Below are 230,686 nucleotides of genomic sequence, written 5' to 3'. Positions count from 1 at the left end.
GAGGACAAACTTGATGTTTCTATATCTTTTGACGGTGTTCTCAAAACGAGGATTTGTTGGACTCAGGTTTTGAATCTTTTCCAACCATGTCTCTTTTTGTTTATGCTTTTTATCAATGGACTTCTCTACTTCAGCGATCTTCGCGGTTAATTGTTCCATTCGGAAATTGATGTTTTCTTTGACCGAATCAATTTTTCCTTCCAATTGAATCCGAAGAGAATTAAATTGTCTTGCCGTGATTCCATGCTGTTTCGAAAAGGAAGATTTAATTGAAGGGACGGTTTGTTTTTTTACATATAATTGCACAAACAGTTTACGTTCTAGTATGCCAAAAAACTTACCGGATTCCTGGAGGTAGTCTTCTGAACACAAACCGTTATTCAGTTGGACGCTCCTCAACTTTGTCTGGTAAGTTTGTAACATCGTGAATAGCCCCTTTCACTTTGTCTTGGTGATGACATTTTTACTACTTCTGCTTCTGTATAATTTACCAAAAAATGAATCAATTAACTTTATTTCTTTCAATCCTGTGCTTAAACGGTTTGAAACATTTCCATTTATACACTTTTTTAGAACATACGTTCTATTTAAACTATACAAAATTTTATATAATTTGTCAATCATTTTAGAAATATACATTTGATTATTAAAACAGCGAAACTGTTCCTCCGTTTTAGCTTATTAAAATGCATTAAAGGAGCATTCCTGTTAAAAGGATTTTCGGGGACTTGAACAAAAAAGAGCCCTCTTGGTATGATACGGGGTGTCAAAATCTGCAGAAATTGACCCCTAATTTGTTAACCAAGGAGGACTCCATATGGATTTTAAACAAAACCATAAAATAAATCAAGTCACTGAAAACACACTCGTTGTCGGAATCGACATTGCGAAGCGAAAACATTTCGCCTGCTTTGTAGATGATCGTGGGCGAGTGCTCCAAAAATCATTTTCTATATTACAGTCTTATGATGGATTCCAGCATTTTTATCATCGTATTCTAACTGCGATGAAAGAACACGAAAAAACAGAAGTCATCGTAGGGATTGAACCTACTGGCCATTACTGGCTTAATTTAGCCTATTTCCTTGAGGAACGAGGCATTCCCCTCGCAATGGCTAATCCTTTGCACGTCAAGCGCTCAAAAGAGTTGGACGACAATTTACCAACCAAACATGATCGCAAAGATGCGCTGGTGATCGCTCGTCTCATAAAAGATGGGCGCTTTAGTTATCCACGTATTTTGAAAGACATTGAGGCGGAGCTTCGTGTTGGGTCAACATTTAGAGGTAAGTTGACAGAGGAATTAGGTGCTGTCAAAAATATGATGATTCGCTGGTTAGATCGCTATTTCCCGGAATTCACTCAGGTGTTTCCGTCATTCGGAAAAATGGCTTTGGCTGCACTTGAATGTACTCCATTTCCAAGTGATCTTTTTCAAAAGCAACCCGATGAAGTCTTATCACTTTACCGACAGGTTGAGGGGCTAAAATCTCCCCAACGACCAAAAGCAATACAACTCATTGAAGTCAGTTCTAGCTCCATCGGAGTAACAGAAGGACGTGAGATGGCCCGTATTGAAATTGCCACGCTCGTTCGCCGTTACAACCAGTTGGAACAAGAAATTAAAAGTCTTACACAGCAATTAGTCACGCTTGTACAAACGTCTGTAGAGTACGAATGGCTCTCAACGGTTCAAGGACTGGGCGATACCACAATCGTTGATTTATTGGCTGAAATCGGTAGCTTTTCACACTATGAAGATCCACGCCAAATCATTAAACTTGCGGGACTAACTTTACGTGAAAACTCTTCCGGCCAGCACAAAGGGCAAAAACATATCTCCAAACGGGGAAGAAGAAAGCTACGTGCCCTCCTTTTCCGAGTGATGATGCCAATGGTTCGCCATAATGAAGCCTTTCGAAAGCTGCATGAATATTACACTAACCGTAAGGTTAATCCGTTACGGAAGAAGCAATCTATTGTGGTTCTATGCGGAAAACTATTAAAAGTCTTACATGGAATAAGTACAAAGCACAAAGCTTTTGACGCACAGCGAATGATGAAGGATATTCCTAGTCTCGCAGAGACTATGTAAAAATCTACATCCCTTTAACAAAACTAGACAACAGGATGACACGGAGAAGCTGGCACTATTTTCACCATCCGACCTTGAGTCCCTAAAGGAGCTTCGCTAGCCTCTGCCTTATGACTAGACCGAACGAAGGAATGTAGGCACTTAGATGCCCAGAGACATGGGAGGGTACGTCATCATAAGCTACGCAGAGATCTATTGTGCATCGTATAATTTCCGAACACTACTTTACCATTATTTTCCAGTAGTGACCGCGTAGCGTACCCATACACTGGAATAGTTTCACATAATATGAAAATTTTATTAGGATTCGTGTCCAAAAATATTTTTTTGACACTCCACCAACGGCTCAAACCGTTGATATATTAACATTTATAGAGGGAGGTTATTTTTCATAATTAACATTAAATTGAGATTAAAGGAGTCCTCAATTTAAAGGCATCATCCAAATATTCCTATATTTTCATTACTAAATATAAATAAAACATTTGTCTATAAATGTCTCGAAATATACAAACAGTTTTAAACCCCTCAATTTAATCCTTTGTAAAGAAATACAGGCACCTGGCCACTTTATCTACACAAACCCAATTATATTTGTCTTTTGCTTCTAAGAACAAACTAGTATTCCTTAAATAGAGCGGCATTTTTAGCCTGTGCTAGTTTAGTAGAAGTCGGTACGAAATCAAATTAAGCCCAAATTTTCATTAGAACAAACAGAACAACAGCGTGCAAATAAATGTTTATTTTTAAGAGGATGGATGACAAGGCAAAAGCAATTAAAAACAACATACCTATTAAAAAGGGACGGTGTACTCCTATGCCACGCGTAGCAAGAGTCAAAAGTATCACTGGAATTTATCATCTTATTTGGAGAGGAATTAACAGGCAGGAAATTTTTCATGATGAAGAGGATTGGATCACATTTCTTGAAATCCTTCAAAGGTATAAAAAAAAGCTTCATTTTGTGGTGTACGCTTGGTGTTTGATGGGCAACCATGTTCATCTTTTGATAAAAGAAGGGGGCGAGGATATTTCGATTACAATGAAAAAAATCGGTGTCAGCTACGTTGGGTACTATAATAGGAAATACGAAACCAACGGACCTTTGTTTCAGGGGCGGTATAAAAGTGAAAATGTGGAGGAACCCGGCTATTTATGGAGGGTCATTCGATATATTCATCAAAATCCTGTTAAGGCTGGGATGGTGGTCAAACCGGATGACTGGCAATGGAACAGCTGCCGTGGATACTATGGAGAAGAACTTTATCCGCAAGGTTTATCGGATCATCAGGAGATACTAAAGCAAATTTCTAAAGATATCTCCGTTGCTCGAGAAAGGTTCAAGGAATTTAACGAAAGAACAAACGATGATCAATGTATGGAACATACCGATAAACCCCAAAGAATAACAGACAAAGAAGCGAGACAACAAATTAAACCACTCATCCATCCACTAGAAATTGCCCATATCCAAAGCTTGCCAAAAGAAAAAAGGGATGAGACCCTCCGCAAAGTAAAAAAAATCGAAAAAATCACACTCCGTCAAATCTCAAGAATCCTGGGCATCAAATTACACATTGTGTTTAGAGCGTGAAACAAAGGGACGGTTCTTGCTGTTTCAAATTAAAAGAGAAGTTGGTAGTGGGTTAGTTAAACAATGTAGTGTTTCCCACCTTAAAGAAGGATAAGCGTCGATATTCGCTAGGAAATGCGACGCGGAAACGGAAAGTAGAAAGGAAATAGATTGCTACAATTGTAGTGGTCTACTTCCTTTTTTTGTTATTTTTGGGTCTACTAGAGTCACAAATTAGCGATAAAAATTTACTCCTCTGTTTAGACCAAACTACTAAACAGTGAAACACTGAGAACCGTCCCCCTGTTCCAAAGAGCAGATCTTCATGTTTCTTTCAATGACAAAAGTCACACCTCCACCTAAAACTAGGTCTTTTATGGTGGATAAAAAGAACGAAATTGCCTTGCTATATGTAAATAATCGGTAAAAAGTGACAAGAATATGTCAATTTATGCTAGAATTTTTATAATTTAAAGGAAGTTTAATGATGGAACATGGGGGACGGTTCTCACGTTTCATTCATAAACTCCATTCTTCGGGTTAAGGCAGTGATACGCCAGAACCGTCCCCATGTTTCAGTCCTCAAAGAAAGCGCAACAGGAGAACCGTCCCCATGTTTCACAATGGTAGGTGTATGTAATGGGAGTTCTTACGGAATATGGAACGATACGTGATGTGACTAGTGGTTCAACCTCCAATATAGCGTATGTTCTCAATAATAATCATGATTTTTCATTAACTGAATATAAAGTCTTACTAAGTCAGAACCATACGGGGTTCATCAAGTGCATGCAGATGTTGTACAACGGGAAAATTGAACTGTATTATCTGACATCGGAGCATCGAACGTTTACTTCCATGCTACCGGAGCTTGATGGGAATGGGTTTATGACCGTTGTGGCCAATTTACTGAATGCCATCATCGAGGTCAAGAACAACGGATTCTTATCTTACCAAAAAATTGATATTTCACTAGATAAGATTTTCATCCATCCAAGCAACCTTTCCGTAGGATTAATCTATGTACCAATTAATGTTCGTGTACTTAAGGATTTTTCAGCCTTTGAGACCGAATTAAGAACGAACCTGGTCAAGCTGATCAATAGTCTGCCTTCATTGAATTCGCAAAGAATCAGTGATTTTTACGTAGAGCTTTCAAATGGAAGATTGTCGCTTGAGGAGTTGGCAAGCAAAATCACGGGGATTTCACCGAATCTAAAAAGAGAAGCAGGTTCTACAAGAAACTCTCCTAATCTGAAAAGAGAAGCGGGTACAGCTAGAGACTCTGGGATGACCCTCGAGGCGTTGAACGCTCCAGTCGCATTGAAGCTGAACGTGAATAAGGATTCCTACGTCATTGGAAAAAATCATTCAGAGGTCGACGGTGTCATCTCTTTTAATAGTGCGATCAGCCGAGCGCATTGTAAGATTACGAGAATCAACGGAAATTATTGGCTTGAGGATTTGGGAAGCACAAACGGAACCTATATCAATAAAGTCCGTCTTCAACCAAACAAGTCAAGACCGATCAAAAATGGCGATAGAATTCAATTAGCGAACATTGACTTTCACGTTCGCGTGTTATAAAGGTGAGACAGAATATGTATAAACCAAGAATTATTATTGCAGATACGGATGAAAACTATCTGACTCCTCTGCAACTCAAATTTGTAGAAGAATACTTTGATAAAGTCAATCTCGAGATTATTACGGAAAAGACGTATTTCGAGGAATTGTTTTCAACCCCTCAAAAAGTCGATATTCTTGTCGTTTCTGAGGATTTGTATCATGACACTAATCTTCAACGCCACAATATCCATCATACCTTTCTCATGACAGAACAAAACGGCGGGGACGAAAAAGGGCAGACAGAGGATTTAGCAACTGTTCGAATTTTTAAATATACGAGTATAAAAGTAGTTTTTAATGAAATCATCGCGAATAGTTCTGGAGTGTTACAAACGATATCTGAGAAGCAACAAGAATGTCAAATCGTACTCGTATACTCTGCTAGTGGCGGGGTTGGCAAGACAACCCTTGCTTTAGGAATGAGCCACTGTCTGACGAAGAACTATAAGCGAGTTCTCTATATAAACGCAGCAAGCATCCAGTTTTTTCAACAATTGCTTGAAAATCAAAGTGCGATTTCAGCTTCTGATGTCTATGCCAAACTAGCGAGGGCGAATGAACAGATCTTCCCAGAAATTCAACACGTGATACGACGAGAAACCTTTCATTATCTCCCGCCCTTCAAGGCGCCATTAATGTCGCTTGGCTTGCCTTATTCCATCTATGAAAATATTGCCAGATCAGCAAAGGCATCTAAACAGTATGACTACATTATTATCGATGCAGACCCAACCTTTGATGAGGACAAGGCAAGGTTATTAAGTATCGCTGATCGAGTTGTAATGGTCACGAACCAGAATCGGAAGTCCGTTTATGCAACGAATGTTTTAGTAAATCACATAGATGGAGTGGATTCTGAAAAGTATTTCTTTATATGCAATGATTTTGATAAAGAAGAGGAAAATGCATTAATGGGTCCGGATATCCGATTCAAAATCAATGATTATATTGGTCACTTTGGATTTTATGACCAAATGAACATTGAGGATTTCTCAAAGGATAGCGGAGTCCAACGAATGTCATTTCTTATGTTATAGGGGGGACAATGATGGCTGACGAAAAAGCAATTGTAATCCTTAATATCCATGAACGTAATGTGACGGTCGATTTAGAAGTACCGTTGAACATCTCTGCAAACGAATTAGTGATCGCGCTCAATGAAGCGTACGACCTAAACATCGACGTTTCAAATGTGAAAAATTGCTATTTGAAAACAGAAAACCCAATCGCCCTACTAAAAGGCAACAAACAACTCTCAGAATTCGGAGTCAGAAACGGGACCATCATCAACATAACCTGAAACATGGGGACGGTTCTCCCTGTTCCATGGAAAGGTAGTAAAACGAAGCAACGGTTCTCCCTTTCCAGCAAAGGCAGTGAAACAACCAGGACCGTCCCTCTGTTTCAAAAGGTAGTGGTGAAACAACAAGAACCGTCCCTCTGTTTCAAAGAGTTAGTGAAACACTGAGAACCGCCCCCTGTTTCACCGGGATCCACGTTTCAAAAGGAGAAGGCTTATGCAAAGCAGATATAAAATCATTATTTCAAATAAAAACCTATATAAGGAAGTGGAGCTGGCTCCGGATAAGACGGAGTTGAGGATTGGGACCGATCCAGATTGTGATGTGCGGCTACGGAAGGATTTGTTCTTTGGACAGATTGAACTGACCTTCACCAAGACCAATGAGAGCTGGCATGTTCTCTGCTCCGATCATCTGTATTTGTCGGTTGGGGATGTTCGAAAATTAATGACGAAGCAGCTTCAGCATGGTGATGAACTCACCCTGAAATACCAACAGTCGGATCATGATGTTTTTTCTCTTTCGTTTATGATCGATTTTGATTACGAAAAGAAAGAATATAACCGCATCATTGATCTTTCGAATGTCAGGCAACTACGAATCGGCGGCAGTCCCGAGTGTGAGATTTCGGCAACCGATCCCTATCTAGGCTCTGATTCCTTAACCCTATCCAATGAAAATGGGAAATGGTATGTCACGGATAACGACACCCAATACGGGGTTTACGTCAATGGCTCGCGAATCCAAAAGAAACAAGAACTTCAGGAGTCCGATTTCTTTGCGATTGTCCGATATAGCTTTTACTACAAAAAAGGAAAAGTATATACGTCGGCAAATTCGGATTTGAAAATCAAGCAACTGGACTACCAAGATGTCTTTGAACAAACCAGCCATCTGGAGTACCCAAAGTTTAACCGGAATACCCGGATTCAATATGAAATCCCAGAACAAGATCTTGAAATTCAACAACCCGAGCATAAACCGCATAAACCGAAGAGGCAACTATTGGTGTCACTCATTCCGATTCTTGTGATGTTAGCGATGACCATTTTTCTTAGAGGGGTAATGGGTGGTGGTAGTTACTTTGTCATTTACAGTGCCGTTTCAATGTCTGTAGCAGCCTGTATGTCCATCGCCATGTATGTGTCGGAAAAAAGGGCTTATAAAAAGGAATATGAAGATCGAATTACCCGCTATCAAACATACATCAGTGAAAAGCACGCTGAAATCGAAGAAGCCCGGACTTATGAGCTGAAAATCCGAAATTTAATCTATGAATCTCTCGAGAACAGTATCAAAGAAGTAGACGACTTTGGGAGACGACTCTTTGAAAAATCACCCGAGGATCCTGACTTCCTGCAGGTCACTTTAGGGAAAGGGCGCATAGAATCTAGTAATCAGGTAAAGATCAACAAGCAAGAGATGATTGACCTGGAAGATCCGTTAGCCCAGCTTCCTGAGCAAGTGGCCGACAGATTTAGATACATTGACAATGCACCGATCATCTCTAATTTTCACGCCTCCTCCGGTATCGGGGTTGTAGGTGAAAAATCGGAACTTGGAGAAATGATTAAAAATATCACCCTTGATCTTGCCATCCGTCATTTTTATGGGGACCTCAAGTTTGTTTATATTTTTAATGAAAGCAATGTCCAAGAAATGAGTTGGGTTCGGTGGCTACACAATGTTGAAAACGAACAGCTCGATGTACGAAACATTATCTGTGACGCTGAAAGTAAAGATCTTTTATTAGAAAATCTCTACATCACGCTATCTTCGAGAGAGAACGCCAAACAGGAAAACAATCCAGCACCATTTGACGAGCACTATGTTGTTTATGTCACCGATTCTTCAGCCATCAAAACGCATCCGGTATCTAAATACATAAAGAACTGTGATAAGTTCGGATTTACGTTTGTGTTTTTTGAAGAATATGAAGAGCATTTGCCTCAAGGCTGTACAGAAATTATTCGGATGGATTCAAGGCCAACAGGAAGTGCGTTAAAGACCAAGCAAGGAGATATCATTTCGGACTTTACGTATCCTGAAATCCCGTACAAGACCGCTTCAGAAGTCGCATTGAGACTTGGGGCCATTACGGTTGACGAGGTGACACTTGAAGGGGAATTGACGAAAAACATATCCATGTTTGAGCTTTTGGGCATCATGTCTGTTGAGGATTTGAATTTGAAAGACAGATGGGGTTCTTCATTAGTCTATAAAAGTATGGCTGCTCCATTAGGAGTAAAAAGGAAGAATCAAATCGTCGAACTAGATATAAGCGACAAATCAGGAGCACATGGTCCGCACGGATTAGTAGCAGGTACGACGGGTTCGGGAAAAAGTGAAATCATCCAGACCTACATTCTTTCCATGGCGTCCCTGTATCATCCGTATGAAGTCGGCTTTGTGATTATTGACTTCAAAGGCGGTGGGATGGCTAACCAATTTAAACATCTCCCGCATTTATTAGGAACCATCACCAATATCGATGGTCGCGAAATCAAACGGTCATTATTGTCCATTAAAGCTGAGCTCATCAAGCGTCAAGAAATGTTCTCAGCCTGTGGCGTCAACCATATTAACGACTACATCAAACTTTATAAGGCTCAAAAGGTGGACACACCGATGCCGCATCTGATCATGATTGTTGACGAATTTGCTGAGCTGAAAGCCGAGCATCCTGATTTTATGAAGGAAATTGTTACGGCGGCACGGATTGGGCGTACGTTAGGAATTCACCTCATCTTAGCAACGCAAAAGCCAGCAGGGGTTGTCGATAATCAAATCTGGAGTAACTCAAAATTCAGATTGTGTCTAAAGGTACAAACGAAAGAAGACAGTAATGAGGTCATCAAAACGCCTCTTGCAGCTGAAATTGTGGAACCAGGACGAGCTTACTTCCAAGTCGGAAACAATGAAGTGTTTGATTTATTCCAATCAGCCTATAGCGGTGGCAATGTTCCGACTGGAAACGAAATGAATGAAAGAACATTTGAATTATACGAGAGAAACCTTTGGGGTAAGAAAACGCTGGTCTATACCAACCGCAAAGCAAAAACGGCAGTCGAAACAAAGTCCCAACTTGATGCGATTGTCGAATATGTTCATGACTTTTGTGATGTTCAAGGAATTAAACAGCTTCCAGGGATTTGCCTGCCTTCACTACCAGACGTCATCAAGACCGCGGCGCTTGACTATTCAACACAAGGTAACGGTGTTTCGGTTCCAATTGGAATCTACGATGATCCAGAACAACAGCACCAAGGACAAGCGGTTTTGGAGCCTTCAAAAGAGAATATCTTTATCGTTGGTTCTGCCCAAACCGGAAAAACAACGATGCTGCAAACGATGACCTACGGTTTAATCAAGAAATACGATCCTTCTCAGGTTAATCTTTATTTAATCGACTGTGGAAGCATGGTGCTGAAAATCTTTGAAGACTCGGCACATGTCGGCGGTGTCGTTTTATCAAATGAAGAGGAAAAATGTAAAAATCTCTTCAAGCTTCTGAAAAACATGATCGTTGAGCGTAAAAAGATCCTCTCAAGCAATGGAGTGGGAAGCTTCTCTGCCTATCTTGAAGCAGGGTATAAGGATCTCCCTATGGTGGTTGTGGCGATTGATAACATGGGTGCCTTTAAGGAGTATTTCCCGACTCAGGCCGATGAATTGAACAGCTTAAGCCGTGAAGCGCAAGGGGTCGGCATCTCGTTTGTCATTACAGCAGCTGTATCCAATGCCTTAAACTATCGGACACAGGCCAACTTCGGCAGAAGACTTGTCCTGAATTGTAATGATAAGGGTGAGTATAGTGCAGCCTTTGGTCATAGCAGGGTAACACCGAAGGAAAATACGGGTAGAGGCTTGCTAATGATGGATAAGCGAATTCTTGAGTACCAAGTCGCGATTTTTGGAAAAAGTGACAAAGAGGTCGAACGAAGCCAAGAGCTGAAGCAATTTATTGAAAAACGCAATGAACATTGTTCAACAAGGGCTCGTAGGATTCCAATGGTACCTGAAAGGCTCGTCCTTCAAGAAGAATTACAAACAGATGCAAAGGCATTTAGAAAGAAAGGCATATTGCCGATCGGAATGGACTTTGGAACAGTGGAATATTCAATGATGAATCTGAATACGACTGGTACGATGACTTTGCTTGGCGATACCGAAAGCAAAGAGCAATTTACGCTTAGCTTACTACGCATGCTGAAAGAAACGATTATTTTCCACAATGTCGAAGCTGTTGTCATTGATGATAAAGCAAAAGCATTAAAAGAAAGCTCAAACTTTGGATTCGTCAGAAGGTATACCAGTGATGTGTCTGAAGGTCTCCTGCTTGTCAATGATTTTGTTGAAGATGTTACGCGAAGACGGGATGTCCTCGATGAGATGGAAGACATGGCTTATCAGCTTCTGATCGTCCATAATGCCGAAGTCTTTAAGAGAATCTCAAATGACCGGAACGAAAGTAAAGCCTTCTCAGAATTTATTAAGGGAGCCAATGATGCAGGAGCCTTTGTCCTGCTTTCCACGGTTGAGAATCAGCCGGTTGGATTCAATGCATCCGATGTGTTAAAGACCATCAAAGATGAACGAAAAGCGATTCTTTTTGCACCTTTATCGGAAAGTAAAATGTTTGATATCTCAAGTAGAATTCGTCCAGACACGTCCTTCGATAAGTCCAATGGCTATCGTTTCGAAGGCGGGACTTATACTAAAATCAAAATCTTTGAATAAGCGAGGTGTTTTTGCGTGTCGGAAAAAATAGTAGGCGGTACGATTGATACAGCACAGATTAATGCCACCCATTCACAGATTAAAGAAATCGTAGAGTCCTATAACAATGTCAATCTCGAAGTCTCTCAAATTACGCAGAAAGTGAAGGAGAATTGGGTAGGAAAAGGCAGAAATGAATTTGAATCCCAGTATAATCTTCTGATTAGTAAAATTGATGATTTTGGTGCAACGCTGAAAGAGCTTTATGATGCGTTAGTCCAAGCAGAAGGCGAGTATGAAAAATTAGATGATGAAATGCGCCAGCAGCTTGTCATGGCGATGGAAGAGTAAAGGGGTGAAGGTTAGTGGCGAGTAGCTCGTATTATCGTGAAATGTATCGAAAAAAACGGGATGAAGTGGACGACTATGAGGACGATTTGAAAGATTTAAATAAAATCCTCGAAAGCCTGTCCTTTGATTTACCTGCAGAAGTGATAGATGTAAACTTTGAACTCGATGGATTAAAAGCCGATTTACTGAAAGGGGTTCGACACAATTCTCTATTTACTAACCGTGCAAACGCCTTTGAAAACAAAAAAGAAAAATCCATCGGCCAAGATCGTGATATGAGTACAACCCAGAACGCGATCGAGGATGAAGTAGCAAGAGTAACAAATTTACGCTCACAAGCCATTTCCAGCAGGGACTACTACTATGACAAATACCAAGAAAAGAAATCCGAAGAACGAGCAGAATTGTTGAAAAACATATTTGGTGGATGATGGGGAATGAAACAGGGGGACGGTTCTCCTGTTTCAATCAAACAATCTTTTTTATGGGACAAGATAGTGAAACAGCAGAACCGTCCCCCTGTTTCAATGAATAAAATTTTTAGTGGAGGGAATTAGCGATGAGCATAGCTTCCATATCTTATAGCAGCCTCGATAATGCTTCGGGTGAGGCCAAGCAGGTTGCCAAGAGATTAGATCGATACGCCGATCGGATAGAGAGTCGGGTTTACCAAAAACTCAATAATTACAGTGGTTCCTGGTCATCGAATCTTTCGACAGCCAAAGCAAGAGCCAATGAAAAGATGTCTACCTTACGAGATGAAGCCAATAAATATGAAAAATATGCGACAGACTTAGCGGATTTAAAGGAGAAAGCCGTATCTACCGATAAGAGCGTGAAGTCTAAGGTTTCATCCCTTACGGCTACGTTCAAGGAAGCCCATGGAATCAAAAACAACCCGGTTGTGAATGCCATTAGTTATTTTTTTACAAGCGTTGGCAACGAGAATGTAGTTGGAAGGTGGCTGGGGGATGTCGCAGATCAATTTAATGCAGGACGAGATTTCATCCTCCAATCCATTAGTGAATGGTTTAACTTTGAAGGCGGGAAGGAACTCCTTAAGGGATTGCTGGTTTATGCATTGGAGATTGCCGTAGGGGTCTTAGCGATCATCGGTGCTATTCTATCAGGAGGGGCCTTGTTACTCGTGATTGCGGGTGTTGTAGCGGGTGCATTAACGGTGATCAATGCCATAACAAATTTAGTGAATGAAGGTCGAGCCTATAACGCTAGACAGAACGGTGATCCTGCGCTCGGCTATAGAAGGAGTAATCTAGATACGTTGACGGATACGATTCGCGCAGAAACGGACAACCGTCTTGCACATGGCCTAACAAAAGGGATTGATGCGGTAGGTACCGTTGCTACGATTGTTTCCGTTGTCGGTGGCCTTGGCTCCCTTTTGAAGAACGGATATAAATGGGCATCTGGATCTTCCGTTGATATCAGTACCTTAAAGTTTAGGGATATTTTAACGAGAAATAACCTTGCAGCCTTTACAGGGAAACTGAAAACAAGTGTTGCTGAGGGTTGGACTAGGATCTCTACCACAATAAAGTATAAAGATTGGACAAGAGTACAGCAAACCGCAATGAGTTTCGGTACAGACTTTTTAAATAATTTCAAAGGGAAATTTTTGGATTTCAGTACCGACAAAGCAGGTATAGATTCAACGAAAAGTATATTGGAAGCCGCATCTGGTCTTGTTAAAGGTGGATTGACGTTAAAGGGTGTTGGGGGACTTGCAGTCCCGATTATCCCCATCGCGAATATCCCAGGAGAAGTCTCTGGAATTAAAGTAGAAGACTTTAAGGTTACTGATCTCACCACCCTTGTCAAAGATATCGGTAACATCTTTTCAAGTGGTCCACTTGACGGCGATGTCGTAGAAAAACTTTCAACAGCCAGCGCCATCAACATATCTGTACCCGAAATCCACATTCCCGGTACAAACTAAACAGGGGGACGGTTCTCTTGTTTCATTCAGCGTAACATCTTTAGGTTAGGTCCCGAAACACCAGAACCGTCCCGATGTTTCAAAGATTCATATTAATGTAGTTTAGGAGTTAAAAAAACATGGAAAAACCCAATTATGTACTAAAAGCCAATGAAGGGGTTTTAGTTCCGAAAAATGAAAACTTGCCACTTGGTAAAATTAAACTAGCTGTTTGGATTGTAGTAGGTGTAATTATCCTAGGCTCACTACTCTTCCAAGATAATCTGTTTAGTGAGCTTTCAGGGACAGCCCAGGTACTACTTGTTGTGTTGGCAATCGGAGTAAGTTTTACAGGTGGAACGAAAATGGTATCTTCACCATTTGAGATTCGGTTCTATGATGACTACCTTGTTGTATATCGTGAGAAGAAAACCTATAACAAGAAGGTTAGTCGAAAAGAGTATGATAAGTTCTATTACAAAGACATTACGAAATGCCAGTATAGAACGAAATCCAAACAAATCAACATTTATGGAGATACGGAAGCCACATGGTACAACTATAACAAAGATGGAAGTTTGCCAGAAAAACCATCGTATCAGCGAACAGTCAAGGGTGGGTTATGTTGGTTTTACACATCTCTATCTCCCGAAGTCGATTTCGTGTCAGAAATCGAAAAACACTCACCAATCAAGGTAGTTGTAGAAGAGAGCTAAGAAACAAGGGGACGGTTCTCGTGTTTCATTCATATCAAACTTTCTTATAGGTCAAGATGTTGAAACACCAGAACCGTCCCCCTGTTTCAAAGTAGTGTAGGAGTTATAAAAATATGGAAAAACCCAATTATGTATTAAAAGCCAATGAAGGCATTACTGTTCCAAAAAACGATAACCCGCTTTTGGGTAAACTGAAAATCACCGTCTGGATTATTATTGGTGTCATTATACTAGGCTCTCTTCTCTTCCAGGAAAACCTGTTTATTGAGCTTTCGTGGACAGCACGAGTGCTGCTTATTGTAATGGCGATTGGGTTAACTTTTTCCGGTGGTGGTTATAAAAAGATCCCATCTTCTTTTGAGATTCAGTTTTATGACGACTATCTAATTGTCTATCGTGAGAAACGATACATTAATAAGAAAGTTTCAAGAAGAGAAATTGATAAGTTTTTTTATAAGGACATTAAAAAATGCCAGTTTCGAACGGTAACGAAACAGATTACCATTGCGGGTCTAGAAGAAGCAATCCGATACAAGTACAACAAGGATGGAAGTTTACCTTCCAAACCAACCTATCATAAAACAACAGAAGGTTTATGCTATTTTTATACGACCGAAGTTCCAGAAGTGGACTTTGTGTCAGAAATTGAACGTCATTCCCCTATTAAAGTGGCAATTGTGGATTAAAGGGGACATGGAAATAGAGGGATGGTTGTCGTGTTTCAAAAATAAAATTTCTTTTTGGAGTGAAGGTTTTTTAACACGAGAATGGGCGTTTTAATTGCAACGCGAGAACCGCCCCCATATTGCAAGGAGGTCACGATGGAGACGAATGAGTTAAGGTTAGAAGCCAGGGATTTGAATCAGCAGGGTGCGCTTCTTTTGAAGGCTGGGAATCTTCCAGCTGCTCAAGAGAAGTTTGATAAAGCCATCGAGATCGACCCCATGTTAGTGGATAGCTATAAAAATTATGGGGATCTGCATATGGCTGCCAAACAATACAAAGAAGCCAAAAACCTATATAAGAAAGCCCTCTTGATTGAAAAGAGCGGCGAGCTCTATTTTTTATATGGAAATGCATGCTTTATGAACGATGAGGTTCACGAGGGTCTAGAGTATTACAACTTGGCGATTTCAGCAGGCTACGATGGCGATGAGATGCTCTTCTTCATGGGAATGGCCTATGAGCATCTCAACGACGACCGCATGGCCTTACGCTATTTTCAAAAGGCTTGTATCAAGAACCCTTCAAGACCCGATTATTTAGTGAAAAAAATAACGACTTTGGTTCGACTCGATATGCTGGACAGTGCTGAGGAAAGCGTCGATGAATTATTGAAAAATTCACCGGAATTATACGATGGCTACCATCTGAAGACGCAATTGCTGCTCCACAAAGGTCAGCTTCAAGAGGCCGTTGAATTTGCCAAGTCAGCCTCCGATCGTTTTCCTGATGATGCAGATCTGATGTACGATTACGTGAAAAGCGTGGCGTTAAATGGTCAATTCGATTTAGCGATAAAACTATTAACAACAGCTAGACAGATGAAGTATTTTGAAGACGCAAAAAGAGGATTCATCATGCTTGAAGCGCAAATTTCAGCTGAGAACAATGACATCGAGCGTGCCATTGCCTGTTGTCAAGAATGTATTGAGCTTGAAGAGCCGGACGCTTTCGAAGGGGAAGCACGCTTTATGCTCATGAATATGTACCTAGCGAAAAAGAAATATGATCAGGCGCTCGAAATTGCGTCAGCCATCATATCCAATGATGGAGAGGACTCTTATTACTATGCGGCTCTCTATTACAAACCGTTTTGCTTGCGACAGCTTGGCAAGCTTGATGAAGCAAAACCACTTTATCGAGAAGCCATCTCACTTTACCGTTTAGCGACATTGGAAAATCCCGCTGCCATCGATATTTACTTATATCGAGCCATGTGTTTAAAGGATAGCGAAGAATATGAGAAAGCTCTTGATATGCTAGACTTCATCTCAGGCATCAGCGATGAGATTGCAGAGGTCTATACGCTTAGAGCAGATATTTATCGTACGTTAGGGAAAGCATCACAAGCGAAGGAAGAACTCCAAAAAGCCTATAAGTTAAAGCCTGACTTAGAAAAGTTATATGAAGAGGTAGGTGGTTGATGTGGCCTTATCATATGAAAAAAACACCGATCTCGCATTTGATACAGATGCGATAAGGGATTGTGGAAAGCGATACGGAGCCATTGCGAAAGAATTGCAATCGATGGCTGACCAATTGGACAAATGCCTTCAGGAATTAATAGACAGTGGATGGACAACCCCTGCTGGAAAAAAATTCAAGAAGATGGTGAATACCGATTGGAGCGAGAATATTAAAAAGTATACGGGATTGCTTGAAACCTTAGAGGACATCCTTGAATCAGCAGCAACTGAATACGATGATCTCGTTGATCAAGTTGAAAGAACCAAATTACCTTAATGCACCAGTCTTAAACCGGTTTGCAAATATATTTTTTAAAAGCCTAATTACCTTATGGCATGCCAGCTTTAAAGCTGTTTGCAAATATATTTTTAAAAATTAAATCACTCAAGGCATACCAGCTCATAGCTGTTTGCAAATAAATTTAAAAGAAAGAAGGAATAAAAAAATGGCAAACATTCGCGTAACCCCAGAAACATTAGCAGCACAAGGAAATGCACTAATCAATCATGCAGGAGACCTTTCTGACATCCTAGGTTTGATCGACACAAAAATCAATGAAATCGCTGATGGTTGGGATGGATTATCTCAAGATGCATACTTTGACATGTACATCCAAATGAAAGAAAGTCTTGATAAATTCCCAGAATTGGTTAAAAGCTTAGGAGATGCTACTGTTTCTTCAGCTGAAGCGTTCAGTCAAGTTGACGAGCAATTACAAAGTGGCTTCAGAGGAGCTTAATAAAAAGAAATATATGAAATTACGAATCTTGGAATGTGAATCCACATTCCAAGATTTGTTAGGTTTTTACTAGAAAAAAAATAAACTCGATAAGTTACGATTAATGGGGAAACATGGGGACGGTTCTCGTGTTTCATTTATATAACCCTTTTTCGGGATAAAGAAATGAAACAGCAGAACCGTCCCCCTGTTGCAACTTTTTAAATAGTAGGAGATAACCTAATGGGAATTACAACAGTTAAACAACGCAGAAAAAAATATATAGTTGAAAATAAGCTAACGCCGTCTGAATCGGTTAATGAGCGTGAGTTCAAGGTCATTGCCGGTGGGATGCTTGAAAGCCTGATTCCCATGAAGATGGAAAAAAGCAGAAAAGGGTTCGTGCTCAAAAGTAAAATTGCTGGAATGGACTCCTTACAATCCTACTTCAGTGAGGCTGTGAGCAAGGACATGTTTTTAGATGTCGTAAGTCAATTGATTGCGATTGTGAAGGAATGTGAAAGGAACCTCATGAATGTGAATAATCTCATGTTGGATGATGAGTATATCTTTCTCGATCGTAAAACGCAAATCGTAAAATGTGTGTTCTGGCCTGTTTTTAAGAACGAACATGTTTTTGAAGTAGCTCGATTTTTTCATGATCTTCCGTTTCGAGTTGTTTTTACAAAGAACGAGAACCATGATTACATCACAAGGTATTTGCAATATTTTAAAAGCCACTCCCCTTTTTCCTTAAAAAGCTTTGAAAAGCTGATACATGAATTGTTGGATCAAAAGGTGACCAACCATTCTCAACCTCACACAGACTCCACTCAATTTGGAGATCGTCAAGGGTTATCAAATGAAACGATAAGGAATGTGGTAACCATTGGTTCTCAAACAAATTCTTCACCTAATCAACAAACCCAATGTCCTCAATGTGGCCATGAAAAATTGCCAAATGCCAAGTACTGTGTGTCTTGTGGTTCCCCTCTCTATGAGGTTGAGGAAATGCAAAACCAAGTCTTGGATATTTCCGAAGTATTGGGGATCAAGGATGATTTAGCCGAGACCACGATTTTGTCTGAGGAGGATTTTGATAATGGTACAACGGTTCTTGGTGCCGATAGCTTTGAGGAGACTACGTTTCCTTATTTAATCCGAGAAAGAACTGAAGAAAAAATAACCGTGGACAAGCCGTTCTTCCGCATTGGGAAGGAAAAGAGCTTTTGTGATTACTTTGTCGCCAATAATAACGCAGTGAGTCGTAGTCATGCAGACATTATTACGAGAGAAGGTCGTTATTATATCATCGATCATAATTCGACTAATAAAACCTATGTAGATAATCGGGTGATCCCCGTTCAACAAGAGGTTGAAATTTTTTCAGGAACGAAAGTAACCCTTGCTAATGAGGAATTTGTTTTTTACATCTAGATAGGAAAAGAACGTATAAGGGTTTGATGTCTAACTCCAAGGCGCTTGCGCTTTTCTAATGAAAGGAGGTCAAAAATGGAGATTCTAACAGCAGCCCATACAGACATAGGCACGAAGAAAACAAGCAATCAAGACAGCCTTTTGTTAAAAATTGCCGATACTTCGGTTGGAAAAGTCGTTTTAGCGATGATCTGTGATGGGATGGGAGGACTTTCCCAAGGGGAAGTCGCCAGTGCAAGTGTGATCCAGGCCTTTTCAGATTGGTTTGAACAGGAACTTCCTTACCAACTAGCCAAACAGGATGTCAGTGACATTCAATATCGCTGGGATCGCTTAATTAAAGAACAAAATCAACGGATTGCCCAATACGGACGGAACAAGAATATTCAACTTGGAACAACGTGGACGGCGGTCTTGATTATCGAAGATCATTCGATGTTAATAGGACATGTCGGCGATACACGAGTGTACCGCATTTCGAATGGACTTGAAGTTTTAACCGAGGATCAAACAGTTGTGGCTAGAGAAATCAAACGGGGTCGTTTGACTCGTGAGCAGGCTGAGCGCGACCCAAGAAGAAATGTTTTGCTGCAATGTATTGGGGCATCTAAAATCGTTGAGCCGGACTTTATTACTGAAAGGCCAGAACGCGGTGAGGTCATCATGCTTTGTTCAGATGGATTTCGTCACGTGATTTCAGAGCGTGAGATTTTCGAGGCATTTTCACCAGATCGATTGACAAATGAAACCATCATGAAGCAAAAGGCCATACAATTGGTGGAACTAAATAAGCAGCGACATGAAACGGATAATATCACCGTATTGCTCATGAAGATCTTGTAAGGATGTGAATTCGCTTTGGCTAAGATTGGGTCTGTAATCGAAGGAAAATATGAAATATTAAAGCTCATTGGTCGAGGTGGGATGTCGAAAGTCTATTTGGCCATGGATAAACGCCTGAACAAACAATGGGCCGTCAAAGAAATTGAAAAAAGAGCAAGAGATAAAAATAACGAGGTCATTATTCAAAGCGCGATTGATGAAGCCAACATGATCAAAAGATTGGATCATCCTTCATTGCCACGGATTGTGGACATTATTGATCATGATTCGGTGATTTATGTCATTATGGACTACATCGAAGGGGAGCCGCTTAGCAATATTCTGGAGGAGTATGGTGCTCAGCCACAAGATTTAGTGATTGAGTGGGCAATCCAGCTTTGTGAAGTCCTTGATTATTTGCATACATGCGACCCACCGATTATTTATCGGGATATGAAACCGGCTAACGTGATGTTAAAACCAGATGGCAACATCAAATTGATTGATTTTGGGATTGCTAGAGAATTCAAAGATCAAAACCTAGCAGATACGGTTAGCTTAGGGACGAAGGGATACGCAGCTCCGGAGCAATTTGGTGGAAAAGGGCAAACGGATCCAAGAACGGATATCTATTGTCTTGGTGTCACCCTCTACCACTTAGTCACAGGTAAAAATCCAGCTGAGCCGCCATATGAGCTCTATCCGATTCGCTATTGGAATCCGCAATTATCAGGTGGGTTGGAAAGAATTATTCAAAAATGCACGCAGTTGAATCCAGAGGATCGTTATCAATCCTGTGCAGAACTATTATATGCCTTGCACCATTACGAAGAAATTGATGATGTTTACCGTGCCAAGCAAAAGTCGAAATTGAGGGCTTTTAGCATTGTAGCTGGAGCAGCGGTTCTATCATTAGCCGTAGGAATCACTGGACATGCGATGAAGAACCATACGAATAACGCGGATTATGATAATTTGGTTCAAATGACAGATAAAGAGGCTTATTTAAAAGCAATCGATATTAAGCCTACCGACAATGACGCTTATTTGAAATTGCTTTCTGTCTATAAAGAGGATGCCGCTTTTTCAGTGGAGGAATCAGCTGAATTAATGAAAAAGATTAATCCGAATCTTCAAGAATTCTATGAAACTCCTCATTATGCAGATCTTGCTTTTGAAATCGGCAAGCTGTACTGGTACTACTATGACTATGGCAAAACGGAAACTAGTGATAATCAAGTTACGAGAATGAAAGATTCGATTAAATGGTTCGAAGATGCCGTTCATTACGGGTCAAAAGAAAAAGATTATTATGAAATGGCCGTGATTTATCGAGATATTGGTAAGTTTAATCGGGATATTACGCTTCATATTGAAGAAGCCTCCGATACAGGAAAGTACGCACCGTATTTACAAAATATGAAAGAACTGATGAAGCTGATCGAAAATAACGAAGATGAAAATGAAATCGTGAAGCTGGAGCTTTATAAATTAGCCATCAATGCGATTGAATCCTACTCTAGAAAATTTAAATTAGATGGCATCTCAGAAAAAGAGATTCGTTCGGTTTATGATTTTATTAAGAAAAGTACAAACAAGGTTGATGTAACGACAGATAAAACGCATGCTATCAAAAATGAAATCATCGAACGTTTTGACACAGCCGAGAAAGCAATTGAAAATGCATATCGAGAAGAGTAGGGGGAAAACACAATGGATGCACAAACATGGCAGCTGATTTCCATCATTGGCTATTCCCTTGCAGGCTTATTATTTATTGTAGCTATTATTATGTTTATTAAAATGAACATTTGGTCCGTCATTGGCGATTTAACAGGGCGAACGGCGGCTAAACAGATTCAAGAAATTCGTGAACAGAATGCAAGAACGGGGAATAAACACTATCGACCGAGTGCCTTTAATCTTGAACGCGGAAAACTAACAGAGCCTGTCGGTTCCCGTAAATTAGGGCGTAAAGGTGGCACAACCAGGGGTTTACGGAAATTTATGACTAGGGGTCTTACACAGGAAACCTCACGTCCTGGCATCACTCAGAATTTACAGACGGATCGATTACCTAAAAATGTTCCGGTTTATCAGCAATACAGGGGTCCGGTTTTCGAGGACACGACAGTGCTGACGGATCCTGGAGTTCCAATGGCGGATGAAACAACCGTATTGGGAAGTGAGGTCGCTTCTACTGTTGAGGAAACGACGGTGCTGGGGAATGAAATTGAGTTTACCGTTCAAGAAACAAGCATATTGGGGGATGAAGTAGAGTCATCAGTTGATGCAACAACCGTACTGGGCAGTGCAAATGATATATTCGTCGAAGCAACCTCAGTGCTAGATGCTAGAAAAGATCGTTTTGGCGAAAAAATGGAAAACCCTAGTTCCGGAACACAAGTTTTAGATCAAGGAACTGATCTGCTACCGAATGAAACGGTGGTACCAGTGAATGGGACCGAAGTGTTGATTGATGGCACCGATGTTTTGAACGATGGGGCAGATGAGTTTGATCGAGGAACAGAAGTATTGTCACAAGATATGGGGACCACTGTGCTCAATCCAACTGAAGAATTAACAAACGAAGAATTCTTGAAGAAAGCCGTTGATTTTAAAGTAGTAAAGGATATCAAGATCATCCACACCGATCGGGTGATTTAACATAGATAATAGATAACTTTATTGCAGACAAGGGGAACATGTTAAGGAGAGAGTGAGATGCGAACAAAGAGAAAAACGAGGAGAAAACCAAAGTTGACCCGCTTTTTGGCTGTTGTCATGGCGCTCACATTGTTAATCTATAACACGCCGATTTGGGTGTTTTCGAGTGCATTTGCCGAAACAGGTGAGAGCGGGCTGACGCCTACAGGAGAAGTTACTACTCCTACTGAAACAGAACCTGGGGAAAATTCTGCTGGGACCGAGAATGAAGGGGATGTGTCTCAAGAAAATCCAACACCAGAAGAGAGTAAAACTGAATCTGGTACAGACGGTGAGTCTGGACTAGGTAATGACACGACTAGCTCTGAGGATACAACTAGTGGAGCCGATCCTGGAAGCGATGACACAACGCAGGTCCAAGAAGTAACTCATACCATTACCTTGGATATTTCAGAGTCAGATATCGGTAAGGTGACAATTGGTGACAATGAATATACTAGCGATGAAAAAATAGGGGTTACACCAGGTTCAGAAGTTTCAATAAAAATCGAACCTAAAGACGGGTATGGGATTAAAACCGTTAAAATCGGTGAAGAAACAAAAGAGATTAAAGATATCAAAAACCATATAGAAACGATTACAAGTATTTCAGCAGATACGACGATTTTTGTTGAGTTTGCAGAAACCCATTCGATTACATTAGATCAATCAGGTGCTGGAAAGGTAACGATTGATGGTAAAGAATTAACGAGTAAAAGCCACGTTGAGGTACTAAATGGAAAAGCAGTTGACGTCACCATCACGCCTGACACACACTATGAAATCAGCTCAATCAATATAGGTGAAGTCGCAAATACAGAAGGCTTTACCCAGAAGATTTCATTCTCTGAAGATACCAAGATCAAGGTTGAATTTGTTAAAAAGCAATACTCGGTATCATTAGCAGCTCCATCACAATTAGGGGAAGTCCAATTAAAATATAATAAGAAGGAAATAGACTTAAAAGACCCTGTTGAAGTTAAAGCAGAAGAGGAAATCTATCTTCTCATTACGCCTAAAGATGGCTACACAGTTGATTCAGTGAAAGCAACGATAGCCGGAAAAGAAACAACGATCACCGATACTTATCAAACAACTCCCATTGTTGTGACAGGTGATACAAGTATTGACGTACAGTATAAGTTAAAATCTTATACAATAACGTTTAACAGTAATGAAAACGGTTCTGTAAAAAGTGGAGAAACCCTTATTTCTGACGGGGGAACGGTTACTGTAAACCATGGCTCTGATTCTTCTTTCACCGTTAAACCGGAAACAGGATATCATGTTGAAAGTATTCTTATTGATGATCATCCGATTGATTTTACTCCAATAGCGGATGGTAGTTATACCCATACGTTGATGAATGTAACGAAAGATCAAAAAGTTCAAGTTACATTTGCACTTAATACTTACAATGTAACAACATCGGTTGAGGGAAAAGGTACTATTGAAGTTGCTGATACTGTAGATCATGGCAAAACAGTCGTTGCAACGATTACTCCAGATAATAACTCTTACCATGTTAGTTCGTTAAAAGTAAATGGAGCAAATATAGATTTAATCACCGATCCAAATTTTAACGAAAATGATGATGGTACATTTACTTATACTGCCTCCAATATTACAGGAGACACGAACATTGAAGTGGTATTCGGTGAAGTGCCCGTATTAGAAGAAACATGGAAGCAATATATTTCCATCTCGCCAACAGCTGGAGAATTAATTAAGACTTATACTGAAGGCAAAAAGGAAATCTATGTTTATTCGAATCATGCGGAATTAACAGCATCACCGCTAGATCCTTATAACCGCTTGGATCTTTCTGATTCGGGGGATTTTAAGGGCTGGAAAAATTCCCATAAGATTAATGAATCCATTTCGATTGATAGATTTTTAGTAAATATTAAAAACGGGAAGAAGCATCAAAAGGAAATCAAGTTGACCAACAGCCTATATCTTCTTTTTGATCGAAAAAGCCCTGTTGTAGGAGAACCGCAGTTAGATGGTCCAAACAAAGCAACGGTTGGTGACTCCAAATGGTTCAGTGGTGCTGTAACTATTTCAGGTGACATTAGCAATCCTACGGAAAAATTCGAGGGAATTGAGTACTCTACTGATTATAAAGTCTACTATTCGAAAGGTGAAAAAACGGATAGTACAGTAGGAACAGAAGTTACAGTAGATAAAGGAACTTATTCTTTCACGACTGTTGATGAAAATTACCAAGGAATCTACAGCATATGGGCGGTTGATGCAGCAGGGAACGTTTCAGAAGTAAAAACCGTTGACATCAACATCGATAAAGGCATCCCAACCCTAGCTGATGGACAAGCCGTAACGTTTGATGTTATAAACAACGATTCTTGGTCACAGTTCTTTAATATCCTTACATTTGGAATCTTCTTCAATGAAGCGATTGAAATTACGGTAAAAGCAAAAGATGATGCTTCAGGGATTAAGAAGATTGACTTGAAAACAAGTGTTGATGGCGCCGTTCCAACACCAGTAAATGGAAGTTTCAAAGTTGATGGCTTAAATGCCGAGGCCAAGTTTATCCTCGATATCGAAGCTTTCGAAGGAACCTTTACGGTTGATGTAAAAGACAATGTAAACAATTCAGAAACCTATGCAGTAAATGATGAAAACTCAAATACTGACCCAGGCAGCGATGGAGTGGTCATGATTGAGAAAAAAGCTCCAGAGGCAAAAATTTCGGTAACACCAAACAACGATAATTCCTATATTAAAGGGGATTATTATAACGGGCATGTTACCTTTAACATTGACACTCAAGATGAACAATCAGGGGTCAATAATGTAACGATTAAGATAAACGGAGAAACCATCGAACATGATTACTCCAAAGAACCCGAAAGAAAAACGGAGCAACTAACCTACTCCATTGACACAAGCGAATATGTCAAACATGAGAATGGTTCTTATGAGTTGTCTATTGAAGTAGAGGATAATGCAGGAAATATCACAACCGATGGGAAAACTGTTTTTGTTGATGAGGACGCACCGACATTACCAAATGGTGATGAAAAAGCAGTACACATCGATACCGTCAATGATCAAGAATGGGCGAAGTTTTTAAACTTCCTTACATTTGGAACGTTCTTTAATGAAGCAATTGAAGTAAGTGTGAAGGTACAAGATGATGTTTCTGGGATTCAATCCATTGGCTTGAAGGCATTTGACGAGGCAGGGAATGAAATCACAGAAGAAGATCTCATTAAACATGATCCAATTGAGATTGGTAAACTACAAACCGAAGCTGTATTTAAAATCAATGCGGAAGCTTTTGCTGGAACCTTACAAGTAGAAGTGACCGACGAAGTGAATAACAGAGAAATCTATGACATAACGAAAGAAAACTCTAATATTATTGGGGAAAATAATCTCGTTATGATTGACACAACCAATCCAGAAGTAGGAATCAATGTCGTTCCGCTTAACGAGGACACTTTTACAAAAGATGATTATTACAGTGGAGATGTTACTTTAGAAGTTGATGTCCAAGACCATGAGGCTGGTGTTAATAACGTAGCCATTGATATCAATGGAACAGAGTACGAATATGATTATTCAAAAGAAGAATCAAGGCAAAATGGTAAAATCACGTACCCAATTCGTACTGATGATTCAAATCATCCAATCAATGAAGATGGTTCATATGATCTAACTGTTCATGTGACGGATAATGCAGGAAATACCAACTCAGCGCAACAGAAGATTTATGTCGACCAAGCCGTACCAACATTAGCTGAGGGTGAAGCTGTTACGTTCAGCATGATCAATGATGGTCCTGTAACAAAAGCCTTGAACTTCCTGACTTTCGGAACGTTTTTCAACAAAGCGATTGAAGTGACAGTAAATGTGGAGGATGATGTTGCGGGAATACAGTCGGTTGTCTTGCATACAAGTGACGAGAAGGTCGTTCCAGAGCAAAAAGACATCCAACACGATGGCTTAAACGCTGTAGCCACTTACACCCTTGATCACGAAGATTTCACCGGAACGTTCTCCGTGGAAGTAACCGACCATGTGAAAAACAGTGCGATCTATGAAATCACAAATGCGAACTCGAATATTGTTTCAGATAACAATACGGTGATGTTTGATAAAAATAACCCTGAAGTGGGAATTTCAATTGTTCCAAATAAAAACGTAGCTTCCAATGGTGGCAACCAATACAATGGCGATGTCACATTTGCAGTTGAAGTTCAAGATACCCAATCAGGTGTGAATTCCGTGACCATTGACGTGAATGGAAAGAAGTATGAGTATGATTATTCAACAGAGGATGACAAAATTAATACTCCGTTGACATACGATATTCGTACCGATGATCCGGCAAATGTGATTGGAGCGGATGGATCTTATGTTGTATCGGTTAATGTGGTGGACAATGCTGGGAATACAAACGCTGCAGAGCAGACCATTTTTATCGATAAAACAAATCCTGTCATCACGGACATTACTTTTTCAAATGAAGAAGAAAACGTAAAAGTAGATGAAAACAGTCTTCATAGTTCGGTTGAACTGAAGAATTATGGGTACTATTTTAAAAAGACAACCAAAGTAACGGTTAAAGCGAATGATCCGAAAGTAGAAAATCAATTCACCAGTGGTGTGAAATCGATGACGGTTTATTTGAAGGATCATGATAATGGTAGATACTTTGCCGTTCAAGAAGATGGTTCATTAAAAGGAATTGCGGAGTCCGAAATTGGTCGTATCTCACCGTTACATGATACGAAGGTAGTTACCTTTAACGTGCCGGCTGCGTTCAAAGGGCAAATTTTTGCCAAGGCTGTGGACCATGTTCAAAATACATCAGGTTTCAAAACGCCAGACGGTGCGATTGTGGAAAATGCAAACAAGCATGCGAAAGAATCACTTATTAAACTGGAAAAAGCAGAGGCGCAATACAAAGATAATAACGGTTTAGATCTATATGCGGGGAATGTCAATGTAAATTTAACGGTAACCGATACGTATTCAGGTATTAGCGAAATCCAGTGGTCAGTAAAGGCACCATATGATACCGATCAAAATCAAAGCGGAACCGTTAAAATCAACAATGATAAAACCTATGCTGCAGGCAGTGACAGTACTGGTTGGCAGCAAACGAAAACCGATAAAAACCTTGTGACAGAAATGAAGAAAACGATCGCTGTTACGAATAATAGTAATGACATTGTCGTAAAAGTGAAGATGACAGACCGGGCAGGAAATGTTTCGGAAGATGAAATGAAGTTTAGTATTGATAAGAGTGCTCCTAGTATTGCCGTTTCATATGATAACAACTCTGCGGATGCGCAAAATGCTGATTTTTACAATGGAGACCGTACGGCTACGATTGTGATCACCGAGCGTAACTTCAAGCCAGAAGATGTTGATTATCGAATTACGAATACAGATGGAGTCATTCCGAAATTAGTTGGTTGGAGTACATCAAGAAATGGTGCAAACCCTGACCAAACAACCCATACCGCAACGATTCGCTATAGTGCAGATGGAGATTACACCTTTGATATAAGTTATCACGATAATGCAGGACACAAAGCTGCACCATACCAGACAGATCAATTCACGATTGACAAAACAAAGCCTGAAATCCAAGTTTCCTATAATAACAATGAGGCAGCAAATGGAAACTATTATAATCAGGCACGAACTGCAACGATTTCGATTACCGAGCATAACTTTGATCCTAGTCGAATTCGAGTGAGCGGTTCTGCAAGTGATAATGGCCAATCTGTCGGATTCCCTGGCCTTAGTGGTTGGAGTCGAAGTGGAGATGTGAACACAGCAACGATTCAATATACTGAAGATGCTCATTACAGTTTTGACATTGATTACACTGATATGGCTGGAAATGTCATGGATGATTTTGCGATGCAAGAGTTCGTTGTGGACCAAACAGCACCAGAGCTTGAAATTACAGGCGTTGCCGATCAATCGGCTAACAAGGGCGATGTCGCACCTGTGATTTCGTACTCTGATACAAACTTTAATCGTGAAGCTGTTTCGATTACGTTAACAGGAGCCAACAGAGGACCGGTTAAATTGGACGGAGCCTATGCAGACGCTGCAAATGGCGGAGTGTTCACGTTCAAAAATTTTGCCGAAGAAAAAGAAATTGATGATCTCTATACATTAACCGCTACCCTTGTGGACCATGCGGGAAATGAAACAACGGAAACGATTCGTTTCTCGGTCAATCGATTTGGATCGGTTTATGCTTTTGATGAAACATTAGGTGAAATCGCAGGTAAGTATGTTCAAAAAGAAAGAGATATTATCGTGACGGAAACGAACGTAGATCCGTTAAATCCTGATAGTATTTCTGTAAAAATGACGAAGAATGGTACGCCTAGTGATCTAGTAGCAGGCACTGATTATACGGTTACTGAATCAGGTGGCGGAGGTTCTTGGAGCCAATATACGTACACAGTGAACAAAGAATTGTTCGCGGGTGATGGGAAGTATACCGTTGCTCTTTATTCGGAGGACCGTGCAGGAAACGTAAATGAAAATATCGATGAATCGAAAAAAGCGGAAATCTCATTCGGTATTGATAAAACAGCGCCGGTTATCGTTCCAATCAATTTAGAAAGCGGAGAGCAATATCCAGTAGATAGCAAGGTGGCATCGGTATCGATCAATGATAACTTAGTATTAGAGGATGCGAAAATCTACTTAAATGATAAAGAAGTGGAGGTCCAAAATGATGGAGAAACCTTCACATTTGGAATCGGCAACAGCAACTCTAAACAAAACGTTAAAATTGTGGCCGTCGATGCTGCGGGGAATGAATTAGTAGAAGAAGTCAGCGACTTCCTTGTAACCACCAACCTCATTGCTCGTTGGTATAACAACACACCATTATTTTACGGATCCATCGGTGGTGTTGGAGGAATAGCACTCCTAATCGCTTCATACCTCCTTCTACGCAATCGAAACAAAAACATCGACATCGTAGAAAACGACGACCAATCTATAAGCGGTTAATGAAACATGGGGACGGTTCGGTGGCGACCCCTAAAAGTTAGAGTTTTTATTATGCAGCTGATTGGCTGGATTGAGTTCGGTATTCCACTGGACTTAGTCCAGCTAATTTTTCCTTTGATCGTTCATTGTTATACCAATAAATATACTCTTCTATTCTTCTTTTTAACTCTTCATAGCTTACTAGTTTTTCCCCATAATACATTTCTTGCTTTAAAATGCCAAAGAAATTCTCCATCGAAGCGTTGTCTGCACAGGTCGCTTTGCGTGACATACTTTGAAAAATTTTATTTTCCTTTAATGTCCTCACCCATCGGTAGTGCTGGTAATGCCACCCTTGATCCGAATGGATGGTAGTACGGTAGGATGCGTGATTCTTTATGATCTCAATCGCTTCGTCTAAAGGTTCCATGACCAGATCCAAAGTTGGGCGTTTCTTAATTCCAAACGAAATAATTTCCCCATCATAAAGATCAAGAATAGGATTTAAATACAATTTCTCATCGCCTAGACATTTGAATTCAGTAATGTCAGTTACTAATTTTTGAAGAGGAATAGGTGTGTAAAAACGACGAGATAGACGGTTTTTCGCTACCTTTCCAACCTTCCCCTTATAGGAATTGTATTTCCGGGATTTCCGCATAAACTTTACACATTTCAAACCTAGTTCTCGCATAAGTCGATACACTTTTTTATGGTTAACACGATGGCCTAATTTCTTTAATTCCTCTTTAATGCGTTTATAACCATAACGTTCATGAAATTTCTTAAATAAGTCAGAAATGAGCTCTTTTAGTTTCTTATCTGGGTCTTCTTTCCCCATATTTTTTACATGATAGTGATAAGTTGCTTCAGGAATACCCACCACAAGAAAAATATCCTTTAATCGGAATCCTTCTTCTTTAAGTTCGAATGCCAATTTTGCTTGTGCTTTTCGAGGAAGACATTCGGATTTCCCGAAAAGCTTTCAGCTTTTTTAGGTAAGCATTTTCTAATCTCAATAGTTCATTCTCACGTTCCAACTCTTCTTCACGCGATAACTTTTTTTCAACTTTATCCGTTTGTTTATTGGGTTTCTTAGACATAGAAGGTATCCCCTTTGACTTTGGTTTCAGGCCTTCTATTCCCTCTAATTGAAATAAATTTACCCAACTATTAATTAAGGATGGGCTATTCATGTTAAAGCGAATCGCAGTTTCTAAACAAGAAGCACCTGTTTCTTTGATAAATTGTACCGTACTTAACTTAAATTGAACAGAATACCTCTTCTTTGTCTTTCTCCTTTTTAAACCATCTCTACCCTGAGCCTCATATATTTTTACCCATTCATATATTCGATTTTTACTGCCCATATTATATTTTTTGGCCAATGATCCATAACTAAGATTCCCTTGTAAATATTCGGTAACAAGCTTAATTTTAAATTTCTCACTGTATTTAGCCATTAAAAACACCCCCGAAAGTTAGATTTTCTACTCTAACTTTCGGGGTGTTTTTTATTACGACAAAATATTGTGTTTATCCACGGGGCAAGGGACATTACGTACTTCAATCTTGTAAAAGTGAGAAGGGAGACAGGCAACTTCCAGTTTCTGAAATGTACCTGTCGCTCCATTTTAATCTAAGTAGATTTGCTTCCCCTTTATTTTAGGAATTGAAATTTGCAGCATTCCATTCTCGTAGGATGCTTTTACTTTCGTTTCACTAATAGGCTGTGGAAAAGGGATTGTTCTACTTGATCTTTGCCAAGATTGCTGACTCCTATATGTCTTTTGTTTATCGTCTTCCTCTGTTAATTCTTCGCGGGATTGGACGGAGATCGTTAAATAACGATCTAGAATATCAATTTCAATTTGTTCCTTTTTTACACCAGGTAATTCGGCTACAACTAGATACTCTGAGTCAGTTTCAGATGTCTTTACCTGAAAAAATGATTGAAATGGTAATGATTTGTTGAATAATTCATCAATTGATTGTAAAAATCCTTTCAATGGTTTTTCACCAAAAAAAGCATCAAATGGCTTCATTAATTCATTGAACGGATCTTTTTGCAACGGATCTTTATCCATAACTTAATTCCACCTTTCAGTAATGATTCAATATAATTTATGAGATCCTTCAGACGTAGGTTCCAAATTCGTTACACGAAATAGGAAATTTGTTATAGAAATGGAAAATAACCTAAGACTGGGGCAAAATCATATTTCCTCGAATCAAAGGGAATCAAATCAAAATTTCCTGGGAAAAGAAAGAGTATTTGTCGAAAAGAAGGAAACAGGGGGACGGTTCTGCGCGTTCCACTATCCAAATTTTCTTGTTTGGGTATTGGATCAAGACCAACCTGTGTTTTTACTACTTTTAAAGTTTATTGCAGGGTAACAATCGTTCTTGCACAAAAGATGAAGTTCCTATAATTGGAGGTTAAAACAAAACGTCAGAAAACCCATTGTTTTTATTGGATTGGTTTCGACGAGTTCAAACCTTTGTCTCATTACTTAATATTAGTGACTGTGTCTTTGAAAAGGAATAAAACGAACACCATCACAATTAAATAAGAAACAGCAGCAACTGCTTAAACTAAAACAAAACAAACAGCTAAACAACCGATCCCTGATGGAATTGTATTTTGCCGCAACTGCGGGAGCCAATACGATACATCCTATTCCGTTTGTCCGAGTTGTAAGACTGCTAGATAATCAGAAAACCCTATTCAATTGAAATTCTATTAACTTGGAGTATGAATGAGGGGAAATAAGTTAAGCTAGGTGATCAATTGAAGATACCTAGCTTCTTTTTGTATCCAATGAAAGTAATCTGAGAGCTAAAAGCTATCTGACAGAAGCTAAATACTTTCATGAATACATCTTAGTTACGAATGAATATGTTTCCAATTAAGAACACTAAAGGTGAATTTATCAAAGATAGAAGTTAACTGGAGTACCATGGTTTTTCCTTATGGTCAATTAGAAGGCTAGAAGAATTTCCTTCGAGGACGATTAAATAATTTAATAAAAAGTTGACCCTCCCTTGTCCGGAAAAATTTTATTCCAATTAATTTTAATGGGGTAATTACTTCCCTCATTTCAATTAGAGGCACTTATACTCACTCCCTTCATCCTAAAATATACTAATTATAATATTCACAACATTATTATACTACAAAGTATTTGAATATTTGAATCTTTCGTTTGCTATTATTCGACAGAATGCGAGATTTTCGCCGTAGATACGCACTAAAAATGTCGATAATCTTAGATAGAAGGACGTAGTAAAAAGTACTCTAAGTGATGAGGGAACATGGGGACAATTCTCATGCTTCACTAACCCTTTTTTAGGGTTAGAGTAGAGAATACTTGTTAATCAGATTATTGGTATTGTTCCTCAATAAAAGTTCCATCTTCTCTAGTATACTTTTTCATTACTAATAGTTTGTATTCTCCTAAAGCTTGTTCCATTTTGAATGTGATGTTTTTAAACGTCATAGAGAATACAAAAAACGCACATTGAGTAGTTTAGATCTATCAATGTGCGTTTTTTCGGACGTTCAGGTGAAACAGGCAGAACCGTCCCCATGTTTCACGCACGAACTCGTTTTTGTTGTTGTTTAGGTAGTCCACGGACCATTCTTCGTTTCATGCTTCTTCTCATTCGTTCTACGGTTTCGATGCTGACTTCAGGGCTTTCGTAAGCAAGGTAATAGATTTCTGTCATGCGTCCCGTATAATAGTCTGATAGTAACCAAAAGTACATCAAGCGAATATGTAATAGACAGCGCTCTGCTTGAGCTTGGGTGATGGAATGTTTTTGAAAGTCTAATTTTACTCGGTACGCCTGAAGGACAAACCAGTTGATGGTTTGAAAAACTAAAAATGCAATAATAATTCCTGTAATAACTTGTTCCACTTTACATCATCCTTTTCTATGAATTTTTATAAAAGTTATGTAGGTACTATGAATTCCTTATCTCTAGGTTTATTATCACAAAATGTTCGCTTTCATTCTGTAGTCCAAATTACAAAAAGTTCAATAAAATAAAAAAAATGAGGCGATCTGAAAATGCAAAGCACATTCGAGATCGCCTCCAATCAATCTTCTTGTATGAGTTGTTCAAATTGGGAGAAATCCTTGATGATCATTTTCCTGTTTTTCATGATGATCCATCCCTCTTGCTGCCATTCCGCTAGTATTTTCGACACCGTTTCGCGGACGGCACCGATTAAATCGGCCATTTGTTGATGGGTGATTTTATAATCAATGAATACACCTTCGCTTGTTTGAATTCCGTAGTCTTGAACGAGCTGTAAAATTAATCGATGGATACGTGTTCTGACGTCTAAAAAGGTAATGCTCTGGATTTTTTCATTGGCTCTTCGTAGTTTCTCCATCGTTAGACTTAGTAACTTAATCGCCAACTCTGGCTTTTTGTGCAGCAAAGAAGTCATGTCTTTTTCCCTCAATTGAAGCAAGTTTGTCTTTTCTAATGCAACTGCAGAGGCAGACCTACTATTATGAGGGTCCAACATCGCCATCTCTCCGAAAAAATCCCCTTTATGAAGCAAGGCAAGGATCGATTCCTTTCCATTTGTGAGTCGATAGATTTTAACCCTTCCTTGTTTAATGAGATAGGACTCCGTCCCCACATCTCCTTCATGAAAAATATGTTGCCCTTTTTTGACCTCTTTTTCAATCAAAAGGGGAGAAAGTAACTGATATTCATGGTCTTCCAGTCCTTGAAAAAAAGGTATTTTTTTAATAAATGTAAGATCCATCTCTGTTAACTCCTATAATCATAGTTTCATATAGGATTATATCAAAAGAAACAGGACTTTTGACTCTTAATGCATCATCATAAAGAGAAGAAGTTGAAGGATGTGGATGAATTGATCAATATAAAGTCCCGTCCGCAGTGGGTCTGCCTTTTTGTAAAATAAAGCAGGTTTTGCCTTCAAATAGTCAGCTAAGGCATGTAGGGAAAATAACAATCCTAAGTCGATAAAGGTAATCGTATATCCTATTAAATAGCCTGCAGCCGCGATACACCCTGTCCAAATGAAGCAATGAACGAATAGAAGATAGGGGTACTTTCCTTTATGAGTGGACAGAAATGAGCCTTGAAGCGGAAAATCTCCCATGAAATGAGCAAATAACAGAATGAAGAAGCTCATGAATAAACACATCCTTCTAGAATTAGCCCTCATCATTATGTATGATAAAAGGAGGAGTTTTCCGTAATCTGGATTACAAAAGGATGAATTTTTAAGGTGAAAATACATGAATAATCAAGATTTATTGCGAGGAGCAAAAAAATTAAGATTTCCTGACTTAATTGAGCGAGAGTTTATTAGGGAATATGACAGAAAGACAGTTAGCTATGGGAAATGGTTGATCCCTTTAGCCTTTGTGGCAACCTTATCTCTTGTTTTATTAGACTTTTTATCATTTGGTGAAAAGCAACAAACCATTATAATGATACGGCTCCTATCTTTTGCTTTTTTTCCAATTGCTTATTTACTAAACTGCTTTCCTCGATTTGCCAAGTATTCGTATCTGTATAATTCGATGATATTAATTACGATTAGTATTGGCTACGAACTGATTTTAGCCATGATTTCCCCGGAAGAACGTGCCTATCAATACTATTTTGTTGGGGTCTTTCTCTTAATAGCTGTAACCTATACAACAGCTAGACTTCGTTTTTATTATGCGAATATCGTGGCTGCCATCATCGTGGTTCCTTTTGTTTATGTGACGATGTTTCAAAATGAAAACTATTACGACCCAATAGCAAGAGGTGTACTAATCAATATTTATATTATTATTGGTTATTTTATAATTCTTTGTGCGATGACAGGTTATTTCATAGAATACTCAAATCGGAGAGAATTTGTTCATTTGAAAATGGTAGAAAAAGAGAAGGTAAAGTCAGAGAATCTATTGGCTAATATTTTACCAAAGCATATTACAGAAGAATTGTTGCAAGAAAGCATTATTGTGACAGAAAAACATTCGAATGTCACTGTCCTTTTCGCGGATTTGGTTGGATTCACTGAATTCACAAGGACCATTGATAGTGATAAACTAATCCTTTATTTGAATCGGATTTTTTCCTATTTTGATGATTTAACGGAGCGGTATGGCTTGGAGAAAATTAAGACGATTGGGGACAACTATATGGTGGCTTCTGTTGGGAGAGAACCACATTCACCTCAAGATGCAGCAGAACGAATGGCTAGATTAGCATTGGAGATGCAGAGATATATTACTAGAATAAGCAAACAATCTCATTATCCTTTAACGTTACGAATAGGAATTCATTCAGGACCGATTATAGCAGGAGTCATCGGGAAGAAGAAATTCACCTACGACATATGGGGAGACACCGTTAACATCGCTTCTCGAATGGAATCCGAAGCGATTGATGGGACTATTCAAGTAACACAAACCACTTATCAACTGCTTGATGAATCCTTTCAGTTCCAGGAGAGAGGAATGATAGAAGTAAAAGGGATTGGTAAAGTTAGAGCTTATGTTTTAGTCGGTACGTCACAGTGATACCTGAATAAAAGAAACACCGGAACCATCCGGTGTTTCTTGATTACTATAAACCTTTTCTTCGTTGCATATATAAAAGTAACAATCCTGCTATTAGAATAATTGTTCCGAAAAGTAAAAAGTTATAGATCGGGGTTGCAGTATTTGGTAGTTTTTCTCCATCGCTGCTACCTTCGTTTTTATTTTGAGGATTGGAAACTGTTTGATCAATAGCGTTCTGGTTTGCTTCGGTTGTTTCTACTTTTGTTTCATCAAAAGTTGAGTCGACCGTTGATGATTTAGAATCATTCTCTTCCAATTCTTGATCTGAATCTTGTTTAGTTTCCGAAATTGGATTTTGAGCATTGACCTCATTATTTTTATTATTCTCTTCCAATTCTTTATCTGGATCTTGTTTAGAATCCGTGATTGGGTCTTGAGTATTGACCTTATTATCCGGCGATTCAAAAACGGTAAAGATACTAAAATGGTTGGTTTCTACGGACACTTTTCCATCTTTATAAACAGCACCTGGAACCAATTCCCATTCACTCAATTCCTCATTAAAATAGAAAACTTTTAGATGATCAGGGTTAGTAACTTTTGTTTCATCTACATTAAATACAAGTGTGATTGGTTCGTTAAACTGATGAACAGATTCTCCGTCTGCATAAATGGTGAAATCGTATACGTCACTAACAGCATTTTCAACTGTATCTAACTTTTTAACTACAGTCGAAATTTCTTTTGTTTCTGGTAAATTCGAAAGCGGTATTTTAAGCTCAACCTTGTTGTTCTTCACTTCAAGGGAAGCACCTTTTTCTTTTAAAGTCGTAATTTGTTCAGCTGTAAGTGTAACCTTTGCAGTTTCTTCTTCATGAAGATCCACAATAAGTGTGTCACCTGCTTCTAATTTTTCGATTGTATTTTGTTCTATTTTTGCAATACCCTTTTCAATTGTTGGCTTAATAACGACCGATTTTGGTTCCATCCCACCACGACCGATATCGTCTGGTAAATAGTCAACAAAAATATCTTTATCTTCTAATACCTTAATAGCGTCTTGTGCTGAAGAATATAGCGGGTTGTCAACAACATCAACATACATTAAGGAATCCAACTCAGTTAAGTTATCAAGACTAGATATCTTATTGCTATTAGCAACTAATAACTCCAATTTATCAAAACTCTTTAAAGGTGAAAGATCTGAGATTTGGTTTTCTGAAATAAATAGTTGCTGTAAATTCGGGAGGGTGCCCAATGGTGCTAGATTTGAAATTTTGTTTTGATCTAAAAATAATACTTCGAGTTTATCCATCCCTTTTAAAGGTGATAAATTTGAAATTTGATTTTCTGCTAAAGTCAATTGAACCAAGTTAGAAAGACCCATTAGAGCCGAAATGTCAGTTAAACCATTATCCCATAAATGGAGATATTTTAAATTTGTTAGTTTCGAAATACTAGCAAGTTCTTCATGTGATACGTTCGTTTGGTTTAAGTTAAGATATTCTAAGTTTGTTAAATTGGATAAAATAGAAAGATCCGAAATATCATTATCCCCAATGTATAAACTCTCTAATTTAGGTAGTTTTGATATAGGAGTCAAGTCAGTAATATGATTTCCATCTAATGTCAAACTTTTTAAATTGACTGCCTTTTCCAGACCTTCTAATGACGTGATATCAGCATTAGATAAGTATAATTCCTCAATACTTTCAATATCACTGTCTACTAATGGTTTATGCATGTCGAGATTTCCAATGTGATTTCTAACTTCATATTCCAAGGCTGTATCCTTGAAATATGGGCGAGCAAATGTCTTCGTGCTTTGAGCAAGCTCTGTAGCGACAGATTCCCCATTTATGTATGTATCAATATTAAAGATATACTCTGTATTTGGAATTAAACCCTCAATTGTAATATCCTGTGGCGAACCCTCATAAGCTATAACTTTATGAAATTGTCCATCAGAGTTTGGAACAGTTGAAATGTGATATTCTACTTGATCATCAGCATCTACATTGCCTATTAGCTCTAAGCTAAGATGAATCGTTGTATCTGTTGGGTTGAAATGATTAACCTCCATATAATATGTAGTTTCTTGGGTCTCCTCTGACCCATTCCCTTCCTCTGCTCTAACAGAAGTCAGTGGCAGCAGCAATGACAAAACTAGAGAAAAAGCTGCTAAAACCTTAATCAATTTGTACTTATACATAGCTATCCCCTTTCAAATGTGTGTAGAAAAATATATTTTCTAAAATTAGTATACTAGTATACCATAGAAATAGTTCTTTTGTTATAGTTTGTTACTATTTTGGTAGTAAAAAAGCAGATAGTAAGTCAGGTGATGCATTGAATCTAAATAGTCAATTGGCGTATACCCTTTATAAGTAACATACTTAGTGCCTGAATATCTGTGAGAGAAAAAGTATCTTTTGATATTTTTAAAAATTTATCACCGGATGGATAAAAAATTAGTATAAAATAATGCGTGGTAACGAGAGGTGTTTTACACTGTTTCATTTAGACTCTTTAACTATGATAGTTCCTTGAAAGAAGGGGTTATAACCATCGGATGTTGTGATTGATTACCAATGTAACCTTTGGAATCCTTTTGTTAAGATATAATTTTTTTGCCAATTTCTAATGGTAAAAAATAGAGAAACTTGAATAAAAATCCCCATTATTTTTTATAAAATATTCAAAATAGTACTTTTTCCTCTTTCTCGCAAGTTAAATAATGTATTAAATGGAAATATATAGGTATTTGTTAACATAAATCGTACGAAATGGCAAAACTATTGAAAAATAGTGACGCAAAGCTAAAGGGGCTAAAGGGCTAAAGTTGACTCAATGCTCGCCAGCTATCGAATACGACTCCTGCGATTTATGTATAATCACAAGGAGGGATCTATATGTTAGATAAGGCGTTATACATTTGGCATTCAATGAAATCCAGACATTATGAAGAACTAGTAAACGATTGTTTATCGGAATCATTAAGAAGTAAACTTATCATTAAAGCAAACTATCATCGAGAATTAGCTACAGTATATAGTACCACCATATCAATTTAAGAGTAAAAAGAGGGTATCTCAAAATCGGCTTATGCCCTTCTTGATCGGTTTCATTGGGAACTATCTGACATGGAATCAGCTTTGTTAAATGCTCAGGAAAAAAAGATTGATGAAGTAGCCAAGGAATGGGTAGATGAAAATCAGGAAACCGTCGCATAGTGGACAGAAGGAATTGAACCCGTAGATGGAACTTCCATTGAATTAGTGTTCACACCTTGGGATGATGGGACGTTTTCTGCAAATGTAGCAAAGATTGTTTTGGAACAACAAGGATTTAATGTCTCGATTACACCGGTTGATCCAGCGGTCTTGTTTAAGTCCATCGCAACAAGTGATGCAGATGCCACTCTATCACCATGGCTACCAGCCACACATGGCGAAATATATGCCCAGTACGAAGGTGAATATGAAAACCTCGGACCAAAATTCACAGGTGCCAGAATCGGATTAGCCGTACCAGTATATATGGACATTGACTCGATAGAAGATTTAGAACCGAAAAAATAATTATTATTTCAAATAGAGAGAGGGAGATAAAAGTCCCTCTCTCTATTTGTTAATAGGGGAGAGCCAGAGAGATAGGTTCCTTGACTCATTATATGTCAAAGGACCTATCCCTCTGGCTCTCTTTCTCCCCGGTGGCATAGTACCCCTGTTTCACAGATTTTAACAGACTTGGTACCTATTTATTTATTTATTTCTGTATTGGAGGTTATATAGTAATATAGTAATAGAATGTTGATAGAAAGAACTATTTTGGAGGATGAAGGGTTATGAAAAGTTGGGGTCGATTGTTATTATTTTTTCTTTTATTGGTTGTTTTAGCGGCTTGTAATCAAGAGCAGTCAGCATCATCGTCAAGTGCTGATCGTAAAAATACCGCCGCAGAGCCGGTTTTATGGTTAGTGAAAACAACAAGCTCTGATGGAATGATTGGCGATCTTTATGTGAAATACGGAAAAGCAGAGGTTGAAAAAATGGCTAGCGATGTTTCAGTGGGTTCGCAAATCGCTAACTATGATGGAACAAAGGTCTTATTTTTAGATAATTAACAACAGTTATATTACATGGAAAAAGGGAAGGAAAAGGAGAAAATTGGTTCCGATGTTTCAGAATGGTCCTATTCTTTTTCTAGCGATGGAAGCAAGGTATTCTATTTAACTACCGATAGTAGTCTTTATATGAAAAAAGCAGGTGAAGACCGTACAAAACTTGCTAGTGATGTTTATGAATATAAACTAGCAGCGGATGAGGAATCAATCTATGTCCTAGACGCGGAAAATGAGCTTTCGACTATCACATTTAAGGACGAGACCGAGACGGAAGTGGCGTCGGATGTTATATCCTTTACGGTATCAGATCATGCCATCGTTTATACCAATAAAGACGGAATGCTTTATAAAGTACATGCCGAGGGTGAAAAAGAAAAACTGTCTAAAATGGAGATTGTGTCACCGGACGTTTCATATGATACAAGTACGATCACGTATTTAGAAGAATATAATTTTGAAAAAGGCTATGGCGAATTATATATTCAATTTGAAAACGGCGAAAGAGAAAAGGTAGCATCTGACATATCGGAACAACTTTTAACACCAGATGGATCGAAAGTTTACTATATTACAAGTGATGATATTTTAAATGTTTATCATGTTGATAAAAAAGAAAAGGTAAAACTAGGTTCTGATGTAGAGAGCTATCGAGTGGATGAAGACCATCTCGTTTATTTAAATCATGATGGAGACCTTTATCAATCAAATGGAAATGGTGAACCTGTTAAAGTAGGGACAGACATTGAAGAGTACGGATTATTGGGTAAAGGCGATGTGTACTTTTTAACAAAAGATAAGAATTTATTTTTCCAAGAAAAAGGAAAAGAAAAAACAAAAGCAATATCCGATATTGAAAACCTTTATGTCAGAAATGGATTCTTTTACTATTTAACTATGGATAACAAGATCGGATATTTAACGGCTGATGGGGAAAAGCCCGAAGTGTTATTAGAAGAACTACAGGATTACTCAATCATTTACGCTGAGGAGTATTTGCTTTATCAAAAACAGTTAAAATTAGCGGATTTAAAAGGCTATTGGTTTAATGCGAAGTATAATTTCTTTTTATCCATAACTCCTACTGATGATGAACAAGCAACTTTGGGATTTTACGATAGCTCGTATGAAGACGAAACAACAATCACATTAAATTATGCTGGAGAGAATTCTCTTTCAGTAAGTGACGAATATGGCAGTATGGAAATTAAATTAATCAATCCAAAGACCATCGAAATATACGCCGATGGAGAAACACAGACATTTACACAATCCAATGAGGATGCATTAGTGAAAATGCGCAAGAAAGATGTTGCGTCCGATGACAGGTATATAGAAAAAGAAACAGATTTACTAGAGGAAGTTTCTTCAAATGGCTCTGAAGGCGCAGCGACATCGGTGTCTAGAGAACAAGTATCCGAACTTGTATCCAATTATATTGAACTGCTGATTGATGCAATTGAATATAACGAATTCTCATTAGTTGAGCCAACCTTAATTCCGGATAGTGCGTTGTATAGCATGCAGAAAGACCTCGTGAAAAATTTAAACAGTAAAGGGATTACGGAAGATTTATTAAACTATAATGTTCTCGATGTAAGAGAAGGCGTTTTGCCAGGAGAATTCAAAGTAGACACCTACGAAGTAGCAGAAATCTTTTACTCAGACGGTACTTCTGAGATCCAAGAATATTACTGGACCTATACTGTGATAGCAAACGACGATGTCATTGGGTTAAGTGATATAGAAAAGACGAAATAGAAGCGGTCATAGTGACTCGCGAACGGTCAATCAAACGTTTGATTAATATGTTTGTTCTTGATCTCAATAAAAAAACTGCCATGAGCAAAACATGGCAGTTTTCTTTATCTCTATTTAATCCCCTTCATATGCGCAGAAATCTTCGGAGCTAACAAAAAGAGGATAATACTTAGTACAATGGCTACTCCACCAATTGTACCGAAGTACGCCATTTCAGTTTCTGGTGTATAGAATTTTACAAGTTGTGCGTTAATCCCTTGAGCTGCAGAACTAGATAAGAACCATAAACTCATCGTTTGTGCAGAGAAAGCTTCTGGAGCTAATTTTGTTGTGGCAGAAAGACCAACTGGAGATAAACATAATTCTCCAAGTACAACAATCAGATAACTTAGAACAAGCCAGATTGGACTTACTAATGAATCCGTTCCAGCAAAGTAACCTGGGATTAGAATAACCAGGAAGGATAGACCAGCGAATAGGATTCCTAAAGAGAATTTCTTTGGAACGGATGGCTGACGATCCCCTAGTTTCACCCACAGCCATGCAAATACTGGTGCTAAAATAATAATAAATAATGGGTTCAATGATTGGAACCAAGCAGGTGATAACGTAATCCCTAAAAATTCTAATTGTGTTCGTTTATCTGCATAGCTAGCAAGGATAGTAGAGCCTTGTTCTTGAATGGCCCAGAACATAACCGCTGCAATGAATAATGGAATGTAAGCAATTAAACGTGAACGTTCAACAGCTGTTGTTTTTGGACTGCGATACATCACAGTAAAATAAACGATAGGAATTAAAATTCCAAGAATACCAACAAGTATAGTAAAGCTATCAAAGGTTAAAAGACCAGTCGGAATACCAATTGCTACGAGTAGAACTACAACTAAAGTGCCTATTCCAATTTGTGTATAAACCTTTTTCTTTTCATCAGGTGACAGTGGATTTGCTACATACGTACCGGCAAGTCCAAGATTCTTCTTTCTTGTGGTCACAAATTGAACCAATCCGATAAACATACCGACAGCAGCAACAGCGAAACCTAAATGGAAACTAGTATCCATTAGAGCACCGACAATTAATGGGGCAAGAAAACCACCAAGGTTAATTCCCATATAGAAAATACTAAATCCTGAATCACGACGCTGATCTTCCTCGCTATAGATATCTCCAACAACACTGGAAACGTTTGGTTTTAAAAGACCTGTACCAAGAATAATAAGGACCATTGAAATAAAGAATAATGAAACATTTCCAGGTATTGCTAAAGCAATATGACCAAGCATAATTAAAATTCCACCATAGAAAATGGCTTTTTGCGTCCCGAAGATCCGGTCAGCTAACCAACCACCAATGATCCCTGACATGTAAACGAGAGAACCATAAATGGACATAATCGATAATGCCGTTGTTTCCGGCAGACCTAAACCGCCTTCTGAAACTTCATAATAAATATAAAAGACAAGGATCGCTCTCATCCCATAGTACGAGAAACGTTCCCAAAACTCTGTGAAAAATAGGGTAAACAAGCCTTTAGGATGTCCAAAGAATCCTTTTTGCGGCACGCTTTCCACAATTTTCTGTTTATTGAAATTAGACACAGTGTAACCTCCTTTAAAATATACTATTCCAGTATAATTTTTAGAAAGTTATTTATCAAGGTGTGCAATAATTGTTCGATTAGTAAGAGTTTGCTTGTAATTTAAAAATTTGAAATTGTGATTATTGATATATTAATATAATAACGTTTAGTGATATAAAGCTTTTTAGTGTTAAACATATATAACTGTCAAAAAGGCAAGAGCACCTTTCGCTTCTTGCCTTTTATATAAAAAAGGATTATCCAGGGGTTCATTGAAATTAGCGAGACACTGGACCCAACGATTAAAACGAAGAGTATAATCGTGTTAACTGTTTTATCCTTATAATAATTAAATGAAACAAAAAAAGCTGAACGTCTATTTATTGCATCTTGTTGCGGTATCAAGCAATTCCGCTTTATTAACAGTTTCAGGTTTCGATGGCATTTCAACCGCCAAACGAGCTGTGTTTTCATACAAACTTGAAAACTTGTATTAAATTTATCCATTTCAAGTCCTTGTTGATAATAGGATAGGGCAAGTTCGGGGTCCCCAGCTTTTTCAGCCAGCGACCGAGCCATTTGGTAATGTTGAGAATTGTTCGGCTCCGGGCTAATAACATGTTCCATCAATTCCATTCATTTAGGATCGTTCTTTTAAAGATGTAAATGAATTAAATTCCATTGATAAGATGTGTTGAACGGATCATAGGAAACCACTAGATAATCTAATTAAAATAGTATATATATAATAGCAACACCTTATAGTACTATATTTGTATCGATTAAAGGATTGTTTAGTGTTTATTAGAATGGACTCACCATTATCATTAATAAAGTAAAAATAACATTCTTTTATATTTTCAAGGCAGGTTGTCTCCTACTAATATAATAAGGTCGACATTAAGTATTTTTACTTATAATAAATAGATAAAATATATAGTCTTTTTACCCATTTTTTATGCTAGACTAATAGGTAGAGTGCAAAGAATGTCGATTAAACATTTATTTTGTAAATCAAGAAAAGGGAGTAGGATGATGCAAAGAAAGTTGCTTTTATTAGTTAGTGTATTATTAATGAGTTTTGTGCTAGTTTTACCCGCAAACCACTCATATGCACAAGAACGTATAGAGGAAGTTGAAGAGTTTGGTTCTAATAACGAACAAAACAAACTTGATAATCCCATTGAAGAGATTTCTACCCAGGAAGCACAAGAAACGATTTCGAATGAATCCTTAAATTCCTCGAAGGAATTGTCAGAAGGGGAATTGTTAGAAGACGAATTCGAAGAGGAAATGAAAGATAATGAATCAACTTCTGAGGTAGACAGTGAAATTAATTCTGTTAAGACAATGGAACTAAATCCACTGGTGAAACAAGCAAATCCTATTATTAAATATAGCACTCATGTACAAGGGATAGGATGGCAGAACGAGGTTTCAAATGGAAAGTTATCAGGAACACAAGGAGAGAAAAAGAGATTAGAAAGTATTCAAATTGCCATTGATAATGGGAAAGAACTAGGAATAGGAGTTAAATATTCAACAAATATTGAAGGAATAGGCTGGACTGGATATGTATACGATGGTTCAAAAAGCGGTACTGTTGGAAAAGCTAAACGATTAGAAGCTATAAAGATAGAATTAACCGGTAAAAATGCTTCAAATTATGATATTTATTATCGTGTTCATGCACAAACCTTCGGTTGGTTGAGTTGGGCAAAAAATGGTGAACCGTCCGGTACCGAAGGATTAGAGAAAAGACTTGAAGCGATTGAGATTATTATAGTTGAAAAAAGTGAAGATGCTCCAGGGTCAACTGAAAAACCATTTTTCACTAAACCATCAGTAGTTTATACAACACATGTTCAAACCTACGGATGGTTAGATAAGGTCAAGAACGGAAAAATGAGTGGGACTATTAGCCAAGGGAAGCGTTTAGAGGCAATTAAGATTGATATACAAAATGCTAATTTTGATGGAAATATTAGTTACACAACACATGTACAATCCTCTGGTTGGTTAGATTATGTTTCTAATGATAAATCCTCAGGGACAGTGGGGAAAGGTAAAAGACTAGAAGCTATTAAAATTAAATTAAACGGAGAAATGGCTAAGTACTTTGATGTATATTACCGAGTACATGCTCAAACATTTGGTTGGTTAGATTGGACTAAGAATGGTGAGCCTGCAGGTACCGAAGGATTAGCAAAACGACTAGAAGCAATTGAAATTGTTCTAGTTAATAAAGGCGGAAAAGCTCCGGGAGCAACCGAGAAACCGTTTTTGACACATCCATCTGTTTCTTATACAACACATATACAATCGTTTGGATGGGGAAAAACTGTAAGTGATGGAACAGCTAGTGGGACAGTTGGTCTAGCAAAAAGGTTGGAAGCTATAAAGATTAATTTAAAGGATTCTCCTTTTGATGGAGATATTGTATATTCTACGCACGTACAAAGTTATGGATGGTTAAAAAATGTAACTAATGGCGGTTTATCCGGTAAAACGGGTGAAAGTAAACGTTTAGAAGCCATTCAAATAAAACTAACAGGTGAAATTGCTAAGTATTATGATATTTATTATCGAGTACATGCCCAAACGTTTGGTTGGTTAGGATGGGCAAAGAATGGAATGAAAGCTGGGTCGGAGGGACACGCTAAACGCTTAGAAGCTATTGAAATAAATTTAGTTCCTAAGGGAGAAGGAAAACCAGTTAATACAAGAAGTGCATTTAAACGACCATTGACAGTATTTTTAGATCCGGGTCATGGTGGTACTGATTCGGGTGCAGTTGGTGGCGGCTATAAAGAGGCTAGCTTAAATTTAGTGGTTGCCAATAAGACTGCATCATTATTAAGAGCTAAAGGATATACGGTTTATATGTCTCGTACTGGAAACACTACAGTAGGTTTATATGAACGCCCTCAAATGGCTAATGACCTGGATGCTAATATTTTTGTTAGTCTTCATCATAATTCATCAGTGACTGCTGGTCCATATGGAATTGAATCTTATTATTATAAATATAAAAAGGAATATCCTTCAAAAATTAACGAAAGTATGCACAACGATCCTGAACGTGTTTCGAAGAGTAAAACATTAACTAATTTAATTCACGATAAAATGGTTGAATATACAGGTGCAAAAAATCGAGGTACAGATGGGTCTTCTTTTGCAGTTATACGAGAATCAGAAATGCCTGCCACTCTTTTAGAATTAGGATATATTAATAATGCAAGTGAACGTAAGAAATTAGTAACAAGTTCTTATCAAAATAAATTGGCAAAGGCTATTGCCGATGGAATTGCAGAGTATTTTGAAATGTATTATTAGGAATCTTTTTTGATTAAATGAAAAGACTGAAATTACCTAGTGTAATTTCAGTCTTTTTGAAATGTCTTAAACTATTGCACCCTAGTATTCACTAATGTTAATCGTTAATTCTTGATTTAATGTTTCTTAGATTATAATTAAACTTAATTCGAATACAAAATATCTAGTGTATATTGCTTCCCTGCTAATAGATCATACTGTAGCAATCTATAGTCGTTTAATAATTCTTTTTGTTTTGGGGATAAAGTTTTAATGAACTCCTGATTTGCACCTATCTTAGCATTCGTTTTTATACCAGGAATTTCCTTGAATAATTCATCGAGTAAATTAAAGAAAGTTGGTTTTTCTAATCCGGTTAGGTCGTAGACAATCTTGGCCAGATAGGATGGACTAATTGTATTTAATTCAACCTTATTGATATTGTAATTAGAATATATTAATAAAGGTGTTTCGGAAAAAAGCTTATCATTTAATAGATCATTATTGGTCTGAGCAAAGTTTGCATCTGAATATACAGATCGGTATGGTCCTAAAATTGGCAAGTGATCGCCCCAAAAGACGATAATCGTTGGTTCTTCTAATTCGTCCAATTCATCTATTAAATATTTTAAGGCTAAATCTGCTTGTTTTACTCCCTCACTGTATACTTCTAAAGGAGATGAAGCTTCTTCTGGTAGTCCTGTCACTTTAATTGTATTCTCTTCATAACGGCCTGAATTATAGGGCATATGATTTTGCATGGTTACAGCGTGAATAAACGATGGATCTTTAGTATTTCTAATATGGTCTATAATTTCCTTTGAAACAGATTTATCTGAAATCATTGGTCCTGATTTTTCTTGATATTTCATTGTATTCATATCGCGGAATTCATTAAAACCGAATGTGTTATACACAATACTTCTCTTATAAAAGGCACGATTATAAGGATGAATAGCTAATGACTCATAACCTTTTCTTTCGAGATCACTGACAATAGAAGGAATAAAGTTTTTTCGATAAACAATTTCTTGATAGGCTATTGAACCAGGGTTTAAAAATGACGTTGAAAAACCTGTAAGTGCCTCAAATTCAATATTAGCAGTAGCTCCTCCAAATGCAGGTGAGTATATATATCCAGAAGTATAATTTTTACTTAATGATCGTACATTTTTTAGTGGATCTTCACTAAATTTTATTTTATCGTTCTCGAGACGTGTAGGATCCCAAAACGATTCATTCATTATATATATGATATTGGGTAGTTCGTTAGGACTGTTATTAATTTTATTATTTGCATATTTTTGTGCGATTTCTAATACTTTTTCCTTTGTATAGCCCTCTGGAATAGGTAATTTTTTATTGCTGGAATTTGCAAGAAATCCTATAACAAAACCATTATGATCATAGGTATTTAAAGGATTCCATTTACTCACTATAACTCCCGCTTTATCGAAAAAAATATTCAAAAACGTATTTGGAAAGTTAGCAAAAGAATAAATCACTATTACAGAAAACAGGATTAATACTCCACGTGTCCAAAGTGAGATTCTAATCTTGGGTAGTAAAAAAGTTAAAACAATAATAACAGAGATTATTACTAAAATAAAAATAAAATCCTTAACTGAAAAAGAGTTCATAACCATGGGTATTACTTCTTTTAATTGTCCAATCTGCATAAAATCTGACGGATATAGCGGTTCAATTCTTAAATTAAGTTTATTGTAGTGAGCAAATCCTATTAAAAATAAAATAGAAGCAGTTAAGAAAGAACTAAGATAAACATTTCCAATTAAAGAAAAGGTAAATATGAATAAAGAAAGTAATAATAATAAACCGATATAATAGATAGCGGGATTATCCGAGATCCAAAGTATAGTTTCGGGTAAATTATGTAATGACTGGGCGTATTGTAGATATATACTAGTAACTAATGCAAAAATAAAACTGATACCTAATATAATAAATGTCTTCAAAAGATAGATAATCCACCCATTTTGATTATTAAGTTGCCTAATCCATTTAATTTGTATCTTTGCTGTAAATAACAGTAGGGCAAAGATAATAAAATAAGTTAATATAAATTTCTTTGTATTTAAGTCTATCCAATTTATGATAGAAACAAGACTGAATGAATCAGTGATAAACTTTAATAAAAGTAATAAATAAAAAGAGACTAAACCGTTGAAGATCAAAAAAATTATATAATTATCTATGTTTTGTTTATATTTTTTCATAATTTAATCCTTCTTTCGATTGTAAAAAACATTACCTAAACGTTAAAATATTTTAATTTAATGTTAACGAACATTTACAATCGACTATTTTAAGGTACTTTATTTAAAAATGCAAAATATTGTATTGAAAACTCTAGTTAAAAAACTACATTTGTATAGATGGAAATTAATTTAAAATAGGTTATACTAAAACATAGCAATTTTTGTCGACCATTTAAAAAGGTGATAAAATAAAGAATGGAACTATTTTAGAGGGTGTGTATTTTTGAGTATTTCTGTTGTAATTCCTACTTTTAATCGTGCTCATTTGTTACCAAAAGCTGTAAACAGTGTATTAGAACAAACGCTAGAGCCATTAGAAATTATCATTGTTGATGATCTGTCTACCGATAATACCAGAGAAGTAGTTCAATCTTTTAATAACGATAAGATAAAATATGTTGTTAACAAAAGAACTAAGGGAGCTAATGGAGCTCGTAATACTGGTATTTTATTAGCAAAGGGAGATTATATTGCTTTTCAAGACAGTGATGATATATGGTTACCAACTAAGTTAGAAACACAAATCAAATATATAGAGGACCATCCTGATGTTGACATGGTTTTTTGTAGTTTGAAAATAAATAACATTTTAGATAACATCTCCAGAGTAGTGCCCAAAAGAAAGGTTAAGTCAGATGAAATTAAGGGCCTTCTTGAACGGGGTAATTTTATAAGTACACAAACGATATTATTAAAGAAAAAAGTAGCAGAAGGAAATTTGTTTGATGAGAGCTTGATGAGATTTCAAGACTGGGATTTTGTTATTAGAGTTTCTAAGAAGCATACTATCCATCATCTAAATCAAGTATTAGCATTAGCTGAGGTGCAGAATGATAGCATTAGTAAAAAGGTAAACCAAATCCAGGCATTAAAAATGTTTTTTACAAAATATAAAGAACTGGAAACAGCAAACTTAATAACAAAATCGTTATATCACGATATATTAGCTTCGGAAAATAAAGAAAACGGGAAAGTGTTACGATCTAAAATTAACTCTTCCTACTCTTTTTGTTATCAATTAGTGGATAGAGTATTCAATCGGAGGAATAGACTATGAGGATTGGAGTCGTTGGAACAGGCTACGTAGGTCTTGTCCAAGGTGTAGTATTAGCTGAATTTGGACTAGAAGTTTTATGCATGGATGTTATTGAAGAAAAAATACAACAATTAAAAAAAGGAATTGTTCCTATTTATGAGCCTGGTTTAAAAGAATTAATGGATAAAAATGTGGATGCAGGAAGGTTAAAGTTCACAACTGATATGAAGTATACCGTTGAAAATAGTGATGTTATTTTTATTGCGGTTGGTACTCCCCCAAAAGACGATGGAAGTGCAGATTTACAATTTGTCCTTCAAGTCGCTGAAAGTATTGGAGAGTACATGAATGACTATAAGGTTGTGGTTAATAAGTCTACGGTTCCTGTAGGTACAGGGCAATTAGTACAAGAAACCATTCAATCAATACTTAATGAACGAAAGGTTGATTGTCCTTTTGATGTCGTATCAAATCCAGAGTTTTTAAGAGAAGGTAAAGCGGTTGGCGACTGCTTAAAACCTGACCGTGTAGTCATTGGATGCAACAGTGATAGAGCTTTGGATATGATGAAAACAGTGTATGATGTACTATATATAAATGAAACCCCATTTGTTTTTACAGATATTGCTACCGCTGAGATGATTAAATACGCTTCTAATTCATTTTTAGCTGTAAAGATTTCTTTTATAAATGAAATGGCTCTCTTGGCAGAAAAGGTAGGCGCTAATGTTCAAGAAATAGCTCGAGCTATGGGAATGGATGGACGTATTTCTCCAAAATTCCTTCATGCTGGACCTGGCTATGGAGGATCGTGTTTCCCAAAAGATACGAAGGCTATTGTTGACATTGCAAATCATCACGGGGAAGAATTAAAAGTGATTCAAGCGGCGATTGAAGCTAATGAGAAACAGAAAAAAAGAATGGTTGAAAAAATCATAGATCGCATGAACGGGGTTGAGGACAAGAACATTGCGGTATTAGGACTCTCTTTTAAACCTGAAACAGATGATATGAGAGAAGCACCAAGTATTGATATCATTAATGGGCTTGTGAAAAATGGAGCAAACATTAAAGCCTATTGTCCTCAAGGGATGAAAGAGGCAAAGTGGAGATTAAAGGAAATAGAAGATCATATCACCTATTGTCAAAATGAATATGATGCTGTAAAAGATGTAGATGCAACGATTTTTATGACAGAATGGCATCAATTTAGAGGAATGTCTTTAACTAGGATGAGGGATTTAATGGAGGGGAATTTCGTATTCGACCTTCGTAATATTCATGTAAAGGATAAACATGTACGTGACATGTTTGAGTATTATCCATTGGGGAGAAAGTAAATGGGCAAAGTTGATATTTTATTACCAATTTATAACTCTTATGATGAAACAAAAAATTGTATCGAAAGTGTACTAAAATACACAAAAGAAGGAACATTTAATTTATATTTATTAGATGATAAAAGTCCAGATGATCGTATTCCGAAAATGACTAAGGAATATAGTGAAAAATATTCGTTTGTTACTGTCGTTAGAAACGAGCAAAACCTTGGATTTCCTGGAAATGTTAATAATGGATTTGCTATATCAAAGAGGGATGTTGTGGTACTCAATAGTGATACATTAGTAAGTCCATTATGGCTTGAAATTCTCAATAAGACGGCCTATAGTTCTGAATCGATCGCTGCACTAACACCAATGAGTAATTATGGGATTATTTCCGGAGTTCCTACGCCAAATAGTCAGATAAATGCTTTGTTCACTTACGAAGAAATTTTAGCTGCTTTTAATAAAAGTAAAAGAAGTGGTTACGTGGAGACTCCTTTAATCATTGGTTTTTGTATGTATATAAAAAGGTCAGCACTAGAACAGGTTGGAATCTTTGATGCGAAGACCTTTAAAAGAGGATATGGAGAAGAATCAGATTGGTGTATGAGAGCTGCTCAAAAAGGGTTAAAACTAGTTGTAGCACAAGAAGCCTATGTACACCATATCGGTGGAGTGTCCTTTGGAAGTGAAAAGGGGGAACTTCAACGTCAATCAAAAAGGATTCTTCTTGAAAGGTATCCATGGATCGATGAAGAATTAGAAAGTTATGTAGAAGAGAATCATTTTAAGGGAATAAGAAGAGCGATAATGAAGGATTTAGGTTTCTTGAAAAAATCAGCACCGTTATCATTAAAAATAAAAATGATAAAACATTACATGATTAACAAATTTTAAAAAGGTATTGAGTAGAAAATGGGTAAACTAGCCACTAACTATATATTTACGGTGTTATACCAACTTTTATTAATGCTAACACCTTTTATTACGACTCCATATGTATCTCGCATTCTTAAAGCAGAGGGTATTGGAATCGATGCATATGTATTATCAATTGTTCAACTTTTTGTTGTGTTTATAGTATTAAGTTTACCAATGTACGGAAGTAGACAAATTGCTGTTCAAAAGGATCGTCATGATACTTCGAAGGAATTTTGGTCTATTTTTATTTTTCAAATTATCAATTCTTTATTAACTTTATTTGTTTTTTTAATTTTTATTAGTTTTATTCATGAACATAAATTATTGTATTATATTCACTTAACAACATTGTTTGCTTATTGTATCGATATCTCTTGGTATTTTGTCGGTAAGGAAGAGATGAAGAAAATCGCAATAAGAAATATGATCGTAAAAGTTTCAGGGATAATACTGATATTTACTCTTATCAAAGATTATAATGATTTGCCTTTATATGTTGCCATAAATGGGGGAACTTTACTCATTGGTCAGCTGATTATGTGGGTTCCATTATTTAAAGAAATCATTTTTATTAAAGTTGGATTTAAGGATATCGTTCACCATATTAAACCGTTAATATTACTATTTATTCCTCAACTGATGATTCAAGTTTATGTATTAGTCAATAGAATTGTTTTAGGGAATGTTTCAGGTGAGATAGAAGTTGGTTTTTATAATCAAGCGAATAAGGTTGTGAAAATTGCAATAGGGTTAGTGGCTTCACTAGGAACTGTCTTACTACCTAGAATGGCTTCTGAGTTTTCAAAAGGTAACTATGGTGAGTTGAAAAGATATACTCAAATTACTTTACAATTTGTATTAATGATTACTTTACCAATGACTTTGGGTATGATGGCAATTGCCCCTAATTTTGTCGTTTGGTTTTTAGGAGAAGGATTTTCAAAAGTCTCTATTATACTGATAATGATGAGTCCTGTCATCTTTTTTGTTGGACTTGCTAATGTTTTTGGTGTTCAACTACTTGTAGCTACTAATCAGCAAAAAAAGTATTCCATTTCCATTATCGTTGGCGCTGTTCTAAGCCTTATTATTAATATAGGTTTGGTTTCTACACTCGGTAGTCTAGCTACAACAATCGCTCTACTAGTAGCTGAAGGTGTAGGAGCTTTAATACAAATGTATTATGCTAGGAAATATTTTGAGTTAAATACTTTTGCTCGTTTCTTTGTTAAATATTTATTATTGAGTATTCTTGTGTTTATATCAGTTATTTTAGTTGGTCATTATATTCATATAGCTCCTGTATTATTAACGCTGTTACAAGTAATGGTTGGAACAACTATTTATTTTAGCGGTTTAATACTTGTAAGAGACTCTTTTGTTATGAAAGTATATAACAAAATTCGAGGTAGAATGTTATAATTTTACAAACACGCTCTCAATGAAGCGTGTTTTTTTGTCGTATAAGTTATAATTTTAATTTTTAAATATTTTAAAGTTCTGATATACACTTCAGTAATAAATTTCTAATGTTAACCAGCTTGTATTATGCTAGAATAACAGGAGAAGTCTATTAATTTATGGAAAACATTTTGAGAGGGGGATGTTTAATTTTTTATGGCAACAAAAAAAATACTTTTAGTTCTTGTTGGAATTATGATTTTGAGTTTTTCATTTACTTCTAATCTGAGTATTGGATTTGCAGCAGAACCAAAAGGGGCTAATCTAGACTCAAAAGACAGTTATTATTTTATCAAGTATCAAGGTGAAGAAGAAACGGTTCAGATTAATGATCGTGTAAGATTGCATTTTTCTGGATGGTCAGATGACTCAAAAACATCTATTACTGGAAAAATTGAAATCCTAAATAGTTCGGAAAAGCAGACACAAGAAGTCTTGTTAAATGTAAATAATGAACTAAATAAATTGGATATATTAAATGAGGAATCTATCAATTATAGAATCTCTGAATCTGATTTTTTTGAGGTTGAAGAAGTTTTTTCGGCAGATTTAAATGATCAAGTGACAGTTCTGGAAACAAATGAAAATGGTACTTCTATTGAAGAATTAAAAACAATCGATGAACATGGTACAGTTATTGAAAATAAAGGTTTGACTTACTATCTAACCAAAGAAAATAACGAAAAAGTACCTATTACAGAAGATGTTTACCATTCATTAAATGCGAAAGAAGAGTCATTAAATGAAACTGAAACTGAATCTGAATCTTCTATTAAGGTACAGTCAAGCGGTAGCGGTGAAAATAATAAAGCTGTCAGTGATAGTGAGGAAGCGCCGTCCCAATCCTTCCAAACTTTTGCAATGAGCTCTTTGAAAAGTCCATCAGTTGTGTATTCAACCCATGTACAAAGTCGTGGATGGTTGAAACCTGTATCTGATGGAACAGCTTCAGGAACCGAAGGCGAAGCAAAACGGTTGGAATCTATTAAAATCGCTTTAAAAGATGCCCCTCATGAAGGCGGAATCACTTATAAAACCCATGTACAAAGTCATGGATGGTTAGATTTTGTTTCTGATAATAAAGAATCTGGAACAACAGGTGAGGGAAAACGTTTAGAAGCTATTCAAATCAAGCTAACAGGCGAAATGGCAAACCATTATGATGTATACTATCGAGTACATGCGCAAACCTATGGATGGCTGGATTGGGCAAAAAACGGTGAATCTGCAGGAACCCAAGGTCTTGCTAAACGCTTAGAAGCTATTGAAATTGTTTTAGTTGAAAAGGGTGGACAAGCGCCAGGTTCTACAACCAAACCACTTGTAATGGATCCATCAGTCACTTATTCAACTCATGTACAAAGTTATGGATGGTTAAATCCTGTGTCTGATGGAAAAATGTCAGGAACAGAAGGGGAAGCAAAACGTTTAGAGGCTATTAAAATTTCATTGAAAAATGCGCCTTATTCAGGCGGTATTACCTATAAAACTCATGTACAAAGTTACGGCTGGTTAAATTTTAAATCTAACGGAGCCATATCAGGGACATCTGGAGAAGCGAAACGACTAGAAGCTATTCAGATAAAATTAACAGGAGAAATGGCGAACCATTTTGATGTCTATTACCGTGTTCATTCTCAAACCTATGGTTGGTTAGATTGGGCTAAAAATGGAGAATCTGCAGGAACTCAAGGTCTTGCTAAACGATTAGAAGGTATTGAAATTGTACTAATTGAAAAAGGTGGAAATCCTCCTGGTTCTACTAAGGCTCCGTTAATAATGGATCCATCTGTTTCTTATTCAACCCATGTTCAATCACTAGGATGGTTGAAGGATGTAAAGGATGGAGAATTGAGTGGAACAACTGGTAAGGGTAAACAGGTTGAAGCTATTAAAATTTCTCTAAAAAATATTCCGTATCCAGGTAATATCACTTATAAGACGCTAGTTCAAAATAAGGGTTGGTTAAATGAAGTTTCAAACGGCTCTGTATCTGGAACAACTGGAGAAGGGAATCGTATTGAAGCTATCCAAATTAAGTTAACAGGAGATATGGCAAACCATTACGATGTTTATTATCGTGCCCATATTGGTACTTATGGTTGGTTAGGTTGGGCAAAAAATGGAATGTCAGCTGGTTCTGAAGGATATTCAAAACCTGTTGAAGCTATTGAAATTAAATTGGTAGTTAAAGGTCAAGGAGAAGCGGTAAGCAAAGAGAAAGCCTTTATAAAACCTAGCGTAATTATTTCAACTAATAATTATGATTTGACTTTGAATAATGCATTAACTTATCAAATGAAAGTTTCTCCACAAACGGATTTATACCGTAAACAACCAGCATTTGTTAATGCTAGTAATGTTAAACTCTACGATGGAGGAATTATTACCGGTACTAAGGTAAATATTAGAACTTCTGCCGACTTAGATACTAATGAAAATATTTATGCTGAAGTAGGGTATGGAACTAAGTTTTTACTATTAGATGATAATGTTACAGGGGATGAATTCTTAGGGAGTAAGAGTTGGTATAAAATCGAATATGACGGAGAAGAATTGTATGTTCATAGTAGATTTGGAACCATTAATTCTAGAATTGGTAAAGTACTATCAGACAAACTTGATATTAGAGAAAGTCGCTCTTCATTAAGTCATGTTTTTCAAACTGTAAAAAAGGATACTCAGTTATCCATTGTAGAGGAAAACGTAAATGGGTGGCATCAAGTAGAACTTGGAAATTGGCGTAATGCTAAATCATCTGATGTTCAGGATTATTTAAATCCTGCAAATTTTGTCGATGACGAGAAACAAAGATTACAATTTATGAGTCTCACAAAAACTAGTGATGTCCAAGCTGGAACTTTAAATCAATACCTAAATGGAAAAGGGATTTTATCAGGAAGAGGGCAATCGTTTATTGAAGCAGCTAAAAAGCATAACGTAAATGAAGTTTATTTAATGTCCCATGCATTATTAGAAACAGGAAATGGTCGATCTGATTTAGCAAATGGTATATTGGTAGAGTTAAATAAAGATGGTCAGCCTGTTGTTCTTAAGGACAGTAATGGGGGTGTTCTCACGCTCGAAGATGTAGGAGGCACTGAGCCAAAAGGAGCAAAAGCTGTATATAATATGTATGGGATTGAGGCATATGATCGTAACCCTGATGAATTAGGAGCTTTAGCTGCTTATAGAAACGGTTGGTTTACACCTGAGGCAGCAATCGTTGGCGGAGCTGCTTTTATTGGAGAAAAATATATTGGTGGTAAAAATCCTTATAAAATTGTACAGAATACAATTTATGAAATGCGATGGAACCCTGAACTAATGTCAACTAAAAAAGTTGCAGGGAATCAATATGCTACTGATATTCAATGGGCTTATAAACAAGTGAATCATATGTATGAAGTGTATAAAATCCAGCCTTATACTCTGTATTTAGAATTACCAAAATACAAATAGTCCATAATAAAAGGAGTACAGTCTTATAGATTGTACTCCTTTTCGTTTGGAGATATTAAAATTCGATTTCATAAAAGAATGGCGATAATTTTTATCGCCATTCTTTTATGAAAGAACATTCTAATTTTAAAAGGAATATAAACATTAATATAAACTACTGTCTTCGACTTCATCTTTTGGTAAATCTAAATGATCTCGTAATTCATTTGACAATTCTTGCCTTGTTTCATCTTCAACAATATAATACCATACCTTGTTCATTGTTTTCCCTTCGCCATCTAATTCTAATTTAGTGATTGAATCAGCAGCTGGTCGGTATATTTTTTGGATACCTAGAATGTCATCTAATGTTAAGTTTGTTTTTATATTGTCTTGCAATGCTTCTAAGATATCATCGTATTTGCCTAAGGATGAGATAGACGCTCCTTTTTTTATTACTTTGGATATAACCTCTTGTTGTCTTTTCTGTCTCCCAAAATCGCCTAAAGGGTCTTCTTTACGCATTCTTGCATACTGCAATGCTTCTTCCCCGTTTAAGTGTTGTTGTCCTTCTAATAAGTGTGTGCCATCTAATTCAAATTCATATTGGTTATTAACATCAATACCGCCAACAGCATCAACTAAATCTTTGAACCCTTCCATATTAACCTCTATATAATAATCGATAGGTATGTTTAAAAAATGTTCGATTGACTCTATTGTCATTTCAATTCCACCAAATGCGTAGGCATGATTCATTTTACTAATTGTATTTTTATTGGGTTTTTTTGAATTAACCAATTCTGCACGAGTATCCCGTGGAATACTGATCATCTTGGTGGATTTTAATTCAGGATTAATAGTTAATACTAACATAGAGTCTGTCCGACCTGCGTCTCCATCTCTTTCGTCTACTCCTACTAATAATATGGAGATAGGATCTTTACGGTTAAATTTTATTTCCTCAGTTCTTTTGTCGGAAGTTTCTCTATCAATAGTATTATTCATTTTGTCTACTGCGCTTACTACACTACTATATAAGTTGTATCCAAAAAGACCTATACTTACGAAAAAAAACAAGAACGTCAAAAGAACAATTCTTCTCCATCTTAATTTTTTCCTTCTCTTTTTATACCTTGTTCTAGTATTCATAAATTTGAAACCCCTTCTTATATTAAGTTATGGGAGAATGACTAATTTTGTCTATTCATGTTAAATTATAAGCTTCACTATGAGATTGAGCAATCAAAAGTTTAAATTGGTAAAACCTATTATTCAAAATTCTACAAGTTAATGATATAATTCTGTGTTGACAGTTTAAAATGGTTTAAGTAAAAGATAGTGATGGTTAAGTGCTATTGGAAATACTATAAAAAACAACAACTTAGTTGTATTGAAAAGAGTGTGTTAGTGAATGCAAGGTGTAAAAATTGCAATTAGTATTGTAACTTATAATAGTAAACATATATTTCATGTTCTGGATAACGCTAAAAAGGAATTTGGTGTAGATAAGCAATTTCGATTTGTTATCTTTGATAATAATTCAACTCCAGAATATAAAAACCGGCTAAAGGAATATGAGGATTTTGCGGATATTGTATTTAATCATGAAAATAAAGGCTTTGGTTATGGTCATAATTATAATTTGCTACGATCAACAGAAAAATATTTTTTAATTTTTAATCCGGACATTATTTTAAAACGTGCTGATTTAACTCGAATGATTAATCGTATGGAAGAAGATTCTACAATTTCTTTACTGGTTCCGAAAGTCCTTAATCCTGATGGTACAACTCAATATTTAATAAGAAATCGGGTAACTGTTTTTGATTATGCATTACGGTTTATTCCGTTTAAAATTGTAAAAAAGGTCTTTTCAAAGCGTTTGGCTTCTTATGAATGTCGAGACCTTCCAGACGATAAGTTGATGGATATACGCATAGGCTCTGGGTGTTTTATGCTTATTAGAGGGGAAGATTTTAAAGAAATAAAGGGTTTTGATGAACGGTATTTTATGTATTTTGAGGATTATGATTTATGTTTAGAACTTAATAAACGAAAAAAAAGGGTAGTATATTCCCCTTTTTCGAATGTTTACCATTATTATGAACGTGGGGCCCACAAGAACTGGAATTTATTTAAAATATTTATGCTGTCAATGTTTAAGTTTTTTCAAAAGTGGGGATGGAGATTCTTTTAAAAATTAAATTACCATAAAAAAGAGAGGAAATACTACTTCATGAGCAAATTCGAGAAAATTCTTTTAACTATTTTCTTTGTAGAAGTTTTTATAGGAGGCGGTGGAAGGTTAATTGATTTTGGAATTCTTTCCATTCGACAAGTTCTTTTTATTCTAGTCATTTTAACTTTTGCCACTAGAATTATAAAAGAAAAAGCCTACTTTAATAAGGAAATTAATACTTTTATTAGAATAAATCCATTAACGATTGGAATTTATGGGTTAATTATTTGGTTTTTTGTTAGTGCGTTAATGGGAATTATAAATGGAAACCCTTTGTCTATCATTGTAATGGACTTTTTCAGGGTGTCTTTTTTTGGGGTCTATTTCCCATTAGCTTATTATATATCTGAAGAAAGGTTCACTAAACAAAGAATAATTTCCTTATTAAAATATAGTGCTTTAGCTGTTGCAATTTTTACAATTTCTATTGCGGTATTAGGAAAAACTGTTTTTAGCGCAAACTTTTTACCCTTCTATAGGTTTATGAATACGATTATGAATGATGACCTCTTTTTCCGTCCAAGCAACAGTGTCTTTTATAAAAGTCATTTTTATGTTTTAATTGGACTAATTCTTTCATTAAATGCATTACTTTCGAAAAAATATACAAAAATTGATATCTATAATGTTATTCTTTGCTCCATATCTATATTATGGTCTGAAACACGCGGATTCTTAGTTGCATTTGTAGTATGTGTACTTATGATTATTGCACTAGATATTAAAATTGTAACGGATCCAATTAAAGGGCTTGTACAAAAGTATAAAAACCTTGTAAAAAATAAACAATTAATAAAAAAATCAATTATATTAATGATTGTTATTATTTCAGTCCCGTTTTTATATCAACATATGACTCTAGAGAGATTTCAACAAGATGCAGTTGTAGAGGTGCCAAAACCTGATGACGAGGAAGAAAATAAAGAAGTTAAAAAGGAAGTAAATGATGTCAGTGTAAATGCTCGTCTTGAGTTTATCTTGGATTCGAAAGACATATTATTAAGTAATCCAGTATTATTAGTTGTTGGTCATGGATATGGAACGGAAATTGCTGGACGATTAAATGGTATTGAAATGAGCTTTTTAGACATTTTAGTTGAACAAGGGATAATCGGGTTATCTATTTGGTTATTTTTGTGTTTAATATTTTTATTAAATTATCACAAAGCATATAAACGAAACTTCAATATCACTACAGATGATCGTTCATTAATTGCTGCTTTTATAGGTGTGGTTGTGTTAACAAACATAAACCCTTTTATTAATAATCCAATAGGTATCACATTCTTTATATTAGTATTAATTATTTCGCAAAACACCGCTGAACTTTCAAAATTTAAAAGAATATGACGGTAAATAAAGAGGGATTTATGTGAAAGTAATAGTAGTAATTGTTTTGTACAAAGTACCAATTGAACATTGTAAAACACTAAATACAATTAAACGAAATTTGGCTGAATTTGATTTTCCTAATAATCAAATCGAATTTGTCATATATGATCATAGTCCAGAAATGCAGGAGATTCCCGATGAAATGATTGTTGGATGCGAGGTTTCTTATATTCATGATTCACGTAATTTGGGAATTGCTACAGCGTATAATTATGCTTTAAAAAGAGCACAAGACTTAAATGCCCAATGGTTAATATTATTTGATCATGATACCGAGGTTACCCGTGATTATATACGAAAGATATCTACAATAAATGAGATAGATGCTAGTGTTGTTGCTATAGTACCGAAGATTAATCATATAGATAAAATGATTTCACCTGTATTTAGTGACACTTTACAGCATTTAAAAGGAGAAAAACCTAATCCAGGTATTCAAAATAAAGAAATCATGGCAATAAATTCAGCATCGATACTAAGGGTTTCTTTCCTAACTGAGATTGGTGGATTTAATGAAGAGTTCCCTCTTGATTATTTGGATCATTGGTTATTTAATGAAATATTTTTTAAAAATTACAAGGTATACGTTTTAGATACTGTAATACAACATGAGTTATCTGTTATGGACTATAATCAGGTGTCATTATGGAGGTATCAAAGTATATTAGACTCTGAGATCAACTTTTATAAAAATTATAAAAGGGATTTACTTCGACAGTATAAGATGCAATTGCTAAAGCGCTTGTGTAAGCAAATACTTTTGGTTAGTAATAAAAAAATAGCATTTTATACTCTTCGTAAGTTCTTTTCGTTATTGAAGGGAAATGAGGAAAAATGAAGTTATCTGTTTGTATGGCAACTTATAATGGTGCTCAGTTTGTCATTAGACAACTAGATTCAGTATTAAAACAATTAAATGAAGATGATCAGGTAATTATTGTCGACGATCGATCTAGTGATCGTACACTAGAACTAATTAAAGACAAATATGGTCACCGTGTTGAAGTTCATGTAAATGAACAAAATCTAGGAGCTATTAAAAGTTTTGAAAAGGCGATCTCTTTAGCAAAGGGAGAGATCGTTTTCTTATGTGATCAGGATGACATATGGGAAGAGAATAAAGTAGAAGTGGTTTTAAATGCTTTTCGAAATCAAAATGCTGATTTAATCGTGCACGATGCATATGTCGTAGATGGTAGGCTTGAAGTGTTGGATCCCTCATGGAATCATTATAATGCAAATAATACTAATCAAAAATTATGGGGAAATCTTACGAAAAATGCCTTTACAGGAGCAATGATGGCTTTTAGGAAGGAATTAATCCCAAGTATTCTTCCTTTTCCAAAATCAATTGAAATGCATGATCAATGGATCGCGCTTGTCTGCATGCTAGAAAATAGAAATATTATTCATATTAATCAACCTCTAATGAAATATGTAAGGCATGGCGGAAATGTTACAGGAATCAAGAAAAGGAAACTAACAGAACAACTAAAAGGTAGAATAGGTACCTTTATAGCTATTCTTAATTATAAAAAAGATTAAAAGAGCATTAATATCCTATTACAATTTCATGGCTCTAATTGGTTTTAAAATAATAGTTATATATAATAAATATGGAGTTAATGTCTATTAATTTTTTGAAATAAGTTTTTAAAGGGAGCTGACAGAAATGAAAGGGATCATTTTGGCGGGTGGAAGTGGTACAAGATTATATCCATTAACAAAGGTTGTATCCAAACAGTTACTACCTGTTTATGATAAACCTATGATATATTATCCGCTGTCTGTATTAATGCTTGCTGGTATAAAGGATATATTAATTATTTCTACGCCTCAAGATATTGCACGTTTTGAACAAATATTAGGCGATGGTTCAGATTTAGGTATCAACTTTACTTATAAGGTCCAACCAGATCCAGGTGGATTAGCACAAGCATTTCTTATTGGTGAAGAGTTTATCGGTGATGATAATGTTGCACTTGTTCTAGGGGATAATATTTTTTACGGTCATGGACTTACAGATCTATTAAGAAATGCTGTATCACGTAAAAATGGAGCAACTGTATTTGGTTACTACGTAAATGATCCAGAACGTTTTGGGGTAGTTGAATTTGATAATAATGGAAAGGCTATATCTATTGAAGAAAAGCCAGAGATTCCAAAGTCAAATTATGCAGTTACAGGTTTATACTTTTATGACAACCGTGTAGTAGAGATTGCTAAAAATATTAAGCCATCTGCTAGAGGCGAATTAGAGATTACAGATGTAAATAAGGCTTACCTTGAAAAAGGTGAATTAAATGTCGAACTTCTTGGACGTGGGTATGCTTGGTTAGATACAGGAACGCATGAATCATTGTTAGAGGCCTCACAATTTATTGAAACTATTGAGAAAAGACAAACATTAAAAATTGCTTGTCTTGAAGAAATTGCCTATAAAATGGGGTATATTACAAAAGATAAGTTAATACAACTAGCAGAACCATTATTAAAAAATCAGTACGGTCAATATTTAATGAAGATTGCCAACCAAGGAGTAAATTAAAAGGAGGCTGTTAGGTAAATGCAAATGATTAAAACTAAAATACCAGGTGTTGTCATTTTAGAACCAAAAGTTTTTGGTGATCATCGTGGTTATTTTATGGAAAGTTATAATAGAAGTATTTTTGACCAACTAGGGCTGTACTATGAGTTTATCCAAGATAATCAATCACTATCAGCACCAGTTGGGACTTTGAGAGGTTTGCATTTTCAATTAAATCCTAAGGCGCAAACAAAAGTTGTTCGCTGTATTACAGGGGCTATTTACGATGTAGCTGTAGATATTCGTAAAGGTTCACCAACATATGGACAATGGGTAGGAGCAATCTTATCCGAGCATAATAAACGTCAACTAGTAGTACCAAAGGGATTTGCGCATGGTTTTTGCACAATTGTTCCAGATACAACGGTTGCATATAAAGTAGATGAATACTATTCACCAGAACATGACGGTGGGATTTTATGGAATGACCCAGCGCTTGGAATCGATTGGCCAACAACAAATCCAATTTTATCGGAGAAAGATACCAAGCATCCAACTTTGGCTGAGGCTACACATCTTAATTTTGTATACGAGGATTAGGAGGAATACATAATATGAAATTATTGGTAACAGGCGGAGCAGGATTTATTGGTAGTAACTTCGTTCGCTATATGGTAAATAAATATCCTGCGTACCAGGTTTATAATTTAGACTTATTAACCTATGCAGGGAATCTTGAGAATTTGAAAGATATTGAGGAAAAAGAGAATTATCACTTTGTTAAAGGTGATATTGCGGATCGCAACTTTGTTAATAAACTCTTTGAGGATGAAAAATTTGATTATGTCTTAAACTTTGCTGCTGAATCCCATGTTGATCGCAGTATTACAAACCCTGAAATATTTGTACAAACAAATATCCAAGGAACTCTTGTTTTATTAGACGCTGCAAAAGCTATTGGCGTGAAAAAATATTTACAAGTATCTACTGATGAAGTTTATGGTACATTAGGTGAAACAGGTTATTTTACGGAAACAACACCACTTGCCCCAAATAGCCCATACAGTGCGAGTAAAACAGGGGCTGACCTGCTAGTTCGTGCTTATCATGAAACGTATGGATTACCAGTTAATATTACACGTTGCTCCAATAACTATGGACCTTACCATTTTCCAGAAAAACTGATTCCGTTAATGATTATTAATGCATTACACGACAAAGAGCTACCTATTTACGGTGACGGATTGAATGTTCGTGATTGGTTACATGTTGAAGACCACTGTCAGGCTATTGATTTGGTTCTTCATAAAGGTAAGAATGGGGAAGTGTACAATGTCGGTGGTAATAATGAACGCACTAATATCGATATTGTGAAAACGATCCTAAAACAACTTGGAAAACCGGAATCATTGATTAAGTTTGTGAAAGATCGCCCTGGACATGACCGTCGCTATGCTATTGACGCAACAAAACTAAAGGAAGAATTAGGTTGGAAGCCTAAATATACGTTTGAAACTGGTATTGAACAAACCATTAAATGGTATTTAGATAACCAAGAATGGTGGCAAAATATTATCTCTGGTGAGTATCAAGAATACTTTAAATCCCAATATGGCGATAGATTAGAGGTAGAATAATGCTTGTATTAGTTACTGGCGTTAATGGTCAATTAGGTTATGATGTTGTGAAAGAATTAGAAGAAAAAGGTCATCAAGCACAAGGGACTATTCGAAGTGACTTTGACTTAACCAATGAAGCAGAAGTACGAAGTTATGTTCAGAAGGTAAAACCGGATGCGATCATTCATTGTGCAGCATATACAAACGTGGACCAAGCTGAAACTGATCGAGATAATGCTTATAAGGTTAATGCGCTTGGAACCAAATTTCTGGCACAAACAGCTAATGAGATTCAAGCTAAAATGGTCTATGTAAGCACTGATTATGTGTTTAATGGTTCTGCAACCGAACCATATGAGGTTTATCACCCGACAAAACCACTTGGAGTCTATGGTGAAACAAAACTGGCCGGTGAAGAGTTTTTAATAAGTAATTTAGATGCTCATTATATTGTTCGTACTGCATGGGTCTATGGGTCAAACGGGAATAATTTTGTTAAGACAATGCTTCGTTTAGGAGAAGAACGAGGAGAAGTTGGTGTTGTCCATGATCAAATTGGATCACCAACATATACTGTAGATTTAGCATCGTTTCTAGTTGAATTAATTGAATCTGATAAATTTGGCATCTATCATGCATCCAACAGCGGTATATGTTCGTGGTATGAGTTTGCGGTCGAAATTTTTAAACAGTCTGGGTTAGCAGTGAAGGTTAATCCACTAACATCTGACCAATTTCCTCGTCCTGCTACTCGACCTAAGTATTCTGTATTAAGTAAAAATAAACTTATAGAAGAAGGGTTTACTCCTTTGCGAAATTGGAAGGAAGCACTTACTGCATATTTAACCGAAATGAAGAAATAACTAATAAAGAAACTATCGTGAAAGTTCGATAGTTTCTTTTTAAAAGAGCGCTGTTTGCGAAAAGAAATAAGTTGTTTCTTAATTTTATAGATTATGATATAATCCAATAGGTGTATAAAAAACTAAGGTTGGATTGGTTGTATTTTACTTGTTTTATTTTTATAAAACTGGGTAAGATACATTTTAGGGAGGATACCCATGATTTACTTAACAATGTTAATATGCTTAATTAGTTCAATCCTTATAACTCCTGTTGTAAAGAAATTAGCCTTTTTAGTGGGGGCTACTGATAAGCCGAACCAAAGAAAAGTTCACCAGAACATCATGCCCCGACTCGGTGGGTTAGCCATATATATTAGTTTTGTTGTAGGAATTTTTATTATGCTTCCAGAACATCTAATTGATAATACGTTAAGCTCTATTATGATTGGATGTACAATAATTGTTATTACGGGTATTTTTGATGATATATTTGAGATCTCTCCTAAATTAAAATTATTCGGACAGTTAGCTGCTGCTTTAGTAGTTATTGTATGGGGAGATATAAAAGTTGAATTTATCAATTTACCATTTACTGATGGAATATTAGAATTTGGTTACATGAGTGTTCCAATTACACTACTATGGATTATTGGAATTACGAATGCTATTAATTTAATTGACGGTCTTGATGGTTTAGCAGCTGGTGTATCATCAATTGCATTAATTACAATTTCTTTCATGGGGATTTTATTTGGAAATCCTTTTGTAACGATTGTTGCTGCAATTTTATTAGCGAGTACTATAGGTTTTCTTTTTTATAATTTTCATCCAGCGAAGATCTTTATGGGGGATACAGGGGCTCTTTTCTTAGGATATATGATAGCAGTACTTTCATTATTAGGATTTAAAAATGTAGCATTTATTTCTTTTATAATCCCTATTATTATCTTAGGGGTTCCAATATCTGATACATTTTTTGCTATTATGCGTAGAATTCTTAATAAAAAGCCAATCATGCAACCAGATAAGTCTCATTTACATCACTGTCTATTAGGATTAGGTTTTTCACATAGACAAACAGTTTTAATTATTTATGCTATTGCAGCATTCTTTGGCTTAGTAGCTATCATTTTCTCGCAAGCCAAGCTATTAGGGTCAATTGTCCTTATAATAACCCTCCTTATTCTTATCGAAGCTTTAGCGGAGAAAATTGGACTAGTGGGCAAAAATTATAAACCATTACTAAATTTTCTTAAAGGAATACGATACTCTAAATTAAAAACTAATAATAAATAAAATAAATAACGGAAAAAGGTGTGTACTTATCAAAGATACACACCTTTTTTATACTGTTACAAAGAAAATAGAAAATATAAAATGACTCATTTTTTACATGAAAAGGTTGGAAATATGTGCATTATTAAATAAATTTACCTTTTATGTGTAATGTTATATTCCGCTTATTTAACGCTACTATATTTATTGTGAGTTTCAGTATCATAATATCTATCAGCATCGTATTCATCTTCGGTTACAAGAGCATTTTTTAATTCTAAATGTGATTTTAAGAGGTTTTGAACTGATTCTAGATGCTCCTCATCTAATCCATAATAATAAATATTTTTTCCATATTTATTTGGAATGTAAAGATCGCCACCCTGTAAAGTTAGTGTTTCAATATTTAAAGAAGAACCAGCAGCAATATAATCAATAAATGAAGTTAATTCATTGAATGACAAATCAGTTGTCATATTTCCACCAACAGCATCAATTATATTTCCGTATTTTGTAACAGAACCTACTGAAGATGCTTTACTAATTATTGATTTAAGGATATCCATTTGGCGTTTACCACGTTCGATATCGCTATCAAGTTTACGAGTGCGGGAAAGCGCTAATGCTTCTTCCCCGTTTAATTTTTGTAAACCAGGAGTTAAATAAATAATTTTATCAGCTTCAGAATTTAATTCTCCAAATTCATAAGGTACTTCTACTTCAATGCCTCCAAGAGCATCGACTACTTCAACAAAAGCATTAAAATTCATTTTAACATAATAATCGACAGGTATTTCGAATAAGTTTTCTACTGTTTCAATTGTTGCAGTTGCCCCACCAAAAGCATGAGCATGAGTTATCTTATCTTTTCCGTGGTCAGGAATTTTAACATAAGAGTCACGAGGAATACTAAGTAAATTAACCGATTTTAAATCTTTGTTGAATGTAGCAAGTATTAAGGCATCTGATCTGGCACTGGAGCCATACGATCTCTCGTCACTATCATCCACGCCAATAAACAATATTGAAATATTATCTACCTCAGGATTCACCGCTATGTCACGTTTTGAATCCCTCTCGATTTTTTCATAGGAAGTATCCATAGCTGTTTGGGCCTTGTTAAATAAAAAAGTACCGTAAGTTAAAGCACTTAAAAATATAACAACTATAGGTATTAAGTACCATTTTAAAATTTTATTTCTTTTTTTCTTTTTCCTTTGTATTTTTACACTTCTTCCGTTAACAACCATTATCTATCTCCCTTTTTTGAAAATGGAGTTCTTTCTTCAGGGTATTACAAAATAACACCAATCAATTTTCAAATGCTCAACTCAACTATTTCGTTAAATGAATTTTTTAAAACCATTATAGGACTTTCTAATATAGTATCTGTAATAACCTTTCTAATATAAGGATCTTTAGATCTCTTCCTCCAAATAAACCAAGTCCCCCTCAACAATCTCACCCTGTCCATTCGTCAACTCCACCATCCACTCGACAAAGTTCTGCGTCTGTGGTTCTTCGACATACGTATCAATGACCACGTTGTCTAGGTAATGGATCTCTTTTATAGCATAAACGGATGAGCGTAGTTCATTCTCGACTCTCCCCAGCCAAGTATAGTCAATTTTCGTTGACATGACTTTCATCAGTTTCCGTTCCACGATTCCCGTGGCGTTAATGCCTTCAGATGTGGCTTTTCCGTAAGCGCGAATAAGACCGCCTGCGCCTAGTTTTATACCTCCGAAGTAACGAGTGACGACAACGACTGTGTCTTTTAAGTGTTTTTTCTTAAGGACTTCTAAAATGGGTACGCCGGCGGTCCCGCTTGGTTCGCCGTCATCGTTGGCTTTTTGGATTTGGTCATTTTCGCCGATTAGGTAGGCTGAGCAGTTATGGGTGGCGTTCCAGTGGGATTTTTTGATGGATTGGATGAATTCTTGGGCTGATTCTTCCGTTTCAACTCTTTCGACATGGGCGATAAAACGTGATTTTTCAATGACAATTTCGTTTTCGCCGTTTCCTTTAACGGTATAGTAACTTGTAAGCAGTTCAATCGCTCCTTTCTCCTTAGCATGTGCTCTGTGTTTTTTATCATGATGTTTTCTCTGGGAAAATCTAATCTGTGTTTTGTTAACTATTACCATTATTTGTTCAAAAATTTTACATTATTAAGTTACATTTCAACTTGTATTATGTTGTTTTTCGTTATTTTTCAACAAAATCCACTAAATAAACCCTTTTCTTATTATATATCGACATCACTTCAAACGTCTAATTTCAATATGATTGTAATAAAATTTTAATCTGTCTGTCTTTTTAACGTGATATAATGATATCGTCATGGTCCCTAGAGCATAAGGGCAATGGTTAATGGGTCTTATAAACAAAGTAGGACTAGCGTGAATATTTTTTCGACATAGGAAGGAAGATTTAAATATTCTAATGTTTTGAAAAGCAAAAGCATGTTCTTTACTGTACAAACAAGGTAAAATAGGGGTAAAGGGAAACTGCTTCCTTGGGGAATTTTTTCATCCAGGGAAGGTTAGATGAGGGCAGCAGGATGCTAGTCACACTGGCGTTTTTGTCTGTGTTCGATTTTCAGGATCTTTACGGGCAGTTGTCCCCACTAATTTTGGAAACTTAGTTGGGGACATACTGCCTGTTAAGACGGGATAAAGATGGAATGTTTTTGTATCAGGGGGAAATTATATTGAAGATTAAGGATTTCGATACAAAAGCACTGGATGAGATTCTTTCAAAGATGATGGACACGGTTGGCAATAGCAAACAAGAGATCTTTGAAATAGGCGAAAAGTGCAGAGAAGATGTAGTGCTTCTCTCTGATGAATTAAAAAACATCAGGCAAGAAGTTCTTGATACGATTCAAGAAGGAGATTTACTAGAGAAACAGGCTAAATTTTCACGGAAAAGACTATCTGAGGTAAGCCAGCATTTTAATGAATATTCCGAAGAGGAAGTGCGGCAGGTGTATGAAGTCGCACATCGGATTCAAACGGATCTCAATCTGAACCGTGAAAGAGAGAAGCAGCTCCGTTTGCGACGGGATGAGTTGGAACGTCGCTTACATGGGTTATCCGAAACCATTGAAAAAGCAGATCGACTTGTTTCGCAAATAACGGTTGTTCTTCAATACTTATCGAGTGACTTAAAACAAATTGGAGAAATACTTGCTGATGCTAAGCAAAAGCAGGATTTCGGATTGAAAATCATTGAAGCACAAGAAGAAGAAAGAAAGCGGATTTCACGAGAGATTCATGATGGACCGGCGCAAATGATGGCCAATGTCATGTTACGGTCAGATCTAATCGAAAGGGTTTACCAGCAACAAGGGCCTGACGAGGCGATGAAGGAAATTCGTAATATGAAAAAAATGGTAAGGGAAGCGTTATATGAAGTTCGTCACATTATTTATGATTTGCGACCTATGGCGTTGGATGATTTAGGTCTGATTCCTACCTTGAATAAATATTTAAAAACAACCGAGGAATATTTTAGAAGCACGCATATACAGTTTATCTGCATGGGAGAGGGAAGGCGACTTCCAGCAAAATATGAAGTGGCTCTGTTTCGATTAATTCAAGAAGCCGTTCAAAATGTCATGAAACATGCAGAAGCAACAGAAGTGACGGTTAAATTGGAAATACTAAGGGACTATATTACTGTCGTTGTCCGGGATAATGGCAAAGGGTTTGATATGGAACAGAAAAAACCAAATTCCTTTGGATTAATCGGGATGGGCGAACGTGTTGATATACTTGACGGCAACCTCTCCATTGATTCTCAAATTGGAAATGGAACCGTCGTAGTCATTCAAGTACCACTTATAGAAGAATAGTAATTGCTTTTAAAAGAGAGAAAATTAATCCTTAAGGGGGCGGAGTTAATGACAACAAAGATTGTTATTATAGATGATCATCAATTATTTAGAGAAGGCGTTAAACGAATTTTAGAATTTGAACCAAGTTTTAAAGTGGTCGCTGAAGGAAACGATGGTACAGAGGCTGTAGATTTAGTGTCCGAACACCAACCAGATGTTGTGTTAATGGACATCAATATGCCAGACACCAATGGAATCGAAGCAACGAAAAAGTTAATTGAAACATTCCCAGAATCACGTGTGATTATTTTATCGATCCATGATGATGAAAATTACGTATCGCACGCTTTACGAACTGGGGCTTCTGGTTATTTGTTAAAAGAAATGGATGCGGAAGCTCTTATTGAAGCAGTAAAAGTTGTGGCGAGCGGTGGCTGTTACTTACATCCAAAAGTTACAGGTAATTTGGTTCAAGAATATCGTCGATTAGCATCAGAACAAAGCGGCGTGAATAACACATTTTTACAAACTGAAGTCCGACGCCCGCTACACTTATTAACACGCCGTGAGTGTGAAGTACTCCAATTGCTTGCAGATGGAAAAAGCAACCGAGGCATTGGCGAAGCGTTGTATATTAGTGAAAAAACGGTTAAAAACCATGTCAGCAATATTTTACAAAAAATGAATGTAAACGATCGTACCCAAGCAGTTGTCGAAGCGATTAAAAAGGGTTGGGTCGAAGTGAGATAACACGTATTTCCCTCTGGGATACGTGTTTTTTTGTGGTTGTGTTTTGCATGTTCTTGTTTGAGTTTGGTGGATTTTTGAAAAAATTATGACTTTTTGTCAAAAACCCTTTACAAATACACCGAAAATTTGGTAAACATATATTTGTGGTGTCTTTCGTTAATCAATGAGCAAGTGAGTCGAAAGACATAGATGATTTGAAGACTGAACAAATAAACGGAGATTCGATTATCGAATTTAGAAGATATGCAAGAAGGTGAATGGGATGAAAGGGCTAGGGATTTTATCTGACTTTGAACTAGTTGAGGTTTACGAGAAGGCGATCGCGATGAATCTCGATGAAGATTTTACCAGAATTTTATTAATAGAATTGGATCGTAGAGGAATTAGAAACCTAGAAGCAACAATTTGCTAGAAGGGCATTCTTTCATTAATGCAAATCATAGGGTTTTCATATAAAATGGATATTGAACATATAGTAGATAAAAAAGATTAAGGAAGGTATCCCTATATGAAAACTGCTGTTGTAACTGATACTACGGCCTATCTTCCCAAAGATGTGGCTAGTGATTTAAATATACACCTTATTCCTCTTAACGTGATTTTTGGCGAAGAATCGTATCGTGAAGAAATAGAGCTCACTGCAGATGAATTTTATGAAGAAGTCAAACAACAAAAGGAATTACCGAAAACATCGCAACCGTCAACAGGTGAATTTGTTACCTTATTTGAAAAGCTAGCCAAAGACTACGATGCTGTGATTAGTATTCATTTATCAAGCGGCATTAGCGGAACCTATCAAGGCGCCGTAACGGCTGGAAGCATGGTGGATGGGATTGAGGTGTTCCCGTTTGATTCTGAAATCAGCTGTATGGCTCAAGGGTTTTATGTGATCGAGGCTGCCAAAATGGCATCACAGGGTCAATCTCCACAAGACATACTATCTCGTCTCGACGAAATGAAAATATCCATGAGAGCCTATTTCATGGTTGATGATTTATCCCATCTTCAACGGGGCGGGCGTTTATCCAGTGCACAGGCCTTGATTGGAGGTTTGCTCCAAGTTAAGCCACTCCTTCATTTTGAAAATAAAGTCATTGTCCCCTTCGAAAAAATACGTACCCGCAAAAAGGCAATGAAACGGATTGTTGAACTTTTGGACGACGATGCCAAGAGCGGCGATTCCTACCAAGCGGCGATCATTCATGCGAATCGTGAAACTGAAGCGCTGGAATGGAAGACAGAACTTGAGGGTCTGTTTCCGAATGTTGAGTTTCAGATGAGCTATTTTGGTGCGGTAATTGGGACTCACTTGGGAGAAGGTTCGATGGGACTGGCTTGGGTAAAGAAGTAATTGGTGAGGCTGCTGTGTGCAGCCCTTTTTGGTTAATCATAGGGAATTAGAAAAAACTGTATAAAGTAGTTTTACAGGGCAAAAATCAACTGGAGTTAGAAAAAGTGCTTTGTAAAATAGATTTACACAGCAAAAATCGTGAGGAAGGCTAAAAAATGCTTTGTAACGTAATTTTACAGGGCAAAAATCAGGAAAATCCAAGAAAACTGCCGCGTAAATATGTCTTAAAAAAATCAGGTTAGATCGAAAAAAAATCGTCCTATGAATTAAGATTAACACTCTGCTTCAAAAACAACCCCAAATCAAACTTCAAGAGGTGACCCCCATGCGATTCTCCATCCAAAACAACCTACTCGTCCCTGAAACTCTATTAAAAACCCCAACCGCTACCGACCCACAACCAATCTACAAAATAAATCAAATCCCACTACCAGCTCAAAATCCTGATTTTCCATACGACAAAGAACTCCAATCTATGCTAGCAGGAAAACAACTACTCCTCAGTGATCTTCTGTTTCCGATTGACATCATCCAATCCCATTACGAAAATGGATATCTTCAATATCGCAAAAGCATCGAAGTCGAAAATAACCAACACACCTGTGTCCGCTGCGGGAATAAAGCATCGCATCTATTTGCCCGATTTTCATGTGCTTCCTGCGGTGAAACCTGCACATACTGCCGTAATTGCATCATGATGGGGAGGACGGGCACATGTACGCCGCTTATTAGTTGGACAGGTCCACTCCCAACTCCAGCCAAAACTACCGAATCGCCTCTCCAGTGGACTGGAACTCTATCAGAGGGACAGTCTATCGCATCACAACAAGTAGTGAAAGCTGTTGATGAAATAGATTCTCTTCTCGTATGGGCTGTATGCGGAGCTGGCAAAACTGAAGTCCTTTTCAATGGAATTAATACTGCTTTACAAGATGGGAAACGGGTATGCCTAGCAACTCCTCGAACAGATGTCGTACTCGAGCTCTCACCGCGGCTGAAAAAGGTTTTTCCTGATACTCCCGTTGCAACCCTTTATGGTGGAAGTGAAGACCGCCATGTTCATGCACATTTAACCATTGCCACCACTCACCAGCTCCTCCGTTTCTATCAAGCATTTGATGTTGTAATCTTGGATGAGGTCGATGCCTTTCCGTATTCCGTTGATGCCTCGTTGCAATATGCCGTGGAGCAAGCACGAAAACCAACCTCATCAATTATTTATCTAACTGCAACTCCAAACCAACAATGGCAAAAAGAATGCCGTCAGGGGAAAAGAAAGGTCGTTACCATTCCAGCTCGATTTCATCGCTATTCTCTACCAGTCCCGCATTTTAGATGGTGTGGAAACTGGAGCAAGAAACTCAAAAAAGGTCGTTTACCACCAAATGTCCAGCAATGGGTAAAAGAAAGAATCCAATCACAAAAACAAGCGTTACTCTTTTTCCCGCGGATTGAGCTTATGGAACAATTACTCCCGATTTTAAAGAAATTAGATCCGAAAATTGAAGCGGTTTATGCCGAAGATCCCCGACGTAAGGAAAAAGTCCGAGCAATGCGTGAAAAAGAAATTCCTCTTCTCTTAACGACTACGATCCTCGAACGCGGCGTCACATTTCCCAATCTAGATGTAGCTGTGTTCGGTGCCGAAGATCGCATTTTTACAGAAAGTGCCCTCGTCCAAATCGCTGGTCGGGTTGGTCGCAGCGCACAATATCCGACCGGTGACATCACTTTTTTTCACTATGGAAAAACGGACGCCATGGTCAAAGCACGCAGGCAGATTATTGCGATGAATAAAGAAGCAAAGGAGAAGGGGCTGATAGATGATTAACCAGGTTTAACCATCATTCCACAAAATCTTAAAAACAAAGGATTGATCCCATGATCGACCGCTGCCTCATCTGTTTCACCGAGATCATCCCAAAAATCGGCTGGTGGGCCTTAATCGCGGAAGAAAAACAACAAACACTCTGCGCCACTTGCGAGGGAAAGCTACAAGAAATTGAAGGAGAGACGTGCCCAATCTGCAGTCGCCCCTTAGAAGGATTAGAATCTCGCTTTATTAAAGGTGATTACTGTTACGATTGCATTCGCTGGGAAGAGGACCCTCAATGGAAAGGGAGTCTTACTAAAAATACCTCCTTGTATACCTATAACGAATTTCTCCAAGAGGTCATCGCGCGCTATAAATTTAGAGGGGATTATATTCTCGCGAGAATTTTTTCGGAAAAAGTCCAGCAAGTGATAAAACAACAAAAAGCTGATTACCTCGTGCCCATCCCATTAAGCCCTAAGCGACTACAAGAACGATGCTTTAACCAAGCTGAAGCGATCCTCCTTGAAGCTGGACTATCTCCAGCTAATATCCTCAACCGGATCCATTCTGAAAAACAATCTAAAAAATCGCGCCATGAACGAATTTATGTTGAGCAAGTATTTCAACTCGAAACCAATAAGCACATCGAAGGCAAAAGCATCCTACTCATAGACGACATCTATACAACTGGATCTACTCTAAGACATGCGGCGAAAGTTCTAATCGAAAACGGAGCAAACTCCGTTTCATCACTCACGATCGCTAGAGGCTGACGACCCCATTGGACCAATCTCGACAGCGCTTACCGTCCCATAACTAAATTTGTAAAGAATTGGTGAATTTCACAAAAATTCTGTCGAAATTATGCTATAGTAATATGAGAAAGTTCCTGTTTTATTAGGGAACGATAGGTCATATAGAGGGGGCAATGATAAAAAGAGATTCAATTTTCCTAAGGAAGATTTACCCTCTATCCGATCATAAACAAAAAAGAAAGGGATGGGATTTATGTCAGAAGAAGTAGGAAAAAAACCTTCAATTTGGGGGATGTTGTGGAGTCCAACCGAGCAATTCGAACGCATTAAAGAACGACCGAAAATTTGGGGAGCGCTTGCGATTGTCACTTTGATTACGATCATCGGGATGTATCTATCTTCGCTAGGAGTGCTAGAAGGGATTCCAGAATTAGAGGGAATTCCAGAAGAGGAACTACAGTTAATGAACACATTTGGCACGGTAACGATGGCCATTACGGGTTTGTTTACACCGATTATTGGCATTACAATCTCTACGTTAATTTACTTATTAATTGCCAAAATTGCGCGCTCAGAAGTTAGATTCAAGCAATTATTTTCCATGAATACATATATCATGATTCTTTCAGCGCTTAGCATTTTAATCAATGGAATCGGTATTGCCCTTTTAGGCGGGACTACTGAAACGCTTTATACGAGCTTAGGTTCCATCATTCCAGCAGAAGGAGCTCTTGGGGGGCTACTTAGTGGACTAGAAGTATTTGGCATTTGGTCTGTGATCCTTTCCGCTATCGGACTCCAAAAAGTCGCTAATTTTTCAAAAGGCTTAGCATGGACCATTTCAATTGTGTTCTTTGTGATTGGACTTATTTTCACCATGATTGGCGCTGCTCTTAGCGGATTGGTCGGTGTCTAATTTTTATGAAAAAAAGGTCTGGATTGCCATCGGAGTTGTGGCAGTAATTGTCCTTCTTTTTGGCATTAATATTTGGAAAAACGTACAAGCGAACAACATCACGATGGAAGTGACATCACTTAAGAAAGAAACGATTTCCGAGCAGGTTATGACCCCTGGAACATTAAAGCTTGAGAATCAACAAACGATTTATCACGCTCCTGAAAAAGGAGAAATTGTAGAGTATTTCGTAGACGAAGGAGCCGATGTGAAAGCAGGGGACTCTCTATTTCGCTATGAAAATAAAGGGCTTGATCTTGAAAAAAAACAAAATGAACTCCAACGACAATCAAGCCAGTTACAACTGAACAGTCTGCAAGATAAACTGGATGACCTCAATAAACAATTAAAAGATGATAAAGAAAATGACATGCTAAAAGCAGAGCGCGATCAAGCTAATCTGCAAGTAAAGCAGGCAAAATTAGAAATTGAACAGCTTGCCCTTCAAAAACAAGCAATTGAAGAGCAAATATCCGATCTTACGGTGAAAAGTAACATGGATGGAAAAGTGGTTTCTATCAATAAAGAATCGGCTGGCGCCGCAGCTGGAGCCCAACCGAATGCGTTAATTCAAATTGGAACATTAGACAAACTGATTGTCGAAGGATCTCTTTCTGAGTATGATACGTTAAAAATCAAGCAGGGTCAGAATGTGCAATTACGATCCGATGCGATGCCTGGTGAGTCGTGGACTGGAAAGGTAAGCTTTATCTCCTATTTGCCAGGAGCCGCGGCGGGACTTGAAGAAACTGGCGTTCAGTATCCGATTGAAGTAACAGTAGATTCTCAAAACATAAGCCTAAAGCCGGGCTTCCAAATGGTGATGGAAATCATTACAGAAGAACGCGAGGCCCAAACGCTTCCGCTTACTGCTGTTAAGCAGGAGGATGACAAAAATTATGTGTTCCTGGTCGTTGGTGGAAAAACGAAAAAGCAAGAAGTACAAGTGGGATTGGTGTCAAACGAGAATATTGAAATCGTGAAAGGATTAAAAGCAGACGATCAAGTTCTGTTAGAACCAGGGGATGATGTTACGTCCGGGATGGAAGTGAACGTGAAATGATTCGTCTTCACGATATTCGAAAAAGCTACACCGTTGGAAAAGAGTCCGTTGATGTGTTAAAAGGGATTGACTTACACATTCAAAACGGTGAATTTACCGCGATTATGGGACCATCAGGTTCAGGAAAATCAACCCTTATGAATATGATTGGCTGCCTGGACCGTCCGACAACTGGTGAATATTATCTCAATGACGTACTTGTGTCACAATATAACGAGAACGATCTTGCACGGGTGCGAAATCAATCGATTGGCTTTGTTTTCCAGCAATTTCAGCTGCTGCCACGGTTGAATGCGTTAAAAAATGTAGAACTTCCGATGATTTACGCAGGGGTGAAAAAAAAGGAAAGAGAAGAACGAGCGGCTGAAGCTTTGTTGAAAGTAGGGCTTGGTGACCGAATGGACCATCTGCCTAACGAACTATCAGGTGGTCAAAAGCAGCGTGTAGCGATTGCACGTTCCATTGTTAATACACCTGACTTGATTTTAGCGGATGAGCCAACTGGGGCACTCGATTCTAAAACCAGTGTACAAATAATGGAACTGTTTACGATGCTGAATCGCGAAGGAACCACGATCATTCTTGTCACCCACGAAAGGGAAGTCGCCCAATATGCGAACAGAAACGTATTTGTTCGAGACGGACTCATCATGCAGGACGAGGTCTTGGTCGAGGGAGGGGGGTTCGAATGAGTTTAGCTGAAAATATGAAGATGGCTCTTTCCTCTCTCCTGGCTCATAAAATGCGCTCGATTTTAACCATGATCGGGATCATCATTGGCGTTGGTTCCGTCATTACCGTTGTCGCCATCGGACAGGGCGGAGAAGCAATGTTAAAGTCGCAAATCGTTGGGGCTGGAAATACAGTTGAATTATTTTATATGCCTTCAGAGGAAGAAATGATGGTGGACCCCGATGCGATGATGAATCCTTTTTCACAAGAGGACATCCGAGCAATTGAAACCATTCCAGAAGTGACGAAGGTGGTGGCTACTTCTGCAGAATACGGAAATGTTCGATATCGAGAGGACCTTCTAGAGTCGTCGATAACAGGAATTAACCAAGCCTACATGGATGTGAACGGACTTCAAGTTAGTTCAGGAAGAAATTTACTGGATGCCGATTTCCTTGGTGGTCGCCGCGTTGCGGTGGTGAGTGCTAATTTTCAAGAAGACCTATTTGATGGTGAAAATCCTATAGGTCAGGTGATCTTTATTCGCTCACAGCCTGTCGAGATTGTGGGTGTTTTAGCTGAGACGACTGGACTCTTTTCCTTTGGAGCCAATGAAGTGTATTTGCCGTGGAACACATGGCGGACGATCTTTGCTTCCAATGAATTGAGCCAAATAACTCTACAGGCGGGGAATGCAGAGGATTTGCAAGTGGCTGGTGAAAAGGCTGCTGACCTCTTAAATCGTATCCATAATAAAGAAGAAGCCTATCAAGTGCTGAACATGGAGGAAATCGCAGCGGGCGTGGGGCAGATTACCAATATCATGACGATTATTATTAGCAGCATCGCTGGAATCTCACTATTAGTTGGTGGGATTGGCGTTATGAATATTATGCTCGTTTCGGTTACCGAGCGGACCCGTGAGATTGGAGTAAGGATGGCTCTTGGCGCAACAAGAGGTCAAATCCTTGTTCAATTCCTGATTGAATCCGTTACTTTGACTTTAATTGGTGGAGGCATCGGGATTTTGTTAGGATGGGGAGCGGCAACCATCGTTTCTTCCTTCGCAGGATGGCCGGCGTTGATTTCATGGCCAGTTATTGCAGGAGGAGTGCTATTCTCTATGATTATCGGGATTGTGTTTGGTATCTTGCCAGCTAACAAAGCTTCGAGGTTGGATCCGATTGAGTCGTTGAGGTATGAGTAGACGGTTGGATGTGCTTTCGCCCTTTTTGAGCGTGACCTAAAAGGACAACAAAGGGGAGAATCAATAACAACGATTCTCCCTGATTTAGTTGGCATAAGAAAAGTTGAAAAAAGTTCTTGAACCGTTCTCAAGAACTTTTTTTGCGAAAATCCATCTAAAAAGTCCGTGAGAGCCCGTCTCAAGTACTTTTTTCTAGAATATTATTCAAAAAAGTCCATATGCACACTCTTGAAAAATCACTATGAAAAGTTTATAAGATCCATCTTCAAAAAATTTTACCTCGTTCTATTCACTCCCTTACTCAAGGATAACAACCTATATTTTCCACAATTCAATTGACATACATAGGACTTTTAGTCTAAATTGAAAATAGTAGATTAGAAATTTTATAATAATAGTTTTAACACAATAATGTTCTTAATCCTCTGCACAAAATCAAGTTCTTCTGGGTAGCTTTTGTTGTCTAGAAGTAACTATTTTTTTATAAAAGAGTTCGTCATCCATCATGTAAAACAGGGAGGAAAGTAAGGTGAAATTAACCTTAAAACGAAAATTAATTGGCTCCTTTATCATTGTGGCGCTTATTTTTGGGATTGCTACTGTGTATTCTTTTACAAGTATGAAAAAAGTCGTTGATTCCTATGATTATTTGGTAGGGTCGGTTACCGAATTAGAATCAATCACTCAAGCCATTCATACGGAGATCGCTTTGGAAGTGAGTTATTATCGAGCCCATATGCTATATGGCGATGAAGAGCAAATTGAAAAATTTAACGAGTCCGCAGCAAATATAAACAAATATATTCAAACAGCGAGAGACCTTTCGGAAATACCGGAAACGGATCAGCGTCTAGCCACCATTGAAGCTTTGCAAAGTCAACTTGTCAACACCGCATACCCGATTATGGAAGATGTAAAAACCGATAGAGAGAAAGCCATTGCGACAGGTCTAGATGAAATCGTCCCAATCACATCTGATCTAGAAACGGAGATCGTGTCTATGAACCAATGGCTGCATGACATGGCTAAAGATATCGAAGTTGAGACACAGAAAGAAGCTGCTTCGAGCGTTACTCTCATTTTCAGTATCAGTCTATTAGCAGCTATTATTGCAATGATCATTGGATTCATATTATCCCTAAAAATTTCTAAACCAATCAATTTAGTTGTTGATCAAATGAATGCTGTTGCAAATGGTGATTTATCACAGGAGAAATTGAAGATTACATCAAAGGATGAAATTGGAAATCTTATAAATGCCACGAATGAGATGTCAGATAAACTTCATGAGATCTTAAGAAAAATTAATACTGTTTCACATACCGTACATAGTCATAGTGAAGAATTGACGCAATCGGCAAAAGAAGTGTCTGCAGGAGCCGAACAGGTTACGATGACGATGGAAGAGTTAGCCTCTGGAGCTGAAACGCAAGCAAATCATTCAAGTGAAATCTCATCTACGATGGCTGATTTCGTCCACAAAGTTCAGGATGCGAATGCTGATGGAGAATGTGTTCAAGAGAACTCACAGAAGGTAATAGAAATGACACATACTGGTAGTCAATTAATGCAAGGCTCGATGAAACAAATGAAGACCATTGATGAAATTGTGAAAAGTTCTGTTGAAAACGTACAGAATCTCCAGTCCTCTTCTCAAGAAATTTATAAATTAGTGGTTGTGATTAAGGATATAGCCGAGCAAACGAATCTATTAGCTTTAAATGCAGCAATTGAAGCGGCACGCGCCGGAGAACATGGAAGAGGCTTTTCCGTTGTCGCAGAAGAAGTTCGAAAATTGGCTGAGCAAACAGGTGCGTCTGTATCTGAAATCAACAATATTGTTGAAAATATTCAAGCTGGTTTTGGTACTGTCACCCAATCATTGCAAGAGGGTTATAAAGAGGTTGAAAAAGGAACGGTGCAAATCGAAACAACAGGTCAGACCTTTGAAGAAATCTCAAAACAAGTAAATGATATGGTGTCCAGTGTTAAAAATATTACCGACGCTCTTACTGATATCGCGTCAACGAGTCAGGAAATGAATAGCTCCATCCAGGAAGTAGCTGCCACCGCAGAAGAATCAGCAGCTGGAATCGAAGAAACATCCGCTTCTGCTCAACAAGCCAATGCCACACTCGAGCAAGTAGCAGAAAGCTCAAATCAATTAGCTCAATTAGCAGAAGAACTAAATGACCTCGTCAGTCAATTTAAACTAGAAAAATAGGTGAAAGAGCGTTTCTATCTTTAAGGTAGGAACGCTCTTTTTTTGGAAATATAGATTAATGCGCCATAACCAATAAATGGAAGGTGCCAGGCACCTTCCATTTATTGGAATACGCCTGTCAATCTATTTGAAAATATTACCCACTATACCATGATTTTCCTATATAATAATGGTAATTGTACAATCGAGAAGGAGCTAATGAGTATGCCAGATTTAGTTAATTGCGCAGGCTGTGGGAAGATTATGGTCAGAAACCAGTTTCGCGACATCTGTCAGGAATGCTATACCGAAGAGGAAAGGCAATTTGAAGTTGTCTATAAATTTATGAGAAAACGTCAGAATCGAGCAGCTACCATGGAACAAGTGGTTGAAGCTACAGGCGTATCAGAAGAACTCATCCTAAAGTTTATCAAAAGCGGACGGATTCAAGTCACTCAGTTTCCTAATCTAGGTTATCCATGTGACAAATGTGGTGCCATTATTCAGAAGGGAAAACTCTGTGACAGTTGTACCAACGAGTTAAGAAGTGACATGCTCGAATTTGAAAGAGATCAAGAATTTAAAGAACAAATTCAACAACAAGACAAGGAACGAATCTATTTATCTAAAAAGAATAGAGATTAAAACCTTATTATAAAACCACAGTATTTCCGACTGTGGTTTTATAATGGCTTAATGGATCAGAATGAATGAACGTTTTTCTATATGAATTTGATATATGGGACTTTCTAAATGGGTAAAATTAACTTATTTTTTTCATTATTAACAATATAGAAACTTTGTTAATTTGCGAAAGATTTGTTTAAAAATCATATTATTTCTATTAAAATGAATAAGAATTTAAAACTAAGTGTAAACATTCAACAAAAAACATGATAAAGGCAAACTATTCGAAAGGGTAGGACGCAAAGCCTAGGGTCTAAGGTTGGGGGATAAACGAACTACGATCGCCTGGTTGCCAATTTTATTATAGTTATATTTATATCTATATCTATATCTATTTCTATTGGCTATTTTTACTATTTGTAAAATAGCTTTTTTTATTTTTTATGAAAAAAGTAGGAGGAGAAGTTTTGCATGGAACAGTAAGAAATCAAAGTAAAGAGATTATGGAATTGTTAAATGGCATAAATCTAGCGTTAAAAGCGATTATCCCTTCACCATATACCTTAACGAAACCAAAACGATTACGTACATACTTACGTCCCCAATTCGGTATCTTAATTGGAATGACAGGTGATATTAGGGCCAGATTTATTTTAATGGGAAACCCTTCTACATTTAAAAGCATTGCTCATTCCATGTTTGGAATGGAATTAGAAGGTGAAATGCTGGTTTCATTTAGTGGAGAATTAGGGAATATGCTTGCTGGTGGTATTTCTACTAGAATCATAAACAGCGGAATGCATACGGACATAACAACCCCTACCATTATTCAGGGGGAAACAAAGGTATCCCATTATAAAATAGCAATAGAGATGATGGCTATCTTTAGCGAAAAAGAAAAGTTAGATTTATATCTATTGCTAGACTGATAGTAGATCGCTCATTAGACAAAGTAGAGAGGATCTTTTAGTTAAGAATTACACCTTTAAGATTAATCACAGGATAAGGAGAATAAGGTAAGAATGAAAAATGCTAGAACTACGAAAGAAGCTCGAAAATCAGGAGGATTTATGACAAAATCTATCCAAAATCAAATTTTAATCCCATTTTTAATCCTTCTTATGATAACGGGTGCCGTTGTGGCGACGGTCAGTTATACGTTTAGTGTTAAAAACACAACTCAAGAATTAACCAAAAATGTGGAGAGCCAAATGGTGAGTTTGAATGATACGTTTGATATGTTCTTCTCCAATACAAACAATACATTGAACCGTTTTATTTCAAATGAATTATTGACCAGTTATCAACCGGAAAAAAGACAGGATTTACTGAACTATTTTGGGGAAACGAAAGAAACCACACCTTCTATCGCCAATATCTATACCGTTCTCGATGGAACAGGAGAAGTCATTATTTATCCTGAAGTAGATTTGGGGGATGATTTTAATGCAAAAGAAAGAGAATGGTATCAACAAGCTGTGAAAGCAAATGGGGAAACGGTCTGGACAGAGCCTTATGTAGATGAAAGTACTGGTGAAACCGTTGTGACTGTTGCGAAGGCGTATTTTTCTGGAAACAACCTAACGGGTGTTATGGCTGCAGATGTGATGGTTGGTACATTGATCGATATGATTGAGTCTGTGAAAATTGGTGAAACAGGCTACGGGGTTATTTTTGATAAAAAAGGTAAATTTATAGCCCACATCGATCCAACCTATATTGGACGAGATGAGTCCCAACAAGAATATTATCAAAAAATAATGAGCACGGGTAAGCAGGGAATCGTTGACTATCAATTTGAAGGTCGCGATAAGATCATGGCCTTCACTACGAATTCAACGACTGGATGGATACTTGGTGGAACCGTTTATGTAGAGGAATTTGAAAAACAGGCAGGAACGATCCTGATTCCGATTGCCATTACGTTAGCTGTGGTGCTACTAGTAGCGATCGCCGTATCCATTGTCGTTACGAATCGGATTACAAAACCAATTAAGCAAGTGATGAAGAGAATGCAGGAGATTGCAAGTGGTGATTTAAGTCAGGAACCCCTTCAATCAAAATATCAAAATGAGATTGGGCAACTCGTCATGGCAACAAATGAGATGAATCATAAAATGCGTGATATTCTAAAACAAATCAATGCAGTTTCTGAAACGGTTAGTAGTCACAGTGAAGAGTTAACCCAATCCGCTAATGAAGTGAGTGCCGGTAACGAACAGGTAGCGATGACGATGCAAGAATTGGCTGTTGGCTCCGAAACACAAGCCAATAGTGCTAGTGATCTATCCAATGCTATGGCGGAATTCTCTGCGAAAGTTCAAGAATCAAATGAACATGGAGAGCAAATTCAAGAAACATCCAACAATGTCCTTGCTATGTCAGATGAGGGAAGTCACTTAATGGATGGCTCAACGCAGCAAATGACAACGATTGATGGAATCGTTAAGGAATCGGTTCGTAAGGTCAGTGATTTGAATGATCAATCGAAAGAAATCTCTAAATTGGTAACAGTGATTAAAGAAATTGCAGATCAAACGAATTTATTAGCTTTAAATGCAGCAATTGAAGCAGCGAGAGCAGGAGAACATGGAAAGGGCTTCTCGGTTGTTGCCGAGGAAGTACGTAAACTTGCGGAACAAACAGCCAATTCCGTAACGGAAATTACAGGCATAGTTGGAAATATCCAAAAGGGATTTGGTGACGTAACAGAATCTTTACAGGATGGATATAAAGAAGTAGAAAAAGGAACGAATCAAATTAAAACAACAGGTAAAACATTTAACGACATTCGTATAGCGGTAAAAGAAATGGTTCATAACATTAACTTGATAACGGAAAACTTTGCTGATATCTCTGCATCTAGTCAGGAAATGAATAGTTCGACTCAAGAAATTGCCGCCACCGCTGAAGAAGGTGCTGCGGGAGTGGAACAAACTGCGGCAACTGTACAACAAACCAATAGTTCCATGGAAGAAGTAGCAGCAAGTTCTAGCCAATTGGCCAAACTAGCTGAGGAATTAAATGGATTGGTGCGTCAGTTTAAAATATAATTTAGAGTGGTATTATATAGAAAATTATAGAATTGGTATCCTTGGTTGGCAAAGATTTTATATAGGAAAACCATGGCAAGTAGATTAAGATTTACATGTCAGGTTTTTAGGGGTGAAATTTCAATAATAGATGAAATTGTTGGAAAGGTAGATTAGTAAATGGCAGTTGTAAAAAATGATGTAAGATATGAAATCTTAGCACGTGAGTTTAAGTTTCTAAGTGATGAAGCATCTTATTTTAGCCAAGAATTAAAGAAATCACTAGAACGAATATTTTCATATGTGTATAATCATACAGATTTATTCTATATTGAATCGATTGATGAGAAACTACTCTACGATTATATTGACTATCATAGAAAAATGAACTTTAGAAAAGCGAGCTTTTGTGAAGCCCTAAAGGACACCAAGAATTTTCTTTACTTTTCAAAACATGTTAAAGGGTTTAAAAAAGTGCCTGAAATTGATTTATCGGTAAATAACGTTAGTTTATGGAGCCAATTATAAGCAAGGAATCCCCATTTTTCAGAAGAGAAATGGGGATTTTTTTAATAAAGGTTAGATTCCCCTGACTGCCCTCCTTCAAAAAGAACATTTTTTTGCCCATTTTTTCCCTACAAAGACCCATTTAACCTTTTAAAAGAACAACCGATATAAAGAGCAGAGATTGTGAAATGTACGGGAGTGGAAATCATGCAAGTAAACAGCCAACTAGTCCATCAAAAAACGGTCGCACCCGATGCTCCGCTTGAGTTGAAGCAGGGGGAGGTGTATAGCGTTACGGTTAAAGAAAAGGTGAATAACAACGAAGCCATTTTACAAATTCGCGGAAAAGATGTTCATGTGAAATTTACGGATGGAGTCCCTGCCGATCAAGGACGATTTACTGTTATGGTCAATGGTCAACAAGACGGAATGGTCGATGTGAAAACGATCGCTACTGAAACGAACAAAACCGTATCAGGAGAAATGAAAAACCTTACTAGCCTAGGCATCACCGATAAGGATTCCAGTGAAGTCAAACAAGCCGTTAAGATGATGTTGGATAAAGGAATTCCCCTTACGAGAGAAACGGCAGCTAACCTAAAGAATTTCATCGTAAACGGAAAAGGCTCCAATGACCAAAAGCTAGAAACCGTTCAGGCTCTCGCTAATAAAAAGGTAGAACCAACTACTGTCCAGCTTCGATCGGTTCATGAGGCATTACACGGGAAGCCAATTCACGAAGTATTAACGAATATCGCAAAAGAAATTGATCCGAATCTTTCTTTTGAAAAGAGCGGTTCAGCGCAAAATGATGTTACGTTGAAACTAAATCTAGGTTTAGCTGCTGATGAAATTCGTCCTGCTGAAGGGATTCAGAAAGCGATCAAGCTATTACAACAAGAACCTAATTTTACGAAAATCATAGAGGGGTTACGACAGCAAATCCTAGATCTAGACTCGAATACTCTTCAAAAAGCAACGGAATTACAGGAAAAGGGTCGGGAACTTGCAGCTCGTCAGTTACTAGCCAATGAGCTACAAAAATTAACTGTAACGGAGCCGCAACAAACTGCTCAATCAGAAACGTACGAGATCCAGGCACAACTACAGGCCTTAAATCTATCTTCGAAGGATATTTTAGTGACACGGATTTCCGAAAAACTAGCTCAATCAACAGCGGATTTTCGTGTGTTAAAGCAAGAGATTACGAGAAATCTGAATCAAATTGAACATACACTACTAAACAATGCTCGTCCGCAGGTGCAAAAAGTGATTGAAGCAACGATTCAAAAGCTTGATCACGCGATCTTAAAAAGTGACATGATGCTATTTGCTGACATGAAGACGGAAAAACAACTTTTACAGGCTAGTACTCAGTTAGCGGATGCTAAGAAGCTGCTCGCAAAAGGAAATGTTGCCGAAGCTGGAAAAATCGTAAGTGAAATCAAAGCCATGATGGAAAAAGTTGTCTACAAACCATCGGAACAGAAAATTGTTCACTATGTTAAGGGTGAGAGTCAATTCCTTCAATCTCATTCACTCCAACAGCAATTGGTGACGAAAATGATGAATTCCATCTATGACACAAGGGAACCATCCCCGCGTCAAATGTATGAGATGGTTCGAAGTTTGGGATTAAATCATGAACATGAAGCGGGTCAATCCCTTGCTTTTCAAAAAAATGGGCAAGATGTGCAAAATGTCAAATCGCTTCTTTTGAGAATGGCTCAAGGAGAAAATAGTGGGTTAGCTCAACAGGCTGAGCAGGCACTATCCAACCTTACTGGTCAACAATTGATTAGTAAAAGTGATGGAAATGGTTCCTTGCAAAGCCTGATGTTCACTCTTCCGTTGTTGCTTGGTGGCAAGCCGGAAAGTCTGAAAGTCTTTATTAATTCAAAAAATGAAGATGAGCAGGTGCAATGGGAGAATTGTAGTCTTTACTTTTTACTCGAAACGAAAAAATTAGGCGATGTGGGGATTCACCTAAATGCAACTGATCGCAATTTAAGTATTACGATTAAGAACAACTCTCCTCAGTTTAAGGAAAAAATGGAGCCACTTGCAGCCGTGACAAAGGAAAAGTTGCAGGAAGTTGGCTATAATGTGACAAGTATCCAATTTTCATCCCTAGAGGGCGCGAAGACGAATCTAGAAAATAAAGTTCATAGGAACACACCAGTGTTCACAGGGAAAGGATTGAACTTTACGATATGAATTATTTTAATTTTAAAAAAAGAAGAGAACTCAACGGTCCACAGGCGGCAGTTTTGAAATATTCGGAGGAAGCAGGTAAGGCTCCCGTTGTTGTGGCACAAGGGAAAGGTGCGGTTGCTAGGCAAATTATCGCATTAGCAAAAGAAAACAACGTTGCGATGCAGGAAGATTCGACACTTGTGTCTAATTTATTAGATATGGACCTCGGCGACAACATCCCACCACAACTGTATGCAGTCATGGCTGAAATCCTTGTTCTGTTAGAAGAGATGGAAAAAACGATCAGTAAATAAAAAATGGAAAATTTTATTAACAAAAACTTAATAAAATCGGAAATGCAACCGATAATAGGAATAGAAAGTGTGTTGAAGGGAGGCTAGCATCGTGAAGATTAATCAATTTAGACCATCTGGGGTAAATCCATATCAAAGCCAGCAAAACAAAATTAATCAACTTGATAAAATGAATCAGAAGAAAACAGATGTCGTTGAAATCTCTCCTGAGGCCAAAGAAATGCAGTCCATCTCTTCGATTGAAAAAGAACGGCAAACGAAAGTAGAAGAGCTCCAGGCACGGATCGAAAATGGTACCTACCAAATTAAGCCAGCTGAAATAGCCAACAAAATGATCGATTTTTATAAACAATAAATCAATACCCATGTATTGGTTTATTTTTTTGTCTAAAATCTGTTAACACTTTTTTGTTTTGGTCGATATAAATTTTAGATATTGGACTTTTAGGAGGACAAGCTTTTGAACTTTATAACCGAGGAAGTTATTTATCAGAAAAGTTCTCAGGAAATTACGGCACTCTTATATGAAGCATTAATGAATCAATTATCGGGTGCTATTGATGATATAAAAGAAAAGAAATTAATCGATGCAAATAAAAAATTACAGAAATCCAATGATATTCTCTATCGTTTAGGCGCGGGGATCAACTATGAAGCGGGAATTATCGCGGATCAGCTTGATGCACTCTATAATTACATGGCCGACAACGTAATCGAAGGAAATCGTAAAAAAGATATTGCGATGATACAGCAAGTTTTATCCATTGCAGAAAGATTGGCGGAGGCCTGGAGTACGGCGATGAAAACGAAGCCTTCTGCAGCACAAACCAATCTTCGTAGAAAAACCAACGCCTATGAACAAAATGTAATGGTGTTAGAACGAGAAACAGAACGATTTGGAGAGGAGAAATAACATGAAAATCAACCATAATATTCAAGCGTTAAACGCTTATCGAAATTTATCACAAACGATGAATGCCACATCAAAAAGTTTAGAAAAGCTTTCTTCAGGTTTACGTATCAATAAAGCAGCAGACGATGCCGCAGGTCTAGCTATTTCGGAAAAAATGCGTTCGCAAATCCGTGGTTTGGACATGGCGGAAAGAAATACGCTTGATGCGATTTCATTGATTCAAACCGCTGAAGGGGCATTAAATGAGGTTCATAGTATTTTACAGAGAATGAGAGAATTGTCGGTGCAGGCATCGAATGGGACGTTAGAGGCTGAAGATAAAAAGGCAGTTCAGGCTGAAGTTAGCCAATTAATTAAAGAAGTGGATCGGATTGCGAAAACGACTCAATTTAATAGTCAAAATCTACTCGACCAAACTGGAGGTTCAAATGGTAAATTCACTTTCCAAATTGGTGCGAACGCATCTGAAACATTAGATATAACGATTAAAAAGATGGATTCAACATCAATAGGAATAGGTAGTATAAATGTAGAAACTAATGCGTCGAGTGCTATTACTTCTGTAGATAATGCAATCAAAAAGATTTCCGAACAACGAAGCGAACTAGGTGCCTACCAAAACCGTCTAGAATACACAACAGCAAACCTTCAAACCGCAGCTGAAAACCTAACCTCTGCAGAATCTCGTATTCGAGACACCGATATGGCAGAGGAAATGACGATCTTTACGAAAAACAATATCCTAAACCAAGCAGGCCAAGCGATGCTCGCACAGGCAAACCAGCTGCCACAAGGGATTTTACAGTTATTACAATAAACCTAAGCAGAGAAGTGAGTCATATTGGCTTCTTCTCTTTTTTCTTTTACAATGGTACTAATCAAACATAGGGGCGTGCGGACAAATGGAAGTAAATCGTATCAACCGAACAGGCATCAATAAAGTTCAGAAAAAAGCAGACATTCCCACTGAATCGATTTCCTTTACTGAGGTCATGGGGAAAAAACGTGAAGATGTCATGTATGCGAAAATGACGCAAATGATGCAGGATATCGAGGATCAAGGGAAGGTTCTCTCTCAAACGCAAACCGTAGAAGACTTGAAAAGATATAAAAAACTCGTCAAAGAATTTATGGATGAAGCCGTCAATAATGGTTTAAAGCTTGAGGAACAGCGGGGCTTTAACCGTCGTGGTCGAACAAAGGTCTATAAAATTGTCAAAGAAGTAGATAAAAAATTGATTGATTTAACCAATGCTGTATTGGATAAGGAAAAGAACGGTTTGAAGATTTTGGACATGGTGGGAGAAATTAAAGGGTTATTGATCAATATGTATACGTAATGGATAACTTGCTATATTGAAACGGGAGAACCGTCCCCGTGTTTCAAAAAAAATTAAAAACTTCATTCTTTTAGCCGATATAAACAACAGGGATTAAAAGCCTTTTACACAGAAAGGTGGGGTGGAATTGTCAGCCCAAGCACTCATCACCGTGATGGAAAAATTACTGAAGCTGCATCAGAGCTTACTTGGTCTAAGCAAGGAAAAAACAGCCATCCTCAAAAATGGGGATTTCGATGCCTTTCAGGAATACTTACGAAATGAACAAAAGCATATCAATGCAATTACCATATTAGAAAAAGAACGACAAAAAGCTGTAAGTAGCATCATTCCAGAGGAATCAGAATGGACATTAACGAACTGTCTACCTCAATTGTACGATGCTGATCAGGAAAAACTGCTTTCTATCAAACAAGAACTAACGGACCTAATCAAACAGCTAAAAGAGGTAAACGAGTTAAACCAGCAATTAGTTCAACAATCTCTGCAATTCGTCAATCTTCAATTAGATTTACTATTGCCGGATGAGCTTGATAATTATTCGAAAGAACAGAACGATCAAGATTCATTACCTAAGACCTCAATTTTTGATTCAAAAGCATAGAAAAAGGAGGGGAACCCATGTCCTCTACATTTCAAGGATTAGAAACAGCAAAACGCGGGCTGTATGCCCAGCAACAGGCATTGTATGTGACCAGTCATAATATTGCAAATGCCAATACAAAGGGGTATTCGCGACAGGTCGTCAATTTTAGCCCCACCACTCCATATCCAACCGTAGGAATTAATCGTCCTGAAATCCCGGGTCAAATCGGTACAGGGGTTGAGGCGAATTCAATTGAGCGGATTCGTGATTCATTCCTAGATGTTCAATTTAGGACTGAAAACAATAAACTGGGGTATTGGTCATCGCGAGCGGACGCCCTTAGTAAAATGGAAGACATATTGAATGAACCGTCAAATAATGGCTTAGCAGCTGTTATGGGGGAGTTTTGGCAATCGTTATCGGATTTAAGTACGTATCCGGAGAGCGATGGGACGCGTAAGGTTGTTTTGCAACGTGGACAAGCTGTTGTTGAAACGTTTCACTATTTAAGTCAATCACTAGATACGATTAAAAACGATATTGGAAACGAAATTGGCATTAATCTTCAGGAAATCAACTCATTATTAAAACAAATCTCTGACCTGAATCGGCAAATCGGCGAAGTGGAGCCCCATGGTTATTTACCGAATGATCTGTATGATAAACGTGACTTATTGGTGGACCAGCTATCACAACATGTTGAAATCAAGGTGAAAAAAGTTCCACCAGGTGGAAATCCTCATCAAAATGCGGAAGGGTTTTACACGATCCAAATGATTGGTGCTGATGGTTCAGAAACCAACTTAGTTTCGAAATTTGATTATTTCCAGCTTGGGTTTAAAGGTCATAATGGTATCACCTACGATGTTCCTGAGGCCATTGATTCTTTAACGATTTTTGACTCCACCAGTCGTGTCGAAAGTGGAAAAGTAGAAATCGCCGCAAGAAATGGACAAATGACTTTATCATCTGGAAAATTAAAAGGTTTAATTGAGTCCTATGGGTATGGGGTCCCTGATGGCTCTACTGTTTCAACGAAGATTGCGGGGCTCTACCCAGAGATGCTGGATCAATTAGATCAACTTGCTTATACATTTGCCAATATTTTTAACGAAATTCATTCACAGGGCTTCGATTTGCAAGGAAATCCCGGAAGTAGTCAATTCTTCAGAATGGTGGATGGTTCAAGCGTCATATTCTCAAATGGAGAAGAGCCTAAATCGTATCAAGGTGCTGCAAGAGATATTTTGCTCGCAACGTTGGAGCCAGAAAATATCGCCGCTTCTAGTGTAGATACGCTCGATCCTTCGGGGGTAGCCGTTAATGGTGGAAATGGACGTAACGCTCTTAATTTAGCCAATGTTTCTGGATTTCTTTTAACGAATAACAGTCAGCAATTAGAAGGACTTCGGACAATTGATTTAACAAAATATAGTTTGATTAGTAATGGTTCTATTAATTCGTTCTATGAAAGTATGATAGGGCAATTAGGTGTAGATGCCCAACAGGCCAATCGATTGAGAGATAACAGTGAAGTGTTAAAAGACTCAGTAGATACAAACCGTCAATCGGTCAGCTCAGTATCATTAGATGAAGAGATGACGAATGTAATCAAATACCAGCATGCATACAATGCAGCAGCACGACAAATTACGATTATCGATGAAATGCTAGACAAGATTATTAATGGAATGGGCGTATCGGGTAGATAGGATGGTGAAAAGAAATGCGCGTAACACAATCAATGGTTTCAAACAATATGCTCTCCAATTTGAGTCGTAGCTATGACAAAATAGCAGATTTACAAAATCAAATTTCGAATCAGAAAAAGATTAATCGACCTTCAGATGACCCCGTTGTAGCGATGAAAGGAATCACCTATCGCCGGAATGTCCAAGAAGTCGAACAGTATAAACGAAATTTCTCAGAGGCGTATAACTGGATTGACAACTCAGATGCTTCGTTGGATCAAGCTGGACAGGCTCTGCAACGGATGCGTGAGTTGATTGTGCAAGCAAGTAATGACACGTATGATCTAAATCAAAGAAAGTCCATTAGTGAGGAAATCGGTCAGCTAAAGGAACAATTAATTGAAATCGCCAATACAAAGGTCGGGGATAAATATATTTTCAATGGGACGGACACATTAAACCCACCAGTGGATAAGTTCGGGAATGTCATTTCCGAAAATCAAAAGGGCGTTCAATTGGAATTGGCGAAAGGTGTTTATATCAATGTAAATATCAACCCAAAGGACGTTTTTGGTCAAGAATTATTCGATAATGTGGAAGATTTGATTGCGAGTTTAAATGATCCTACTAGTACAGGTGAAGAAATCAATGCTTTTCTCACAGACATGGATGACCATATTGCCAGTGTGAATAATTCCCGTGCGGAACTGGGTTCCCGCTATAATCGTGTTGAATTGATGGAAAACCGAATCGATCAGCAGGAAATCATCGTCAAGCAAAAAATGTCTGAGAATGAAGACGTTGATTTTGAAAAAGTCGTAACGGAGATGCTTGCCCAAGAAAGTGTGCATCGTGCCGCACTCTCCGTCGGGGCGAGGGTAATTCAGCCGACGTTAATGGATTTTTTACGTTAAGATAGAAGCGTTAAAAAGGTGTCTGGCGATGTGGAGCCTGACACCTTTCTTTTAAAAAAGGGGTGAAAATTATGCAGATCCCACAAATACGAATGCAATCAATCCCTGCAAAAATTGAAATACATAGTACACCATCACAACAAAGTATCAGGCAGCCAAAAGCCCAGCAAAGTATTCAACAGCCACAGGCACAAATGTCGATTCGTACCACACCAGGTCGATTAAGCATTGACCAAACAAAAGCATGGGAATCGATGGATATTAAGCATATTTTTAGAAGAATTGCAGAAACTGCACAAAAAGGGAAGAGCGATGCATTAAGTGGAATTGCCAGAAGAGCCTCTGAAGGAACGGAAATGATGAGGATTGAATATGGTGTGAATGCGATTGTTAACATGGCGAAGCGGAAGGGTCAATTATTTGATTTTCAATATAATATTGGCTTTGTTCCACCGCCGTTTAGTGTGAAAGTGCACTATCAGCCTAGGAAGGTGAATATTGATGTGCAGACACAGAAGGTGAGACATGAAGCTGTGACGCAGAAGCCGCGGATTGATTTTCAGGCTGGGGATGTGGATATACGGTTGGAACAGCGGAACCAATTGAAAATTGATGTGGTGGGATAGGATACTAGCGACTGGTCAATCGAAATTATGAAATGAATGATAAATCAGGTACAATTATAAAAAAAGGACTATGAATGAAATGAGGATATGGTCTATGAAAATCGAAACAAAATATCATGGTGAAGTAGAAATTGTTAATAAGGACATTTGGAATTTTGATAAAGGGATTCCAGGATTTCCGGAGGAAAAGCAATTTGTTATTTTATCACTACCAGACAATGATATATATGCCATCCTGCAATCAACTAACACGCCAACAATTGGGTTTGTCATCGTCGACCCATTTTTATTTTTCCGTGATTATGATTTTGAAATTGACGATGCAACTGTCGAACAATTGATGATTGAAAAAGAAATCGATGTCCAAGTCTATTCCATTTTAACCATCCAAGACCCTTTTGAAAAAACAACCGCTAATTTGCAGGCCCCAGTTATTATGAATAGCAAAAATAATAAGGCGAAACAGTTGATTTTAAATGATGGCAAGTATCAAACGAAGCATTTGATTGTACCTCATGCTAAGGTGAAGGGGTGATCTTATGCTTGTACTAACAAGAAAAACCGGCGAAGCTATTCAAATTGGTGATGATATTGAAATCAAAATTGTCTCGGTAAAAGGGGACCAAATTAAACTAGGCATCAACGCTCCAAAGAATGTGGAGATACATCGGAAGGAAATATATTTGGAAATTCAGAAGGAAAACAAAAGTGCTGCGGAAGGGATTTCGGATTTGTTTGCGATATTGAAGAATGTGGATTAATAGTTATAGAGAAGCTCCTTGTTTTGGGGCTTTTTTAAATAGATTTTTTGATGTTAAAAATAAAAAAGTTTTATAGAAATCTATTAAACTTTTTTCCAAACCTGTCGATATATTTAATGTAATGGGAACATAGGGCGGCCGACCTAAGTAATCTCAGAAACAATACAATACGTTCACACGGATGTGAACTCGATATTCAAGGAGGAAAATGAAATGAGAATTAATCATAATATTGCGGCGTTGAACACGTATCGTCAGTTAGGTAATGCAAACAATGCACAACAAGCTTCAATGGAGAAATTATCTTCAGGTCAACGTATTAACAAAGCTGGAGATGATGCAGCTGGTCTAGCAATCTCAGAAAAAATGAGAGCACAAGTACGTGGTTTAGACCAAGCTTCAGCAAACGCTCAAGACGGTAGACTAGAAATGCCGCTCTAAACAGTAATGTGTAGATGAAAACTCCGTGAATTCGGTGGAACCCTAAACCAAGCTTTTCAAGGTGGATGGTAGGCAATACCGAGCCAAGCCTAATGAATCGGTAATTAGTAGTTAGGAAGGTGTGACGGTCAGGTGGTGAGGAACCGTACCAATAAGCTACCCACGAGCGCGGGGCATCCTACCGGGATGAAGATATGACCTGAACTTTATGGAAACATAAAGAAGCAGCGGATAAAAAGCCACTGTGATAACATAATTGATTTCAATGATTCAAACAGCTGAAGGTGCATTAAGTGAAACGCATGATATTCTTCAACGTATGCGTGAACTGGCTACACAAGCATCGAATGATACAAACACAGACTCAGACCGTGGAGAAATTCAAAAAGAAATTAACCAATTAACATCTGAAATCAACCGTATTGGTAATACTACTGAGTTCAATACTCAAAAATTACTGAATGGTGGAGATGAACCTAAAGCCTTAACGGCTACTGCTACTGGTACAGGTGCTATTACATTAACTCCTAAAACTGCTGAAACACAAGGGGAATGGAAAATCGCAATTACAGCTTTAACTGATGCTGAAACGTTTTCCATCGGTGGTGTAACAATTACTGGTAAAGATGATGGTTCAGGAAATGTTAACACTAGTACAGCAACAACAAAAGAGGCTCAGGCGGCAGTTATTGCTACTGTATTGGCAGCTGATAATACATTCTCTGAAAAATATTCAGTAACAGATAATGAAGATGGGTCAATCACAGTTAAAGAAAAAGAAGGAAAAGCAACAGGTTCAGCAGTGGCTATTGGGGGTGCGCAAGCTGCTAAGGCAGTTTCTACTCAAGTAACAGCTAGTGTTCAGGAGGCTGAAGCAAAAGTAAAAATTGATACAGCTTTTGTAGCAGGTGATACATTAAAAGTCGGTGACAAGACTATTACATTTGGTAGCAATAGTGATGATTTTGATATTGACGTAACAGCTGATGATACTGAAGCTGAACAAGCTAACAAAATTGCATCTATTCTAGCTAAAACACCAGGTATTGATACTGCCGTTTCCGATGGTGCAGACACTGTAACCATTAAACAAGAAGGTGGAGAAGGTTTCGAGGCTAGTTTCCAAATCGGTGCAAATGCAGGTCAAAGTATGACAATTGAAGTAAATGATATGAGAGCAACATCTGATAAATTGAAAGTTGCTAGTGAGGGAAACTTAACAGTAACTTCTAAATCAGGTAAAATTGCTAGTTATACTGATGCTAAAGATGTAACAAATGGAACGGACAATACTGGCTCATTCAAAGCATTAGATGTTTCTTCACATGAAAAGGCAACTGCTGCTATAGATGTAATAAATGATGCTATTGAAAATGTATCTGCTGAGCGTTCTAAACTTGGTGCATACCAAAACCGTTTAGACCACACAATCAACAACTTAAGCACATCTTCTGAAAACCTAACTGCTGCGGAATCTCGTATCCGTGACGTAGACATGGCGAAAGAAATGATGGAACAAACTAAGAATTCTATTCTTTCTCAAGCATCACAAGCAATGCTGGCTCAAGCTAACCAGCTTCCTCAAGGAGTTTTACAACTTCTTCGTTAATTTTAAATTATTTGAAAGGGACTCTAGTTTTGCTAGAGTCTCTTTTCATATAAAGCTGTTCGACAGGGGGAAACTAGATGGATAAAGATGACCAAGAACATAAAAAGTTTCTTGAAGAGCAGCTCGAATGGTGTGAGAAACAGGATTCTATCTTGGAAGAGATAGACATAAGGCTTAATAAAATGAAAAGAATAGCTGAATATGCCCGTGACCATGAACTTACTTCGAAAGAAGTTGACAAGTTGAATGATAAATTGAATGAATTGAAAAATGAAATTCATTCCCTAGAAAAACAGTTACATTCGATTGTCCATTAGAAATAGAAAGTTTTTTTCATAGACATAGCATTAATGTCAATGGCATTGAGTCAAGGACAAATCCAGCAGCAAGCTTCGATGTCAGTTATGAAAATGGCAATAGGAAATGCCGAACTGCAAGGAGAAGCTATTCAGAAGTTGATAGGCACAGCTGATGCAACAGCGATTCAAAACGCTGCTCAGCCACATTTAGGTGGGAACATTGATTTGAAAATTTGAAGGTTTTTTGGAGTAACCTAGATGGATGGTTGCTCTTTTTTACTTTTTGAGGGAAATGGTGAAAGTTGATTATAACCCCAATGTTCCTGCTAAAAGTAATCCCTGCATAATCAGTAACAAATCAATGTTGATATATATATTATAATTATAGAACATAAGTTTGTTATGTAAATATTACATGTTCAAGCAACAAGTAATCTAAGCCTCTACTTCAATCTTAGGAGTAGGGGCTATTCCACGATGGCGAAAGGAATGATGAACCAAACTAAGAATTCTATTCTTTCTCAAGCAGCACAAGCAATGTTGGCTCAAGCGAACCAACAACCACAAGGAGTTCTTCAATTATTACGTTAATAAATCAATATCAAGAGGTATTAGGTTTAATCCTAGTACCTCTTTTATTGTCCGCGTGCCCAGCAAGTCGTTAATTGCTAGTTGGTGAAAGTCCAACCTGAGTAAGTACCAAGACGCTCAGTAGCTGACAGGCAACTGGTGAAGAAATTCTAAGGTTGAAGCCCTGTGACAAAGTAACTCCCTAGCGGAGTGCGAGCAAACTAACAGGTTGTAACATAAAGTGAATCCTGCCGTCTCGTCAAAAGAACCTACCTACGGTAGTCAAAGAGAAGTCGAGCCTTGGGATAATGGGCGAAGACCATGGAAGGTGTGAAGATCTTGGAATAGCAGCACCGATGAATCTCTCGGGGTATGGGGAGCGACATGTTAGTAAAGTAGTTAGCGGAACTGGGGATACCCTCCTTGTCACTTTCTAACGAAAGTAAAGCAGAAACCTATAAGTGCAAACGAAGTGGTGGATGGATGAGAGGGAGTCGGAGGGGGTCATAGTACCATTAATGACAATGACAACACAACATTGTCTAGGGAAGGACGGCGCAAGCCATTACCCTACTTCGTTCATATGTCAGAAGGAGGTAAGAGTCAGTGAATGTCAGGAAAATGACTAACTACACCAATAAAGTAAAAGCTCAAGAACTCTGGAAGACGTTATATCTTTGTGCCAAGGAATGTCCAACTCGAAGATTTCACGCTTTATATGACAAAATCTATCGTCCTGATATTCTAGGGGAGGCATGGCAACGTGTGAAGCGAAAGAAAGGAAGTGGAGGTGTCGATGGACAGACGATTGAACAAATCGTCTTGGAGTACGGGGAAAAGAAATTTATGAACGAGATCTATTTGGAACTAAAGGAGAAGCGTTATCACCCTAGTCCAGTCCTAAGAACCTATATTCCAAAGGATGATGGAAAGAAACGTCCATTAGGAATTCCAACTATTAAAGATCGGGTCGTACAGATGGCAACGAAAATGGTTATTGAACCAATATTCGAGGCTGACTTTCATGACTGTTCGTTTGGTTTTCGTCCAAAGCGAAATGCCCATCAAGCGATGGCAAAGATAAGAAAAGCCAGTAAGAAATGTTTTTGGGTAGTAGACGTCGATATCCAAGGATATTTCGATAATATTAATCAATACAAGTTGATGAAAATATTAGAACAAAGGATTAGTGATCGACGGGTTTTAAAGCTTGTTCGAAAATGGCTAGAGTCAGGCATAATGGAGGAAGGCAAAATAAGAAATCCAATTACTGGTACACCGAAAGGTGGTGTAATTTCACCTCTTTTAGCTAATATCTACCTAAATACAATGGATATGCTTTGGGAGAAGAAGTTCAAAGACTTGGGTGAACTCATAAGGTATGCGGATGACTTCGTCATTATGTGTAAAACCAAACAACAAGCACTTGAAAGTATAAAGGTCATCCAATCAATAATGAGGAAACTTGACCTTACTATTAATAGAAATAAATCGAGACTAGTTAATCTGTGGAATGACATAGATGGTTTCGATTTTCTAGGATTTCATAATCGGAAGTTTCCAATCAGACGAAAAGGTGGAAACACGTTATATGTCATGTCACATATACCTAAGAGGAATGCGATGAAGAAAATGCGTTCTAAGATTAAAGCCTATACAGAACCAAGGAATAAATTATACTTGGATATCAGAGAGTTAGTAAAAGGGCTAAATAGGAAACTGCAAGGTTTCAAGAATTACTATCTTATCTCGGCTCACGCAAAGAAATGGCTAAATAGAATCGACTGGTATGTATTAGAACGACTTACCTTATTTCATAACAAAAAGAGAAATAATCGTAAGAAACATGGAAATTTAAAGGATGTAAGAAAAGAAGTGAAACATATATTAGTGAAATTAGCTAGTTAGACGCTGTAAAGCCAAGGAAAGAAGAACGTCGGAAAGCCGTATGAAGGAAAACTTCACGTACGGTTTGATGAGGAGGAGCTGAAAGTAAAAGAGATAGCAAAAGCTATCCCTTTGAAATCAGTTTCTTACTCTACAGCAGCTTTTAGTTTCTCCTTTTCAATTGGTGGTTCATATGCTCGCTTGTCTTTCATGATACGATAAACAATATTAACTAATCTACGTTGGACAAATACCATAGCATGTTTCTTTTTACGTCCTTCTTTTATCTTTTTCTGATAGTATTCATACATGATAGGGTTTATATCTTTTCGTATTTGTGTCAATGCTAGAGAATAAAAGGCTTTGTTTAATTCACGATTCCCTAACTTATTGGCATATTGTTTTTTGGTTTCTCCTGAGCTATGCTCAATTGGAGCGATACCAGCTATCTTCGCTATTTTATTACTGTTAGTGAATCGATTAATATCGCCAATATGAGCAATAAATGTAGCTGCTAAAACAGTATCAACACCATCAATTGTTTGTAATGGATAGCCAGTTTCAGCAATTAACAAGTCAAGTTTCTGCTCAAGCCGCTTTATTTCCTTTATAAAACGATTTAACGAGTTGATATAGGAGCGGATGAGTTCATTACGTTCTTCTTGATAGTCATTTTCCCAATAGCCAGCCGCTTTTACAGCATTTAGTATTTCTAGTGCTTTGTTTTTTCTTATGGAATTGTTAGCTTCTTTTAATACTTTTGTTAAAGCTGTTTCATCAACTTCTTTAAGTAAATCGGGTGTAGGATATTTGTAAAAGAAATGCCTAGCTGTTTTACTTTCAAGGTCTTTGAAGAATGTTTTATAGTTAGGGTATTGATGTAACAAAAGATTGTGTAAGCTAACTTTAATGTTTGTAGCCATCTGATTATAGTTATTTCTACTGTTCAATGTTTGCTTGATTGTCCAGTAAATATCTTGTGGATTGGCTAACGGTAGATCATTAAACTCGTAAATAAGGTTTTTTGCAATGGCTAAGGCATCTATCTCATCTGTTTTATTTTTATTTGTACCCGCTTGCCTCTTTTTTTCGTGTAAGATGAATTGACTTCTTTGACCATATAGCCTTTTTAAATTAAAAATTTAGCAAGGGCTCGTCCATAAAAGTTACAATCCTCTAGTCCGAAAATGAATCCTTTACCATCTGTAAATTTATTTAGTTTGTCAAGGAACAATGGAAATTGTAATGGAGTATTTTGAACCTTAAATGTTTGGATTTTGTCACCAAAGCAATTACACAGAACAGCGGTATGTGAATGCTTATCTAAATCCACTCCCATAAAGAGGTATTTTGTACGATCAATGCTCATGGTGTCAACTCTTTAGTAATATATAGCCATAAATGCGACAGCGTCAGTTATAGCGTAAACCGTTACGGTTCGCAATAATACGTTAGTCTAACCTTCGCCAAATTCTGTGGATTATACAGTTTCCCGCCTTCTTGAAGATTCTTCATCATTTGATAGCTTCTTGATAAATCTTCTAAAGCTTCTTCACTCATGCCATCTATCTGTCTATATATATTTATGATTTCAATGCAACATATCAACAGCTTCATAGTAAAACTTTAATAGTATAGTTAATAAAATATTAATTTTTGTCGAATTTAATTGAATTTAGTCTAAATTTCTTATATGATGTTTAATGCTAGTTAAAAAGTCACTCATATAAATATGTGATAAAGGCAAACTATTCGAAAGAATAGGACGCAAAGCTTAGGGTCTAAGGTTAAAATATGAGTCAAAAGTCATTAACTATGATTGCCTAGTTACCAAATGTTTATTGTATGAAGCTTTTTTGGCTATTCCTATGAAGTGGAAGGACTTTATCTTCCTTAATTTAAACATAGGAGAGGACATCTACCTCCCATTACTATGGGAAAGAACGTGTATCGTATCCTCTACATGCCTCATATCTACAATAACAGAACAACAACCTCCATGTTCAGAATGTTTTCCAACCAAGAATAGTGAATCTTTATTAAATGCACCATCTGATCTCAAGTTATCTACACTACGAGATTACAAGTAATGGAATGAAAATGGATATCAGAAGTATAGGCTAGCAAAGTTTTGAGGTAAATAAAAAGGTTAAAAAAACATACCTTGGGTGGAGTTCTCCATTTTAAGCATTTTGTTTATCGGACGATAATTTACACATCTTAAATAGGGCAGTAAGTATTCACAAAACTAACAATCACTTATTAGAAGCAGAACGAACGAAGTATGCTTCTTTAAGTCGTGATCTTCCATTATCCGTGTCAAATCATAAGTAAGGAGAAGAAATGAAAAAATTAATGCTGGTAATAGGTTTTGCTTTATGTATTGGGGTAGGTATATTTTTAGGGTTAAATATGAAAGAACCTGCATTAGCAGAATCAAACACTGATTTAACTAATATCTCTGTAGAAAAGTTAGAAGAACAAAAAGTCAAAATAGAAGATATTACGGTGAAAATGCTAGATAACAAATATGCCACCTTTTCCTTTAGTTTTGTATTGAATACAAAAGAGGGAGCGGAAGAATTATCTAAAAGGAATTTTCAAATCAAATCTTTTGTTATCAAATACTTAACCAATATAGAAAGTACTAAATTGAAAGAAGAATCTAGTTCGCAAACGTTATTAGAAGATATAAAGATTCATATGAACGAGCAAATGCATAAAGGACAAATATTAGAAACGTATATGTCTAATAAGCTAATTCTAAATCCCTAAAGGAGATTAATTGCTTGAACATTCTTAATGAGAATAGGGAAAAAATTTTAGGAATTACGATATATGAGGATCGTGTTAAAGACTTGTTAGAGATAAAAGTAAAATGAATCTATTCTTGACTAAATACGACACTTTTACTTTATAGTAAAAAGTCATATCAGAAAAATGAACTATAATTTATTTATTATTCGTAATAACAAAAAAGATAACTAAATCACAAAAAAGTTAAAGGCAAACTATTCGAAAGAATAGGACGCAAAGCTCTAGGGTCTAAGGTTAGAAGATTAACTATGATCGCCTGGTTACCAATAATTATATTACTATTTCTGTTGGCTATTTTATATTTTATAAAATAGCCTTTTTTTATTTCATCAACAATGGAGGGGTTTATTTTGCCTGTAGCAGTAGTAGAAAAAAGTAAAGTTATAACAGAGTTATTGAATGGTACCAACGTATCATTTAAAACGATTATTCCTTTAAAGCACGAATTTACAAGACCTAAACTTTTAGGTACATCCTTACAATTACAATTTGGTATCTTAATCGGAATTACAGGAGATATAAAAGCTAGGTTGGTTTTAATGGGGGATCCTTCAACCTTTAGTCTGATTGCTAAATCGATGTTTGGTATGGAATTAGAAGGGGAAATGCTCGTTTCTTTTAGTGGAGAATTAGGAAATATGCTGGCGGGAAGTATTTCTAGCCAAATTATCAATAGTGGTATTAAAACAGATATTACCGCCCCGACGATTATGCAAGGAAACACGAAATTAGTTGGATATGAAAAAGCGATTCACCTATCAGCTATTTTTAGTGAGGAAAATAAGTTAGAACTATGTCTTTTACTAGATTGATAGCAGAGTGAAGAAGGGACCGTTGAAATGGAAACCAATCAATATCTGGAAGTATTTTTAGATGAAAGTCGTGAGCATTTACAAGCAGTAAATGACAATATTTTGAAGTTAGAGAAGGAACCTACGAATATTGAAATCATTAACGAAATCTTTCGTTCTGCTCATACATTAAAAGGTATGTCTGCCACAATGGGATTTGATGATATTGCGGCTCTAACGCACAAAATGGAAAACGTTTTTGATCAAATTAGAAATAATAAAATCAATGTATCTTCTAAGGTTATTGACATCATTTTTCTGGCAATAGAATATTTGGAGGAAATGGTTCAATCCATCAGTGAAGGAAAAGATGGAAAGAAGGATGTAACAGAACTAGTAAAACGTTTAGAACAATTAGTACAAGTCGAAATTGTTCCCTCTGCTTCGAAACAACAAGATTCAAAAGTAGAAGAAAGTGTAATGGGTTTAGACCTAGACGAATACCAAAGAACGATTATCAAACATGGAATACGACAAGGGTTTTTCGCTTATCAGGTGACGGTTGAGCTAAGAGAAGACTGTATGCTAAAAGGTGTCCGTGCCTATATGGTCTTTGAACAGATGGAAAATCATGCGGAAATTATTAAAACGGTTCCTGCTACAGAAAAAATAGAAGAAGGAGATTTTGAACAAACATTTTCTCTTTTACTTTTGACAAAAGAAATGAATGAAGATATTAAAAAGTTGATCTCAAATGTATCTGAGATTAAACAGATTAGAGTCAATTCTATCAATCTTGAAAATGTTTCTGAGAAGGAGGAAGAAACGTTTGATAAGAGTAAGGAGAAGAAAGAATCCATAGAAGGAAGTCCAATACAAGCAGATTCTAGTAAAAACAATTCTTCTATGGAACATGGAACAAGTAGTGGTTCCCATACCATCAGGGTCAATTTAGAAAAAATTGATGAATTGATGAATTTGTTCGAAGAAGTAGTGGTGGATCGTGGAAGATTGGAAACCATTTCTGAATCATTACGTAGTTCCGCACTAAAAGAAACGGTTGACCATATGAGTCGGATTTCCACCCAACTGCAAACGTTGATACTAACGCTAAGAATGGTTCCAATTGAACAGGTTTTTAATCGTTTTCCACGAATGATAAGAGGATTGAGCAGGGATTTACATAAAAAAATTAATTTGACCATTGAAGGTGCCGAAACCGAACTTGACCGAACTGTGATTGATGAAATTGGTGACCCTTTAGTCCATATGATTCGAAATTCTGTAGATCATGGGATTGAACTACCTGAAGTTAGAAAACAATCAGGTAAGACGGAAGAAGGACATTTAACCCTTAGAGCATTTCATAGTGGAAATCATGTATTTATTGAAATTGAAGATGATGGTGCTGGAATTGACCAAGAGAAGGTAGCAGCCAAAGCAATTGATAAAGGTCTAATATCAGCAGAACAGGTTAAAACCTTATCAGATGAAGAGGCAAACAAGTTGATCTTCTTATCTGGTTTTAGTACGGCAGATAAGGTATCCAACATTTCGGGCAGAGGTGTTGGTCTGGATGTAGTGAAGAATAAAATCGAGGCTTTAGGTGGTCAGATTGATATTCAATCAACAAAAGGAAAAGGCAGTATCTTTACGATTCAACTCCCTTTAACTCTTTCCATTATTACTTCACTTTTAGTAAGGGTCCTGGAAGCCACATATGCCATTCCGTTATCCTCAATTGTTGAAACCCTGTTATTGGATAAGGAACAAATTTTCTATGTTAATAGTCAAAAAGTTTACGATTATCGAGGACATATCATTCCTCTCGTTTCATTATCAGAGTATTTTCATTATCAAGTAGGAGAAAAACAAGGAATTCAACAAGAATTCTATGTTGCCATCATTAAAAAAGGAGACCAATTCGTTGGGTTAATGGTTGATGACTTAGTGGGTCAAAAGGAAATTGTCTTGAAGACATTAGGGGTTTATTTAGGTGACGTGTCAGGTTTTTCAGGAGCTACGATCTTAGGAGACGGTTCCGTTGCATTAGTTCTGGATCCTAATGTTTTCTTTAAATAATGGTCAACGGAGGGATAAAAGTGTATGCAGATAATGTATATCATATTTAAATTAAATAACCAGTTTTTTGGAGTAGAGGTCAATCAAGTGATTTCTATTGAGAGATTACAACCCCTTACAGAGGTTCCTGGAACGGCTCATTTTATAAAGGGAATTATGCCATTAAGAGGGGAAATTACTCCTATTCTCGATTTAAAAGAACGTTTATCTATGAAAAAGACAACTACGACAGATGAAAATCGGATTTTGATCATTAATCTAGAAGATATCCAAATTGGTTTAATTGTCGATGAAGCTACAGGAGTCATTGATATTGATTCAACCTCTATCGAGCCACCATTCGAAATGATTAGCGGAGTTGATAATAGGTATATAAAAGGCATAGCAAAAGTAGATAAAAAGCTGTTGATTTTACTCGATTTAACAAAGGTAACGGATCAAAATGAAAATATTCAACTACATGAAAGTAGTCAATCAATAAATTAAGGTGGGTTTAACATTGGCAAGAATATTAGTGACGGATGATGCAGCATTCATGAGGATGCAATTAAAGGATATTTTGACAAAACTCGGGCATGAGGTTGTTGGAGAAGCTGAAAATGGAAAGGTAGCATTAGAAAAATATCAAGATTTACAACCAGAACTTGTTACGATGGACATTACAATGCCTGAGATGAATGGAATCGAAGCGGTAAAGGAAATTAAGAAACTTCATACAGATGCTAAGGTTATTATGTGTTCAGCTATGGGCCAACAAGGAATGGTGGTAGACGCAATTAAGGCAGGAGCCATTGACTTTATCGTAAAACCATTTAGTCATGATCGAATTAAGGAAGCGTTGGAAAAGGCCATATAAATATTCTACTAATTAGATAAAAATATGAGAGGAAGACACCCAGATGAAGCTAACGATCAAGCAAAAAATGATTGGATCTTTTATTATTGTCGCACTTATTTTTGTAATCTCTTCTTTACTTTCTTTTAACACTATGAAAAAAACAAACGATTCCTATGATTATATTATTGATACTGTATTGGAATTAAAAGGAATTATACAATCCATCCAAACGGAAAGTGCGTTAGAAATAAGTAATTACAGAGGTTATATACTATACGGTACTGATACCTACAAAGAAGGATTTAATCAGTCAACTGCTGAAATTGATGATTTAATTTTGCAAGGAAAAGAACTAGCTACATTACAGGAAACAAAAGATAAATTAGATGCTATCCACACAACCAATCAACAATTAAGTGAAACAGCTTTGCGGATGATGGAGCTATCAACCACAAATAGACAACAAGCTATTGATCAAGGATTACAGGATGTAGCACCCCTTACAGTAAAATTAAATAAAGAAAGTGAAGAACTTTATAATTGGTTAGTAGAAATTGCAGACCAAAATATAGAAGAAACTAAAAGTGATGCTGCTTCGAGCCTTATAAGAGCCTTAATCATTAGTATTGTTGCTGTCATTATTTCCATTCTTCTAGGCATCGCATTATCAAACATGATTTCAAAACCAATGCGATTAGTTATGAATCAAATGAAACGGATTGCTGGTGGAGACTTAACATACGAAAACATAAAGGTAAAATCCAAGGATGAAATTGGACAATTAGTGACCGCAACCAATGAGATGGCCGATAGTATGAGAAATATGTTAAAGGAAATAAATAAAGTTTCCGAAACAGTGTCAAGTCATAGTGAAGAATTAACTCAATCCACTAATGAAGTAAGTGCCGGTTCTGAACAGATCGCCACGACGATGCAGGAATTGGCCGCAGGGTCTGAAACTCAAGCCAATAGTGCAAGTGAACTATCCGCTTCTATGACAGAGTTTTCTACAAAAGTTCAAGAAGCTAATGAGTATGGAGAGCAAATTCAAGTAACGTCAAATCAAGTTATGGATATGACCAATGATGGTAGTCAATTAATGGATGGGTCAACGAAACAAATGACGATGATTAATGAAATTGTCAAAGAATCTGTTCAAAAGGTGAGCGATTTGAATCATCAATCCCAAGAAATCTCTCACTTAGTTACAGTGATTAAAGAAATAGCAGATCAAACGAATTTGTTAGCCTTAAATGCAGCGATTGAAGCAGCAAGAGCTGGTGAGCATGGAAGAGGTTTTTCCGTTGTTGCCGAGGAAGTTCGTAAATTGGCCGAACAAACAGGATCTTCTGTATCGGAAATTACAGGAATTGTTGAAAACATACAAAAAGGATTTGAAACTGTTACATCATCCTTACAAGATGGATATAAAGAAGTAGAAAAAGGAACCACTCAAATTGAAACAACAGGTAAAACATTTAACAACATTAGTTTGTCCGTAAAGGAAATGGTTGATGGTATCAAACGGATTTCGACTAATCTTTCTGATATATCTGCATCTAGTCAAGAGATGAGTAGTTCTATTCAAGAGATTGCAGCAACAGCAGAAGAAGCGGCTGCGGGAGTGGAACAAACGGCTGCGACTGTCCAACAAACCAACAGTTCAATGGAAGAGATAGCTGGCAGTTCAGTAGAATTAGCTAAGCTGTCAGAACAATTAAATGTATTAGTACGAAAGTTTAAAATTTAACGCAACAATCAATAAGAATTGGGCCTCTCGAAGAAAGAAGGTTTGGTCCAATTCTTTTTCAATGATAGATTTCGAAAAGGCGTTATAAATGAAAAAGTTGATTAAATAAAGGAATACACCGTGCACTAGTAACGGGTTATAGGGGAATTAACTGCATAGTTAATAGCCGAACAGATTTGATCAAGATTCATTTTTCGCTTATCTAACCTTTTTTAATTCGTTGAGGGGTCGGTAATCCCTTGATAGGAAGCAAATTATTAATTAAAATTTAAATATGGATAAATTACCTAGGTTCGTAGATTTTCACGATAAAATAGGATTAAAGTGAGGTTCGGTAATAAAAGTGATAGCTAAAAGAAATGAAGGACGTTATGAATGGTTATTGAATCAATTTCAAACTGATTCTTCTAGTCCATTTTATATAGAAGTGAACCATTCGCTAAATCGAATATTCACCTATATCTATGATTATACATTGATCATGTATATAGAGGATATTGATGAAGAAATACTATACGATTATATTCAGTTTCAAAGCTTAAATAATAAAGAGATTGGTTTTGTTAAAGCTATCAAGGACGTTAAATTATTTATCTATTTCTTGAAGTATATAAAAAGATTGAAAAACATACCTAGCGTGGATTTCTCTATTAAGCAATTTGTTTATAGGACAAAAATTCATCGTACATCATAAATAGATGGGTCTCGGTCTCGGTCCCTGTCATTACTTGACGTTTGATGGACTTTGTAGAATGAGACTTGTTGTGTAAATCCCCCGTCACAGTGATGTTCCGAATGAAGGTGGATGAGATTGGTACCATAGTATTTTGAAAAACGGCTAAAAAATCTATAACTATCTTCATAATGTTTACTTTCTCCAAAAACATACTTCCAACATTTATAAAAGTCCGATAATCAACCGATATAAATAGAGAATATAAAAAATGAATTATTACAATAGTAAATGGTTTTGAAATACAAGAAGGTACGAATACGCTTATTAGAGATATCGTCCCTGCTGCGCCCCGAAAAACCTTGTTTTACAGCAGTGTTTTATGAAATGGAGGCACGAATGAATAAAGAGGATCAGGAACACAAAGCGTTTCTTGAACAGCAACTAGAGTTGTGTAAAAAACAAGATCGTATTTTAGAAGAAATCGAAAGTAAACTTTATCAAATGAAAGAAATGGCTCAATTTACACTTGATCATAAACTTACTAAAATAGAAATTGAAAAGTTGAATGATCAATTAAATGATTTGAAGAGTGAGGTTCATTTATTAGAAAAGCAATTGCACTCAATTGTTCACTAAAAGTCAGAAGAGGTGTATTTATGGATATTGCATTAATGTCAATGGCATTAAGTCAAGGGAAAGTTCAACAACAGGCTTCGATGTCAGTTATGAAGATGGCAATTGGAAATGTTGAACAGCAAGAAGAATCGATTCAAAAGTTGATGAGTACAAATGATGTAGCGGCTATTCACCACGCTGCTCAGCCGCATTTGGGTGGAAGTATTGATTTAAAGGTATAATAGGTTAATAGGTTTAGATTATAGGTGAATGGCTCTTTAGGCTTTTTCGCCTATAATGGAACACTGGGGACGGTTCTCGGTGTTTCATTTAGTTAGATGAGAGCACACTTTTTTAGGTTCTAGTGCCTGTCACTCCTCGAAGTTTGTTAGATTTTGTTGAAAAGTTAAATATTATTAAAAGGAAGAAGGGACAGAACCTCCTGTCCCACATCGTTTTCTTTTCCTACGTAACATCCACTAGAAAGTGTGGTCAAGTCTCACATATCTTTCTAAATCATTAAAGTCAAAAAGAGGGTCACTTCTCTAATAAACCTTTTAATTCAACGATTTGTTCATTTTCCATTTCATCAAGAGGAAATACTAATGCTGTTTGTTGTTCAGTATTTACTTCCTTTAAATAAACAGGGATACCACGATAACTTACATTAATCATTTCGGGTGATTGAATAATTTCCTTAGCACGCTCAGAATCCATGTGTCTCACACTCCTTTTTTTTATTTTTCTCTTAAAAGCTTAAAATATTCAAAGGAAATTGAGGTTAGATGTTATTATTTTAATAACAATGATTGAGTCTTTAGTTTGATTATTAGCTCTTTTATTATCCGTTTAGCATGAATGATAAATTGTTGGAAAAAAAGATGATGATTTTGTAGATATTTTATCCTTTAAGTTTTTTGAAAAAGGTTCTATAAGAAAAGGGTTCTATAAATAGGGTCCTAGTGCCTAGCACGTCTCATTATAAAGGCACATTACCTTTATGCGTAATTTACTGATGGGTAGGCCCATAAAAAAAAGTCAGGGATCATCCCACTGATGGACAATCTTTGACTTGTGTATTTTAAAAATTATACTCTTAGTGGAATATTTTTTTGATTTGAACTTGTCCCCAATATTTGCGATCCTTCGACTTCTTTAACCTTTTTCTCAAAATCCTCATAACCATTGAGAATATAAAACTGGATGTTTTCGGCGATCTGGAGATCTTGAACATATTCTTCTAATAATTGGTCTGTGTATTCAACCATGTCCATGTCTTCCGGTACTTGGACTTTCAAGGCCAGAGAATAAACCTTTCCTTCCGGAATTAACTCTATCACTTTTCGAACCAGATAGACCTCGACTATTTCATTGTGATGACTGAGTTCATCGACAATTACTGCTACTTCCTCGGGAGCTAGATCGTGTGAAACGTAATGGTCGTCCCAGTTAAGGGCTAAAAATTCTTCTTCGAACTGCGCGAGTATATCTGGCCATGCCTCAAACTGAGCTCTAGTTTCCTCAAATGCCTCCATACGACCAGTATAATAGTAATAGTTACAAAGAGTCTCCAAAGCCTCTTCCTTTAGCTCCCAATCGATTTCAACCGCTTTTCTGATAAAGTTCTCACCCTTTTGGGAAGTTTCTTCCTTTTGCAAGTAGATATTTCCGAGTGTAAGGTAAGCCTGGGCAATCTGCTTATCCGCATTTTCGGCAATAATTTCCTCCAACATGGGTGTAGCCTGCTCATAGCCAACAAGATTGCGTGTGAGAATTGCTTTTTCAAATTTGCCTTGGAGATCAAGTTCCTTACTATTCTCTAATACTTGCAATCTATTTTTTGCTTCAGTATAGGAAGCCATTTGTGCTTCCCACTTTTCGCCATTTTGTTCAAACCATGATCGATTAAACTGCTGCAGGATCGAAACGGGTTTGGCAAAGAAATAATCAACTGCAGATTCACCATTTTGAGGAGTGTTCGATTTCATCCCAACAGCTTTTAAGCGATCTGTCAGGCATGGATGTGTATCAAATACATTACTTTCCATTTCAAGTTCATTTTTTAGGAATGCTTTTGCAACTACTAGATCCAACTTCTGAAACTTATCAAAAAATTGAGAATATGGTTGAGGCACGACATTTGTTTTTGAACTTTCTTCGAAAAGCTCCTTGAAGTACTTTTCGTAATAGTATTGCGAGCCAATTGAGACGGCACATAAAGTATCCCGGACAGTTTCCGGTGATGTGACTTTAGCATCTGCAGCATCTGCAGCATATTCCTGCTGGCGAGCCATAACAAACGTATGGGCCGAATACCGAGGATAAAACCATTTGATGAATTTTTGAAACAAGGATGTACCAACCTGATCATTATTTTCTAGAGAATGCATAAGCTGTGACCAAGTCATTCTGACGCGGTAAATCATTGCACCGATTGATGTATCGGAATGGGAAATGTGTGCAAGCTCGTGGGCTAATACGGATGTAAACTGTTCCCTGGTCAGGCTGGACATCAGCGGGATTCCAATCAGTAAAATATTTTTCTTCGAACCAAACAGACCAAATTTATGTTGCTGCAAAACAGCAGCATTGAAGTCATCATCCAGTACAATTGTATGAATTTTTGGCGTTTTAAGCTTATTGCTAATTTCCAAGATTGTTTTCTCCAATTCAGGTGCTTCATTTTCCTTTAAATAATACCCTTCAGGCAACTGCATTTTAACAAACAGCGATTTAATAATAAAAAAAGATAAAGGTCCAGTTATCACCAATATTTTTAGGCTGCCAAACGTAAAATTCCCTTCTACAATGTATAGGGATGTAATACTTAATAAAAATAGGACAAGAGCAAGAAAGAATAAAATATAACCGTATCCAAGTGCCGTTATTAGAAGCACTTTAAATCGATATCTCCCTAGATTCTTCTCAGCTTTTACTTCCAGTTTTCTTACCAGTATTTCAAACTCCTCATTTGTCATTTTTCTTCACCCTTCGTGTTTTTTCAATCTAATTCGATTAAATCACGTTTTTCTCAAATGGAATAGTCTTATTTTTGTAAAATTTAAATTTTTTATCTTTGTATAAATAAGACGATGGGATTGCTTTCCCATTTTTTTTAGTCTTATTAAATGAAACATGGGGACGGTTCTCAGTGTTTCATTTTTAGTAGTGAAACACCAGAACCGTCCCCATGTTACATAAACAAACCAAATTGTCACATTTTTGTACCATTTCAGTCACTTCTTGTCGTAGAAAAAGAAAAGAGAAAGCGTTATCATTGGAATGTACAAGTTATTTTTTCAAAGTAATCGTAACCTGATCGTAGCATGTTCTGTTTTAACGAGGTATTTATTGCTTTGTAAAGTGAGGACCTTTTCTATAAAAGTTTAAACTCACATAATTTGATACATTCAACCAATCTTTTAACATTTAGTAGAAAATCACCGATAAGAAAAACATCACTCCGGGTTGAATACACAAAGGTCCACAAGAGGGCAATACATACTTCAACAACACCTATGAATCAACTGAGGTTCTATTAATTTTAATTTAAGGGGTGTATGAGATGAATGGTAATGGTATTGAAAGAGTAGGACGTATTCAATTAAGAGTTTATGATTTTGAAAAATCGGTGGATTACTACACGAATATTCTGGGACTTGACATTACGGCACGTGATTCAAACCGAGTCTATTTAAAAGCATGGGATGAATGGGACCATCATAGTGTCATTCTTGAAAAATCGGATAGTGCTGGGATCGATCATATCGCCTTCAAGGTCACCAATAATGATGTATTAGCATCATTGGAGCGTAAAATTGAACAGTTTGGTTGTACCGTATCACGGGTTTCGAATCGTGAACGTGTGGGTGAAGGGGAAGCCATTCGCTTCGTGCTCCCAACTGGACATAAGTTTGAATTCTATCATGATATCGATTATGTAGGGGTACCAACGGGACGGTTAAATCCACATCCATGGCCTGACGGCTTAAGAGGGATTCATCCACATCGACTTGACCACGCCTTATTATCCGGTGAAGATATCGAATCCACTAGACGATTATTTAAAGAGGCATTAGGTTTTGTCGAAACTGAACAAGTGATTACTGTTGATGGCGAAAACTTAATTGCTACATGGTTAACCACTACCATGACCGGACATGATGTCGCCTTCATTAAAGGACCTGACGCTAAACTTCACCATGTTGGATTTTATTTGGACAACTGGTATGAGATTCTTCGAGCATCTGATATCCTCTCTCGAAATGAAATCGAAATTGAAGTTACGCCGACTCGTCATGGAGTAACAAGAGGGGAAACGATTTATTTCTATGATCCATCGGGCAACCGGAATGAAGTGTACACCGGAGGATATGCGGTATATTCTGACTTCCCAACCATTACCTGGACAGAGGATAAAATTGGTCAAGGGGTCTTCTATCATCGTCGTCAATTGAATGAAGCCTTTACTTCTGTGTTCTCTTAAGTTTAACTAATAATAATAATAATAAAAATGGTAGGTATTCAGTTTAATAGCTGATTCCTACCATTTTTTTGTTCTAATTAAAAACCTCCTGGAATCAAGAGGTGGCTTTTGATAAAGATGATCAAATTGATTTTCGGATCTGGGATCGTAATACTTTGTACATACATTTTGAACAAGTATAGATAAGAGTGGCTGATTGCACAATAATTGTGCAATCGTTTGTCCTATGATAGAGGAATCATAGCCGAAACCTCCTTTTTGCAAACAGGTTTTGATGCTATATCAAAGGGAAAAATAGTCGTTTCCATATATTTCTACGTTTTACTCGAATAGAGTTATCTTTTAAAAATAAATTTATGCAAACGATTGCACAAAATAATTCAATTTGATATAGTAATAGTAAGAAAAAAGGAGGAAGTCATCATGAAAAGGATATGGTGGAAAGAAGCGATTGCTTATCAAATATATCCACGCAGCTTTATGGATTCAAACGGCGATGGAATTGGTGATATTCAAGGAGTTATTTCTAAGTTGGATTATCTACAAGATTTAGGCATCGATGTCATTTGGATTTGTCCGATCTATTCTTCGCCTAATGATGATAACGGTTACGATATTAGTGATTATAAAGGAATCATGGAAGAGTTTGGTACCATGGCCGACTTTGACCTTCTTTTAACAGAAGTCCATCAACGCGGCATGAAGTTAATTATGGATCTTGTGATTAATCATACTTCTGATGAACATCCATGGTTTATTGAATCTCGTTCATCTAAAGACAACCCTTATCGGGATTACTATATTTGGCACCCTGGTAAAGATGGAAAAGCGCCTAATAACTGGGAGTCGATCTTTAAAGGTTCTGTTTGGGAATATGATGAACGGACTCAAGAATATTACATGCATGTTTTCTCTCGTAAGCAGCCAGACTTAAACTGGGAAAATCCAAAAGTAAGAAAAGACTTATATGAAATGGTCAATTGGTGGCTCGATAAAGGAATTGATGGTTTTCGGGTAGATGCGATTTCCCATATTAAGAAAAAGCCTGGTTTTCCGGATCTGCCAAACTCAGACAATCTAGAATATGTACCTTCCTTTGATGGCCATATGAATCAACCGGGAATTGAAGTTTTTCTACAAGAGCTAAAACGCGAAACGTTTTCTAACTATGACATTATGACGGTTGGTGAAGCGAATGGAGTCAAGGCTGACCAAGCGGAAGAATGGGTTGGAGAAGAGAATGGCGTATTTGACATGATTTTCCAATTTGAGCATCTTGATTTATGGGGGATGAGTGTAACAGGTGGGTTAGATCTTCAAGCATTAAAAGAAACCTTTCATAATTGGCAAACGAAACTCGAGGGAAAAGGTTGGAATGCTTTATTCCTAGAAAACCATGATCAGCCCCGTTCCGTATCAACTTGGGGGAATGATGAAAAGTACAGAGTACAATCTGCAAAATGTCTTGCCACCATGTATTTTCTAATGCAGGGAACACCGTTTATTTATCAAGGGCAAGAAATTGGAATGACCAACGTTCAATTCCATTCGATTGATGATTATGATGATGTATCTTATAAAAATTTATATCATACGGGAATTGCCAATGGGCAAAGTCACGAGGAATTGATGGCGATTGTTTGGAAAAATGGTCGAGACAATTCTAGAACCCCAATGCAATGGAATGACGAAGAAAATGCTGGTTTTACAACCGGGAATCCATGGCTAAAGGTGAATCCAAATTATACGGACATTAATGTGAAAAAAGCTATGCTAGAGTCTGATTCAATTTATCATTTTTATAAAAAATTAATCCAACTACGAAAAGAGAATCTGACATTAGTATATGGAAGCTTTGAACTACAATTAGCTCAACATAATCAAATCTTTGCTTATACCAGAACTTTGGGTGATGAAACATTTCTGATCATCACAAACCTATTTGGTCAGAAAACAACCTATGAGCTTCCGGCACAATTGGAAAATAAAACACTTCAGCTTGTATTGAGTAATTATGAAACAGTAACTCAAGGAATCTTAGAACCTTATGAAGCAAGGGTTTATCACATCAAATAATTTTTTTGAACAATAATGCAACCGTTTGCGCAAAGGTATATACAAAAACAAACGAACCGTATAGAAGGGAATGAAAAACATGAAACTGAAGTTTGACTTTTGGCAAAAATTAGGGAAGGCCTTACTTGTAGTTGTGGCAGTTATGCCCGCTGCAGGGATTATGATTTCACTTGGGAAGCTAGTAGGAATGATTGAGGTAGATCTAGCAATCGTGAGTACGATTGCCTTGGTAATTGAGGAAATTGGTTGGGGAATTATTGGAAATCTCCATATTTTATTCGCTGTCGCCATTGGGGGATCTTGGGCGAAGGAACGAGCGGGCGGTGCTTTTGCTGCCTTAATCGCTTTTATCCTCATCAATCGCATTACAGGTGCCATCTTCGGTGTGAACGGTGCCATGTTAGCGGATCCAGAGGCAACTGTTTCTTCTTTATTTGGAAGCAAGTTAGTCGTAAGCGATTACTTTGTATCCATTCTAGGTGCACCCGCTTTAAATATGGGTGTATTTGTCGGAATTATCTCCGGTTTCTTAGGAGCTACGATTTTTAATAAATATTATAACTATGCTAAATTACCGCAATCCTTGGCTTTCTTTAATGGGAAGCGCTTTGTACCGTTTGTGGTGATTGCGGGATCAATTGTAACCGCTATTATTCTTTCGATTGTATGGCCATTTATTCAAGGGCTTCTAAATGACTTTGGAGTTTGGATTGCATCATCTCGTGATACAGCTCCAGTTGTGGCTCCATTTATATTTGGATCATTAGAACGTTTATTACTACCTTTTGGCTTACATCATATGTTAACGGTCCCAATGAACTATACCGAATTGGGCGGAGTATATACGATTTTGACTGGTTCAAGTGCCGGAACCGTTGTGGCTGGGCAAGATCCGCTATGGCTTGCTTGGATTGCGGATTTAAATAATTTACTAGCTGCAGGGGATACAGCAGGATACGAAGCTTTACTAAGTGAAGTAACGCCAGCGCGTTTTAAAGTAGGACAAATGATTCTTTCGAGTGCAGCATTAATCGGGATCGCGGTTGCCATGTACCGTAATGTTGATAAAGACAAGCGTGCTAAATACAAGTCTATGTTTTTCTCAGCTGGATTGGCTGTATTTTTAACAGGGGTTACAGAACCAATTGAATTCATGTTTATGTTTGTAGCACCAGCCATTTATGTGGTATATGCCATTATGACTGGTTTCGCATTTGCGATTGTGGATCTTGTTCATATCCGAATTCACTCCTTTGGTTTCATTGAATTTCTAACAAGAATGCCGATGGTTCTAAAAGCAGGATTATGGTTAGATGTTGTGTATTTTGTTGTCGCATGTTTAGTTTTCTTTGTCATAAACTTTGCAGTAGCAAACTTTATGATTAAAAAGTTTAAATTTGCAACACCAGGACGCTTAGGAAACTATACTGAGGAAGAAGGAACAGAAGAGTCATCATCTGCCAAGACAACAGGAGACGACAACTCACTTGCTACTACAGTTATTGGTTTATTAGGTGGACAAGAAAACATTGAGGACGTTGATGCGTGTATGACGCGACTACGTGTGACCATAAAAGATATCGATGCCGTTGCTCCAGAGCAAGACTGGAAGAAAAATGGTGCCCTTGGTTTAATCATCAAGGATAAAGGGGTCCAAGCTATCTATGGTCCAAAAGCCGATGTGTTAAAATCAGATATCCAGGATCACTTAGGAGTGTAAGGAGATGAAATTATTAACCTTAAACTGTCATTCTTGGCAGGAAGAAAATCAATGGAACAAAATTAAGATTTTAGCCCAGAGAATTAAGGAACAATCCTATGACGTGATCGCCTTACAAGAAGTGAATCAGTCCATCGATGCCGAAATCATCGATGGGCCCTATAAAAAGGATCATTTTGTCCTCGTTCTTCTAGAAGAATTAAAAGAGTTAGGAGTTAAAGACTATAGATTCATTTGGGATTTTGCGCATATTGGATACGATGTTTATGAAGAAGGTGTCGCTCTATTAACGAAACATCCCATTGAACATAAAGAGTCTTTCTTTATCACCCAATCGAGAGATACGAATTTTTGGAAGACGAGAAAGATTGTGGGTGCAAAAATCCGTTTTCAAGACGAAACCATTGCCTTTTATTCGTGCCACTTAGGTTGGTTTGGTGATGAAGATGAACCATTTGAAGAGCAAATGGACATCCTTTGTCAAATCGCTAGTCAAAACGAGAAATTCTTTTTAATGGGTGATTTTAATAATGCCGCCCATATTCGTGGTGAAGGCTATGATTATATCCTGAGTAAAGGTCTTTATGATACGTATAACCTTGCAGAAGAGAAGGATCACGGTGCTACGGTTAGTGGGAAGCTTGCTGGCTGGGAGGAAAATAAACAAGATTTACGAATCGATTATATTTTTTCCAATCTTCCAGTAAACGTGAAGAAATCTGCTGTTGTTTTTAATGGGAAAAATAAACCGGTGATCTCTGATCATTTTGGAGTTGAAGTATTGATTGGGTAGAAGTTCTATAAGAATGTTATACAACATTTGAATGGAAAGTGTGAACTTCAGTTGAAAAAAAGTTTAGTTTTCTGAGCAAGTTTGTGCCAAAAATCAGCGAGGCATTTTGTATTAGCAGAAAGGGGATGCAACATGTTTAAATTATTTAAGTCCAAAAAAGAGTCTGTTTATGCTCCGTTAACAGGAAAAATTGTTCCATTAGAAGAAGTACCAGATCCTGTTTTTTCACAAAAGATGATGGGGGATGGAGTTGCGATTATTCCAACTGATGGGCAAGTTGTTTCACCCGTTGATGGTGAAGTGATTAGTGTTTTTCCAACGAAACATGCAATAAGCCTGAGAACGAATCATGGAGCTGAAATCCTTATCCATATGGGATTAGATACAGTTAATCTAAAAGGGGATGGATTTACGATTTTGGTCGATGATGGGGCAAAAGTAACGAAAGGGACCCCAATCGCCCAATATGATATTGAAAAAGTTTCAAACCACGGAAATAATGTCATTACTCCTATCATTCTTGTAAATGGTGATCAGTTTAAGATTGAAAACAGACAAAGTAATCTATCTACAAACGGCGGAAAAGATATTATAATGGAAATCATAAAAAAGTAAAAAACGGTTGAAAAATACAAGATACAAAGGAAGGGGGACATAGGTTGGCTGTTACGATAAAGGATGTTGCGAAAGCTGCAAATGTTACCCCATCTACCGTCTCAAGGGTTATTGCAGATAGCCCAAGAATTAGTATCAAAACAAAACAAAAGGTACGTCAGGTCATGAAAGATCTGGGTTACCAACCAAACTTAAATGCACGAAATTTGGCCAAGCGTTGCACACAAACGATTGGTCTCATCATGCCAAACTCTACTGATAAAGTATTTCAAAATCCATTTTTCCCCGAGGTAATACGGGGGATTAGTAATATGGCACATACGACGGAATATGCGATTCAATTTTCAACAGGTGAAACGGAAGAACAGATTTATGACGGGGTTGTCCGAATGGTTCAAAGTGGACGGGTGGATGGTGTGATTTTACTATACTCACGAATCAATGATAAAGTGATGGCTTTTCTTGAGGATAAAGAGGTTCCTTATACGATGATCGGAAAACCTTATCAAAATATGGATAAAACGACTCATGTAGATAATGATAATATCGGTGCAGCTAAAGAAGTAACTAAATATTTATTAAATCTTGGTCATAAGAGAATTGGCTTTGTTGGAGGAAATCTTTCGTTAATGGTCACAAAGGATCGGCGACAGGGATATGAAGAGGCGCTGGAAGAAGCAGGCATTGCGATTAGTCATGATTATATTGTCCACGAGGACTCTCTAATAGAGGGCGGTCAAGAGGTAGTTGCGAAGTTAATTTCACTTGAGGAAACACCGACTGCTTTAGTAGTCGTGGATGATTTGATGGCACTCGATATGATTAATACGCTAGAAAAACATGGCATTCGTGTACCTGATGATATCTCCATTGTCAGTTTTAACAATTTATTATTATCACAGTTAGCCCACCCGCCATTAACAACCGTTGATATTAACATTCATGATTTAGGCTTTCAAGCCGCAAAAACTTTAATCGAGATGATTAAAAATAGTAATGAACCTGCAAAGAGATTGATTATCCCTCATAAAATGATTGAACGGAATTCGTGTAAAAAAATATAAAATAAAAAAAGCCGTCAGTGTGATTGACGGCTTTCCTCATGTCAGAAAATAAGAATGAATTGAAAAAAGGAGAAATACAGGAATGGAAGAAAAATGGTTAGTCGGTGTTGATTTAGGTGGTACCACAATTAAAATGGCGTTTATTAGTATGGATGGAGATATCCTATATTCTTGGGAGATTGATACAGATAAAAGAGAGAGCGGCAAGTATATCCCCGCCTCTATTGCTAGAGGCATTGATCGGAAATTACAAGAACTAGATCAGACAAAGAGCAGGTTAATCGGAGTTGGAATCGGTGCCCCTGGTCCTGTTAATGAGAAAGATGGTTCCATTGAAGTAGCCATTAATTTAGGATGGAAGAACTTCCCGTTGAAGGAGATTCTCCAGCGTGAAACTTCATTACCTGTTGTGGTTGACAATGATGCGAATATTGCTGCAATCGGCGAGATGTGGAAAGGTGCGGGTCAAGGGGCTAAGAATATGATTTGTGTTACATTAGGCACCGGAGTAGGCGGCGGGTTGATCGCCAATGGTGAAATTGTACACGGAGTGAATGGAGCAGGTGGAGAAATCGGTCATATTGTATCTGTTCCAAAAGGTGGAGCCCCTTGTAATTGTGGGAAAAAGGGATGTTTAGAAACAGTGGCTTCGGCGACCGGTATTGTGCGCTTAACCGTTGAGGAACTATCTACTAAAGAGGATCAAAGTAGTCTACGTGAAATCTATGAAAATAGTCAAACAATTACAGCGAAACAAGTACTGGATGCAGTTAGCGAAGGTGATGCATTGGCCAAAAAGGTCGTCGAAGAAGTTACCTACCATCTTGGATTGGCCCTTGCGAATTTGGCGAATGGATTAAATCCTGAAAAAATTGTCATTGGTGGAGGAGTTTCAAAAGCAGGTGACACATTATTAGAGCCTTTGAAAGAACAATTTGCTTCATTTGCCTTTCCGCGAGTAGCCCAAGGCGTAGAGCTTGTCACTGCCACATTAGGAAATCATGCGGGCGTCATTGGAGGAGCATGGTTGGTTAAAGAGAAACTGTGAAACATGGGGACGGTTCTCGCTGTTTCAGCATTAGGTTGCCTGTATCATCCTAAATCTGTTAAAAATTTGTAGTTTAATAAAGTATATTTGTAGTAATATAAAAATAATCTTTTTAAGTCTTATATAAGGGACTTTACCGGTTATGCATTAATTTTTAGACCATTTATAGGAGTCTCTAGCATGACTAGAGTCTCTTTGCGTTTGTTGACAATATTATTAGTTTAGAATAATATGTAAATTGTAGGAATAAAATATTTGCGGATGATTATTGTAGGAGAGACTAAAGTTTTTTAGCACCGAAGGAGCAAATCCCTGATTAAAAAGGGGCAAATCTCTCAGGTAAAAGGACTGCAATAGGACGCATCTCTGGAGAGAGCCGTATGGCCACCCAAGGAGTAACACTCTCAGGTAAAAGGACAGGGAAGGAGGAACTGGCATTATGATGATACATAATGATAGTTTTTTATTAGGAGTACAAGATGTCATATTAAGCCCCTAGTATCTAGTAAATTTGTTTTTCGAGAATAGTATGATCAATGATAGAATAAGAAGCTTTTAAAGCACATTCTATCAAATGATTAATGATCTACTTAATTTAGTAAGCGCTTTCATATTTCGTTTAGATTTCAATCCTACAAGTAGAGGAAATCTAGTGGTTGAATGGAAAGTCGTTGCAGAAATACAAACTTACTAGGGAGAAGGGAAAAAAGATGCAAGAAGAACAATTGGAAAGAGGACTGAAAAATAGGCATGTCCAACTCATTGCGATCGGGGGAGCCATCGGGACAGGATTATTTCTAGGAGCCGGAAAGTCCATTCATTTAGCAGGACCATCGATTCTATTTGCTTACATGATTACAGGTGTCATTTGTTTTTTAATCATGCGGGCTTTGGGGGAACTCCTGTTAAGTAATTTAAACTACCATTCGTTTGTTGACTTTGTTGGGGATTATTTAGGTGAAAAGGCAGCATTTATTACAGGATGGACCTATTGGTTTTGCTGGATTTCTATTGCCATGGCTGACTTAACGGCTGTTGGTCTTTATACCCAGTATTGGTTTCCAAGTGTACCACAATGGGTGCCAGGATTAATTGCGCTTGTCGTTTTACTTTGGATGAACAAAGCAACGGTCAAACTTTTCGGCGAAATGGAATTCTGGTTTGCCTTAATTAAAGTGGTTGCCATTTTAGCGTTAATAGTTGTTGGTATTTTTATGATTATAAAGGGCTTTTCTACTGATGCCGGAGCATCAAGTTTCACAAATCTATGGAACCAGGGAGGATTTTTTCCAAATGGCATAAATGGATTCATCCTTTCATTTCAGATGGTCGTATTTGCGTTTGTTGGGATTGAACTGGTAGGACTTACTGCGGGTGAAACGGAAAACCCTGAAAAAGTAATACCAAAGGCGATCAATAATATTCCGATTCGGATTATTATTTTCTACATTGGTGCACTTACGGTGATTATGAGTGTTTATCCGTGGAATGGCATTGTACCGACTGAGAGTCCATTTGTTCAAGTCTTTACTGCGGTCGGAATTATCGCAGCTGGTGGGATCATCAACTTTGTCGTTCTAACCTCTGCTGCATCGGCATGTAACAGCGCGATCTTCAGTACAAGCCGAATGGTTTATTCACTTGCGAAAGATAAAAATGCACCGGAGAAATTGGGGAAATTGGATAACCGAAAAGTACCTTCTAATGCATTGTATTTTTCAACCGTTGTTATTTTAATTTCCGTTATTCTAAACTATGTCATGCCTGAAGGCGTATTTACCCTCATTACAAGTATTTCGACAGTGTGTTTCATCTTTATTTGGGGAATTACGGTGGTCAGTCATTTAAAATATCGTAAAACTAGACCTGAACTAGCAAAAGTAAACAAATTTAAGATGCCCCTCTATCCATTTGCAAATTACCTTATTCTTGCCTTTCTAGCATTTGTTCTCGTTGTGCTAGCCATTGCAGAGGATACTCGTGTTGCGTTGATGGTAACACCAGTCTGGTTTATTATGCTGATGGTGATTTATGAGGTTAGGAAAAAAAGAGTAAAGGCAGAAAATCTTGTGAACAAGGAAAATGTAGTCTAAGGGTCTAGTATCTGACACGACTCGACTTTTTTCGAAAAATAATAGTTTTATAATGGCGTTCCAAATTAGAAACCTATTATATTAATTATAATAACGGTCTGGGGATTTTCATTCCTTAGACCTATTTAAGCTTTGGCGACCAGTCATCGTTAGAACTTTCTATAGAAAGGATATCGGGTCACAGTGAAGTCTTGAAAAATAAAACGGTAGGCATCCATTAATTTTGCTGATGCCTACCGTTTTTTCGTTCAATCATTGAATGACTTTTATTATGTTCCATGAGAAAATATAGGGAATATGGTCTAGTTGGGATACTTCATACACTTGGTAAAGAACGGTCCCGCTTAAAAGATGATTTTATATGGAGGGGAAACGAATTGAAGCAAAGTTCTAAGCGGAAATTAATTTTTATTGGTATCATCCTTATTTTTATCATTGCTGCTATCCTAGATATTAAATATCAAGGTCTATTTTATCAGCTCTTGCCTAACTCGGTTCAATCTTCTCTAGCTGAATTCTTTTAATCAGATAACGATTTAAAGAATGAATGGACAGGTGCTGGTTCCAAGACTTGTACAGATAGAATAAGTAGGAAGAACTCAAGGATAAAGGGGGACATTTTGGGTCAAAGGATTAATCCTATATGATTCGGAAATTCAGTTTTTTATAAAATGATTACAATTAGTTGTCTAATAGAAGGAGTCAGGGGAATAAAATGAAAGATGATTGGAAAAGGGCAATTCCTAATGAGGGAGAAAGGGAAGTAAAAGAAATTTCAGTTTCGAACAGGAATCCAAACGTCTCAACTGAAAAAGAAGAACCTTCCAATAGAAAAACATGGTGGAAAAATCACCATAAAACTTTAATTGGAACTTTATTGGGATTTGCGGTCACTCTTTCGGGCGTCATTTGGACAATGGTAGGAGTACACGATAGAGGCTTCGAAAAAGGGAAAGAAGAGGCCGAGAAGGAATTACCGGCTGAATATATAGCAGTGAAAGAATCGTTAACCATCTCAGAGAATCGAAATATCGAATTGCTTGCTGAAAATACAGCTCTTAAAGAAGAAATAAATATGCTAAATAAAAAGCTTGAGGAAATTAATACCATGATTGAAAATGCTCCTGAGGAAATGGAGTCGAGGATACCAAATAAGTTATTAGAGGTAGAGCCAGAAAGTAATGTGATCCATGTTGATGAATCTGAAGGCTATTTTGAAGATGAGCTTTTTATATCGGTAGTAGAAGTTGCTGAAGATGAGCATGAAATTGATACGACCACGATAAGTGCAAATGTACCTGGTTCTACCCCAGAAACGTTTCCAAACTTGAAGGTAGGTTCTAAAGTTGAATACAAGACTAGCAGCTTTACCTATGAGATTTTAGTAACTGCTATTAAATATTCCACAAATGTTGGAATTAATGTCATTAAATTTTTAAATACGAATGAGTAACAAGTAAAGATATTGATAGGTTTAAACCTATTTAACTTATATTAAGAAACGAGGAGAACCTAAATGGCACAAAGAATTTAATCTTTCCTCCACCCCTTTTTCATTTAATAGTGAAATTTTCCCCAAAAAGAATGGAGTCTATTATATAATATAGGTACAAAAGTCACGATTAATTGATATAATCTATAATTTTTTGATGAGATTGTCAGGAAGGGAGAGGCTAATGGCACAGGTTGACTTAACCTATATTAATCAATTGAAAAAAGGGGATACGATCGCAAACGATATTTATTTTAATGATATCCTTCTTGTTAAAAAGGGAACGATTGTGAACAATTCTCTATTAAGAAATCTGGAAAGTTGGGGAATTGCTAATTTACATACAAAGCATGACAAACGAACTGTCAAGCACAAGGAAAAGATTTTTTACTCAAAAGAACTGTTTGATCTTAAAGAATTATTTTATGAAAGTCTCCAATATGTTGTGAGCGAGGCAAGGTACGGATTAATTCTAAATAGTGACGCCCAACTAGCGTGGATTGAACATTTGTTTATTTCCTCACTATTGGATGCCCGTATTTCCGCCAGCCTATTTTCCTTGAAAAAGAAAGACCCATACAGCTATTTCCATTCTTTTGATGTGTTTTTATTAGGCGCCTTATTGGCTAGAGATTCGGGAATTAAAGATATTAAGTCCTTTGCCATCGGGTGTCTGATTTATGACATTGGAAAGCTGAAAATTAATAAGGAGTTGCTCCAAAAAGATGGCACCCTTTCAAAAACGGAATATGAGGAAATTCAAAAACATACCCTTTACGGTTTGGATGTACTGAAGGAGATCAATCTTCCTTCCAAATACGAAGAACTCGTAAAATCTCATCACGAACGTCTTGATGGTACCGGATATCCTGAAGGGGTAACGGGGGAATCTTTATCAGAAGAAGTTAGACTATTAGCAGTCGTTGATACATACTCTGCGCTTACGCTGCAACGCCCCTACAGAAGAACTCCATTTTCTTCTTTAAAAGCAATTGAGTTGTTATTAAGTAAAGAAAATAAATACGACATCAAATATGTGATCAACCTCATGGAATTGATTAATATTTATCCAAAGGGAAGCTTGGTCAAATTATCCAATGGAAAACGGGCAAGGGTCAAAGAGGTCAATGAAAATCAACCTTATTTCCCGATTCTTGAGGATATCGATTCCTCAGAGGTATTTGAACTGCCATTGAATCTATCCACTTCCATTGTGCGCTTTTTAGAATGGTCCCACATTGTCGATGTTAAGCCAGATGAAGACATTAGTAAAAAAGAAATCTACTGGAATTATTTTATTACCGAATTTATTAATGGGAATGTGGACGAAGCCATGACTTATTTTCCCATGATCACCGAAGGAATGCTGTCGAATAACATTTTTATTGATGTCATTATCAGGTTAATTAAAGAAGTAGAAACGAAACGAATCGAAGGTCAGCTTTCGATTGGGGAAGAGCATGATGCTCTATTGAATGTGAAGGATATTTTGAAGCATGTGATTTAAAAAGGACGGAGGGACAGGTCAAGTAACCTACCCCTTCGTCCTTTGTTTTATTTATTGCTGAGGTATTCAGAGAATGCTTGGAAAATATAAGTCGCTTGAAGTAAGAACATTTGAAGCGCGGTTAGTGACAGGAATCCAATCATGAAATAGCGAAACCACATAGTTGACCACTCCTTTTAAATTTATATTGATTAACGAAAATCAATAGAAGTGGGATACATAATTAGACTGGTTAAAGGTCGTTTCGATAAATAAACGCCGCCTCAGTTGAGGGAGATAAGCTGCACATTGAACAAGCAATAGCAGAATGATCATAGCTGTTTCCATATCTCCGAAGGCAGACGTTCCTGGCACGATTGATTCTTTCTTGTCTGTGTTATCTCCAGTTTGTGTTCCACTATCCCAATCAAATGTGATGATAGGATGTTGTGTATCGGTTTGAGGATGGGAACTGTTATCAGCAAAAAATGGCGTCAAACTGAATAGAGAAACTACAAGCAAGATCATCAACCAATGAAATCCTTTTTTCACCGATCATCCCTCCTCGTTTAGAGTAGGGTTATTATATCATAAACAGTCTGAATATTGGAATAACTATTGCTTAAATTAAGAATATAGTCACAGCGATTCCCCAAACTCATTTTTCTGAAATATTTATTCTACTACTCTTTCAAAAATTAGCAATATATAGTAATATAATATTCAATAGTTTTAAGCTTAAACGCTTTAATGTAATAGGGTGTTAAAGATAAAAGATGGGGTGACGAAGTATGGGGAATATTAAATTTTATTATGGAAATGAAGTTCCATTAGAAATGCATAAGGTGCGAATTGTTCAAAAATTAAATTTACCACCGATTGAACAAAGATTAGAGGCAATCAAAGAAGCAGGTTACAATACCTTTCTTTTGAAAAATAAAGATGTTTTCATGGACATGCTGACGGATAGTGGTGTCAATGCCATGAGCGACAAACAACAAGCGGCGATGTTAGAAGCGGACGATAGTTATGCCGGTTCTTCAACCTTTACAAAATTAGAAAACAAAATCGAAGAGATTTTTGGAAAAAAATATTTTCTACCTGCCCACCAAGGGAGAGCCTGTGAAAATATTCTTTCTAAAACATACGTGAAACAGGGATCGGTTGTCCCAATGAACTATCATTTCACCACAACAAAATCACATATTACGGTAAATGGCGGACGCGTTGAGGAAGTATTCAAAGATGAAGCCTTGACTATTGTCAGTGACGATCTGTTCAAAGGAAACATGGATATTGCTAGATTAAGAGATGTCATTGAAACAAACGGAGTGGAGAATATTCCATTTGTCCGAATGGAAGCAGGTACCAATCTAATTGGTGGACAGCCACATTCCTTGCAAAATCTACATGACGTTCGTAAAGTGTGCGATGAATACGGAATCCTTTTAGTACTGGATGCAAGTTTGTTGGCAGATAACCTTCATTTTATCAAAACAAGAGAAGAAGCTTATCAAGATAAGAGTATCCGCGAAATTACTCGTGAAATCGCTGATTTATGTGATATTATCTACTTCTCTGCTCGTAAACTAGGCTGTGCAAGAGGCGGCGGAATTTGTACAAACAGTGAAGACGTTTATATGAAAATGCGTGAATATGTGACGCTTTACGAAGGATTTTTAACTTATGGAGGAATGTCCGTACGTGAAATGGAGGCTATGGTTGTTGGTCTTGATGAAACGATGGATGAAAATATGATTAACCAAGGTCCTCAGTTCATTGCTTATATGGCTGAAGAACTTCAGAAGAAGGGCGTTCCAGTCGTTACACCTCCAGGAGGATTAGGCTGTCATATCAATGCGATGGAATTTGTTGATCATATTCCTCAAACGGAATATCCAGCAGGAGCTCTTGCAGCAGCCCTTTATCTAGTAAGTGGCGTTCGCGGGATGGAGAGAGGCACAATGTCCGAACAGCGTGATGAAGACGGAAACGAAACCTTATCCCATATGGAATTAGTTCGACTAGCTATGCCTCGCCGTGTCTACACGTTATCACAAGTAAACTATGCAATTGATCGAGTTGCTTGGTTATATGAAAACCGTAAATTAATTGGTGGTCTTAAATTCGTAGAAGAACCAAGCGTATTACGCTTCTTCTTCGGAAAATTAACCTCTACCTCCGACTGGCAGGAAGAACTAATGGCGAAGTTTAGAGCAGACTTTGGGGATAGTTTGTAAGAACACTGGGGACGGTTCTCGTTGTTTCATAAAAGACAGGGAAACACTTGGTTGTCATACCGAGTGTTTCTTTTTTATCAACATCGGACAACGTAGTTGGAAAACCACCGAAAGCAGTCCGATAGAGCTAACCGTGTACGATCAAACCACCATGATCTTGATATAATAGATAGTTAGGTATAAACTACTCACTATTAAAATAGTAAAAACATTTTTTCGGAAGGAATAAGGAAAAAGGTTATGATGAAAAGTAAATTTCACTATGCTTGGATCATTGTTTTTGTTACGTTTTTGTCTTTTTTAGCGGTTCAAGGTGGTCGTCTTGCTTTTGGAGCTTTTGTAGAACCATGGGAGAGAGACTTTTCCATGGACCGAGAAACGACCTCGCTCATTTCGACTTTAAGTTTTGTGATTTATGGGATCTCTCAACCGATTATCGGCAGACTAATCGATAAATTAGGAGCTCGTTTTATTTTATCCATCAGTACGTGTTTGGTAGGATTAAGCTTTTTACTGATGACATTCGTCACTCAGCCATGGCAATTATTTGTTCTTTATGCATTTGTTTCGATTGGGGTTGGAGGCGCCTCGAATGTCGCGGGTACCGTTCTTGTCATGAATTGGTTCAATAAAAAACGTGGACTAGCTTTAGGAATTTTGGAAGCAGGATTTGGATTCGGGCAAATGTTAATTGTCCCCGGTTCGCTGTTTTTAATCCATTTCTTTGATTGGCGAATTACGATTTTCTTAACATCACTCTTATTACTTGTGATTGTATTCCCTGTCGTACTCTTATTCATTCGAAATCATCCAAGTGAAAAAGGGATGGCCCCGATTGGAGGCTTCATCAAAGAAGAGGTACCCCAACAAGAAAATCAAAATGGGGTCCAGTTTTCTATTTGGGAGGTTTTAAGAAAAAGGCAATTCTGGTTCTTAATTTTACCTTTTGCTATTTGTGGCTTTACCACTACAGGTCTGATCGATACGCATTTAATTCCTTACTCCCACAATCATGGATTTTCAACGACTGTGACAAGTGCGGCAGTCAGTTTATTGGCTGCGTTTAATATTATTGGAATCTTATGTTCAGGGGTCATTATCGATTATTGGAGCAGTCGAAAGTTGCTTGTTTTCTTGTATTTCACTCGCGCTTTATCGATTGTGATCCTTTTATATAGCCAAAACCCAATGTTGTTACTTATTTTTGCAGGTTTGTTCGGATTAGTGGATTTCGCTACTGTAGCACCTACTCAATTACTCGCTACACAATACTTTAAACACTATTCCATCGGGTTTATAGTGGGTTGTCTATCTTTAGGTCATCAAATAGGTTCAGCCTTAGGAGCTTATGTACCTGGCTTATTATTTAGTGAGTTCGGAAACTATGATATGGCTTTTTATCTATCCGTCATTATCTTGGTAGGAGCGGCAATCATGAACCTGTTGCTTCCTAAACCACCACTTGTAGGGGAAGCAACAACGGAAGAAGCGGTTGAGCTGCAGAGTTAATTTAATCATACTTAAAAAAGCAACCAATTGGTTGCTTTTTTAGCTCATAAGAACCGCTCGTAGTTCATTAACCTGTTAAACACCAAACTCCAAATCCGGTACCTCTTGTCCCATATGTTTTTTAATCTCCTCATAAAGCCCCTGTGCATTTTGCACATCCTCACTCGTTAACTCATGCATGGGGATGACTTTATAATCTTGCCCTCTCACATAGGTCGGCAGAAATGCAGGGTTTTTTAAGCTAACCTCTGTTTGCTCGCCATCGATTATTTTTTCAATTTCAATCGAGGCAATTCCGCCGATTTTCTTATAAAGCCCCTCTTGTCCAGATAAAAAGTTGCCAAGCGAATACATTACAAAGGCTTTTCGTCCGTCTTTCGTCTCTACCCAAGAAACTGGTTGTAAAACATGGGGATGGGTACCAATAATCAGATCAGCCCCTTCATCGGCAGCAAACTGCGCTAACTCTCTTTGCAACTGGTTAGGGATTCGTTCATACTCGTTTCCAAAATGAAGACTGATCGCTACGACATCGGCTAGTTCCTCCGCACGATCAATTTCCTCTTTTATCTTTTGTTGATCAATGAGATTCACGAGATATTCCTTTCCTTTTGGAACGGGAATTCCATTTGTTCCGTACGTATACGCAATAAATGCTACCTTGATCCCGTCTTTTTCAATTACCCGAATTTGTTGTTGATCTTCAAATGACTGATAGGCCCCAGTATAGTGCATGCCAATTGTATTCCAGTGATCAATCGCTCGCGGGACAGCTTTATCTCGTTTATCTAGCGTGTGGTTATTCGCCAGCGAGACAATATCTACCCCCGCATCCTTTAACGCGTCACCGACCTCTACCGGACTGTTAAAAGTAGGGTAGGTGGACAAACCGATTTCAACGCCTCCAATCATCGTTTCCTGATTCGCAAACGTAATGTCGGCTTGTTGCAGATACGGCTTTACTTTTTCCAACATCGGGGTGAAATCATACTGGTGATTCCCGACTTTTGCAGCATTATACACTCTCCCATGAATTAAAATATCTCCGATCGCAGAGAGCTTGATGCTTTTGACAATCGGTTCGGGTTCAGGTTCGATGGGTTCTTTTTTTGGTGGATTTCGTACGTTTATGGGTGCGTTCTCTTCAACTTGGCTTTCTTTTTTCTGCCCTTCGTGGGTTTGATTTTTAAAGGGATTACTACACGCATTGATCATAAAAATAATGATGATGGCTAAAACACAATATAGAATCTTTCGGATCGTCATATGTCATCGCCTCTTTTGTTGAATGTTCATTTATAGTATTTGCCAACGCTTACAAAATTATCAATTTGATTTCTGAGGGGTATCGGTAGAAGTGTTTTAAAGTTGAGGAAAATATGACCTGTTTCTATTTTTATTATATCAAAAAAATAAGTGAATATTTGGTCAGTACGGGTGTATTAAGAAATGAAACTGGTATTATTATCAACAAATTCATGAGTGAAATTTTAGAGGCGATGAAAATAGCAAAGTTATACGAAGTGCTTGAAGAAGAACTTATGGAAAAGGGGATTGCAGAAGGTAAGTTAAGAAATTGCAGTAGAAAGTGTTAAAGAAGGTTTAGCGCTAGAATTCATTATAAAAGTAACCAAGCTTTCAGAAGAAAGAATAATGGAATTAATGAAGAGTATGTCGTGAGATTTTCGCTATAAACGAGGATCTGTTTTTTCTTATTTGCACACAAAAAAATCCCCTCCTATAGCACAACACCCGCTATAAAAAGGGAACCAGTCTCATGCATATTTTCGATTTCTACCCTGCTCAATGACTTCCTCATACTGCATCAAGAGCCGTTGGAAGATCTGATCCCATCTTTGGGATAAGGCATATTTTCGACCTTCACTTCTCATTTGCCAGCGTAAGCTTTCATGAGAGAGGAGCTTCACGATTGAATCGGCAAACTCGGAGGAATTGTCAGGCTCACATAAGATACCTGTGACGTCATCCTGAATCACATTTTTCACTCCACCTGAATTAGCTCCAATGACAGGTGTCCCACTTGCCAATGATTCCAACACAACATTTCCAAACGTTTCCGTTGGAGAAGGGAACACGAACAAATCCGAGGCACTGTATATTTCAGCTAGCTCTGTGCCACTTTGGTAACCAGTAAAAATCATATTGCTAGGAGCTTCTTTTTCCATTTCATCTCGTGTCGGTCCATCGCCGACGATTAACCAATCAATCTGCTCTGCATAGGAGGGAGGCAGTAGTTTTTGAATCTCAAGAAGATTCTTAACCTTTTTCTCAGGCGCCAGCCTTCCTACATACGTTAATAAATATTTTTTTGTGACACCCCATTTTTCGCGGGTCACGACCTTATCATATTGGGGGTGAAATAGCTGGCAATCGACCCCTCGAGGCCAAATTTCTAAGTTTTCAAATTTGCGCTCTTTCAACTCTTCCAATGTATCCATAGAAGGAACGAATAGTTTTTCAAAAGGTTGATGGAACCAGCTCATGTATTTCCACACCAATTTCGATAAAAACGGCAAATCATAATACTGCAAATATTGATCAAAGTTGGTATGATAGGATCCCACCAACGGGATGTTGAATTTTTTCGCATAATACACACCGCAAAGACCGATATTAAACGGGGTTGCGACATGAATTAAATCAGGAGAAAAGTTTTGCAACTCTTTTTTGATTTGGATAAAATTCGGGAGTGCCAGGCGGCATTCGGGATATAAGAAAAAAGATAGGCTTTCAAAGCGGTGAATATTTTCCGAAACATATTCACCAGCTGTTGTTTTCGGTGCGAAAATTTTATACTCAATCTTCTGGTCATCTAAATAATCCGTTAGTCGTTTTAGTGTTTTCGCTACGCCGTTGATGTCAGGGTAATACGTATCTGTAAAAATAGCCAATTTCATTGGAGTTCCCCCTATACAAATTGTAAAATTCCCTTTGTTAGTTTAATAGAAAGAAGCAAAAGATCCCTGTGGCTGTTCCAAGTAAGCCTCCGGCAAGTACATCTGAAGGATAATGGAGACCTAAATAGACTCGTGACAATCCTACACTAAGACAAAGCGGCAATAATACAAAGGTGAGTAAAGGTGCATAAAGAATATAGGGAATCATCAGTGAAAAAGATGCTGTTGTATGACCAGATGGAAAAGAGTGATCCTGTAAAGGGTTCACAGGGTATTTTGTTTCTTCCAAAATCAAATAAGGTCTCTTTCGCGGAAACAGCTTTTTGACGATTTGAACTGGAAGATGACTAAGTGCCAAAGACAGGGCACTTGCAACAGCAACCATTTTATAAGATTCTGCTGAAAAAATGAGTAATAGAATAGCAGTAATGATGGTAAAAATGGCACCGCCTAGGTTAGTAATTGTACGAAAAAATAAGTTCAAAACCTTCTTGTCAAAATGACGATTGACCTTTTGGAATAATCGACATTCCAACTGATAACAGCTCATTAACAATTTAGACATCTGCAAGACTCCTTTAACATTCGGATACCCTCATTGTAAGAAACTTATATTTAGACCGTGTAAAGGAATGATTAATTTTTGTGAAACAGGGGGACGGTTCTCCTTGTTTCACTTGTTAACAGAGATGGTGGCTATACCAAGGATACACGGTTTAACTGTTTTAATTGAGTGAAACAGGAGAACCGTCCCCCTGTTCCACTGGTCGACCAATTGATATATATTTAATCTCGTGTCGTTTTGCCTGGGCTAGGGAATAGCAGTTTCGTCCATCAATGATGAGCGCGTCGTTCATATATTCACTGTATAAATAGAGGGGAAACATCTTGATTTGGTCCCATTCGGTTGCGATAATGGCTAAATCTGCGTGTAAGATCGCTTCGCGAATTTCATCGGTAAACATCACTTTTTCACCAAAGACTTTTTCTGCGTTCGGGATGGCAACGGGATCGTAAGCTGTCACAATTGCCCCTTCATTTAGTAATTCTGTGATGATTTTAATGGAAGCTGCTTCACGAATATCGTCTGTTTTCGGCTTAAACGCAATTCCGAGGACCGCCACTTTTAATCCTTGTAAAGAACCTAGTAGATGCTTTGCTTTTTCAACGGGTAAGGATTGTTGACGATTATTTACCTTGATGACTGCCTCTAGCAGCTCAAAGGGATGTTGAACATTCCCAGCCAATTGAGCGAGCGCTTTTGTATCCTTTGGAAAACAGGAACCTCCATAGCCAATTCCAGCTTGAAGAAAATGTGGTCCAATCCGGCGGTCACTTCCAATACCACTTGCGACCTCATCAATATTGGCTCCAATTTTTTCACAAAGCGTTGAAATCTCATTAATAAAACTAATTTTCGTGGCTAAAAAGGCATTTGACGCATATTTAATCATTTCTGCGCTTCGGATATCGGTTTTAATCATCGGAATTTGCAGGGGAGAATATAATTCTTCTAAAGTAGCAGCAGCTTCCTGATTTCGAGAGCCGATGACAATTCGATCTCCATAATAGAAATCCTCAACAGCCGATCCTTCGCGAAGAAATTCAGGATTCGAAACGACTTCAACCGCTAGGTGTGGCGGCTTGTTCTGTTCGATAATCTTTTGCACCTTTTCCGTTGTGCCTACAGGTACTGTACTTTTCATACAAACGATCACATCATCTTCAAGCTGACCCGCAATTGTAAGGGCAACACGCTCAACATATTGTAAATCCGCGGTTCCATCTGGATTTTCTGGCGTGCCAACCGTTATAAAAATGAGATCATTTTGTGCATACGCTTCTTTTGGATTGGTGGTGAAGTGGAGTCGACCGTTGGCTATATTTTTTTGTAAAATCGGTTCTAATCCTGTTTCATAAATGGGGGAATATCCAGCCTTCAGGAGATTTATTTTCTCCTCTTGCACATCCATGCATGTCACATGATGGCCCAAATCTGCTAAACAAACCCCTGTTACCAACCCGACATAGCCTGTTCCTGCAACCGTCACCTTCATGAAATCTCCTCCAAATCAATCAATCTTATAATAATTGTATTAGAAAAGCATCTATAGTTTCTTAAGGAGGTGTTAAGACTATGTAAAAAAATGGTAGGTGCCTGACACCTTCCAATTACTGGAAGGTGTCAGGCACCTAGTAAAATATGGGAATTTTCGAATGAAACTTTTTCATTGCATATTTCGACAAAATGTTTTATTATATGTGTAACCGGTTACAGGGTGGTGAAACAAAATGGCAACTATTCGAGATGTTGCAAAAGCTGCGGGTGTTTCGGTAGCAACGGTATCTAGAGTGATCAATAACAATGGATACGTTCACGAAGACACAAGGAAAGCGGTCAACGATGCGATTAATCTATTACATTATAAACCGAATGAGGTAGCGCGCTCTCTTTTTAAAAAGAAATCCAAATTAATTGGACTGATTCTACCAGATATCGCGAACCCATTTTTTCCAGCCCTTGCACGGGGAATAGAAGATTATTTTTACCAAGAAGGCTATCATCTTATTATTGGAAACAGTGATGACAAGCAAGAAAAGAAAAACGACTACCTTGATACCTTTTTGCAAAATAACGTTGTCGGTTTGATTTTATCAACAAATGAAATCGATTTCAAAAAGATACAAAGGTCAAAGATTCCGATTGTATTACTAGACCGAATCGTGGAGGAGTTTCCGGCTGTATTTGCGGATCAAACGCAAGGTGGTAGACTTCAAGCTGAGAAAATTCTCGAACGAGGGTGTAAGAAAGTAACCATTATAAGAGGACCGGTAACGGTAAAGACGGTTCAAGAACGTTTCCAGGCTGCTCTGGAAATACTGGAGCAAGAAAATATTAAAATAAATATAATCGATTCAAAATTATCCTTCCAAGACGGGGAAAGAACGGCTGTGGAGCTTTTTAAAAGATTTCCAGATTCCGATGCCGTTCTTGCCTGCAATGATACCGTGGCGATTGCCGTACTAAATGAAGCTTTACGCCAAGGACGCTGTGTTCCAGACGACATTCAGATCATTGGCTTTGATGACATCTATATTAGCGGAATTGTGTATCCTGGATTATCGACAATTCACCAACCTGCTTATGAGATGGGAATGAAGGCAGCTCAAATATTAATTGGGCAAATAAACCAAGAGCCATTATCTCAGTTACATTATAAATTTCCAGTACAGTTTATTGAGCGAAATTCAACCAGAAAGGACGTTGATTAAGATGGTAAAAATCGCTGTCATTGGCAGTGTTTCAATGGATTTAGTTGTTACCGCTAGTAAAAGACCATTAGCGGGTGAAACGTTAATAGGGGAAAGTTTTCATACCGTACCCGGTGGAAAGGGGGCCAATCAAGCGGTTGCTGCTTCAAGGCTTGGCGCTGATGTAGAAATGATTGGTCGAGTCGGGGACGATGCATTTGGAACAGAGATTGTAGATAATTTGAAGAAAAATGGTGTTTCTGTAACGAATGTGGAACCGGTTACACATTGTGCATCCGGTACGGCCCATATCACTCTAGCTGAGGGAGACAATAGTATTATCGTTGTTAAAGGAGCGAATGATGAAGTAACTCCTGATTTTATAAAAGGTGCGGAAGATGTTTTAAAACAAGCAGATATGATTCTGATTCAGCATGAAACTCCAGCCGATACCGTTGAATATGTCGCAGAGTTTTGTCATCGATTCGGGAAAAAATTACTTCTAAATCCAGCGCCGGCAAGGGAATTAAGCCGTGAAGTGATCGAGTATGCAAGCTTCATCACACCGAATGAACACGAATATGCGGTATTATTCGGAGATCAAAATCGTTCCGACGTGTTAGCGCAATACCCGAATAAATTAATTATCACGGAAGGGAAAAATGGCGTCCGTTATCATAACGGAACATCTGAGGTGGTCGTTCCAGCTTATGTGGTAGAAGCGGTTGATACAACAGGAGCCGGAGATACTTTTAACGCAGCCTTTGCCGTAGCGGTAGCAGAAGGAAAAGAGATCTCGGAAGCGATTAAATTTGCGAACCGTGCGGCTTCCCTGTCGATTACCAAATTTGGCGCACAAGGCGGAATGCCAACACGTGTCCAAGTGGAAGGGAGCCTTTAAAATGAAGAAACACGGCATTTTAAATAGTGAAATATCAAAAGTACTTGCTGATTTAGGGCATACGGATTTTATTGTCATTGGTGATGCGGGACTTCCGATACCAGCAGGGGTTAAAAAAATTGACCTTGCACTCAAACCTGGTAGCCCTTCCTATCAAGAGGTCACCGAATCTGTCGCAGACGACATGCATATTGAAAAAATCTATCTAGCTTCTGAAATTAAGGATATGAATCCAGAACAATATGATTTTATGAAAGCTCGTTTTTCACAGGAAATTGAATTTTTATCCCATGAGGATTTTAAAAAAATGACGGTCAATGCAAAAGCAATTATTCGTACCGGTGAAACGACTCCTTACTCAAACTGTATTTTACAAGCGAATGTCTTTTTCTAAATAAAAGAGGTGGTGAAAATCATGAGAATTGTCATGGAAAATATTCATAAGGCCTTTGGTACCAATAAGGTGTTACAAGGGGTGAACTTTACTCTTGAACCTGGCGAAATCCATGCGCTTATGGGTGAAAATGGAGCAGGGAAATCTACGATCATGAATATTTTAACTGGGCTCTTTCATCAAGACGAAGGGAAAATCACGATTGATGAAAAGGAAACCCTTTATAAAAATTCGAAGGAAGCTGAAAAAGCGGGTCTTGCCTTCATTCGACAAGAATTAAATATTTGGCCGCAAATGACGGTCTTACAAAACTTATTTATCGGCAAAGAAATCACAAACGCGTTCGGAAAATTAAATACGAAAGAAATGAAAAAACAGGCTGAAGCCATCCTAAGCAGGTTGGACTTGACCATTCCGCTTGATAAGGAAGCGGGTTCTCTTTCTGTCGGTGAACAGCAAATGATTGAAATTGCCAAGGCACTGATGATGGATGCTAAAGTGATCATCATGGATGAACCAACCTCAGCTTTAACCGACCGTGAAATTGAAAAGTTGTTTGTGATTATGAAAGAGTTAACCACAAATGGCGTATCCATCGTGTATATTTCACACCGAATGGAAGAAATCTTTGAAATCTGTGATCGAATCACTGTGATGCGTGACGGTGTTTCCGTTGCTACCTCGCAAATTAAAGAAACGAATTTTGAAGAAATTGTGAAGCAAATGGTCGGTCGTGAACTGTCTGATCGATATCCGGATCGACATCCAAAATTAGGTGAAACGGTCCTACAAGTGGAAGGGTTTACACGAAAAGGTGCGTTTCAGGATATTAACTTTTCTGTAAAAGAAGGAGAAATTTTAGGGGTCTCTGGATTAATGGGAGCTGGACGAACCGAAATTATGCGTTCGATCTTTGGAATGGATCCACTAGATAGCGGAGAAATCAAGATCAATGGAAAACCTGTTACGATAAAAAATCCATCTCATGCCGTTAAATTCGGACTTGCTTTTATCACAGAGGATCGGAAAGACGAAGGACTTGTGCTTGATTTTTCAATTCGTGAAAATATGTCTTTACCTAACTTAGAAAGTTTTGCACCAAAAGGCATCATGAAAACAGATGATGAAAAGCAATTTGTCGAGAAAATGATTCAGCGTTTAAAAATCAAAACACAGTCTGGGGAACTGGCTGCCGGCAATCTATCAGGTGGGAACCAACAAAAGGTCGTCATTGCAAAATGGATTGGCACAGGTCCGAAAGTGTTGATTATGGACGAACCGACAAGAGGAATCGACGTCGGTGCTAAACGTGAAATCTATAATCTAATGAACGAACTTACCGAACGTGGTTTAGCGATTATTATGATCTCTTCTGACCTTCCTGAAGTACTTGGGATGAGTGACCGGGTTTTGGTTATTCATGAAGGGAAAATCACAGGAGAGTTAACGAGAGAAGAAGCTACGCAAGAAAAAATTATGACTTATGCAACGGGGGGAAAATGATGAAAACGGGAAGATTTTCAACCATCTTAGATAAATTTGGAGCCCTATTCGCTTTATTGGCATTGATTTTAATCGTAACGGTTTTAAATCCGTCTTTTATAGATCCTGCCAACCTAATGAATCTATTAAGACAAATTTCTATTAATGGACTCATTGCCTTTGGGATGACGTTTGTTATTTTAACCGGCGGAATTGACTTATCAGTCGGTTCGATACTCGCTCTATCTAGTGCACTGGCTGCTGGAATGATGGTATCCGGAATTGATCCGATTCTTGCGGTTATTATCGGAACGTTGATTGGTGCGATCTTAGGTGCGATTAATGGGGTATTAATTTCGAAAGGAAAACTAGCTCCTTTCATTGTTACATTAGCAACGATGACTGTTTATCGTGGTTTAACACTTGTGTTTACAGAAGGAAAGCCCATCACAGGTCTTGGTGATTCATACGCATTCCAATTGTTTGGAAAAGGATATTTCTTAGCGATTCCAGTACCTGCTGTAACGATGATTATTGCGTTCTTTGCTCTATGGTTTTTACTTAATAAAATGTCATTTGGTCGTCAAACCTATGCGATTGGTGGAAATGAAAAGGCTGCCATTATTTCAGGGATCAAAACAAACCGGGTTAAAATTTGGATATACTCCATCAGTGGGATGTTAGCAGCGTTAGCAGGTATGATTTTAACTTCTCGTCTGAATTCCGCTCAACCAACAGCTGGACAAGCTTATGAAATGGATGCGATTGCTGCCGTTGTATTAGGGGGTACAAGTCTTGCTGGAGGTAAAGGACGGATTACGGGAACATTAATCGGGGTATTAGTAATCGGAATTTTAAATAACGGAATGAACTTGTTAGGAATTTCATCATTCTATCAACAAGTGGTCAAAGGTGTCGTAATCCTAATTGCTGTATTACTTGATCGAAAGAAATCTTAATGGGGTGAGAATATGAAGAAAATACTAGCAATACTCGTTACGTTGACAATGATTTTTCTTAGTGCCTGTTCAATGGAAAGTCCATTAGTGAATAACTCATCTGGAGGAAATGAAAATATTAAAATCGGGTTGAGCGTATCAACTTTAGATAATCCATTCTTCGTATCATTGCGTGATGCGATTGTCGAGGAAGCTAAAGCGAAAGGAATGGAAGTCATTGAAGTCAATGCGCAAAACGATGCTTCCAAAGAAATCAGTGGAATTGAAGATTTAATCCAACAGGGTGTTGATGTGTTATTAATTAACCCAACTGATTCAGCTGCAGTATCCTCTGCTGTTCAATCAGCAAACAGTGCAGGGATCCCGGTTATTACGATTGACCGTTCTGCAGATAATGGGGAAGTGGAAACATTAATTACGTCTGATAACGTATCAGGTGGTGAAATGGCAGCTAACTTTATCGTTGAAAAGGTCGGTGAAAATGCAAAAGTTGTTGAATTGCAAGGGGTACCAGGAGCATCTGCAACCCGTGAACGTGGAGAAGGCTTCCACAATATCGCAGAAAGTAAACTTGAAGTGGTGGCTAGCCAACCGGCAGACTTTGATCGAACGAAAGGTCTAACCGTTATGGAAAATACCCTTCAAGGGACAAGTGGAGTACAAGCGGTATTTGCGCACAATGATGAAATGGCGTTAGGTGCGATTGAAGCCATCAAAGCAGCAGGTCAAGACGTGGTCGTCGTTGGATTTGACGGCACAGAAGATGCCATCAAATCCGTAGAACTTGGACAACTCACTGCAACCGTAGCCCAACAGCCAGCACTAATGGGCGAAGAGGCAGTCAAAGCCGCCGAACAAATCCTAAATGGTGAAAAACTTGAAGAAATCATTAAAGTTCCATTGGAATTGAAGACAAAAGAATAATTCCCCAAAAAAAGGAAGGTGTCAGGCACCTACCACAAATTGGAAAAGGATGAGACCGTTTATGGCTCCTCATCCTTTTTGTGTTCTAGTTTTGAGGGGAGTACAACCGTGAAAGTGGTCCCTTTATTGATTTCACTGTCAACAGCGATGGTTCCCCCGTGTGCTTCCACATATCCTTTGGCAATGGAAAGTCCAAGTCCCGTACCACTTTCGGAACGCGACCTTGATAGGTCTCGTTTGTAAAAACGCTCAAAAATAAAGGGCAGGGTATCTTTTGGGATTCCTGGACCGTTATCTGATACTTTTAAAATAAAAGAGTCGTCACCCTCGTAACCTGTGATCTCGACTAATCCATGATTGGGTGTATGTCGAAGCGCATTTCCAACGAGATTAACAACCACTTGTGTGATGCGATCGGGGTCTATTTCTAGCCAAACATCTTCAGAGATTTGATCATAGCGTAATGAAATCTGTTTCTCATCGGCAAGCCATTGAAAATTTCCACAGATTCGCTCGATGAGTTCTTTGATTTGTACGGGATGTTTATGGAGTGGAAGTTTCCCCGCTTCTGCCAAACTCAATTGCTGCAGGTCATTTACTAATCGTTTTAAGCGGTAAACCTCGTCGATTAATTTTAGAATCACTTCTTCATTTGGTTGTTTGACACCTTCTTGAATCGATTCTAATTCTCCTTGAAGAATCGTCAGTGGCGTTCGTAATTCGTGTGCGACATCAGCTACAAGGGTTTGTCTGACTTCTTCATTTTTCGCAAGTTGAACGGCCATTTCATTGTATGCATCTCCTAGTTCCTGCCATTCATCTTTTGTCGAAATGGTCACAGGTGTCCATTTTTCCCCACGGGTAATTTGCTTCGTTCTTTTGGTGAGTTCTTTTAATGGTTTTGTAATTTTTTTAGTGATCCAGATACTCAGAAGAACAGCAATCAGAGCCGCGATGATACTGGTATTGATAATGGCAAGATTAGAAGAAAGAATAAACTCCTTTTCAAGGCTTTGGAGACCTGATTGATAGAGGAGGAGCGTTCCTACTTTTTTTCCATCGATGGTGATATCCGACTTTTTTCCATTAAAATTTGTACTCGATTCTCCATTTCTCGTGCCAGTTGTATCGGCAATCACGGTGCCACGGGTGTCTAGGAGAAGGAGGTCGGCGCTCGGCAAATGCATGTTCATGCTATTCATATTTCCACGCATCATCATCCCGTGTTCATTTCCTGTGAATTCGTTAAAATAAACCTGTTGGACATTTTCCCAAGATCCGGTTTCTTCATAAAAAAGAGTGAGGTTTTGCTTCATTCTTTCTAGGTATCCGATATTTTGCCGGTCGAGATAGTTTTGAAAGGTATCTTGTATTTTGGATTGTAAAAAAATGGATTGGCTCAGTCCCATCAGTAACACAATCGAAATAAAAGCAATGGTCAGTTTGGTTTGAAGTTTCATGTGTTTTCTCCGAAGCGATATCCAATCCCATAAACAGTATGAATGAACTCAGGGTGTGCAGGGTCTTTCTCTACCTTTTTCCGAAGGTTACTAACATGTGTATCAATCGAACGTTCATAGTTGGCGAAGGCTTCTCCCATCGCACTATTCATTAATTGCAAACGGCTGTAAACACGACCTGGTTTCTGTGCTAGGGTAACAAGAATCTTATATTCTGTCGGTGTTAAACTAAGGAGTGTACCGTTTAGTTTCACTTCATATGTATTGAGATTGATTTCAATCGGTCCTCTGATAATGAGTTCATCAGGATCTTCCGTGGAATCGGGCTCACTTCTACGTAAAACGGTTTTAATTCTTGCGACCAGCTCACGCATACTGAAAGGTTTTGTGATGTAATCATCGGCACCCATTTCAAGTCCGAGCAGTTTATCGATTTCCTCGGATTTGGCTGTCAGCATAATGATGGGCATTTTTCTACTAATGGAGCGGATTTCGCGTAAAGCTTGAAAGCCATCCATATTTGGCATCATCACGTCTAATAAAATGAGGTCCACAGTTTGATTTTTTACAAGTTTGACAGCTGCGACACCATCATCCCCTTCAACCGTGTCAAACCCTTCGTTCTGTAAATAGGACTTAATGGTATCACGGATTTTGCTTTCATCATCAATAATGGCAACGACTTTTCCCACGAGCATGACCTCCAATCTTATTCTTTTATTATACCATTTCTTTTTTTCTGTAAAAAAAGCCCTGAAGGTTTGCTTCAGAGCTCATTGTGATTTAATAAAAAGACATATTTCCACGATTCATATGACCATTTCCCATTCCACCACGGCCATTCATATGTCCATGATTAAATCCGAATCCGTTATTTTCAAGAGCAGAAGCAATCCTAGATTCCATATTCACTAGCATGTCATCCATTTGTTCTTGGGTGATGGACCCATCTGATACAAGTTGTTGGAGTTCTGACTTTCTAGCTTCCAACACTTTCGTCTTCAATTCATCGAGTGACACATTCTTTTCTTTCGCTAAGTCTGCAACGGATTTGCCCTCACTACGAGCAGTTTGTAGTTCTTCGACACTGATATTGAAGGCTTCAGCGATGACGGTTGACAAGGAACCGGCAAAATGATAGCCCATTCCAGCGCCGCTTCCCATTTCTTGACCTGAAACAGGGCAGATATCGGAATCGTTTAGTTGTTGGGAGGTATTTCCGTTCGTCACTGTTTGAATCATAGCTGGAGTCCCTTCATTGATGCCTGCTTCCGGTTGTCCGATTGGAGAAAACATAGCCCCTAATGTAAAGGTTCCGACCAAAGCTCCACCTAATACTACTAATTTCCATTTCATATTAATCATCTCCTATAAGGACGTCTTCTTCTTACACCTTTATCATAGCCCATGCATTTCCAGAACTTTATTAGGAAATGTCAAGATTATGTCAAGAATTGTAGAACAAGGGAGGGGACAGAGGAGAAGGAAAAAATAAGGGTTTGGAAAAAAATGGATGGTTCCTGCACAAAATGGGTGGTGCCAGGCACCACCCATTTTGTGGAAGAATTATTTTTGAAATTGGTCGTAATGAATAATCGTTTCTCTTGGTAACTGTGCTTTTGCTGGTGGTTGTTCTTCTGGATAGCCCAGTCCCAGGATGGCTACTATGCGTCTGTCTTCCGGAATAGAGAGTGCTTCCAACACATAGTTTTCTCGTTTTGCGGATTCTGCCGCATCCTCGGCATGATAGATGGCTCCAAAAGCTGCCCCTAGTCCAAATTCCGTTGATTGTAACCAAATAAATCCGCTAGCAATTGAAGCATCTTGAAGCCAGTATTTACTCACTTCAGGTCGTCCTGTAATCACAATGGCTGCTTGTGCACCCTCTAACCAAGGCATAAAGGGAGTAGCCTTTGATAAATGTTGTAAAATTTCAGGTTTTTGCACTAATATGAATTCTCTTGATGGAAGATTATTACCAGCTGGAGCTAAGTATCCAGCATTTAGGATTTGTTCTAATTGATCCTTTGGAATGGGTTTATCCAGATATTTCGTGACTTCCCGTCTGTTTTGAATCGCCTCAAATACGTCCATTATTAACATAACCTCCACTCATAAGTTAAAATATTCCGTTAATAATAAAATACAACTAATTTTATCGGATTACAATAGAATGTATTGAGAATATATGTTTTAGTTTATTCATAAAAAATATAGATAATGTTGCAATCTATTAAAAAACACATAGAGTAGTTTAACTCCATGTGTTTTTTGAATTTACTTATTACGAAATCAGATCTCCAACCCAAAATATCGGCGAGCAACCTCACTAATCTCACAATCTTCCACTTTTTCCTTTACCTTTTCGCTACCATTAACAATCGTCAACGTGTCACCAGATAACGTAATTCGACCATCTTCCGTTACTCGTGACAAAAAATAGATCTTGTTAAACTTCGAATCAGGAGAGGTTTCCGTCCAAACACAGATCGGTTGAATGGTTTCAAAAGTCCATTTATCCGGCGTTGGTGGTTCAAATCGATACAACGTTTCCCACTCATCACTAGATTTTTTCTGTAAATAATAAAGTGAAACAGCTTCCTCTTTTTTCACTCGATAAATTCCATCCGTATCGATCACTTCTTCACCGCTGAAGGGGACTGGAAGTCTCGGACAATTCCCGCCGAACCCAACGTCTACTAAATATTCCTCGCCATCGACGGGAACGATGATGAACATATGCGTGTTTTCAAACGCCCACTTGCCATTTCCTGCATACACAGTTCCAGCCATTAAATAAGGTCTAAATCCAAGCTCCTCTAGTAGATGGAAAAATGAACCGTTTAACTCGTAACACACACCTCCATGTCTTTCAATCACTAATTTTTGATAAAGCGCATCAACATTTAATGACAGACGTTTTTTACGAATAATATCTACATTCTCAAAAGGTACACATAATACGTGCTGTTTCTGTATATGAGCAAGATAGTCAAGTGTAGGCTCATTTATCTTAACAGCATCGATACGATCCAAATATTTTTCAATGTCCATTTAATCACCTTCTGTTTTTAATCTACAACTTTTAACAGTCCATTTCAATGAAACAAGGGGACGGTTCTAAATGTTTCATTCAATATTTTGAGCCCCTTGTTTTTAAAAAATAGTCACCATTAGTGAAACACGAAGAACCGTCCCCATGTTTCATAAAAGTGTCCAAATGTTGAACATTCAGCATAGTCTATCCTTTTATATTGGATTTTTATGAAAAAAAACTTTTTTTCATATATAATATAGCAGTGGTTATCTTACATAATATAGGCATAAATTTATACATGAGATCTATTTTATCGGTAAAAGACTGCACAGTGGTAAAGTACTTATTTCAAAGAGGAGGAAACACAATATGCCATTAGTTTCAATGACTGAAATGTTAAACAAAGCTTTAGAAAATAAATATGCGGTAGGTCAATTCAATATTAACAACCTTGAATGGACACAAGCGATTCTAGCTGCAGCAGAAGAAGCGAAATCACCTGTGATTTTAGGTGTTTCAGAAGGTGCGGCTCGTCACATGAGCGGATTTAAAACAATCGTGATGATGGTCAAAGGACTTTTAGAAGACATGAACATTACCGTTCCTGTTGCAATTCATTTAGACCATGGTTCTTCTTTTGATAAATGTAAGGAAGCCATTGATGCAGGATTTACATCTGTTATGATCGATGCCTCTCACCACCCATTTGAGGAAAACATCGAAATCACTAAAAAAGTGGTTGAATATGCGCATGCGAACGGTGTATCTGTTGAGGCTGAATTAGGAACTGTTGGTGGGCAAGAAGACGATGTAGTTGCAGATGGAGTTATTTATGCAGATCCACAAGAATGTAAGCAGCTTGTTGATCAAACTGGTATCGACTGCCTTGCTCCTGCATTAGGTTCTGTACACGGACCTTACAAAGGTGAACCAAAACTAGGCTATAAGGAAATGGAAGAAATCAAGAATCTTACAAATATGCCACTTGTTCTACACGGTGGAACAGGGATCCCTGAAGAGGATATTAAAAAGTCTATCTCATTAGGAACTTCTAAAATTAATGTAAATACAGAAAACCAAATGGCTTTCACAAAACGTGTTCGCGAAGTATTAGCTGAGAAAACAGACGTATATGATCCACGTAAATACATGCAACCAGGCCGTGACGCAATCAAAGCAGTCGTACTAGAAAAAATCGCAATCTTTGGATCTGGTAACCAAGCGTAATTAAAATTGGTCATTTAAGTGAGGTGCCAGTCACCTTCCATATATTGTAAAAAACTGAAGTTCTCATATTGAACTTCGGTTTTTTATTTGGTCGGGATTAAATGGAAGAAAATGGGGGGTGCCTGGCACCTCCCATTTTCTTCCATTTGCAAGATTATTTACGTGCGACTGTTACCAATGCGGGTGATTCGCTGGTGTGATTTTCCTCTTTGAAGTTTCCGTATTGGTTGATATTTTGGAATCCTACTTTTTCTAGCGCTTGTTTTAATTGTTGTGAGGTTATGGGATATAAAGGAATCGTATTGTCGATGGTTTCTCCGTCAATGGTTAATCTTGATGTGAAATGAATATGCTCATTCTTTTTTTCATAATGCCTTGTAAAAGTGAAATTTTCTTTTTCAATCACAGGAAACGAAAAGTCATCTTTAGCTAGTACCTTGTCATAGTTAACTTGCTGAAGAATCAGCTTGCCATTTTCCTTTAATTTTTCATAACACTGACCTAAAAAACGTTCAACTTCCACAATATTAGGTAAATGGGGCAATGTATTTCCAACACAAAGAATTCCATCAAAGTTCTCCTGAAATTCACCGAGTTTTTCCATTGTCTTCGTATGTACGGACAGTGAAATGCCTTTTTCCGCTGCTTTTTTCTTTATGGACTCGACCAACGTTTCTTCCGGTTCAGATGCTGTAACCTGCAATCCTCCTTGAGCAAGGGCTATCGCCATATTCCCAGTTCCCGCACCCATATCAATGATAGAATCCCCTTTTTGAAAACAGTTTGAGATAAATGCATAAGCGGTTTGATTGAGTGGAAAAATCTGGTCATAGTATGTAGATAAATCATGATAAAACGCCATATGAACGTGCCCCTTTCTTTTTCGAGAATCATTCTCCATAAAGGATAGCATAACCACTTTTTTATAAAAGTGATTCCAATCAAAAATTAGGAGTGGTACTTCAAACCAGTGATCCACTGTAAAAAAATGTAAGGTGCCTGGCACCTTACATTTTTTACCATCAGACATTAAACTTATGTCAAATCTTCTCCATATATCTGTTACATTTCGCACAGAAATGTCGAATTTATTGACTTATAATGATGAAATAGAGAGTTATTATTGCGAAATCATGAGGGGGACTTAATTTTGTATAATCATGTTTTAAGTACAGGCAAGATTGGCACGTTAACGTTAAAAAATCGAATTGTCATGCCTGGAATGTCCACTAACTTTGCTGGTCCAAATGGAGAAGTCACGGACCGGATTATAAAATATTATGAAGAGAGAGCAGAAGGTGGCGTAGGATTAATTATCACAGAATTTACCACCATCGATCACGAGCTAGGAAAAGGTGCACCCAATCAATTACGAATCGATCACGATAATTTTATACCAGAGCTGCAGAGGTTAACGAATGCTATACATAAACATGGGGCTAAACTTTTTGTACAGCTCCATCATGCTGGGCGGCAATCGAATTCCTTGTTGACAGGGGGAAAACAAATTGTCGGTCCAAGTCCTGTGATGATCAAAGCGGTAGGGGAAGAACCGAGAGAACTGACTACCGAAGAAGTCAAAGACTTGGTACAAAAGTTTATTCAAGGAGCTGTTCGATCCAAACATGCGGGCGCTGACGGAGTTGAAATTCATGCAGCCCACGGCTATTTAATTAACAATTTCCTAAGTCCGAATGCAAACGTGAGGAAAGACGAATACGGTGGTTCTTTTGAAAATAGAATTAGATTTTTAGAGGAAATTGTAGTTGGAGTTAAAGAGCAGTGCGGCGCCGACTATCCTGTGATTGTCAGACTAAGTGTTGACGAATTTGATGAAGGCGGAACAGATGTCGCTCTAAGTAAGAAAATTGCTAAGCACCTTGAAAGTTTGGGTGTAGATGGCCTTCATGCTAGTGCTGGGAACTATAATTCGATGGAGACGGTCATTGAATCCCCTGTATTTGAGCAGGGCTGGAGAGTCTATCTTGCGGAGGAGCTCAAAAAAGAGGTTGACATCCCGGTTATTGCCGTTGGGAATATCCGACAACCGAAATATGTAGAATCCATTATTGCGGACGGAAAAGCAGACTTTGTTGCCATCGGTCGTGGTCATATCGCTGATCCGGAATGGGTACGCAAAGTCTCGGAAGGTCGTGAAGCGGAAATTAGAATGTGTATCTCTTGTCTACATTGTGTCTATTCTAAAGAGTATATAGAGTGCTCAGTGAACGCCAGAGCCGGTAGGGAATTGGAATTTCCCCATTTTGAAAAAGTAGACGAGCCTCGACATGTGGTAATTGTTGGGGGAGGCCCTGGCGGTATGGAAGCAGCAAGAGTTTTAACAGAAAAAGGATACAGCGTTACCTTATTTGAAAAAAACGACCAACTTGGCGGGCAACTGAAACTAGTCACAGAGCCTGTTTATCGCAAGAAAACAAAATGGTATGTGGAATATATGAAAAATGAATTAAACCGACTGAGGGTCGATGTAAGACTGAATACAGAGGCAACCCTTGCAGAAATCCAGTCGTTAAACCCGTATGCAATTTTACTAGCAACAGGCTCACAACCGTTCACTCCAGAAATCGAGGGAGTTGACTTGCCAAACGTTTGTCACTACATTGATGTTAAAAAGGAAAAGAAGGTCCTAAACGATCAAAGAGTGGCTGTGTTAGGAAGTGGGATGGTATGTTACAGTACCTCAAAAGGGCTTGCTGAAAAAGGGAATACCGTGACGTATGTTGAATTACCAACAAAGTCAGGTAGTAAAATCAGCGGTGCCACTCGATTACGCTTGTTTGAAAAGTTGAAAAAGCTCGGCGTTCACATTATTACTGATCATAAAGTCGAGAAAATTCAAGAGACCGGGGTGTTATTGGAAGATACGCAAACAAGTGGGCAGAAGAAAGTTGAAGTGGATCAAGTCGTTGTCGCCATGGGAGTCACCGCGTATAATCCATTAGAAGAAATGCTTAAAGCGCATTTTGAACATGTATTCGTTATTGGCGATGCCGCGGGTCATGCCACACTAGCCGACGCCACAAGAGGCGGATTCGAAACCGCCTATCGAATAGAAGCACTTGCAAAATAAGTTGGGCGCCAGGTGGCTTCCAGGAACTGGAAGGTGCCTGGCGCCTGTCAAAAATTGGAGGGATTTCTTGAATTCTATTCCTGATATTATAGATGATCATTTGAAGATTCTTTTTGTGGGATTTAATCCAAGTATTCGCTCGGGTGAAACGGGACATCATTATGCCAATCCCAATAATCGTTTTTGGAAAATCTTATTTGAAGCGGGATTAACCTCAAGAAAGTACCATCCTGAAGAAGATGAAACGCTATTGGAACAGGGATATGGTTTTACGAATATCGTTTCAAGACCAACCAAAGCAGCTGATGAGATTACAAAGGAAGAATATCAGAATGGCAGGGTTGAGCTAAGGAAGAAAATCAAAACCCATTCCCCGAAGGTCGTCTGTTTTGTGGGAAAAGGCGTATATCTGCAATACAGCGGACGGAAATCAGCTCCTTGGGGAAAACAAGAAGAATCCATCGTTCCAGGAACCATCGACTTCGTTGCCCCTTCCTCAAGTGGACTTGTTCGAATGAAACTGGATGATGTGGTTTCGATTTATAAAGAATTGACCGAGATAATAAAAGAGTGATTCCCAAAAAAATGGGAGGTGCCAGGCACCTCCCATTTTTTTACAGAAAACGAGGTTGTAAGCACCACCTTCAGTAACCTATCCTACATTCCAAACTTGTATTATGGACCCTTTTCTTATAAGCTAAAAATAAAGAAGGAACTCAAGGATTTCCAGTAACTGGAAGGTGCCAGGCACCTTCTATTGCGCCTTCCGTTCTAATCTTTCGTATGATGCTATAGAATGGTATCATACTGTATTTGTAAATGAATTGATGAGCTGGGGCAGCGGAACTGTCCCTCTGTCCCGGAGGTAAAGGAATGAACAAGGCTTTAATGATTGATCCAACACAATGTTATAAGGAGGCGGAGCAGCGGGCTGCCGACTATTTTGCCGCGCTCGTATCTCACGTCAGGGAAAAAGATTTTATCCCAATCCTCACTCAAGATTTCAACGCATGGAAACAACAACATATCCACCAGCCTTCACTCTTTTCTATTTTTTCTCGAAAAAAGAAAGGTCCCGATTCTACAGATTATCACAGCTATATCCAGTGGATGAGGTACAGTGGAAAACTAGATCCTTACCTTGACCGAAGCATTTCCTATCTATTTATGAGGGATTTAGGCAAGGATTTAAATGAAAAGAAGACACAAAAAAGAGTTCGACAAATCGTAGACGATCTGAAAGAAAAATTGACAAAAGACAACGCTGAACAAAAATCAGACTTCTTTTCCTCAGACGGGCTTTATCGAAAAGCGCAGGAAGAGGGGATTCCCAACACCTATATTTGGCTGATGGAAAAACTAGAAATGATATCGACCCAGATTCCAGAGGAAATGGATGCCGATCATGCGGTGAGAAAATTAATCAAAATCATTGCCGGTGTTCTCATGCATGTGAGGGAAGAAATGGGGGACGAGACACCAGACATAGAACGGGCTAAAAGGCTTGATGAAGCGATTCGACTTGGTTATGCCTATGGATTGACCTATCCATTCATCGACGACCTTTTGGATGCAAAAATCCTGTCCCAACAGGAGGAAACCCAGTACTCCGAACTTATCCGCACCTCCCTGACAACAGGAGTTGTTCCAGAGCTAGGAGATTGGAATGGAAAAAATAAAGAATTCATTACATTCGTACATAGCGAGCTTCGAGAAGCCTTTGAATATATCAAAAACCATCAACAGCCAAGCAAAATGAAGTCCTTTTTCGAAGAGGCTTATGTCTTTTTTCAATCGCAAGAGGTTGATCGCAAAAAGGCTCTTTCCAATCCTCATTATAAAAATGAGGAACTCTTTATTCCTGTGATTCTAAAGTCTTTTTCATCTCGTTCGATCATTCGCTCGGTTCTGAGTGCACCCGAGGATGAAGGCTTTGAAAGCCGCACGTTCTATTATGGCATTTATAATCAATTAGCCGATGATTTCGCGGATCTGTTTGATGATTTACAAGAGGGATCCGTCACTCCCTATACATATTATTGGAAATATCACGACGAGCGTCCAGACTTGATCAATCCCTTTGAATTGTATTGGAGTGTCATCTCTCATTTAATCCACCATGTATACCGTTCGGATGCGAAAACTCGCGAAGTTATTCTCGATCGAGCCATTAACGGGTTGAAGCGGTTTAAGGAAAAAATCGGGGATACCGAGTATGAAAAATTGATGAATCTTTTAACCTCTGATATGCCACAGTTCAATTCATTGATTCAAAAGATGGTTGAAAAAGCAGATGATGTGGACTTTTTTGATAAACTGCTGCGGGACCATATGATTACCAATTTGAAAAGAGATCGGCAAGAGCGAGAGACATTCATAGATACTGTTGAAAAAGTTCGTTTGGAGTTGAACACTATATTACCCCTTACGGAAAAAGATCTGGATCCATCCTTTCATGACCATATTGTTGAGGCAGCCAACTACAGTCTTGTAGGGGATGGAAAAAGATTAAGACCTGTCATGGCATGGATGATGGGAGTCGAACATTATGGTTTAAGTCCAAGCGAAATCGAGCCGTTGTTGAAATCGTTGGAATATATGCACACAGCTTCTTTAATTCTCGATGACCTCCCTTCGCAAGATAATGCTTCGATTCGGAGGGGGAGACAAACGGTACATAAGGTTTACAATGTTGCGACCGCAGAGTTGACGAGTCTTTTTTTAACGCAAAAGGCGATTGAAGAGCAAACGAATCTTCAGGAGTTTCACGCCAAAACTGTTCTTCAACTAATCCGTTACTCCTCAAGAGTCACAGCGGAAATGTGCAAGGGACAGGCGATGGACTTGGAATCAAAAGGGAAGACATTGACCTTGGAGCAATTGAATACGATGTGTTTTTACAAAACAGGGATTGGCTTTGAGGCGGCTTTGATCATGCCTGCAATCCTTGCCATGGTCGAGGAAGAAGAAATTCAAGCTTTGAAAAGATTTGCTCGCCATGCAGGGGTCGCTTTTCAAATTAAGGATGATCTCCTAGATGTAGAAGGAACTTCAGAGCAACTCGGTAAACCAGTCGGCGATGATGCCCAACACATGCGTTCCACCTTTGTCACTATTCTAGGAGTAGAGGGCGCCAAACAAGCCATGTGGGACCAGTATAGCCAGGCGATGGAAACCATCGAACAAACACCTAAAAACATCCCCTTCTTGAAACATCTATTAAACTATATCATTCATCGAAAAAAATAAGATCGCGTAAAAAGTGGGTGCCAGGTTCCTTCCAGAAACTGGAAGGTGCCTGGCACCTTCTAAAATTTGGAGAGGTGGTTTAGGTGGACAAGGAATCAGTTACGTTGTTTGAAACAAAAACAAAACGTTCTTTTCATTATGGGTATGTGATTGTGGCTTTATCTTTTCTTGTGATGGTGGCGGCAATGGGGATCCGTGGTTCTTTTGGGACGTATGTGACGGAGTGGGAGCAAACGTTTTCGGTGAACCGGTTTTGGGTAAGTCTCGTTTCTTTTATCAATCTGACGGTCTATGGAATTAGCATTATTTTTGCAGGAAGACTTTCCGATATCATCGGTCCGCGTAAAGTCCTGACAGTAGGGATGGCCCTTCTTAGTTTATGTCTAGCCGGATCCTATTTCTCTACGAATATCGGTCATATGATTATTCTTTATGGATTGATTGGTTCGGTTGGGTTTGGATTTGTTTCCAATGTCACCGTGTCAGTCGGGATTGTTCGATGGTTTAAGGAAAAGAAGGGCTTAATGATTAGCATTGTTGTTGTTGGAATGGCAGCTGGTCCAATGATTTACGGTCCACTAAACCTGTTTCTCATTGAAGAGATCGGGTGGAAATGGATGTTTGTTCTGTATGGAGCGGTATACGGTCTTATTTTACTTCCACTGATTTTCTTTTTATATCGGGATAACCGGGCTCAAGCCATACCTGTTGAAAATGTTAACGTGGTTGATAAACAGAAGCTCCAACTAAGCACCCTATTAAAATCCATTTTTTTAATATTCCGATATCGAGTCACGTGGTTGATCACCATCACGTATGTCGTCTGCGGTTTCACTGATGTCGGTTTAATCTACACCCATATGATTCCATTAGGAGAACACAAAGGTTTTTCCGCGGTGATTCTAGGAAATGTCATGCTTTGGTATGGGGTATCCAATATCATCGGAACGGTCATGATCGGCTTCCTCACGGATAAATTTAGCAATCAAAAAATATTATCAGTTTTGTTTATGATCCGGGTCGTGGCGCTAATTTTACTATTGTTTATCGAACAACCTCTTTGGTTAATTACTTTTGCCCTACTGTATGGGTTTACTGATATTGCCACGATTGCACCGTTTACCATGTTGTGTAGTCATATTTTTGGTGAAAAACATATGGGCTCAGCGTTTGGTGTTATTAGCTTCACCCATCAATTCGGTGCTGCGATCGGCTCCCTAGTCCCTGGCATGCTCTTCAGCCTATCAGGCAACTACGAATCATCACTTTGGATTTCATCCATCCTCCTTATCATCAGCGCGATTCTACTATTATATATTAAAGACAAAAATCAACTCTCAGTCTAAGAGGGAATAAATGGAAGGTGCCAGGCACCTTCCATTTATTGGAACCCCAACCCCTGCACTTCCCTTGTTTTTTAAAAAGTTTATCGGTACCCTAGTACTGGAATAGTTTATCGAAGGAGTGTCAAGATGTCGGAAAAAGAAAAGATGCTAAGCGGTCAACCTTATTTTGCGGGTGGGGAAGAGTTATTCAATGAAAGGCAGCATGCAAAAGAAGTGTTGTTTGAGTTCAACGCCTTATCACCGAAGGAAGTTGAAAAACGAAACGAACTGATTCAAAAGCTCTTAGGCCATACAAAAGGCGAGTTTTTTATTGAACCTCCTTTTCGCTGTGACTATGGTTACAATATTACGCTAGGTAAAAATTTCTATAGTAACTATAATTGTACGATTTTAGATTGTGCACCTGTTACCATTGGGGACAATGTTATGTTTGGTCCTAACGTAAGTCTATTTACAGCAGGTCATCCAATTGAGCCAGGACCACGGAATGAAGGCATTGAATTTGCTCATCCCATCACCATTGGGGACAATGTCTGGCTAGGTGGCGGCGTGATCATCAATCCAGGGGTAACCATTGGGGACAATGTCGTTATCGGCGCAGGAAGTGTCGTTACAAAAGACATCCCATCCAATGTCATCGCAGTCGGCAATCCATGCAAAGTGTTAAAGGAAATCCCGAAATAGGAGAAATAGGGTGCCAGGCACTTTCCAGAAACTGGAAGGTGCCTGGCACCCTATGCAATATTACAACCTTTTCGTCGTTTTTGTGATATATTATTCTAGTAAAAAAATAATAGTTAGAAAGGTATAGAGATGAAGGAAATTTTTAAATTTAATAGCTTAAATAAGAAATTAATGACCATTTTCTTAGTTGTGACGGTTCTTCCTCTTGTGATTACGGCTTTTATTATTTTTTTCATAACCGGAAGAGAATTCTCTGGGCTGATTGATGATCAGCAAAAAGAGATCGAAACCGCCATGAAGACGGAAATGAATAATGTTTCAGAGGAGCTTCTAAGACTGACGTCAATTTATGCTCAAAATGAGAACCTCGTTCAAATGATGAAAAATAAGGATAGAGAGGGACTCGTACAGGAAATTAATCAAATTTACCCTCGACTTCAGGAGGAACATGGCTTAAAAGTATTTGAATTTGGCGATGCGTCAGGAACGGTCGTGCTCCGAGCTCACAACCCAGGAGAGTTCGGTGATAATAAACTGGACCTTCCGGCTATCGAACAAGCCTTACAGGGTGACGCTCATGCTGGAGTTGAAGTTGGGAAAAGCGGGCTTTCCGTAAGGGCCTTTGTCCCAATTATGGATGGCAGCGAGGTTATCGGTACGTTGCAAACAGGTATGGATGGAACCTTTCTAAACAAAATCACCCAATCGTATGATGGGGTAAAAGTGAATCTATACAATTTAGATGGATTTGTTGTGGTTTCATCGGAAAAAGAAAACATTGGAACTCAAATGGAAGATTCGGAGATTATAAAATCAATTGGTGAAGGCAATCGGGTAGAAAAAAGGAATGATCGGGAAATTGTATCCTATCTTCCTATCTATGATCCAACCAAAAGCGTTCTTGTAGGGATGATTGAGATTAATCAAGATATTACTGCCTTCTCAGAAACCAATCGGTATATTTCGTCGGTTAGCCTGTGGATGTCCGTGATAACCATTGTAGTGGTAGTGATGATTTCCTTTTTCTTTAGTCGTTCGATTTCGAATCCGATTAAAAAAGTAGCTGGCGTCCTTATACAATATTCGAAAGGAAACTTTCATTCGACTTTAGAAGGAAAGAAACGTCATGACGAGATTGGTCAACTAATGGAGTCCTCACAAGTGATGAAGGAGAAAATCTCCATTATGATCTCCGAAGTTTCAAAAGCCTCTCATCATGTATCGACGCAAAGTGAGGAGTTATCGGGAGCTGCTGGTGAAGTGAGAATCGGAACTGAGCAGATTTCGACAACGATGGGGGAAGTTGCATCGTCTGCAGATGATCAGACCCAAAAATTAAGTGAATTATCGCTCATGGTCCAAGAATTTGTTTCAACCGTTGAAGATACAAGTAAGAAGGGTGAAACCATTCGCGACTCATCTGTGGAAGTATTGGATTTAACCCATAATGGAAAAGAGTTAATGGATACATCCAATCAACAAATGAATAGAATTAATGAGATTGTAAAAGAGGCTACGGCTAAAATGAATGTATTGAACAATCAAAGTAAGCAAATTACCAATTTGACTTCGATTATTCAAGATGTTGCCGACCAAACCAACTTATTGGCACTCAATGCAGCCATTGAGGCAGCAAGGGCTGGGGAACATGGTAGAGGATTTTCAGTTGTAGCTGAAGAGGTTCGCAAACTAGCTGAGCAAACCAGTCAATCGGTGCAGGACATTTCGTTGATCATTGAGAACATTCAAAACGAAACGGTCAATGTTGTAGAATCCTTAAAAACAGGTTATCAAGAGGTACAACAAGGTACGGTTCAAATCAAAGAAACGAGTGAAACTTTCTATAAGATTACCTCATCTGTTACCACGATGGTTGATGAAATTCAAGCCATCTCAGAAAATTTACAGGGAATTACGAAGGAAAGTCAGCAAGTTAATACCATCTTTGAAGAGATTGCTCAAATCTCAGAAGAATCGCTTTCTGGTATGGAAGAAACCGCAGCAACCACTCAACAACTAAATAGCTCTATGGAAAACGTATCCGAAACATCCCACAAACTATCCTCATTAGCAGAGGAACTTAATAATTTAGTCGGGAAGTTTAAAGTATAAAGGGTGCCAGGCACCTTCCAGTTTCTGGAAGGTGCCTGGCACTTCTTTTTTATTTTCGATTTTGTTTTGGCATGAGTTCTTGGGCGAATTCAGCCATGGCATGATTCATGTTGCCGTTTCTCATCGTATTCATGGCGTTTTGAACCGTTCTAGAGATATCGACATTTCGATTGCGTCTCATACCATAGGCTGCAGCACTAGCACCTAAACCAATCAATGTCGTCCACATGATCGTTTTATTGTTTCGACGCTTGCCAAACATATTGCGTTTGTTTCTCCCCATCATGTTAAAAAGAGTGTTTAGTGTATTCATTTCGCAAACAACTCCTCTCGAAATTTGGATAGCAACAAAAGTTACCTTCCTCTATATAATATCTGCAATTAAAGACTCTCATATGCTGGCAATGATTTGAATCTTAAGGCTTTAAAACGACCTTAATGCAATCGTCTGTTTTGGTGTCAAAGACTTCATATCCATGTTTTGCATCATCAAGAGGGAGAACGTGGGTAATGATATCCGCCATATCAACTTTTCCTTTATTCGCAAGGTCATATAGAAATGGCATATAAGGAATCACCGGTGCTTGTCCGGATGAAATGGTAATATTACGTGAGAAAATGTCCCCGAGTGGAAAAGCATTATACCTACCACCATATACGCCCGTTACTTGAATGGTACCACCTTTACGAACGGCTTGGGTCGCCATGACTAATGCGCCCAACGCACCACCTTGAAGTTTCATTCCCGTTGCTAGAAACTCTAGCGGCGTGATCTTTCCATCCATCCCTACGGCATCAATGACAATATCCGCTCCGCCCCCAGTGATTTCTTTAATATATTCACCCGTATTTTCATGTTGTTCAAAATTAATCGTTTCCACTTTATTCGTTTTTTTCGCATGCTCCAAACGATAATCAATATAATCGACCGCAATGACCCGTTTAGCTCCTTTTAGCCAAGCAAACTTTTGTGCCAATAATCCAATCGGACCGCAACCCAAGATGACAACGGTGTCCCCATCTTTCACTCCTGCTTTATCGACACTCCAATATGCCGTAGGTGCCGCATCTGCGATTAAGACTAATTTTTCATCCTCAACCTCGCAGTTTTCAGGGATTTTAAAGGGAGCAAAATTACCGTAGGGAACACGCAAATATTCGGCTTGACCTCCAGCAATTCCACCATTCGTTTCGGAATAGCCAAAAAAGCCTCCTATTTCACCATGTGGATTTGAGTTATCACATTGACTCGTCAAGTCGTGATTACAATACCAGCAATGACCACAAGCCGCTTGAAACGGAATAATCACCCGATCGCCTTTTTTGACTTTTTTTACTTCCGGTCCTACTTCTTCCACAATCCCTAAAGGCTCATGTCCAATGACAAAATCGGTAGGTGTGTTTGGAATCATTCCATGAATTAAATGTAAATCAGATCCGCAAATCGCTGAAGTCGTAATTTTTACGATAATATCGTCATTGTTTTTAATATCGGGAGTTTTGACCTCTCGAACCTCTACATTTTTAATCCCTTGGTAGGTAACAGCTTTCATATGTATCAGCTCCTTTATTTATTCGGGGTCGCAAACATACCCAACCGATCCGTATCTTGTGGATATAAATTCATTTTCGCAATTTGGACAGCGGTTTGAGCTGATTTTAAATCCACCTCGTATTGTCTGCCGAAGTCACTCGGGTTTAACCAATCTTTTTTAATCATGAAATTGGAGAGCTCCTCATGCAAATCGATCGCTTTATTCATTTGTTTAAATAAAATTTTACGCAGCTCAGGGTTCGCTGTTTCTGTTAACGCAAAGCCGTAGTTACGAATCCCCGTTTTAACAGATAAAAGAAATTCCATCGCAATCGCCGAATCCGCTAAATTCGGCATTCCTTCTGCATTCCTCGGATCTAAGTAATCTTCCATTTTAACACCTCCACATCAGTGCAAAAGTTGATTTTTTTCATAAAACGTTACAAGTTCATCCATATCCTTAAGCGATTGTTGGACATCTTTTTCCATTAACCTCTTTAGTTCATTATCAAAACAAACTCCCTGCATCAGTTTTGATTTTAATAGGCAAACCGTTTTAAAATTTATGATTTCATGCGTTTCCATCGTTTCATGTAACGCCAATTTTTCTTCCATTTCATTACCTCCATAACAAGAGTAAACATGGTTATCTTCCCCTAATTGGCACTGTTTTTATACGGATGAAAAAAATGAATAATTTAGCGAAATCAAAGAAAGCTATGTATGCAAAAATGTAAATATTGGAGTGAGAAAGAATGAGTAAGCTAGCTCTTCATGAAACGTTAGACGTCCATGAGTTGTTAACAGCAAAAAATCTATCATTAACGAAAATAACCACGATGAGCAAATTGGTTACGGATCCCGAATTAAAAACGATTATGGAAGAGGACGTGACCGCATGTACTAGACATGTGGAGCAATTACAGGAATTACTAGGCGATGAGGAGGGTGTACAATGAATGACCTTATTCAAAAATTGGTCGGCATGGGCGGAATGACCGATCAAGTCATTGCCACAGACTTCTTAATTTCCACAAAAGCGGCAATCAAAGATTACTCGGTGGCGATTTCAGAAACAACTAGTCCAAGTGTCCGCGCCGTATTACGGGAACAATTACGTGATGCCGTAGAAACCCATGCAAAGCTAACCGACTTCATGATTGGAAAAGGGTACTATGAACCTAATGACATACGTCAACAATTGTCCGTCGATTTCCAAGCTGCCGACACCGCGGTGAATCTTGCGCAGAAGTGATGAAGGCGATCTTCGTAAGTTTGATAAAGACCGAAATAGTAAGGAAGTAGCGATGAAATGGTCTTCATGGGTTCGATGAAGACCGAAATAAGGTAGATGCATAGAGGAATAGGTCTTCATGGCTTCGATGAAGACCAAACTAAAGCGGAATCAAGGTAGAAACGGTCTTCATAAGCATGATGAAGACCAAAATGAAGTGCGAGCGAAGAGAAACTGGTCTTCATATAGATGAAGACCAAAATAGAGCTAAGGCAAAGCGATACAGGTCTTCATGGACACTCTGAAGACCAAACAAAATAGGGACCAAACAAAGCCCAATCGGTCTTCACAAGCCCCATGAAGACCAAAATAGTAAGAAGGCAAAAAGAAAATGGCCTTCATCCGCTCAATGAAGACCAAAATAACTATATAAAAAAGAAAAACCAGTCTTCATAAATTGAAGACCTAATCATAAACGAGGCTCCACCAAACCCAATCCAAATATCACTGGTCACGAGTCTGCCGTAGCAAGGCCAACCGCCTTAACGAAGCAAAAGTAAAGTCAACCGTATTCCGACTTTTTAGCCTTTCACGAATGGGGTTTGAATCTTCAAGGTAAATGTTTGATTTTTCATGAGTTCTCAAAAAATCATCTCCTTTTATTTAGAAGAATTCCCTGCTCACAGGCTCTGAATACAGGTAAATAAAGGAATGAAAAAAAGTATTAGAAAGCTCACATAACTTCTCTCATCTTACATATACTGTACCATAACAGGGTAAGATAATTAAATCTGTTCTAATAAAAAGGAGATGGTCAATATGTTACAAAGTCCAGTAGAATTTTTCAGAAGTTTACCAAAAAGAGAGTGTCCAGAGTGTGGTCAAGCGATTGAGGAGCAGGCAGAGTCTTACTTAATGGAATGTGACCATTGTTTAAGAGGCAAGGATGAATAAAGAACAAAAAGAGGTTCTAGAATATGTAGTTCCGCATGTGGAGAGAAGGAAAAAATTGAAATCACAAAAAAAATAGCAAAATATAAGGCATGGATTTCCATGCCTTATATTTTGGTTGTTTTATTTAATTCCATCTTAATATTACACGTGTTTTATGCGGACACTGAGTACGTTATTGTCATAGACAACGCTATTTTAGAAGATATTCGGACACTGAGTACCTTATTTACCATTAATTGCGAAAAAAAGACAACCTTTCAATTAAATAGCGGAATGTATGTCCTCTTAATCACACAAAATCACACAATTACCTTTTGCATGCAACACAATCAACATGGTATATAGTATCACTTTTACTACACCAAATAAGAGACTGACCACGGTTATTGTCAATCCCTTATTTGGTGTAGTATTTGTTGAAGTTCTTTATTTGTTGATATAACAGGGTCAAAAGCACTTAATTATTCTGGTATTGCGAAGATACTCTATAAAACGGAACTACTTTCTCGGAATAACCTGTTTGGTTCATACAAATATTTTAAAAAAGAATAGGATAACTGTTCTTAAATCTTTTTTTCTAAGTCTTTTAGGTGAATAGCCCTATTTTTAAAAATCCGCATTTATTTTTACAAAAAATCCACAAAAGCCCACATACATTGTTTTACCCCGCATATACTGTACCATAACAGAAGAACAGAAAATCATTTGTATTATAAAAAAGGAGCGGATAAACATGTTACAAAGTCCAGTAGAATTTTTCAGAAACTTACCGAAAAGAATGTGCCCAGAGTGTGGTGCAGTGATTGAGGAGCAAGCAGAGTCTTATATCATGGAATGTGATCATTGTTTAAGAGAAAAGGACGAATAAGAAAAAGGAGGCTGTTTCATAACAGCCTCCTTTTTTAAATCTCATCGAACAGATTCTTTTCCTGATTTTGATCAAAGGTTAGAACTTCATCTACCGGTTGGTACGATTCTCCATAAAAATCCTTATCTTTATACGTGTGAATCAAGTCATACGTTTTCTTCATCGCCTCGTAAATCGTTTTCTCCGATTCTTCATGAGGTGCCCAATATAGAATTTCCAAAGAATTGATTTCTTGTGTTGCCAACGACCTTCTGTGATAGCCGATCGACTGGGCATGCTCAAACCCTTCTTTTTTATAAAAATGGAGTCGTTTCGCTGTATCACTATCTTCATAATTAATCGGCTCGACTTCAAGAATAATGGGTTTGTTCTTCTGCTTTAATTTTTGAATTAATTTATGACCAAGTCCCTGGCCGCGAGCTTTGCTTGAAACAAGTAGATAGTCAATAAAGATAAAGCTATCCAATTCTACATACATCAAGACATGATTCGGTCCCTCATCCTTATGGTACATATTCGGACGCTCTTTCAGTAAGGCCTCCATATGCTCCTTCGATTTCATCTCTTCTATAGGAAAGTATTTATTTAACTTCTCATACCAATGCATCGAAAAAACTCCTTTAGAATAACTTTGAATATGGTCATTATTTGTTTCGCCACTATAAAATATTCGAAAATGGTTAGGTGCGTGTATCTTTGTTAAAAATGGGGAAGTTTGTACTAAAACGGTTTGGGAATACTTATAGTAACAAAGACTTTTTCGAAAAAAACAGTTCGGATGGAAAACCATCCAGAAATAAACAATTAGGATTGAACTAATACGTTTGCCAGTTGAGCAAAGATTAAGTACAATAAATAAGAATTTTATCGTTTGAAATGAGGGTAATCAATGAATAAAGAATCCATCTATGGATTAACGTTTGAACAATTGACGGATTGGCTTTTGGAACGGGGTCACAAAAAATTCCGTGCTACGCAAGTATGGGATTGGCTATATAATAAGCGCGTTACAGATTTTTCAAAAATGAGTAATGTCAACAAAGAGCTTCTTCAATTATTAGAAGAGAACTTTTCGATTCATACCACAACTTTAAATACAAAACAGGAATCAGCCGATGGTACCATCAAATTTCTTTTTAACCTAAAGGATGGAAACTTGATTGAAACGGTCTTAATGAGACATAAATACGGATTTTCGGTTTGTGTGACAACTCAGGTAGGCTGTAACATTGGTTGTAGCTTCTGCGCTAGTGGAATTCTTGCGAAAAACCGTGACCTTTCTAGCGGTGAAATTGTTGAGCAGATCATGAATGTTCAGCACCACCTAGATGAACAAGGCAAGGACGAGAGAGTCAGCCATGTGGTTGTCATGGGAATTGGGGAGCCATTTGATAATTTCGAGAACCTCATAAAATTCCTAACGGTCATTAATGATCAAAAGGGTCTCGCGATTGGCGCAAGACATATTACTGTTTCTACAAGTGGTTTGTCACCGAAAATTTATGAATTTGCGGATCTTCAATTACAGGTTAACTTGGCTTTATCGCTGCATGCGCCAAACAACGAGTTGCGTAGCCGTATAATGAAAATCAACAAAGCGTATCCAATTGAAAAACTAATGGAAGCTCTTGAATATTACTTGGAAAAAACAAATCGCCGTATTACGATTGAATATATTTTACTAAGAGATGTGAACGATCATCAGGAAGAAGCTTTGCAACTTGCGAACTTGCTGAAGGATAAACGTCATCTGGCGTATGTTAACTTGATTCCATATAATCCAGTGAATGAACATATTCAATATGAGCGAAGTGAAAAGGAAAGCATTCTCATCTTTTATGATACGTTGAAAAAACATGGCATCAATTGCGTTATCCGCCAAGAACAAGGGACCGATATTGATGCTGCGTGCGGTCAGTTAAGAAGTAAACAAATGAAAAAAGAAAAAACACGAACATAAATAAAAATTTAGGCTTGAATGTTTGTTTTTATTTTGTTACAATTCAATTAATTATAAAGGCTATGTGTAACTGGCGAAGCACGGAGTACCGTGAGGGAGCACATAGAACGAAAAGCCGTTCGCCTGGGCAGAGGTAAGGGATTATTCTCCCTTACCTCTTTATGCATTTAGGGGGGATCCTGGAATTGTAGGGGAAAGATAGGAGAATGGTCTGCAATTTTTGTTCCGAAAATTCGATGTTATCAAACAACAAAAGGGGAGAAAAGAATGGCAACTTTAACGGTGGATAAGGTAAAAACAATTAAAACATTAAATAGTATCGCTCAATGTGGATTAGATGTATTTGACCAAGGACAATATGTGATTGATGATCAGAGTGAAAATCCAGATGCGATTGTGGTACGTAGCTTTAATATGCATGAAATGAAATTTGGTAACGACCTAAAGGCGATTGCAAGAGCAGGAGCGGGTGTGAATAATATTCCGGTTGATACTTGCACAGAACAAGGAATTGTTGTGTTTAACACGCCAGGAGCGAATGCAAATGCGGTGAAGGAGCTTGTGTTAACTACCTTAATGGCGGCTTCTCGTAATCTATTTGAAGGAATTTCTTGGACTCAAACGTTAAAAAATGAAGGCGATCAAATTCCAAAACAAGTAGAAGCTGGGAAAAAGCAATTTGTTGGTAAAGAAATCAAAGGGAAAACGCTCGGAATTATCGGTTTAGGTGCGGTTGGAGCACGCGTTGCAAACGATGCTCTTGATTTAGATATGGATGTCATTGGATTTGATCCATTCATTTCAGTTGACACAGCATGGAATCTAGCACGCAATGTTCAACGTGCGATGACACTTGAACAATTACTAGCAAACTCTGATTATATTACCGTCCATGTGCCGTTAACAGATGACACAAGAGGCATTTTCAATAAAGAAGCATTCAGCATCATGAAAGACGATGTTTATATTTTAAATTTCTCTCGCGGTGAACTTGTGAACGAAGATGACATCAAAGTAGCGCTTGAGGAAGGCAAAGTAGGAAAATACATTACAGACTTTCCAAATGAAAATGTGTTAGGCATGAAAAATGTTGTAGCGATTCCGCATCTGGGAGCTTCAACAAAGGAATCAGAGGAAAACTGTGCGATTATGGCGACTCGCCAAGTGAAAGAATATCTTGAAACTGGGAATATCCAAAACTCCGTAAACTTTCCAAATGCGCACTTACCATATGTAGGGAAGCGTCGTGTAGCGGTTTTTCATAAAAATGTACCGAATATGGTCGGACAACTTACATCAGCGATTTCAAGTTATGACTTAAATATTGCGGACATGGTCAATCGTAGCCGTGGCGATTATGCCTACACGATGATCGACATTGATACAAAAGTAGACCGCGACATCGTTCCAGAATTAGAAGAGAAAGTGAAAAGCATTGCTGGAATCGTAACAGCGCGAATTATATAATGATAAATGAGAGCAAATCCTTAAGGGTCTGCTCTTTTTTATTTGACCGATGAAGTAGAATACTCCATGATAATTAATGGTAAAATGGAGAAGATGGAGTAAAGAATATAAACGAACTAGTTATAATGAAAAATAGAGAGGAAGTTCAACTAATGGATTTTGAAACGGTGATGGGGGAGCTTGAAGCACTAGGGAAGGAACGAACGAAGAAAATTTACATATCTAATGGTGCGCACGAGCCCGTTTTTGGCGTGGCAACTGGTGCGATGAAACCTATCGCAAAGAAAATTAAGACTGATCAACCTTTAGCGGAGGAGCTTTATGGAACAGGGAACTATGATGCCATGTATTTTGCAGGCATTATTGCAGACCCGAAAGCCATGACAGAAGCTGATTACAATCGTTGGATGGATGGGGCGTATTTTTACATGCTCTCCGATTATGTCGTTGCTGTCACGTTATCCGAGTCAGAAATTGCGCAAGAAGTGGCTGATAAATGGATTGCCAGCGGGGATGAGCTAAGAATGTCAGGAGGCTGGAGCTGCTATTGCTGGTTATTAGGGAATCGCAAAGATCATGAATTCTCAGAGAGCAAGATTTCCGCTATGCTTGATAAGGTGAAAAATGAAATTCATGGAGCTCCAGAACGAACGAAAGCCTCGATGAATAATTTTTTATACACGGTGGGGGTTTCCTATTTGCCACTGCATGAAAAAGCAGTGGAAACCGCAAAGGAAGTTGGGATCGTAGAAGTCAAACGAGAAAAGAAAAAAAGCAGTTTCCTCAATGCATCTGAAATGCTCCAAAAAGAAATTGATAAAGAACGAATTGGATTTAAACGGAAATATGTAAGATGTTAATGGGAAGAACATGAGGAGGGAATAACAATGACAGAGAAACTGATTGTAAAAGATGAAGTTCGTATAAATGCCGCCTCTTCAAAAGTATGGGAGGTTCTTGTTAATCCTAAATATGTCGCACAGTGGGATGAACTGCCTGAAAATTATCCTAGTGAAAATATGGGTAAGGGAAGTAAAGTGGTTTGGGATTTGCCAAACGGTGGGCAGTCTATTACAACGATTATAAAAGCTGAAGAAATGAAGGAATTACAAATTGCCTTATATGTGTCAAATTGGGAGGTAAAACCGAATGAAGGCGATGTGGCCTATCGGTATCAGTTAGAGGACCTGAACGGCAGTACCTTATTAAAAATGGAAATTGGTGATTTTTCCCTTCTTAAAAATGGACAAAATTATTATGATGCTTCGGTAGAATTTGCCTCCGAAGCAAAAAATGTCATTAAAGAGTTAGCAGAAAATTTATCCCGTCTTAACTGGCAGTAAGACCCCTACCTCAAGATACTTATGAATACCAAAAGTAGATAGGTAGGGGATGAACTGCCAGTAAAGATCCGATTGGTTCAACTAACCATCAGTAGGGATGAAGAACCTCCCCACTGATGCAAGTTTCACTTTATAAGTGCAATCATAAAGATTTTGATACTGGTTTAAAATGAGTAATTTTTTACCAAAATTGGAAATGGACCTCACATTGCTTGAGGTCATTTTTATGCTTTATAAGGTCTCAACTTTCGTTGGGTTTAACAGAGCCGATAATAGCAATTCCTAATGATGGTTACATTAATAAAAAAACAAAACGAGGTCATTTCATGAGCAATCATTTTTTTAACAATGGGTTAAGTCCAGAAATTACGCGTGCCTTAAAAGGACTAAACTATGATACTCCCACAGAGGTCCAAGCAAAGGTCATTCCTCTTGCGCTAGAGGATCAAGATTTAATTGTGATCGCACAAACCGGCAGCGGAAAAACCGCTTCATACGGAATTCCGATTTGCGAAAGGGTGGAATGGGAGGAAAATAAGCCGCAATGCTTAATCCTGACACCAACCCGAGAACTAGCGGCACAAGTAACAGAGGACATCACCAATATTGGGCGATTTAAGCGAATTAAGGCACTGGCACTTTACGGCAAGCAGCCCTTTAACAAGCAAAAGCTTGCGTTAAAGCAAAAAACACATGTCGTTGTCGGAACACCAGGTAGAGTACTTGATCACTTGGAAAAAGGGACGTTTCCCGTCGAAGAAATTAAGTATTTGGTCATCGATGAAGCGGATGAAATGCTCAATATGGGGTTCATCGAACAAGTGGAGGCGATTATTGGGAAGCTGCCAACAGACCGTGTGACTTCTGTATTTTCAGCGACCATGCCGCAGGATATTAAAAAGCTATGTCAGACGTATATGGTTACCCCGACTGAGATCGAGGTCCAAGCAACTGGAAGTACCGTTGATAAAATCCAGCATGCATTACTACATACAAAAGATGAAGAAAAGTATGCGCTCTTAAAGGATGTTACCATCAGGGAAAATCCAGATAGCTGCATTATTTTTTGTCGGACTCAAGAGCGAGTGGATGATTTAATGGATCAATTAGACCTTGATGATTATCCATGTGACAAGCTTCATGGTGGGATGTTCCAAGAAGATCGCTTTGCGGTAATGGATGATTTTAAAAGAGGGGTATTTCGGTATTTGGTCGCAACAGATGTCGCTGCACGAGGAATTGATGTGGAAGACGTTTCGCTTGTGATTAATTATGACATTCCTTTTGAAAAAGAAAGTTATGTTCATCGTACCGGAAGAACAGGTCGAGCAGGCAAGTCAGGAAAAGCGATTACTTTCATGACTCCACATGAAGAACGATTTTTAGAAGCGATCGAAGAATACATCGGGTTTGAGATTCCAAGGATCGATCCGCCTTCAACAGAAGAAGTAGAGCAGAATCAAGCTGCATTCCAAGCGAAACTACAGCAGAAACCGGATGTAAAGATTAGCAAAAGTGCTGCACTCGATCAAGGGATCATGAAGCTTTATTTTAATGGAGGCAAGAAAAAGAAACTCAGAGCCATAGACTTTGTCGGAACCATTGCAAAACTAGATGGAATATCGCCAGATGACATTGGCATCATCACCATTGAAGAAAACGCGAGCTTCGTCGAAATCCTAAACGGAAAAGGCCCCATCGTCCTAAACGCCATGAAACACACAACGGTCAAAGGCAAACAACTAAAAGTTCATGAGGCAAAAAATGGAAGGTGACAGGCACCTTCCATTTTTTTACATTAAATAATACTTTTGTAGGAAAATGTACGAAATAGAAGCATGTTTTAGGAAAGTTGGCATATAATCAAACTGAACGTATCACATGAACAGAAATAACTGTATTTATCGTTTGTACAAAACTAACAACAAAGTTATAATAATAAAGAGTTATTCGAAAATTTAGTGGATGGTAGAAAAGTAGAATAGCAGAAAATCATACATAAGGAGTGTTGTAGAGTTTTGATGAATGTAAAATGGAAGAAATTGGGGTTAATGGCAGGTTTATCTTTATCTTTAGTCGTAGCAGGTTGTGGAGGAGAAGAAGCTTCTTCAAATGCGGAAAATAATGGAGAGGGCGCAGCCACCAATTACAGTGAAGAAGTAGATTATACCATTACAGGGATTGAGCCAGGTGCTGGAATCACCGAGCAGACAAGAAATACGTTAGAAGAATATGAAAACCTAGCGGGTTGGGAGTTTCAAGAAAGTTCAACGGCTGGAATGTTAGGATCGTTGGACGAAGCGATTCGAAACGAAGAACCGATTATCGTAACGGGTTGGAGCCCACACTATAAATTTACGAAATATGATTTAAAATACTTAGAAGATCCGAAAGGGACCTATGGTGGCACTGAAAATATCAATACCATCGTGAGAAAAGGCTTAGAAGAGGACATGCCTAATGCCTATACCATTCTTGATCGTTTCCACTGGGAGCCAGAAGATATGGAGCAAGTGATGTTTGCAGCTCAAGATGTTTCCTTCGAAGAAGCAGCTAGTAAGTGGATTGAGGAAAATCAGGACAAAGTCAATGAGTGGACAGATGGCGTTGAAAAAGCCAATGGTGAATCCATTGAAATTGTTATAACTCCATGGGATACAGAACGTGCTTCTGGCGAAGTGGTAAAGCAAGTTCTAGAGCAACACGGGTTTAAAGTAAAAGTAACACCTGTTGATCCAGCGATTATGTTTGAGGCGATTGCTACTGGTGAAGGTGACGCATCTGTAGCTCCATGGTTACCTAATACACACAAATCTTTCTATGAAAAACATAAAGATAACGTTGTTGATTTAGGCGAAAACTTAACTGGAACAAGAACAGGTCTAGTCGTTCCTGCGTATATGGACATCGATTCCATAGAAGACTTACAACCGAAGGAATAACCGAAGAAGTGGAAAGAAATGGAAGGTGCCAGGCACCTCCCATTTCCTTCCATTTTTTCGTTATCGAATGGCGGGGATTTTCCATTTTTACGGTGAATTCTTGATTTTGGGAAAAGGGGACAGGTTTCCTATCACTACTTAACTAATGAGACAAGACCCCGTCCCTCTGACTCACCAAATTAATAGATTTGTCCCATTTTTTTAACAACGATGTCAGATCGTGTCGTTAGTTTGAATTTTTAAACAGAAAATAAATAAAGCGATTACATGTTATACTGATATCAACATAAACACCTTGTTAAAATAACAAACGGAAGTGGTGGAAGCGCATGCTTAAAGAACTAACGAAACGATTCGAATCAGTGAAACAACGTAATCCTTTACATGTAAATGAATTGCTAGATTATCTACAAAGAAGTTATGTTTATGGTGAATTATCCATTGTTGAATATAAAAATTTCTATCGTGAATTAGACCAATTAAATGCAGAGAAGCCACAATCATTTGAGTTTGCTATGAATCTATAATAATCGTAAAAAAAGGAGATGAGCGGATCATCTCCTTTTTTATTATTTTAAAATAGGATACCGTTTTCGTAAATTTCTTTAATATGTTAAAATTAGATTGAAAATTCGTATAAGTGGTTTAATTAGGAAAATACAAAATGCTAGCCACAAGGACAAGTTCTTGTCCTCTTGTTCAAAAAATGAGGTGTATATCGATGGAGATTTATATAAAGGATCAGGATCGTCTTACCGATCATGAGGCGGAGGTAACGGATCGCCCGATGCTTCTAAATTCCTCTGCCTTGGGGATTCTCAGGCATCAATTGGCACAGAATATTGGGCTTGATCGAATCAAGGGATTTCTTGTACGATTCGGCTATGAAATGGGCGTCAATGATGCCAAACAAGCTTTGAAAACAGGGGTCCCTTTGGAAACATTGATTGAGCAAGGACCGGTTGCTCATATGAAAAATGGACATATTCGCGGATTTACCCATGAATGTAACGTCGCATTTGATGAGGATCATCATATTGTTACTCTTCATGGAAGGGGCACATGGATTGATTCCTACGAGGCTGTCGAGCATGTGAAACGAATTGGTTTATCCGATTCTCAAGTGTGTCATACCCTTATTGGCTATTCAAATGGCTTTATGACAACGATCTGCGAACAGCCTGTTTTGACAAAGGAAATCACTTGTGTCGGAAAAGGAGATTCCGTATGCAGTTGGATGACGAGAACGAAGAAAGAATGGGAAGCGGAAACCAATGTCGAAGAGGAACTTCACTATTACCATGAAACACCAATTATGAAGGAACTGGAATACACGTATGAACAACTGCTGCATCAACAAAAATTTGTTACGCAATTATCAAGTTTTCAAACAAAATTAGCGGAAGAGATCTCTAACGGCAGTGATTTGCACCGAATCGCAAACATAGCCTATGGAACGAGTGGAATTCCCATCGTTATTGAAGATACCGATTTTAGGACGATTACATATGCGGGCTTAACAGACGATATCTACCTTGAATTAACGGAGGATATCGCACCATATATTCGAGATGAAAAAGATAAGCATCTATTACCATTTAAAAGGAAAACAGTAAAAACCGATCAACAGGAGCGTCTTATCTCACTGATTCTTGTGCAAAAGAAAATATTAGGTTACTGTTCCTTTGTTTATTACAACCAAAAACAGGAAAATCCTGAGGAGGATTATTTATTTCTCGACCGGTTTTCTAATGCGGCTTCGATTATTCTCTTAAATGAAAAAACGAAATTCGAATCCTTCGAGAGGATGAAAGGGAATTTCCTTGAACAAATTTTGCAATCCCAATTATCCGCAGGCGAAATCATTAAAAGAGGAAAATATGCCAATTTAGACCTGAACCAGCCTTATTATGTCGTTGTGATGGAATATCAAAAAACGGAGTTGTCCAAATTATCGGTTGAAGAGGAATTTTACTTACAGGAACAAATTCAAGAATCGATTTATCAATATTTTAATCAACACAAGCAACAAATCTTAATCGGACAACGTGAAGGAAAATTGGTCTTTTTAATCATGAAAAAAGATAAGCGTTTTTCGATTGAAACTACGATGAAGGATTTTTATCAATTTTTTATCAAAACCTTTCCGAGAGGCGCCTTTAAATTAGGTATTAGTAACGAAGGTCATGATATTCAACATGCAGCAACGGCCTATGAGGAAGCGATGATTGCCCTGCGACTGGCGTTACGAAATCATATGATTCTATTTGATTCCCTCGGCATTGTTGGCGTTCTGATAAATTCGAAGAACATACCAGGGATTCAAATGATAGCCAAAAAAGAACTGGGTGAGTTGTATGATTTACAGGATTCGAGAATGATTGAACTGATGAAAACCTTATATGCCTATCTTTCGAACGGAGGAAAACTAGAGCAAACGATGAGCGATCTTGCGCTGTCGATGAGTGGTCTAAGGCACCGAATTCGGCGGATTGAAGGCTTACTCGATAAGGATCTTCGGGATCCTGATGTCATGTATGAATTGCTGTTGATCATTCAATCGCTCATTGCCATTGGGGAACTGAAAATGGAATAGAAGTTGAAACCATCCAAGTTTGATTTGGGTGGTTTTTTATATATGGAGGTTTTGGAGCAAGCCTTGCCTTAAGTGAAGCTCGTATAGAAAAACGAAGCTGGAAAGAGGCGATGAAAAATAGTTTTAAGTTTTACACAGCAAAAATCAGGGGGAAGTTGAAAAACTGCTGCGTAAATTCGTTTTACACAGCAAAAACCAACGGGAAGCTGAAAAACTGCTGAGTAAATCCATTTTACACAGCAAAAATCAGCGAAAAATAGAAAAACTGCCGTGTAAATCCGACCACCATCAAAAGCACAATCTCCTCATATCCCAACAGTTCACTACACAAACCCTAAAATGAACAAAAACCATCCATCCTTTTCAAAAACACCAACAATTTTTGTTCTAGTCTGAAAATTCATAATTAATTACAATGTAGTTAATCAAATAAAAGCTAAACAAGTTAGAAATAGGTGTTTGAAAGCGATATCAAAAATTTTGTCGAATCTATTAAAGGGGAGTGTTTGCTATGGTAAGTCCATTCATTGAAAAAGAGGTAACGAGAGAAGATCTATTAGAGGGTGCAAGAAGAATTGGGGAACTAGCTGAAAAAGAAGCGCAAGAAGCAGAAAAAAATGCAACGATTTCTGAAAACGTCGTCAATTTAATAAAAGAAACACAGATTTCTAGAATCATGCTTCCGAAAGAATATGGCGGTCCACAAACGGATCTCAAGACATTTGCCGAAATCGTAAGAACCGTATCTTATCACAATGTATCTGCAGGATGGTTAACGTATCTTTATCCATTACACAACATTCTTCCAGCGTACTTACCTAAAAAGGGAAGAGACGAAATCATTAACCAAGGCGGACTGATCTGTGATGTATTTGCTGCAGTAGGGAAAGCAGAAAAAGATGGAGACGGGTACCGCATCACTGGAAAATGGAATTTCGCCAGTGGCTGTCTGTACAGTGATTGGATCGGACTAGGCGTAGCCATCCAATTCCCTGACAGCGACAAACCAGAAGTTTGCTTGCCAATGTTAAAAGCATCTGAAGTCGAAATCGTCGAAAACTGGGATACATTTGGTCTAAGAGGCAGTGGTTCCAACCAAGTGGTTGCCGATAACGTGTATGTACCAATGGAAAGAATCTTACGTTTAACTGCAGCTGATGCAACGGGAAGACCACCAGAGGAAGAGTACGATAAGGATTATCCATTATACCATGTTCCTTTCTATCCGGCTTTCTATCTTGGATTCCCGAATATGGCGTTAGGCGGAGCGAAGCGATTAATTGAAGAATTCAAAAAGGCAACAGAAAACCGCGTTCGTCTAATGGATGGTGTACGAGAAAGTGAATCTCCTCGTAGCCAAAGAGTAATCGCAGAAATTACCACTCAATATATTGCAGCAGAAGCGATGATGGACAAATATTTAACATTACTAGAAAACTATGAAAAAGATGGTCGCAAAACAAGCCGTGCCGAATTCTTTGCGATTCGTACGCAAATCACAAAAACTTGTACAGACATAGCCGTAAGAGTTCTATTAACACTTGGTGGCGGCGCCCTTTATAAAGGTGGCATCATTGAATTAATGATCAGAGATATTTTATCTGTTGCGACTCACAAAACATCTTTATATGAAGATTCTGTTGCTGCATTTGGTCAAGAATTATTCGGCTTTGATTCAGGTGTAAGGGGTTAATTATTTTTAACCCCCCTAGACGGACCAACGTTCTAAGAAAGGAGACTGTATGGAAACGATTACTGTGACCCGAGAGAATTTATCCCTTTTGCAGGAAAACGCTATCCCAAAAGTCATGGCGCTCGGATTTTTTGATGGTCTTCATAACGGGCATCGTGAAGTCATTAAGCAGGCTTTGAATGAAGCGAATAAAAAGAAGTTACCACTAGCGGTGATGAGTTTCTTTCCACATCCAAAAACGGTGATTTGTAATGGAAAAAAACAGATTCATTATCTCATGCCGCCAGCAGAAAAAGAGAAAATGCTCGCGCAATTAGGAGTCGATTTCTTCTATTCTGTTACATTCGATAGAGAATTTGCTTCTCTTTCACCAGAGCAATTTGTAAAAGATTACTTAATTGACCTCGGGGTCACCCATGCAGTCGCCGGTTTTGATTTTTCCTACGGTTATAAAGGAATTGGAAATATGGATACATTAAATGAAGATTCAGGCGGTCTTATTGACGTAACAAAGGTGCAAAAAGTGGAATGTCAAGGTGAAAAAATTAGTTCTACTTGTATACGCGAGCGGCTTTTACAAGGAAAGATCGAGGAAATTCCAGATTTTCTCGGTCGTCCTTATGAAGTGATGTGTAACTATGACGGCTATCGATTAGTCCTGAGTCCTTACTATACATTGCCTGCACCTGGGCGCTATCGTGTGACATTAAAAAAGGGATTTCATTCGTGTGAAACCGTACTAGATGTAACCGAAACAACATTAAAAGGGAAAATCCCTGCCTATTTAAAAGGAACCCTCTCCATTTGCTGGATGCAAAAAATGGAGGAACAGTGGGAACCGACTACAGTGGGCAGTTCGATATAAAAAAGAGGAGTGAGAAAATGGCTGAAATTATTGCTGGAGTTGCCATGTCCCATAGTCCGATGATTATGACGAGTAGAGAGGCTGCTGGAGAAAAGGGTCAGCGTTTCCTACAAAAAGCAGATGAAATGAAACAGTTTTTAGAGGATTCTGGAGCAGATGTCATCATTCTTATTTCAGATGACCATTTTAATAGTTATTTTTATGACCATATGCCTTCCTTTACAATTGGAATTGATCAATGTCAAGGTTGGGGAGATTGGTTATTGCCGGAATATGACATCACTGTTCAAAAAGATTTAGCCAAACATATTTTAGATACTGGATTGCATAACAATGTTGATTTTGCTTTTACCTTGAGAATGAAGGTGGACCATGGTCATACGCAAGGGATTTATTTTTTAAATCCTGATTTGAAAATTCCAGTGGTTCCGATTGCCGTGAATACGGCTGCGCCTCCACTGCCAACGATGGACCGTTGTTTCCAATTAGGTGAACTCGTACGTAAAGCAGTTGAGTCTTGGGATAGTGACAAAAAAGTCGCAATTGTAGCATCAGGTGGTCTTTCTCACTGGGTGCCAATTCCAAAAATCGATAGTGAAAAACCAGAGGACCAAGATTTGATCCATATTCTGAAAAATGGTCGCCAAGAAATCGAGCAGCTTGAAGAATATTTAGAAACGCGAAAAACGCGAGTTACTTCATTACGCACAGGTCCAGTTAATGAAGAATATGATCGCCTATTTTTGAAGAGTATTGTAGAAAAAGACTACGAAACGATTCGCAACTGGAGTTCAGAGTTAATTGATGAAAAACTTGGCAATGGTGGTCAAGAAATTCGTAACTGGCTTGTACTATTAGGGGCATTGCAAGATTTTAACAATGAAGTCGTTTGCTATGAGCCGATTCCTGAATGGGTAACTGGCATGGCGATTATGCAGTTTCAATCTGCTGCTGTAAAAGGACAACAACAAGAAACATCATCTGTAACAGTGAAGAATTAATTTTTTACACACTAGTTTTTAAAAAGTAATAACAAAAAGGGAGAGATTGACTTGACAATTTGGACTGATTTAGCAGATATCGAATTTAAATTATATTATTTGGATGCAAACGGGATTAACACACGCGTACTAGAAGCAGGTAACGGGGAACCTCTTATCTTACTTCACGGTACTGGCGGACACATTGAAGCATATGCTCGAAATATCAAAGGGTTAAGCGAGAAGTTCCGTGTCATTGTGATTGATATGGTAGGCCATGGCTATACAGACAAACCAGATCGCCCATACACGATTGATTATTACAGCGAACATTTATTATCGGTCATTCAAGCTTTAAAACTTTCAAAAGTTTATCTATCAGGAGAATCATTAGGTGGATGGGTAGCAGCTTGGTTTGCGGCAGAACATCCTGAATACGTACATTCCATGGTTTTAAACACACCAGGAAACGTGAATAACAAGCTAGAAGTTATGGCTAAATTAAAAGAGTCCACGGTTAAAGCTGTATTAGAAGCTAACTATGAAAATGTAAAAACAAGACTAGAATGGTTGATGTATGATAAGAGTCAGGTAACAGAAGAATTGATCGAATGCCGTTATAACATTTATACAAGACCAGAGTATAAAGAAGCGGTTCATCACATCGTATGTCTGCAAGAAATTGAAGTGAGAGAACAGTATTCATGGCATCCATCATGGTGTGGAAAGATTAATGTTCCAACACTATTAGCGTGGACATCACACGATCCAACTTCAACCGTAGAAGAAGGAAAACTACTTCAAGATATGATTCCAAACAGTGACTTCACCGTCATTAATAATGCAGGTCACTGGCCACAATGGGAAAAAGTGGAAGAATTTAACGACGTATTAACAAGCTATCTATTAGAAAATAAAGTAGTGGAACCAGCAAAGTAAGTAAGACAAGGGGACAGGTCCAGTGACTCACTATGAGTGATGGGACCTGTCCCTCTGACTCATTTCAAAAAACAAAATCTGTTCAAAAAAGGTAAAAAAATGAACAATTTCTGTCCTAGTCTGAAAATTTCAAAAACAATATACTATTACTAGCGAATGTTACTAACATATTGATGTTTTAAATGTTGAAAGCGATAACAAGACTTTGCAAACTACCATCATTAAATAATCATACCGGGAGGAGTGGAATTTTTTTAATATTATATTTCTGAATATTTATAATTAACAAAAATAATAGGAGGGATATAAAATGAAAGAGGAAAAAAACATATCAAAAAAAGCTTGGGTTGTTATTGGACTATTATTTCTATTAACCGTTATTAGTAACGCAGATAAAGCGATCATCGGTTTTGCATCAGTACCTATTATGAAAGAATTAGGATTAACTCCAGAACAATGGGGTATGGTTGGAAGCGTATTCTTTCTACTATATTCACTATGTGCGATACTAGGCGGAGTGCTTGCCGATAAAGTAGGGACAAGGGTTGTCATTGCAGGAATGGTTCTGCTTTGGTCCGTTGTTCAATTTTCAACAATCTTTGTTTCAAGTTTTGCGTTTTTATTGATTACACGAATTATTTTAGGTGCGGGCGAAGGTCCTTCTTACTCGCTAGCGATGGCTGCTGCAGCAAAATGGCTTCCTAAAGAAAAACGTGGAATTGGGATTTCAATCGTATCAGTTGGGGGTCCACTTGGAGTTGCGATCTCAGCACCGATTCTTATGAACCTGATTACGAATTACGGCTGGCGTTCAGCCTTTATTGCAACAGGGATTATTGGAATCATTTGGATTGCCGTTTGGTTATGGATGGTAAAAGAAAAACAAGAAGCAAAAACTGAAGTTACTGTTTCAGAAACAAATATAGAAATAGACACAAAAACGAAGTTCTCATCGGTTTTATTATCGAAAAACTTCATTTTAATCGCACTATGTGGGTTTGCGACGTACTGGTCTTTCACGATCGGATTAAACTGGCTGCCAAACTATCTTGAAAACGTTCGACAGCTAAGCGCTGAAACGTTAGCAATTGTTGTTGCACTTCCTTGGATTTTAATTACTTTATCACAAATCACGTTTTCATCTATCTCGGATCGTCTTTTTTATAAAACAAAAAGTGTTGTAAAAGGTCGTGTGTTTGTACTAGGACCTGTGATGTTGGCAGGTGCAGTTTGCTACTTTATCGGAACGCTTGTAAGCTCAAACATGTTAGCGATTGTCTTGCTTTCTCTTGGATTAACATTCGGATGTATTACGCTTGTGCTTGGACCAGCCATTTTAATGGAATTGGTGTCCAAGAATCACCAAGGGAAAATTCAAGGTTGGTTTATGGCCTTCACTTCATTAGGTGGAATTGTAGGACCATATGTGACCGGGTATCTTGTTGAAAATGCTTCAACACAAGGAGCCGGCTTCCACTATTCCTTCCAGCTTTGTGCCTTAATTTTACTTATCTTTGGCGGACTGGTTTGGGCTGCGGTACGACCACAAAAAGCAGATACCGTACTTTCAACATCTACAGAAATGGTTGAGAATGTATAATAGGAGGATAGTGAGTCAAGGGGACAGGACCCCTGGCCCACTATTTTTTCTGTTTTTCTTTGTTCTTCAACATGGAAAAAGTTAAGGGTTGATCGGTTCCAGTCATAAGTTGGTAAACATAGGTAGAGGTCAGTTGATATCCATCTTCAATTTTGGTTGCCAAGTAGTTGGTCCGCTCAAAAAGGATGGAGCGGATATGATTGATTTGTCTAAGGATCTTTTCTGTTAGGGCTTCTTGAGAGTCTAATCGTTTGAGTACATCTGATTGAAACTCTTCTTGACCTCCTAACTTTTCAATGACTCCTTTTTGTAACTCCTGTTGTTCCTCTAACTTTCTTGAAATTCTTTTACTTTCTCCTTCTGTTTTCTCCAATCGTTGGGAAATTTCTCTGTTGGATTCTTGAATATGATGAATCTGTTCTAAAATGGACTCTGTCTTTACAGTCCCCTGTAGGATCGTTTGTTGCAAATCCGCACTTTTTTTATTAAGATTTCCTAGCTGTTGAGAAATCTCTGTATCCTTTTTAGCTTGATGCTGTTGACTCTCGTTCAATTGGTGATGAATGTAATTCCACCGAGCTTTTTGAGCCTTTTGTTGCTTTTTATATTGGGATTGAAGTTGTGTCAATGTGTGGCTTAATTCCTGATTTGCTTTTTTCTGCTCATCAAGCAGATCCTTTAAAACGTTATGTCGGATATAGGTTTGATTGTTCGTTCCAATTTGATTTTTATTTTTATACACATTTGAGTGTTGATTGTTTATATATAAACTCATTCGCAGCCCTCCTCTCGTTTATTAATATCCTATGCATGAAAGGGGACAGTTCCATTTACCATTCTTAAAATGGGCTGATTGTAAAAGGGGTGAAGTTGAGGTGGATCATAGTTAAAGGGATCTCATTTGATTTTGTTAGAATAGAAGAATTTAAAAAGAGGATATCCGAGAAGGTTTGGAGAAGAACTTGGTGAAAGTCTAACAGTGTTTGAAGCAGAAGAAATCGGTTCCTCTTATATGTGCATAATGCAGGTATGAATTATGCTGTAAGAAATATTAAGAAGGAAATTTGAATGTACAACAAACTTGTAAAAATCCCTTTATTTTAAGAGTTGCTTGGAAAATCCGTTTAGCTTAATTACAAATGAAAGAGGTAATGTTAATGAATGCTTCATTTTTAATTCGTTTTAAAGCCTTCATGATTGATTACATCATTATTCTTTTATATTTGGTCCTTCTCTTTATCTTCAACGTATTTCTATTTCCCTCATTACAGGAGTTTTTCAACGGCTCACTGATAGTAGCTCAGTTTACAGGTTTTTTAATGGTAACGTTCCCTGTATCGCTCTATTATATTATTAGCGATTCAAAAATTGGTGGACAGTCCTTCGGAAAATGGAAAATGGGTATACGAGTGGTTGGAAAAAACGGAGAAACACTAACACTACTACATTCAACTTTTCGAACGATCCTAAAGTTTTTACCTTGGGAGTTGTCACATTTCCTTGTTTATCGGCTGATTTATATAGGAGTTGCTGAAATTCCTTTCACTTACTATCTGATGGGTGGACTCATCTATGCACTTATATTTGCATATATATTGACCTCCATTTTTACGAAAAAGAAACAATCTCTTTATGATATTTTGTCGAAAACATATGTTGTTAAGAGTTAAACAACAAACAATTTCTATAATCGTTTACATTCCTATTGAGCTCTCTATTGGATATGTAGCTAGTTAGTAAGATTAATAGTTATACGAACTTTTATTACAGGGCGCTATCTTAAATAAAGCTAAGCGCTCAATTTTTATTTAAAGGACAGATTGTGGAATACAAACTAACCTAAAAGTGCTTTTGATTGCTTTATTAAACGAATTAGAAAGGAAGTAAGAGGAAGAGTTTCTCATCTCTTTTCTATTACACTAAATGCATTAGGGATGAGCTCATGAATAATAAAAAAATTGGAAATGAAGCCAAGGACCCCCTTTTAACGGAGACTCTTAATAGTATTGAGGTTGGTTATCAAAGCGACTCGAGCTTTATTCATGTATTTAAACGAAAGAGGACTTTCACCAAGTCAATTCCTTGCTTACTATAACGGAAATAACGTTAATCATTAACCTTATAAATGTACATTCGATAACAAACAATAATATGGATTGCTTTTTACATTTTATATCTTAATGGTAATTGTTAATAAAATCTTTATAACTATCAAATACAATAAAGATAAGTTAACTAAAAGGAGTTGATTCATGTGGATGCATTAGTAGCAATCAGTCTAATCATTTCTATGGTTTGTTTAGTTTCTTCAGTAGCTTTGCTTATTAATGAGGTAGTCTTTAAAGGCTTAAGGAAAATCAAAGAAATAAAGCTTAGACCCATTATGATCCTTTTCATCTTGTACATTGTATTTTTTGCACTGTTCCTTATTTTTCAAAATAATTAAATGCTGTGGTAAAAGTTTCTCGAAAATGAATATGTTATCGTAGATGATATTAGAGTGCATAGGTGTCCTTACTTTTGAGTTAAGAGTAAGGGCACAACTGTAGGAAGGTTTCTATGTTTAAAACAACAGAAAACCGAATTCGTAAAGAGGTGATTTGGTGATGAATGGATTTACGATCTTACTGATCGAGGATGACCAGCCCATTGGTTCCATGTTACAGGAAATATTAGAAGGGGAAGGTTATCATGTCCTTTGGTTAACGGATGGTCAAAGAGTCCTGGAAGAGATTAAATACTGTGATTTACTAATCATTGACATCATGCTGCCAGGAGAAAACGGGTATGAAATTTCAGAAAAATTAAAGGAGAATGGATACTCACTTCCCATTTTATTTCTCACAGCGAGAAGTGATATAGAGAGTAAATTAAAAGGGCTTTCTCTTGGAGAGGACTATTTGGTAAAGCCCTTTGACCCCCGAGAATTGTTAGCAAGAATACACCTGATTCTTAAAAACAAATATGGTTTATTCACCCAGATTCGAAACATATTTGTTGACGGGGTTCATTATAAAGTATTCAAAAGAAACATACATTCTGAAATAAAATTAACTGCAACTGAAAGGAAATTGTTTTTTTATCTATATGAAAATCAAAATAGAACGTTAACGAGAGAACAAATATATGATTATTTGTGGCCGTTAGAGTACTCTAAAAATAGTGTGCTAAATGTTCATATAAAAAGTATTAGAGAGAAGATTTCCGATGAAGATAATAATATTATTCAAACGGTTCATGGAGAAGGGTACAGATTCAATACCCATAATCATGTATGAGTCTTAAGAAGAAGTATTATTTGTTGTTAGCGACAATTGTCTTTTTTGTGCCCATTTTATATTTACTGACCAATTTAATCCTACTATTAGTTTATTTAGCCTTATCAACAGTGTTTAACTTAGAGCAACCTTATAATCAATCTTTTATTTATTCTAGTATTTTTGGGGTTTTCTTTGGATTACTGATCTTATTAATAATAATCTCCGCCAAGTCCATTAATCACGTGTTGCGGCAAATTAACGCCATGAATAAAACCGTCAAAAAAATAGCACTGGAAGATGAGTTACCTGAAAAGCTACCCATAAGAAAGAATGATGAGATTGGTTGGCTAGCCCAATCCATAAACATATTAATTGATCGTTTAGCTAGTAAAGAGTTGATGTTGAACTCCGAGTTAACTTTTAAAAAGGAGTACTTAAATAAATTATCACACGATATTAATACGCCGTTAACAGCCATCAGATTAGAGTTATTCTTACTTCAAAGAAACGGTGTTTTGGAGGAAAAATCAGTCTCGTCTCTTTACCAACAAATTGAATATATTTCGAAGTTAGTTAATCAATTGAACCAAGCGGATTTAGAGTCCGTCAAAGAATCCTATATCATTTATGAAAATGTTGATATGAGGAAAATAGTGGAAAAAGCAATAAAGAAATGGACGTATATCTTTAATAATAAAAATATAGAGATTAACTATAGGGTTAAGGATCATAGTCTGATTTGGCGCAGTAATGAACTGTGGGTAGAAAGAATACTGGATAATGTATTTCAGAATACACAGCTTCATTCGAAGGCGAATACTCTCAATGTAACGATTGAAAATGGCTTGATTGTGATAGAGGATAATGGAATAGGATTCAATGTGGAGGATCCCCAGATAGGGTTAGGCGTTTTAATCATCAAAGAAACATGTGAGATATTAAAGATAAAATGTGAGTTGTCCTCGAATAACAAAGGAACTAGATATATATTTAAAAAGTAACTACTTTGGTAACCAACAGGATTCTGAGTCATGGAGAAAAGTCTCCTGACTCACTATTTTTTCTGACCTTTGTTCTTCAATATAGAAAAGGTTTATGGCTGAGCGGTCCCAGTTATATGCTGGTAATCATAGGTATGATTCAAGTTCGGACAAGGCTTTAGCTAAAAGAGAAAACAGGGACTGAAGAGGGACAAGGGGACAGGTCCACTGCCCCAACAAATGATTCAAGGAACCTGACTCTCTGACTCTCCCCCTGACTCACCCTCTGTCTCAAAAAACAAACTGCACCAAAATCATATACCCGATCGTTCCACCGGCCATTGAGATGAGCATGTTTCTAGTATTATCCTTTCAAATTACACTGGATCCTTCTAGGTTATCCATTTCCATGCAGAGGTTGAACGTCTTATTGTTAAAATTCCCCCATTCTACCAAGGTAAGCGCTTCATAAACGTTAATAGAATGTTCACAGGGGTTCACCTCAAAATACGGTACAATTAATACATGTTCATGTTAGAAAATACACATTTGATAAAGACTTTAAAAGGAGGCGGATTATGGCTGAGGTTTCAATTAGTGCCTTATTCATCCGTTTCGTATTAGGTGGACTCGCTGTTGTGCTAGCAACGATTGTTTCGAGGAAGTTAGGGGAAAAGGCAGGGGGTATCTTTGCTGCTTTTCCAGCTGTCTATTTAGCGGCTCTTCTAACGGCTAGTCTTGATTTTAGCGGAGATGAACTGATCTCCTACTCGATTCTCCTTTCAGAAGGAGCCATTGTCGGAATGGTGATCAACATCATCATGGCTATTATAGCAGGAATCCTCATCCCAAAATTCGGTTGGAAACGTGGTCTCACCGAAGCACTCGGATGTTGGTTTATCATATCTTTTGTCGTTGTAACGTTTATTGGGTGACAGGCACCATCCAAATTTTGGTAAATACCTATCCTAATGGAAATTCCGTATAAGAAAAGGTGTAGATCATGCATAGTAAAGATTTACTGATTCGATTTATATTGGGCGGGGGTGCTGTTGCGATTAGTTATTTAGTGACGGTTTTATCGCCTTGGGAAATCCTCGCTGGCATTTTTGCTGCTTTTCCCGCGGTTATGATTACAGCGGTATTAATGGTCGGCATTTCCGCAGGTTCCCAGCATGCCGCAAAAATAGCAAAAGGTTCGGTCTATGGTATGATTGGTTGCGCCATTTGTGTGATCACGGTTTGGACGAGCCTTAAAATAACCGGTAACTGGATGTTAAGTATTATTCTAGGTTTAATTCTTTGGTTAATAAGTTCCATATTTGTATCCAATGTACGAGAAAAAATTGGCGCCCTTTCGAGTCAGCGACAAACAAAAGGCGTGTTAGAACAACAAGTCAGCCTTAACCATAGTAAGAAAAAATCCGTTTCTTAAAATAAAAAACACCATCTAACCGGGATGGTGTTTTTGCTTTGTCGTTAAAATAGTGGTTTGAAGCTTGATTCATATTTAGTTCCAGCACCTACCCCCTCGAGGTCAACTACTCCTCTAGCTTCGCAAAAAGGCTTGCAGTCAGAGAGTTTTGATTATCGGGGTTAAGCTAGGGAGCTTGCGCTTTTTATTTCTAAAGAGCCATTAAAAAAGGCTGTTGGCTATATTCGATGGCAAATTCACGGAAAGAGTTTGTGGTAGGGCATAGATAGCGATCCTTCATTCGAGCCATGTAGATATATTGCTCTGGAACATGATTTTGGATTTGTAAAACCTTCACATTGAGATGTTTGAGTGACAAAATTCTTGGCATGATCGCAATCCCGTAATTGACGGTAACAAGCCCGGCCATCGCGTTATCCTCTTCCACTTCACAAGCAACTTGTGGCATGATCCCCACATGATCAAAAAGGTGATTAATGATGTGGCGGAAATCATTTTTTTCATTAAAGAGTACATATGGATATTGAACCGTGTCCCTTAAGTCGACGCTATCGTCATTAGCAAGCGGATGATCATAAGGGACAATGAGCACCATTTCCTGATGTACCAATGGATAAAATTCAATTTCCGGTTCATTTTCCGCATGTAAGCTGAATGCTAAATCGTATTTCCCTTCCTTTAAACCTTGAATAATATCTTGGGTCGATCCTTGAGAAAACGTAAAGGAAACATTCTTAAACTGCTCTTGCGTTGAAAATGCTTGGATCAAGTTTGGAATATAATGAGGTCCCAATGAATAAATAAATGCTAACTCAATGATTCCTTGTGATGGGGATGTTAAATCTCTAAGCTTTTTCTCACCGCTTTCAATTTCATGCAATCCGCGATCGACATATTGTAAAAAAAACCTTCCGTACTTAGTTAAACGAATATTTCGACCATGTTTCTCAAACAGCAACGTACCTAATTCTTTTTCCAATTCAGATATGGCGTGACTAAGACTAGGTTGGGTGATTGATAATTGGGCCGCCGCTTTTGTGTAATGTTCAAGCCTAGCTAGTACACTGAAGTAATGGAGCTGTTTCAAGTTCATGCAAACCAATTCCCTTCATAATGATGAAAAAAGTAAAGATTGTGCAGTAGTGATCAATATATGTTAAAAATAGTTAGAATTTACTATATAAGAAAAGTGTATCATTTTTTTTGTTCATGGGATGAGGGTTTATGTAAAAACTTATGATATATTTGTGAAATACTTAACAATATTAAAACGAGAATAATGCTTGTTATGTGGGTAATAATGGAAAATGGAGAACGATACATATTAAGAATAGGAGGCTAATATGTATGAGTCTAGCCAACCAAAGACTCTCACTATTTAGTAGGTTTTGTACGGTAGGGGCAAGTAATACATTGATTGACTTCGTGGCCTTTTTTCTATTTATTGGAATAGGATTTCCTTATATGATCTCACAAATTTTATCCTTTTCTGCCGGAATGATCAATAGTTTTCTTTTAAATCGTAAATGGACGTTTGGGATGAGTCAAAAAATAAAAATGAGCGAAATCTTCCGTTTCATCATGATCAATCTTTTAGCTCTTGCGCTTACAAATGTGTTGCTAACCATTTTTTTTGAAATAAATAGCTTGCCGCTATTTATAAGTAAAGTCTTGGCAACAAGTGGAGGTCTAATCGTCACCTTTGCTGGTAGTCGGCTTTGGGTTTTTCAAAGGGATGAGAAGTTGCAAGAAAGTTGAAAGAGTCTGAAATATATGTTAATATAATCACAAAGGGAATATATGGTAGAGGGAGTAACTAGCCTGATGATTCAGGGTTTAAAGTCGTCACTCGGATTGAAAGATCCCGGCTTTAAAAACTAACTTTAGTTAAGTGAGACTCTATAGCACCAGGGTGAAAACCTTGCGCTATTAGAGTCTTTTTTATTTTAGGTTTTGTTCATCACATCTTATATCCGAAAGAACAAAGCCGAATTTTTAATAAAGATTCCCTTAATGAAAGATAATAAAAGGAGCCACTTGGAAAATCGTTTTCTTTTGAAAGGAGAGATCCCAGAATGAGTGAATTTTATCGAAAAACCACAGATGAAACGTTGGAAACACTTGGAGTAACGAAAAAAGGATTAAACGATTCGGACGTAACCCAAAGAAGAGAAAAGTACGGTTATAACGAATTAGCAGAGGGTAAAAAGAAAAGTACGGTTCAAGTCTTTTTTGAACAATTTAAAGATTTTCTGGTCATTATTTTAATTGTTGCTGCGTTGGTGTCTGCGTTTTTAGGTGAAATTGAAAGTACCATTGTCATATTGGTTGTCGTCATCTTAAATGCCATCTTGGGTACGGTCCAGCACGTAAAGGCGGAGCAATCCCTGAATAGTCTGAAGGCCTTATCCTCTCCGACAGCTAAAGTGCTGCGAAATGGGCAAAAGATTGAAATTCCCTCAAAAGAGGTCGTTGTTGGAGATATTCTCTTTTTTGATGCAGGGGACTTTATCCCAGCCGATGGAAGGGTTATTGAAAATGCGAGTTTGCAAGTAAATGAGAGCTCTTTAACGGGTGAATCCTTAGCGGTAACAAAGGAATTAGACCCGATTCAAGATTCAGAAGTGCCACTCGGGGATCAAAAAAATATGGTTTTCTCCGGAAGCTTTGTAACCTATGGTCGTGCCACAGTCGTTGTCACGAGCATTGGGATGGAAACTGAAATCGGGAAAATCGCAAACCTATTGGATAATGCGCAAGAGAAGAAGACTCCTTTACAAGTTACACTCGATCATTTTGGAAAACGATTAGCGGTTATCATTATTATCATTGCCGTTTTGATCTTTGGTTTAGATATCTTTAGAGGTCGAGCAATTGGGGATTCGTTTATGTTTGCCGTTTCCTTAGCCGTTGCCGCGATCCCGGAAGCCTTAAGTTCGATTGTAACGATTGTACTTGCTTTTGGTACGCAAAAAATGGCTAAAGAAAATGCGATTATGCGGAAACTCCATGCGGTTGAAAGTCTTGGAAGCATCTCGGTTATCTGTTCTGACAAAACTGGAACGTTAACGATGAATAAAATGACCGTTCAACAGGTGTATGTCGATAATCGTGCGATTCCGCATGACAAATTAAATTTAGAAACACCGCTTGAAAAGAAATTTTTACTAATGGCGTTGTTATGTAATGATTCAATTACGATGGATAGTAAAGAAATTGGGGACCCAACTGAAGTTGCCCTTACGAACCTAGGAGAAGAATATCAATTAGACGAATTGGTTGTCCGGGATGAATACCCACGGTTAGGGGAAATTCCATTTGATTCTGATCGTAAATTAATGAGTACGGTTCATAAAATAGGTGACCGTAACCTCATGATCACAAAAGGGGCACCCGATGTTTTACTTAATCGTTTAGCTAAAATTGAAACAGCTAATGGAATCGCTAATATTACAGAAAACGATATGAAAAAAATTACCGATACCAATAGTGAGTTTTCAAAGCAAGGTCTGCGATTACTAGCGTTTGCTTATAAAGAAGTAGCAGAAGGTCAAGTCATCCATGTGGAAGATGAAAAGGATTTAATCTTTGTTGGCTTAACCGCGATGATAGACCCACCAAGACCAGAATCTGCAGAAGCGGTTAAAAACTGTATTAGCGCTGGAATTAAACCAGTCATGATTACAGGAGACCACAAGATTACCGCTGCTGCGATTGCAAAGCAAATTGGAATTTTACAAAGAGATTCTGAAGCAGTTGAAGGCGTTGAAATTGAAAAGCTAACAGATGAGCAGTTAAAGGAAAAAGTGAAGGATATATCCGTGTACGCCCGTGTATCACCGGAGCATAAAATCCGTATCGTAAAAGCATGGCAAGATAAAGGAAATATCGTCGCGATGACCGGGGATGGGGTCAACGATGCTCCAGCCTTAAAACAAGCCGATATTGGAATTGCGATGGGGATCACCGGTACAGAGGTTGCCAAAGATTCAGCGTCAATGGTCTTAACCGATGATAACTTCTCAACCATTGTAAAGGCGGTTGGAAACGGAAGAAGTATTTATGCGAACATCAATAACTCGATTCGATTTTTACTTTCAGGGAATACAGGCGCCATCTTAACGGTGTTGTATGCATCCCTTTTAGCGCTACCTGTACCATTTGAGCCTGTTCATTTACTTTTCATTAACTTGTTAACGGATAGCTTGCCAGCGATTGCAATTGGTCTAGAGCCTCATAATAAAAATATTATGAAGGAAAAACCAAGGGATATTAACACGCCGTTGCTCAATAAATCATTTTTGAGTAAAGTTGGAATCGGAGGTCTATTAATTGGGATCTCAACCATTGCTGCATTCATGATCGGTCTTCAAGCAGGTCATGAAGAAGCAATGACAATGGCCTTTGCGACCCTCTGTTTATCAAGATTATTCCATGGCTTCAATACGAGAGCCAAAGGCTCCATCTTCAAAGTAGGAGTGTTCACGAACAAGTACCTTTGGTTTGCAGTCATTGCAGGAATTATCTTGTTACATCTCGTTCTATTGATCCCTGGACTTCAAGGCATCTTTGAAGTAGCTCCATTAACGGGAGGGGAACTTGGAGCTATTTACGGACTATCCCTAATGCCGTTGGTGGTTATGCAGTTGTATAAAATTCTTTTTGTAAAATAATAGGTAGACCTGATAAGGAGGATCCGAATGGGTCCTCTTTTTAGGTTTGGATAGATGTAATTCCCATCTGAGAAAGAGCTTCAAATGGACAAGAACGGAAGAAAAAACTGGTACCGAGTCCGATAGAGGAGCTCAAACGGACAGGGTAGGATGAATAAGCTAGAGTGGAGTCCGATAGAAGAGTGGAAACGGACAAGAACGGAAGAAAAGGCAGGTATCGAGTCCGATAGAGAGTGATATTGTATCTATAAAGTAGACAATCTTAGAAAGTGTCCTATTCATTTGATAACCTTATAGTAGAAAAAGATAGATATTGGTGGGAGATGAATATGGCAAGACAACAAAAAAGATACAGTTACGAATTAAAGAAAACAGTAGTTGAAAAATATTTCGAGGGGCATTCAATCCGAGACTTGATAAAAGAATATAACATCAGCGCCCCTCGTGTAGCGAATCGTTGGGTAAATAAAGTGCGCGAAGGAGGATATGAGGCATTAAAAGATACAAGAGGGATGAAGAGCATAGGTAAGCAAAAACGAAATGAAGAGGAAACAAAAAATGAGATCATCGAAAGACAGGCCTTACAGATCGAATACTTAAAAAAGCTGTTAGAGCTGGAAAGGATGTGAAGCAGAAAGAAGTAGAATTTGCCTTTATCGAAGCAAACTCAAAAGATTATCCCGTTACGCTATTAGTTCAATTAACTAACGTATCTCGTTCTGGTTATTACAAATGGAAAAAACGTGGTGGAGGTAGTGTGCAAGCACAAAGGGATGAAGAGCTGTACAACTATATCATTAAACTACACCATAAGCACCGCGGAACGTTAGGTAGAAACAGAATGAAAATGGCATTAAAAGAAGAATATGGCATTGAGGTTGGAGAGATACGTGTTTCTAAAATTATGAGGAAATATGGTATTCGTTGTAAAATTCGCCAAAGGCGTTATATCAAGAGTAATGAGGTCAATATTAAAGTCCCCAATATATTAAATCGAAACTTTCACGCAAACAAACCGGGAATGAAGTTTACGATTGACATTACCTACTTACCAGTAGAACAAGGACCAAATAAACATATCTATTTATGTGCGATTAAAGATTTATTTCATGACGAGATCGTGGCGTATGCAATTAGTCATCGCCAAGATTTAGAGCTGGTTTACGAAGCGTTAGATCGTTTAAAAGAAAAAGCGTTTGTGAAAGGCGCCATTCTACATAGTGATCAAGGCGTACAATTCACAAACGCTGGATACCAAATGCGTGTCAAAAAGATGGGCCTCACCCCATCTATGTCCCGCAAAGGCAATTGCTGGGACAACGCACCCATTGAGAACTTCTTTAGCCACTTCAAATGTGAAGTAAAATGCTTTTTTGAAGATGCAGAAACTGCATTCGAAGTCCAAAATGCGGCATCCGAATATATCCATTACTTTAATCATAGCCGAATTAATACAAAATTACAAACGAGTCCTGTAAAATATATCAAACAATATGCAAGCTAAGAGACACGCAGGGAACCACAGCGGAGCTGCTTGCCCTTGCCTGGAATACCTCTTCTTAGTGATTCGCTGTGTTGGGTATCGGGCCCCGACCAGAGAGAGCTTAGAAGAGCTGGTTCGTGGTACGCTGTGTGCGCGATTGGAGAGCTTTTATAGCTTTATTTTCTCCAATTCGCCACTTTACTTACACCACGAACCCAAATGACTGGCAAGGGTGGTGGATATGGCTTAAGCTCAACGTATTGATAGTATAGTGCTTGAGGCAAAGATATAGGACACTTTGGTACTGTCTACTTGACAGAAGCATGTGCAGAGGTTCAAACGGACAGGATCGGATGAACAAGCTAGAGCAGAGTCCGATAGAAGAGTTCAAACGGACAAGAACGGAAGAAAAAGCTGGAACCGAGTCCGATAGAGGAGCTCAAACGGACAAGAACGGAAGAAAAAGCTGGTGCCGAGTCCGATAGAGGAGCTCAAACGGACAAGAACGGGAGAAAAAGCTAGAGCAGAGTCCGATAGAGAGACTCAAACGGACAGGATCGGATGAACAAGCTAGAGCAGAGTCCGATGGAAAGGGTTCAACGGGTAGGTTCGGTCGAAACAAGCAGTAACCAAGTAAGATATAGCAGCAAACAGAGTGAATAGGTCTTAACAAAGTACGATAGAGCGGGAGAAAACGCAGCCATTCTCCACACCTTTTTTACATGATTGCCCACCACTTAGGTATACTAAATATATACTAGCCAAAATAAAAAGTGATATGATTAAGGATAGAGTGAAATTTTGTTGTAGGTGAATGGATACTGTCGATTCACTACGTGGAGGTTGAATATCTTTGGGAACTGAGATATTAGTACTGTTGGTACTAATTTTATTAAACGCCTTTTTTGCGGGATCGGAAATTGCCCTGATTTCATTAAATGATAACAAAGTGAGAATGATGGCCGATGCGGGAGACAAAAAGTCCCAAATGGTCCATAATTTGATTTCGCAGCCGAGCCGATTCTTGGCGACGATTCAAATTGGCATTACCCTTGCCGGTTTTTTAGCGAGTGCGTTTGCGGCGGACAGCTTTGCCAGTCGCTTAACGGCTTTTTTATATGAAGCGGGTGTCCCGATTGCTCCAGATTTGCTTAATACCATTTCAGTAATCGTCATTACGTTGCTATTATCTTATTTTACCCTCGTTTTTGGAGAATTGGTACCCAAGCAAATTGCGATGACAAAGCCAGAGCCAATCGCCAATCTTGCGGTAAGACCACTCACGCTTCTCTCGAAAATTACTGCGCCTTTTGTTAAACTGTTAACATTATCCATGAATGTAACCGTTCGTTTATTTGGAATTGATCCAAATGCAGATGATAATGAAGTGACAGAAGAAGAAATCCGAATGATGGTCGATGCGGGGGAAGAAAAAGGGACGATTCAATTAACGGAAAAAGAAATGATTAATAATATTTTTGATTTTGATATAAAAACCGTTTCCGATATTATGACACACCGGACCAATATTTTGGCAATCCCACTTGATGCCACTCTTCAAGAAACGGTTCAAACCGTTAATAAGGAAAAATACACAAGATACCCCGTGTATGCAGAAGATGTTGATCATATCGTTGGAATCCTACATTCGAAGGATTTAATTCAATTTTTGGAAGATCATGTAACAAGAGCGAAGGAATTTAATTTACAAGAAATGATTCGCGATCCACACTTTGTTCTTGAATCCACAAAAGTGGACCATTTGTTTAGAGAAATGCAGCAAAACAATATTCATTTGGCAATTGTTATTGACGAGTATGGTGGCACGGACGGAATTGTAACGATTGAAGATATTATCGAAGAAATCGTCGGAAATATTTTTGATGAATACGATGAGCCGTATGTCGAGGAACCAGGCATTATGGAGCTTGATGAAACCACGTATTTAATGGACGGAACTACTAATCTCTACGATGTGGAGGATGTCATTGGACGTGATTTGCCAACAAGCGAGTACGACACGTTAAGTGGGTTCTTGATTAATTTGTTAGGCTATATCCCAATTGGCGAAAATAAACCGATCGTGGAATATAACGATGTTCAATTCGCGGTTGTAAAAACAAGTGAAAAACGAATTATGCAGGTGAAGGTAAACATCCTAGAAAAAGTAAAAGCAGATGAGGATTAATAAAATTGGCTGTCTGGATATGATATCCCTACTTCCCAAAGGGGTCTTTTAGACAGCCAGTTTCATCATTTTTCATCGAAAATTGACAATTTTTTTAAAATAAAGTCCTTAAACTTACAAACAGGTGGGGACATATACTTATTACCATTAAAACTTAAGTAAATTTTACGTTCATAAAATGGATTTTTAATTTTTATTAACTTGATCGGGAAGTGTTGAATACCAAAAATATTTGGTACAATGGCAATTCCTAAATTTGCGGCAACAAAGCCGCAAACGGTTCCATCATCGGCAAGTTCATACGTAATTTTGGGTGCAATATTGATTTGCTTAAACAAGTCATCAATGATTGGACGTAGACTGCTTTTTTCATTATAGAAAATAAATGGATAATCAGCTGTTTCGACTAAATCAATTTCTGTTTTATTTGACAATGGATGATCTAACGATGTTGCTAAATACAATTCTTGATTTAAGATAGGAATTGATGTGATTTCGTCCTCTTCAATAAATGATGTGAAGGCGATATCTATTTTATTTTCGAAAAAGTCCTTTTTGATATCTGTCGTTGTCCCTTGGTCTAATACAAAGTGAATATGTTTATTTTCTTCACTTTGCACAAATTGATTAATCACTTTTGGAATAAAATCTTGTGACAAAGAATGCAAAAAGGAAAGATGGATCGTCCCCCTCGTTGGGTCGACCATCAGTTGAATATCGTTTTTGGTTTTTTCTAAACTATCCAGGATGGGACCTACTTGTTGATAAAGAAATTCACCAAATTGATTAATTTTAATATTTCTGCCATGCTTATTAAATAAAGTTACGCCAAGTTCTTTCTCAAGTTCTTTAATCGAATGTGTCAGACTTGGTTGGGTGATCGATAATAATTTGGCAGCTCTTGTGTAGTGCTCGGTTTCGGCTAAAACACAAAAATATTGTAGTTGATTGATGTTCACGAAGATCACCTTTTCATAGATAAATGTGATAAGTATTTTAAAAATACCCTCTCAACTTAGATTTTATGCATAGATTTTCATTCTGTCTACAGACTGTTCAATTGTTCACAAATATGTCAAAAATATGGCTGAATTTTTCGATTTTTCTAGCATATATTTATCCAAATTAATAGAACCTGTCTATTAAAAAGAAATTAGACAAAATGAGAACTCCAATTCATAATAAAATTTATAATTATTTTCACAAAGAAATAAGTGCTTCTTAAGGAGGGCCATGATGAGTACACTACAAATTAAACATTTAACCATTGGTGAAGGTGCACCTAAAATAATAGTGCCTCTAGTTGGGGCAAGTAAAGAGGACATTTTAAATGAGGCACAATTGGTAAAAGATTTAAAGCCAGATGTAGTCGAATGGCGTGTGGATCTTTATGAAGATGTGGAAAATTTAGAGTTAGTAAAAGAGATGATCTCCTCAATAAGAACCGTATTTAAACAGGAATTATTGCTGTTCACATTCCGCAGTCATAAAGAAGGCGGTAACAAAGAGATTTCTGATGAATTCTATGTTCAATTGAACCAAACTGCGGCTAAAACGGGAGAAATTGATTTAGTAGACGTTGAACTTTTCAATGAAAGAGCAAATGTTCAAGCGATTCTATCCGTTGCAAAAGAAAATCATGTGTATGTTGTAATGTCCAACCATGATTTTAATCAAACACCAACTAAAGATGAAATCATTTCACGTTTAAGAAAAATGCAAGAGTATGGGGCTGATATCTCAAAAATTGCCGTCATGCCAAATTCAGTAGCAGATGTGCTGACTTTACTTGATGCGACAAATACGATGAAAACCCAATATGCGGATCGTCCGCTTATTACGATGTCCATGGGTGGAACGGGTGTGATCAGCCGTCTAGCGGGAGAAGTATTTGGTTCAGCGTTTACCTTTGGTGCAGGGAAAGAAGCGTCAGCTCCTGGGCAAATTCCGGTGGCAGAGCTAAGACAGGTGTTAGAAATCTTGCATAAAAGCATGTGAGGTTTCTGACCTTCTTTTTTTAAAAAAAAGGTTGTGAAGGATTTCACAGTTTTGGCGTAAAATATAACATTGCAGGCAATCAACATGGAAGATCAAGGAAGAATTAATGGAGCAACACAACTGATTGGATTAATTGCAACACCTATTAAACACTCGCTTTCACCTGCAATGCGCAATATGAGCTAATGACTTTTAGCAAATGTAAAATGGAAAAGTACTAGTTAAGCATTTACAGGGCAAAAATCTAGTAAAAATAGATTAAGTCCAATAGAAGTCATCTCAAGGACATTTTATTCGGGAAAGTAATTAACTAAATTGCTCTTAAGAATCTGACTCAAAGAATTCTCCCGTACAAATGATGCCTCTTACTTTCTGACCTCTTATAAAATACTTGTTCTAGGGGTGAGCGTCTTTCCCATATTGGATTGAGGCTATTCACTCATACTGGTAATTTGTAATTTTCGAAATAGTAGATTGACAGTTTATGTAGGAGATGGTAAGTTTATTTTCAAAGATCTGTTCTTTTTAATGAACAATAAAACAACTAAAAAGAACGGATCGCGAAAAAGGAAGTGAGTACAACGAAATTCCTATTTCACTACCTATCTCTACTAAATATCGTAGATGGCATCATAACCTATTGGGGATTAGAGCAATCTCTAATTACTGAATTAAACCCGATCATGAATCAAATCTATCAATCGAGCCCTACGTTATTTATAATTGTTAAAGTCTTTCTTTCAGTTTGTCTTTATTCGTTTATCTTTTTGAATCTCATACCAAAAACTTTTTTTATTAAGGTGTAATGTTGATAGCTGTTTCCTTGTACACCATTATTTTTATCCTCCATTGCTATTGGATGATGGATGCTCGTTTTTGAGGGAAGGGGTAAGGAACAGAAAACTTTGCTACAAAAAAAAGACCCTATAAGGATCTGTTATGTTGGAGGTAACTTCTAATTTCCTCTATTGATATTCCAAGTAAAAAGGCTTCCTTCAATAATTCTATCCATTCTTTATCGAGTATTTGTTTATCTGTTTCCTGAGCACCCAAAGCTTCTCCTCCTAAAATTTATTGATTTTAGGTAACTCGGCCGTCATAGTACATGACCTTAGACCCGAAGCTTTGCGTCCCATTCTTTCAAATGGTTTGCCTTTTTCTCATGGATATATAAATAATAATATTACGATAGTATTTACTTGAGTATATTTTACTATAAAATTTCTATTTTCATGTAAAAAATAATTCTAAAAACTTCTACAAAATCTGACAATACGCTTGATAGGTATACACAATTAAAAAAAATATACCCACTATTCAAAATTATAAGTGAAATATAGTGACGTTTATATATGCTTTAACTCCCATTTAAAAGCAAAAATCAATTATTTTACCTTCTGAAATAGTAGTTTTATCCCATGATGTCTGTTCGCAAAACAAAAAAGGGATTATAAAAATCCCTTTCATCCCATTACATATCCTGCGAAACCATCGTCAAATCTGTAGCTGAACTTGCCACTTCCTTAAAGGCATCACCCAATTCGAGTGTGCGATTGACGAACGATACCAATTCTTCTTCAATTTTATGATTTTGATCTTTTGCCTGATCCAGGGTATCGAGAATTTCCTGGAAAGCTTTTTCGGTTTCTGTCATGGTGCTGTTCTCACTGGTGACAGCGGCTTTAATCATTTCAAGTGATTTCTTTAGTTTTTCAATTTGCGTATTGGTATTTAGTGTAAGTGTTGAAACAGTTGTAACGGAATTCTTGGTTTCCTCTGAAAGCTTTCGGACTTCATCAGCTACGACAGAAAAACCGCGACCGTGTTCACCTGCTCTAGCGGCTTCAATGGCTGCATTTAACGAGAGGAGATTGGTTTGATCGGCAAATCCTGTGACAATTTCAACGATTTCCTGTGTTTGTTTGGAAATATCGAGTAATACTTCAACATCTGTAGAAATGTTGTGAACAGAATCTTGGATATTGGAAAGATTAACCGTTTGCTTATGTAATTGCTCTTTCCCAATTTGGGCCCGTTCCTCTGCTAGTTTGGACAGGGAAGATCCTTTATTGGCAAGTGCTACGATTTCATTGGTTTGATCACATAGGTGTTGGTACGATGCATCAGTTTCTTCTGAAATCGCTGCCAAATTTTGCGAAGCGGATGTCACATGTTCACGAATCATTTTCTTTTGTTCTTCTGACTGTGCCTTTATTCGGTTCACTTCTTCTTCAAAGGCATCAAGAACAAGTTGTTGCTCTAAGTTGACAATTTTTGTAATGGCTAAAATCGCCTTGATACAATCCTCTTTTCCATCAATATGTTTCTCAACAATTGAAATGAGGGTAGATAGTAATAGTTGAAATGAAGCCATATACCATTTTGTTGGAAGTTGAATTCTCACATGCATATGGGCAATTTTCTTTCTTTTATCAAGAAATTCTTCATCAATGACACCCGAGAATGTTTGGGTAAGATGCTGTTGTAACGTTTTCTTCAATCGATCTGTAGAACTGTGTTTGTTAATGATTGTAAATAACGAACTTTCTTTTTCTAGATTGTAATAAAAATGTTCCGTAATCATGTCCAGCTTTTCTACGACAAATGGCTGTAAGGCATGAATGATATCTAGATCCTCTTCGGTAAGCCCAATGACTTCGATTTGTTTTTTTATATCACTATTGCTTGGAACATTGATTTTCCCAATCCCTGTTTCGAATCTCCAAACGGATGATGTCTGTTTTTGTTTGCGGAAAAACATTGAAGATCCCCCCCTAAAACTTTCTTTTTCTGATATCATACCATACTAATGGGCCAAAGTGCCTTATAGATTTTTGATAATATTTATTTTTTTGATTAGTTGAAAACTCCGACTAGATGAAATATTAAAGTGGAGTAATAAGAAATTGTTGATTACATGAATAGTAGTAAATGAATGTGGGAAAAAATAGAAGGATTAATTTATCCCGTCTTAACAGGTAGTAGAACCCCTAACTCAACATACTGAGGAATCAATTGGTAGGAGGGGGATCAATTGCCAGTAAGGGAAAAAACGCAGACTAAAAACGCCTGCACAACTTTCATATAATCGGCATACTGCTAAGCTCAACTTACCATTAGTGGGAATGAAACTGGCAAAAATGCGACGTCCTATCACGCCAAGTCTGATTGAATAATACTAAGCCATAGAAAAGCCTTATAACGAGACCGCACGAACGCGTTCCGTGCATCGAAGAACCAACTGATGAAGTTTTACATTCTAGAGAGGATCGTGACAGTGCCAAATCTGTATTGGTATTTCATTTTAATATTTGGATCTTTACTTTTATTTGTTTTCACGTTGTGGAAATCATTCATTCCAAGAGCAAGAGCTATCCTCATTTTTTTCTATATAGGAGGATTAGCCTATATCCTTGAATATGTGATTAAGGTCATCTTCCGTTCATATGATTATTTCCCTCATATCCTAGAAAATGCTTGGTTTGATTCCTTATTCGGTGCAACCATTTCTCAAGGGATATTCGTCCCAACTGTTGCGATGTGCATTGTCGCCTTCGGAATCAATACTCTTTGGGTGATTGGAATCTGTATCCTGATCATGGGGATTGAAGAAGGGTTTATAAGATTAGGCATTTATGAGCACCATTGGTGGAAAACGATTTATACCGGAATCCTTATTTTTATCGGTTTCAATATGGCTAAATGGTGGGACAGAATGTTAATCAATCGTAAACCATGGGTTGACTACGTTAATATTTATCTTCTTTTGATTTTATTTAGTAATATGCTCGTTTATCTACTAACTTCAATATGGCTTAGTCATCTATTTCAGGTTGGTGCATTCAAAAATGCCACCCGTGACTCTGTTTTTACAGAAGCAACATTCATCTTTATCCATTCGGTTGCTGTTAGTTTTCTGCTACAGCGGAAATGGAAGTGGTATTGGTTTCTTGTCCTTTATTTAATTGACTGGGGATTGATTACCCTATTTGAACATGTGGGGATCATTCAATTTTTCCATTTTTGGAATCCAGCCCTATATGCCCTTTTCCCAATGGCAGTCGCGTTGTTCGTAAATTGGCTATATTACCGGTTAATAATTTCCTGTAAAAAAAGGTTAACATAACAGCTTCTATTTGTGAATTATCCCAATAAAGCTGATATGTTAACCTAATTTAGATTACTTTACATTTGAGAACAAAGGAAGAATTAATAGGGTAAAGCATAAACCCATTACAGCTAGAGCTCCTAACTTTTGTTTTCCTTTCCATAAGGTGACCGCAAAGCCAAATGTATAAATAAAAATCCAGATGAGTACGAGAAAAAATACAGTTTGCATTCTAATCCTCCATGTAGCTAGGTTTTTTTTGTTGTGAATTATAGTCAAGTATCTTTGCGTCTATTTTGACAGAGATATCTGCATCCGGATATTTTTCTATCCAATTGTATTGATCAAATTCTTGCATCGTTTGAAAGTTTTTTCTTCCATAGATGGATAACGGAAAGGGAGATCCTTTTAACTCTGTTTGTGTTTTCTTGAGAAATCCTTTGAATTTGTCAACGTTGTGTTCCCTAATACTTTCTTTTACAATCCTTTGGTTTTTATCGTTTTTCGTTAGATTGACCATGGAAGGATTCGTCATGATTTCAAACTGTAATGGGATCGTAATATCGATTTTGGGCTTTGGAGTATGAAGGTTCATCTTAATTTTATTGCTTTTTCTTTTTATAATTCTAATGGCCATCTGTTGACCTTCTTTATTGGAAAATGGATCGGGAATATTCGCTAAAATTTCCTTAATTTCCGTTGTATCATCTAATACATTGACAAGTCTTGTTTCTGAGCCAGTTAGTGTATCGATCATTTGCCCGTTCCTAAATACTGCTGAGCCGATAAATTGGGTATCATCTAATTCACCCGTTGCATTTAATTCACTAGCCACGAAATTATCTTCGCCACTGATGGGGGCATTTTTTTTTCGTTCCGCCGATGTGTACATCGCCAAAAATAAATCTGCATTCCGATCAATGGCTGTATAAAACCGGAAAAGTGTAGAATCGGGAATCATCCCATTCTCTATCCCATGGTTAATCATAAACTGGAAATACTTATGGGGTCTTGTTTCCATTTTCGGTTTATTTTTTAAGAAGTATTGATACGCTTTTTCTTTTGAAACAGCCAAGTAACTATCCATCCGAATTTCTTTATCTTTTCGTGTATCAAACATGGTTGAGATAAACATTGGATCCTTTGCAAACTCCTCTGATACAACGATAATTTTTAACAAATCGTAACTCACATCCCGAGAGATGATCGCATTGGCGGTTCCTTTTGCCGTAATAAAGTCCATTGCATCAAAGGTGATAATTTCCCGTGGTTGCTCAATCGAGCCCCCACCCCCTTGGATACTCCCAACTTCCGGGTTCGCAAAAAGCATGGTTACTTTGATTTTCCCTTTCTCCTTTGATGGATCAATCCCAAGACCGATGACATAGGCTCGGTCTTCAAGCTCCTTTTTATCCCAACAACCCGTTAGAATACTGATAAACATGAAGAGGAGTATGATTTTATACACTCGTTTTCTTTTTAGCATGTTTAAATTCTCCTTTTAACAGGGCTACGATCCATAACAGAATGGCTAAGGCGACATAGGTAATTCCTGTCACATTTCGTATCAACGGCTTAAAGTCAAGTGAGACATCTGCTGGTGTTTCTGGAATAAAACCTATTAATAAATACATGATGGTAATGGCAGGAATCAAGTACTCAAAATCCTTAATTTTAAAGATTGCACCAAACATAAGGGCGCCTATATAAATAGCGACAGCGAAACGAATAAAAGAACCCACGATCCATACAGGAAAAAATAAAATTTCCACATTTGCTAAGAAGTTTCCAATGGAAATAAAGCGAATCAATGCATGGAAGGGGTAACCGATACTCCCCAAAGAGCGGTCAAACAAGCAAATATAGACGAGAATTGAAATGCTAAGTTGGATCATGATGATAATAAAAGTAAACCACGTTCCTTTTTTAAAATCTTTCATGGATGTCATATAAGGGATGAAGAGTGCAGCGACAATAAATTCAACATATAAGTTAAATCGGAGGGTGCTTGCCTTTAAAATTTCAAGCTTTCCACTTCCCCAAATAGGAAAGATCAATTCAATACTCGTATCTTGAAGACTTAACAGTAGGGCAATATTAATTGAAATGAAGCTATAAAATACGATTAAGTAGGCAACCATCCCAATATGCTCGATTCCTCTCTTTGCACCATAGGCACAGACAAACATAAGGATTCCATAAATAACGATATAGGGCGTGGTCGGAAAATAATGAGACCGTATAATATCGCTATACGTTCTGGAATCGAATGAAACAACAAGTGTATGAATGAAAAAAAGAATAAGACAAATGACAAAGCCTACATATCTCCCGAATATCAGTTGTATTCCTTGGAATAAACCTTTTCCTTCAAATAAAGATAATGTTTTTAACAATAAATAGAGTGGAAGAATAAAAAGGGTTCCTGTAAGGATTGGAATCATCCATGCAGCATTTTGAACTTGATGATAGATCCCAACAGGAGTGTCTTCTGTTGCTTTGGCACCGATCACAGATATCATGATCGCCATAAATTCACGAATTTTAATTTTTCGCGGCTGTTGTTTCATACAGTGGTCAATCCTTCCCTTTTTTTACCATATCTTTTGATTGGATATATCCAGGACGAAATCGTTCTTTCATCGGAACATGACGGATTGTTGTATCCTTTGATGAAGGATAATGTGGTGTCATCGGCGCAAAATAAGGGGTTCCAAACGATTTCAATGACACAAGGTAAAATAGGCCACATACTAATAGGGCAGTGATCCCAAAAATTCCCATAAAACCTGCTGACAAAATAAATAAAAAGCGTGTCATCCGAATTGCAAAATTCATACTTACATCACTGACAATAAAAGAACTAAGACCACTTAAAGCAATGACAATGATAATAATGGGGCTTATAATATTGGCTTGAACAGCAGCCTGTCCTAATATAAGTGCCCCAACAATTCCGATTGTTGGACCAATGGGAGAGGGAACACGCAGCCCAGCTTCCCGAATCAATTCAAAAGCAAGTTCCATGAGAAGCACTTCTATTAGTGATGGAAAGGGTACTCTTTCCCTTGAACCAGCAATCGCCATTAACAAATCTGGCGGAATCATCCCGATATGAAAGGTTGTACCAGCGAGATAAAAGGATGACGTGAATAAAGCAATAAACATAGCAATGAATCTTAAAATACGTATGAAGTTTCCATATGGTACCCGTAGATAATGATCCTCAGGTGAATGGAATAAACTCCAAAAGGTTGCCGGCAGAATTAGACAGCCTGGTGAATTCTCCATTAACAACACAATATGTCCTTCTTCTAAATAGGCAGAAGCTCGGTCCGGTCTTTCTGTATATAGGATGGTTGGAAATAGTGATCTTGGTCTTGCCTCAATATATTGTTCAAGGATACTCAAATCAGGTATCGCGTCTGCATCAAGGGAGTCTATCTTTTGTTTAACCTGTTGTAACAACTCATCGTTAACAAGATCTTTTTGATAGACGATAAATAAACTATTGTTTGCTCGTTTCGATATGATCTTTGATTCGACGATTAAATTCTCGTTTTTAATTTTTTTACGAATCAAAGCAAGATTATCAATAAGCATTTCCCCAAAGGCTTCCTTGGCACCCTTTACAATCACTTCGTTGGGTGATGATTCAATTCCACGACCGCGAATTTGTGTGGTTTCAAATAAATAGCATTGTGGATCTCCTTCTATAAACAGTGCAGTGATCCCACTATTCAAGTTTTCAACAATATCTCCGATCGTAGAAGACGTTTTGAAGACTGGATATGAAGCGATATTTTCTATCTTTCCCGAGGGATCTTCCTTTTCTATCAGTTTTGCAACTATACCATCTTGTATATTTTGACTATCAGCCATTGTCGCAATATACATGATAAAGGCACGGCGATTACCAGATCGAATCGTTAATTCACGAATTTTAACATCTGTATTATGAGGCAAATGATAGATGGACTTAAAAAGGTTAAGATTGTCATCAAGGATCGAATGAATCTTTTGTTTCTTAAGTTCTATATCATCAGCATTCGATTGTTCTTTATTGGTGTTTTTAGAGGTCGATCGTTGAAATAATTTTTTTATTATCTTTTTCTTCATTCCAAAACCCCTCCCAATTTCTAAATATTCTCCCTTAACTTGGAGTAATTATGTAATTGTTTCTAGAGAATTTCGTTAGCAAGCATGAAAAATTTTCTTATAAATGGGAAATGGTATAATATGGTGTCGACTTTTTTCGAGAAAGTTCAAAATTAAACAAATAGTTACTGGAGGGGGAAATGTGAAAGATAAACGCTTTAAAATTGCGAATCGAGAGGCAATCATCGGGGTCGTTCTTGTCTTGATTAATTTTGTTTGGTGGTTCGCTTTTGCTTATGGTTTAGGCTCTGATGATCCGAAAGACTATAAATATATTTTAGGAATACCAGAGTGGTTTTTTTATAGTTGTGTGGTTGGATTTATCTTAATGACCATTCTTGTTTCAATCGTTGTGAAGTTTCTATTTAAAGAAGTTCCATTTGATGAGGAAGAGAATGAGGATAGAGGTGGCCAAACATGAATATCACAGTCATTATCCCTATGCTCTTTTTCCTTGTCCTCTTTTTTCTGATTGGAATTTGGGCTAATAAATATGTGAAATCATCGAATAGTTTCTTACAAGAGTATTTCCTTGGTGGTAGAGAATTAGGCGGTTTTGTCCTTGCGATGACGATGATTGCCACATATGGGAGTGCGTCAAGCTTTATCGGAGGACCTGGTGTTGCCTATACCACGGGGCTTGGCTGGGTACTGTTGTCCATGGCGCAACTACCTACAGGGTACTTTGTTTTAATGGTGTTGGGGAAAAAGTTTGCGATTTTAGCAAAGAGAAATAACTACATAACGGTCATTGATTTTCTAAAAGATCGTTATCAAAGTAATACGATCGTGTTTATTTCAGCAATCAGCATCATTATTTTTCTGTTTTCATCGATGACCGCTCAGTGGGTTGGGGGAGGAAGATTAATCGAGTCGCTGACAGGTTTATCCTATCAAACGTCATTATTAATCTTTGTAATAGCCGTATCTGTCTATGTCGTCATTGGAGGTTTCCGTGCTGTTGTATTAACCGATACCGTTCAAGGAATCATTATGTTACTAGGAACAATCATTTTATTAGTTGCTACGATTGCAGCAGGTGGTGGGATCGAAACGATCATGCAGGGGTTAGTATCGGAAAATCCAAATCTAGTATCACCATATGGTGCCGAGCGCGAATTAACGCCCTTGTACGTGTCAACTTTTTGGATTTTAGTAGGGGTTGGGGTCATTGGTTTGCCCCAAATTGCGGTTCGAGCGATGTCCTATAAAAACTCCAAATCGATGCATCGAGCAATCATTATTGGAACGTTCGTCACAGGGGCTATCATGCTCGGAATGCATCTAATTGGCGTGCTAGCACGGGGGGTTCTTCCGGGCATCGAGATTGGGGATAAAGTGATGCCAACCTTGACATTGGAAATTTTACCGCCTATTCTAGCGGGGCTTGTTCTTTCTGCGCCAATGGCGGCGATTATGTCTACTGTTTCATCGCTATTGATTCTAGTAAGTTCTTCTGTCGTTAAAGATATTTATTTAAATTTTATCAAGCCAAATGCTCAGGAAGGTCAAATTAAAAAAATGAGCTTTTTGGTGACCATCATTATAGGAGTTGCTGTTTTTATTTTTGCACTTAGTCCACCAGATTTACTAGTTTGGTTAAACCTATTTTCATTTGGAGGCTTAGAATCCGTCTTCATTTGGCCGATTGTATTAGGGCTGTACTGGAAAAAGGGTAATAAATATGGTGCGATTTCATCAATGGTAATGGGGATGACTTCTTACATTGTTTTCGACAGATTTTTCCCTAATCCACTAGGAATGCATACTGTTGTATTACCTGTTTTCATTTCGCTCATTACGTTTATTGTTATTTCTCTTATCACGTCGTTAAAGGAAAAAAATGTTATACAACAGTCCTAGAGTATCCCATATTTCGTCATGTGAAGTTCATTGACAAGCTGTGTCTTTTATACTATTTTAAAAATAGATATTTTAAAAATTGAAAATATTAGTCGGATTAGTAGAACAGAATCGAATGGGGATATTCGGGTGAACAGAAAAAAAGAACTGCAAAATGCTAGTTTATTATTATTGGGGTTGTTATTTCTTCTTTATATTCACTTTTTTAAAGGCAGCCTAGAAGCATTTTATAATCCAACTAATCATTTGTCTTATCATATATTACTTGAGTTACTAGCAATCTCGGTTGCATTTGCGATTGCTCTTCAAGGGTGGATGTATTTTTCCTATACAATGTCACGATATCGTTTATACATTGGGGCATTGTTTTTTAGTATTGCGCTTTTAGATATTTTGCATGTTCTTTCGTATAGTGGGATGCCGTTTTTTATTGTTGAAAGTTCTGTTTTGCGTCCTACCTGGTTCTGGATTATTTCACGGTTCTTGCTATCGTGCGGACTTTTTATCATCTTAACTCAAAAGGATCGGGCGATTGAAAGAAAATATCGCTCATTTATCTTTCTTTTATCGTTCCTTTCCGTTATTTTAGTAGCTTTAATTGTGTATCAATGGGGTGACTTCTTACCCGTCTTAATTGTAGAGGGCGCAGGAGTTACCCCATTAAAAAGGGGATTAGAATACGTATTAAGTTTTATCTTTCTATGTTTAATGATCGTCTTAATTAAACAATACCGTCAACATCAAAAGACATCGCATTTGACGTTGATTACAGCAATTGGCTTTTCATTGTTGGCTGAAATCATCTTTACTTTCTACCAGAGTGTCCATGATGTTGATAATTTTCTAGGGCATATTTATAAGGTAGTAGGCTACTATTTTCTAATGAAAGCGTTTTATTCATCAACCGTTGAAGAACCGTTTATTAAACAGCATGAAATCCAAACAAAGTTGGCAAAGAGTGAAAGAAAGTTGAATACACTCATCCAGACGGTTCCCAATGGGATCTTAATTGCAGATGAGCAAGGTAGGATTCGATATACCAACCATGCGGTTGAAAAGATGCTCGGCTATCAAACAGGAGAATTATTGAATAAATCAATAGATGAAGATCGCTTTCGCTCACATCATCTCGATGACCACCTTTTTCCATGTGATTTAGGTCAAGACCAAAACTCAAATACCAGTCAGACTGATCGTTTTTCTGTGTTCACCCGTAAAAACGGAGAAAAAGTTTGTTTATCCATCAACTCTACTAAACTAGTAGAAGATGGAGAATTAACGAGTATGATCTACTCTTTAAGTGATGTTACGGATTTAATAAAAGCGCAAGAGAAAATTAATCAGCTCGCTTATTTTGATGAATTAACAGGGCTGCCGAACCGTTATTTCTTAAAGGAAATGCTAACAAGAGTGGTGGAGCATAATCACATATATGAGGGGGTTGCCCTACTGCTCATTAATTTGAATCGATTCCGAACCATTAATGATTCCTTAGGAAATGAGATCGGGGATTCGTTCCTTTCTACGATAGCCAACCGTTTGAAAAGTTATGGGGAAAATAATCAATTAACGGTTGCAAGAATGGTAGGGGATGAATTTGCGATTATCGATGTACATGCTAATCGTGCTAGGGTGGTAGAAAATCATGCGAAAAATATTCATCGCATTCTTCAAAAGCCCCTTGTTGCAAAAGGATTGAAGATTCAAATCGATGCTGCAATCGGAATTTGTCTTTATGAGGAAAGTATAGTTAATGTCGATCAATTTATTCAAAAAGCAACGATTACAGTTCATGAAGCCAAAAGCAAGCATCTACCGTATTTGTTTTACTATAAGGAAGCCGATCAAAAGGTCTATGAAAATTTAATTCTCGAAAATGAATTGCGTAATGCAATTGATGGGAAACAATTGCTCCTGTATTATCAGCCACAAGTTCACTTAGTGACAGGAAAATTGATGGGGGTTGAAGCGTTAGTACGCTGGAATCATCCAGAAAGAGGTCTCATTCCTCCAGGTCAGTTTATTCCGCTTGCTGAAGAAACGGGCTTAATTGTACCAATTGGAAAATGGGTGATTGAAGAGGCTTGTCAACAAATGAAAATATGGCACCAAAAGGGCTATGAGTGTCAACGCGTTTCGGTTAATCTCTCGATGAGGCAATTTTATCAAGAAGATTTAGTTGATGTGGTGGATCAAGCTCTTCAACAGTCGAACATCGCCCCGCATTACCTTGAATTAGAAATAACCGAGAGTATGACAATGGATGTAGACCGAGCCATTGACATGTTGAATAAATTAAAAAAACTTGGAGTTCGAATCTCAATTGATGATTTTGGAACTGGATATAGTTCGTTCAGCAAGCTGTATCAATTTCCCATTGATCAACTTAAGATTGACCAATCCTTTATACGGAATTTATCAACTGATCAAGCACAAAAAGCCATTGTCGGAACGATTATTTCACTGGGACATCACCTACAGCTGGAATTATTAGCAGAAGGCGTGGAAACCATTGACCAAGCGGCATTCCTCTCTGAACACGAATGCAACGGGATCCAAGGCTATCTAATCAGCAAACCGATCCCAGCCGAAGCAATCGAAACGTTATTTAGAAAAGAAATCCTCTATGAGGTTAAATGAGTAAGTGGCGGCGGATACCTTTAGGTGGACGCCATTTTTTTTAATAAGTTATTGACCGCTGGTTAGTATTTAGAATATAATTTAATTAACCACTGGTTAATTAGGAGGATCTTTATGGCACCGAGGAAATCAGTTCAACAGGAATTAACAAGGGAAATGATTATGGATGCAGCAAGAGATTTATTTGCTAAAAATGGCTACCAGCATGTATCCATGAGACAAATTGCAAAAGAATTAGATTACAGTCATGGGGCCATTTATTATCATTTTCAAAATAAAGCTGAGCTTTTTTATGCCCTTGTCGAAGAACATTTTCGTCTGCTTGAACAAGAATTAGACGACATCATGCTCGAAGAATTAACCTCAGCGGAGAAATTAAAAAAAATCTTTCTAGGCTATATTGGATTTGGTCTGAATCATCAAAGTCATTATGAGATTATGTTTTTAATCAAAGATGAAGAGGTACTAAATTATATTGGTCAAGGTCCAAACAAAACCTATGAAAAATTTGCCCAAAGTGTTCACTCTTTATGTGGCAATCAAGTCACCATTCAAGAAATATGGTCAACTTTCTTATCTCTACATGGATTTGTCACACATTATATCGGTTGTGTTCATGACTTTGATGAGGTAGCAGGGCTCGCCAATTCACACGCCAATTTTTTACTAAAAGCTCTTGGAGTCTAAAGGTACCGTTCTTCTTATCGGATTTGATAAGAAGAATTCTTTTGGGGTTTATTAACCACCGGTTAAATAATATATATTGGGGATGAAAAAGGGAGGAATACAAAATGGAAAAGGCACTTGTATTAGGAGCATCTGGCGGAATGGGGTATTCGCTAGTAAAAGAATTATCAAGCAGGGGTATAAAGGTTGTAGCGTTTGCCAGAACAAAATCAAGGTTAGAAAGATTGTTTGCCCATGATTATAATGTTGAGATTGTGACAGGTAATCTTTTTCAAAAAAGCGAGCTTGCACGTGCGGCTAAAGGTGTAGATATGATTTTTCATTCGGCAAATATTCCTTATCGAGAGTGGGACGAGAAATTATTGACGCTGATTGCTAATATCGTGGAAGTAGCAAAGGAGCAGTCTATAAAGCTTGCTGTCGTCGATAATATATACGCCTATGGTCGAAGTGATGGAGAACTAGTGACAGAAACCAAACTGAAGAAACCACATACGAAGAAAGGAAAACTTCGATTACAGGCCGAAGAAACCATCAAACAATCGGGAGTCCCTTATGTCATTGCTCATTTTCCAGATTTTTATGGACCTAATGCAGAAAGTGCAATCCTACAATATACGCTAAATACCGTTGTAAAAGATAAAAAGTCTGGATTTGTCGGGAATAAAGGGATTGCCAGAGAATTTATTTTTACTCCTGATGGAGCAAAGGCACTCGTAGAGTTAGCTTTAACAGATGAGGCATATGGTGAGAATTGGAATATTCCGGGTTATGGAGTGATCACGGGAGAAGAAATTGAGTTGATTCTACGAAAAATAACGGGTTATCAAAAGAAAATATCTACGGTTACAAAAGGGATGATTCAATTTCTTGGGATTTTCAATAAGGATATGCGAGAAGTCGTCGAGATGTTTTATTTAAATGAACAGCCTGTGGTGTTGACCGGCGAGAAGTATGAAAAAAGAATCGGACCTGTTCCACGGACATCTTATGATGCTGGATTAAAACAAACGATCGAATTTATGAAAGCAAAATGATGGATAAAGGATAAATCATGCGGATGAGTTATCCACATGATTTATCCTTTAAATATAAGTACTCCACAGCTTTATCCACATTATCCACAGATTGATGGTAAAAACTGGGGATAGATATTCACAAAAGATGTGGTTTTCGAAATCCCTTTAGAAAAAGGGTTTTCGGAATTTTATCCACATTGTTAACGTGAATGTGGATAACTTTATACACAAACATAAGAACGTTATGTTGTCTTATTTCTTTTTTCTAGATTTAGCACGTTGGTCTGCTGCTTTGGCTCTAGTTTGAGCTTTTAAATCATCCTGATCGGCAAGCTCTTGAGAAAATTCAATATCGAGACCATCAGGTATGATATTTTTTTGCTGTTTCTTTTTAGCCATTTTTCATTCCTCCAAATGTAAAATACAATCTTAATGATCCTTTTACTTATGGATTTCCTTGATTGCGTTGGTTTGCCGCATTCGCTAAAGCTTGTTCTTCTCGGCTTAATTGATTTTGTAGTTCTTGTGCGTATTCTTCGCTCATGCGATCAGTCTTCATATTCTTTGGAACTTGAGGCAATGAATTTTTATTTCGATCTCGTGTTTTATGTCCTTGAGCTCGACCCATTAAACTACCCCTCTCAAATATAAAAAGTATGGAGAACGACTCCATACTTTAGTATGCTCAAGCTACATTTTAATATCATGGATTTTTACATTGTCGAAATTACTTTCGACCTTTGCGGTCCATAAAGCCGCCAGCGCGATCAGCCATTTTAAAGTCCCTTTGATAAGTTACGGCTTGCATACTAGATAACGCACTTTTTTCCTTATCTGTTTTTTTACCCATTGAGATCATCCACCCTTTCAAGAATATGGTTCATTCCTATTTTTCCCTGTACTGGATGAAACATACTTCCCTCAGAAGAAAATCTTGTCGACATCAATCAAAAATATGCTACATTAGAGTGGGGGTGAAGAGGATGTCGATTATTACAAAAATCACGACCCAGCAGAAAAGTAAAGATCGTTACAATATTTTTACCGATGATGGTACAGGTGAAAAATATGCCTTTAGTGTAGATGAAGGCGTTTTGGTGAAATTCCAATTAAGAAAGGGAATGGAATTAGACGACTTTTTCTTAACGGAAATTCAATATGAAGATGGAATCCGCAAAGCGTATAATCGAGCGGTTAAATATTTATCAAGAATGATGCGAACTGAGCATGAGATACGAAGTTTTTTGAAAGAAAAAGAAATCGAGGATCCGGTCATTCAAGAGGTCATCGTTAAACTATACGAGTATCAATTTTTAAATGACGAGCAATATGCGGTTTCCTATGTGCGAACACAAAAAAATACAAATGATAAAGGACCTGTTGTCATCAAGCGGGAATTGCTTGAGAAAGGGATCAAGGAATCGCTCATTGACCAAGCGCTTAAAGAATTTTCTTATGAGGAGCAATTCAATAAAGCTCAGACTATTTGCCAAAAAGAGCGATTCAAAAATAAAAGGGATTCAGAGTTAGTGTTAAAACAAAAGCTTGAACAAAAGCTATTGCGTAAAGGTTATCGCTCGGACATTATTTCAGAAGCTATCTCTAGCCTCCAGTCGAAAGAAGAGGATGAAATCCTTCAGGCTTTACACTATCAAGGGGAAAAATTCAAAAAGAAATATGCCAACGAAACAGGATTTCAATATAAGCAAAAAATGAAAATGGCTTTGTATCGAAAAGGGTTTCCTCTTGATCTGATTGAGGATTATTTGCGTGAAAATCTTGACGAATAGTAAGCTATTTTCTTTTCACCAATGGATTCTTTCCTTATACTAATGTAAAGAAATAGGGGGATGAATGAGCATGGAGGAAGTCAAAAGATATAGCGAATATAGTGAATATGAACTAAAGCAGGAAATTGCGAGTTTACATGAAAAAGCAAGAAAAGCTGAGCAAATGGGAATGGTCAATGAGTTTGCGGTTTTGGAAAGAAAAGCAGCAATGGCGAAAGCCTATTTATTAAATCCAGATGATTTTAAACCAGGTGAGATTTACCAAATTGAAGGCGACCCAGGTGCTTATTTTAAAATCGAATATTTAAATGGTGTGTTTGCTTGGGGGCATCGCCTCCGAAATGGCGATGAAGAAGAGGCTCTACCAATTTCACTATTGAAGGAATTAAAATAGAAGAGGGGGATGTCCCCCCTCATTGGTGTTGGTGGAATTCTAGAAAAAGACGGATTCTTTGTTAAAATAACTCGGACGTGTCACTGTCCCGATTGGTAGATGCACGCATTCTTTCTTGTGGGTGTGTATTGATGGTTCCATCAGCTCTTTTTGAAGCATATTCCGCTTTTGCACGAGGTTCACCCTCGAATTTTTGATTATTTTGGTTAGGGAAGCCTCTTTCTTTATTTCGCATAGACTGAAACCTCCTGAATGCGGTTTTCGCGAACCCATGATCGCCAAGTAAGGTTGATGACCATGTAGATATAGTATAGGTCATTTCATGAAAAGTTATGTTTTTAAAAAATGGAAATTGACAGTTAAGGGAACAAAAAAATGATGTCGTGAGATGACATCATTTTTCGTTATTAGCTTCCGCTTTTTTATTTAACTTGGCAGGATATCTAATTTTCGGCGTAGTTTTTCTTCGCTAAAAATCCAGCCGGTATAGGAATTAATAATTTGTAAATCAGAATCCAACTGTACAACCGCAACGAACGGATAATAATCCTTACTCCGGTATCTTAAATCAATGAAGCGAACTTCATAGGAATCATCATACTCGTCAACTTCCCAGCGATAAACAGGCGAAAAGGATAAAAAGGCGGATAAATTATCGTCCTTTTTTGCAGCTTCTAATACTGGAGTTTCTGGTATCGCCACTCGATTAAATTGATCAAGAATCTGAACTTTTTGATTCTCTGATCGGCCAACAAAGAATTGATGCTCATTCATGACAGCGATTTTCCATTGATGAAACTTTAAGGTTGGAGAGATAATAATTTCGGTTGCGTCTGGTATGAGAGATTTGACTTCTTGATAGACGGCTTTCCTTGTACGAAACCGAATAATATAGTAAGCCACTAGAACAGCATAGATGGCTGCAAATGTAAACCCGGGATCGGCACCAAAAATCCATAATAGTAGTCCAACGAGATGAAGGCCGAAAATAATCGGATCAAATGTATTGATCACTCCTAAGGCGACCCATTTATGGGAGAAGGGTCGGAGTGCCTGGGTTCCATATGCATTAAAGATATCGACAAAAACATGAAGAAACACAGCAAGGAATGTCCAAAGCCATAGATGTAACAGATTTGCTTCTGGTATAAAAGCATAGACGAGCCCCGTTATCGCAATAGGCCATAGCATGACCGCAGGAATAGAGTGTGTGATTCCGCGGTGATTTCGAATGTAAACAGCATTGTTTTTCAGCTTTAAAACCGTGTCAATATCTGGTGCTTGAGAGCCAACGATAACCGAGATCAAAACGGCCGATGCGGTAGCTGGGTTTTCAGCAACAACAGGATCAAGAGTGGCCAAGCCGCCAAGGGCAAGCCCCATAACAACGTGTGTACCTGTGTCCAAAGGAAGGACCCCCTTACTTGGAATTTCCTAATTCACGACGTAATATCTTTCTTCATCTTTATTAATGACGTTAAAAAGAAACATTATACTTATGTTTATTGTATCAAAATCTTCACTCAATTACTGTATAAAATATGTATATTTTCGGAAAACGATTGTACAAAATCCTAGGAGGTAAAAATGGCAAAAGAGGATTTAGTAAATCTTGAAAAAATCGATAAAAATGAATTCTGCCATGACCTCATCAGTTGGTTCCAAGAAGAACAACGTGATCTTCCATGGCGAAAAGATCAGGATCCATATAAAGTATGGGTATCCGAAATCATGCTTCAGCAAACACGTGTGGATACCGTCATTCCGTACTTTAATCGCTTCATTGAACAATTTCCAACCATTGAAGACCTATCTTCAGCAGAAGAGGAAAAAGTGTTAAAAGCGTGGGAAGGTCTTGGGTATTATTCAAGAGCACGAAATCTCCACAGTGCCGTTAAAGAGGTTTGTGAGAACTATGACGGCAAAGTCCCTGATGATCCGAAAGAAATCTCTTCTTTAAAAGGAGTCGGTCCATATACGGCAGGTGCTATTCTTAGTATTGCTTACGGAATCCCAGAGCCTGCAGTGGACGGGAACGTCATGCGTGTCTTATCGCGAATCTTGTATATTACCAAAGATATTGCGAAACCCGCTACTCGAAAAATTTTTGAAGAAGCGGTTAGGAAGCTCATTTCCCACGAAAATCCTTCCTATTTTAACCAAGCATTAATGGAGCTTGGGGCGATTATCTGTACACCAACTTCACCATCTTGTTTATTATGTCCAGTCCGTGAACATTGTATTGGTTTTCATGAAGGCGTACAGGATGAACTCCCTGTTAAATCGAAGGGGAAAAAACAACGAGAATCGCTAATGGCTGCTGTCGTTCTTAGAGATAATGAGGGTCAAACGCTTATCCATAAGCGTGAGGAAAAAGGGCTTTTAGCCAATCTTTGGGAATTTCCAAACATGGAAATTGTCTTACCTTTTGAATCAGAAAAAAAGCAGTTGGAGGAATTTTTGCGTTCAGAGTATGGCGCTGAAGTAGAGTTAGGGAAAATGGTTGGTCAAATTGATCATGTCTTTTCCCATCTAATTTGGAAAATCCATGTGTATGAAGGAAAATTGATTTCGCTGAAGAAAGAGCAGCCAGACTTAAGGCTAGTCGATCAAGAAAAAATCAAAGAGTTCCCATTTCCGGTTTCGCATAACAAGATACTGAAAGAGTATTATGAGGAATAAGGGTTTATTAGATGATGAAGACCATTACAGAAGGACGAGCAGAAGGAAATGGTCTTCATAAGGGCGATGAAGACCAAAAGCAAGAGAAAGTTTGGATAAAGAGGTCTTCATAAGAGTAATGAAGACCAAAAGCAAGAGGAAGTTTGGATAAAGAGGTCTTCATAAGGGTAATGAAGACCAAAAGCAAGAGAAGTTTGGATAAAGAGGTCTTCATCAGGGTGATGAAGACCAAAAGCAAGAGAAAGTTTGGATAAAGTGGTCTTCACAAGGGTGATGAAGACCACAAACCTACAAAATCTGTAATCGAAAGGTCTTCATCCACCCAATATCCAATATCTTAAAAAATATCGCCCTCCATCATTGTAGGTCCATCAAACCGACCTTCGTCAGTTGCTTTCAATCCGCCACGACTTGTGATCTCTTCCACAATTTCCCGATAAATCGATTGCCCTTCCGCATTTAAATACGGCAATATTTGCTGGAAGGAATGATGAAAAAACGTTAATTCTTCATCTCGCCAATCTGATTTTGCCATCATCGAAAGTTCTGTCATATCTCTACCTGTATACATAGAATTCTTCCTTTCTTTTCAAACATAAACCCACTCTTATTTTCCTTAACAACATTGTGATCTATGCACGGAAAAGTTAAAATGAAAGGAATTCAAACATAGAGAGGAATAAAAACATGACGCAAAAAGTAGCACTTGTCACAGGCTCAAGCCGTGGTATTGGTAAAGCCACTGCACTCCGTTTAGCAAAAGAAGGATACGACTTAGTCATTAATTATGCCCGGAGTAAAACGAAAGCATTGGAAACGGCAGCTGAAATCGAAGCCCTTGGCAGAAAGGTTCTCATTGTCAAAGCTAATGTTGGGGATGTTGATAAAATTAAGCAGCTTTTCCAAGAAATTAAAAATGAATTTGGTCGATTGGATGTATTTGTAAATAATGCTGCGTCTGGTGTTCAACGCCCGATCATGGAGCTTGAAGAATCTCATTGGGACTGGACCATGAATATCAACAGCAAAGCACTTTTATTTTGTGCTCAAGAAGCAGCTAAACTCATGGATAAAGGCGGAAAAATAGTCAGTATCAGCTCACTAGGTTCGATCCGTTATTTAGAAAATTATACGGTAGTAGGAGTTTCGAAAGCGGCATTAGAAGCATTAACCCGATATTTAGCGGTAGAATTAGCAAATAATAATATTGTAGTGAATGCTGTTTCAGGCGGTGTTGTGGACACAGAAGCATTAAAACATTTTCCAAATCGGGAAGAACTCCTTGCTGAAGCCGCACAAAAAACACCAGCAGGACGGATGGTAAGCATAGACGACATGGTCAATGCGATTATGTTTCTACTGTCTGATCAAGCCAGTATGATTCGTGGTCAAACGATTATAGTCGATGGCGGGATTTCATTATTGGTCTAAAAGTTAGAAAAGAAAAAATTCTTTTTGTTTGGATAGTTTCCCACGAGCAAGGATACATTAAGTTCGTGGAGGTGATTACAATGGCAAACAGACAATCTCAATCTGGAACTAACATCCAACAAGTGAGACAACAAAACGCTCAATCTGCAGGTGCTGGCCAATACGGTACTGAATTTGCTAGCGAAACTGACGTTCAAGAAGTAAAAGAGCGTAACGCTAGAGCGGAAGCTAACAAAGCTAAAAACTCTGGTCAAATGGGTAACCAATCTCGATAAAATAAGCAAAAAGAAGGCACTCTTTATTCGGAAGGGTGCCTTCTCTTTGTGCATTTATATAAAATAATCCGTTCGACAAAGATTCCCTTTTTTCATCAAAGGAATGTAGCGTATTAAAAACGAATACATAAGTAGTGAAGGATTAACCATTTATAAAACTAGCTTTATTTGCGTTAACGCGCACCTCTACTGATAGAAGTGATATAGGCGGTGGTGAGATTGCAAGAATTCAATCGTTTAGTAGCTGAACAAATGAAAACAATGGATCGACTGTTATTTTTGCAAGGAGAATTAGAAAGATGTCAAGAGATTGAGGACCAGCTAAAAGAGTTGCAACAGGCATCTCAAATCGAAAGTGTTCAGCAAGAGATCTTATACATGAAGGAAGAGTTAAAAGACATACAACAAAAATTTGAAATGCAGACAGAAGAGGTCATTCGATCTTACCAAGAAATTAGTGTGTCCACTGGGTGAAAGTAAATCCTATTTTGCATAAAAGGCAGCCATTGACTTAATTTCAATGGTTGTTTGTTTTAAAATTCAGCATAAACCGTTATAATAGTAAAAAATAGGAATTGTTCTTTGTTACCTATCATAAAAAGTGGAATCGGGATTTTTAGGCTCTAGAGAAGCTTAATGTTGAAAATAAGCCAAAAGGGGCAAATTTTTAATGTTCACACAGCCTAGCGAAAAAAATAATTAGGTTGCAAAGTGTCCGGAAATGAAAGTAGGGGAAAGAATGGGCGTACCCATCGAAGGTGAACCAGTACAAATTCATAGTTTTAAACATAATGGGCATATTCATCGCGTTTGGGACGAAACCATGGTGTTAAAGGGAACACAAAGTTTAGTGATCGGTGGCAATGACCGTACCATAGTTACTGAATCAGATGGAAGAACATGGGTGACGAGAGAACCGGCTATTACTTATTTCCATTCCCAACATTGGTTTAATATTATTGGGATGTTACGAGAAGACGGGATTTACTATTATTGTAATTTGAGTTCACCGTTTATTTATGACGGAGAGGCGATCAAGTACATTGATTATGATTTAGATATTAAAGTATTTCCTGATATGACCTTTCATTTATTAGATGAAGATGAGTATGAACGGCATCGAGTAGAAATGAAATATCCTGAAGTGATTGATTCCATCCTGAAAGCCAATGTTGATACTTTAATCCAGTGGATTCGTCAGCGAAAAGGTCCGTTCGCAGCAGATTTTATTGATATCTGGTACGAGAGGTTTTTAACGTACAGAAGTTAAGATGAAGAATTATATAAAGTCTGGTAAAACCTGTTGATCCTTCAACAGGTTTTTTATTTGAGATAGTGTGACTTAAAGGATACACTAGTAACAGAATCTACTTTTGTTAGGTGGGGGAGACCTTGGACAGTATCAAACGTTATCTTCATTTTGTTAAACCATACCGCCTCCAAATCATCATTACCATCATCATTGGAATTCTCAAGTTTGGTATTCCGTTACTGATTCCCTTGTTGATTAAATATGTTTTGGACGACATTATTGACAATGATGCTCTTGTGCAGGCGGATAAAATTGATCAATTGATATGGGTGATTGTCGTCATGCTCATTATCTTTGTGGTTTTACGGCCTCCGATTGAATATTATCGTCAATATTATGCACAATGGACGTCAAGTAAAATTTTATATGATATCCGTGATCAACTTTTCACTCATATTCAAAAACTTAGCTTTAAATTTTACTCCAATAATAAAACGGGTGAAGTCATCTCTCGGGTTATTAATGATGTAGAGCAAACAAAAACGTTTGTTGTAACGGGTTTAATGAATATATGGTTAGATATGGGAACCATTCTGATTGCGATCGCGATTATGTTTACGATGGACGTTACGTTAACCTTTGTATCGCTCATTATCATGCCATTATTCATCTTTTCAATTAAATACTTTTTTGGGAATTTGCGTAGCTTGACGAGAAAACGTTCCCAAGCCTTAGCGGAAGTTCAAAGTTATCTACATGAACGTGTGTCTGGGATGCCTGTGATTAAAAGCTTTGCCATAGAGGATTTTGAACAAACGAAATTTGATGAAGTAAATAAAAACTTTTTAAACAGGGCCATTGACCATACGAAATGGAATGCTAAGTCTTTTGCGGTAGTCAATACGATTACCGATATCGCCCCACTCCTTGTTATTGGAGTAGCAGGGTATCAAGTAATACAAGGGGATTTAACCGTCGGGGCAATGGTTGCTTTTATCGGTTATATTGATCGTCTTTACAACCCATTACGCCGTCTTGTGAATTCGTCAACGACTTTAACGCAATCCTTTGCCTCAATGGACCGCGTATTTGAATTTATTGATGAAAAATACGATATCGAAGATGCTCCTGATTCCATCGAATGTAAGGATGTAAAGGGTCATATTGTGTTTGACCATGTTGATTTTGCTTACAATGATGGCGATGAAGTATTGAAGGATGTTCATTTAGATGTACAAAAAGGGGAGAAGGTCGCTCTCGTTGGAATGAGCGGCGGTGGAAAGTCATCCCTTGTTAGTCTGATCCCTCGTTTCTATGATGTAACGGGTGGTAGGATCCTATTGGATGGTACCGATATTCGCCAATTTAAAGTAAGAACATTACGCGATAAAATTGGGATGGTGCTCCAAGACAGTATTTTATTTAGTGAATCCGTAAAGGAAAATATTTTGCTAGGAAACCCAGGCTCTTCCGATGAAGAAGTAATTGAAGCGGCAAAGGCGGCAAATGCACATGATTTCATTATGAATTTGCCTGAAGGCTATGATACAAAAGTGGGTGAGCGTGGAGTTAAGTTATCAGGAGGACAAAAGCAACGAATTGCGATTGCCCGTGTCTTTTTGAAAAATCCACCGATCCTTGTTTTAGATGAAGCAACGTCTGCGTTGGATTTAGAAAGTGAACATTTAATCCAAGAGGCGCTTGATAAACTTGCGAGAGACCGGACAACCTTTATCGTGGCTCATCGATTATCAACGATTACCCATGCCGACCGTATCGTTTTAATCGAGCATGGAAGCATTGTTGAAATGGGAACCCATGAGGAATTAATGGCATTACAAGGTCATTATTATAAACTCTTCCAAGTACAACAGTTGGATCAATCGGAAAGTGCAAGCACTAGTAACTAAGAAAAGCAGCTGATTTTTTCAGCTGCTTTTACTGTTCTTCAACCATTTCTACTTTGTTTTCTTCTTTGTGATATGATTGAAAGCTTGTAATTAATAAATCAAGATGTTCAATATATTCATCATAATCGATAATCGCAGAAACGATTTGCATCAGATGATAGTGGGCAGGTTCTTCGGTTTCAGCGATTTGAGCTTGATAGGATAAAAAGAGGTCGAAGAGTTCTTTCCGAGTTAACTGGATTTCACCTTCCTCAAAATCAACGACCGGTCGTACCTTGCCAATAAATTTTAGCATGACATGTTCATGTTGATGAATGAGAAGGTCGAGTTGCTGCTGGATATAATTTTGAAGTTCACTAGGAAGTTGAACGATGTCATTTTCAAAACGATGAAGTTTTTTTAGAATTTCCAATGCTTTTTTAATCGTGGAAATCATTTGCCGATAAATGACCAATTTCCTTGTTTTAACAATTGTATCTTTTTTAAAATAGTTCCGTTCTTCTTTATACATGATATAAAGGTGATCAACTTTAATGAGCATATCTTTAAATTTATCGATTTCATCTTTTAAAAATTTATGCTCTGCTGCGCCTCGAATACTTAAGCGAATCCATTTCGTCAATTCGTTCGTCGTTTCTGATAAATGAAAGTAAAGCTTTTGTTCATATTTAGGCGGAATAAAAACGAGATTGACAATAAAGGCGGATAAAACACCAAGCATAACGGTTAAAAAGCGAATAATGGCAAATTCAAGAAACGCGTCACTCGGCGTGACCATAATCGCGATTAAGGTCACGAGTGATAATCCAATTACATTCTCAAGTTTTAATTTAAGAAGAAGAGCGAGCACGATAATCGCTGCAAGGCCAATGATAAAAATATCATTTCCGAACAGCAGAACAAACATGGTGGCGATAACAGCGCCAATCGTATTCCCTTGAATTTGTTCAAGTATGGATAAGTATGACCGATAAATCGTTGGCTGGACTGCGAAAATGGCTGCAATCCCAGCAAAAACAGGTGATGGAAGTCCGATTAAATCGGAAATCAATAACGATAAAACAATCGCAATCCCTGTTTTTAAAATACGGGCCCCTAGTTTCATATAGTTACAATTTCCTTTCTGAACGGTGATGAGGTCCAAAGTTCATTACCTATTAAACCACTTTCGTTCGCTTTAGACAATAAAGGATGTGGATTAATTTAAAGTTTGTCACGAAGGACTTGTTCTTATGATAAAGGTGAGAAATACTTCCATGAGTGATCGTCTAAAGATCCCCGCTTAAGAGTTGAAAGAATACATGAGAGTAGATCTAATGACAAAATCCCCCCACAAAAGTCCCTGACCAACAACATCTGCCCCAAAACCCAAACTCCAAACCAAAAAGGAGTCCATCTCTACATATAGTAGAAACAAACTCCTTCTACCTAACCCATAAAAATCACTCTGTAGAAACCGAAGGATCGGCTTGCTCTTTAACCGGAAGTATCTGAAGAAAATGTTGTGTTGGATCTTCAAGCAGTTTCATAAGCTGTGAAGATTCCTCCGTCTGTCCTTGATCTGCAAGCATTTTTGTATACTCGCCAAGCAATTCTTCAACATCCGCAACACCTTGATCTGAAAGGGTACTTATAGTAACTTTTGCCCCCTTTGCAATTCTACGTTGTATGGCTTCTTTTGTTAAGCCCCTTTCTGGTTGATACCTTACATAAATAACACCGCCTGTCATCCCTGCGCAAATCCATGGTCCTGGGTCCCCAAGTACTAAGCCTCTTCCGTTTGTCATGTATTCAAAGGCAAATCCTTTAATATTCGCATTGACTCCAATATTTCCTCTTTCATCTTTAGGGATCGGCTTTTTCAGTAAGCCGCCAATAATCATATCTGCTCCAGACAATCGAATTCCCGCTCTTGCATCTGCATCACCCTGAACCACGAGCAATCCTTTTTGAGCGCCATACCCGAAACCTTTGCCAACTGATCCATTATAATAGCGACCATCACGGCCTTTTGATTTTAAAATAATCATTTTACCACCAAACGATGCTTTTCCAACCCCATCTTGGGCACCGCCATTTACTTCAATATGAATTCCTGTGGTATTATAGGCACCGAGTCCGTTTCCGGGAATCGATCCATTCGTATACTTTAGCTTCACGGTTGGTAGGTTTTTATAAGAGCCATCTAATCGGTTGCGGACACGATGACAGGATACCCGGCTGCCTAGAACTCGTTGCTCCGATGTTACACTGTGGAATTCACGGGAGCGGTGTAGTTCTTCAACCATCGAATCTAAATATTCAGCACCAACAGCAGTCGACCATTTATTTGCGTTTTGTGCATTAGAATACTTTGTATCCTGTGAATGAAATTGGCTGATTTCTAGAGGTTTTAATAAATACGTTAAATCTAACCGTTCCGTCCCAGTGCTTTGCACTAATAATTGGGAGTGACCAACATGATCTTGCAAGTTTTTAATTCCCATTGCAGCAGCAAGCTCTCTCACTTCATTTCCGAAAGCTGTGAAAAAGTTTGTTATTCCTTCAACCGCTTTTTCCAACTGACGTGGGACAAATCTTCTTAATCCATGTTCTTTTGCTTGTGCTTCTGATTCAATTTGTGTCGCAATTCCGACATGACAAGTATCTAAATGGCAGCCGCGGCAAGTTGTGCAACCAATGGCAATCATCGATAAAGTTCCAAAACCAATTCGATTAGCACCAAGTAACATAACTTTCACGACATCAACTGCACTTTTTATCCCGCCATCAGCCCAAATTTCCACTTGCTCACGAAGTCCTGATTCAAGCAAGGCATTGTGTGCTAATTTAACTCCAATTTCAACAGGAAGTCCGACATGCTGGAGAGCATGGATTCTTGCAGCCCCAGTCCCACCGTCAAAACCACTAATGTTGATTATATCTGCACCTGCTTTAGCAATTCCGACCGCTATCGTTCCAATATTAGGTACAACTGGAACTTTCACCGATACTTTTGCTTGATCATTCGCCGTTTTTAACTCATGAATCATTTGCGCTAAATCCTCAATGGAGTAGATATCATGGTTATTGGAAGGGGAGATTAAGTCCGAACCAACCGTTGCATTTCTTGCTTCAGCAATTTTCCAAGTAACCTTTGAACCTGGTAAATGACCACCTTCCCCTGGTTTTGCCCCTTGCCCGATTTTGATCTCGAGAAGATTAGAAGAGTTCAAAAGTTCAGCATTGACGCCAAATCGCCCAGAGGCAATTTGTTGACCACGGGTTTTTGGATACTTTCCGAGCATATCTTTTATTTCTCCGCCTTCCCCATTTAGGCTGACCATATTTAAGCGGTTGGCACCTTCGGCATAGGCGCGGAAGGCAATCTCATTCTGGGAACCAAAGGACATCGACGAAATCACAAATGGCAGGCTATGATCGCCAACGGTAATGTCGACCTCATTGGTAGCTACCGGAGTGTTCGATGTTTTAAAACGTGTTAAATGACGAATCGCAATTGGACGACTCTGCTCTTGTTCGGTTATTTTTTCACGATAAGCATCATAGCTACCAGTTGCAGCCACATCACCAATCGCTTTCCAAATACGAGGGAAGAGGTTGAATGATTTTCCGATTCTTTCCTTGTCATTGTGAAAATCAGCAGCTCGATCCAGCGCATCCTCTTTCATTGCAGCAAAGTCAAAAGCTAATCCATGTGAGCCAAGGAAGTTTACAATTTTTAATCTTTTTGCGATTTCTTCATGAAGTCCAATGGCTGAAAATAGACGAGCGTATCCGCGAAGTTCATGGATTCCAATTGTAGAGATGACCTTTTCTAACCCTTTCATTAAAGCGGAATAAAGGTTCATCACTGGCTGAATTTTATCATCTAAAACTGTCATGAATAGATAATAAGGGCTAATTACATCAGCACCTAAACCATATACGGTAATGATGTCGTGTAAAGAACGAATAGCTGCTGAGCGTAAAACAACCGTGCAATTCCTTCGCAATGATTCTTGAACAAGCTTCTGATCTACCACCGATGTGACTAAATGAGGGTCCAGCCAATAATGACCATCATGATGGGACTCTCTATCATCTAAAACAATGAGAGATTTTCCCTCTTTCACAGCAGCAACAGCTTCCCAAGAAAGTCTTTCTAAAGCATCTTCTACAGTTTCATTTTCACCCATTGTAATGGAAATGGTGGAAACAAGATGATTCTCCTCAAACTTCGCAACTAATTGTTCATAGCTTGGTTGCCCCAACTGGATAACGGCATCTAATCCTGCTTTTCCTTCTATTAAAAGAGGGGATGCTAATTCGACAACGAGTCCGGCTGTTTCTTTTTCGAAAAGCGACGGTCTTTTCCCAACAACGATTCGGGTAGAGAAATGTTCTGTTTCACGATCACGGTCAATTGCAGGGTTTGTTACAACCGCTACACTTTCTTTTAAATAGTCGGCTAGGTTTTTACGTTCTGAGTTCAAAGCCGCAAGAGGTGCGTCATGACCAAGGGAGCGGATGGGCTCAACCCCTTTTTCAGCCATTTGTTCAATGAATTGGATGTGTTCTTTTTCCCAGCCAAAGGCTTTATATTGACCGTTATGAATTTTATGAGAATGATTGAGTACCTTAACATCAGTATGAATACGGGGGGAATGAAAACGAACGGAATTCCCTTCCAATGACAAACGGTTTGAAAAACGTTGATAAACTTCTTGCTGATAATCGTCAGCCATGAATAATTGAATCGTGTCACCGTTCCACTTCAAACCTACTTTTTCACCTGGTGCAAGTGGCTTTGGATCATGGGCAAATTCTGTAGTTGGGATAATTCCTGGCTCTGAAGAGAAGAGATAGGAACTTTCAATTTCAAGCATCCACACTGGGCGAAGTCCCAATGCGTCAACACTAAAGACGGCTTCATCTCCATACCGAGAAATAATACCAGCTGGTCCTTGGGCGAAATGTCCCCATGCCTCGCGAATATACGAATATAAATCTTGTAAATGTTTAGGGTAGGCTTTGATTTCATTTATGATTGGCGGGAATAAAAGGTCCATCGCCTCAAATAACGTATATCCATCACGGCAAATGAATGTTTGAATCGTCCTGCTTAAATCTTGGGAATCACTACCGTCCTTTACAAGCGGAACATCAACCATATGGGCTTCATCTCGTAACTTAGCAATTGTGTTAATCTCCCCGTTATGTCCGAGAATGCTGAACGGTTGAACACGGAAAAAGCTTGATAGCGTATTGGTTGAATAGCGGTTATGTCCAAGTGTCATTGTTGAGGCAATCAGTGGGTTGGCCAGGTCTTGATAGTACTTTGGTAAAATATCTCCAGCACCCATTACCTTGTAAACAACATGGTATTGGCTTAAAGAGGCAACATGAACATGAAGATCATTTTCTAAATCGATCGTTAAATGGAATAGTTTCTTTGATAAATCTTGACCGTTCCAGTTAGTTGAACAAGCGAATTGCAAAAAGATTGGATTTTCCTGAATGGCAATCGGACCGAGTGCAGTGGAATGGGTAACGTCTGTTGATTGATAAAGAATCGTTAACTGAGAGTCTTCGATTTTTTTTAGGAGAGCGTCTATTATAGACTGAGCTTCTGTAGTGCGGGTAATAAAAAGATGTCCAACGATAAAAGTATCTTTTTCGGCTTCGGAAGGATCGACGCCGACTTCTTGAAGTTTTTCTTTCCAGAGATTTCGAGGGATGTCAATGTGGATACCTACCCCATCGCCTTCTCCGTTGATAAATCCAGCGCGGTGATTCATTGTAACAAGAGCGTCAATGCAGCGGAAAATATTTTCACTTGTTGGGATTTTGGTTTTTTCAAGACAAGCCACGATTCCGCATGCATCGTGTTCTTGTCTGCTTACATTCTCGAAAGTAAAAGGGCTATAATGGTTCATCATGATTCGGCTTAAAAAGAAGATGGAATCTTTAAGCCGTTCACCTCCTAAAACGAATTTTTGCAGGACCATTTAATTTAAAAATAAATTATGAAAAGTCAGCAAATTCATATTATCATATCGATTTCATAAAAAACAATCTAATTTTGATATGAATAAATCTCGTTATTTAATGAATTTTTTGTGTATAATTATAATTTTAACCACAAAAAAAGGAAGCATTGATCGCTTCCTTTTTCATTGTTATGCCTCTGATAGCTCTTTAAACGCCTTTTCTGTAGCAGTGATGGTCGCTTGTATATCTTCTTCTTTATGAGCAATGGTGAGGAACCATGCTTCATATTTAGATGGAGCAAGGTTGATTCCTTGTTTTAACATCAGTTTGAAAAATTTCCCAAACATTTCGCTATCCGTCTTTTCAGCTTGTTCATAGTTCTCAACTTTTTCATTTGTAAAATAAACTGTTAACGCGCCTTTTAAGCGATTAATGGTAATGGAAATGTTGTATTTTTGGGCTGCTTCTAAAATTCCTTCTTCAAGAATAGCTCCTAATCTATCTAATTGTTCATAAACTCCATCTTGTTTCAAGACTTCAAGACACGCAATTCCAGCAAGCATCGAAGCTGGATTTCCGGCATGAGTTCCTGCTTGATAGGCTGGTCCAAGTGGAGCCACTTTTTCCATGATGTCTTTTCGTCCACCATAGGCACCAATTGGCAGACCGCCGCCAATGATTTTTCCCATTGCTGTTAAATCAGGTGTCACACCTAATAAATTTTGAGCTCCACCGTACATAAAACGGAAGGCTGTAATGACTTCATCATAAATCACCAATGCGCCTTTTTCATGGGCAAGTTCATTTACCTGTTGGAGAAAGCCTGGTTTGGGTTCTACAATCCCGAAATTTCCAACAATCGGTTCAACAAGAACAGCGGCGATTTCCTCTCCCCATTTATCAAGTGCTTCTTTAAGAGGCTCAATCGTATTAAATGGCACGGTGATTACTTCTTGGGCGATGCTTTTTGGAACGCCGGCAGAATCAGGAGTTCCAAGTGTTGAAGGTCCAGAACCTGCAGCAACAAGGACTAAATCGGAGTGTCCGTGATAACAGCCCGCAAATTTAATGATTTTATCTCTTCCTGTATAAGCGCGTGCCACCCGAATGGTCGTCATCACCGCTTCTGTACCTGAATTGGTAAAGCGGACTTTATCTAAGGATGGGATCGCTTCTTTTAACATTTTGGCAAATTTCACTTCATGCTCTGTCGGTGTCCCAAATAATACTCCCGTTTCGGCTGCTTTTTTGATTGCTTCTACGATATGAGGGTGGTTAAATCCTGTGATAATTGGGCCGTATGCAGACAAATAATCAATGTATTGATTTCCATCTACATCAAAAAAGTGCGCCCCTTCTCCTCGTGTCATCACGACTGGGGAACCTCCTCCGACCGCTTTATATGCTCGAGAGGGACTATTCACCCCGCCAACAATATGCTCCAACGCTTCTTTATGTATTCTTTCTGAATTTGTAAATTCCATCGAACATCCTCCTCAATTTGTGATCCTTGTACATTTTACCATCAAAAGCATGGAATATGACGATAGAACATGAACATTGATTCTATTTTTAAAATAAAGATTGTCCTTGTTTTAAGTGGTGGGTGTAGGGCTTCTTGCATATAAATAGAGTATTGAAGAAAGTGTAGAAGACCGTTTTCGGAATAGAGGGGAACTATAATGCTGTATATGATTGTGTTTGCTTTTACGGTTTATTGTATTGTCATGAGTGTGAGAACGATCTTTATTCCAAATGCGATAAAAGGAAAAATTGTTTCGCTGGAAAACTTCCTCTACCTTGCCTTTGTCTATATAACCATTCTGATCGGTTTTGGCTTAATTTATATTTTATTAGAAACAAAAGGCTATGAAGTCATGGTAGAGGCGTACCCATTACCAGATGACAGCTTTTTTGACCGTTTTGTAACGTATATTTATTTTAGTGCTGTCACGTTATTTTCAGTTGGGTACGGTGATATCGCTCCGATTGGAATTGGTCGAATCATTGCCATGATTGAAGCGCTCATCGGTTATACGATACCAGCAGCATTTGTGGCGAAGGCCTTTATTGAAAAAGAACACTAGCTGTGGAGAAAGGTCAGAAATTGCAAAGGTTTACACACCTTTTTATTGTGTTTAAGGGAAGAATACGATACTCTGAAAATAGACAAGACTCAAAATAAAGGAGGAAGATATTCGTGTCAACACTTATTGGTCAAATCGCACCAGAGATCACTTTGCCTGCAAGTAATGGTGAAAATGTGAAACTGTCTGATTTTCAGGGGAAAAATGTCGTTCTTTACTTTTACCCGAAGGATATGACGCCGGGATGCACAACGGAAGCATGTGATTTCCGCGATCGCCATCATGATTTTTCTGATTTAAATACAGTGATTATCGGAGTGAGTCCAGATCCTATTTCTAGGCATGAGAAATTTATCGAGAAACATCAATTGCCTTTTCTTTTATTAGCTGACGAAGAAAATGAATTGGCAAAAGCATTTGATGTATGGAAATTAAAGAAGAATTTCGGTAAAGAGTACATGGGTATTGAGCGCAGCACCTTTATTCTTGATCCAGAAGGTAAAGTAGTAAAAGAGTGGAGAAAAGTGAAGGTAAAAGATCATACGAATGAAGTTTACCAATACATCAAGGAAAATTTAGCCTAATTACATAGAAATTAGAAAAAAACTTAATCTTTTTGTATGAAAAGAGCCATGGTACAATATGCATAATGGCTCTTTTGTTTTTAAAAGAAGAGTATTTTAAAAACACTATAAATGGTGATAACATGAGTGAACGAAATGTTTATATCCTCTTAACGGACACGGGTACGTGGTTTTCGAGAATGATTAAACTATACACAAAGGCCCCATATAATCATGCGTCCATTTCATTGGATGAACATCTCGAAGAGTTGTATAGCTTCGGTCGAAAGGTGTATTACAATCCTTTATCGGCGGGTTTTGTTAAAGAGGGACTTGATCATGGTGTATTTTTTTATAAAAAAAATACAAAATGCATCATTTACAAACTCTCTGTGAATGACTCGCAGTATAAAAAACTAACCAAAAGTATCGCCAGAGTGAAATTTTTAAAAGATCAATATCGATATAATTTGCTTGGGGTCATGGCGATTGCGATGAATAAACGATTAATTAGAAAAAATGCTTTTACCTGTTCGCAATTTGTAGCATCCATGCTTGTAGCCAGTGGAATCCTCCAGTTTGATAAATATATTGAGTTGATTACACCTGAAGATATCATGAACATTTCCCAGCTTGAGTTAATATATGAGGGGAAGTTAAGAGATTACTATCTAGAAAGTAATAACGTATACAATCAACCTATATTTGATTACAACAACCAATTTAATGCAAACATATAAAGTTTATTGCAATTATTTATATATTTTTTACTAAAGAAAAGGCAACTGTCCATTCCAAATACATGTTTCTGAATAACTTATAGTAGGGCATACCTCCTCAGAATTCTTTTACAGGTTGTTGATACAACCTGTTTTTTTATTTTCTAAGTCAAACAAAAAAGAATGACAACAGGTTGAAAAATAGTTATGATAAAAAAGGTTTTGAAATTTTATATAAAGTAATAATTGAATCTTCCTATTATTTACTGTAGTAAAAAGTAAATTATTCACATAAACTAAGTGGTGAAGGTAGATATATTGACAAAACTATTAAAATAACGTAAACTAATTGTAACAATTCTAAATAAATAATGTTTCTTGGATAACAAATTTGATGAAAAGAGGTGTATGACGGTGGAACAAAATCTTCTAAAGGATGCGCTTGAAACGCTAAAAGGAACAAAGGTACGGATTACTCCACAACGTCATGCGATACTCGAATATTTAATAAGCTCAATGTCGCACCCAACAGCAGATGAGATTTATAAGGCTTTAGAAGGAAAATTCCCGAATATGAGTGTTGCAACAGTTTATAATAATTTAAGAGTATTTCGTGAAGTTGGGCTTGTTAAGGAATTGACGTATGGTGATGCATCTAGCCGATTTGATTTCATTACCACACAGCACTATCATGTGATTTGTGATAGTTGTGGGAAAATTGTTGACTTCCACTACCCTGGTTTAGATGAGGTGGAACAATTAGCCAGTCACGTAACCGGCTTTAAAATCAGCCATCATCGTATGGAGATTTATGGATCCTGTCCGGAATGTACAAAACAGGAAGTGCATTAAAAACCGATAGTTGAGGCTATCGGTTTTTTTTATTATATAAAGTTTAAGTTTTTTGAAGTTAGACAACTGTCTAGCTAGTCGACTTCTCACTTCTTCGTCAACATTGATTCGAACTAACGTGCTCATCGTGTTTCCTTTATCTCAAGGGAAGGAACATCGACTAAAAGCCGCCACGTACTGTGGCGAACGTCGATGTCTGCACATCCTGTGCAGGTCCAGTCTATACGGAGCTGAACAAGGCGCTTCCGCTGTTCTATTGGGTAAGATTCTTCTTCTGATTATATTTTTCATCAAAGTCTTTTCCTTCTAAGTTTGGATCCAGCGTCAGCGGTTCATTACAATGCATGCAAATATCGACCCTGCCAAGAATTTTTGTCTGTTTTTCACAATTGGGACATATCACTCGTACAGCTTTAGTTGACAGCATCCCAATCCAAAAATAAACAATGGTACTTGCAACAATACTAAGCAATCCGAGTAACATAAAAATGGTCATAGCAATTGGAGAAGTCCTAAAAAACACGCCGATATACATGACAAAGAAACCGACAAAAATTAAACTTAAAGCAAAGGTTCGAATTTTATTGATTTTGCTAGAATATTTTTTAGCCATGTTGTCATTCCCCCTACTGTAAACTATATACTATGTTTTCGAAAAAATGAAACAATTTGTCCGAACGTTATTACACTAGCCATCGGATGATTTGTTCTATTAACTGAATTTTTAAATCCTTTTAAGGCAGAAGGATTTTAATGTTTTACGTCGAAAATTATTCGCTAGAGATTGGTTAGCTAATGGTTTAATGTTAGCTAAGCTTCTCAAAGAAGATGTATATAGGGGGCCGTGTAGTGGAAGATATACTTCGACCGATTTATCAGGAGCGTGCGAGTCAGGTAAATACTTTAAGTGTACTGTTAATTGAAAAAAATAATCAATCCGCTTCGCTTACTGATACTTTTGATGCGATTTTACTTATTATTGTGAAAGATGCCCAACAACCGGTTTTTATTAAACATTACACATATAAGGGTAAAAAGGCAGCCATGCATATTATTACGGAGTCGCAAATACATGAATGGTTACAATCTGGAATTAATCGTAAATTAATTGAATGGCTAGTTATGGGAAAAGTGTTATTTGACCGTAATGAATTTATGGGTCAATTACAAGATAGACTGCAGGTATTTCCTACAGTTGATCGTCAGTTAAAAATAGGCCTAGAGTTTAGCAAACTTATACGCTGCTATATGGATGGAAGAAGCTTTTTTGAGAATCAACAATATTTAGATGCTTATAGCCATATTGTTCGATCTTTACATCATTTAGGTCGGGTGTCTATCATTGATAAAGGTTTTCATCCAGAAATGACGGTCTGGGGTCAAGTGAAGAAAATCGAGCCTGAGGTTTTTAAATTGTATAATGAACTAGTCAATAGTGAAGAAGAGTTAGGGAAAAGGTTAGAACTCTTATTTTTAGCTAGTGATTTCCTAATACATTCACGAATTGAAGTAGGAACAGGTTATTTGTTAGATGTGTTGAAAGAAAAAGACACTTGGACTTTTAATGAAGTATTATCGCATCCTTCTTTGCTTTTGTTTGCAGCAGATATTGAAGTGCTATTTGAATACTTGATTGAAAAACGTTTTATTGAAGTCGTTAATCAAGAAACGAAAGGACAGGGAATCTATCACCGCAATTATAAACTGTCCGAAAAGTTATTGCAGAAAAATAGTTAAAACCCCTTGACCTTTATTTTGTTTCTTGTTATATTAGTATCCGTCGCTGCGAAATGAACGTTTTGCAGCTGACGAAGATTCTTTTAAAAAATAATATTGACATCATCTTTCGAGATATGTTATATTAATAAAGTCGCTTCTGAGTGACGATGAAATTGCTCTTTGAAAACTAAACAAACAAAAACGTCAACGTTAATTCTAGTTACTATATGTAACAAATTTAGTTGTTAATTAACAACAAATCTATGAGCTTTATCAAACACTTTATTGGAGAGTTTGATCCTGGCTCAGGACGAACGCTGGCGGCGTGCCTAATACATGCAAGTCGAGCGAATCTGAGGGAGCTTGCTCCCAAAGATTAGCGGCGGACGGGTGAGTAACACGTGGGCAACCTGCCTGTAAGACTGGGATAACTTCGGGAAACCGGAGCTAATACCGGATAATTCTTATCAACTCATGTTGGTAAGCTAAAAGACGGCGTAAGCTGTCACTTACAGATGGGCCCGCGGC

208 protein-coding genes, 1 rRNA gene, 3 pseudogenes and 8 riboswitches (2 of these 220 only partly in view) are annotated in these 230,686 nt (G+C 37.8%); of the genes and pseudogenes, 159 read left to right on the top strand and 53 right to left on the bottom strand.

Translation table 11 applies throughout. The features are described from left to right. Positions 1 to 423: the beginning of an IS200/IS605 family accessory protein TnpB-related protein gene (locus Q5760_RS21950; protein WP_428909711.1), read on the bottom strand. Its footprint begins 1,119 nt before the window's first position; 423 of the gene's 1,542 nt are visible here — the first part of the coding sequence; it begins with the start codon at positions 421 to 423; its stop codon lies off the left edge, out of view. A 394-nt stretch (positions 424 to 817) separates the two neighbouring features. Here Q5760_RS21950 and Q5760_RS21945 point away from each other — a divergent pair, with 394 nt between their 5' ends. From Q5760_RS21945 to Q5760_RS21855, 19 genes are all read left to right on the top strand, one after another. Next, positions 818 to 2,095, top strand: a complete 1,278-nt coding sequence (locus Q5760_RS21945) for an IS110 family transposase (RefSeq protein ID WP_428909710.1) — start codon at positions 818 to 820, stop codon at positions 2,093 to 2,095. Positions 2,096 to 2,912: 817 nt separating this feature from the next. Continuing rightward, positions 2,913 to 3,689 carry a transposase gene (locus tag Q5760_RS21940; protein ID WP_428909709.1) on the top strand — a complete coding sequence of 259 codons (777 nt, stop codon included), beginning with the start codon at positions 2,913 to 2,915 and terminating at the stop codon, positions 3,687 to 3,689. Positions 3,690 to 4,307: 618 nt separating this feature from the next. Further along, positions 4,308 to 5,255 (top strand): FHA domain-containing protein, encoded by a 948-nt coding sequence (locus Q5760_RS21935; protein ID WP_428909708.1) that lies wholly within the window; start codon positions 4,308 to 4,310, stop codon positions 5,253 to 5,255. Between the two features lie 14 nt (positions 5,256 to 5,269). Next, positions 5,270 to 6,334: an AAA family ATPase gene (locus Q5760_RS21930; protein ID WP_428909707.1), complete on the top strand. Its 1,065-nt coding sequence runs from the start codon at positions 5,270 to 5,272 to the stop codon at positions 6,332 to 6,334. 11 nt (positions 6,335 to 6,345) lie between these two features. Continuing rightward, entirely contained in the window at positions 6,346 to 6,597 is a 252-nt protein-coding gene (locus tag Q5760_RS21925; protein ID WP_428909706.1) for an EsaB/YukD family protein, read from the top strand. A 217-nt stretch (positions 6,598 to 6,814) separates the two neighbouring features. Then, complete coding sequence (essC, locus tag Q5760_RS21920) at positions 6,815 to 11,338, top strand: type VII secretion protein EssC (protein WP_428909705.1); 4,524 nt, start codon at positions 6,815 to 6,817, stop codon at positions 11,336 to 11,338. Positions 11,339 to 11,353: 15 nt separating this feature from the next. After that, the gene (locus Q5760_RS21915; protein WP_428909704.1) at positions 11,354 to 11,668 is read left to right on the top strand and encodes a WXG100 family type VII secretion target; all 315 of its coding nucleotides are present in this window, start codon (positions 11,354 to 11,356) and stop codon (positions 11,666 to 11,668) included. 14 nt (positions 11,669 to 11,682) lie between these two features. Beyond that, positions 11,683 to 12,099: a hypothetical protein gene (locus Q5760_RS21910; RefSeq protein ID WP_428909703.1), complete on the top strand. Its 417-nt coding sequence runs from the start codon at positions 11,683 to 11,685 to the stop codon at positions 12,097 to 12,099. 128 nt (positions 12,100 to 12,227) lie between these two features. Continuing rightward, entirely contained in the window at positions 12,228 to 13,625 is a 1,398-nt protein-coding gene (locus tag Q5760_RS21905; protein WP_428909702.1) for a hypothetical protein, read from the top strand. 119 nt (positions 13,626 to 13,744) lie between these two features. Beyond that, positions 13,745 to 14,320, top strand: coding sequence for a hypothetical protein (locus tag Q5760_RS21900; RefSeq protein ID WP_428909701.1), 576 nt, complete (start codon positions 13,745 to 13,747; stop codon positions 14,318 to 14,320). Between the two features lie 113 nt (positions 14,321 to 14,433). Continuing rightward, positions 14,434 to 15,006: a hypothetical protein gene (locus Q5760_RS21895; protein ID WP_428909700.1), complete on the top strand. Its 573-nt coding sequence runs from the start codon at positions 14,434 to 14,436 to the stop codon at positions 15,004 to 15,006. Positions 15,007 to 15,141: 135 nt separating this feature from the next. Continuing rightward, a complete protein-coding gene (locus Q5760_RS21890; protein WP_428909699.1) occupies positions 15,142 to 16,467 on the top strand; it encodes a tetratricopeptide repeat protein in 1,326 nt (441 codons plus the stop codon). A 1-nt stretch (position 16,468) separates the two neighbouring features. Continuing rightward, positions 16,469 to 16,786, top strand: a complete 318-nt coding sequence (locus tag Q5760_RS21885; protein ID WP_428909698.1) for a WXG100 family type VII secretion target — start codon at positions 16,469 to 16,471, stop codon at positions 16,784 to 16,786. Positions 16,787 to 16,955: 169 nt separating this feature from the next. Then, positions 16,956 to 17,249 carry a WXG100 family type VII secretion target gene (locus tag Q5760_RS21880; RefSeq protein WP_428909697.1) on the top strand — a complete coding sequence of 98 codons (294 nt, stop codon included), beginning with the start codon at positions 16,956 to 16,958 and terminating at the stop codon, positions 17,247 to 17,249. 222 nt (positions 17,250 to 17,471) lie between these two features. Next, the gene (locus Q5760_RS21875; protein WP_428909696.1) at positions 17,472 to 18,665 is read left to right on the top strand and encodes an FHA domain-containing protein; all 1,194 of its coding nucleotides are present in this window, start codon (positions 17,472 to 17,474) and stop codon (positions 18,663 to 18,665) included. 75 nt (positions 18,666 to 18,740) lie between these two features. Further along, positions 18,741 to 19,508 carry a PP2C family protein-serine/threonine phosphatase gene (locus Q5760_RS21870; RefSeq protein ID WP_428909695.1) on the top strand — a complete coding sequence of 256 codons (768 nt, stop codon included), beginning with the start codon at positions 18,741 to 18,743 and terminating at the stop codon, positions 19,506 to 19,508. Between the two features lie 15 nt (positions 19,509 to 19,523). After that, positions 19,524 to 21,188 (top strand): serine/threonine protein kinase, encoded by a 1,665-nt coding sequence (locus Q5760_RS21865; protein ID WP_428909694.1) that lies wholly within the window; start codon positions 19,524 to 19,526, stop codon positions 21,186 to 21,188. A 12-nt stretch (positions 21,189 to 21,200) separates the two neighbouring features. Beyond that, positions 21,201 to 22,154 carry a hypothetical protein gene (locus tag Q5760_RS21860; RefSeq protein ID WP_428909693.1) on the top strand — a complete coding sequence of 318 codons (954 nt, stop codon included), beginning with the start codon at positions 21,201 to 21,203 and terminating at the stop codon, positions 22,152 to 22,154. A gap of 57 nt (positions 22,155 to 22,211) precedes the next feature. Then, positions 22,212 to 29,216: an Ig-like domain repeat protein gene (locus Q5760_RS21855; protein ID WP_428909692.1), complete on the top strand. Its 7,005-nt coding sequence runs from the start codon at positions 22,212 to 22,214 to the stop codon at positions 29,214 to 29,216. A 49-nt stretch (positions 29,217 to 29,265) separates the two neighbouring features. Here the strand turns inward: Q5760_RS21855 and Q5760_RS21850 are convergent, their stop codons facing one another. The 6 genes from Q5760_RS21850 to Q5760_RS21825 form a co-directional block, all read right to left on the bottom strand. Beyond that, positions 29,266 to 30,132, bottom strand: a complete 867-nt coding sequence (locus Q5760_RS21850) for an IS3 family transposase (protein ID WP_428909691.1) — start codon at positions 30,130 to 30,132, stop codon at positions 29,266 to 29,268. Further along, positions 30,116 to 30,658 (bottom strand): transposase, encoded by a 543-nt coding sequence (locus tag Q5760_RS21845; RefSeq protein WP_428912658.1) that lies wholly within the window; start codon positions 30,656 to 30,658, stop codon positions 30,116 to 30,118. Before Q5760_RS21845 ends, Q5760_RS21850 begins: the two co-directional genes overlap by 17 nt. 171 nt (positions 30,659 to 30,829) lie before the next feature. Next, positions 30,830 to 31,282 carry an Hsp20/alpha crystallin family protein gene (locus Q5760_RS21840; RefSeq protein WP_428909690.1) on the bottom strand — a complete coding sequence of 151 codons (453 nt, stop codon included), beginning with the start codon at positions 31,280 to 31,282 and terminating at the stop codon, positions 30,830 to 30,832. Positions 31,283 to 32,789: 1,507 nt separating this feature from the next. After that, positions 32,790 to 33,116: a hypothetical protein gene (locus tag Q5760_RS21835; RefSeq protein WP_428909689.1), complete on the bottom strand. Its 327-nt coding sequence runs from the start codon at positions 33,114 to 33,116 to the stop codon at positions 32,790 to 32,792. Between the two features lie 182 nt (positions 33,117 to 33,298). After that, entirely contained in the window at positions 33,299 to 33,982 is a 684-nt protein-coding gene (locus Q5760_RS21830; protein WP_428909688.1) for a Crp/Fnr family transcriptional regulator, read from the bottom strand. Between the two features lie 66 nt (positions 33,983 to 34,048). Further along, complete coding sequence (locus Q5760_RS21825; RefSeq protein WP_428909687.1) at positions 34,049 to 34,378, bottom strand: DUF3307 domain-containing protein; 330 nt, start codon at positions 34,376 to 34,378, stop codon at positions 34,049 to 34,051. Positions 34,379 to 34,484: 106 nt separating this feature from the next. On the opposite strand from Q5760_RS21825, the gene Q5760_RS21820 reads away from it, so the two are divergent. Then, positions 34,485 to 35,765 carry an adenylate/guanylate cyclase domain-containing protein gene (locus Q5760_RS21820; protein WP_428909686.1) on the top strand — a complete coding sequence of 427 codons (1,281 nt, stop codon included), beginning with the start codon at positions 34,485 to 34,487 and terminating at the stop codon, positions 35,763 to 35,765. A gap of 46 nt (positions 35,766 to 35,811) precedes the next feature. Here the strand turns inward: Q5760_RS21820 and Q5760_RS21815 are convergent, their stop codons facing one another. After that, positions 35,812 to 37,959 (bottom strand): leucine-rich repeat domain-containing protein, encoded by a 2,148-nt coding sequence (locus Q5760_RS21815; protein WP_428909685.1) that lies wholly within the window; start codon positions 37,957 to 37,959, stop codon positions 35,812 to 35,814. Between the two features lie 566 nt (positions 37,960 to 38,525). Next, a riboswitch (cyclic di-GMP riboswitch) is annotated at positions 38,526 to 38,616 on the top strand. 43 nt (positions 38,617 to 38,659) lie between these two features. On the opposite strand from Q5760_RS21815, the gene Q5760_RS21810 reads away from it, so the two are divergent. The 4 genes from Q5760_RS21810 (at position 38,660) to Q5760_RS21795 (ending at position 41,631) form a co-directional block, all read left to right on the top strand. Continuing rightward, positions 38,660 to 38,821, top strand: a complete 162-nt coding sequence (locus Q5760_RS21810) for a hypothetical protein (RefSeq protein ID WP_428909684.1) — start codon at positions 38,660 to 38,662, stop codon at positions 38,819 to 38,821. 204 nt (positions 38,822 to 39,025) lie between these two features. Further along, entirely contained in the window at positions 39,026 to 39,328 is a 303-nt protein-coding gene (locus tag Q5760_RS21805) for a glycine betaine ABC transporter substrate-binding protein (protein WP_428909683.1), read from the top strand. 266 nt (positions 39,329 to 39,594) lie between these two features. Beyond that, positions 39,595 to 39,873 carry a hypothetical protein gene (locus tag Q5760_RS21800; protein ID WP_428909682.1) on the top strand — a complete coding sequence of 93 codons (279 nt, stop codon included), beginning with the start codon at positions 39,595 to 39,597 and terminating at the stop codon, positions 39,871 to 39,873. Between the two features lie 15 nt (positions 39,874 to 39,888). After that, positions 39,889 to 41,631 carry a TcaA NTF2-like domain-containing protein gene (locus Q5760_RS21795; RefSeq protein WP_428909681.1) on the top strand — a complete coding sequence of 581 codons (1,743 nt, stop codon included), beginning with the start codon at positions 39,889 to 39,891 and terminating at the stop codon, positions 41,629 to 41,631. 110 nt (positions 41,632 to 41,741) lie between these two features. On the opposite strand, the gene Q5760_RS21790 is transcribed toward Q5760_RS21795, so the two are convergent. Then, complete coding sequence (locus tag Q5760_RS21790) at positions 41,742 to 43,232, bottom strand: peptide MFS transporter (protein ID WP_428909680.1); 1,491 nt, start codon at positions 43,230 to 43,232, stop codon at positions 41,742 to 41,744. A gap of 1,016 nt (positions 43,233 to 44,248) precedes the next feature. Between Q5760_RS21790 and Q5760_RS21785 the strand changes: the two genes are divergently transcribed. Next, positions 44,249 to 46,549, top strand: coding sequence for an N-acetylmuramoyl-L-alanine amidase (locus tag Q5760_RS21785; RefSeq protein ID WP_428909679.1), 2,301 nt, complete (start codon positions 44,249 to 44,251; stop codon positions 46,547 to 46,549). A 143-nt stretch (positions 46,550 to 46,692) separates the two neighbouring features. Here the strand turns inward: Q5760_RS21785 and Q5760_RS21780 are convergent, their stop codons facing one another. Then, on the bottom strand, positions 46,693 to 48,765 hold the full coding sequence (locus Q5760_RS21780) for an LTA synthase family protein (protein ID WP_428909678.1): 2,073 nt from the start codon (positions 48,763 to 48,765) through the stop codon (positions 46,693 to 46,695). 265 nt (positions 48,766 to 49,030) lie between these two features. Between Q5760_RS21780 and Q5760_RS21775 the strand changes: the two genes are divergently transcribed. The 5 genes from Q5760_RS21775 (at position 49,031) to Q5760_RS21755 (ending at position 57,012) form a co-directional block, all read left to right on the top strand. Next, positions 49,031 to 49,864: a glycosyltransferase family 2 protein gene (locus tag Q5760_RS21775; protein WP_428909677.1), complete on the top strand. Its 834-nt coding sequence runs from the start codon at positions 49,031 to 49,033 to the stop codon at positions 49,862 to 49,864. After that, positions 49,861 to 51,183 (top strand): UDP-glucose dehydrogenase family protein, encoded by a 1,323-nt coding sequence (locus tag Q5760_RS21770; protein ID WP_428909676.1) that lies wholly within the window; start codon positions 49,861 to 49,863, stop codon positions 51,181 to 51,183. Before Q5760_RS21775 ends, Q5760_RS21770 begins: the two co-directional genes overlap by 4 nt. Beyond that, positions 51,184 to 52,065: a glycosyltransferase family 2 protein gene (locus Q5760_RS21765; RefSeq protein WP_428909675.1), complete on the top strand. Its 882-nt coding sequence runs from the start codon at positions 51,184 to 51,186 to the stop codon at positions 52,063 to 52,065. It abuts the gene before it with no gap. A gap of 18 nt (positions 52,066 to 52,083) precedes the next feature. After that, the gene (locus tag Q5760_RS21760; RefSeq protein WP_428909674.1) at positions 52,084 to 53,511 is read left to right on the top strand and encodes an oligosaccharide flippase family protein; all 1,428 of its coding nucleotides are present in this window, start codon (positions 52,084 to 52,086) and stop codon (positions 53,509 to 53,511) included. Between the two features lie 195 nt (positions 53,512 to 53,706). Then, the gene (locus Q5760_RS21755; RefSeq protein ID WP_428909673.1) at positions 53,707 to 57,012 is read left to right on the top strand and encodes a glucosaminidase domain-containing protein; all 3,306 of its coding nucleotides are present in this window, start codon (positions 53,707 to 53,709) and stop codon (positions 57,010 to 57,012) included. A 144-nt stretch (positions 57,013 to 57,156) separates the two neighbouring features. Here the strand turns inward: Q5760_RS21755 and Q5760_RS21750 are convergent, their stop codons facing one another. Further along, positions 57,157 to 58,143: an LCP family protein gene (locus Q5760_RS21750; protein WP_428909672.1), complete on the bottom strand. Its 987-nt coding sequence runs from the start codon at positions 58,141 to 58,143 to the stop codon at positions 57,157 to 57,159. 262 nt (positions 58,144 to 58,405) lie between these two features. Here Q5760_RS21750 and Q5760_RS21745 point away from each other — a divergent pair, with 262 nt between their 5' ends. The 9 genes from Q5760_RS21745 (at position 58,406) to Q5760_RS21705 (ending at position 66,912) form a co-directional block, all read left to right on the top strand. After that, positions 58,406 to 59,191, top strand: a complete 786-nt coding sequence (locus tag Q5760_RS21745; protein ID WP_428909671.1) for a glycosyltransferase family 2 protein — start codon at positions 58,406 to 58,408, stop codon at positions 59,189 to 59,191. Between the two features lie 39 nt (positions 59,192 to 59,230). Further along, positions 59,231 to 60,583: an O-antigen ligase family protein gene (locus tag Q5760_RS21740; protein ID WP_428909670.1), complete on the top strand. Its 1,353-nt coding sequence runs from the start codon at positions 59,231 to 59,233 to the stop codon at positions 60,581 to 60,583. A 22-nt stretch (positions 60,584 to 60,605) separates the two neighbouring features. Further along, the gene (locus tag Q5760_RS21735; RefSeq protein ID WP_428909669.1) at positions 60,606 to 61,463 is read left to right on the top strand and encodes a glycosyltransferase; all 858 of its coding nucleotides are present in this window, start codon (positions 60,606 to 60,608) and stop codon (positions 61,461 to 61,463) included. A gap of 14 nt (positions 61,464 to 61,477) precedes the next feature. Beyond that, positions 61,478 to 62,170 carry a glycosyltransferase family 2 protein gene (locus Q5760_RS21730; protein ID WP_428909668.1) on the top strand — a complete coding sequence of 231 codons (693 nt, stop codon included), beginning with the start codon at positions 61,478 to 61,480 and terminating at the stop codon, positions 62,168 to 62,170. 127 nt (positions 62,171 to 62,297) lie between these two features. Further along, complete coding sequence (rfbA, locus tag Q5760_RS21725) at positions 62,298 to 63,173, top strand: glucose-1-phosphate thymidylyltransferase RfbA (protein WP_428909667.1); 876 nt, start codon at positions 62,298 to 62,300, stop codon at positions 63,171 to 63,173. A gap of 18 nt (positions 63,174 to 63,191) precedes the next feature. Continuing rightward, the gene (rfbC, locus tag Q5760_RS21720; protein WP_428909666.1) at positions 63,192 to 63,752 is read left to right on the top strand and encodes a dTDP-4-dehydrorhamnose 3,5-epimerase; all 561 of its coding nucleotides are present in this window, start codon (positions 63,192 to 63,194) and stop codon (positions 63,750 to 63,752) included. A gap of 14 nt (positions 63,753 to 63,766) precedes the next feature. Next, on the top strand, positions 63,767 to 64,789 hold the full coding sequence (rfbB, locus tag Q5760_RS21715) for a dTDP-glucose 4,6-dehydratase (protein ID WP_428909665.1): 1,023 nt from the start codon (positions 63,767 to 63,769) through the stop codon (positions 64,787 to 64,789). After that, positions 64,789 to 65,634 carry a dTDP-4-dehydrorhamnose reductase gene (gene rfbD / locus Q5760_RS21710; protein ID WP_428909664.1) on the top strand — a complete coding sequence of 282 codons (846 nt, stop codon included), beginning with the start codon at positions 64,789 to 64,791 and terminating at the stop codon, positions 65,632 to 65,634. The genes rfbB and rfbD overlap by 1 nt, the downstream gene beginning before the upstream one ends. A gap of 198 nt (positions 65,635 to 65,832) precedes the next feature. Continuing rightward, positions 65,833 to 66,912 (top strand): glycosyltransferase family 4 protein, encoded by a 1,080-nt coding sequence (locus tag Q5760_RS21705; protein ID WP_428909663.1) that lies wholly within the window; start codon positions 65,833 to 65,835, stop codon positions 66,910 to 66,912. Positions 66,913 to 67,076: 164 nt separating this feature from the next. Here Q5760_RS21705 and Q5760_RS21700 read toward each other — a convergent pair whose 3' ends face one another. Both Q5760_RS21700 and Q5760_RS21695 read right to left on the bottom strand, forming a co-directional pair. Then, positions 67,077 to 68,141 (bottom strand): LCP family protein, encoded by a 1,065-nt coding sequence (locus Q5760_RS21700; RefSeq protein WP_428909662.1) that lies wholly within the window; start codon positions 68,139 to 68,141, stop codon positions 67,077 to 67,079. Between the two features lie 168 nt (positions 68,142 to 68,309). After that, positions 68,310 to 68,942 (bottom strand): YigZ family protein, encoded by a 633-nt coding sequence (locus Q5760_RS21695; protein ID WP_428912657.1) that lies wholly within the window; start codon positions 68,940 to 68,942, stop codon positions 68,310 to 68,312. 662 nt (positions 68,943 to 69,604) lie between these two features. On the opposite strand from Q5760_RS21695, the gene Q5760_RS21690 reads away from it, so the two are divergent. From Q5760_RS21690 to ltrA, 33 genes and pseudogenes are all read left to right on the top strand, one after another. After that, positions 69,605 to 70,750 carry a sensor histidine kinase gene (locus Q5760_RS21690; RefSeq protein WP_428909661.1) on the top strand — a complete coding sequence of 382 codons (1,146 nt, stop codon included), beginning with the start codon at positions 69,605 to 69,607 and terminating at the stop codon, positions 70,748 to 70,750. 48 nt (positions 70,751 to 70,798) lie between these two features. After that, positions 70,799 to 71,482, top strand: a complete 684-nt coding sequence (locus Q5760_RS21685) for a response regulator (protein WP_428909660.1) — start codon at positions 70,799 to 70,801, stop codon at positions 71,480 to 71,482. Between the two features lie 262 nt (positions 71,483 to 71,744). Continuing rightward, a complete protein-coding gene (sda, locus tag Q5760_RS21680) occupies positions 71,745 to 71,894 on the top strand; it encodes a sporulation histidine kinase inhibitor Sda (protein ID WP_428912656.1) in 150 nt (49 codons plus the stop codon). A gap of 96 nt (positions 71,895 to 71,990) precedes the next feature. After that, complete coding sequence (locus tag Q5760_RS21675) at positions 71,991 to 72,833, top strand: DegV family protein (protein ID WP_428909659.1); 843 nt, start codon at positions 71,991 to 71,993, stop codon at positions 72,831 to 72,833. 325 nt (positions 72,834 to 73,158) lie between these two features. Continuing rightward, positions 73,159 to 74,664, top strand: a complete 1,506-nt coding sequence (locus Q5760_RS21670) for a DEAD/DEAH box helicase (protein ID WP_428909658.1) — start codon at positions 73,159 to 73,161, stop codon at positions 74,662 to 74,664. Between the two features lie 50 nt (positions 74,665 to 74,714). After that, on the top strand, positions 74,715 to 75,422 hold the full coding sequence (locus tag Q5760_RS21665; RefSeq protein ID WP_428909657.1) for a ComF family protein: 708 nt from the start codon (positions 74,715 to 74,717) through the stop codon (positions 75,420 to 75,422). A gap of 235 nt (positions 75,423 to 75,657) precedes the next feature. Next, positions 75,658 to 76,320, top strand: coding sequence for a Yip1 family protein (locus tag Q5760_RS21660; RefSeq protein WP_428909656.1), 663 nt, complete (start codon positions 75,658 to 75,660; stop codon positions 76,318 to 76,320). Next, positions 76,313 to 77,422, top strand: a complete 1,110-nt coding sequence (locus tag Q5760_RS21655; protein WP_428909655.1) for an efflux RND transporter periplasmic adaptor subunit — start codon at positions 76,313 to 76,315, stop codon at positions 77,420 to 77,422. The genes Q5760_RS21660 and Q5760_RS21655 overlap by 8 nt, the downstream gene beginning before the upstream one ends. Next, on the top strand, positions 77,419 to 78,114 hold the full coding sequence (locus tag Q5760_RS21650) for an ABC transporter ATP-binding protein (RefSeq protein WP_428909654.1): 696 nt from the start codon (positions 77,419 to 77,421) through the stop codon (positions 78,112 to 78,114). The genes Q5760_RS21655 and Q5760_RS21650 overlap by 4 nt, the downstream gene beginning before the upstream one ends. After that, positions 78,111 to 79,301 carry an ABC transporter permease gene (locus Q5760_RS21645; RefSeq protein ID WP_428909653.1) on the top strand — a complete coding sequence of 397 codons (1,191 nt, stop codon included), beginning with the start codon at positions 78,111 to 78,113 and terminating at the stop codon, positions 79,299 to 79,301. The genes Q5760_RS21650 and Q5760_RS21645 overlap by 4 nt, the downstream gene beginning before the upstream one ends. Before the next feature lie 529 nt (positions 79,302 to 79,830). Next, positions 79,831 to 81,525 carry a methyl-accepting chemotaxis protein gene (locus Q5760_RS21640; protein WP_428909652.1) on the top strand — a complete coding sequence of 565 codons (1,695 nt, stop codon included), beginning with the start codon at positions 79,831 to 79,833 and terminating at the stop codon, positions 81,523 to 81,525. A gap of 204 nt (positions 81,526 to 81,729) precedes the next feature. Beyond that, positions 81,730 to 82,149: a TIGR03826 family flagellar region protein gene (locus tag Q5760_RS21635; protein ID WP_428909651.1), complete on the top strand. Its 420-nt coding sequence runs from the start codon at positions 81,730 to 81,732 to the stop codon at positions 82,147 to 82,149. A gap of 246 nt (positions 82,150 to 82,395) precedes the next feature. Next, a riboswitch (cyclic di-GMP riboswitch) is annotated at positions 82,396 to 82,488 on the top strand. A 110-nt stretch (positions 82,489 to 82,598) separates the two neighbouring features. Then, positions 82,599 to 83,060, top strand: coding sequence for a chemotaxis protein CheX (locus Q5760_RS21630; protein ID WP_428909650.1), 462 nt, complete (start codon positions 82,599 to 82,601; stop codon positions 83,058 to 83,060). Positions 83,061 to 83,153: 93 nt separating this feature from the next. Next, positions 83,154 to 85,184 (top strand): methyl-accepting chemotaxis protein, encoded by a 2,031-nt coding sequence (locus Q5760_RS21625; RefSeq protein WP_428909649.1) that lies wholly within the window; start codon positions 83,154 to 83,156, stop codon positions 85,182 to 85,184. Between the two features lie 159 nt (positions 85,185 to 85,343). Further along, positions 85,344 to 85,691, top strand: coding sequence for a hypothetical protein (locus tag Q5760_RS21620; RefSeq protein ID WP_428909648.1), 348 nt, complete (start codon positions 85,344 to 85,346; stop codon positions 85,689 to 85,691). 186 nt (positions 85,692 to 85,877) lie between these two features. Further along, entirely contained in the window at positions 85,878 to 87,887 is a 2,010-nt protein-coding gene (locus Q5760_RS21615; protein ID WP_428909647.1) for a hypothetical protein, read from the top strand. Next, the gene (locus tag Q5760_RS21610) at positions 87,884 to 88,180 is read left to right on the top strand and encodes an EscU/YscU/HrcU family type III secretion system export apparatus switch protein (RefSeq protein ID WP_428909646.1); all 297 of its coding nucleotides are present in this window, start codon (positions 87,884 to 87,886) and stop codon (positions 88,178 to 88,180) included. Before Q5760_RS21615 ends, Q5760_RS21610 begins: the two co-directional genes overlap by 4 nt. A gap of 91 nt (positions 88,181 to 88,271) precedes the next feature. Beyond that, positions 88,272 to 88,535: a flagellar biosynthesis anti-sigma factor FlgM gene (gene flgM, locus Q5760_RS21605; RefSeq protein WP_428909645.1), complete on the top strand. Its 264-nt coding sequence runs from the start codon at positions 88,272 to 88,274 to the stop codon at positions 88,533 to 88,535. 105 nt (positions 88,536 to 88,640) lie between these two features. Continuing rightward, positions 88,641 to 89,093, top strand: coding sequence for a flagellar export chaperone FliS (gene fliS, locus Q5760_RS21600; RefSeq protein WP_428909644.1), 453 nt, complete (start codon positions 88,641 to 88,643; stop codon positions 89,091 to 89,093). A 1-nt stretch (position 89,094) separates the two neighbouring features. Next, positions 89,095 to 89,910, top strand: a complete 816-nt coding sequence (locus tag Q5760_RS21595) for a flagellin (protein ID WP_428909643.1) — start codon at positions 89,095 to 89,097, stop codon at positions 89,908 to 89,910. Positions 89,911 to 89,995: 85 nt separating this feature from the next. Further along, positions 89,996 to 90,433: a YaaR family protein gene (locus Q5760_RS21590; protein ID WP_428909642.1), complete on the top strand. Its 438-nt coding sequence runs from the start codon at positions 89,996 to 89,998 to the stop codon at positions 90,431 to 90,433. 121 nt (positions 90,434 to 90,554) lie between these two features. Continuing rightward, the gene (locus Q5760_RS21585; RefSeq protein WP_428909641.1) at positions 90,555 to 91,037 is read left to right on the top strand and encodes a flagellar protein FlgN; all 483 of its coding nucleotides are present in this window, start codon (positions 90,555 to 90,557) and stop codon (positions 91,035 to 91,037) included. A 17-nt stretch (positions 91,038 to 91,054) separates the two neighbouring features. Beyond that, positions 91,055 to 92,731: a flagellar hook-associated protein FlgK gene (gene flgK / locus Q5760_RS21580; RefSeq protein ID WP_428909640.1), complete on the top strand. Its 1,677-nt coding sequence runs from the start codon at positions 91,055 to 91,057 to the stop codon at positions 92,729 to 92,731. Between the two features lie 14 nt (positions 92,732 to 92,745). Continuing rightward, positions 92,746 to 93,624 (top strand): flagellar hook-associated protein FlgL, encoded by an 879-nt coding sequence (flgL, locus tag Q5760_RS21575; RefSeq protein ID WP_428909639.1) that lies wholly within the window; start codon positions 92,746 to 92,748, stop codon positions 93,622 to 93,624. A 71-nt stretch (positions 93,625 to 93,695) separates the two neighbouring features. Beyond that, positions 93,696 to 94,250, top strand: a complete 555-nt coding sequence (locus tag Q5760_RS21570; protein WP_428909638.1) for a DUF6470 family protein — start codon at positions 93,696 to 93,698, stop codon at positions 94,248 to 94,250. A 94-nt stretch (positions 94,251 to 94,344) separates the two neighbouring features. Then, positions 94,345 to 94,785, top strand: coding sequence for a flagellar assembly protein FliW (gene fliW / locus Q5760_RS21565; protein ID WP_428909637.1), 441 nt, complete (start codon positions 94,345 to 94,347; stop codon positions 94,783 to 94,785). 4 nt (positions 94,786 to 94,789) lie between these two features. Continuing rightward, entirely contained in the window at positions 94,790 to 95,011 is a 222-nt protein-coding gene (csrA, locus tag Q5760_RS21560) for a carbon storage regulator CsrA (RefSeq protein ID WP_428909636.1), read from the top strand. A 213-nt stretch (positions 95,012 to 95,224) separates the two neighbouring features. Further along, positions 95,225 to 95,431: pseudogene (locus Q5760_RS21555) on the top strand (flagellin B); the annotation flags it as partial. Between the two features lie 286 nt (positions 95,432 to 95,717). Continuing rightward, positions 95,718 to 97,061 (top strand): flagellin, encoded by a 1,344-nt coding sequence (locus tag Q5760_RS21550; RefSeq protein ID WP_428912655.1) that lies wholly within the window; start codon positions 95,718 to 95,720, stop codon positions 97,059 to 97,061. 77 nt (positions 97,062 to 97,138) lie between these two features. Beyond that, positions 97,139 to 97,378, top strand: a complete 240-nt coding sequence (locus Q5760_RS21545) for a hypothetical protein (protein WP_428909635.1) — start codon at positions 97,139 to 97,141, stop codon at positions 97,376 to 97,378. Between the two features lie 18 nt (positions 97,379 to 97,396). Next, a complete protein-coding gene (locus Q5760_RS21540; protein ID WP_428912654.1) occupies positions 97,397 to 97,597 on the top strand; it encodes a YjfB family protein in 201 nt (66 codons plus the stop codon). Between the two features lie 240 nt (positions 97,598 to 97,837). Next, positions 97,838 to 97,951, top strand: a pseudogene (locus Q5760_RS21535) (flagellin); the annotation flags it as partial. 585 nt (positions 97,952 to 98,536) lie between these two features. Then, a complete protein-coding gene (gene ltrA / locus Q5760_RS21530) occupies positions 98,537 to 99,838 on the top strand; it encodes a group II intron reverse transcriptase/maturase (protein ID WP_428909634.1) in 1,302 nt (433 codons plus the stop codon). A 125-nt stretch (positions 99,839 to 99,963) separates the two neighbouring features. Here the strand turns inward: ltrA and Q5760_RS21525 are convergent, their stop codons facing one another. The 3 genes from Q5760_RS21525 to Q5760_RS21515 form a co-directional block, all read right to left on the bottom strand. Further along, positions 99,964 to 100,917, bottom strand: a complete 954-nt coding sequence (locus Q5760_RS21525) for an IS110 family transposase (RefSeq protein ID WP_428912653.1) — start codon at positions 100,915 to 100,917, stop codon at positions 99,964 to 99,966. Positions 100,918 to 100,946: 29 nt separating this feature from the next. Then, entirely contained in the window at positions 100,947 to 101,186 is a 240-nt protein-coding gene (locus Q5760_RS21520) for a hypothetical protein (protein ID WP_428909633.1), read from the bottom strand. A gap of 62 nt (positions 101,187 to 101,248) precedes the next feature. Further along, positions 101,249 to 101,377, bottom strand: a complete 129-nt coding sequence (locus Q5760_RS21515) for a hypothetical protein (RefSeq protein WP_428909632.1) — start codon at positions 101,375 to 101,377, stop codon at positions 101,249 to 101,251. A 172-nt stretch (positions 101,378 to 101,549) separates the two neighbouring features. Then, a riboswitch (cyclic di-GMP riboswitch) is annotated at positions 101,550 to 101,652 on the top strand. 508 nt (positions 101,653 to 102,160) lie between these two features. Between Q5760_RS21515 and Q5760_RS21510 the strand changes: the two genes are divergently transcribed. The 8 genes from Q5760_RS21510 (at position 102,161) to Q5760_RS21475 (ending at position 109,628) form a co-directional block, all read left to right on the top strand. After that, positions 102,161 to 102,592 (top strand): flagellar basal body-associated FliL family protein, encoded by a 432-nt coding sequence (locus tag Q5760_RS21510; RefSeq protein WP_428909631.1) that lies wholly within the window; start codon positions 102,161 to 102,163, stop codon positions 102,590 to 102,592. Positions 102,593 to 102,812: 220 nt separating this feature from the next. After that, a riboswitch (cyclic di-GMP riboswitch) is annotated at positions 102,813 to 102,902 on the top strand. An 82-nt stretch (positions 102,903 to 102,984) separates the two neighbouring features. Next, the gene (locus tag Q5760_RS21505; protein WP_428909630.1) at positions 102,985 to 103,446 is read left to right on the top strand and encodes a chemotaxis protein CheX; all 462 of its coding nucleotides are present in this window, start codon (positions 102,985 to 102,987) and stop codon (positions 103,444 to 103,446) included. 27 nt (positions 103,447 to 103,473) lie between these two features. Beyond that, positions 103,474 to 105,507, top strand: a complete 2,034-nt coding sequence (locus tag Q5760_RS21500; protein ID WP_428909629.1) for a chemotaxis protein CheW — start codon at positions 103,474 to 103,476, stop codon at positions 105,505 to 105,507. A gap of 24 nt (positions 105,508 to 105,531) precedes the next feature. Further along, positions 105,532 to 105,993 carry a chemotaxis protein CheW gene (locus Q5760_RS21495; protein ID WP_428909628.1) on the top strand — a complete coding sequence of 154 codons (462 nt, stop codon included), beginning with the start codon at positions 105,532 to 105,534 and terminating at the stop codon, positions 105,991 to 105,993. Positions 105,994 to 106,006: 13 nt separating this feature from the next. Then, complete coding sequence (locus tag Q5760_RS21490; protein ID WP_428909627.1) at positions 106,007 to 106,363, top strand: response regulator; 357 nt, start codon at positions 106,007 to 106,009, stop codon at positions 106,361 to 106,363. Between the two features lie 43 nt (positions 106,364 to 106,406). After that, the gene (locus Q5760_RS21485; RefSeq protein ID WP_428909626.1) at positions 106,407 to 108,095 is read left to right on the top strand and encodes a methyl-accepting chemotaxis protein; all 1,689 of its coding nucleotides are present in this window, start codon (positions 106,407 to 106,409) and stop codon (positions 108,093 to 108,095) included. 1,072 nt (positions 108,096 to 109,167) lie between these two features. Continuing rightward, positions 109,168 to 109,407 carry a hypothetical protein gene (locus Q5760_RS21480; RefSeq protein WP_428909625.1) on the top strand — a complete coding sequence of 80 codons (240 nt, stop codon included), beginning with the start codon at positions 109,168 to 109,170 and terminating at the stop codon, positions 109,405 to 109,407. Between the two features lie 20 nt (positions 109,408 to 109,427). Further along, complete coding sequence (locus Q5760_RS21475) at positions 109,428 to 109,628, top strand: YjfB family protein (protein WP_428909624.1); 201 nt, start codon at positions 109,428 to 109,430, stop codon at positions 109,626 to 109,628. Positions 109,629 to 109,923: 295 nt separating this feature from the next. Here Q5760_RS21475 and Q5760_RS21470 read toward each other — a convergent pair whose 3' ends face one another. Further along, positions 109,924 to 110,103 carry an H-type small acid-soluble spore protein gene (locus Q5760_RS21470; RefSeq protein ID WP_428909623.1) on the bottom strand — a complete coding sequence of 60 codons (180 nt, stop codon included), beginning with the start codon at positions 110,101 to 110,103 and terminating at the stop codon, positions 109,924 to 109,926. A gap of 371 nt (positions 110,104 to 110,474) precedes the next feature. Then, positions 110,475 to 112,364: a M48 family metalloprotease gene (locus Q5760_RS21465; protein ID WP_428909622.1), complete on the bottom strand. Its 1,890-nt coding sequence runs from the start codon at positions 112,362 to 112,364 to the stop codon at positions 110,475 to 110,477. A gap of 587 nt (positions 112,365 to 112,951) precedes the next feature. On the opposite strand from Q5760_RS21465, the gene Q5760_RS21460 reads away from it, so the two are divergent. From Q5760_RS21460 to Q5760_RS21410, 11 genes are all read left to right on the top strand, one after another. Next, positions 112,952 to 113,872, top strand: a complete 921-nt coding sequence (locus tag Q5760_RS21460; RefSeq protein WP_428909621.1) for a catechol 2,3-dioxygenase — start codon at positions 112,952 to 112,954, stop codon at positions 113,870 to 113,872. A gap of 423 nt (positions 113,873 to 114,295) precedes the next feature. Beyond that, on the top strand, positions 114,296 to 115,948 hold the full coding sequence (locus Q5760_RS21455) for a glycoside hydrolase family 13 protein (protein ID WP_428909620.1): 1,653 nt from the start codon (positions 114,296 to 114,298) through the stop codon (positions 115,946 to 115,948). A 70-nt stretch (positions 115,949 to 116,018) separates the two neighbouring features. Continuing rightward, positions 116,019 to 117,668, top strand: a complete 1,650-nt coding sequence (locus Q5760_RS21450; RefSeq protein ID WP_428909619.1) for a PTS transporter subunit IIBC — start codon at positions 116,019 to 116,021, stop codon at positions 117,666 to 117,668. A gap of 4 nt (positions 117,669 to 117,672) precedes the next feature. Then, positions 117,673 to 118,461 (top strand): endonuclease/exonuclease/phosphatase family protein, encoded by a 789-nt coding sequence (locus tag Q5760_RS21445; RefSeq protein WP_428909618.1) that lies wholly within the window; start codon positions 117,673 to 117,675, stop codon positions 118,459 to 118,461. 132 nt (positions 118,462 to 118,593) lie between these two features. Continuing rightward, positions 118,594 to 119,076: a PTS sugar transporter subunit IIA gene (locus tag Q5760_RS21440; protein ID WP_428909617.1), complete on the top strand. Its 483-nt coding sequence runs from the start codon at positions 118,594 to 118,596 to the stop codon at positions 119,074 to 119,076. A 44-nt stretch (positions 119,077 to 119,120) separates the two neighbouring features. Beyond that, complete coding sequence (locus Q5760_RS21435) at positions 119,121 to 120,140, top strand: LacI family DNA-binding transcriptional regulator (protein ID WP_428909616.1); 1,020 nt, start codon at positions 119,121 to 119,123, stop codon at positions 120,138 to 120,140. An 82-nt stretch (positions 120,141 to 120,222) separates the two neighbouring features. Further along, positions 120,223 to 121,188 carry an ROK family glucokinase gene (locus tag Q5760_RS21430; protein WP_428909615.1) on the top strand — a complete coding sequence of 322 codons (966 nt, stop codon included), beginning with the start codon at positions 120,223 to 120,225 and terminating at the stop codon, positions 121,186 to 121,188. A 261-nt stretch (positions 121,189 to 121,449) separates the two neighbouring features. Then, positions 121,450 to 121,549: riboswitch (glycine riboswitch) on the top strand. Beyond that, positions 121,550 to 121,618, top strand: a riboswitch (glycine riboswitch). Positions 121,619 to 121,898: 280 nt separating this feature from the next. Further along, positions 121,899 to 123,281 (top strand): amino acid permease, encoded by a 1,383-nt coding sequence (locus Q5760_RS21425; protein WP_428909614.1) that lies wholly within the window; start codon positions 121,899 to 121,901, stop codon positions 123,279 to 123,281. 278 nt (positions 123,282 to 123,559) lie between these two features. Beyond that, positions 123,560 to 123,805 (top strand): hypothetical protein, encoded by a 246-nt coding sequence (locus Q5760_RS21420; RefSeq protein WP_428909613.1) that lies wholly within the window; start codon positions 123,560 to 123,562, stop codon positions 123,803 to 123,805. 191 nt (positions 123,806 to 123,996) lie between these two features. Beyond that, positions 123,997 to 124,734, top strand: a complete 738-nt coding sequence (locus tag Q5760_RS21415) for a hypothetical protein (protein ID WP_428909612.1) — start codon at positions 123,997 to 123,999, stop codon at positions 124,732 to 124,734. Positions 124,735 to 124,957: 223 nt separating this feature from the next. After that, positions 124,958 to 126,280, top strand: a complete 1,323-nt coding sequence (locus Q5760_RS21410) for an HD-GYP domain-containing protein (protein ID WP_428909611.1) — start codon at positions 124,958 to 124,960, stop codon at positions 126,278 to 126,280. 201 nt (positions 126,281 to 126,481) lie between these two features. Here Q5760_RS21410 and Q5760_RS21405 read toward each other — a convergent pair whose 3' ends face one another. Beyond that, entirely contained in the window at positions 126,482 to 126,811 is a 330-nt protein-coding gene (locus Q5760_RS21405; protein WP_428909610.1) for a hypothetical protein, read from the bottom strand. A 239-nt stretch (positions 126,812 to 127,050) separates the two neighbouring features. Here Q5760_RS21405 and Q5760_RS21400 point away from each other — a divergent pair, with 239 nt between their 5' ends. Continuing rightward, positions 127,051 to 128,499 carry a tryptophanase gene (locus Q5760_RS21400; protein ID WP_428909609.1) on the top strand — a complete coding sequence of 483 codons (1,449 nt, stop codon included), beginning with the start codon at positions 127,051 to 127,053 and terminating at the stop codon, positions 128,497 to 128,499. A gap of 243 nt (positions 128,500 to 128,742) precedes the next feature. Next, positions 128,743 to 130,008 (top strand): MFS transporter, encoded by a 1,266-nt coding sequence (locus Q5760_RS21395; protein WP_428909608.1) that lies wholly within the window; start codon positions 128,743 to 128,745, stop codon positions 130,006 to 130,008. A gap of 75 nt (positions 130,009 to 130,083) precedes the next feature. On the opposite strand, the gene Q5760_RS21390 is transcribed toward Q5760_RS21395, so the two are convergent. Further along, on the bottom strand, positions 130,084 to 131,274 hold the full coding sequence (locus tag Q5760_RS21390; RefSeq protein WP_428909607.1) for a CapA family protein: 1,191 nt from the start codon (positions 131,272 to 131,274) through the stop codon (positions 130,084 to 130,086). A 113-nt stretch (positions 131,275 to 131,387) separates the two neighbouring features. Between Q5760_RS21390 and Q5760_RS21385 the strand changes: the two genes are divergently transcribed. Continuing rightward, entirely contained in the window at positions 131,388 to 131,603 is a 216-nt protein-coding gene (locus tag Q5760_RS21385; RefSeq protein ID WP_428909606.1) for a hypothetical protein, read from the top strand. Positions 131,604 to 131,783: 180 nt separating this feature from the next. On the opposite strand, the gene Q5760_RS21380 is transcribed toward Q5760_RS21385, so the two are convergent. The 3 genes from Q5760_RS21380 to Q5760_RS21370 form a co-directional block, all read right to left on the bottom strand. Further along, positions 131,784 to 132,926: a glycosyltransferase family 4 protein gene (locus Q5760_RS21380; RefSeq protein ID WP_428909605.1), complete on the bottom strand. Its 1,143-nt coding sequence runs from the start codon at positions 132,924 to 132,926 to the stop codon at positions 131,784 to 131,786. Positions 132,927 to 132,963: 37 nt separating this feature from the next. Continuing rightward, positions 132,964 to 133,491 carry a phosphatase PAP2 family protein gene (locus tag Q5760_RS21375; RefSeq protein ID WP_428909604.1) on the bottom strand — a complete coding sequence of 176 codons (528 nt, stop codon included), beginning with the start codon at positions 133,489 to 133,491 and terminating at the stop codon, positions 132,964 to 132,966. 160 nt (positions 133,492 to 133,651) lie between these two features. Then, complete coding sequence (locus Q5760_RS21370) at positions 133,652 to 134,983, bottom strand: UDP-glucose dehydrogenase family protein (RefSeq protein WP_428909603.1); 1,332 nt, start codon at positions 134,981 to 134,983, stop codon at positions 133,652 to 133,654. Positions 134,984 to 135,218: 235 nt separating this feature from the next. Between Q5760_RS21370 and Q5760_RS21365 the strand changes: the two genes are divergently transcribed. Genes Q5760_RS21365 through rbsB form a run of 6 tightly spaced genes read left to right on the top strand, consistent with a single transcriptional unit; the run spans position 135,219 to position 140,838 of the window. Then, positions 135,219 to 136,199, top strand: coding sequence for a LacI family DNA-binding transcriptional regulator (locus Q5760_RS21365; protein WP_428909602.1), 981 nt, complete (start codon positions 135,219 to 135,221; stop codon positions 136,197 to 136,199). A gap of 1 nt (position 136,200) precedes the next feature. After that, positions 136,201 to 137,079, top strand: coding sequence for a ribokinase (gene rbsK, locus Q5760_RS21360; protein ID WP_428909601.1), 879 nt, complete (start codon positions 136,201 to 136,203; stop codon positions 137,077 to 137,079). 1 nt (position 137,080) lies between these two features. Beyond that, positions 137,081 to 137,473, top strand: a complete 393-nt coding sequence (gene rbsD, locus Q5760_RS21355; protein ID WP_428909600.1) for a D-ribose pyranase — start codon at positions 137,081 to 137,083, stop codon at positions 137,471 to 137,473. Between the two features lie 21 nt (positions 137,474 to 137,494). Then, positions 137,495 to 138,976: a sugar ABC transporter ATP-binding protein gene (locus tag Q5760_RS21350; RefSeq protein WP_428909599.1), complete on the top strand. Its 1,482-nt coding sequence runs from the start codon at positions 137,495 to 137,497 to the stop codon at positions 138,974 to 138,976. Next, positions 138,976 to 139,914, top strand: coding sequence for an ABC transporter permease subunit (locus tag Q5760_RS21345; protein ID WP_428909598.1), 939 nt, complete (start codon positions 138,976 to 138,978; stop codon positions 139,912 to 139,914). The genes Q5760_RS21350 and Q5760_RS21345 overlap by 1 nt, the downstream gene beginning before the upstream one ends. A 12-nt stretch (positions 139,915 to 139,926) precedes the next feature. Then, complete coding sequence (gene rbsB / locus Q5760_RS21340) at positions 139,927 to 140,838, top strand: ribose ABC transporter substrate-binding protein RbsB (protein ID WP_428909597.1); 912 nt, start codon at positions 139,927 to 139,929, stop codon at positions 140,836 to 140,838. 59 nt (positions 140,839 to 140,897) lie between these two features. Here rbsB and Q5760_RS21335 read toward each other — a convergent pair whose 3' ends face one another. The 5 genes from Q5760_RS21335 to Q5760_RS21315 all read right to left on the bottom strand — a co-directional run bounded on the left by Q5760_RS21335 (position 140,898) and on the right by Q5760_RS21315 (position 145,352). Further along, positions 140,898 to 142,298, bottom strand: coding sequence for an ATP-binding protein (locus Q5760_RS21335; protein WP_428909596.1), 1,401 nt, complete (start codon positions 142,296 to 142,298; stop codon positions 140,898 to 140,900). Next, entirely contained in the window at positions 142,295 to 142,996 is a 702-nt protein-coding gene (locus Q5760_RS21330; RefSeq protein ID WP_428909595.1) for a response regulator transcription factor, read from the bottom strand. Before Q5760_RS21330 ends, Q5760_RS21335 begins: the two co-directional genes overlap by 4 nt. Positions 142,997 to 143,081: 85 nt before the next feature. After that, positions 143,082 to 143,654, bottom strand: a complete 573-nt coding sequence (locus Q5760_RS21325) for a DUF2680 domain-containing protein (protein WP_428909594.1) — start codon at positions 143,652 to 143,654, stop codon at positions 143,082 to 143,084. Positions 143,655 to 143,864: 210 nt separating this feature from the next. Continuing rightward, positions 143,865 to 144,392: a nitroreductase family protein gene (locus Q5760_RS21320; protein ID WP_428909593.1), complete on the bottom strand. Its 528-nt coding sequence runs from the start codon at positions 144,390 to 144,392 to the stop codon at positions 143,865 to 143,867. Positions 144,393 to 144,590: 198 nt separating this feature from the next. Then, on the bottom strand, positions 144,591 to 145,352 hold the full coding sequence (locus tag Q5760_RS21315; RefSeq protein ID WP_428909592.1) for an arylamine N-acetyltransferase family protein: 762 nt from the start codon (positions 145,350 to 145,352) through the stop codon (positions 144,591 to 144,593). Positions 145,353 to 145,704: 352 nt separating this feature from the next. On the opposite strand from Q5760_RS21315, the gene Q5760_RS21310 reads away from it, so the two are divergent. After that, positions 145,705 to 146,562, top strand: coding sequence for a class II fructose-bisphosphate aldolase (locus tag Q5760_RS21310; protein WP_428909591.1), 858 nt, complete (start codon positions 145,705 to 145,707; stop codon positions 146,560 to 146,562). A 154-nt stretch (positions 146,563 to 146,716) separates the two neighbouring features. Here the strand turns inward: Q5760_RS21310 and Q5760_RS21305 are convergent, their stop codons facing one another. Then, complete coding sequence (locus tag Q5760_RS21305) at positions 146,717 to 147,592, bottom strand: class I SAM-dependent methyltransferase (protein ID WP_428909590.1); 876 nt, start codon at positions 147,590 to 147,592, stop codon at positions 146,717 to 146,719. Between the two features lie 120 nt (positions 147,593 to 147,712). Between Q5760_RS21305 and Q5760_RS21300 the strand changes: the two genes are divergently transcribed. From Q5760_RS21300 to Q5760_RS21275, 6 genes are all read left to right on the top strand, one after another. Beyond that, the gene (locus Q5760_RS21300) at positions 147,713 to 149,653 is read left to right on the top strand and encodes an FAD-dependent oxidoreductase (protein WP_428909589.1); all 1,941 of its coding nucleotides are present in this window, start codon (positions 147,713 to 147,715) and stop codon (positions 149,651 to 149,653) included. Positions 149,654 to 149,720: 67 nt separating this feature from the next. Further along, positions 149,721 to 150,227, top strand: coding sequence for a G/U mismatch-specific DNA glycosylase (gene mug / locus Q5760_RS21295; protein WP_428909588.1), 507 nt, complete (start codon positions 149,721 to 149,723; stop codon positions 150,225 to 150,227). Positions 150,228 to 150,526: 299 nt separating this feature from the next. Further along, the gene (locus Q5760_RS21290) at positions 150,527 to 152,902 is read left to right on the top strand and encodes a polyprenyl synthetase family protein (RefSeq protein ID WP_428909587.1); all 2,376 of its coding nucleotides are present in this window, start codon (positions 150,527 to 150,529) and stop codon (positions 152,900 to 152,902) included. Positions 152,903 to 152,985: 83 nt separating this feature from the next. Then, complete coding sequence (locus Q5760_RS21285) at positions 152,986 to 154,248, top strand: MFS transporter (protein ID WP_428909586.1); 1,263 nt, start codon at positions 152,986 to 152,988, stop codon at positions 154,246 to 154,248. 126 nt (positions 154,249 to 154,374) lie between these two features. After that, positions 154,375 to 154,932 carry a sugar O-acetyltransferase gene (locus Q5760_RS21280; RefSeq protein WP_428909585.1) on the top strand — a complete coding sequence of 186 codons (558 nt, stop codon included), beginning with the start codon at positions 154,375 to 154,377 and terminating at the stop codon, positions 154,930 to 154,932. Positions 154,933 to 155,061: 129 nt separating this feature from the next. Next, positions 155,062 to 157,044, top strand: coding sequence for a methyl-accepting chemotaxis protein (locus Q5760_RS21275; protein WP_428909584.1), 1,983 nt, complete (start codon positions 155,062 to 155,064; stop codon positions 157,042 to 157,044). A gap of 49 nt (positions 157,045 to 157,093) precedes the next feature. On the opposite strand, the gene Q5760_RS21270 is transcribed toward Q5760_RS21275, so the two are convergent. From Q5760_RS21270 to Q5760_RS21255, 4 genes are all read right to left on the bottom strand, one after another. Further along, positions 157,094 to 157,357, bottom strand: coding sequence for a hypothetical protein (locus tag Q5760_RS21270; RefSeq protein ID WP_428909583.1), 264 nt, complete (start codon positions 157,355 to 157,357; stop codon positions 157,094 to 157,096). Positions 157,358 to 157,460: 103 nt separating this feature from the next. Then, on the bottom strand, positions 157,461 to 158,597 hold the full coding sequence (locus Q5760_RS21265; protein WP_428909582.1) for a zinc-dependent alcohol dehydrogenase: 1,137 nt from the start codon (positions 158,595 to 158,597) through the stop codon (positions 157,461 to 157,463). Positions 158,598 to 158,611: 14 nt separating this feature from the next. Next, positions 158,612 to 158,971 carry a spore coat protein gene (locus tag Q5760_RS21260; protein ID WP_428909581.1) on the bottom strand — a complete coding sequence of 120 codons (360 nt, stop codon included), beginning with the start codon at positions 158,969 to 158,971 and terminating at the stop codon, positions 158,612 to 158,614. 15 nt (positions 158,972 to 158,986) lie between these two features. Then, positions 158,987 to 159,193 carry a spore coat protein gene (locus tag Q5760_RS21255; protein WP_428909580.1) on the bottom strand — a complete coding sequence of 69 codons (207 nt, stop codon included), beginning with the start codon at positions 159,191 to 159,193 and terminating at the stop codon, positions 158,987 to 158,989. Positions 159,194 to 159,333: 140 nt separating this feature from the next. Between Q5760_RS21255 and Q5760_RS21250 the strand changes: the two genes are divergently transcribed. The 4 genes from Q5760_RS21250 (at position 159,334) to yhfH (Q5760_RS21235) (ending at position 161,634) form a co-directional block, all read left to right on the top strand. After that, positions 159,334 to 159,537 (top strand): hypothetical protein, encoded by a 204-nt coding sequence (locus Q5760_RS21250; protein ID WP_428909579.1) that lies wholly within the window; start codon positions 159,334 to 159,336, stop codon positions 159,535 to 159,537. Continuing rightward, the gene (locus Q5760_RS21245) at positions 159,534 to 159,833 is read left to right on the top strand and encodes a spore coat protein (protein WP_428909578.1); all 300 of its coding nucleotides are present in this window, start codon (positions 159,534 to 159,536) and stop codon (positions 159,831 to 159,833) included. Before Q5760_RS21250 ends, Q5760_RS21245 begins: the two co-directional genes overlap by 4 nt. 798 nt (positions 159,834 to 160,631) lie before the next feature. Further along, on the top strand, positions 160,632 to 160,766 hold the full coding sequence (yhfH, locus tag Q5760_RS21240; RefSeq protein WP_428909577.1) for a protein YhfH: 135 nt from the start codon (positions 160,632 to 160,634) through the stop codon (positions 160,764 to 160,766). A gap of 733 nt (positions 160,767 to 161,499) precedes the next feature. Then, entirely contained in the window at positions 161,500 to 161,634 is a 135-nt protein-coding gene (yhfH, locus tag Q5760_RS21235) for a protein YhfH (RefSeq protein WP_428909576.1), read from the top strand. 34 nt (positions 161,635 to 161,668) lie between these two features. Here the strand turns inward: yhfH (Q5760_RS21235) and Q5760_RS21230 are convergent, their stop codons facing one another. Next, the gene (locus Q5760_RS21230; protein ID WP_428909575.1) at positions 161,669 to 162,241 is read right to left on the bottom strand and encodes a GNAT family N-acetyltransferase; all 573 of its coding nucleotides are present in this window, start codon (positions 162,239 to 162,241) and stop codon (positions 161,669 to 161,671) included. A gap of 282 nt (positions 162,242 to 162,523) precedes the next feature. On the opposite strand from Q5760_RS21230, the gene rlmN reads away from it, so the two are divergent. The 13 genes from rlmN (at position 162,524) to Q5760_RS21165 (ending at position 178,019) form a co-directional block, all read left to right on the top strand. After that, positions 162,524 to 163,594, top strand: coding sequence for a 23S rRNA (adenine(2503)-C(2))-methyltransferase RlmN (rlmN, locus tag Q5760_RS21225; protein WP_428909574.1), 1,071 nt, complete (start codon positions 162,524 to 162,526; stop codon positions 163,592 to 163,594). 56 nt (positions 163,595 to 163,650) lie between these two features. Beyond that, positions 163,651 to 163,730, top strand: a riboswitch (ZMP/ZTP riboswitch). A 131-nt stretch (positions 163,731 to 163,861) separates the two neighbouring features. Then, positions 163,862 to 165,061 (top strand): phosphoglycerate dehydrogenase, encoded by a 1,200-nt coding sequence (locus Q5760_RS21220; RefSeq protein ID WP_428909573.1) that lies wholly within the window; start codon positions 163,862 to 163,864, stop codon positions 165,059 to 165,061. A gap of 152 nt (positions 165,062 to 165,213) precedes the next feature. Further along, complete coding sequence (locus tag Q5760_RS21215; protein ID WP_428912652.1) at positions 165,214 to 165,921, top strand: DNA alkylation repair protein; 708 nt, start codon at positions 165,214 to 165,216, stop codon at positions 165,919 to 165,921. Between the two features lie 27 nt (positions 165,922 to 165,948). Beyond that, on the top strand, positions 165,949 to 166,404 hold the full coding sequence (locus Q5760_RS21210; protein ID WP_428909572.1) for an SRPBCC family protein: 456 nt from the start codon (positions 165,949 to 165,951) through the stop codon (positions 166,402 to 166,404). Between the two features lie 326 nt (positions 166,405 to 166,730). After that, entirely contained in the window at positions 166,731 to 168,179 is a 1,449-nt protein-coding gene (locus tag Q5760_RS21205; protein WP_428909571.1) for a DEAD/DEAH box helicase, read from the top strand. Positions 168,180 to 168,425: 246 nt separating this feature from the next. Then, positions 168,426 to 169,346 (top strand): glycine betaine ABC transporter substrate-binding protein, encoded by a 921-nt coding sequence (locus Q5760_RS21200; protein WP_428909570.1) that lies wholly within the window; start codon positions 168,426 to 168,428, stop codon positions 169,344 to 169,346. Positions 169,347 to 169,675: 329 nt separating this feature from the next. Continuing rightward, positions 169,676 to 169,873 (top strand): YppF family protein, encoded by a 198-nt coding sequence (gene yppF, locus Q5760_RS21195; protein ID WP_428909569.1) that lies wholly within the window; start codon positions 169,676 to 169,678, stop codon positions 169,871 to 169,873. Positions 169,874 to 170,067: 194 nt separating this feature from the next. Continuing rightward, positions 170,068 to 171,942, top strand: coding sequence for a XylR N-terminal domain-containing protein (locus Q5760_RS21190; RefSeq protein WP_428909568.1), 1,875 nt, complete (start codon positions 170,068 to 170,070; stop codon positions 171,940 to 171,942). 511 nt (positions 171,943 to 172,453) lie between these two features. Beyond that, positions 172,454 to 173,635 (top strand): acyl-CoA dehydrogenase, encoded by a 1,182-nt coding sequence (locus Q5760_RS21185; protein WP_428909567.1) that lies wholly within the window; start codon positions 172,454 to 172,456, stop codon positions 173,633 to 173,635. Positions 173,636 to 173,684: 49 nt separating this feature from the next. Beyond that, the gene (locus Q5760_RS21180; RefSeq protein WP_428909566.1) at positions 173,685 to 174,500 is read left to right on the top strand and encodes an adenylyltransferase/cytidyltransferase family protein; all 816 of its coding nucleotides are present in this window, start codon (positions 173,685 to 173,687) and stop codon (positions 174,498 to 174,500) included. A 17-nt stretch (positions 174,501 to 174,517) separates the two neighbouring features. Continuing rightward, positions 174,518 to 175,501, top strand: a complete 984-nt coding sequence (locus Q5760_RS21175; protein WP_428909565.1) for a hypothetical protein — start codon at positions 174,518 to 174,520, stop codon at positions 175,499 to 175,501. A gap of 51 nt (positions 175,502 to 175,552) precedes the next feature. Continuing rightward, positions 175,553 to 176,419 (top strand): alpha/beta fold hydrolase, encoded by an 867-nt coding sequence (locus Q5760_RS21170; RefSeq protein WP_428909564.1) that lies wholly within the window; start codon positions 175,553 to 175,555, stop codon positions 176,417 to 176,419. A 310-nt stretch (positions 176,420 to 176,729) separates the two neighbouring features. Further along, the gene (locus tag Q5760_RS21165) at positions 176,730 to 178,019 is read left to right on the top strand and encodes an MFS transporter (RefSeq protein WP_428909563.1); all 1,290 of its coding nucleotides are present in this window, start codon (positions 176,730 to 176,732) and stop codon (positions 178,017 to 178,019) included. 40 nt (positions 178,020 to 178,059) lie between these two features. Here the strand turns inward: Q5760_RS21165 and Q5760_RS21160 are convergent, their stop codons facing one another. Continuing rightward, complete coding sequence (locus Q5760_RS21160; protein ID WP_428909562.1) at positions 178,060 to 178,794, bottom strand: hypothetical protein; 735 nt, start codon at positions 178,792 to 178,794, stop codon at positions 178,060 to 178,062. 364 nt (positions 178,795 to 179,158) lie between these two features. Between Q5760_RS21160 and Q5760_RS21155 the strand changes: the two genes are divergently transcribed. From Q5760_RS21155 to Q5760_RS21130, 6 genes are all read left to right on the top strand, one after another. Continuing rightward, positions 179,159 to 179,689, top strand: a complete 531-nt coding sequence (locus Q5760_RS21155) for an RDD family protein (RefSeq protein ID WP_428909561.1) — start codon at positions 179,159 to 179,161, stop codon at positions 179,687 to 179,689. Positions 179,690 to 180,273: 584 nt separating this feature from the next. Then, positions 180,274 to 180,465, top strand: a complete 192-nt coding sequence (locus Q5760_RS21150; protein ID WP_428909560.1) for a hypothetical protein — start codon at positions 180,274 to 180,276, stop codon at positions 180,463 to 180,465. A 160-nt stretch (positions 180,466 to 180,625) separates the two neighbouring features. After that, complete coding sequence (locus Q5760_RS21145) at positions 180,626 to 181,297, top strand: response regulator transcription factor (RefSeq protein WP_428909559.1); 672 nt, start codon at positions 180,626 to 180,628, stop codon at positions 181,295 to 181,297. Next, positions 181,294 to 182,280 carry a histidine kinase dimerization/phospho-acceptor domain-containing protein gene (locus Q5760_RS21140; RefSeq protein WP_428909558.1) on the top strand — a complete coding sequence of 329 codons (987 nt, stop codon included), beginning with the start codon at positions 181,294 to 181,296 and terminating at the stop codon, positions 182,278 to 182,280. The genes Q5760_RS21145 and Q5760_RS21140 overlap by 4 nt, the downstream gene beginning before the upstream one ends. A gap of 557 nt (positions 182,281 to 182,837) precedes the next feature. Then, entirely contained in the window at positions 182,838 to 183,194 is a 357-nt protein-coding gene (locus Q5760_RS21135) for a DUF3147 family protein (protein ID WP_428909557.1), read from the top strand. Positions 183,195 to 183,262: 68 nt separating this feature from the next. Beyond that, entirely contained in the window at positions 183,263 to 183,694 is a 432-nt protein-coding gene (locus tag Q5760_RS21130; RefSeq protein ID WP_428909556.1) for a DUF3147 family protein, read from the top strand. Between the two features lie 190 nt (positions 183,695 to 183,884). Here Q5760_RS21130 and Q5760_RS21125 read toward each other — a convergent pair whose 3' ends face one another. Next, complete coding sequence (locus Q5760_RS21125) at positions 183,885 to 184,787, bottom strand: LysR family transcriptional regulator (RefSeq protein WP_428909555.1); 903 nt, start codon at positions 184,785 to 184,787, stop codon at positions 183,885 to 183,887. 254 nt (positions 184,788 to 185,041) lie between these two features. On the opposite strand from Q5760_RS21125, the gene Q5760_RS21120 reads away from it, so the two are divergent. The 6 genes from Q5760_RS21120 (at position 185,042) to Q5760_RS21095 (ending at position 192,038) form a co-directional block, all read left to right on the top strand. Next, a complete protein-coding gene (locus Q5760_RS21120) occupies positions 185,042 to 185,452 on the top strand; it encodes a GtrA family protein (RefSeq protein WP_428909554.1) in 411 nt (136 codons plus the stop codon). Positions 185,453 to 185,769: 317 nt separating this feature from the next. Further along, positions 185,770 to 188,367: a calcium-translocating P-type ATPase, PMCA-type gene (locus Q5760_RS21115; RefSeq protein WP_428909553.1), complete on the top strand. Its 2,598-nt coding sequence runs from the start codon at positions 185,770 to 185,772 to the stop codon at positions 188,365 to 188,367. A 329-nt stretch (positions 188,368 to 188,696) separates the two neighbouring features. Continuing rightward, positions 188,697 to 188,996, top strand: coding sequence for a transposase (locus tag Q5760_RS21110; protein ID WP_428909370.1), 300 nt, complete (start codon positions 188,697 to 188,699; stop codon positions 188,994 to 188,996). Continuing rightward, positions 188,993 to 189,871: an IS3 family transposase gene (locus Q5760_RS21105; protein WP_428909369.1), complete on the top strand. Its 879-nt coding sequence runs from the start codon at positions 188,993 to 188,995 to the stop codon at positions 189,869 to 189,871. The genes Q5760_RS21110 and Q5760_RS21105 overlap by 4 nt, the downstream gene beginning before the upstream one ends. A 302-nt stretch (positions 189,872 to 190,173) precedes the next feature. Beyond that, positions 190,174 to 190,335: a hypothetical protein gene (locus Q5760_RS21100; protein WP_428909552.1), complete on the top strand. Its 162-nt coding sequence runs from the start codon at positions 190,174 to 190,176 to the stop codon at positions 190,333 to 190,335. Positions 190,336 to 190,703: 368 nt separating this feature from the next. After that, positions 190,704 to 192,038: a hemolysin family protein gene (locus tag Q5760_RS21095; protein WP_428909551.1), complete on the top strand. Its 1,335-nt coding sequence runs from the start codon at positions 190,704 to 190,706 to the stop codon at positions 192,036 to 192,038. A 65-nt stretch (positions 192,039 to 192,103) separates the two neighbouring features. On the opposite strand, the gene Q5760_RS21090 is transcribed toward Q5760_RS21095, so the two are convergent. Then, positions 192,104 to 192,997, bottom strand: a complete 894-nt coding sequence (locus Q5760_RS21090) for a LysR family transcriptional regulator (protein ID WP_428909550.1) — start codon at positions 192,995 to 192,997, stop codon at positions 192,104 to 192,106. Between the two features lie 277 nt (positions 192,998 to 193,274). On the opposite strand from Q5760_RS21090, the gene aroD reads away from it, so the two are divergent. The 3 genes and pseudogenes from aroD (at position 193,275) to Q5760_RS21075 (ending at position 194,842) form a co-directional block, all read left to right on the top strand. Next, on the top strand, positions 193,275 to 194,036 hold the full coding sequence (gene aroD, locus Q5760_RS21085; RefSeq protein WP_428909549.1) for a type I 3-dehydroquinate dehydratase: 762 nt from the start codon (positions 193,275 to 193,277) through the stop codon (positions 194,034 to 194,036). A gap of 84 nt (positions 194,037 to 194,120) precedes the next feature. Continuing rightward, positions 194,121 to 194,219 (top strand): annotated as a pseudogene (locus Q5760_RS21080) (quinate/shikimate dehydrogenase); the annotation flags it as partial. 389 nt (positions 194,220 to 194,608) lie between these two features. Then, positions 194,609 to 194,842: a DUF5658 family protein gene (locus Q5760_RS21075; protein WP_428909548.1), complete on the top strand. Its 234-nt coding sequence runs from the start codon at positions 194,609 to 194,611 to the stop codon at positions 194,840 to 194,842. A 118-nt stretch (positions 194,843 to 194,960) separates the two neighbouring features. Here Q5760_RS21075 and Q5760_RS21070 read toward each other — a convergent pair whose 3' ends face one another. Beyond that, on the bottom strand, positions 194,961 to 195,089 hold the full coding sequence (locus Q5760_RS21070) for an anti-repressor SinI family protein (RefSeq protein WP_428909547.1): 129 nt from the start codon (positions 195,087 to 195,089) through the stop codon (positions 194,961 to 194,963). Positions 195,090 to 195,116: 27 nt separating this feature from the next. Then, positions 195,117 to 195,200, bottom strand: a riboswitch (cyclic di-GMP riboswitch). Positions 195,201 to 195,507: 307 nt separating this feature from the next. Further along, positions 195,508 to 196,797: a protoglobin domain-containing protein gene (locus tag Q5760_RS21065; RefSeq protein ID WP_428909546.1), complete on the bottom strand. Its 1,290-nt coding sequence runs from the start codon at positions 196,795 to 196,797 to the stop codon at positions 195,508 to 195,510. A 516-nt stretch (positions 196,798 to 197,313) separates the two neighbouring features. Between Q5760_RS21065 and Q5760_RS21060 the strand changes: the two genes are divergently transcribed. Further along, on the top strand, positions 197,314 to 198,162 hold the full coding sequence (locus tag Q5760_RS21060) for a hypothetical protein (protein WP_428909545.1): 849 nt from the start codon (positions 197,314 to 197,316) through the stop codon (positions 198,160 to 198,162). A 54-nt stretch (positions 198,163 to 198,216) separates the two neighbouring features. Here the strand turns inward: Q5760_RS21060 and Q5760_RS21055 are convergent, their stop codons facing one another. From Q5760_RS21055 to Q5760_RS21040, 4 genes are read right to left on the bottom strand one after another with little or no spacing between them, the layout of a single operon-like run. Continuing rightward, positions 198,217 to 198,375 carry a hypothetical protein gene (locus tag Q5760_RS21055; protein WP_428909544.1) on the bottom strand — a complete coding sequence of 53 codons (159 nt, stop codon included), beginning with the start codon at positions 198,373 to 198,375 and terminating at the stop codon, positions 198,217 to 198,219. 1 nt (position 198,376) lies between these two features. Further along, positions 198,377 to 199,630 (bottom strand): Ger(x)C family spore germination protein, encoded by a 1,254-nt coding sequence (locus tag Q5760_RS21050; protein WP_428909543.1) that lies wholly within the window; start codon positions 199,628 to 199,630, stop codon positions 198,377 to 198,379. Next, positions 199,605 to 200,714: a GerAB/ArcD/ProY family transporter gene (locus tag Q5760_RS21045; RefSeq protein WP_428909542.1), complete on the bottom strand. Its 1,110-nt coding sequence runs from the start codon at positions 200,712 to 200,714 to the stop codon at positions 199,605 to 199,607. The genes Q5760_RS21050 and Q5760_RS21045 overlap by 26 nt, the downstream gene beginning before the upstream one ends. Before the next feature lie 7 nt (positions 200,715 to 200,721). Then, the gene (locus tag Q5760_RS21040) at positions 200,722 to 202,263 is read right to left on the bottom strand and encodes a spore germination protein (RefSeq protein WP_428909541.1); all 1,542 of its coding nucleotides are present in this window, start codon (positions 202,261 to 202,263) and stop codon (positions 200,722 to 200,724) included. Between the two features lie 181 nt (positions 202,264 to 202,444). Between Q5760_RS21040 and Q5760_RS21035 the strand changes: the two genes are divergently transcribed. The 5 genes from Q5760_RS21035 (at position 202,445) to Q5760_RS21015 (ending at position 208,529) form a co-directional block, all read left to right on the top strand. Further along, a complete protein-coding gene (locus Q5760_RS21035; protein WP_428909540.1) occupies positions 202,445 to 202,723 on the top strand; it encodes a YhdT family protein in 279 nt (92 codons plus the stop codon). Then, positions 202,720 to 204,165, top strand: a complete 1,446-nt coding sequence (gene panF, locus Q5760_RS21030) for a sodium/pantothenate symporter (protein ID WP_428909539.1) — start codon at positions 202,720 to 202,722, stop codon at positions 204,163 to 204,165. Before Q5760_RS21035 ends, panF begins: the two co-directional genes overlap by 4 nt. A 129-nt stretch (positions 204,166 to 204,294) precedes the next feature. Next, complete coding sequence (locus tag Q5760_RS21025; protein WP_428909538.1) at positions 204,295 to 206,805, top strand: bifunctional diguanylate cyclase/phosphodiesterase; 2,511 nt, start codon at positions 204,295 to 204,297, stop codon at positions 206,803 to 206,805. Positions 206,806 to 206,919: 114 nt separating this feature from the next. After that, positions 206,920 to 207,492 (top strand): TetR/AcrR family transcriptional regulator, encoded by a 573-nt coding sequence (locus tag Q5760_RS21020; protein WP_428909537.1) that lies wholly within the window; start codon positions 206,920 to 206,922, stop codon positions 207,490 to 207,492. A 104-nt stretch (positions 207,493 to 207,596) separates the two neighbouring features. Beyond that, positions 207,597 to 208,529 carry an SDR family NAD(P)-dependent oxidoreductase gene (locus Q5760_RS21015; RefSeq protein ID WP_428909536.1) on the top strand — a complete coding sequence of 311 codons (933 nt, stop codon included), beginning with the start codon at positions 207,597 to 207,599 and terminating at the stop codon, positions 208,527 to 208,529. Positions 208,530 to 208,763: 234 nt separating this feature from the next. Here the strand turns inward: Q5760_RS21015 and Q5760_RS21010 are convergent, their stop codons facing one another. The 3 genes from Q5760_RS21010 to Q5760_RS21000 form a co-directional block, all read right to left on the bottom strand. Next, positions 208,764 to 208,910, bottom strand: coding sequence for a YfhD family protein (locus Q5760_RS21010; RefSeq protein WP_428909535.1), 147 nt, complete (start codon positions 208,908 to 208,910; stop codon positions 208,764 to 208,766). A gap of 46 nt (positions 208,911 to 208,956) precedes the next feature. Then, positions 208,957 to 209,139 carry a YfhD family protein gene (locus Q5760_RS21005; RefSeq protein ID WP_428909534.1) on the bottom strand — a complete coding sequence of 61 codons (183 nt, stop codon included), beginning with the start codon at positions 209,137 to 209,139 and terminating at the stop codon, positions 208,957 to 208,959. A 99-nt stretch (positions 209,140 to 209,238) separates the two neighbouring features. Next, positions 209,239 to 209,361, bottom strand: coding sequence for a YfhE family protein (locus Q5760_RS21000; protein ID WP_256243393.1), 123 nt, complete (start codon positions 209,359 to 209,361; stop codon positions 209,239 to 209,241). A 133-nt stretch (positions 209,362 to 209,494) separates the two neighbouring features. Between Q5760_RS21000 and recX the strand changes: the two genes are divergently transcribed. Both recX and Q5760_RS20990 read left to right on the top strand, forming a co-directional pair. After that, entirely contained in the window at positions 209,495 to 210,301 is an 807-nt protein-coding gene (gene recX, locus Q5760_RS20995) for a recombination regulator RecX (RefSeq protein WP_428909533.1), read from the top strand. A 70-nt stretch (positions 210,302 to 210,371) separates the two neighbouring features. Continuing rightward, entirely contained in the window at positions 210,372 to 210,695 is a 324-nt protein-coding gene (locus Q5760_RS20990) for a YfhH family protein (protein ID WP_428909532.1), read from the top strand. A gap of 61 nt (positions 210,696 to 210,756) precedes the next feature. Here the strand turns inward: Q5760_RS20990 and Q5760_RS20985 are convergent, their stop codons facing one another. Next, complete coding sequence (locus Q5760_RS20985) at positions 210,757 to 210,930, bottom strand: small, acid-soluble spore protein K (protein WP_428909531.1); 174 nt, start codon at positions 210,928 to 210,930, stop codon at positions 210,757 to 210,759. A gap of 191 nt (positions 210,931 to 211,121) precedes the next feature. Further along, positions 211,122 to 212,102 (bottom strand): metal-dependent hydrolase, encoded by a 981-nt coding sequence (locus Q5760_RS20980; RefSeq protein ID WP_428909530.1) that lies wholly within the window; start codon positions 212,100 to 212,102, stop codon positions 211,122 to 211,124. Positions 212,103 to 212,282: 180 nt separating this feature from the next. Between Q5760_RS20980 and mutY the strand changes: the two genes are divergently transcribed. Beyond that, a complete protein-coding gene (mutY, locus tag Q5760_RS20975) occupies positions 212,283 to 213,377 on the top strand; it encodes an A/G-specific adenine glycosylase (RefSeq protein WP_428909529.1) in 1,095 nt (364 codons plus the stop codon). A gap of 337 nt (positions 213,378 to 213,714) precedes the next feature. On the opposite strand, the gene Q5760_RS20970 is transcribed toward mutY, so the two are convergent. Next, a complete protein-coding gene (locus Q5760_RS20970; RefSeq protein WP_428909528.1) occupies positions 213,715 to 213,948 on the bottom strand; it encodes a hypothetical protein in 234 nt (77 codons plus the stop codon). A 116-nt stretch (positions 213,949 to 214,064) separates the two neighbouring features. On the opposite strand from Q5760_RS20970, the gene fabL reads away from it, so the two are divergent. From fabL to Q5760_RS20945, 5 genes are all read left to right on the top strand, one after another. Continuing rightward, a complete protein-coding gene (fabL, locus tag Q5760_RS20965; protein ID WP_428909527.1) occupies positions 214,065 to 214,808 on the top strand; it encodes an enoyl-[acyl-carrier-protein] reductase FabL in 744 nt (247 codons plus the stop codon). An 80-nt stretch (positions 214,809 to 214,888) separates the two neighbouring features. Then, positions 214,889 to 215,083 carry a gamma-type small acid-soluble spore protein gene (locus Q5760_RS20960; protein WP_428909526.1) on the top strand — a complete coding sequence of 65 codons (195 nt, stop codon included), beginning with the start codon at positions 214,889 to 214,891 and terminating at the stop codon, positions 215,081 to 215,083. Positions 215,084 to 215,302: 219 nt separating this feature from the next. Continuing rightward, on the top strand, positions 215,303 to 215,557 hold the full coding sequence (locus Q5760_RS20955) for a YgaB family protein (protein ID WP_428909525.1): 255 nt from the start codon (positions 215,303 to 215,305) through the stop codon (positions 215,555 to 215,557). A 265-nt stretch (positions 215,558 to 215,822) separates the two neighbouring features. Continuing rightward, on the top strand, positions 215,823 to 216,353 hold the full coding sequence (ntdP, locus tag Q5760_RS20950) for a nucleoside tri-diphosphate phosphatase (RefSeq protein WP_428909524.1): 531 nt from the start codon (positions 215,823 to 215,825) through the stop codon (positions 216,351 to 216,353). A 122-nt stretch (positions 216,354 to 216,475) separates the two neighbouring features. Next, on the top strand, positions 216,476 to 218,245 hold the full coding sequence (locus Q5760_RS20945; RefSeq protein ID WP_428909523.1) for an ABC transporter ATP-binding protein: 1,770 nt from the start codon (positions 216,476 to 216,478) through the stop codon (positions 218,243 to 218,245). A gap of 28 nt (positions 218,246 to 218,273) precedes the next feature. On the opposite strand, the gene Q5760_RS20940 is transcribed toward Q5760_RS20945, so the two are convergent. From Q5760_RS20940 to Q5760_RS20930, 3 genes are all read right to left on the bottom strand, one after another. Further along, the gene (locus tag Q5760_RS20940; protein ID WP_428909522.1) at positions 218,274 to 219,350 is read right to left on the bottom strand and encodes an FUSC family protein; all 1,077 of its coding nucleotides are present in this window, start codon (positions 219,348 to 219,350) and stop codon (positions 218,274 to 218,276) included. A gap of 337 nt (positions 219,351 to 219,687) precedes the next feature. After that, positions 219,688 to 224,166 (bottom strand): glutamate synthase-related protein, encoded by a 4,479-nt coding sequence (locus tag Q5760_RS20935; RefSeq protein ID WP_428912651.1) that lies wholly within the window; start codon positions 224,164 to 224,166, stop codon positions 219,688 to 219,690. A 240-nt stretch (positions 224,167 to 224,406) separates the two neighbouring features. Next, positions 224,407 to 225,702, bottom strand: a complete 1,296-nt coding sequence (locus tag Q5760_RS20930; protein WP_428909521.1) for a glutamate-1-semialdehyde 2,1-aminomutase — start codon at positions 225,700 to 225,702, stop codon at positions 224,407 to 224,409. Between the two features lie 198 nt (positions 225,703 to 225,900). Between Q5760_RS20930 and Q5760_RS20925 the strand changes: the two genes are divergently transcribed. The 4 genes from Q5760_RS20925 (at position 225,901) to perR (ending at position 228,439) form a co-directional block, all read left to right on the top strand. Beyond that, complete coding sequence (locus tag Q5760_RS20925; protein ID WP_428909520.1) at positions 225,901 to 226,305, top strand: ion channel; 405 nt, start codon at positions 225,901 to 225,903, stop codon at positions 226,303 to 226,305. A gap of 113 nt (positions 226,306 to 226,418) precedes the next feature. Then, the gene (gene bcp / locus Q5760_RS20920; protein ID WP_428909519.1) at positions 226,419 to 226,889 is read left to right on the top strand and encodes a thioredoxin-dependent thiol peroxidase; all 471 of its coding nucleotides are present in this window, start codon (positions 226,419 to 226,421) and stop codon (positions 226,887 to 226,889) included. 122 nt (positions 226,890 to 227,011) lie between these two features. After that, entirely contained in the window at positions 227,012 to 227,608 is a 597-nt protein-coding gene (locus Q5760_RS20915; protein ID WP_428909518.1) for a hypothetical protein, read from the top strand. 387 nt (positions 227,609 to 227,995) lie between these two features. Then, positions 227,996 to 228,439, top strand: a complete 444-nt coding sequence (gene perR, locus Q5760_RS20910) for a peroxide-responsive transcriptional repressor PerR (protein ID WP_428912650.1) — start codon at positions 227,996 to 227,998, stop codon at positions 228,437 to 228,439. Positions 228,440 to 228,692: 253 nt separating this feature from the next. On the opposite strand, the gene Q5760_RS20905 is transcribed toward perR, so the two are convergent. Continuing rightward, complete coding sequence (locus Q5760_RS20905; protein ID WP_428909517.1) at positions 228,693 to 229,052, bottom strand: YgzB family protein; 360 nt, start codon at positions 229,050 to 229,052, stop codon at positions 228,693 to 228,695. Positions 229,053 to 229,288: 236 nt separating this feature from the next. Between Q5760_RS20905 and Q5760_RS20900 the strand changes: the two genes are divergently transcribed. Beyond that, a complete protein-coding gene (locus Q5760_RS20900; RefSeq protein ID WP_428909516.1) occupies positions 229,289 to 230,176 on the top strand; it encodes a nucleotidyltransferase-like protein in 888 nt (295 codons plus the stop codon). Between the two features lie 264 nt (positions 230,177 to 230,440). Further along, a 16S ribosomal RNA gene (locus Q5760_RS20895) occupies positions 230,441 to 230,686 on the top strand (it continues 1,304 nt past the right edge of the window).

Source organism: Niallia sp. Kr1, assembly GCF_050389805.1.
Lineage (GTDB): Bacteria > Bacillota > Bacilli > Bacillales > Cytobacillaceae > Bacillus_BD.
This window is presented reverse-complemented; position numbering and strand designations above follow the sequence as displayed.

Excerpts from the sequence above, each read along its gene's own strand:
- Q5760_RS21945 (WP_428909710.1), top strand. The coding sequence starts at position 818 with ATGGATTTTAAACAAAACCATAAAATAAATCAAGTCACTGAAAACACA.
- Q5760_RS21940 (WP_428909709.1), top strand. The coding sequence starts at position 2,913 with ATGCCACGCGTAGCAAGAGTCAAAAGTATCACTGGAATTTATCATCTT.
- Q5760_RS21935 (WP_428909708.1), top strand. The coding sequence starts at position 4,308 with ATGGGAGTTCTTACGGAATATGGAACGATACGTGATGTGACTAGTGGT.
- Q5760_RS21930 (WP_428909707.1), top strand. The coding sequence starts at position 5,270 with ATGTATAAACCAAGAATTATTATTGCAGATACGGATGAAAACTATCTG.
- Q5760_RS21925 (WP_428909706.1), top strand. The coding sequence starts at position 6,346 with ATGGCTGACGAAAAAGCAATTGTAATCCTTAATATCCATGAACGTAAT.
- essC (WP_428909705.1), top strand. The coding sequence starts at position 6,815 with ATGCAAAGCAGATATAAAATCATTATTTCAAATAAAAACCTATATAAG.
- Q5760_RS21905 (WP_428909702.1), top strand. The coding sequence starts at position 12,228 with ATGAGCATAGCTTCCATATCTTATAGCAGCCTCGATAATGCTTCGGGT.
- Q5760_RS21900 (WP_428909701.1), top strand. The coding sequence starts at position 13,745 with ATGGAAAAACCCAATTATGTACTAAAAGCCAATGAAGGGGTTTTAGTT.
- Q5760_RS21895 (WP_428909700.1), top strand. The coding sequence starts at position 14,434 with ATGGAAAAACCCAATTATGTATTAAAAGCCAATGAAGGCATTACTGTT.
- Q5760_RS21890 (WP_428909699.1), top strand. The coding sequence starts at position 15,142 with ATGGAGACGAATGAGTTAAGGTTAGAAGCCAGGGATTTGAATCAGCAG.
- Q5760_RS21880 (WP_428909697.1), top strand. The coding sequence starts at position 16,956 with ATGGCAAACATTCGCGTAACCCCAGAAACATTAGCAGCACAAGGAAAT.
- Q5760_RS21875 (WP_428909696.1), top strand. The coding sequence starts at position 17,472 with ATGGGAATTACAACAGTTAAACAACGCAGAAAAAAATATATAGTTGAA.
- Q5760_RS21870 (WP_428909695.1), top strand. The coding sequence starts at position 18,741 with ATGGAGATTCTAACAGCAGCCCATACAGACATAGGCACGAAGAAAACA.
- Q5760_RS21860 (WP_428909693.1), top strand. The coding sequence starts at position 21,201 with ATGGATGCACAAACATGGCAGCTGATTTCCATCATTGGCTATTCCCTT.
- Q5760_RS21855 (WP_428909692.1), top strand. The coding sequence starts at position 22,212 with ATGCGAACAAAGAGAAAAACGAGGAGAAAACCAAAGTTGACCCGCTTT.
- Q5760_RS21845 (WP_428912658.1), bottom strand. The coding sequence starts at position 30,658 with ATGGCTAAATACAGTGAGAAATTTAAAATTAAGCTTGTTACCGAATAT.
- Q5760_RS21840 (WP_428909690.1), bottom strand. The coding sequence starts at position 31,282 with ATGGATAAAGATCCGTTGCAAAAAGATCCGTTCAATGAATTAATGAAG.
- Q5760_RS21830 (WP_428909688.1), bottom strand. The coding sequence starts at position 33,982 with ATGGATCTTACATTTATTAAAAAAATACCTTTTTTTCAAGGACTGGAA.
- Q5760_RS21825 (WP_428909687.1), bottom strand. The coding sequence starts at position 34,378 with ATGAGCTTCTTCATTCTGTTATTTGCTCATTTCATGGGAGATTTTCCG.
- Q5760_RS21820 (WP_428909686.1), top strand. The coding sequence starts at position 34,485 with ATGAATAATCAAGATTTATTGCGAGGAGCAAAAAAATTAAGATTTCCT.
- Q5760_RS21815 (WP_428909685.1), bottom strand. The coding sequence starts at position 37,959 with ATGTATAAGTACAAATTGATTAAGGTTTTAGCAGCTTTTTCTCTAGTT.
- Q5760_RS21810 (WP_428909684.1), top strand. The coding sequence starts at position 38,660 with ATGTTAGATAAGGCGTTATACATTTGGCATTCAATGAAATCCAGACAT.
- Q5760_RS21800 (WP_428909682.1), top strand. The coding sequence starts at position 39,595 with ATGAAAAGTTGGGGTCGATTGTTATTATTTTTTCTTTTATTGGTTGTT.
- Q5760_RS21795 (WP_428909681.1), top strand. The coding sequence starts at position 39,889 with ATGGAAAAAGGGAAGGAAAAGGAGAAAATTGGTTCCGATGTTTCAGAA.
- Q5760_RS21785 (WP_428909679.1), top strand. The coding sequence starts at position 44,249 with ATGCAAAGAAAGTTGCTTTTATTAGTTAGTGTATTATTAATGAGTTTT.
- Q5760_RS21780 (WP_428909678.1), bottom strand. The coding sequence starts at position 48,765 with ATGAAAAAATATAAACAAAACATAGATAATTATATAATTTTTTTGATC.
- Q5760_RS21770 (WP_428909676.1), top strand. The coding sequence starts at position 49,861 with ATGAGGATTGGAGTCGTTGGAACAGGCTACGTAGGTCTTGTCCAAGGT.
- Q5760_RS21765 (WP_428909675.1), top strand. The coding sequence starts at position 51,184 with ATGGGCAAAGTTGATATTTTATTACCAATTTATAACTCTTATGATGAA.
- Q5760_RS21760 (WP_428909674.1), top strand. The coding sequence starts at position 52,084 with ATGGGTAAACTAGCCACTAACTATATATTTACGGTGTTATACCAACTT.
- Q5760_RS21755 (WP_428909673.1), top strand. The coding sequence starts at position 53,707 with ATGGCAACAAAAAAAATACTTTTAGTTCTTGTTGGAATTATGATTTTG.
- Q5760_RS21750 (WP_428909672.1), bottom strand. The coding sequence starts at position 58,143 with ATGAATACTAGAACAAGGTATAAAAAGAGAAGGAAAAAATTAAGATGG.
- Q5760_RS21745 (WP_428909671.1), top strand. The coding sequence starts at position 58,406 with ATGCAAGGTGTAAAAATTGCAATTAGTATTGTAACTTATAATAGTAAA.
- Q5760_RS21740 (WP_428909670.1), top strand. The coding sequence starts at position 59,231 with ATGAGCAAATTCGAGAAAATTCTTTTAACTATTTTCTTTGTAGAAGTT.
- Q5760_RS21730 (WP_428909668.1), top strand. The coding sequence starts at position 61,478 with ATGGCAACTTATAATGGTGCTCAGTTTGTCATTAGACAACTAGATTCA.
- rfbA (WP_428909667.1), top strand. The coding sequence starts at position 62,298 with ATGAAAGGGATCATTTTGGCGGGTGGAAGTGGTACAAGATTATATCCA.
- rfbC (WP_428909666.1), top strand. The coding sequence starts at position 63,192 with ATGCAAATGATTAAAACTAAAATACCAGGTGTTGTCATTTTAGAACCA.
- rfbB (WP_428909665.1), top strand. The coding sequence starts at position 63,767 with ATGAAATTATTGGTAACAGGCGGAGCAGGATTTATTGGTAGTAACTTC.
- rfbD (WP_428909664.1), top strand. The coding sequence starts at position 64,789 with ATGCTTGTATTAGTTACTGGCGTTAATGGTCAATTAGGTTATGATGTT.
- Q5760_RS21705 (WP_428909663.1), top strand. The coding sequence starts at position 65,833 with ATGATTTACTTAACAATGTTAATATGCTTAATTAGTTCAATCCTTATA.
- Q5760_RS21700 (WP_428909662.1), bottom strand. The coding sequence starts at position 68,141 with ATGGTTGTTAACGGAAGAAGTGTAAAAATACAAAGGAAAAAGAAAAAA.
- Q5760_RS21685 (WP_428909660.1), top strand. The coding sequence starts at position 70,799 with ATGACAACAAAGATTGTTATTATAGATGATCATCAATTATTTAGAGAA.
- sda (WP_428912656.1), top strand. The coding sequence starts at position 71,745 with ATGAAAGGGCTAGGGATTTTATCTGACTTTGAACTAGTTGAGGTTTAC.
- Q5760_RS21675 (WP_428909659.1), top strand. The coding sequence starts at position 71,991 with ATGAAAACTGCTGTTGTAACTGATACTACGGCCTATCTTCCCAAAGAT.
- Q5760_RS21670 (WP_428909658.1), top strand. The coding sequence starts at position 73,159 with ATGCGATTCTCCATCCAAAACAACCTACTCGTCCCTGAAACTCTATTA.
- Q5760_RS21665 (WP_428909657.1), top strand. The coding sequence starts at position 74,715 with ATGATCGACCGCTGCCTCATCTGTTTCACCGAGATCATCCCAAAAATC.
- Q5760_RS21660 (WP_428909656.1), top strand. The coding sequence starts at position 75,658 with ATGTCAGAAGAAGTAGGAAAAAAACCTTCAATTTGGGGGATGTTGTGG.
- Q5760_RS21650 (WP_428909654.1), top strand. The coding sequence starts at position 77,419 with ATGATTCGTCTTCACGATATTCGAAAAAGCTACACCGTTGGAAAAGAG.
- Q5760_RS21645 (WP_428909653.1), top strand. The coding sequence starts at position 78,111 with ATGAGTTTAGCTGAAAATATGAAGATGGCTCTTTCCTCTCTCCTGGCT.
- Q5760_RS21635 (WP_428909651.1), top strand. The coding sequence starts at position 81,730 with ATGCCAGATTTAGTTAATTGCGCAGGCTGTGGGAAGATTATGGTCAGA.
- Q5760_RS21625 (WP_428909649.1), top strand. The coding sequence starts at position 83,154 with ATGAAAAATGCTAGAACTACGAAAGAAGCTCGAAAATCAGGAGGATTT.
- Q5760_RS21620 (WP_428909648.1), top strand. The coding sequence starts at position 85,344 with ATGGCAGTTGTAAAAAATGATGTAAGATATGAAATCTTAGCACGTGAG.
- Q5760_RS21615 (WP_428909647.1), top strand. The coding sequence starts at position 85,878 with ATGCAAGTAAACAGCCAACTAGTCCATCAAAAAACGGTCGCACCCGAT.
- Q5760_RS21610 (WP_428909646.1), top strand. The coding sequence starts at position 87,884 with ATGAATTATTTTAATTTTAAAAAAAGAAGAGAACTCAACGGTCCACAG.
- Q5760_RS21595 (WP_428909643.1), top strand. The coding sequence starts at position 89,095 with ATGAAAATCAACCATAATATTCAAGCGTTAAACGCTTATCGAAATTTA.
- Q5760_RS21590 (WP_428909642.1), top strand. The coding sequence starts at position 89,996 with ATGGAAGTAAATCGTATCAACCGAACAGGCATCAATAAAGTTCAGAAA.
- flgK (WP_428909640.1), top strand. The coding sequence starts at position 91,055 with ATGTCCTCTACATTTCAAGGATTAGAAACAGCAAAACGCGGGCTGTAT.
- flgL (WP_428909639.1), top strand. The coding sequence starts at position 92,746 with ATGCGCGTAACACAATCAATGGTTTCAAACAATATGCTCTCCAATTTG.
- Q5760_RS21570 (WP_428909638.1), top strand. The coding sequence starts at position 93,696 with ATGCAGATCCCACAAATACGAATGCAATCAATCCCTGCAAAAATTGAA.
- fliW (WP_428909637.1), top strand. The coding sequence starts at position 94,345 with ATGAAAATCGAAACAAAATATCATGGTGAAGTAGAAATTGTTAATAAG.
- csrA (WP_428909636.1), top strand. The coding sequence starts at position 94,790 with ATGCTTGTACTAACAAGAAAAACCGGCGAAGCTATTCAAATTGGTGAT.
- Q5760_RS21550 (WP_428912655.1), top strand. The coding sequence starts at position 95,718 with ATGATTCAAACAGCTGAAGGTGCATTAAGTGAAACGCATGATATTCTT.
- Q5760_RS21545 (WP_428909635.1), top strand. The coding sequence starts at position 97,139 with ATGGATAAAGATGACCAAGAACATAAAAAGTTTCTTGAAGAGCAGCTC.
- Q5760_RS21520 (WP_428909633.1), bottom strand. The coding sequence starts at position 101,186 with ATGAGCATTGATCGTACAAAATACCTCTTTATGGGAGTGGATTTAGAT.
- Q5760_RS21515 (WP_428909632.1), bottom strand. The coding sequence starts at position 101,377 with ATGAGTGAAGAAGCTTTAGAAGATTTATCAAGAAGCTATCAAATGATG.
- Q5760_RS21510 (WP_428909631.1), top strand. The coding sequence starts at position 102,161 with ATGAAAAAATTAATGCTGGTAATAGGTTTTGCTTTATGTATTGGGGTA.
- Q5760_RS21500 (WP_428909629.1), top strand. The coding sequence starts at position 103,474 with ATGGAAACCAATCAATATCTGGAAGTATTTTTAGATGAAAGTCGTGAG.
- Q5760_RS21495 (WP_428909628.1), top strand. The coding sequence starts at position 105,532 with ATGCAGATAATGTATATCATATTTAAATTAAATAACCAGTTTTTTGGA.
- Q5760_RS21485 (WP_428909626.1), top strand. The coding sequence starts at position 106,407 with ATGAAGCTAACGATCAAGCAAAAAATGATTGGATCTTTTATTATTGTC.
- Q5760_RS21480 (WP_428909625.1), top strand. The coding sequence starts at position 109,168 with ATGAATAAAGAGGATCAGGAACACAAAGCGTTTCTTGAACAGCAACTA.
- Q5760_RS21475 (WP_428909624.1), top strand. The coding sequence starts at position 109,428 with ATGGATATTGCATTAATGTCAATGGCATTAAGTCAAGGGAAAGTTCAA.
- Q5760_RS21470 (WP_428909623.1), bottom strand. The coding sequence starts at position 110,103 with ATGGATTCTGAGCGTGCTAAGGAAATTATTCAATCACCCGAAATGATT.
- Q5760_RS21465 (WP_428909622.1), bottom strand. The coding sequence starts at position 112,364 with ATGACAAATGAGGAGTTTGAAATACTGGTAAGAAAACTGGAAGTAAAA.
- Q5760_RS21460 (WP_428909621.1), top strand. The coding sequence starts at position 112,952 with ATGAATGGTAATGGTATTGAAAGAGTAGGACGTATTCAATTAAGAGTT.
- Q5760_RS21455 (WP_428909620.1), top strand. The coding sequence starts at position 114,296 with ATGAAAAGGATATGGTGGAAAGAAGCGATTGCTTATCAAATATATCCA.
- Q5760_RS21450 (WP_428909619.1), top strand. The coding sequence starts at position 116,019 with ATGAAAAACATGAAACTGAAGTTTGACTTTTGGCAAAAATTAGGGAAG.
- Q5760_RS21445 (WP_428909618.1), top strand. The coding sequence starts at position 117,673 with ATGAAATTATTAACCTTAAACTGTCATTCTTGGCAGGAAGAAAATCAA.
- Q5760_RS21440 (WP_428909617.1), top strand. The coding sequence starts at position 118,594 with ATGTTTAAATTATTTAAGTCCAAAAAAGAGTCTGTTTATGCTCCGTTA.
- Q5760_RS21430 (WP_428909615.1), top strand. The coding sequence starts at position 120,223 with ATGGAAGAAAAATGGTTAGTCGGTGTTGATTTAGGTGGTACCACAATT.
- Q5760_RS21425 (WP_428909614.1), top strand. The coding sequence starts at position 121,899 with ATGCAAGAAGAACAATTGGAAAGAGGACTGAAAAATAGGCATGTCCAA.
- Q5760_RS21420 (WP_428909613.1), top strand. The coding sequence starts at position 123,560 with ATGAGAAAATATAGGGAATATGGTCTAGTTGGGATACTTCATACACTT.
- Q5760_RS21415 (WP_428909612.1), top strand. The coding sequence starts at position 123,997 with ATGAAAGATGATTGGAAAAGGGCAATTCCTAATGAGGGAGAAAGGGAA.
- Q5760_RS21410 (WP_428909611.1), top strand. The coding sequence starts at position 124,958 with ATGGCACAGGTTGACTTAACCTATATTAATCAATTGAAAAAAGGGGAT.
- Q5760_RS21400 (WP_428909609.1), top strand. The coding sequence starts at position 127,051 with ATGGGGAATATTAAATTTTATTATGGAAATGAAGTTCCATTAGAAATG.
- Q5760_RS21395 (WP_428909608.1), top strand. The coding sequence starts at position 128,743 with ATGAAAAGTAAATTTCACTATGCTTGGATCATTGTTTTTGTTACGTTT.
- Q5760_RS21390 (WP_428909607.1), bottom strand. The coding sequence starts at position 131,274 with ATGACGATCCGAAAGATTCTATATTGTGTTTTAGCCATCATCATTATT.
- Q5760_RS21385 (WP_428909606.1), top strand. The coding sequence starts at position 131,388 with ATGACCTGTTTCTATTTTTATTATATCAAAAAAATAAGTGAATATTTG.
- Q5760_RS21380 (WP_428909605.1), bottom strand. The coding sequence starts at position 132,926 with ATGAAATTGGCTATTTTTACAGATACGTATTACCCTGACATCAACGGC.
- Q5760_RS21375 (WP_428909604.1), bottom strand. The coding sequence starts at position 133,491 with ATGTCTAAATTGTTAATGAGCTGTTATCAGTTGGAATGTCGATTATTC.
- Q5760_RS21370 (WP_428909603.1), bottom strand. The coding sequence starts at position 134,983 with ATGAAGGTGACGGTTGCAGGAACAGGCTATGTCGGGTTGGTAACAGGG.
- Q5760_RS21365 (WP_428909602.1), top strand. The coding sequence starts at position 135,219 with ATGGCAACTATTCGAGATGTTGCAAAAGCTGCGGGTGTTTCGGTAGCA.
- rbsK (WP_428909601.1), top strand. The coding sequence starts at position 136,201 with ATGGTAAAAATCGCTGTCATTGGCAGTGTTTCAATGGATTTAGTTGTT.
- rbsD (WP_428909600.1), top strand. The coding sequence starts at position 137,081 with ATGAAGAAACACGGCATTTTAAATAGTGAAATATCAAAAGTACTTGCT.
- Q5760_RS21350 (WP_428909599.1), top strand. The coding sequence starts at position 137,495 with ATGAGAATTGTCATGGAAAATATTCATAAGGCCTTTGGTACCAATAAG.
- Q5760_RS21345 (WP_428909598.1), top strand. The coding sequence starts at position 138,976 with ATGAAAACGGGAAGATTTTCAACCATCTTAGATAAATTTGGAGCCCTA.
- rbsB (WP_428909597.1), top strand. The coding sequence starts at position 139,927 with ATGAAGAAAATACTAGCAATACTCGTTACGTTGACAATGATTTTTCTT.
- Q5760_RS21335 (WP_428909596.1), bottom strand. The coding sequence starts at position 142,298 with ATGAAACTTCAAACCAAACTGACCATTGCTTTTATTTCGATTGTGTTA.
- Q5760_RS21330 (WP_428909595.1), bottom strand. The coding sequence starts at position 142,996 with ATGCTCGTGGGAAAAGTCGTTGCCATTATTGATGATGAAAGCAAAATC.
- Q5760_RS21325 (WP_428909594.1), bottom strand. The coding sequence starts at position 143,654 with ATGAAATGGAAATTAGTAGTATTAGGTGGAGCTTTGGTCGGAACCTTT.
- Q5760_RS21320 (WP_428909593.1), bottom strand. The coding sequence starts at position 144,392 with ATGGACGTATTTGAGGCGATTCAAAACAGACGGGAAGTCACGAAATAT.
- Q5760_RS21315 (WP_428909592.1), bottom strand. The coding sequence starts at position 145,352 with ATGGACATTGAAAAATATTTGGATCGTATCGATGCTGTTAAGATAAAT.
- Q5760_RS21310 (WP_428909591.1), top strand. The coding sequence starts at position 145,705 with ATGCCATTAGTTTCAATGACTGAAATGTTAAACAAAGCTTTAGAAAAT.
- Q5760_RS21305 (WP_428909590.1), bottom strand. The coding sequence starts at position 147,592 with ATGTCTGATGGTAAAAAATGTAAGGTGCCAGGCACCTTACATTTTTTT.
- Q5760_RS21290 (WP_428909587.1), top strand. The coding sequence starts at position 150,527 with ATGAACAAGGCTTTAATGATTGATCCAACACAATGTTATAAGGAGGCG.
- Q5760_RS21280 (WP_428909585.1), top strand. The coding sequence starts at position 154,375 with ATGTCGGAAAAAGAAAAGATGCTAAGCGGTCAACCTTATTTTGCGGGT.
- Q5760_RS21275 (WP_428909584.1), top strand. The coding sequence starts at position 155,062 with ATGAAGGAAATTTTTAAATTTAATAGCTTAAATAAGAAATTAATGACC.
- Q5760_RS21270 (WP_428909583.1), bottom strand. The coding sequence starts at position 157,357 with ATGAATACACTAAACACTCTTTTTAACATGATGGGGAGAAACAAACGC.
- Q5760_RS21265 (WP_428909582.1), bottom strand. The coding sequence starts at position 158,597 with ATGAAAGCTGTTACCTACCAAGGGATTAAAAATGTAGAGGTTCGAGAG.
- Q5760_RS21260 (WP_428909581.1), bottom strand. The coding sequence starts at position 158,971 with ATGGAAGATTACTTAGATCCGAGGAATGCAGAAGGAATGCCGAATTTA.
- Q5760_RS21255 (WP_428909580.1), bottom strand. The coding sequence starts at position 159,193 with ATGGAAGAAAAATTGGCGTTACATGAAACGATGGAAACGCATGAAATC.
- Q5760_RS21250 (WP_428909579.1), top strand. The coding sequence starts at position 159,334 with ATGAGTAAGCTAGCTCTTCATGAAACGTTAGACGTCCATGAGTTGTTA.
- Q5760_RS21245 (WP_428909578.1), top strand. The coding sequence starts at position 159,534 with ATGAATGACCTTATTCAAAAATTGGTCGGCATGGGCGGAATGACCGAT.
- yhfH (WP_428909577.1), top strand. The coding sequence starts at position 160,632 with ATGTTACAAAGTCCAGTAGAATTTTTCAGAAGTTTACCAAAAAGAGAG.
- yhfH (WP_428909576.1), top strand. The coding sequence starts at position 161,500 with ATGTTACAAAGTCCAGTAGAATTTTTCAGAAACTTACCGAAAAGAATG.
- Q5760_RS21230 (WP_428909575.1), bottom strand. The coding sequence starts at position 162,241 with ATGCATTGGTATGAGAAGTTAAATAAATACTTTCCTATAGAAGAGATG.
- rlmN (WP_428909574.1), top strand. The coding sequence starts at position 162,524 with ATGAATAAAGAATCCATCTATGGATTAACGTTTGAACAATTGACGGAT.
- Q5760_RS21220 (WP_428909573.1), top strand. The coding sequence starts at position 163,862 with ATGGCAACTTTAACGGTGGATAAGGTAAAAACAATTAAAACATTAAAT.
- Q5760_RS21215 (WP_428912652.1), top strand. The coding sequence starts at position 165,214 with ATGGATTTTGAAACGGTGATGGGGGAGCTTGAAGCACTAGGGAAGGAA.
- Q5760_RS21210 (WP_428909572.1), top strand. The coding sequence starts at position 165,949 with ATGACAGAGAAACTGATTGTAAAAGATGAAGTTCGTATAAATGCCGCC.
- Q5760_RS21205 (WP_428909571.1), top strand. The coding sequence starts at position 166,731 with ATGAGCAATCATTTTTTTAACAATGGGTTAAGTCCAGAAATTACGCGT.
- Q5760_RS21200 (WP_428909570.1), top strand. The coding sequence starts at position 168,426 with ATGAATGTAAAATGGAAGAAATTGGGGTTAATGGCAGGTTTATCTTTA.
- yppF (WP_428909569.1), top strand. The coding sequence starts at position 169,676 with ATGCTTAAAGAACTAACGAAACGATTCGAATCAGTGAAACAACGTAAT.
- Q5760_RS21190 (WP_428909568.1), top strand. The coding sequence starts at position 170,068 with ATGGAGATTTATATAAAGGATCAGGATCGTCTTACCGATCATGAGGCG.
- Q5760_RS21185 (WP_428909567.1), top strand. The coding sequence starts at position 172,454 with ATGGTAAGTCCATTCATTGAAAAAGAGGTAACGAGAGAAGATCTATTA.
- Q5760_RS21180 (WP_428909566.1), top strand. The coding sequence starts at position 173,685 with ATGGAAACGATTACTGTGACCCGAGAGAATTTATCCCTTTTGCAGGAA.
- Q5760_RS21175 (WP_428909565.1), top strand. The coding sequence starts at position 174,518 with ATGGCTGAAATTATTGCTGGAGTTGCCATGTCCCATAGTCCGATGATT.
- Q5760_RS21165 (WP_428909563.1), top strand. The coding sequence starts at position 176,730 with ATGAAAGAGGAAAAAAACATATCAAAAAAAGCTTGGGTTGTTATTGGA.
- Q5760_RS21160 (WP_428909562.1), bottom strand. The coding sequence starts at position 178,794 with ATGAGTTTATATATAAACAATCAACACTCAAATGTGTATAAAAATAAA.
- Q5760_RS21155 (WP_428909561.1), top strand. The coding sequence starts at position 179,159 with ATGAAAGAGGTAATGTTAATGAATGCTTCATTTTTAATTCGTTTTAAA.
- Q5760_RS21145 (WP_428909559.1), top strand. The coding sequence starts at position 180,626 with ATGAATGGATTTACGATCTTACTGATCGAGGATGACCAGCCCATTGGT.
- Q5760_RS21140 (WP_428909558.1), top strand. The coding sequence starts at position 181,294 with ATGAGTCTTAAGAAGAAGTATTATTTGTTGTTAGCGACAATTGTCTTT.
- Q5760_RS21135 (WP_428909557.1), top strand. The coding sequence starts at position 182,838 with ATGGCTGAGGTTTCAATTAGTGCCTTATTCATCCGTTTCGTATTAGGT.
- Q5760_RS21130 (WP_428909556.1), top strand. The coding sequence starts at position 183,263 with ATGCATAGTAAAGATTTACTGATTCGATTTATATTGGGCGGGGGTGCT.
- Q5760_RS21125 (WP_428909555.1), bottom strand. The coding sequence starts at position 184,787 with ATGAACTTGAAACAGCTCCATTACTTCAGTGTACTAGCTAGGCTTGAA.
- Q5760_RS21120 (WP_428909554.1), top strand. The coding sequence starts at position 185,042 with ATGAGTCTAGCCAACCAAAGACTCTCACTATTTAGTAGGTTTTGTACG.
- Q5760_RS21115 (WP_428909553.1), top strand. The coding sequence starts at position 185,770 with ATGAGTGAATTTTATCGAAAAACCACAGATGAAACGTTGGAAACACTT.
- Q5760_RS21110 (WP_428909370.1), top strand. The coding sequence starts at position 188,697 with ATGGCAAGACAACAAAAAAGATACAGTTACGAATTAAAGAAAACAGTA.
- Q5760_RS21100 (WP_428909552.1), top strand. The coding sequence starts at position 190,174 with ATGTGCAGAGGTTCAAACGGACAGGATCGGATGAACAAGCTAGAGCAG.
- aroD (WP_428909549.1), top strand. The coding sequence starts at position 193,275 with ATGAGTACACTACAAATTAAACATTTAACCATTGGTGAAGGTGCACCT.
- Q5760_RS21065 (WP_428909546.1), bottom strand. The coding sequence starts at position 196,797 with ATGTTTTTCCGCAAACAAAAACAGACATCATCCGTTTGGAGATTCGAA.
- Q5760_RS21055 (WP_428909544.1), bottom strand. The coding sequence starts at position 198,375 with ATGCAAACTGTATTTTTTCTCGTACTCATCTGGATTTTTATTTATACA.
- Q5760_RS21050 (WP_428909543.1), bottom strand. The coding sequence starts at position 199,630 with ATGCTAAAAAGAAAACGAGTGTATAAAATCATACTCCTCTTCATGTTT.
- Q5760_RS21045 (WP_428909542.1), bottom strand. The coding sequence starts at position 200,714 with ATGAAACAACAGCCGCGAAAAATTAAAATTCGTGAATTTATGGCGATC.
- Q5760_RS21040 (WP_428909541.1), bottom strand. The coding sequence starts at position 202,263 with ATGAAGAAAAAGATAATAAAAAAATTATTTCAACGATCGACCTCTAAA.
- panF (WP_428909539.1), top strand. The coding sequence starts at position 202,720 with ATGAATATCACAGTCATTATCCCTATGCTCTTTTTCCTTGTCCTCTTT.
- Q5760_RS21020 (WP_428909537.1), top strand. The coding sequence starts at position 206,920 with ATGGCACCGAGGAAATCAGTTCAACAGGAATTAACAAGGGAAATGATT.
- Q5760_RS21015 (WP_428909536.1), top strand. The coding sequence starts at position 207,597 with ATGGAAAAGGCACTTGTATTAGGAGCATCTGGCGGAATGGGGTATTCG.
- Q5760_RS21010 (WP_428909535.1), bottom strand. The coding sequence starts at position 208,910 with ATGGCTAAAAAGAAACAGCAAAAAAATATCATACCTGATGGTCTCGAT.
- Q5760_RS21005 (WP_428909534.1), bottom strand. The coding sequence starts at position 209,139 with ATGGGTCGAGCTCAAGGACATAAAACACGAGATCGAAATAAAAATTCA.
- Q5760_RS21000 (WP_256243393.1), bottom strand. The coding sequence starts at position 209,361 with ATGGGTAAAAAAACAGATAAGGAAAAAAGTGCGTTATCTAGTATGCAA.
- recX (WP_428909533.1), top strand. The coding sequence starts at position 209,495 with ATGTCGATTATTACAAAAATCACGACCCAGCAGAAAAGTAAAGATCGT.
- Q5760_RS20990 (WP_428909532.1), top strand. The coding sequence starts at position 210,372 with ATGGAGGAAGTCAAAAGATATAGCGAATATAGTGAATATGAACTAAAG.
- Q5760_RS20985 (WP_428909531.1), bottom strand. The coding sequence starts at position 210,930 with ATGCGAAATAAAGAAAGAGGCTTCCCTAACCAAAATAATCAAAAATTC.
- mutY (WP_428909529.1), top strand. The coding sequence starts at position 212,283 with ATGGCAAAAGAGGATTTAGTAAATCTTGAAAAAATCGATAAAAATGAA.
- Q5760_RS20970 (WP_428909528.1), bottom strand. The coding sequence starts at position 213,948 with ATGTATACAGGTAGAGATATGACAGAACTTTCGATGATGGCAAAATCA.
- fabL (WP_428909527.1), top strand. The coding sequence starts at position 214,065 with ATGACGCAAAAAGTAGCACTTGTCACAGGCTCAAGCCGTGGTATTGGT.
- Q5760_RS20960 (WP_428909526.1), top strand. The coding sequence starts at position 214,889 with ATGGCAAACAGACAATCTCAATCTGGAACTAACATCCAACAAGTGAGA.
- ntdP (WP_428909524.1), top strand. The coding sequence starts at position 215,823 with ATGGGCGTACCCATCGAAGGTGAACCAGTACAAATTCATAGTTTTAAA.
- Q5760_RS20940 (WP_428909522.1), bottom strand. The coding sequence starts at position 219,350 with ATGAAACTAGGGGCCCGTATTTTAAAAACAGGGATTGCGATTGTTTTA.
- Q5760_RS20935 (WP_428912651.1), bottom strand. The coding sequence starts at position 224,166 with ATGATGAACCATTATAGCCCTTTTACTTTCGAGAATGTAAGCAGACAA.
- Q5760_RS20930 (WP_428909521.1), bottom strand. The coding sequence starts at position 225,702 with ATGGAATTTACAAATTCAGAAAGAATACATAAAGAAGCGTTGGAGCAT.
- Q5760_RS20925 (WP_428909520.1), top strand. The coding sequence starts at position 225,901 with ATGCTGTATATGATTGTGTTTGCTTTTACGGTTTATTGTATTGTCATG.
- Q5760_RS20915 (WP_428909518.1), top strand. The coding sequence starts at position 227,012 with ATGAGTGAACGAAATGTTTATATCCTCTTAACGGACACGGGTACGTGG.
- perR (WP_428912650.1), top strand. The coding sequence starts at position 227,996 with ATGACGGTGGAACAAAATCTTCTAAAGGATGCGCTTGAAACGCTAAAA.
- Q5760_RS20905 (WP_428909517.1), bottom strand. The coding sequence starts at position 229,052 with ATGGCTAAAAAATATTCTAGCAAAATCAATAAAATTCGAACCTTTGCT.